General features: G+C 69.1%; 187 protein-coding genes and 4 pseudogenes. 114 read left to right on the top strand and 77 right to left on the bottom strand.

The window, feature by feature from the left end; all coding sequences use genetic code 11:
* The first annotated feature begins 413 nt into the window (after positions 1-413).
* Together hrpB and N792_RS10270 are read left to right on the top strand one after the other, a co-directional pair.
* The gene (gene hrpB / locus N792_RS10275) at positions 414-2,939 is read left to right on the top strand and encodes an ATP-dependent helicase HrpB (RefSeq protein WP_036194658.1); all 2,526 of its coding nucleotides are present in this window, start codon (positions 414-416) and stop codon (positions 2,937-2,939) included.
* 173 nt (positions 2,940-3,112) lie between these two features.
* A complete protein-coding gene (locus N792_RS10270; protein WP_036194657.1) occupies positions 3,113-3,460 on the top strand; it encodes a hypothetical protein in 348 nt (115 codons plus the stop codon).
* Positions 3,461-3,621: 161 nt separating this feature from the next.
* Here N792_RS10270 and N792_RS10265 read toward each other — a convergent pair whose 3' ends face one another.
* From N792_RS10265 to N792_RS10250, 4 genes and pseudogenes are all read right to left on the bottom strand, one after another.
* Positions 3,622-4,734 (bottom strand): hybrid sensor histidine kinase/response regulator, encoded by a 1,113-nt coding sequence (locus N792_RS10265; RefSeq protein WP_036194656.1) that lies wholly within the window; start codon positions 4,732-4,734, stop codon positions 3,622-3,624.
* Positions 4,735-4,891: 157 nt separating this feature from the next.
* Positions 4,892-5,371, bottom strand: a pseudogene (locus N792_RS10260) (pseudouridine synthase); the annotation flags it as partial.
* A 233-nt stretch (positions 5,372-5,604) separates the two neighbouring features.
* Complete coding sequence (locus N792_RS10255; protein WP_425478881.1) at positions 5,605-6,507, bottom strand: class I SAM-dependent methyltransferase; 903 nt, start codon at positions 6,505-6,507, stop codon at positions 5,605-5,607.
* Positions 6,508-6,552: 45 nt separating this feature from the next.
* Entirely contained in the window at positions 6,553-8,799 is a 2,247-nt protein-coding gene (locus tag N792_RS10250; RefSeq protein ID WP_036194654.1) for an NADP-dependent isocitrate dehydrogenase, read from the bottom strand.
* 159 nt (positions 8,800-8,958) lie between these two features.
* Between N792_RS10250 and N792_RS13830 the strand changes: the two genes are divergently transcribed.
* Together N792_RS13830 and N792_RS10240 are read left to right on the top strand one after the other, a co-directional pair.
* On the top strand, positions 8,959-9,348 hold the full coding sequence (locus N792_RS13830) for a helix-turn-helix domain-containing protein (protein ID WP_224743887.1): 390 nt from the start codon (positions 8,959-8,961) through the stop codon (positions 9,346-9,348).
* On the top strand, positions 9,296-10,675 hold the full coding sequence (locus N792_RS10240; RefSeq protein ID WP_232220007.1) for a type II toxin-antitoxin system HipA family toxin: 1,380 nt from the start codon (positions 9,296-9,298) through the stop codon (positions 10,673-10,675). Before N792_RS13830 ends, N792_RS10240 begins: the two co-directional genes overlap by 53 nt.
* Before the next feature lie 11 nt (positions 10,676-10,686).
* Here the strand turns inward: N792_RS10240 and N792_RS14280 are convergent, their stop codons facing one another.
* From N792_RS14280 to queF, 6 genes are all read right to left on the bottom strand, one after another.
* Positions 10,687-10,818 carry a hypothetical protein gene (locus N792_RS14280; RefSeq protein ID WP_255516702.1) on the bottom strand — a complete coding sequence of 44 codons (132 nt, stop codon included), beginning with the start codon at positions 10,816-10,818 and terminating at the stop codon, positions 10,687-10,689.
* A 96-nt stretch (positions 10,819-10,914) separates the two neighbouring features.
* Positions 10,915-11,304 (bottom strand): YkgJ family cysteine cluster protein, encoded by a 390-nt coding sequence (locus tag N792_RS10235; protein WP_036194650.1) that lies wholly within the window; start codon positions 11,302-11,304, stop codon positions 10,915-10,917.
* Between the two features lie 399 nt (positions 11,305-11,703).
* Positions 11,704-12,426: a UPF0149 family protein gene (locus N792_RS10230; protein ID WP_036194649.1), complete on the bottom strand. Its 723-nt coding sequence runs from the start codon at positions 12,424-12,426 to the stop codon at positions 11,704-11,706.
* A gap of 169 nt (positions 12,427-12,595) precedes the next feature.
* Positions 12,596-13,084, bottom strand: a complete 489-nt coding sequence (locus tag N792_RS10225) for a hypothetical protein (protein WP_036194647.1) — start codon at positions 13,082-13,084, stop codon at positions 12,596-12,598.
* Positions 13,085-13,164: 80 nt separating this feature from the next.
* Positions 13,165-13,488, bottom strand: a complete 324-nt coding sequence (locus N792_RS10220) for a LysM peptidoglycan-binding domain-containing protein (protein WP_036194645.1) — start codon at positions 13,486-13,488, stop codon at positions 13,165-13,167.
* 92 nt (positions 13,489-13,580) lie between these two features.
* Entirely contained in the window at positions 13,581-14,441 is an 861-nt protein-coding gene (gene queF, locus N792_RS10215; protein WP_052103939.1) for an NADPH-dependent 7-cyano-7-deazaguanine reductase QueF, read from the bottom strand.
* Positions 14,442-14,927: 486 nt separating this feature from the next.
* Here queF and N792_RS10210 point away from each other — a divergent pair, with 486 nt between their 5' ends.
* The 4 genes from N792_RS10210 to N792_RS10195 are packed head-to-tail and all read left to right on the top strand — an operon-like array spanning position 14,928 to position 19,237.
* Positions 14,928-17,072: a TonB-dependent siderophore receptor gene (locus N792_RS10210; RefSeq protein ID WP_036194643.1), complete on the top strand. Its 2,145-nt coding sequence runs from the start codon at positions 14,928-14,930 to the stop codon at positions 17,070-17,072.
* Positions 17,072-17,398: a hypothetical protein gene (locus N792_RS10205; RefSeq protein ID WP_052103938.1), complete on the top strand. Its 327-nt coding sequence runs from the start codon at positions 17,072-17,074 to the stop codon at positions 17,396-17,398. Before N792_RS10210 ends, N792_RS10205 begins: the two co-directional genes overlap by 1 nt.
* On the top strand, positions 17,398-17,661 hold the full coding sequence (locus N792_RS10200) for a hypothetical protein (protein WP_036194642.1): 264 nt from the start codon (positions 17,398-17,400) through the stop codon (positions 17,659-17,661). Before N792_RS10205 ends, N792_RS10200 begins: the two co-directional genes overlap by 1 nt.
* Positions 17,662-17,671: 10 nt before the next feature.
* A complete protein-coding gene (locus tag N792_RS10195) occupies positions 17,672-19,237 on the top strand; it encodes a PepSY-associated TM helix domain-containing protein (RefSeq protein ID WP_036194640.1) in 1,566 nt (521 codons plus the stop codon).
* Positions 19,238-19,285: 48 nt separating this feature from the next.
* On the opposite strand, the gene zapE is transcribed toward N792_RS10195, so the two are convergent.
* The 6 genes from zapE to N792_RS10165 all read right to left on the bottom strand — a co-directional run bounded on the left by zapE (position 19,286) and on the right by N792_RS10165 (position 26,774).
* Positions 19,286-20,392 (bottom strand): cell division protein ZapE, encoded by a 1,107-nt coding sequence (gene zapE, locus N792_RS10190; RefSeq protein ID WP_036194639.1) that lies wholly within the window; start codon positions 20,390-20,392, stop codon positions 19,286-19,288.
* A complete protein-coding gene (locus N792_RS10185) occupies positions 20,385-21,092 on the bottom strand; it encodes an alpha/beta hydrolase (protein ID WP_036194638.1) in 708 nt (235 codons plus the stop codon). The genes zapE and N792_RS10185 overlap by 8 nt, the downstream gene beginning before the upstream one ends.
* A gap of 149 nt (positions 21,093-21,241) precedes the next feature.
* The gene (locus N792_RS10180; RefSeq protein WP_036194637.1) at positions 21,242-21,757 is read right to left on the bottom strand and encodes a c-type cytochrome; all 516 of its coding nucleotides are present in this window, start codon (positions 21,755-21,757) and stop codon (positions 21,242-21,244) included.
* A gap of 175 nt (positions 21,758-21,932) precedes the next feature.
* Positions 21,933-22,820, bottom strand: coding sequence for a methylisocitrate lyase (prpB, locus tag N792_RS10175; protein ID WP_036194636.1), 888 nt, complete (start codon positions 22,818-22,820; stop codon positions 21,933-21,935).
* A 43-nt stretch (positions 22,821-22,863) separates the two neighbouring features.
* Positions 22,864-24,546, bottom strand: a complete 1,683-nt coding sequence (locus N792_RS10170) for an electron transfer flavoprotein-ubiquinone oxidoreductase (RefSeq protein WP_036194635.1) — start codon at positions 24,544-24,546, stop codon at positions 22,864-22,866.
* 146 nt (positions 24,547-24,692) lie between these two features.
* Positions 24,693-26,774, bottom strand: coding sequence for a S9 family peptidase (locus N792_RS10165; RefSeq protein ID WP_036194634.1), 2,082 nt, complete (start codon positions 26,772-26,774; stop codon positions 24,693-24,695).
* Positions 26,775-26,976: 202 nt separating this feature from the next.
* Here N792_RS10165 and N792_RS10160 point away from each other — a divergent pair, with 202 nt between their 5' ends.
* The 7 genes from N792_RS10160 to N792_RS10130 all read left to right on the top strand — a co-directional run bounded on the left by N792_RS10160 (position 26,977) and on the right by N792_RS10130 (position 32,808).
* Positions 26,977-27,426 carry a DUF6861 domain-containing protein gene (locus N792_RS10160; protein ID WP_052103936.1) on the top strand — a complete coding sequence of 150 codons (450 nt, stop codon included), beginning with the start codon at positions 26,977-26,979 and terminating at the stop codon, positions 27,424-27,426.
* Between the two features lie 185 nt (positions 27,427-27,611).
* Positions 27,612-28,202: a GTP cyclohydrolase I FolE gene (folE, locus tag N792_RS10155; RefSeq protein ID WP_036194633.1), complete on the top strand. Its 591-nt coding sequence runs from the start codon at positions 27,612-27,614 to the stop codon at positions 28,200-28,202.
* Positions 28,203-28,298: 96 nt separating this feature from the next.
* On the top strand, positions 28,299-29,717 hold the full coding sequence (gene egtB, locus N792_RS10150; protein ID WP_036194632.1) for an ergothioneine biosynthesis protein EgtB: 1,419 nt from the start codon (positions 28,299-28,301) through the stop codon (positions 29,715-29,717).
* Positions 29,707-30,690 carry an L-histidine N(alpha)-methyltransferase gene (gene egtD, locus N792_RS10145; RefSeq protein ID WP_052103934.1) on the top strand — a complete coding sequence of 328 codons (984 nt, stop codon included), beginning with the start codon at positions 29,707-29,709 and terminating at the stop codon, positions 30,688-30,690. Before egtB ends, egtD begins: the two co-directional genes overlap by 11 nt.
* A 159-nt stretch (positions 30,691-30,849) precedes the next feature.
* Complete coding sequence (locus tag N792_RS10140; protein ID WP_052103933.1) at positions 30,850-31,197, top strand: hypothetical protein; 348 nt, start codon at positions 30,850-30,852, stop codon at positions 31,195-31,197.
* A 165-nt stretch (positions 31,198-31,362) separates the two neighbouring features.
* Complete coding sequence (locus N792_RS10135; protein WP_052103932.1) at positions 31,363-32,490, top strand: DNA topoisomerase IB; 1,128 nt, start codon at positions 31,363-31,365, stop codon at positions 32,488-32,490.
* An 84-nt stretch (positions 32,491-32,574) separates the two neighbouring features.
* Positions 32,575-32,808, top strand: coding sequence for a hypothetical protein (locus N792_RS10130; RefSeq protein WP_036194630.1), 234 nt, complete (start codon positions 32,575-32,577; stop codon positions 32,806-32,808).
* Positions 32,809-32,905: 97 nt separating this feature from the next.
* Here the strand turns inward: N792_RS10130 and N792_RS10125 are convergent, their stop codons facing one another.
* The 10 genes from N792_RS10125 to N792_RS10080 form a co-directional block, all read right to left on the bottom strand.
* Positions 32,906-33,400, bottom strand: coding sequence for a barstar family protein (locus N792_RS10125; RefSeq protein WP_224743886.1), 495 nt, complete (start codon positions 33,398-33,400; stop codon positions 32,906-32,908).
* Complete coding sequence (locus N792_RS10120; RefSeq protein ID WP_036194629.1) at positions 33,400-33,867, bottom strand: guanyl-specific ribonuclease; 468 nt, start codon at positions 33,865-33,867, stop codon at positions 33,400-33,402. The genes N792_RS10125 and N792_RS10120 overlap by 1 nt, the downstream gene beginning before the upstream one ends.
* Before the next feature lie 162 nt (positions 33,868-34,029).
* Positions 34,030-34,326, bottom strand: coding sequence for an I78 family peptidase inhibitor (locus tag N792_RS10115; RefSeq protein ID WP_036194628.1), 297 nt, complete (start codon positions 34,324-34,326; stop codon positions 34,030-34,032).
* A 46-nt stretch (positions 34,327-34,372) separates the two neighbouring features.
* Positions 34,373-35,374: a ribonuclease H-like domain-containing protein gene (locus N792_RS10110; protein WP_084105688.1), complete on the bottom strand. Its 1,002-nt coding sequence runs from the start codon at positions 35,372-35,374 to the stop codon at positions 34,373-34,375.
* 283 nt (positions 35,375-35,657) lie between these two features.
* On the bottom strand, positions 35,658-38,198 hold the full coding sequence (locus N792_RS10105; protein WP_036194766.1) for a DEAD/DEAH box helicase: 2,541 nt from the start codon (positions 38,196-38,198) through the stop codon (positions 35,658-35,660).
* A 327-nt stretch (positions 38,199-38,525) separates the two neighbouring features.
* Positions 38,526-40,097, bottom strand: coding sequence for a BCCT family transporter (locus tag N792_RS10100; RefSeq protein ID WP_036194627.1), 1,572 nt, complete (start codon positions 40,095-40,097; stop codon positions 38,526-38,528).
* A 238-nt stretch (positions 40,098-40,335) separates the two neighbouring features.
* Positions 40,336-42,315: an N-acetylmuramoyl-L-alanine amidase gene (locus N792_RS14110; RefSeq protein ID WP_052103929.1), complete on the bottom strand. Its 1,980-nt coding sequence runs from the start codon at positions 42,313-42,315 to the stop codon at positions 40,336-40,338.
* A gap of 243 nt (positions 42,316-42,558) precedes the next feature.
* Entirely contained in the window at positions 42,559-43,065 is a 507-nt protein-coding gene (locus N792_RS10090) for a hypothetical protein (RefSeq protein WP_036194626.1), read from the bottom strand.
* 27 nt (positions 43,066-43,092) lie between these two features.
* Entirely contained in the window at positions 43,093-43,713 is a 621-nt protein-coding gene (locus tag N792_RS10085; RefSeq protein ID WP_232220006.1) for an ATPase, read from the bottom strand.
* Between the two features lie 11 nt (positions 43,714-43,724).
* Complete coding sequence (locus tag N792_RS10080) at positions 43,725-44,081, bottom strand: type II toxin-antitoxin system prevent-host-death family antitoxin (protein WP_052103927.1); 357 nt, start codon at positions 44,079-44,081, stop codon at positions 43,725-43,727.
* 209 nt (positions 44,082-44,290) lie between these two features.
* Here N792_RS10080 and N792_RS10075 point away from each other — a divergent pair, with 209 nt between their 5' ends.
* Positions 44,291-45,496, top strand: coding sequence for an MFS transporter (locus tag N792_RS10075; protein WP_425478879.1), 1,206 nt, complete (start codon positions 44,291-44,293; stop codon positions 45,494-45,496).
* 342 nt (positions 45,497-45,838) lie between these two features.
* Here N792_RS10075 and N792_RS10070 read toward each other — a convergent pair whose 3' ends face one another.
* The 9 genes from N792_RS10070 to N792_RS10030 form a co-directional block, all read right to left on the bottom strand.
* Complete coding sequence (locus N792_RS10070) at positions 45,839-47,722, bottom strand: hypothetical protein (RefSeq protein ID WP_036194624.1); 1,884 nt, start codon at positions 47,720-47,722, stop codon at positions 45,839-45,841.
* On the bottom strand, positions 47,719-49,839 hold the full coding sequence (locus N792_RS10065; RefSeq protein WP_036194758.1) for a hypothetical protein: 2,121 nt from the start codon (positions 49,837-49,839) through the stop codon (positions 47,719-47,721). The genes N792_RS10070 and N792_RS10065 overlap by 4 nt, the downstream gene beginning before the upstream one ends.
* Complete coding sequence (locus tag N792_RS10060) at positions 49,836-51,083, bottom strand: BatA domain-containing protein (RefSeq protein ID WP_052103926.1); 1,248 nt, start codon at positions 51,081-51,083, stop codon at positions 49,836-49,838. The genes N792_RS10065 and N792_RS10060 overlap by 4 nt, the downstream gene beginning before the upstream one ends.
* Positions 51,080-51,976, bottom strand: a complete 897-nt coding sequence (locus tag N792_RS10055; protein WP_036194623.1) for a DUF58 domain-containing protein — start codon at positions 51,974-51,976, stop codon at positions 51,080-51,082. The genes N792_RS10060 and N792_RS10055 overlap by 4 nt, the downstream gene beginning before the upstream one ends.
* An 18-nt stretch (positions 51,977-51,994) precedes the next feature.
* Positions 51,995-52,978, bottom strand: a complete 984-nt coding sequence (locus N792_RS10050; protein WP_036194622.1) for an AAA family ATPase — start codon at positions 52,976-52,978, stop codon at positions 51,995-51,997.
* Between the two features lie 27 nt (positions 52,979-53,005).
* Entirely contained in the window at positions 53,006-53,710 is a 705-nt protein-coding gene (locus N792_RS10045) for a DUF4159 domain-containing protein (protein ID WP_036194754.1), read from the bottom strand.
* A gap of 67 nt (positions 53,711-53,777) precedes the next feature.
* On the bottom strand, positions 53,778-55,112 hold the full coding sequence (locus N792_RS10040) for a TldD/PmbA family protein (protein WP_036194621.1): 1,335 nt from the start codon (positions 55,110-55,112) through the stop codon (positions 53,778-53,780).
* Between the two features lie 22 nt (positions 55,113-55,134).
* Complete coding sequence (locus N792_RS10035; RefSeq protein WP_036194620.1) at positions 55,135-56,769, bottom strand: TldD/PmbA family protein; 1,635 nt, start codon at positions 56,767-56,769, stop codon at positions 55,135-55,137.
* A 47-nt stretch (positions 56,770-56,816) separates the two neighbouring features.
* Entirely contained in the window at positions 56,817-58,445 is a 1,629-nt protein-coding gene (locus N792_RS10030; RefSeq protein WP_036194752.1) for a TldD/PmbA family protein, read from the bottom strand.
* A 307-nt stretch (positions 58,446-58,752) separates the two neighbouring features.
* Here N792_RS10030 and N792_RS10025 point away from each other — a divergent pair, with 307 nt between their 5' ends.
* Positions 58,753-59,454 carry a DUF938 domain-containing protein gene (locus tag N792_RS10025; protein WP_036194619.1) on the top strand — a complete coding sequence of 234 codons (702 nt, stop codon included), beginning with the start codon at positions 58,753-58,755 and terminating at the stop codon, positions 59,452-59,454.
* 156 nt (positions 59,455-59,610) lie between these two features.
* On the top strand, positions 59,611-60,144 hold the full coding sequence (locus N792_RS10020; RefSeq protein ID WP_036194618.1) for a hypothetical protein: 534 nt from the start codon (positions 59,611-59,613) through the stop codon (positions 60,142-60,144).
* A gap of 14 nt (positions 60,145-60,158) precedes the next feature.
* Here the strand turns inward: N792_RS10020 and N792_RS10015 are convergent, their stop codons facing one another.
* Both N792_RS10015 and N792_RS10010 read right to left on the bottom strand, forming a co-directional pair.
* On the bottom strand, positions 60,159-63,065 hold the full coding sequence (locus N792_RS10015) for a bifunctional diguanylate cyclase/phosphodiesterase (RefSeq protein ID WP_036194616.1): 2,907 nt from the start codon (positions 63,063-63,065) through the stop codon (positions 60,159-60,161).
* 332 nt (positions 63,066-63,397) lie between these two features.
* Positions 63,398-67,078 carry an indolepyruvate ferredoxin oxidoreductase family protein gene (locus N792_RS10010; protein ID WP_036194614.1) on the bottom strand — a complete coding sequence of 1,227 codons (3,681 nt, stop codon included), beginning with the start codon at positions 67,076-67,078 and terminating at the stop codon, positions 63,398-63,400.
* 218 nt (positions 67,079-67,296) lie between these two features.
* Here N792_RS10010 and N792_RS10005 point away from each other — a divergent pair, with 218 nt between their 5' ends.
* The 14 genes from N792_RS10005 (at position 67,297) to N792_RS09940 (ending at position 82,197) form a co-directional block, all read left to right on the top strand.
* On the top strand, positions 67,297-67,962 hold the full coding sequence (locus tag N792_RS10005; protein ID WP_052103924.1) for a tetratricopeptide repeat protein: 666 nt from the start codon (positions 67,297-67,299) through the stop codon (positions 67,960-67,962).
* A 167-nt stretch (positions 67,963-68,129) separates the two neighbouring features.
* Entirely contained in the window at positions 68,130-69,326 is a 1,197-nt protein-coding gene (locus N792_RS10000; protein WP_036194612.1) for an EAL domain-containing response regulator, read from the top strand.
* Positions 69,327-69,330: 4 nt separating this feature from the next.
* On the top strand, positions 69,331-71,916 hold the full coding sequence (locus N792_RS13510; protein WP_052103922.1) for an ATP-binding protein: 2,586 nt from the start codon (positions 69,331-69,333) through the stop codon (positions 71,914-71,916).
* 200 nt (positions 71,917-72,116) lie between these two features.
* Positions 72,117-72,746, top strand: a complete 630-nt coding sequence (locus N792_RS09990) for a ParA family protein (protein WP_036194610.1) — start codon at positions 72,117-72,119, stop codon at positions 72,744-72,746.
* A 36-nt stretch (positions 72,747-72,782) separates the two neighbouring features.
* The gene (locus tag N792_RS09985) at positions 72,783-73,259 is read left to right on the top strand and encodes a SixA phosphatase family protein (RefSeq protein ID WP_036194608.1); all 477 of its coding nucleotides are present in this window, start codon (positions 72,783-72,785) and stop codon (positions 73,257-73,259) included.
* Positions 73,256-73,903, top strand: coding sequence for a YceI family protein (locus tag N792_RS09980; RefSeq protein ID WP_191150483.1), 648 nt, complete (start codon positions 73,256-73,258; stop codon positions 73,901-73,903). Before N792_RS09985 ends, N792_RS09980 begins: the two co-directional genes overlap by 4 nt.
* A 30-nt stretch (positions 73,904-73,933) precedes the next feature.
* Complete coding sequence (locus N792_RS09975) at positions 73,934-75,859, top strand: phospholipase D-like domain-containing protein (RefSeq protein ID WP_191150545.1); 1,926 nt, start codon at positions 73,934-73,936, stop codon at positions 75,857-75,859.
* A gap of 266 nt (positions 75,860-76,125) precedes the next feature.
* Complete coding sequence (locus N792_RS09970; protein WP_036194602.1) at positions 76,126-76,368, top strand: hypothetical protein; 243 nt, start codon at positions 76,126-76,128, stop codon at positions 76,366-76,368.
* A gap of 78 nt (positions 76,369-76,446) precedes the next feature.
* Positions 76,447-76,683: a hypothetical protein gene (locus tag N792_RS09965; protein ID WP_036194600.1), complete on the top strand. Its 237-nt coding sequence runs from the start codon at positions 76,447-76,449 to the stop codon at positions 76,681-76,683.
* A 145-nt stretch (positions 76,684-76,828) separates the two neighbouring features.
* On the top strand, positions 76,829-77,326 hold the full coding sequence (locus N792_RS09960; protein ID WP_084105680.1) for a hotdog fold thioesterase: 498 nt from the start codon (positions 76,829-76,831) through the stop codon (positions 77,324-77,326).
* Positions 77,327-77,443: 117 nt separating this feature from the next.
* Complete coding sequence (locus N792_RS09955) at positions 77,444-78,247, top strand: lysophospholipid acyltransferase family protein (protein WP_036194598.1); 804 nt, start codon at positions 77,444-77,446, stop codon at positions 78,245-78,247.
* Between the two features lie 16 nt (positions 78,248-78,263).
* Complete coding sequence (locus N792_RS09950; RefSeq protein WP_191150544.1) at positions 78,264-79,247, top strand: YheT family hydrolase; 984 nt, start codon at positions 78,264-78,266, stop codon at positions 79,245-79,247.
* An 83-nt stretch (positions 79,248-79,330) separates the two neighbouring features.
* Positions 79,331-81,400: a tetratricopeptide repeat protein gene (locus tag N792_RS09945; protein WP_036194594.1), complete on the top strand. Its 2,070-nt coding sequence runs from the start codon at positions 79,331-79,333 to the stop codon at positions 81,398-81,400.
* Positions 81,401-81,576: 176 nt separating this feature from the next.
* A complete protein-coding gene (locus N792_RS09940; protein ID WP_036194593.1) occupies positions 81,577-82,197 on the top strand; it encodes a YbhB/YbcL family Raf kinase inhibitor-like protein in 621 nt (206 codons plus the stop codon).
* A 30-nt stretch (positions 82,198-82,227) separates the two neighbouring features.
* Here N792_RS09940 and N792_RS09935 read toward each other — a convergent pair whose 3' ends face one another.
* Complete coding sequence (locus N792_RS09935; protein ID WP_036194591.1) at positions 82,228-83,031, bottom strand: undecaprenyl-diphosphate phosphatase; 804 nt, start codon at positions 83,029-83,031, stop codon at positions 82,228-82,230.
* A 531-nt stretch (positions 83,032-83,562) separates the two neighbouring features.
* Between N792_RS09935 and glnA the strand changes: the two genes are divergently transcribed.
* The 5 genes from glnA (at position 83,563) to N792_RS09910 (ending at position 89,321) form a co-directional block, all read left to right on the top strand.
* Positions 83,563-84,972 carry a type I glutamate--ammonia ligase gene (gene glnA / locus N792_RS09930; protein ID WP_036194589.1) on the top strand — a complete coding sequence of 470 codons (1,410 nt, stop codon included), beginning with the start codon at positions 83,563-83,565 and terminating at the stop codon, positions 84,970-84,972.
* 637 nt (positions 84,973-85,609) lie between these two features.
* On the top strand, positions 85,610-86,650 hold the full coding sequence (locus N792_RS09925; RefSeq protein WP_036194587.1) for a two-component system sensor histidine kinase NtrB: 1,041 nt from the start codon (positions 85,610-85,612) through the stop codon (positions 86,648-86,650).
* Positions 86,643-88,091, top strand: coding sequence for a nitrogen regulation protein NR(I) (gene ntrC, locus N792_RS09920; protein WP_052103920.1), 1,449 nt, complete (start codon positions 86,643-86,645; stop codon positions 88,089-88,091). The genes N792_RS09925 and ntrC overlap by 8 nt, the downstream gene beginning before the upstream one ends.
* Before the next feature lie 95 nt (positions 88,092-88,186).
* Positions 88,187-88,801: a superoxide dismutase family protein gene (locus N792_RS09915; RefSeq protein WP_052103918.1), complete on the top strand. Its 615-nt coding sequence runs from the start codon at positions 88,187-88,189 to the stop codon at positions 88,799-88,801.
* Positions 88,802-88,835: 34 nt separating this feature from the next.
* Entirely contained in the window at positions 88,836-89,321 is a 486-nt protein-coding gene (locus N792_RS09910) for a GNAT family N-acetyltransferase (RefSeq protein ID WP_036194585.1), read from the top strand.
* A 354-nt stretch (positions 89,322-89,675) separates the two neighbouring features.
* Here the strand turns inward: N792_RS09910 and N792_RS09905 are convergent, their stop codons facing one another.
* The gene (locus N792_RS09905) at positions 89,676-90,602 is read right to left on the bottom strand and encodes a hypothetical protein (protein WP_052103916.1); all 927 of its coding nucleotides are present in this window, start codon (positions 90,600-90,602) and stop codon (positions 89,676-89,678) included.
* Between the two features lie 222 nt (positions 90,603-90,824).
* Between N792_RS09905 and N792_RS09900 the strand changes: the two genes are divergently transcribed.
* The gene (locus N792_RS09900) at positions 90,825-92,102 is read left to right on the top strand and encodes an acetyl-CoA C-acetyltransferase (RefSeq protein WP_036194584.1); all 1,278 of its coding nucleotides are present in this window, start codon (positions 90,825-90,827) and stop codon (positions 92,100-92,102) included.
* Between the two features lie 439 nt (positions 92,103-92,541).
* Here N792_RS09900 and N792_RS09895 read toward each other — a convergent pair whose 3' ends face one another.
* The 3 genes from N792_RS09895 to N792_RS09885 are packed head-to-tail and all read right to left on the bottom strand — an operon-like array spanning position 92,542 to position 95,627.
* Positions 92,542-93,807, bottom strand: coding sequence for a heme biosynthesis protein HemY (locus tag N792_RS09895; RefSeq protein WP_036194582.1), 1,266 nt, complete (start codon positions 93,805-93,807; stop codon positions 92,542-92,544).
* Positions 93,804-94,832: a uroporphyrinogen-III C-methyltransferase gene (locus N792_RS09890; RefSeq protein ID WP_052103915.1), complete on the bottom strand. Its 1,029-nt coding sequence runs from the start codon at positions 94,830-94,832 to the stop codon at positions 93,804-93,806. Before N792_RS09890 ends, N792_RS09895 begins: the two co-directional genes overlap by 4 nt.
* Positions 94,833-94,859: 27 nt before the next feature.
* A complete protein-coding gene (locus tag N792_RS09885) occupies positions 94,860-95,627 on the bottom strand; it encodes a uroporphyrinogen-III synthase (protein ID WP_036194580.1) in 768 nt (255 codons plus the stop codon).
* Positions 95,628-95,715: 88 nt separating this feature from the next.
* On the opposite strand from N792_RS09885, the gene N792_RS09880 reads away from it, so the two are divergent.
* From N792_RS09880 to N792_RS09860, 5 genes are all read left to right on the top strand, one after another.
* A complete protein-coding gene (locus N792_RS09880; protein ID WP_036194578.1) occupies positions 95,716-96,186 on the top strand; it encodes a YiiD C-terminal domain-containing protein in 471 nt (156 codons plus the stop codon).
* Positions 96,187-96,307: 121 nt separating this feature from the next.
* Positions 96,308-96,730: a hypothetical protein gene (locus N792_RS09875; RefSeq protein WP_036194576.1), complete on the top strand. Its 423-nt coding sequence runs from the start codon at positions 96,308-96,310 to the stop codon at positions 96,728-96,730.
* A gap of 67 nt (positions 96,731-96,797) precedes the next feature.
* Positions 96,798-97,238, top strand: a complete 441-nt coding sequence (locus N792_RS09870; RefSeq protein WP_036194574.1) for a rhodanese-like domain-containing protein — start codon at positions 96,798-96,800, stop codon at positions 97,236-97,238.
* A 138-nt stretch (positions 97,239-97,376) separates the two neighbouring features.
* Positions 97,377-97,904: a protein-export chaperone SecB gene (gene secB, locus N792_RS09865; RefSeq protein ID WP_036194573.1), complete on the top strand. Its 528-nt coding sequence runs from the start codon at positions 97,377-97,379 to the stop codon at positions 97,902-97,904.
* A gap of 11 nt (positions 97,905-97,915) precedes the next feature.
* On the top strand, positions 97,916-98,968 hold the full coding sequence (locus N792_RS09860) for an NAD(P)H-dependent glycerol-3-phosphate dehydrogenase (protein ID WP_052103913.1): 1,053 nt from the start codon (positions 97,916-97,918) through the stop codon (positions 98,966-98,968).
* Positions 98,969-99,232: 264 nt separating this feature from the next.
* Here N792_RS09860 and N792_RS09855 read toward each other — a convergent pair whose 3' ends face one another.
* Positions 99,233-99,811, bottom strand: coding sequence for an autotransporter outer membrane beta-barrel domain-containing protein (locus N792_RS09855; RefSeq protein ID WP_036194571.1), 579 nt, complete (start codon positions 99,809-99,811; stop codon positions 99,233-99,235).
* Between the two features lie 358 nt (positions 99,812-100,169).
* Here N792_RS09855 and glk point away from each other — a divergent pair, with 358 nt between their 5' ends.
* The 3 genes from glk to N792_RS09840 all read left to right on the top strand — a co-directional run bounded on the left by glk (position 100,170) and on the right by N792_RS09840 (position 102,694).
* The gene (gene glk / locus N792_RS09850; RefSeq protein ID WP_036194569.1) at positions 100,170-101,180 is read left to right on the top strand and encodes a glucokinase; all 1,011 of its coding nucleotides are present in this window, start codon (positions 100,170-100,172) and stop codon (positions 101,178-101,180) included.
* A gap of 167 nt (positions 101,181-101,347) precedes the next feature.
* Positions 101,348-102,310, top strand: a complete 963-nt coding sequence (locus N792_RS09845) for a PLP-dependent cysteine synthase family protein (protein ID WP_036194567.1) — start codon at positions 101,348-101,350, stop codon at positions 102,308-102,310.
* 102 nt (positions 102,311-102,412) lie between these two features.
* Positions 102,413-102,694 (top strand): DUF2249 domain-containing protein, encoded by a 282-nt coding sequence (locus N792_RS09840; protein ID WP_036194565.1) that lies wholly within the window; start codon positions 102,413-102,415, stop codon positions 102,692-102,694.
* 34 nt (positions 102,695-102,728) lie between these two features.
* Here the strand turns inward: N792_RS09840 and N792_RS09835 are convergent, their stop codons facing one another.
* Positions 102,729-103,208 carry a tRNA (cytidine(34)-2'-O)-methyltransferase gene (locus N792_RS09835; protein ID WP_036194563.1) on the bottom strand — a complete coding sequence of 160 codons (480 nt, stop codon included), beginning with the start codon at positions 103,206-103,208 and terminating at the stop codon, positions 102,729-102,731.
* 53 nt (positions 103,209-103,261) lie between these two features.
* On the bottom strand, positions 103,262-104,005 hold the full coding sequence (locus tag N792_RS09830) for an SDR family oxidoreductase (RefSeq protein WP_052103911.1): 744 nt from the start codon (positions 104,003-104,005) through the stop codon (positions 103,262-103,264).
* A 267-nt stretch (positions 104,006-104,272) separates the two neighbouring features.
* On the opposite strand from N792_RS09830, the gene N792_RS09825 reads away from it, so the two are divergent.
* From N792_RS09825 to N792_RS09815, 3 genes and pseudogenes are all read left to right on the top strand, one after another.
* Entirely contained in the window at positions 104,273-107,248 is a 2,976-nt protein-coding gene (locus N792_RS09825; RefSeq protein WP_084105678.1) for a M16 family metallopeptidase, read from the top strand.
* A 241-nt stretch (positions 107,249-107,489) separates the two neighbouring features.
* Positions 107,490-107,798, top strand: a pseudogene (locus tag N792_RS09820) (DUF4156 domain-containing protein); the annotation flags it as partial.
* 164 nt (positions 107,799-107,962) lie between these two features.
* On the top strand, positions 107,963-108,979 hold the full coding sequence (locus N792_RS09815) for a 3-oxoacyl-ACP synthase III (protein WP_036194561.1): 1,017 nt from the start codon (positions 107,963-107,965) through the stop codon (positions 108,977-108,979).
* 52 nt (positions 108,980-109,031) lie between these two features.
* Here N792_RS09815 and N792_RS09810 read toward each other — a convergent pair whose 3' ends face one another.
* A complete protein-coding gene (locus N792_RS09810; RefSeq protein ID WP_036194559.1) occupies positions 109,032-109,805 on the bottom strand; it encodes a hypothetical protein in 774 nt (257 codons plus the stop codon).
* A gap of 266 nt (positions 109,806-110,071) precedes the next feature.
* Here N792_RS09810 and N792_RS09805 point away from each other — a divergent pair, with 266 nt between their 5' ends.
* From N792_RS09805 to N792_RS09780, 6 genes are all read left to right on the top strand, one after another.
* Complete coding sequence (locus N792_RS09805; protein ID WP_224743885.1) at positions 110,072-110,965, top strand: M15 family metallopeptidase; 894 nt, start codon at positions 110,072-110,074, stop codon at positions 110,963-110,965.
* A 406-nt stretch (positions 110,966-111,371) separates the two neighbouring features.
* A complete protein-coding gene (locus N792_RS09800) occupies positions 111,372-112,913 on the top strand; it encodes a hypothetical protein (protein ID WP_036194555.1) in 1,542 nt (513 codons plus the stop codon).
* A 16-nt stretch (positions 112,914-112,929) separates the two neighbouring features.
* Positions 112,930-116,715: a type VI secretion system membrane subunit TssM gene (gene tssM / locus N792_RS09795; RefSeq protein ID WP_036194553.1), complete on the top strand. Its 3,786-nt coding sequence runs from the start codon at positions 112,930-112,932 to the stop codon at positions 116,713-116,715.
* Positions 116,715-117,716, top strand: a complete 1,002-nt coding sequence (gene tagF, locus N792_RS09790) for a type VI secretion system-associated protein TagF (protein WP_036194550.1) — start codon at positions 116,715-116,717, stop codon at positions 117,714-117,716. The genes tssM and tagF overlap by 1 nt, the downstream gene beginning before the upstream one ends.
* 1 nt (position 117,717) lies before the next feature.
* The gene (locus N792_RS09785) at positions 117,718-118,554 is read left to right on the top strand and encodes an OmpA family protein (RefSeq protein ID WP_084105676.1); all 837 of its coding nucleotides are present in this window, start codon (positions 117,718-117,720) and stop codon (positions 118,552-118,554) included.
* A 45-nt stretch (positions 118,555-118,599) separates the two neighbouring features.
* Positions 118,600-119,145: a gamma carbonic anhydrase family protein gene (locus N792_RS09780; RefSeq protein WP_036194546.1), complete on the top strand. Its 546-nt coding sequence runs from the start codon at positions 118,600-118,602 to the stop codon at positions 119,143-119,145.
* A gap of 4 nt (positions 119,146-119,149) precedes the next feature.
* Here the strand turns inward: N792_RS09780 and N792_RS09775 are convergent, their stop codons facing one another.
* The 3 genes from N792_RS09775 to aroE are packed head-to-tail and all read right to left on the bottom strand — an operon-like array spanning position 119,150 to position 120,678.
* Positions 119,150-119,407 (bottom strand): YkgJ family cysteine cluster protein, encoded by a 258-nt coding sequence (locus N792_RS09775; RefSeq protein WP_052103909.1) that lies wholly within the window; start codon positions 119,405-119,407, stop codon positions 119,150-119,152.
* A 49-nt stretch (positions 119,408-119,456) separates the two neighbouring features.
* Entirely contained in the window at positions 119,457-119,801 is a 345-nt protein-coding gene (locus N792_RS09770) for a hypothetical protein (RefSeq protein WP_156969372.1), read from the bottom strand.
* A gap of 25 nt (positions 119,802-119,826) precedes the next feature.
* Entirely contained in the window at positions 119,827-120,678 is an 852-nt protein-coding gene (aroE, locus tag N792_RS09765) for a shikimate dehydrogenase (RefSeq protein WP_036194542.1), read from the bottom strand.
* Positions 120,679-120,721: 43 nt separating this feature from the next.
* Between aroE and N792_RS09760 the strand changes: the two genes are divergently transcribed.
* Entirely contained in the window at positions 120,722-121,651 is a 930-nt protein-coding gene (locus N792_RS09760; protein ID WP_036194540.1) for a TolB family protein, read from the top strand.
* 209 nt (positions 121,652-121,860) lie between these two features.
* Here the strand turns inward: N792_RS09760 and hemB are convergent, their stop codons facing one another.
* The 3 genes from hemB to N792_RS09745 form a co-directional block, all read right to left on the bottom strand.
* Positions 121,861-122,853, bottom strand: coding sequence for a porphobilinogen synthase (gene hemB / locus N792_RS09755; RefSeq protein WP_084105674.1), 993 nt, complete (start codon positions 122,851-122,853; stop codon positions 121,861-121,863).
* A 107-nt stretch (positions 122,854-122,960) separates the two neighbouring features.
* Positions 122,961-123,209: a hypothetical protein gene (locus N792_RS09750; RefSeq protein ID WP_036194536.1), complete on the bottom strand. Its 249-nt coding sequence runs from the start codon at positions 123,207-123,209 to the stop codon at positions 122,961-122,963.
* Positions 123,210-123,284: 75 nt separating this feature from the next.
* Entirely contained in the window at positions 123,285-124,316 is a 1,032-nt protein-coding gene (locus tag N792_RS09745) for a chorismate transformation FkbO/Hyg5 family protein (RefSeq protein ID WP_052103906.1), read from the bottom strand.
* Between the two features lie 258 nt (positions 124,317-124,574).
* On the opposite strand from N792_RS09745, the gene N792_RS09740 reads away from it, so the two are divergent.
* The 9 genes from N792_RS09740 (at position 124,575) to N792_RS09700 (ending at position 132,517) form a co-directional block, all read left to right on the top strand.
* The gene (locus tag N792_RS09740) at positions 124,575-124,844 is read left to right on the top strand and encodes a phosphopantetheine-binding protein (protein WP_036194534.1); all 270 of its coding nucleotides are present in this window, start codon (positions 124,575-124,577) and stop codon (positions 124,842-124,844) included.
* Positions 124,845-124,882: 38 nt separating this feature from the next.
* Positions 124,883-125,575, top strand: coding sequence for a COG4648 family protein (locus tag N792_RS09735; RefSeq protein WP_036194532.1), 693 nt, complete (start codon positions 124,883-124,885; stop codon positions 125,573-125,575).
* Between the two features lie 108 nt (positions 125,576-125,683).
* Positions 125,684-126,016: an ApeI family dehydratase gene (locus N792_RS09730; RefSeq protein ID WP_224743884.1), complete on the top strand. Its 333-nt coding sequence runs from the start codon at positions 125,684-125,686 to the stop codon at positions 126,014-126,016.
* Positions 126,013-126,990 carry a lysophospholipid acyltransferase family protein gene (locus N792_RS09725; protein ID WP_052103904.1) on the top strand — a complete coding sequence of 326 codons (978 nt, stop codon included), beginning with the start codon at positions 126,013-126,015 and terminating at the stop codon, positions 126,988-126,990. The genes N792_RS09730 and N792_RS09725 overlap by 4 nt, the downstream gene beginning before the upstream one ends.
* Positions 126,911-127,663, top strand: a complete 753-nt coding sequence (locus N792_RS09720; protein WP_232220005.1) for a LolA-related protein — start codon at positions 126,911-126,913, stop codon at positions 127,661-127,663. The genes N792_RS09725 and N792_RS09720 overlap by 80 nt, the downstream gene beginning before the upstream one ends.
* Positions 127,660-130,053, top strand: a complete 2,394-nt coding sequence (locus N792_RS09715) for an MMPL family transporter (protein ID WP_036194529.1) — start codon at positions 127,660-127,662, stop codon at positions 130,051-130,053. Before N792_RS09720 ends, N792_RS09715 begins: the two co-directional genes overlap by 4 nt.
* Positions 130,054-130,121: 68 nt before the next feature.
* Positions 130,122-130,580: a hotdog family protein gene (locus N792_RS09710; protein WP_156969375.1), complete on the top strand. Its 459-nt coding sequence runs from the start codon at positions 130,122-130,124 to the stop codon at positions 130,578-130,580.
* Between the two features lie 659 nt (positions 130,581-131,239).
* The gene (gene fabG, locus N792_RS09705) at positions 131,240-131,959 is read left to right on the top strand and encodes a 3-oxoacyl-ACP reductase FabG (protein WP_425478876.1); all 720 of its coding nucleotides are present in this window, start codon (positions 131,240-131,242) and stop codon (positions 131,957-131,959) included.
* An 87-nt stretch (positions 131,960-132,046) separates the two neighbouring features.
* Positions 132,047-132,517 (top strand): hypothetical protein, encoded by a 471-nt coding sequence (locus N792_RS09700; RefSeq protein ID WP_036194525.1) that lies wholly within the window; start codon positions 132,047-132,049, stop codon positions 132,515-132,517.
* Positions 132,518-132,544: 27 nt separating this feature from the next.
* Here N792_RS09700 and N792_RS09695 read toward each other — a convergent pair whose 3' ends face one another.
* From N792_RS09695 to N792_RS09685, 3 genes are all read right to left on the bottom strand, one after another.
* Positions 132,545-133,390, bottom strand: a complete 846-nt coding sequence (locus tag N792_RS09695; protein ID WP_036194523.1) for a glycosyltransferase family 2 protein — start codon at positions 133,388-133,390, stop codon at positions 132,545-132,547.
* Complete coding sequence (locus N792_RS09690; RefSeq protein WP_036194521.1) at positions 133,383-134,198, bottom strand: beta-ketoacyl synthase chain length factor; 816 nt, start codon at positions 134,196-134,198, stop codon at positions 133,383-133,385. Before N792_RS09690 ends, N792_RS09695 begins: the two co-directional genes overlap by 8 nt.
* Before the next feature lie 133 nt (positions 134,199-134,331).
* Positions 134,332-135,540 carry a beta-ketoacyl-[acyl-carrier-protein] synthase family protein gene (locus tag N792_RS09685; RefSeq protein ID WP_036194519.1) on the bottom strand — a complete coding sequence of 403 codons (1,209 nt, stop codon included), beginning with the start codon at positions 135,538-135,540 and terminating at the stop codon, positions 134,332-134,334.
* Positions 135,541-136,172: 632 nt separating this feature from the next.
* Between N792_RS09685 and N792_RS09680 the strand changes: the two genes are divergently transcribed.
* The 3 genes from N792_RS09680 (at position 136,173) to N792_RS09670 (ending at position 140,482) form a co-directional block, all read left to right on the top strand.
* Positions 136,173-136,943 carry a YdcF family protein gene (locus N792_RS09680; protein WP_036194517.1) on the top strand — a complete coding sequence of 257 codons (771 nt, stop codon included), beginning with the start codon at positions 136,173-136,175 and terminating at the stop codon, positions 136,941-136,943.
* A 155-nt stretch (positions 136,944-137,098) separates the two neighbouring features.
* Positions 137,099-139,450 carry a S9 family peptidase gene (locus N792_RS09675; protein WP_036194515.1) on the top strand — a complete coding sequence of 784 codons (2,352 nt, stop codon included), beginning with the start codon at positions 137,099-137,101 and terminating at the stop codon, positions 139,448-139,450.
* Between the two features lie 159 nt (positions 139,451-139,609).
* Positions 139,610-140,482 carry a universal stress protein gene (locus tag N792_RS09670; RefSeq protein ID WP_036194513.1) on the top strand — a complete coding sequence of 291 codons (873 nt, stop codon included), beginning with the start codon at positions 139,610-139,612 and terminating at the stop codon, positions 140,480-140,482.
* A gap of 129 nt (positions 140,483-140,611) precedes the next feature.
* Here the strand turns inward: N792_RS09670 and N792_RS09665 are convergent, their stop codons facing one another.
* Positions 140,612-141,475 (bottom strand): alpha/beta hydrolase, encoded by an 864-nt coding sequence (locus N792_RS09665; protein ID WP_198025591.1) that lies wholly within the window; start codon positions 141,473-141,475, stop codon positions 140,612-140,614.
* A gap of 75 nt (positions 141,476-141,550) precedes the next feature.
* Here N792_RS09665 and N792_RS09660 point away from each other — a divergent pair, with 75 nt between their 5' ends.
* Both N792_RS09660 and uvrD read left to right on the top strand, forming a co-directional pair.
* Positions 141,551-141,982: a PepSY domain-containing protein gene (locus tag N792_RS09660; RefSeq protein ID WP_036194511.1), complete on the top strand. Its 432-nt coding sequence runs from the start codon at positions 141,551-141,553 to the stop codon at positions 141,980-141,982.
* Positions 141,983-142,051: 69 nt separating this feature from the next.
* Entirely contained in the window at positions 142,052-144,244 is a 2,193-nt protein-coding gene (gene uvrD, locus N792_RS09655; protein ID WP_036194509.1) for a DNA helicase II, read from the top strand.
* A 249-nt stretch (positions 144,245-144,493) separates the two neighbouring features.
* Here uvrD and N792_RS09650 read toward each other — a convergent pair whose 3' ends face one another.
* Complete coding sequence (locus N792_RS09650; protein ID WP_036194507.1) at positions 144,494-144,880, bottom strand: DUF805 domain-containing protein; 387 nt, start codon at positions 144,878-144,880, stop codon at positions 144,494-144,496.
* A 116-nt stretch (positions 144,881-144,996) separates the two neighbouring features.
* Positions 144,997-145,224 carry a putative cation transport regulator ChaB gene (chaB, locus tag N792_RS09645; RefSeq protein ID WP_036194505.1) on the bottom strand — a complete coding sequence of 76 codons (228 nt, stop codon included), beginning with the start codon at positions 145,222-145,224 and terminating at the stop codon, positions 144,997-144,999.
* A 309-nt stretch (positions 145,225-145,533) separates the two neighbouring features.
* Here chaB and alkB point away from each other — a divergent pair, with 309 nt between their 5' ends.
* Positions 145,534-146,181 carry a DNA oxidative demethylase AlkB gene (gene alkB / locus N792_RS09640; RefSeq protein ID WP_036194503.1) on the top strand — a complete coding sequence of 216 codons (648 nt, stop codon included), beginning with the start codon at positions 145,534-145,536 and terminating at the stop codon, positions 146,179-146,181.
* Between the two features lie 239 nt (positions 146,182-146,420).
* On the opposite strand, the gene N792_RS09635 is transcribed toward alkB, so the two are convergent.
* Positions 146,421-146,726: a BolA family protein gene (locus N792_RS09635; RefSeq protein ID WP_036194501.1), complete on the bottom strand. Its 306-nt coding sequence runs from the start codon at positions 146,724-146,726 to the stop codon at positions 146,421-146,423.
* 46 nt (positions 146,727-146,772) lie between these two features.
* Entirely contained in the window at positions 146,773-147,078 is a 306-nt protein-coding gene (locus N792_RS09630) for a DUF2782 domain-containing protein (RefSeq protein ID WP_036194499.1), read from the bottom strand.
* Between the two features lie 190 nt (positions 147,079-147,268).
* Here N792_RS09630 and polA point away from each other — a divergent pair, with 190 nt between their 5' ends.
* The gene (polA, locus tag N792_RS09625; RefSeq protein WP_036194498.1) at positions 147,269-150,067 is read left to right on the top strand and encodes a DNA polymerase I; all 2,799 of its coding nucleotides are present in this window, start codon (positions 147,269-147,271) and stop codon (positions 150,065-150,067) included.
* Between the two features lie 447 nt (positions 150,068-150,514).
* Positions 150,515-151,000: a DUF421 domain-containing protein gene (locus N792_RS09620; protein WP_036194496.1), complete on the top strand. Its 486-nt coding sequence runs from the start codon at positions 150,515-150,517 to the stop codon at positions 150,998-151,000.
* Between the two features lie 51 nt (positions 151,001-151,051).
* Here the strand turns inward: N792_RS09620 and hemF are convergent, their stop codons facing one another.
* The 4 genes from hemF to tssJ all read right to left on the bottom strand — a co-directional run bounded on the left by hemF (position 151,052) and on the right by tssJ (position 154,977).
* Positions 151,052-151,993: an oxygen-dependent coproporphyrinogen oxidase gene (hemF, locus tag N792_RS09615; protein WP_052103900.1), complete on the bottom strand. Its 942-nt coding sequence runs from the start codon at positions 151,991-151,993 to the stop codon at positions 151,052-151,054.
* 49 nt (positions 151,994-152,042) lie between these two features.
* Complete coding sequence (gene icmH / locus N792_RS09610) at positions 152,043-152,837, bottom strand: type IVB secretion system protein IcmH/DotU (protein ID WP_036194494.1); 795 nt, start codon at positions 152,835-152,837, stop codon at positions 152,043-152,045.
* A 33-nt stretch (positions 152,838-152,870) separates the two neighbouring features.
* Positions 152,871-154,208 carry a type VI secretion system baseplate subunit TssK gene (tssK, locus tag N792_RS09605; RefSeq protein WP_036194697.1) on the bottom strand — a complete coding sequence of 446 codons (1,338 nt, stop codon included), beginning with the start codon at positions 154,206-154,208 and terminating at the stop codon, positions 152,871-152,873.
* A gap of 115 nt (positions 154,209-154,323) precedes the next feature.
* Positions 154,324-154,977, bottom strand: coding sequence for a type VI secretion system lipoprotein TssJ (tssJ, locus tag N792_RS09600; protein ID WP_084105669.1), 654 nt, complete (start codon positions 154,975-154,977; stop codon positions 154,324-154,326).
* Positions 154,978-155,213: 236 nt separating this feature from the next.
* On the opposite strand from tssJ, the gene N792_RS09595 reads away from it, so the two are divergent.
* The 22 genes from N792_RS09595 to N792_RS09490 all read left to right on the top strand — a co-directional run bounded on the left by N792_RS09595 (position 155,214) and on the right by N792_RS09490 (position 185,725).
* A complete protein-coding gene (locus N792_RS09595; protein WP_156969371.1) occupies positions 155,214-155,846 on the top strand; it encodes a tetratricopeptide repeat protein in 633 nt (210 codons plus the stop codon).
* Positions 155,847-155,886: 40 nt separating this feature from the next.
* Positions 155,887-156,396 carry a type VI secretion system contractile sheath small subunit gene (gene tssB, locus N792_RS09590; RefSeq protein WP_036194489.1) on the top strand — a complete coding sequence of 170 codons (510 nt, stop codon included), beginning with the start codon at positions 155,887-155,889 and terminating at the stop codon, positions 156,394-156,396.
* Positions 156,397-156,400: 4 nt separating this feature from the next.
* The gene (gene tssC / locus N792_RS09585; protein WP_036194487.1) at positions 156,401-157,885 is read left to right on the top strand and encodes a type VI secretion system contractile sheath large subunit; all 1,485 of its coding nucleotides are present in this window, start codon (positions 156,401-156,403) and stop codon (positions 157,883-157,885) included.
* Between the two features lie 230 nt (positions 157,886-158,115).
* Positions 158,116-158,616, top strand: a complete 501-nt coding sequence (locus N792_RS09580) for an Hcp family type VI secretion system effector (RefSeq protein ID WP_036194480.1) — start codon at positions 158,116-158,118, stop codon at positions 158,614-158,616.
* 93 nt (positions 158,617-158,709) lie between these two features.
* Positions 158,710-159,195 carry a type VI secretion system baseplate subunit TssE gene (tssE, locus tag N792_RS09575; protein ID WP_036194478.1) on the top strand — a complete coding sequence of 162 codons (486 nt, stop codon included), beginning with the start codon at positions 158,710-158,712 and terminating at the stop codon, positions 159,193-159,195.
* A gap of 18 nt (positions 159,196-159,213) precedes the next feature.
* Positions 159,214-161,049, top strand: coding sequence for a type VI secretion system baseplate subunit TssF (gene tssF, locus N792_RS09570; protein WP_036194476.1), 1,836 nt, complete (start codon positions 159,214-159,216; stop codon positions 161,047-161,049).
* On the top strand, positions 161,013-162,104 hold the full coding sequence (gene tssG, locus N792_RS09565) for a type VI secretion system baseplate subunit TssG (RefSeq protein WP_036194474.1): 1,092 nt from the start codon (positions 161,013-161,015) through the stop codon (positions 162,102-162,104). Before tssF ends, tssG begins: the two co-directional genes overlap by 37 nt.
* A 69-nt stretch (positions 162,105-162,173) precedes the next feature.
* A complete protein-coding gene (tssH, locus tag N792_RS09560; RefSeq protein WP_036194472.1) occupies positions 162,174-164,945 on the top strand; it encodes a type VI secretion system ATPase TssH in 2,772 nt (923 codons plus the stop codon).
* Between the two features lie 97 nt (positions 164,946-165,042).
* Positions 165,043-168,078, top strand: a complete 3,036-nt coding sequence (locus tag N792_RS09555) for a type VI secretion system Vgr family protein (RefSeq protein ID WP_084105694.1) — start codon at positions 165,043-165,045, stop codon at positions 168,076-168,078.
* Positions 168,075-169,694 carry a hypothetical protein gene (locus N792_RS09550; RefSeq protein WP_198025590.1) on the top strand — a complete coding sequence of 540 codons (1,620 nt, stop codon included), beginning with the start codon at positions 168,075-168,077 and terminating at the stop codon, positions 169,692-169,694. Before N792_RS09555 ends, N792_RS09550 begins: the two co-directional genes overlap by 4 nt.
* Positions 169,695-169,698: 4 nt before the next feature.
* The gene (locus N792_RS09545) at positions 169,699-170,802 is read left to right on the top strand and encodes a hypothetical protein (protein ID WP_036194470.1); all 1,104 of its coding nucleotides are present in this window, start codon (positions 169,699-169,701) and stop codon (positions 170,800-170,802) included.
* A 212-nt stretch (positions 170,803-171,014) separates the two neighbouring features.
* Positions 171,015-171,950, top strand: a complete 936-nt coding sequence (locus N792_RS09540) for an alpha/beta fold hydrolase (RefSeq protein ID WP_036194469.1) — start codon at positions 171,015-171,017, stop codon at positions 171,948-171,950.
* A 148-nt stretch (positions 171,951-172,098) separates the two neighbouring features.
* On the top strand, positions 172,099-173,424 hold the full coding sequence (locus tag N792_RS09535) for a hypothetical protein (RefSeq protein WP_156969370.1): 1,326 nt from the start codon (positions 172,099-172,101) through the stop codon (positions 173,422-173,424).
* Between the two features lie 235 nt (positions 173,425-173,659).
* On the top strand, positions 173,660-175,366 hold the full coding sequence (gene oleC / locus N792_RS09530; RefSeq protein ID WP_036194465.1) for an olefin beta-lactone synthetase: 1,707 nt from the start codon (positions 173,660-173,662) through the stop codon (positions 175,364-175,366).
* Positions 175,367-175,622: 256 nt separating this feature from the next.
* Positions 175,623-176,648: a 2-alkyl-3-oxoalkanoate reductase gene (gene oleD / locus N792_RS09525; protein WP_036194463.1), complete on the top strand. Its 1,026-nt coding sequence runs from the start codon at positions 175,623-175,625 to the stop codon at positions 176,646-176,648.
* Positions 176,649-177,010: 362 nt separating this feature from the next.
* The gene (locus tag N792_RS09520; RefSeq protein WP_052103898.1) at positions 177,011-177,673 is read left to right on the top strand and encodes a ubiquinone biosynthesis accessory factor UbiJ; all 663 of its coding nucleotides are present in this window, start codon (positions 177,011-177,013) and stop codon (positions 177,671-177,673) included.
* Positions 177,670-179,358, top strand: a complete 1,689-nt coding sequence (gene ubiB, locus N792_RS09515) for a ubiquinone biosynthesis regulatory protein kinase UbiB (RefSeq protein WP_036194461.1) — start codon at positions 177,670-177,672, stop codon at positions 179,356-179,358. Before N792_RS09520 ends, ubiB begins: the two co-directional genes overlap by 4 nt.
* Positions 179,359-179,487: 129 nt before the next feature.
* Entirely contained in the window at positions 179,488-180,222 is a 735-nt protein-coding gene (locus N792_RS09510) for a pseudouridine synthase (protein ID WP_036194459.1), read from the top strand.
* 154 nt (positions 180,223-180,376) lie between these two features.
* Positions 180,377-182,551, top strand: coding sequence for a peptidyl-dipeptidase Dcp (gene dcp / locus N792_RS09505; RefSeq protein WP_036194457.1), 2,175 nt, complete (start codon positions 180,377-180,379; stop codon positions 182,549-182,551).
* Positions 182,552-182,735: 184 nt separating this feature from the next.
* Positions 182,736-183,152: an alternative ribosome rescue aminoacyl-tRNA hydrolase ArfB gene (gene arfB / locus N792_RS09500; RefSeq protein ID WP_036194454.1), complete on the top strand. Its 417-nt coding sequence runs from the start codon at positions 182,736-182,738 to the stop codon at positions 183,150-183,152.
* Between the two features lie 80 nt (positions 183,153-183,232).
* Complete coding sequence (locus N792_RS09495) at positions 183,233-183,841, top strand: 1-acyl-sn-glycerol-3-phosphate acyltransferase (protein ID WP_036194452.1); 609 nt, start codon at positions 183,233-183,235, stop codon at positions 183,839-183,841.
* Between the two features lie 408 nt (positions 183,842-184,249).
* Positions 184,250-185,725 (top strand): glycosyltransferase family A protein, encoded by a 1,476-nt coding sequence (locus N792_RS09490; protein WP_052103896.1) that lies wholly within the window; start codon positions 184,250-184,252, stop codon positions 185,723-185,725.
* A gap of 24 nt (positions 185,726-185,749) precedes the next feature.
* Here the strand turns inward: N792_RS09490 and N792_RS09485 are convergent, their stop codons facing one another.
* On the bottom strand, positions 185,750-186,718 hold the full coding sequence (locus tag N792_RS09485; RefSeq protein ID WP_036194450.1) for a LysR family transcriptional regulator: 969 nt from the start codon (positions 186,716-186,718) through the stop codon (positions 185,750-185,752).
* Between the two features lie 174 nt (positions 186,719-186,892).
* Here N792_RS09485 and aceB point away from each other — a divergent pair, with 174 nt between their 5' ends.
* The 5 genes from aceB to N792_RS09460 all read left to right on the top strand — a co-directional run bounded on the left by aceB (position 186,893) and on the right by N792_RS09460 (position 194,339).
* Positions 186,893-188,608: a malate synthase A gene (gene aceB, locus N792_RS09480; protein WP_036194447.1), complete on the top strand. Its 1,716-nt coding sequence runs from the start codon at positions 186,893-186,895 to the stop codon at positions 188,606-188,608.
* 218 nt (positions 188,609-188,826) lie between these two features.
* A complete protein-coding gene (gene aceA, locus N792_RS09475; protein ID WP_036194445.1) occupies positions 188,827-190,122 on the top strand; it encodes an isocitrate lyase in 1,296 nt (431 codons plus the stop codon).
* Positions 190,123-190,269: 147 nt separating this feature from the next.
* Positions 190,270-190,482, top strand: a complete 213-nt coding sequence (locus N792_RS09470) for a hypervirulence associated TUDOR domain-containing protein (RefSeq protein WP_036194442.1) — start codon at positions 190,270-190,272, stop codon at positions 190,480-190,482.
* Positions 190,483-190,584: 102 nt separating this feature from the next.
* Complete coding sequence (locus N792_RS09465) at positions 190,585-191,676, top strand: GGDEF domain-containing protein (RefSeq protein WP_224743882.1); 1,092 nt, start codon at positions 190,585-190,587, stop codon at positions 191,674-191,676.
* The gene (locus N792_RS09460; protein ID WP_036194440.1) at positions 191,673-194,339 is read left to right on the top strand and encodes a putative peptide modification system cyclase; all 2,667 of its coding nucleotides are present in this window, start codon (positions 191,673-191,675) and stop codon (positions 194,337-194,339) included. Before N792_RS09465 ends, N792_RS09460 begins: the two co-directional genes overlap by 4 nt.
* Here the strand turns inward: N792_RS09460 and N792_RS09455 are convergent.
* On the bottom strand, positions 194,279-194,629 hold the full coding sequence (locus N792_RS09455) for an NHLP-related RiPP peptide (protein ID WP_084105667.1): 351 nt from the start codon (positions 194,627-194,629) through the stop codon (positions 194,279-194,281). The genes N792_RS09460 and N792_RS09455 overlap by 61 nt on opposite strands.
* A 165-nt stretch (positions 194,630-194,794) precedes the next feature.
* On the opposite strand from N792_RS09455, the gene N792_RS09450 reads away from it, so the two are divergent.
* Positions 194,795-195,970 (top strand): putative peptide maturation dehydrogenase, encoded by a 1,176-nt coding sequence (locus N792_RS09450; RefSeq protein ID WP_036194437.1) that lies wholly within the window; start codon positions 194,795-194,797, stop codon positions 195,968-195,970.
* Between the two features lie 562 nt (positions 195,971-196,532).
* On the opposite strand, the gene N792_RS09445 is transcribed toward N792_RS09450, so the two are convergent.
* Both N792_RS09445 and ubiK read right to left on the bottom strand, forming a co-directional pair.
* Positions 196,533-198,047, bottom strand: coding sequence for a YifB family Mg chelatase-like AAA ATPase (locus tag N792_RS09445; RefSeq protein WP_036194435.1), 1,515 nt, complete (start codon positions 198,045-198,047; stop codon positions 196,533-196,535).
* Positions 198,048-198,056: 9 nt separating this feature from the next.
* Positions 198,057-198,368 (bottom strand): ubiquinone biosynthesis accessory factor UbiK, encoded by a 312-nt coding sequence (gene ubiK / locus N792_RS09440; RefSeq protein WP_036194433.1) that lies wholly within the window; start codon positions 198,366-198,368, stop codon positions 198,057-198,059.
* Between the two features lie 218 nt (positions 198,369-198,586).
* Between ubiK and N792_RS09435 the strand changes: the two genes are divergently transcribed.
* A complete protein-coding gene (locus N792_RS09435; protein WP_036194432.1) occupies positions 198,587-198,925 on the top strand; it encodes a P-II family nitrogen regulator in 339 nt (112 codons plus the stop codon).
* A gap of 40 nt (positions 198,926-198,965) precedes the next feature.
* On the top strand, positions 198,966-200,810 hold the full coding sequence (locus tag N792_RS09430; protein ID WP_224743881.1) for a DUF4153 domain-containing protein: 1,845 nt from the start codon (positions 198,966-198,968) through the stop codon (positions 200,808-200,810).
* Between the two features lie 51 nt (positions 200,811-200,861).
* Here the strand turns inward: N792_RS09430 and N792_RS09425 are convergent, their stop codons facing one another.
* Together N792_RS09425 and speE are read right to left on the bottom strand one after the other, a co-directional pair.
* Positions 200,862-202,781: a diguanylate cyclase gene (locus N792_RS09425; RefSeq protein WP_191150481.1), complete on the bottom strand. Its 1,920-nt coding sequence runs from the start codon at positions 202,779-202,781 to the stop codon at positions 200,862-200,864.
* Positions 202,782-202,875: 94 nt separating this feature from the next.
* On the bottom strand, positions 202,876-203,727 hold the full coding sequence (gene speE, locus N792_RS09420; RefSeq protein ID WP_036194431.1) for a polyamine aminopropyltransferase: 852 nt from the start codon (positions 203,725-203,727) through the stop codon (positions 202,876-202,878).
* 211 nt (positions 203,728-203,938) lie between these two features.
* On the opposite strand from speE, the gene speA reads away from it, so the two are divergent.
* Positions 203,939-205,828: an arginine decarboxylase gene (gene speA / locus N792_RS09415; RefSeq protein WP_036194430.1), complete on the top strand. Its 1,890-nt coding sequence runs from the start codon at positions 203,939-203,941 to the stop codon at positions 205,826-205,828.
* Positions 205,829-206,096: 268 nt separating this feature from the next.
* Entirely contained in the window at positions 206,097-206,951 is an 855-nt protein-coding gene (locus N792_RS09410) for an NAD(P)-dependent oxidoreductase (RefSeq protein ID WP_036194665.1), read from the top strand.
* A gap of 33 nt (positions 206,952-206,984) precedes the next feature.
* Here N792_RS09410 and N792_RS09405 read toward each other — a convergent pair whose 3' ends face one another.
* Both N792_RS09405 and argS read right to left on the bottom strand, forming a co-directional pair.
* The gene (locus N792_RS09405) at positions 206,985-207,815 is read right to left on the bottom strand and encodes an SPOR domain-containing protein (RefSeq protein ID WP_036194429.1); all 831 of its coding nucleotides are present in this window, start codon (positions 207,813-207,815) and stop codon (positions 206,985-206,987) included.
* A complete protein-coding gene (argS, locus tag N792_RS09400; RefSeq protein ID WP_036194427.1) occupies positions 207,816-209,516 on the bottom strand; it encodes an arginine--tRNA ligase in 1,701 nt (566 codons plus the stop codon). It lies immediately after the preceding gene.
* 238 nt (positions 209,517-209,754) lie between these two features.
* On the opposite strand from argS, the gene N792_RS14015 reads away from it, so the two are divergent.
* Together N792_RS14015 and N792_RS09395 are read left to right on the top strand one after the other, a co-directional pair.
* On the top strand, positions 209,755-209,925 hold the full coding sequence (locus N792_RS14015; protein ID WP_156969368.1) for a hypothetical protein: 171 nt from the start codon (positions 209,755-209,757) through the stop codon (positions 209,923-209,925).
* A 117-nt stretch (positions 209,926-210,042) separates the two neighbouring features.
* Entirely contained in the window at positions 210,043-211,455 is a 1,413-nt protein-coding gene (locus N792_RS09395) for a phospholipase D-like domain-containing protein (RefSeq protein WP_198025588.1), read from the top strand.
* Between the two features lie 132 nt (positions 211,456-211,587).
* On the opposite strand, the gene radC is transcribed toward N792_RS09395, so the two are convergent.
* Positions 211,588-212,262, bottom strand: a complete 675-nt coding sequence (gene radC / locus N792_RS09390) for a RadC family protein (protein ID WP_036194425.1) — start codon at positions 212,260-212,262, stop codon at positions 211,588-211,590.
* 297 nt (positions 212,263-212,559) lie between these two features.
* On the opposite strand from radC, the pseudogene coaBC reads away from it, so the two are divergent.
* The 3 genes and pseudogenes from coaBC (at position 212,560) to N792_RS09375 (ending at position 216,799) form a co-directional block, all read left to right on the top strand.
* Positions 212,560-213,812: pseudogene (gene coaBC / locus N792_RS09385) on the top strand (bifunctional phosphopantothenoylcysteine decarboxylase/phosphopantothenate--cysteine ligase CoaBC).
* Between the two features lie 157 nt (positions 213,813-213,969).
* Positions 213,970-214,428 carry a dUTP diphosphatase gene (gene dut, locus N792_RS09380; RefSeq protein WP_036194424.1) on the top strand — a complete coding sequence of 153 codons (459 nt, stop codon included), beginning with the start codon at positions 213,970-213,972 and terminating at the stop codon, positions 214,426-214,428.
* A 37-nt stretch (positions 214,429-214,465) separates the two neighbouring features.
* The gene (locus N792_RS09375) at positions 214,466-216,799 is read left to right on the top strand and encodes a phosphomannomutase/phosphoglucomutase (RefSeq protein ID WP_036194423.1); all 2,334 of its coding nucleotides are present in this window, start codon (positions 214,466-214,468) and stop codon (positions 216,797-216,799) included.
* Between the two features lie 230 nt (positions 216,800-217,029).
* Here the strand turns inward: N792_RS09375 and N792_RS09370 are convergent, their stop codons facing one another.
* Entirely contained in the window at positions 217,030-217,722 is a 693-nt protein-coding gene (locus tag N792_RS09370) for a hypothetical protein (RefSeq protein ID WP_036194421.1), read from the bottom strand.
* A 72-nt stretch (positions 217,723-217,794) separates the two neighbouring features.
* Positions 217,795-218,472: an orotate phosphoribosyltransferase gene (gene pyrE / locus N792_RS09365; protein WP_036194419.1), complete on the bottom strand. Its 678-nt coding sequence runs from the start codon at positions 218,470-218,472 to the stop codon at positions 217,795-217,797.
* Positions 218,473-218,612: 140 nt separating this feature from the next.
* Between pyrE and N792_RS09360 the strand changes: the two genes are divergently transcribed.
* The 3 genes and pseudogenes from N792_RS09360 to N792_RS09350 form a co-directional block, all read left to right on the top strand.
* Positions 218,613-219,425 (top strand): exodeoxyribonuclease III, encoded by an 813-nt coding sequence (locus N792_RS09360; protein WP_036194418.1) that lies wholly within the window; start codon positions 218,613-218,615, stop codon positions 219,423-219,425.
* Entirely contained in the window at positions 219,422-220,732 is a 1,311-nt protein-coding gene (locus N792_RS09355) for an AmpG family muropeptide MFS transporter (protein WP_425478874.1), read from the top strand. Before N792_RS09360 ends, N792_RS09355 begins: the two co-directional genes overlap by 4 nt.
* A pseudogene (locus tag N792_RS09350) lies at positions 220,729-220,935 on the top strand (hypothetical protein); the annotation flags it as partial. The gene N792_RS09355 and the pseudogene N792_RS09350, both read left to right, overlap by 4 nt.
* A gap of 172 nt (positions 220,936-221,107) precedes the next feature.
* Here N792_RS09350 and N792_RS09345 read toward each other — a convergent pair.
* On the bottom strand, positions 221,108-222,238 hold the full coding sequence (locus N792_RS09345; protein ID WP_036194416.1) for an anhydro-N-acetylmuramic acid kinase: 1,131 nt from the start codon (positions 222,236-222,238) through the stop codon (positions 221,108-221,110).
* Between the two features lie 107 nt (positions 222,239-222,345).
* Complete coding sequence (locus tag N792_RS09340) at positions 222,346-223,785, bottom strand: M23 family metallopeptidase (RefSeq protein WP_036194414.1); 1,440 nt, start codon at positions 223,783-223,785, stop codon at positions 222,346-222,348.
* Positions 223,786-223,950: 165 nt separating this feature from the next.
* On the opposite strand from N792_RS09340, the gene tyrS reads away from it, so the two are divergent.
* A complete protein-coding gene (tyrS, locus tag N792_RS09335; protein WP_052103888.1) occupies positions 223,951-225,192 on the top strand; it encodes a tyrosine--tRNA ligase in 1,242 nt (413 codons plus the stop codon).
* The last annotated feature ends 155 nt before the right edge of the window (positions 225,193-225,347 follow it).

Here is a 225,347-nt window from a genome sequence, read left to right as displayed (position 1 = left end):
TCCATGGCGCACTCTCCGCAATACCCGACAGGTCGCCGCATCGGCGTTTGATTGGGTGGGCTTCGATCTCCTATGGACGCCGGCAAAGGGGATAGCCTGTCATCCGCAATACATCGCCAGGACAACGTACCGGCGATGCATTGACGTGAGTGCTGCGTTCCAGGCCAGGCATCCGCTTTTTCCATCGGCGGCCGGGACAGTTCGGTGGCGCCTACCGGGTGTCCCGATCACCAAGCGAATATCGTGGAGCGACTGATCGGGATACCCGGCAGGCGCTGCCCAAGTCGTTGCAAACGCCGGCGTTTCCAGTAACCGGCGATCCGCAGGCGCTGCCCTCGTAGTTGCGCGCACTGCTTTTCAGCTTCCGTATCGTCCGCGCAATCCCAGCGCCTGCCCCATATCCTTGTGCCCAGATGAGTCGCGCCGAATTTCCCATCGATGTCCTGTTGCCGCGGATCCGCGACAGCCTCGCCGATCATCCGCGACTGGTGCTGGAAGCGCCGCCCGGTGCCGGCAAGACCACCCAGGTGCCGCCGGCTTTGCTGGATGCGCCGTGGCTGCAGGGCCGGAAGATCATCGTGCTGGAGCCGCGCCGGGTGGCGGCACGCGCGGCGGCGCGGTTCATGGCGGAGCAACGCGGCGAGGCGGTGGGTGAGGGGGTCGGCTACCGGATCCGGTTCGACAACCAGGTATCGGCGCGCACCCGGATCGAGGTCGTCACCGAGGGCATCCTGACCCGCATGATCCAGGACGATCCGGCGCTGGAAGGCGTCGGCGCGATCCTGTTCGACGAGTTCCACGAGCGTCATCTCGCCGCCGACCTGGGCCTGGCGCTCGCGCTGGATGTGCAGTCGGCGTTGCGCGACGACCTGCGCATCGTGCTGATGTCGGCGACCCTGGACGGCGCGCGTCTGGCCGCGTTTCTGGATGCGCCGCGGCTGTCCAGCGAAGGGCGCAGTTACCCGGTGCAGCTGGCGCATTTCCCGGCCCGGCGCGAGGAGCGACTCGAACACCAGGTGCGGCGTGCGGTGGAGCATGCGCTGGCCACCCATCAGGGCGACGTGCTGGTGTTCCTGCCGGGCCAGCGCGAGATCGGCCAGGTCGAACGGCTGCTCGCCGGCCGCGACCCCGGCGCGGGAGATCCCGATGCCCCGTTCGCGGCGGAGGTGCTGACGCTGCACGGCGAGTTGCCGGTCGAGCAGCAATCGCGCGTGCTCCAGCCCGACCCCGATGGCCGCCGTCGGGTGGTGCTGGCGACCAACGTGGCCGAGTCCAGCGTGACCCTGCCCGGCGTGCGGGTGGTGATCGATGCTGGCCTTGCCCGCGAGCCGCGGTTCGATCCCAACAGCGGTTTTTCCCGCCTCGATGTCGTGCATGTCGCGCAGGCGTCGGCGGACCAGCGCGCCGGCCGCGCGGGGCGGGTGGCCGAGGGCTGGGCGTACCGCCTGTGGCCGCAATCGCAACGGCTGGAACCGCAGCGGCGGCCGGAGATCGCCCAGGTCGAGCTGGCCGGGCTGGCGCTGGAACTGGCCGCCTGGGGCGATCCGGACCTGCGTTTCGTCGACCCGCCGCCGCCGGGGGCGCTGGCCTCGGCGCGCGAACTGCTGCAGCGGCTGGGCGCGCTGCAGGGCGAGGCGATCACGTCGCTGGGCCGGCGCATGCTCGCCCTCGGCACCCACCCGCGGCTGGCGGCGATGCTGCTCGCGCCGAGCGACGCGGACGAACGCGCGCTCGCCTGCGATCTTGCGGCGCTGCTCGAGGCGCGCGATCCCTTGCGCAGTCGCAGCGATGCGCTGCACGAGCGCTGGCAGGCGCTGGCCGGATTCCGCGCCGGCCGCGTGCCCGGCGATGCCTCGCGCAGTGCGCTGGCCGCGATCGACCAGGCCGCCCGGCAGTGGCGACGGCGTCTGCGGGTCGCCGCGCCGCCGCCGTCCGGGCTGCCCGCGCACCAATTGGGCGATCTGCTGGCGCACGCGTTCCCCGACCGCATCGCCCACCAGCACCGCAGCGATCCGTACCGTTATCAACTGGCCAACGGCCGCAGCGCGCGACTGTTCGACGACAGCGCGGTGTTCGGCGAGCCGTGGCTGCTGGTCAGCGAGTTGCGCGACGATCCGCGCGATGCGCGGATCCTGCGGGCGGTGCCGATCGATCCGCTGCGGCTGGAGCTCGATTGGCCGCAGCGTTTCGTCGACACCGACCGGGTGTTCTGGGATGCCGACGCGCGTCGCATCGCGGCGGTGCGCGAGCGGCGTTTCGACCGCATCGTGCTGGACAGCAGGCCGCTCGCCGCGCCCGATCGCTCGCGTTATGCCGAGGCGCTGGTGGATGCGGTGCGCCAGCTCGGACTGGCCGCGTTGCCGTGGACCGAGGGCCTGCAGCAATGGCGCGCACGGGTGCGTTGCCTGCGCGTGTGGTGCCCGGACCTGGCGCTGCCGGACCTGTCCGATGCGGTCCTGCTGGCAGGCCTGGACGATTGGCTGAAACCCGCGCTGGCGGGCAAGAGCCGGCTCGATGCGCTGACCGAAAGCGAGTTCGCCGAAGCACTGAAGTCCGGCGTGGACTGGTCGCTGCGGCAGCGCATCGACACGCTCGCGCCGGCCCGGATCGAGGTGCCGTCAGGGCTGCAGCGGCGGATCGACTACGGCTTCGACGACGCGGCCGACGTGCCCCTCGCGCCGGTGCTGGCGGTCAAGCTGCAGGAGCTGTTCGGCCTCGCCGACAGCCCGCGCGTCGCCGACGGGCGGCTGCCGCTGACCCTGCACCTGCTGTCGCCGGGCGGCCGGCCGCTGCAGGTGACCGGCGACCTGCGCGGGTTCTGGGAACGCACCTATCCGGAGGTCCGCCGGGAGATGAAAGGCCGGTATCCGAAGCATCCGTGGCCGGACGATCCCTGGACAGCCACGGCGACGCATCGGGCAAAGCCCCGCGGGACGTGAAAGTCATCAGCCTGTGGCGACGGTGGTGGATGGCTGGACTGCGGAATTGCCGGCGGCGCGGCAAAGCCCTGCGGGACCTGAACTGCAACCGCGCCCTGAGGGCCCGTGTCACGCGATGCCGACGCGGATTCCCGGACACTGCAGGCCTTGATTCCCCATTTCAGGACATCGCAATGAGCAGATTCGACCATCTCCCCGATCGCGCGCGGGAACTGGCCAGCACCGTCGGTGAGCGGGTGCGCCACGTCGTGCCGAAGCAGGCCGGCGGCCTGCTGGAAGCCGGGGTCGCGCTCGGCGCGCTCCGGACCGGTGGCCGGGTCGCGGTGGGTTTCGTGCGCCGCAACCCGGTGGTTGCGGTCGCGCTGGCGGCCGGCGCGGGTGCGCTGTGGTATGCCGCCCGCCGCAAGGCCCGCCAGGCGGAAAATGCGCCGATAGAAGGCAGTGCGAAACGGGTCGAGGCGCGACGCCCGGCGAGGACAACCCGCCGCCGGGCGACGACCAAGACCGCGCCGACGGAGTAAGCCACCTTGTCCGACCGGACTTCATTCGGTTGCAGGAGCGGCTTCAGCCGCGAACGGGTGGAAACCTCACTTGCCCGGGTGCTGCTGCCGGGGCGAGCGGAAAGCGGTATCGATGCCGTCACATCTCCGTGGATGTACGGGTCACGGCTGAAGCCGCCGCCTCAGCAGCAATCGGCAGTGGTGGCCGCTTCGGGCAGTTCGATCACGAACACCGCACCGCCGCCCGGGCGGTCCTCGTACCAGAGCTGGCCGCCGGCATTGACCACGATCTGCTTGGCCAGCGACAGGCCCAGTCCGCTGGACACGCCGTCGTCGTCATCGACCAGTCGGGTGAACGGCTTGAACAGTTCGCGCTGCTGGTAGTCGGGAATCCCCGGGCCGCGGTCGGCAGCCACCAGCTGCCAGAACCCCGGAGCGCCGTTGCGGCCGGCCAGCAACAGCTCGCCGCCGGGGGCGTATTTCATTGCGTTGCTGACGAGGTTTTCGCTGAGCTGGCGCAGCACCCGGGGGTCGATGGCGACCTTGGCCCCGGCCGGTGGTGACGACAGCTTCAAGGTGATGCCGTGCGCATCGAGCTGGAACTCATAGCGCTGCGCCAGCCAGTCCAGGGTGCTGCCGAGGTCGGCGCAGACATCATCACGGGATTGGCCGCCGCGCAGCGCGCCCGCCTGGCTTTCCAGGTAGTGGTGGATGTAGCCCAGGGCGTCGTCGGCGCTGTCGTGGATCATTTCCAGGTAGCGCGGAATGCGCTCGGGTTTGCAGCCCTGGCTGCGCAGGATGTCGCTGGCGAACAGCACGCTGGACAGAGGGTTCTTCAGGTCGTGGGCGACCAGGTTGACCAGCTCCTGGCGCTCGTGGGCGACCCGCTCCAGGCGGTCGCGGGTGAGCTTCAGGCCGATGTGCGCGTTGACCCGCGCCAGCAGTTCCTCGGGCAGGAACGGTTTGGTGACATAGTCCACCACGCCCGCCTCGAACGCCCGCAGCAGCAGGTCGCGGTCGTGGGCGGCGGTCACGAACACCACCGGTATCCGCAACGGCGGCACCTGCTCGCGCAAGGCCGCCAGCACGTCGAAGCCGTCCATGCCCGGCATCATCATGTCCAGCAGGATCAGGTCCGGCACCGATTCGGCGTAGCGCGCCAGGGCCTCCTCGCCGGTGGCCGCGGTGACCACGCGATAGCCCTGGCGGCTCAGCAGCGTGCTGACGACCCGCAGGTTCGCCGCCTGGTCGTCGACGACCAGGATGTTGCCAAGCGTGGTGGCGGTTGGAGTCATGTCGATCCTTGGGCGAACTGGCCCGTCCCCGAGGCCAGTATGGGCTGAAACGCAAAATACGGGAGAAAGCGGGCGCGGCACCGGCGTGTCGGCCACGCACCAGCGCGCACCCAGACGAACCGTCCGTTTCCGGCGTCCGTCATGTCCTGTGCGGGGATCACTGCAGCAGGCGCCACTGGCCGGGCAGCAGCGTGTCCAGCCGGTATCCGCCGACCGCCACCCGCACCAGGCGCAGGGTCGGCAGGCCGACGGCGGCGGTCATGCGCCGCACCTGACGGTTGCGTCCTTCGCTGATGACCAGCTCCAGCCAGGCGTCGGGAACGCTTTTGCGGAACCGCACCGGCGGGTCGCGTGGCCACAGGGCCGGCACGTCGATGCGGCGGACGCGCGCCGGCAAGGTGGGCCCGTCCTTCAGGACGACGCCGTTCCGCAGTGCGGCCAGCTGTGCATCCTGCGGGTCCCCTTCCACCTGCACCCAGTAGGTCTTGGGTTGCTTGTGGCGCGGATCCGTCAGCCGGTGCGCCAGGCCGCCGTCATCGGTCAGCAGCAGCAGGCCTTCGCTGTCGTAGTCCAGCCGGCCGGCGGCGTAGACCCCCGGTGGCAGACCGAAGCCGGCGAGGGTCTGCCGGGGCGGTTCGGGCGCGGTCCCCGCCCCCGTGGCACTGGCGCTTCCCGGTGCATCGGCCGCATCCGCACGTCCCTGTACATTGGCCGCTCCGGTGCGTCGCGCCCCCGCGGCACCCGCACGTCCCTGTGCTTCGGCCGCTCCGGTGCGTCCTGCACCCGCGGCACTCGCACGTCCCTGTGCTTCGTCCGAGAACTGGCACAGCACGCGGAACGGTTTGTTGAACGCGATCAGCAAGGGCGGACTCAGCCGGTTTTCTTGAACCGCAGCGTCATCCGGTCGCTCTCGCCGATCGTCTGGTACTTCGCGTTGTCGACCGGCTCGTGGTTGTTGCCCGGCGGCAGGGTCCACACGCCGTTGGGGTGGTCCTTGGTATCGAGCGGATTGGCGTTGATCTCGCTGCTGGCGTCGAGCGTGAAGCCGGCGGCCTCGGCCAGCGCGATCACCTGGTCCTGGCCCACGTAGCCGCTGTCGTCATCGTCGGCAACGTCGCCGACCGCGCGGTGCTCGACCACGCCCAGGGTGCCGCCCGGCTTGAGCACGGCGAAGAACGCGTCGAACATGCCCTGCGCCTGGCCGGCCTTGCGCCAGTTGTGCACGTTGCGGAACGTCAGCACCACGTCGGCGGTGCCGGGGCTGCCGAACACCGGCGCGGCCGGGTCGTAGGCGACCATGTTGGCGCGGTCGAACTGCAGCGGCGCGGCGGCGAACTTCGCTTCCAGCGTGTCCTTGCTGCGTTGCTGGTAGTCGCGGCCGCGGCCTTCGGCCAGCGTCTGCGGGTCGACCACGGCGGCGATGTAGTTGCCGTCCTCGTACAGGAAGGGGGCGAGGATTTCCGCGTACCAGCCGGAGCCCGGGGTGATCTCGACCACGGTCTGTCCCGGCTGCAGGCCGAAGAACTCCAGCGTTTCCAGCGGGTGGCGGTAGGGGTCGCGGGCGATGTCCTCGGGCGTCCGCCAGGCGCCATCCACCGCCGCCTGCAGGCGGGCGGTGGTGTCGGCGTCCTGGTGCGGGTTCGGGATGGCCGTGTCCGCCGCCGCTTCGGGACTTCCGTCGGCGCTCACCGCGTCGGTCTGGTTGCCGCAGGCGACCAGCAGGAAGGGAGCAAGCAGGCACGGGGCAAGCATGGCGAGCAGCGGGCGGTTCATGCGGTGGCTCCTGGGGCGGTGAAGGGTCAGCCTAGTCGATGTCGATCAGCCGCTCGTCAAGGCGGCCAGCGCGGCATTGAACGTTGCGCTGGGGCGCATCGCCTTGTCCAGCAGGGCCAGGTCGGGCTGGTAGTAGCCCCGCATGTCCACCGCCGGGCCCTGCGCGGCGTTGAGCTCGCCGACGATGGTCGCCTCGTTGTCGGTCAGCGCCTTCGCCAGCGGCGCGAACGCGGCCTTCAGCGCGGCGTCCTCGTCCTGCGCGGCCAGCGCCTGCGCCCAGTACATCGCCAGGTAGAAGTGGCTGCCGCGGTTGTCGAGCTCGCCGACCTTGCGCGAGGGCGACTTGTCGTGGTCGAGGAACGTGCCGGTGGCCTCGTCCAGCGTCCTGGCGAGCACGCGCGCGGCGGCATTGTCATAGCGCTCACCCAGATGCTCCAGCGAGGCGGCCAGGGCCAGGAACTCGCCGAGCGAATCCCAGCGCAGGTGGTTTTCCTCGACGAACTGCTGCACGTGCTTGGGCGCGGAACCGCCGGCGCCGGTCTCGAACAGGCCGCCGCCGGCCATCAGCGGCACGATCGACAGCATCTTCGCGCTGGTGCCCAGCTCCAGGATCGGGAACAGGTCGGTCAGGTAGTCGCGCAGCACGTTGCCGGTGACCGAGATGGTGTCCTTGCCGGCGCGGATGCGCTCCAGCGACAGCTTCGCGGCCGCGACCGGGTCCAGGATGCGGAGGTCCAGGCCGCTGGTGTCGTGGTCCTTCAGGTACCGCTCGACCTTGGCGATGACCTGGCGGTCGTGCGCGCGCTGCGGGTCGAGCCAGAACACCGCCGGGGTATTGCTCAGGCGGGCGCGGGAGACGGCCAGCTTGACCCAGTCGCGGATCGGCGCGTCCTTGGTCTGGCACATGCGCCAGATGTCGCCGGCCTCGACCGCGTGCTGCATCAGCACCGTGCCGGCCGCGTCGACCACGCGCACCGTGCCGGCGGCGGGGATCTGGAAGGTCTTGTCGTGGCTGCCGTATTCCTCGGCCTTCTGCGCCATCAGGCCGACGTTGGGCACCGTGCCCATCGTGGCCGGGTCGAGCGCGCCGTTCGCCTTGCAGTCGTCGATCACCGCCTGGTACACGCCGGCGTAGCAGCGGTCCGGGATCACCGCCTTGGTGTCCTGGCGCTGGCCGGCGGCGTTCCACATCTTGCCGGAGTCGCGGATCATCGCCGGCATCGACGCGTCGACGATCACATCGGACGGCACGTGCAGGTTGGTGATGCCCTTGTCGGAGTCGACCATCGCCAGCCCCGGACGGCTGGCATAGACGGCCTGCAGGTCGGCGCTGATGGCGGCCTGCTTGTCGGCCGGCAGGGTCTTGATCTTCGCGACCAGGTCGCCGATGCCGTTGTCGGCATCGAAGCCGATCGCGGCCAGCTCGGTCGCGTATTTGGTCAGCACGTCGGCATAGAAACGCTTGACCGCGACGCCGAAGATGATCGGGTCGGAGACCTTCATCATCGTCGCCTTCAGGTGCAGCGAGAACAGCACGTCGCGCGCCTTGGCGTCGGCGATCTGGGCGTCGATGAAGCCGGCCAGCGCCGTCGCGCTCATCACCGAGGCGTCGATCAGCTCGCCCGCCTGCACCGCGGTCTTTTCCTTCAGCACGGTCGTGCTGCCGTCGTTGCCGGCCAGCTCGATGCGCACGCTGCCGGCGTGGTCGATCAGCACCGACTGCTCGCTGCCGTAGAAATCGCCACCCTCCATGTGGGCGACGTGGGTCCGGCTGTCCGCGCTCCACGCGCCCATGCGGTGCGGGTGCTTGCGCACGTAGTTCTTCACCGACAGCGGCGCGCGGCGGTCGGAGTTGCCCTCGCGCAGCACCGGATTGACCGCGCTGCCCTTGACCCGGTCGTAGCGCGCCTTGGCGTCACGCTCGGCATCGGTCGTGGGCTGGTCGACATACGCGGGCAGCGGGTAACCGTGCTGCTGCAACTCGGCGATCGCGGCCTTGAGCTGCGGCTCGGAGGCGCTGATGTTCGGCAGCTTGATGATGTTCGCCTCCGGCGTGGTCGCCAGCGCGCCCAGTTCGGCCAGGTCATCGCTGACCTTCCTGTCGCCCAGCAGGTCCGGGAACTGCGCCAGGATCCGCGCCGCCAGCGAGATGTCGCGGCTCTCCACCGCGATGCCCGCCGTGGCGGTGAACGCCTGCACGATCGGCAGCAGCGACTGCGTGGCCAGGAACGGGGCTTCGTCGGTCAGCGTGTAGAGGATCGTCGGGTTCTGCGGCAGGGACGTGTTGGGCATGTCGGGTCTCGTTGGATGGGGAGGCGGGTCGGCGTCGGCCGCAGCGCGCACTGTCTGCGTCTGCGGCGGAACCGGCCGACGGGATCGCCTGGAACCGGGCGATCGGGCCGCTCATTGTCGCCTCCGGGGTGGGCGGGGGCAAAGTTGGAGGCCATTGGCGTGGAAGACGCCCGCATCAGCGGGTCAGCGCGGGAGCGGCAGTCGCTGGTCGCGCAAGCGATTACTTGCTTTTTGCATGGGCAAGGGATAGCTTGCGCTCTCAAATGGCAAGCTGAAGGTTGCATCTTGACCGGATCTGACCCTCGCCACATCGTGCGGGCTCCGCAGCAGCTGGGTCCCCTGCTCCGCGCCCTGCGCAGGCAGGCAGGACTGACCCAGGCTGACGTCGCCGGCCAGCTCGGCGTTTCCCGCCAAGCGGTCAGCGAGCTGGAAAACCGGCCCGAGTCGGCCACCTTTGAGCGCCTCATGAAGCTCTGTGCGGTACTGGGCGTGGAGATTGCACTGCAGCCGCGGGTCGTGTCCGGTCCGGACATGGCACCGGAGTGGTAAGTCCATGAGCGCCCTGCACGTGTGGATGAATGGCGAGGAGGTGGCGCTCTGGGAGCGTGGCGATCGTGGCGGGCGCCTCACCTATGCACCGCACTGGTTGCACTCGCCCGCCAGTCGACCTCTTTCGCTGTCCCTTCCGCTTCTGCCGTCCGGCGAAAGCCACCGCGGTGAGGCGGTCGGCAACTACTTCGAGAACCTGCTGCCCGACAGCAGCGACATCCGTAATCGCATCCGCGACCGGTTCGGCCTGCGGTCAACGGCAACCTTTGAGCTTCTGCAGGCCATCGGTCGAGACTGCGTGGGTGCGGTGCAGCTGCTACCCGAGGGAAGCCGCCCCGATGACGTGCATGAGATCCGCTTCCGACCCTTGGACGAAGCGGAGGTGGCGGCGCTGCTGCGCAGTGTCGCGGCTCGGCCCGGGCCCGGACATCTGGGGGGCGATGACGATGCCTTCCGGATTTCTATTGCGGGAGCCCAGGAAAAGACCGGACTGCTGTGGCACGAAAATCAATGGTGTGTACCGCTCGGCAGCACGCCCAGTACGCATATCCTCAAGTTGCCGCTCGGGGTGGTGGGCAACATGCATGCGGACATGTGCCATTCGATCGAGAACGAATGGCTGTGCTTGCGCCTGCTGGCTGCATTCGGGATGCCCGTGGCGGGTGCCGCGATGGCGCAATTCGACGGTCAACGCGTGCTGGCCGTGACCCGCTTCGATCGCCGCCCCTCCACGGATGGCCGATGGTGGCTGCGTTTGCCCCAGGAGGACCTGTGCCAGGCGTTCGGCCAGCCGCCTTCGCGCAGGTATGAAAGCGATGGTGGCCCCGGCATTGCCCGCATCATGGATCTGCTGCGCCTATCGGACGAACCCGCCGACCGGGCCACCTTCTTCAAGGCGCAGCTCCTGTTCTGGCTGCTGGCCGCGACAGATGGCCACGCGAAGAACTTCAGCCTGCATGTCGAGCAGGGCGGGCGCTTCCGGCTGACGCCCCTGTATGACGTGTTGTCCGTGTACCCGATCATGGGACGGGGCGCACGCCAGCTCGATCCCCACAAGGCCGAACTGGCGATGGCGGTCGCCGGCAGGAACCGCCACCGGCGGTTGCGGGACATCCGCCGCCGGCACTGGAACGAGACTGCGCGTGCATGTGGGATCGCGGAAGGTGCCGAGCCGTGGATCGTGGAGTTGCTGGAGCGCGTGGAGCCGGCTATCGCCAGTGTGCAGACACAGCTGCCCGGTGATTTCCCGGGCCGGGTCGCCACGGACATTTTCGATGGCGTGCGGGACGCGGCGCGGCGGCTTGCGGCCATGCCGCCGGAGGCGTGAGGGCCGCAGGATTAGGGGTTGGGTCGGTTGTCCAGGTTCCTGTTGAGCGTTTCCTTGATGCTCTGGCTCCAGGCGGTCTTGAACGCAGCGTCGGACGCAAACAGCTTGTAAAGCTCCAACTCTTCCTTTCGGCGCTTAAGCATCACGTCCTGCAAAATCTTCTCGAACGTCAGACCCTTTAAGCCCCACTCTTCATTGCTCGGAATTCTCGGGTACCGCCGCGCAATTGAAGGCTTCGTTCACGCACTCCGCGTCAACGGCGTCCATCCCGGGCTGCTCGGGTCGTTCCAGCTTTCCGGTGTCAGCGGGGGCAGGCCGTGGGCGAGGCGGGCGCGGTCGCATTGCGGGCTGGGTTCGCCGGTTTCCCAGGCCGGTTGCAGGGCATGGCAGGGGGAGGGGCGCTGGGCGTAGATACCGCAGTGGGCGGCGACGCCGACTTCGCCCTGCAGGGCCACGCAGCGGGTGGCGCCGTTGCGGGTGCCGCGCATGACGACGCGGTGGGGGTCGAGTTTTTCGGTCAGTTCGGCCGGGGTGGCGCCGCCCAGGAAGGGGTCGGTTTCGGCCCAGTGGAAGGCGACGCGGAAGTGGGCGCAGCAGGCGCCGCAGCTGAGGCAGGGGTGGTTCGGCATCGGAGGTGGCCGGCGGGGTGGCGACGGCTGCGGCCGCGGGGGCCGCCCAGTTTCGCCAGGTGGAAGGGGCTGTCATTTTCCGCGATTGGCGGCGTCAGTGACCTGTGTAGGAGCTGCGTAAGCTGCGACCTGATCATCAGTGCCGAGCCGGTAGAGATCCAGGACTGTCGCAACGGCGGGATGTGGGTTCCGAAAATGATGGAAGCGGCGATGCAGGTGTTGGCTCTGTGCGTTCGCGGCTGACGCCGCTCCTACGACCAGAGGGAGTCCAGGCGGACGGTTGAAGGGCGCGCAATTGGATGGCCGTCGTGGCCGGTGGGCAAACACCGGCGGCAATGACAGGCCGCCGCCGGGTCGTTCGGTCTCAACCTGGCTTTATCGGCCTCAACTTGCCTGGCTTCACGCGCCGCAGCACTTCTTGAACTTCTTGCCGCTGCCGCAGGGGCAGGGGGCGTTGCGGTCCGGGGTCGGGTCGCGGCGGATGGGTTCGCGCGGGGTGAGGGCGTCGACGCGGTAGTGGTTGAGGTCGGCCAGCATGTCGGGCAGGCCGGCGATGATGCCCAGGCGCTCGCGGTAGTCGATCGGGGTGGCGGGTTCGGCCGGGTCCTCGCCGACCATCTCGCCGCTGGCGAGCCGGTCGAACAGGTCGAAGATGTCCTCCATCCACTCGTTCTCGTCGAGCCACTGGTCCCACTGCGCCTCACGCAGTTCGACCGCGGTGAAGAAGCCCAGCGCCCAGTCGCGGCCGACGTCCAGATCGTCTTCCTGCTCGGCCTCGGCGTCCTGCAGTTCGGGGTCCTCGGGCAGCCACAGCAGCGGGGCGAGGTGGTCGGGCAGGTCGTCGTTGCCGTGGCGCACGCGCGCGTTGGCCATGTTGCGGTGGCCGATCAGCAGCGCTTCGACCTCGGCGCGCTCGACCGGGTCGTCCCAGCGCGGCGGCTTGCCCCATACCGGCGCTTCCCACTCGGCCATGGGGACTTCGCCGGGCGAGACCGCCAGCGCCGAAAGGTAACCGTCGAGCGCTTCCAGGTTGAAGCCGCGGAACGGCACCGCGCGCTGCTCAAGCAGGTTGGCGAGGCGCTCGATCTGGTCGTCGTCGAGATAGGCAGGAGGGGTATTCATGGCGGCGGGCACGAGGCGGGGGACTTGCGCATGGTAGCCGCTGGCGGTGGCGAGGGGCGCTCGCAACGGCAACCGGCGCGACGGCGCCGCGTGCCCGCCGTTGCGACAAAAAAGGGGCGCGACTTTCGCCGCGCCCCCAATCACCGACCTCTGGAGAGAGAGGAGTGGTTCAGTTGACCGTGAACGGGGTGCTCTGCGCCTGCGTGCCATTGACCGACACTTCGGCGGTGTAGCTGCCGGCGGGCCAGCCGTTGGCGTTGGTGAAGGTGATGTTGGTGGTTTCCATGCCGGTGGTGTTGATCGTCTGCGACTGCTCGCCGGCGGTCTGGCCATCCTGGTAGACCAGCTTGGCGCCGATGTCGACGTTGCTGGCTGCGCCGTTGGTGGCGATCGAGACCACGATCGGGTCCTTGGCGGCGAAGCTCGTCATCGGCGTGGCGATGGTCTTGTCGGCCCCGGCGTTGGTTCCCAGGGTCACCGAGGTGACGCTTACGGCGGTCTCGGCCGGCATCGGCTCGGCGGGCGGTGCCGGTTCGGTCATGGCCGGCGGCGGGGCGGTCTCGTTTTCCATCGTCGAGGGATTCTTCTTGCAACCGGCCAGCGCCAGTGTGGCAAGCAGTGCGGCGGCGACGGCGTAATGCAGTTTGTTGGGGGTCATGAGGCTCTCCTTGGGAATGCGGGAATACAGGCAGTCACGAACAGGCGGTCACAAATACAGGCAGTCGCAGTCGCGCGGACTCAGCCGGTTGGCTGGTCGTCGCGGGCGGGGATGGTGAGCACCTGCCCGGGCTTGATCCGGTCGGGATCGTCGAGCTGGTCGCGATTGGCCGCGTAGATCGTGTTCCATTCGCTGGCCTTGCCGTAGAACTGCTTGGCGATGTGCGACAGGGTGTCGCCGCTGCGCACGGTGTAGGTCTGTGCGGCAGAGCCGCCGACTTTTTCCGCGGTGGTGTCGACGTTGGCGCGGACGCCGGAGAAATCGGCCTTTTCGACCTTCTCGGCCGTGGTGTCGACCTGCGCACTGACACCGGAGAAGTCGGCTTTCTGATCGGGGGCGGTCATGGGTTCGGGGCTCCTGCCGTATGGGCGGAGCCACCATTGCACGGCACTTGTTAAGAACCGATCGTGCCGACGTGAACCCGGCGGCTACGCCTTCACTGGCGCAGGTCGCGCCCGGCGGCCGGTGCCGCGAACCCCGGCGTGGCGCGCCACGGATTGATGTCGAGGCCGCCGCGGCGGGTGTAGCGGGCCTGCACCGACAGGTGTTGCGGGCGCGCGCGCTGCATCAGGTCGTGGAAGATCTGCTCCACGCACTGCTCGTGGAAACCGGCGTGGTCGCGGAACGACACCAGGTAGCGCAGCAGGCCGGCGCGATCCAGGCGCGGGCCGCGGTAGTCGATCCGCACCCGCGCCCAGTCGGGCTGGCCGGTCACCGGGCAGTTGGATTTGAGCAGCGCGCTGGTCAGGCTTTCCTCGACCACCTCGTCGGCATCGCTCTGCAGGAAGTCCGGCTGCGGGGGGCCGTAGTGGTCGAACGCGATCGGCAGCTCGTCCAGCGACTCGGCCATCTCCGTCTGCTCGTCGATGGGCGGCAATCCGAACACCACCTCGACCGCGCTGCCGGCCACCTGCGCCAGGTCGGCGGCGATGCGTGCGCGCACGGCTTCATCATCGTCGAAGCGGGTCGCGTTGAAGGAGTTCAGGTAGAGCTTGAGCGACTTGGATTCGATCAGGTGCGGCGACGCGGCCGGGATGCTCAGCGTCGCGGTCGCCACGCGCGGCTTGCCGCGGCCGTCCAGCCAACCCAGCTCGTAGGCGTGCCAGCGGTCGCTGCCGATGAAGGGCAGGCCTGCATCATGCGGGCCGGCGCCGGCCAGGCCGATCTCGTTGCGGCCGAGCGCGCGGGCGATCGGAAACAGCAGCGATGCGTCGTACTCGCGCGGGTAGTCGACGTGACGGCCGAGCGGCAGGTCGGCGCTGGCGGAGGGAGCGGAAGTGGAGGGGGTCGTGGTCATGCCGCCATTATCCCCCGTGGTGGGGCCGGAGTCGGAACGCCGGATGCAAGAGCCGGGGATCGCAAAATCCGGGATGAAACCGGCGTCCATGGGTCTTGCGCCCCGGCCCTCTCGCATGGCGCTCGGGCGTTCGACCAGGCGCGAGAACGGCGCAGCGCGACGACGTCATCGCGCAGGCGCTCGGCGGCGGCGGTGGGTGACCTCCGGCCGCTGCGAAGACATTGACGCTTCGCCTGCCGGCGCCGCGGTCGGCGCGGCGGGTGTCCGGGCAGTGGCGGTGGGTACCAGCAGGCTGGAGGACCGGCAGCGGAAACCGGATGTCGCGAGACACCTTTTGCTGACCACGGCTTCTCGGGCAGACGCATTGCCGTGGCTCGGGGCAAACCACTAGAATGAGAATGATTTCCATTCAGAGCCCGCCGAGCCCATGCCGGCGCCGCTTGCGCACCGGACGCGCGAACCAAAATAACCATCACAAGGGTTCCAATGTCCCGTTTCGCTGTCGCCCGACCCTCCTTCCCCCGGGCGAGCCTGCTCGGCCTGGCGTTGTTGGCCGCACTGCCGGCCGCTGCGCAGATCACTGTGCCTCCGTCCGCAGGTGCCGTCGCCGCACCCGACGCCACCACCCTCGACACCGTCCAGGTGCAGGCGCAGATCATCAAGCGCAGCCAGACCGTGACCAAGACCGACACCCCGATCATCGAGGCGCCGCAATCGGTGTCGGTGGTCGGCGCGCAGCAGTTCGCCGATCGCGGCCTGCACGGCCTCGAGGAGGCGATGTGGTATCTGGCGGGTACCCAGGGCGGCGGCTACGGCCAGGACACCCGCAGCGACTGGCTGCTGGTGCGCGGTTTCACCCCGGCGCGTTACCTCGACGGGCTGGCGCTGACAGACGGTGTCTGGACCGGCGCGACCCGCGTCGAGCCGTACGGGCTGGAGCGGATGGACGTGCTGAAGGGGCCGTCGTCGGTGTCCTACGGGGCGATGCCGCCGGGCGGGCTGGTCAACCTGGTCAGCAAGCGCCCGGTCGACCGGCCGCTGCGAGAGGTCGAGGTGCAGCTCGGCAACTTCGACCTGCGCCAGGCCGCGTTCGATTTCGGCGGGCCGCTGGACGATGAGGGCGTGTGGTCGTATCGGCTCACCGGCCTGGCCCGCAACAGCGACAACCTGGTCGATTTCGTCAAGGACGACCGCTACTTCTTCGCCCCGGCACTGGCGTGGAAGCCCAGCGATGCCACTTCGCTGACCCTGCTCGCACGCTGGCAGAAGGCCGACACCGCCAACGGCAGCGGCTTCCTGCCGGCTGCCGGCACCCTGCTGCCGAACCCGAACGGCAGGATCCGGCCGAGCGTGTTCACCGGCGAGCCGGGCTGGAACGACTACCTGCGCACCAGCAAGTCGGCCGGCTACGAGTTCGAGCACGCCTTCGGCAACGGCCTGACGTTCCGCCAGAACCTGCGCTACGGCGAGGCCGATGTCGACCACGACGCCGGCATCGGCACGCTGGGGCTGGAGGCGGACGGCCGCACGCTGAACCGCTACCTGTTCCCGCTGGAGGAGCACTCCAGGGCGTTCGGCGTCGACAACAACGTGAGCTTCGACTTCACCACCGGCGCGTGGCGCCACACCGTGCTGGCCGGTGTCGACTACCGCCGGCTGCAGAACGATTACGCCTCGGCTTTCGCGTTCGGGATCGCGCCGATCGACGTGTTCGACCCGGTTTACGGGGCCGAGGTGGTGGTGCCGGACTACACCTTCCACGAAGACAAGGTGCAGCAGCAGACCGGGGTCTACCTGCAGGACCAGCTGCGGCTGGACCGCTGGGTGGTCACCGTCGCCGGCCGCCAGGACCGGGTGCGCACGCGGGCTGACAACCTCATCGCCGACCCGGTCACGCACAGCCGGCAGGAGGACGATGCGTTCTCGGGGCGGGTGGGAGTCAACTACGTGTTCGACTCCGGATTTGCGCCGTACGTGGCGTGGTCGGAATCGTTCCAGCCGACCGTCGGCGTCGACTTCGACGGCAACGCGTTCGTGCCGACCACCGGCGAGCAGGTCGAGGCCGGCATCAAGTACCTGCCGCCCAGCGGCCGCGGACTGGCGACGCTGGCGGTGTACGACATCCGCCAGCAGAACACGCTGAGTGTCGATCCCGACCACGTGCTGTTCTCGGTCCAGCAGGGCGAGACCCGCGTGCGCGGCGTCGAGCTGGAGGGCCGCTGGAACGTGACCCCGGCGCTGGGCGTGTACGGCGCGGCGACCTGGATGGATACCGAAGTCACCCGCACCACCGACGCCGCCGCGCTCGGCAAGCGCGTCGCGCTGGTGCCGCAGCGGCAGGCCGCGCTCGGCCTCGATTACACGATCGCCTACGGCGCGCTGTCGGGGCTCGGCTTCGGCGGCGGCGTGCGGCATACCGGTTCGGTCTACGGCGACATCTACAACGCGTGGAAGACGCCGTCATACACGCTGTTCGACGCCGCGGTGCACTACGACTTCGACCGCTGGCGGCTGCAGCTCAACGCCGCCAACCTGATGGACAAGGAGTACGTGGCGGTCTGCAACAGCGCGATGTGGTGCTACTACGGCTACCCGCGCACGGTCACCGCGACCCTGCGTTACCGCTGGTGATGGCGGGCGCACCGGGCCTGCTGGCGACCCTGGCCGCGCTGGCGTCGGCGCTGGCGCTGTACCTGGCGTCGCCCAATCGCGGCTGGCAGCCGGGTGCGGGCCGTGCCGGCCTGCGCGCAGTCGGCGGCGCACTGGCGCTGGTGTCGCTGGGCGGGTGGATCGTGGAGCTCGGCGTCGGCGCCGGGCTGTGCGCGATGCTGGCAACGTGGATGCTGGCGCTGGTCGCGTTGCCGTACCTGGCGTGGTGGACGAATGCGTCGCCGCCGGCGGATGCGCACCGATCGCGGACGGTGCCGCTGGCGCGCACGTCGCTGGAGAGCGACTGATGTGGGGCCGCGCGACCGCCGCCGCACTGCCGGGTTTCATCCTCGCCGCGGCGTTGGCGAGCCTGCTCGGGCGGCTGTGGCCGGGTCCGTGGCAGGCGACCCTGGTGCCGGGGCTGGTGCTGCTGTTTCCGCTGTGGATCAGCATCGCCGCGGCCAGCTTCCGCTTCGCCGGCGGGTGGCGCGCGTGGGGCTGGATCGGCAGCTTGGCGCTGGCCGCGCTCGGCGCGCTGTGGCTGCTGCAGGCGACCGGATGGGCCGCATGAGGACGGATCGATGAAATTGCGCGCCACCACCCTGCGGGTGTACACCGCCGTCCACAGCTGGGTCGGGCTGGTCGCCGGCTTCGCCCTGTTCGTCGCGTTCTACGCCGGTGCGATCACGATGTTCCACCACGAGCTGCCGCTGTGGCAGTCGAGTGCGGTCGACGCGCAGCCCGACTCGATCATCGACGCGCAGCGCCTGCTCGACGAAACGCTGGCCCGTCATGAGGGCGCGCGCGTGCACCTCGGCCTCGGTTTCCCCGGCGCCGAGTCGGCCCAGGCTTCGGCCTGGTGGCTGGATGGCGCGGGGAAGTGGCAGTTCGCGACCCTCGACACCCTGCAGGGCAGCCCGACCCCGCCGACTTCGAGCCTGGCCGAGCTGGTCAACCTGCTGCACTACTCGCTCGGCATCCCGATGGTCGGGATGTGGTTGATGGGCGTGGTCAGCCTGCTGTACGGGCTGGCGCTGGTCAGCGGTGTGGTGATCCACCTGCCGCGGCTGGCGAAGGACCTGTTCGCGCTGCGGCCGGGACGCAACCTCAAGCGGTTCTGGCAGGACGCGCACAACGTGATCGGGGTGTTGAGCCTGCCGGCGCACGTGATGTTCGCGGTGACCGGCGCGTTGCTGTGCCTGCTGTTCGCATTGATGCCGCTGCTCGACCCGCTGGTCTATGACGGCAGCTTGCTGGAATCGGTACCGGCGGCGATGGACACCGCGCCGGTGGTCGCCGCATCCGGCGAGCCGGCCGCGATGCAGTCGCTGGCGCAGTGGCATGAGCGCTCGGTGGCGGTCGCGCGCGGGCACGGCATCGACGATTTCGAGCCGGCCTATCTGAAGCTGCAGCACGGTGGCGACGCCAACGCGGTGGTCGAGATCACCGGCGAGACCTCACGCGCGCTGGGCGCGATGGGTTCGGTCGCGCTGGATGCCGGCAGCGGCGAGGTGCTCGCGGTGCAGTTGCAGGGCGCGCGCGACGCCAACCACGCGACCCTGCAGGCAACCTATGCGCTGCACTTCGGCGAGTTCGGCAACCGCGTGGTGCAGTGGCTGTACTTCCTGCTCGGACTGGCCGGCGCGTTCCTGTTCTATTCCGGCAACCTGTTGTGGATCGAGTCGCGGCGCAAACGGCGCGCGGTCGAGCAAGGCCGGGCGCAGGTCAACATGGCGCGCGCCACGGTCGGTGTCTGCATCGGCGTGTGCGTCGCGATCTCGGCCAGCTTCGTGGCCACGCAGCTGGCACCGATGTGGGGGCTGCATTCCGCCTCCGCCGAGCGCTGGGTCTGCTTCGGCACGTGGGCGTTGTGCGCGTCGTGGGCGGCGCTGAGGCCGCCGTCGCGCGGCGTGCGCGAACTGCTGTGGCTGGCGGCGCTGGTCACCGTCGCGATCCCGGTCGCGCACGGCATCGCCAGCGGCTGGTGGCTGTGGAAGGCGGCCGTCGCCGGGCACTGGGTGCTGGTCACGGTCGATGCGATGGCGATTGCGCTGGCAGCCGGGTTCGCCGCATTGGCCCGCGCCAGCGCGCGACGGGCCCGCGACGGCGATCCGCACAGCGTCTGGGCCGACCCGCGCGCGGCCTGACCGCGCCGCCCGGGTCGCGTGCCGGGGGTGCGTGCCCGGGTCGTATCCTCAGCCGCGGTGCTCCCGGGCCAGGTATTCCGCCGAGCGCATCTCGATCAGCCGCGAGGTGGTGCGCTCGAACGCCGCCGCCAGCCGGTGGCCGGTATACAGCCCGACCGGTGCCGTCGCGGCGGTGCAGACCAGGTTGACGTTGCGGTCGTACAGCTCGTCGATCAGGTTCACGAAGCGGCGCGCGGGGTCGTCGTTGCCACCGTCGAACACCGGAATGGCACCGACCAGCACGGTGTGGAACTCGGTCGCGATCTCGATGTAGTCGCCGGCCGCGCGCGGGCCTTCGCACAGGGCGGCGAAGTCGAACCAGGCGTGCCCCTCGGCGAGCCCGCGCACCGGGATGTCGCGGCCATCGATATGCAGCGGACCGGTGCCGCGCGGGCGGCCGTCGACGATTTCCTCCCAGCGCGTGGCGAGCCAGGCGTCGGCCCCGGCATCCAGCGGTGCGCGGTACACCGGCGAGCGGGTCAGCGCGCGCAGGCGGTAGTCGTGGTCGCTTTGCAGGTGCAGGACGTGGCAGTGCTGCTGGATCTGGGCGATCGCGGGCAGGAAGCGCTCGCGCTGCAGGCCGTCCTGGAACAGGTGCTGCGGGGCGATGTTGGAGGTGGTCACCAGCGCCACGCCTTCGGCGAACAGGCGCTCGGCGAAGCGCCCGAGCAGCATCGCATCGCCGATATCGGTGACGAAGAACTCGTCCAGCACCAGCACCTGCCATTGCCGTCCGGCCTGGCGGGCGATCGCCGTCAGCGGGTCGCGCTCGCCGGCGTGTTCGTGCAGCCGGGTGTGCACGTCGCGCATGAAGCGGTGGAAGTGGGTGCGGTGTTTCCGCGCGATCGGCAGGCCTTCGTAGAACAGGTCGATCAGGAAGGTCTTGCCACGGCCGACGCCACCCCACAGGTACAGCCCCGGCGGCGCGGCGACCGGTCTGCCACGCCAGCGGTCCAGCACGCCGCGGGATGGCGGGTCGACCAGCGCCGCGTGCAGGCGGTCGAGCTCGGCCAGCGCCGGGTGTTGCGCGGCGTCGTCGCTCCAGTCGCCCCGGCTCACGCCTGCCCGGTAACGCGCGCTGGGCAGCGTGTCTGGGGCGATCGTCGGCTCACTCATCGGCGGCGGTGGTCGCTGCCGGCAGGTAGGCGCGCACGCCGTGTTTCACCGCGCCGCGCAGGTCCATCAGCTTGCGGTGGAAGAAGTGGCTGGTGCCGGGCATCCGCACCAGTTCGGGCGGCTGTTTGAGGCTGTCGACCCAGGCGTACACGTGGGCCGGATCGACGACCTCGTCGGCCTCGCCCTGCACCACCAGCCACGGGCCGTCGAACGGCGTGATGGCGGCGAAGTCGTAGCCGCGGCCGCCGGCGGGCGGGGCGATCATGATCAGCATGCCGGGCCTGAGCTCGGCGGCCGTCTGGTAGGCGACGTACGAGCCGAAGCTGAAACCGGCCAGCCACAACTGCGCATCCGGACGCTGCTGCCGGACCCAGGCGACCACCGCGCGCAGGTCGTCGGCCTCGCCGCGGCCTTCGTCGAACTCGCCTTCGGACGCGCCGACGCCGCGGAAATTGAACCGCACCGTGCTCGCGCCCGACTCGCGCAGCGCGCGTGCGGTGATGGTGACCACCTTGTTGTGCATCGTGCCGCCTTCGGTCGGCAGCGGGTGGCAGATCACCGCCACCAGCGGTCGTGCGGGCGCCTCGGGATCGGCGGCTTCCACAATCGCCTCGATCGCGCCGGCGGGACCGGCCAGGGTGAGCGTCGCGGCCTTGCCGCCGAGGAAGGCGGGATCGTCGGGGAAAGCGGGAGTGTCCATGCGCCCATGATAAGCGGTGCGACGTTCACAGGCGTTTTGCCGGGGATCGCCGGCCCCCCTCACCGCATGCACCCGTCATCGCACGGACGCGGGCGCCGGAAACGACAACGCCGCCCGGAGGCGGCGTTGCGGATGGCAGGCGTCGATGCCTACTTCAGGTTGTCGATCATCCAGTCGACCGTGGCGATGACCTGCTCGTCGGTCAGGGCGGGGTTGCCGCCCTTGGCCGGCATCATCCCGGTGCTGCCGGTGAAGCCTTCGATCGCATGCTTGTGCAGCGTGTCCAGACCCTGCGGAATGCGCGCGGCCCAGTGCGCCTTGTCCATCGTCGGCGCGCCGCCCGCGCCGGAGCTGTGGCAGCCGGCGCACAGGTTGTCGAAGATCACCGAGCCGTCCAGCGTGCCGCCGTAGGCGACGGCCGAAGAGGCGGCGGCGGCGGCTGCGGCACTGGCGGCGGCCTGTGCCGCAGCACCGGTGCTGCCGGCGTAGACCGCACCGACCGGCGCGATCCGGGCCTTGGTGCGCTGGGCCACGACCTCGGGCACTTCATAGGGCAGCGAGTTGCTGATGAGGCGCGCGCCGACGATCAGGCCCAGGCTGAGCACGATCAGGAAACCCATCACCAGGGAGAATCTTTTCAGGAATTCGAGGTCGTAATTGCGCACGGTTCACCCTATTGAGCGCTGCCCGCGATGGGTGCGCGTCGCCGTTCAACGGAAGGCCGCAATCATGCGGCCGCGCAGCAGTATAAAGCCTTGACGCGCAGACAAGTAGCCGGGCCGCACGCGCAACAACCATGCGGCCATTGGCGGTACCGGGTCCGGCGACAGCGGCCGCCGCTCACTTCGCGCTGCTGAACACCTTGTCCAGGCTGCGCTCGAATTCGTGGTAGCCGATGCGCTCGTACAGCTCCTCGCGGGTCTGCATGGTGTCGACCACATTCTTCTGGTGGCCGTCGCGGCGGATCGCGGTATACACCGCTTCGGCGGCCTTGTTCATGGCGCGGAACGCGGACAGCGGGAACAGCTGCATCGCCACGCCGACCGAGGCCAGCTCGTCGCGGGTGAACAACGGGGTCTGGCCGAATTCGGTGATGTTGGCCAGCACCGGCACCTTCACCGCATCGACGAAGCGCCGGTAGGTCGGCAGGTCGTAGGCGGCCTCGGCGAAGATGCCGTCGGCGCCGGCCTCGACGCAGGCGATGGCGCGCTCGATCGCCGCGTCCACGCCGTCGACCTGGATCGCGTCGGTGCGCGCGATCAGGAAGAAGTCCGGGTCGGTCCTGGCGTCGACCGCGGCCTTGACCCGGTCGACCATCTCGCCCTGCGACACGATCTCCTTGCCGGGGCGATGGCCGCAGCGCTTGGCGCCGACCTGGTCCTCGATGTGGCAGGCTGCGCCGCCGGCCTTGATCAGCGACTTGATGGTGCGGGCGATGTTGAACGCGCTCGGGCCGAAGCCGGTGTCGATGTCGACCAGCAGCGGCAGCTCGCAGACGTCGGTGATGCGGCGCACGTCGACCAGCACGTCTTCCAGCGTGTTGATGCCCAGGTCCGGCAGGCCCAGCGAGCCGGCCGCGACGCCGCCGCCGGACAGGTAGATCGCGCGGTAACCGGCGCGTCTGGCGAGCAGGGCGTGGTTGGCGTTGATGGCGCCGACGATCTGCAGCGGCTTCTCATCGGTCAGAGCGCGGCGGAAACGGGCGCCGGGGCTGGTCATTGCGGTCATGGGGCTCTCGGGATGTGGAGGGTGGTGCGGGTGCGGCCGGCGCTCACATCGCGGCGTAGTTCGGGCCGTCGCCGCCCTGCGGGGCGACCCAGACGATGTTCTGGGTCGGGTCCTTGATGTCGCAGGTCTTGCAGTGCACGCAGTTGGCCGCGTTGATCTGCAGCCGCTCGTGGCCGGGCTCGCCGACGAACTCGTACACGCCGGCCGGGCAGTAGCGCGCCTCGGGGCCGGCGTACTCGGCCAGGTTCACCGTCACCGGGATGCTGGCGTCCTTCAGGGTCAGGTGGACCGGCTGGTTCTCGTCGTGGTGGGTGCTGCTGAGGAACACCGAGCTGAGGCGGTCGAAGGTCAGTACGCCGTCGGGCTTGGGGTACACGATCTTTTCGCGCTGGTCGGCCGGGTCCAGGCACTCGTGGTCGGCCTTGGCGTGGTGCAGCGTCCACGGCGGATTGCGGATGCCCAGCTTCGGCAGCAGCCATTGCTCGATGCCGGTCATCAGCGTCGCCAGCAGCCGGCCCTTCTTGAACCACTGCTTGAAGTTCTTCGACAGCTTGAGCTCCTCGTGCAGCCAACTGGTCTCGAACGCGGCGGGGTAGGCGAGCAGTTCGTCACCCGAGCGCCCCTGCGACAGCGCCTCGAACGCGGCTTCCGCGGCCAGCATGCCGGTCTTGATCGCCGCATGGCTGCCCTTGATCCGGCTGGCGTTGAGGTAGCCGGCCTCGCAACCGACCAGCGCGCCACCGGGGAACACGGTCTTCGGCAGCGACATCAGACCACCGGCGGTGATACTGCGCGCGCCATAGGAAATGCGCTTGCCGCCTTCCAGGTATTTGCGGATGGCCGGGTGGGTCTTGAAGCGCTGGAACTCCTCGTACGGGCTCAGCCACGGATTGCTGTAGTCCAGCCCGACCACGAAGCCGATCGCGACCTTGTTGTCCTCGGCGTGGTAGACGAACGAGCCGCCGTAGGTGTCCGAGTCCAGCGGCCAGCCGGAGGTGTGCACGACCAGGCCGGGCTCGTGCCGGGCCGGATCCACTTGCCACAGTTCCTTGACCCCCAGGCCGTAGCTCTGCGGGTCGCAGTCCTTGTCGAGCGCGAACCTGGCGATCAGCTGGCGGCCGAGTTGGCCGCGCGAGCCCTCGGCGAACACCGTGTACCTGGCGTGCAGCTCCATGCCGCGCTGGAACTGCCCGGTCGGCTCGCCGTCCTTGCCCACGCCCATGTCGCCGGTGGCCACGCCCATCACCGCGCCGGTCTCGTCGTAGAGCACTTCGGCGGCGGCGAAGCCGGGGAAGATCTCCACCCCGAGCGCCTCGGCCTGGGTCGCCAGCCAGCGGGTCAGCTCGCCCAGGCTGGCGATGTAATGGCCGTGGTTGTCGAAGCAGCCCGGCAGCAGGAAACCGGGCGTCGCGCGCGATCCGGTCTCGCTCAGGAACAGGAATTCGTCGCGCGTCACCGGCTGGCGCAACGGCGCGCCGCGTTCCTTCCAGTCCGGCAACAGCTCATCCAGCGCGCGGGTGTCGATGATCGCGCCCGACAGGATGTGCGCGCCGGGTTCGGAGCCTTTCTCCAGCACGCACACCGACAGCTCGCTGCCCTTGTCGGCGGCCAGCTGGCGCAGGCGGATCGCGGTGGCCAGTCCGGCCGGGCCGGCGCCGACCACGACGACGTCGAACTCCATCGATTCGCGGGGGCCGTAGGTGGCGAGCAGTTGTTCCGGGGTCATGGCGGTTCCGTGTTGCAGGGAGACATTGGGCCCATTATCCCGCCCGCCCGCGAAACATGCAGGCGGGCCGGTCGCCGGCCCGGATGGCCCGTCCGCACCGGTGCTGACGGGCCACTCCCCGGATCACTCCCCGGGCTACTCCCGGCTCACTTCCTGATGGTCTGCTCGTGGCCCTTCAATGCTTCCACCAGGCCCGGCACGCCATCGGCACCAATCGGCACGCTGATGCTGGAGCCGGCGAAGTCGGTTCCGATCGGCTCGGCGCGGCCACCCAGGCACTGGCTCAGGAAGCCTTCGGTCACCGCATTGAACGCCTTGCTGTTCTCCGGTCGCGCGAAACCGTGGCCCTCGTCGGGGAACAGCACGTAAGTCACCGGGATGCCGTTGGCGGTCATCGCCTTGACGATCTGGTCGGACTCGTCCTGCTTCACGCGCGGGTCGTTCGCGCCCTGGCCGATCAGCAACGGCTTGGTGATCTGGTCGGCGCGGGTCAACGGCGAGCGTTCGACCAGCCATTGCCTGCCTTCCTCGGTGCGCGGGTCGCCCATGCGCTTGGCCAGCTGCTCGTAGAAACTGGCCCAGTACGGCGGCACGGTGCTGAGCAGGGTATTGAGGTTGGACGGTCCGACGATGTCGACGCCGCAGGCGAACGCGTCCGGGGTGAAGGTCAGCCCGGCCAGTGTTGCGTAGCCGCCGTAGCTGCCGCCCATGATCGCCACCTGGTCGGCGGTGGTGACGCCCTGGTCGACCGCCCACTGCACCGCATCGAGCAGGTCGTCGTGCATCTTTCCGGCCCACTCGCCGTTGCCGGCGTTGGTGAACGCCTTGCCGAAGCCGGTGGAGCCGCGGAAATTCACCGCCAGCGTCGCGTAGCCGCGGTTCGCCAGCCACTGCGCGTAGGAGCTGTAGCCGTAGCTGTCGCGTGCCCATGGGCCGCCGTGCACGTCCAGCACCATCGGCACCGCAACATTGGGCTTGCCATCGCCATCGGGGTCGGCGCTGCGCGGCAGGGTGAGGTAGCTGACCAGCGTCTTGCCGTCGCGCGAGGTGATCTCCTGCGGCCACTGCGGCACCAGCGGCTTGCCGTCGAGCTTGGGTCGGGCCGAGAACAGCCGGGTCAGCTTGCCGCCCGCGCCACGGTCGTAGCGGTAATAGACCACCGGGGTTTCGGCCGCCGAGTAGGTGACGATCCAGATGCTGTCGTCATGCGTGCGGGCGTTGACGCCGATCTCGCCCGGGCCGATCGCCTGCAGCTTTTCCAGATCGGCGGCGATGGCCGGATCGACCGGCTCCCATTCCTCGCGCAGGTAATTGACCGCGACCGCCTGGACGACGCCGGTCTGCGGGTGCGCCAGCGATTGGCCGACATCGGCGCGCGCATCCTCCAGCACCAGCCTGCGCTCGCCGCTGGCCACGTCGATCGCGTACAGCGCCGCCGTGTTGCGGTTGCGCGAGTCGAGCATGTACAGGGTGTCGCCGTCGGTGGTCAGCCCGGCGGGCGCCGTGGTCAGCGAGTCCTCGAACGGAATATCGGACCAGACCTCCCAGCCGCCGTCGCCGGCCGGCTTGAGGATGTCGCTGCCGCCGTCGGGCCGCGCCCGCATCGCGTAGCGGACAGTGAAGCCGTCGTCGGCCAGGTAGGCGCCGATCTCGTCGTCGTTCTTCTGCACCAGCGTGCGCTCGCCGCTGGCCAGGTCGACCCGGTACAGGTCGTGCCACTTCGGATCGCGGTCGTTCATGCCGACCAGGATCGCGCCCGGCTGCGAATGGCTGGCGCCCACCACCTGCGCGGTGGTCTTCGGATACGGCGTGAGATCGATCTCTTTGCCGGTCGCCACGTTGACGCTGAACAGGTGGAAATCCTCGTCACCGCCGCTGTCGCGCAGGTACAGCAGCGTGTCCGGCAGGTACGACCAGAAGTGGTTGCGGATGCCGCGCGCGATGTCGTGGGTGACCGCGCGCGCCTCGCCGGGGTTGTCGGCCGGCGCCACCCATACGTTCAACACGCCATCGACCGGTGCGACCCAGCTCAGCGTCCTGCCATCGGGGCTGATCATGACCATCGCGCGCTCGGGATTGCCGAACAACGCATCGCGCGAGATCAATTCGGTGCCGGCAATGCGTTCGGCGGCGGTGGGCGGGGTTTGCGCAAAGGCGGCGGAAGGCAGCGCGGTGGACATCGACATCGCGAGGACCAGCGCGGCAACGCGGGGCAGCTGGGAGTGCATGGGAATCTCCAGGGTGCGTGCTGCCGGGCTGGGAATGCGACCGGCGTCGCAGTAAAGCACCGATTCAGGGTGTGCAACAGTCCGCGTGCCGGCGTGGGCGGGGCGGGCCCGCGCGCGCCTTCACCGTGACCGAATCCGGTCATGGCTACGGTGGGTCTGTGCCGGCGCACCGTCGGCGTCACCCAATCAGCGGAGTGCAGCCATGAACAACGACAGGAAAGACAGCGGACTGGGTATCGGTGCGGGCGCAGTGGCCGGTGCCATTGCCGGTGCGGCCGTCGGTGCCGTTGGAGGCCCGGTCGGCATCGCGGTGGGGGCGGTGGCCGGTGGCCTGGTCGGCGGAAAGGCCGGTGACTCGGTCGCCGATTCCATCAACCTGGACAGCTACCGCGCGCACTTCCAGCACGAGTACAGCAGGGCGCCCTACTACGTGTCCGGCCGCAGCTGGGAGGATTACGAGCCGGCCTACCGGTACGCCTTCGATGCCCGTGAACGGTATCCGGAGCAGCAGTTCGAGCAGGTCGAGGCGCTGCTGCAACAGGACTGGGACGCCAGCGGCATGAGCTGGGAGGAGGCGCGGCCCGCCGTGCGCGATGGCTGGCAGTTCATCGAATCGGCCCTGCCGGGAGACGGGGATCGCGACGGTCTGTAATCACGAACCGGGGCCGGTCGACGCGCGATGCCGCAGGGATCTCCACTGCCATCGCGCGATCGCCTGCAACAGGCGGGATCGCAACAGAAGAACTCCCGGCGCGGCGTTCGGAAGGCACCCTGGAAAACCTCCGGCCGGCCGGCTGGAGTAGCATGGCGACCCCCGCAACACAGGTGCCGCCGACCATGGCCGATCCCGACAAACCGACCCGCGAGCAGGCCGAGGCTGCCGTGCGCACCCTGCTCAGCTGGGCCGGTGACGACCCCACCCGCGAGGGCCTGCTGGACACGCCCAAGCGCGTCGCCAAGGCCTATGCCGACTGGTTCAGCGGCTACGCGATGGACCCCGACGAGTACCTCGCGCGTACCTTCGAGGAGGTCGCCGGCTACGACGAGCTGATCGTCCTGCGCGACATCCGTTTCGAGAGCCACTGCGAACACCACATGGCGCCGATCATCGGCCGCGCCCACGTCGGCTACCTGCCCGACGGCAAGGTGGTCGGCATCAGCAAGCTGGCGCGGGTGGTGGATGCGTATGCACGCCGCCTGCAGGTGCAGGAGAAGATGACCGCGCAGATCGCCGACTGCATCCAGCGCGTGCTCAACCCGCGCGGCGTCGGCGTGGTGATCGAGGCCACCCACGGCTGCATGACCACCCGCGGCGTGCACAAGCGCGGCGTCAGCATGATCACCTCCAAGATGCTGGGCGGGTTCCGCGACGACGCCCGCACGCGCTCGGAGTTCCTGCAGTTCATCGGCAGCGAACCGCGCCGCTGAGTTGACGGCCGGGGGCGTCCTCCCAGGGCGCTCCCCCGCGGGTCGCAGGCGTGCTTCGTAACCTGCCGGACACAGCCTGGTTTGTATCTTCAGGCGATGCCCAGTCCCGCCGCTTCGCCCGATTCCCTGCCATCTGCCGGCACGCTGGCGGCCCGCTACCGGGCGGTTCGCCAACGCAGCCTGGCGCTGGCCGCGCCGCTGTCGGCCGAGGACGCGATGCTGCAGTCGATGGACGACGCCAGTCCGGCGAAGTGGCACCTGGCGCACACGACCTGGTTCTTCGAGCGTTTCGTGCTCGGCGCGCAGGCGGCCTATCGGCCGGTGAATGAGGCCTGGGATTACCTGTTCAACAGCTACTACCAGAGCGTCGGCCCGATGCACGCGCGCAGCCGGCGCGGACTGCTGTCGCAGCCCGGCCTGGCGCAGGTGATCGACTACCGCGCGCAGGTGGACGCGCGCATGCAGCGTGGCTTCGAACATGGTGGCTTCGATGCGGATCCGGCGTTGAAGCCGCGCATCGAACTCGGCCTCCACCACGAGCAGCAGCACCAGGAACTGCTGCTGACCGACATCAAGCACGCGTTCTGGTGCAATCCGCTCAAGCCCGCCTACCGCGACGACCTGCGCCCCTCGCCCGGTCAAGCCACAGCGCTGGAATGGATCGGCTGCGACGAGGCCATCGTCGAGATCGGCGCGCCGGCGTGGCCGGGTGCCGGCGACGCGTTCGCGTTCGACAACGAATCCCCGCGACATCGCGTGCTGTTGCCGGCGCACGCACTGGCGAGCCGGCCGGTCAGCAACGCGGAGTACCGCGCCTTCATCGACGACGGCGGCTACCGCGCGCCGGGGCTGTGGCTCAGCGACGGCTGGGCGCGGATCCAGCAGGACGGCTGGACGCGGCCGATGTACTGGGACGACGACCTGACGCGCGAGTTCACCCTGGGCGGCATGCGCGCGATCGACCCGCAGGCGCCGGTCTGCCACCTGAGCTATTTCGAGGCCGAGGCGTTCGCGCGCTGGGCCGGTGCGCGCCTGCCGACGGAAGCGGAGTGGGAGCACGCGGCGGCGCAGGTGCCGGTGACCGGAAATTTCGTAGAGGACGATATGTTGCACCCGACCTCGCCATGTACAACCGCCCCCTGCAGGAGCGATGTCGCCCAAGGGGACTTCTGTGGGGGCGCAAGTCGCGATCGCACGACGGAATCGGACATCGGTGAACCCGCGACTCACGTCGCTCCTACACCGGAGCCCGCCGCAACCCCGCCGGCCCATCCTCACCAGATGTTTGGCGATGTCTGGGAGTGGACGTCCAGCGCCTACAGCGCGTACCCCGGCTTTCGCGAAATGCCCGGCGCGCTGGGCGAGTACAACGGCAAGTTCATGTGCGGCCAACAGGTGTTGCGCGGCGGCAGTTGCGTCAGCCCGCGCGACCATCTGCGTGCGAGCTACCGCAACTTCTTCCATGCACCCGACTGCTGGCAGTTCACCGGCCTGCGTTTGGCGCGTGACGCCTGATGCGTGCGGCGGGCACACAACCGTGATCCTCACCGACCTGCAGCCGACCGCCGACGACATCGCCGGAGACGTCCTGGCCGGCTTGTCGATGACGCCCAAACGCCTGCCGTCAAAATACTTCTACGATGCGCGCGGCTCGCAGTTGTTCGAGCAGATCACCCGCCAGCCGGAGTACTACCTGACCCGGGTCGAGCTGGCCCTGCTGGACGCGTCGATGCCGGCGATCGCGACGGCCGTCGCCGCGCACGCGCACGTGGTCGAGTACGGCAGCGGCAGCGGGCGCAAGACCCATCGGCTGCTGGAAGGCCTGGACGACCCGGTCGCCTACACCCCGATCGAGATCTCGAAGACGGCGTTGCTCGCCAGCGTCGGGCGCCTTGCCGATGCGTTCCCCGGCGTGGAGATGTTGCCGGTCTGCGCCGATTTCACCCACCCGGTGCCGCTGCCGCAGCCCTCGCGCGGGACCGGCCACACCCTGGTGTTTTTCCCCGGCTCGACGCTGGGGAATTTCCTTGCCGAGGACGCCAAGCGCCTGTTGCGTTCCATGCGCGTCACCATGGGCCCGCGCGGACGCGCGCTGGTCGGGATCGACCTGGACAAGGACCCGGTGCTGATCGAGGCCGCCTACAACGACGCTGCCGGCGTCACCGCCGAGTTCACCCTCAACCTGCTGGTGCGCCTGAACCGGGATATCGGCAGCGACTTCGACGTGTCCGCCTTCGTCCACCGGGCAACCTACTCGCGCGAGCGGATGCGCATCGAGACCCACCTGGTCAGCCAGCGCGCCCAGGACGTGCATCTGGCCGGGCGCAGCTTCCACTTCGACGCCGGCGAGGCGATGCAGGTCGAATACAGCCACAAATACACCGACCACAGCTTCGCCACGTTGATCGCCGACGCCGGCCTGCGGGTGGTCGAGCGCTGGAACGACCCGCAGGACTGGTTCGGCCTGCGCCTGCTCGCGCCGGCCTGAGCGCCGGTTGCCGGCCGCGCGGCCTTCGCGTGCGGGCATCGGGGAATGTTGTTCAGACACCGTGGACGCCCGACCGGGTTTTCTTGATCCGGTCTTACAGCGGCAGGTCCAGTGTGGACCCACGCGAAGCTCCCCTCCGCTTCGTGCAGGGAGAGCAACATGACCGCCAACACCCCGAAACAGAGCCCGCCCCCGATGCCGCCCCCGACCCCGATCGACGAGATCCGCGAACAGGACTACTGGAAGAACCAGTACGACAAGGAAGGCTATTACGAAGCCGGGAAGACCTACGACGAGTACGACCCGGCCTACCGCACCGGTTACCAGGGCCGCCAGCGCTACCCCGGCAAGACCTACGACGAGGCCGAGGGCGAGCTGAAGAAGGATTACGAGCGCGCCAGCGGTGAAACCAGGTTGGGCTGGGAGAAGGCCAAGCAGGCGATCAAGGCCGCCTGGCACCGCATCGAGGACGTCTTGCCGGGTGACGCGGACCGCGATGGTCATTGATCCGGGCGCACGACGGCATGGCAGCAGCAGAAGCGGACTTCGGTCCGCTTCTCTTTGGCCGCGGACATCGGGGACTCCGGCCTCGGGATTGTGCGCAGCGCGAGACGGGCACCATTTCGAGCGCCATTCGCGCCGTCTCGACGGCCGCGTCCGGGTGCCCAGCCGATGACCTCCCAGCCCGCCAAGCCATCGGCCGACGCCATCCAGGTGGTACGGCAGGCCGGCCTGCGCTACGTCTGCGACGACCAGGCCGGCATGGCCCGGCGGCGGGTTGGCCAGCACTTCCAGTATTTCGAGCCGGATGGCCGGCGTGTCCGCGACCCGGCCACCCTCAAGCGCATCCAGGCGCTGGCGATCCCGCCCGCGTGGACGCAGGTGTGGATCTGCCGCCAGCGCAACGGCCACCTGCAAGCCACCGGCCGCGACGCGCGCGGACGCAAGCAATACCGCTACCACCCTGACTGGCAGCGGCTGCGCGGCGACGGCAAGTTCGACCGCATCGTCGCGTTCGGCACCGCGCTGCCGGGCCTGCGCCGGCGCTTGCGGAGCGACCTCGGCCAGCCCGGCTTTCCGCGCGACAAGGTGCTCGCGATCGTGGTCGCGCTGCTGGCCGACACGCTGGTGCGTATCGGCAACGACCGCTACGCACGCGACAACCGCTCCTTCGGGCTGACGACCCTGCGCAACCGCCACATCGCCTTCCTGCGGGGTGGCCGGGTGCGGCTGCGCTTCCGCGGCAAGGGCGGCCAGGAGCACGACATCGCGCTCGACGATGTCCGCCTGGCCAGACTGGTGCAGCGCTGCCAGCAACTACCCGGGCAGGCGTTGTTCCAGTACCGCGACGATGACGGCATGGTGCGGCCGGTGGATTCGGGCGAGGTCAACGACTACCTGCACCGGACCATGGGCGAGGCGTTCAGCGCCAAGGATTTCCGGACCTGGGGCGGCACGCTGGCCGCGTTTCGCGAACTGGCGGGCACCCCGTTGCCGGAACCCGACAGCGCTGGCGGCGACGGCGACGATGGCAGCGGCAGCGAACCCAGCGAGCGCGCGCTGACCCAGACGCGCAACGCCGTGATCAGGCAGGTCGCCGCCGAGCTGGGCAATACCCCGGCCGTGTGCCGCAAGGCCTACATCGATCCGGTGGTGTTTGAAGGCTGGCGGGACGGCCGGCTGCAGCGGCTGGCCGCCAATGCCCGTGGCGCACGCCAGTGGGAACAGGCGGCGCTGAAGTTCCTCAAGGCCGCCCACCGCGGCACCGGAAAACGTGGTGGGCCTTCGGGGCAACGCTAGCGGCGCTGCGTCTGAACCGGGGGCCTTCACCGGACCTGCCACGGCGCGGCGTGACACTCGATCACCCGTTCCGAGGAAAGACCCATGGCCACCTGCGACGTCTGCGGCAACGACTACGACAAGAGCTTCACCGTGAAGACCCCACGCGGCAGCGGCACGTTCGACTCGTTCGAGTGCGCCATCCACGCGCTCGCGCCCACCTGCGCGCATTGCCAATGCAGGATCATCGGCCACGGCGCCGAGCACAACGGGACCTTCTACTGCTGCGCCCACTGCGCCAAGAAATCCGGCGTGCTCGGCCTCGACGACCGCGTGTGATGCGCAGTCGCGGCTGATGCGAGGCTGCGCCCGATGCGGGGCGAGCCTGATACGGGGCCGGGCCTGATGCGGGGCGAGCTGTGCCGCGACGCCGCCGTTACACCGCGTTGCTGTCGCCGAAGTCCGGGTCCTGGAGCGGTTCCCGCTGCTCCAGCTGCGCCAACGCGTCCGCGGGCAGCGGCAGCAATGCCCAGAACGCCACGTTGCGCTCGCGCCATTCCAGCGCGGCTTCGTTGAGGATCGCCAGCAGGGTGTCGAAATCCTCGTTCTGCGCCGCCTGCCATTCGCTGCTGTTCTCGATCAGCAGCAGGTAGCCCGGCGCTAGCAGCCATGACAGGTCGCCGAGGCAATCGGCCAGCGCGTCCCAGTTGGCACCGAACCAGCCGGGGAACTGCAATGCCGTGCCGATCCGCGCCAGCGCATCGGCCTTGTCGCGGCAGCCGGCAAGGTCGACCCGGGCGACCGCGAAATCCAGCGCCGCCGCGGCCGTGGCCATCGCCCGGGTATCGCGCGCGTCGATGAAGAACGCGCGGGCCTGCAGCGGCTCGACCAGCAGCTCGCGGAGGTCGGTCGGGATCATTGTGGTCGACATCATCGGGCCACCTCGAAACGGCGGAAGCTGCGGTAGTGGTCGTCGGTGTAGAAGTACTCCACCGGAGGATCGCCACCGGTGACGATGCGCCGTGCGCCGCGGTCGCGCGCGCCGGGCGTGTCGACGGTGAACTCGCGGTAATAGCCACGCGGCTGCAGCGGCAATTCGCGTTCGCGGTTCTGGAACACGCCGCCGTCCTGCCGGTACTCGTAAGGCCCGCCGCGGGCGATGGCGTCGAGCACCGCATGCGCCTCGCGAGGCAGGAACGCGGGATAGCCCGGACGGTCGTTGCCGGCGCGCTCGCGTGGGGCGGCATCGCGCATCGCGGGTGGAGGAACCTCCGCCGTCTGAGTGGCGGGAGCGGCGGTCGGCGCGTGGCTGACACCGTTATCGGTGTTCTGGCTCCAGGCCCACAGTCCGACCAGCAGGATCGCGGCGAGCAGCCAGAGCGGACGGTTGCGGCGCATGCGGACTCCGGCAATTCGATGGGGGCGTTGGTCGACGCAGTCTAGCCGGTCATCCGGACGGCTTCGTGCGCCGCCGATGTCCGACAGGGCGCCGGACGGGGTGCCCCGCGCGTTTGGCAGCCCCATGCGACCGGTCAGAAAAGCTCGACCGCCAGGCGCGGCTCAACCGCAGGCGACGCGGGTGATCGCGCCGCGCTCGTTGACGTACAGGTTGAGTCGTTCGGCGCGGAAATCCATCGTCACCGCCTGGCCGGGTTCGATCACGCGGACATCGCGGCTGTGGCTCTCCCATTGCGCGCGCTCGACGACTTCCGGCGAGGCGGCATTGCCGATCGCCCAGGCCACCGGATCGGCGTCGCACACGCCGACCGGTTGCTGCGCCGGACCCGGCGGCGGCATCGTGGTGCAGCCGGCGGCAGCGAGCGTCAAGACGGCGGCGGACAGGGCAATGCGGACCATGGTGGAGTTCCTCGTGGATGATCCGGCGAGCGTGCCGCTGCCGTCGTTAGGGCCATGTAAATGCGTCGCCGGCAGTGTCCTCGGCGTGCGCCGCGACCAGCCGCAGCATCAACCGCGCCAGCGTCACCACGTCCTGGTGGTTGTGCGCGCACACGCGCCGCAGCAGCGACGAGGAACCGCCGCGCAGGAACGACAGCCACGCCGCCGGCGCTTCCGATCCGGGCAGGTCGTCCTCGCGGACGATCTTCAGCAGCTCGCGCTCGATCGTTGCCAACCGGCAGTTCTCCCACACGCCGCGGTAGCGGCGGCGGGTCGGGAACAACAGGTCGACGTGGTCCAGCGGCGTGATCGGGTCGCCCAGCCGTGCCAGCCGGTAGCGCGTCTTCAACAACGGCGAGTCGTAGCAGCGGCCGTTGTAGCTCGACAGCACCGTGGTCGGCGCCAGCCAGCCGGCGAACGTGCGCAGCATCAGCGGCTCGGCGGCCAGGGTGGTGATCAGCAACTGGCGCACGCGCAGGCCATCGCCATGCACCGAATGCCGATGCCAGTCCGCCGCGCCGATCTGGAATGCGCGCGTGCCGGTGCCGCCGGCCAGCCCGGTGGTCTCGGTGTCGAAGAACAGCAGGTCGCGCGGATCGACCGCATCGTCGCGCCTGGCGAAGGCCAGCGGCAGCATTTCGCCGGGTGCCGCGAACGGCAGCCAGGTCTCGATCAGGCGCAGACCGGGCGCGATCTCCTCGCCCGGCAGCGAGCGATCGGCCGGCCCGCGCGGTCGCGGCGGCTGCCATGCCTCGGGCGTGCGCGCACGCACGCCAAGCAGCCGGCGCAGCGATTCGATCGAAGGCTTGGCCGGATCCGGACCGGGCCGGGCCGGACCCGGCAGGGCCGAACCAGGCAGGGCCGAACCAGGCAGGGAGCCCGGCATGAGAGTTGAACCCGGACCCGGCCGCGCCCGCTCGATCGTTCCCTCTTCCGCCCGCGGGAGAGGGGCAACAGGTTTTCCCGCCTCGCGCTTGAGCAGCCGCAGCCGGTCGAGCGTCACGCTCATGCCAATCCCCCGCGCGTGGCGTTTTCTGTAGGAGCGACGTGAGTCGCGAACGCACGACGCAATGGGACATCAGTGAATTCGCGACTCACGTCGCTCCTACAGCAGCGCACCAGACATGCGTGCCGCCGAAGCATGTCGAAGGTGACCTTCATGCCAGGCCTCGAAGGGCCGCCCTTTGTAGGCGCGACGTGAGTCGCGACCTGCACATGGTTTCCGCCGTTCGGCCGATCGCGACTTGCGACGCGCCGACAGAAGCCCGGATTTTCGGCAATCGCGGCAATCATCACTCCGCCAGCTCCGCGAGCAACCCCAGCACCCGCCGCGCCAGTGACTTCGGGGTGGCGCCGGCGCCGTCCTCGTCGGCGGCCAGCACCGGGCCGACGCAGGCCGGGCAGCCGGCCTTGCAGTCGCAGCGTTCGACCAGTTCGATCGCGCGCTGCACCAGTTCGCCCTGCCGCTGCCACAACGGTTCGCTGAGGCCGACACCGCCGGGGAAGTTGTCGTACAGGTACACCGTCGGCACGAACTGCTGCACCTCGATGACGTCGGTCGTCGCCGGCAGCGCGGCGTCGTCGAACACCTCGAAGCCATCGTCGTGGCCTGCCGGAAACCGCGCACGACCGCCCATGCCGGCGGCTTCCGACAGCCCCTCCACTGGCGGCCCCTCGACCCCGCGCAACTGCCCGCGACCCTTCGCATCGGCGGTCGCGAACCACGCGCCATCGCCGTTGCCGACCGCCTTCTGCAGGTCGCGCGCATCGGCCATCACCGCCACCGTGGCGACCACGTGCAGCGCGTAGCCGGCACCGAGAAACCCGTCCAGCGCGTCCTGCCGGCTCGCGAACCACGCCAGCAGCACCGCCTGCGGCAGCTGCCACCAGACCGCGGTGGTGTGCAGCTCCTGGTCGGGCAGGTTGACCGGGCCGTAGCCGATGTTCTCGTGGGTGTAGTAGCGGATCTTCTTGTAGCCCGACACCCGCCGCACCACGTGCACCTCGCCGTGGCCGCAGTCGCCGTGGCCGGCATCGATGCCGTCGAAACGCTCCAGCACCTTGAGCTTGGAGTAGTCGATCGAGTCGGTGTAGTAGTCCACATGGGTGCGGGTGACGTAGGCCTTGCGCCCGTCCCAGTCCAGCCGCTCGACCTGGTACGGCGTGCTCTGCACCATGTGGATCGCGCCCTCGTACAGCGTCAGCGCGGCGGCCGAATAGTCGACCTCGGCGATGATCTGCTGCTTGCCGCCACTCTTGTCGACCACCACGAAATTGCCGTCCGCGACCGAGCGCAGCGACACCGAGCCGGCCGGATAGCTGTCGGCGATCCACTCCCAGCGCCCGCCCTCCCTGTGCACCACCTCGGTCTCGGCCAGCGCCTGCAGATACACCTCCGGCTCGATCGGGCCAAACGCCTCATCGACCACGAACGGCAGCTCGAAGGCCGCGCAGCGGATGTGGTCGAACAGGATCAGCGGCTGGTCCGGCGCGGTGCGCGCGTGCTCGGGGCTGGCATCGGCGAAGAAGTCCGGGTGCCGCACCACGTACTGGTCGAGCGGCTGCGAGTTCGCCACCAGCACGCCCAGGCTCGGCTGCTGGCGCCGGCCGGCGCGGCCGAAGCGCTGCCAGGTCGCGGCGACCGAGCCCGGGTAGCCGTTGAGCACGACCACGTCGAGCGAACCGATGTCCACGCCCAGCTCCAGCGCCGAGGTGCTGATGATCCCGTCGATGCTGCCGGCACGCATGTCGCGTTCGGCCGCGCGCCGCTCGGTCGGCAGGTAGCCGCCGCGGTAGGCGCGGATGCGCGGGGCCTTGCGCGGGTCGGAATCGAACACGTCCTTGAGGTACTTGGTCAGCACCTCGACCATCAGCCGCGACTGCGCGAACACCAGCGTCTTCAGCCCGGCCTTGATCGCGATGCGCGCGATGCGGTTGCTCTGCGACCGCGCCGACGCGCGCAGGCCGAGGTCCGGGTTGATCACCGGCGGGTTCCAGAGCAATACATGTTTGTCGCCGGTCGGCGCGCCCGACTCGGTGATCGCGTGCACCGGCGCCTCGATCAGCGCGCGGGCGTGCGCGGCCGGGTTGCCGATCGTCGCCGAGCACAGGATGAACTGCGGGCTGACCCCGTAGAACGCGCAGATGCGCTTGAGCCGGCGCAGCACGTTGGTGACGTGGCTGCCGAAGACACCTCGATACGTGTGGATCTCGTCGATCACCACGTAGCGCAGGTTCTCGAAGAACTGCGCCCACTTGGTGTGATGCGGCAGGATCGCCTGGTGCAGCATGTCCGGGTTGCTGACCACGATGTCGCCGTGCAGGCGGATCGCCTGGCGCGCGTCCCCGGGCGTGTCGCCGTCGAAGGTGAACGCCTTGACCCCGAGGTCGCCGGCCCGGTTGAGTTCCAGCAGCTCGGCCACCTGGTCCTGCGCCAGCGCCTTGGTCGGGAATAAATAGAGCGCTTTCGCCGAGCCGCCCATCGCCGCCGCCACCACCGGCAGCGTGTAGCACAGCGACTTGCCCGAGGCCGTCGGCGTGACGATGGCGACGTGCTCGCCGCGCTGCGTCGCCTGCCAGGCCTCGACCTGGTGGCTGTAGAGCCGGTCGATCCCGCGCGCGCGCAACGCTGCCGCCAATGCGGCCGGCACGTCGTCCGGGATCGGCCCGTACGCGCCCTCGCGCCCGGGAATGGTGAAGCTGCCGGTGATGCGGTCCGCGTAGCGCCGCGACAGCCGCTGCGTCAGCAGCGCACTGTCACGCGACGGCCGGCCATCGGTGGTGGCGAGCACGCGTTCGGCGCTCTCGGTGCGGGGAGCGAGGGCGAAGGCCATGGCGTGAGGTCCGGGGAAAGGGCGCCATGGGAGCACGGGGGTGTCTCAGGGTGTGAGACGGGAGGCAATGGTTACCAAGGTAGCCAAGGAAGCTCTGATCAATTCGCTTTTGATCGTCACTCCCGCGCAGGCGGGAGTCCAAGGACGTTGCCAATCAACGGTTTGAAGTCTATGGGCCGCCGTCTTCAGCGAGGAATCAATCAACACTTTTGCGAATCAGAGTTGAGCTCGCCGCCCAAAGCGGGTGGCTGACACAAGGACGGATGCGGGCTTCCTATATGCCACTGCAGACCGCGGCGTCTGTACCTGACGGGCCCATACGGTAAGTCAGCGCGACCCGCGCCCGTCTTCCGCCTCCTCCACCGCCTGCTGCTCCTGCTCACGCACGATCCAGGCCTCCACCATGCGTTGGGTGCGGCGCTCCAGGGCTATCTCGCGCAGCGCTTCGATGCTCAGCACGCGGTACAGGCCGATCATCACCGCGATCATCAGCAGCGCGAACGGCAGGGCGGCGACGGTGATCAGGGTCTGCAGCGCTTGCAGGCCACCGGCCACCAGCATCGCGGCGGCGATCAGGGCGATGGCGATGCCCCAGGCGAACTTGCGCGGCAGCGACGGGTCGCCGGCGGTCTCGCTCGACATCGAGCCCAGTACCAGCACCGCGGAATCGGCCGAGGTCACGAAGAAGATCACCAGCAGCACGATGGTCAGGCCCGACAGCAGGCCGGGCAGCGGCAGGCTGTCGTACATGCGGAACAGCACCGTCTCGTAGCCGGCCGCGAGCGCGCCGGCCATGTCCACGCCAAAGAACAGGTGCTCCCACAGCGCGGTGCCGCCGAAGGTGGAAAACCAGGCGAAGCCGATCAGGCTGGGCATCACGACCACGCCGAGCACGAACTCGCGCACGCTGCGTCCGTACGACACCCGCGCGATGAACGCGCCCACGAACGGCGACCAGGAAATCCACCACGCCCAGTAGAAGATTGTCCAGTCGGCGACCCAGGTGTTCGCGGAGAACGGCGACATGCGCAGGCTCATCTCCACCAGGTGGTCGAGGTAGCTGCCCAGCGAGGTGGTGAAGGTGTCGAAGATGAAGGCGGTCGGCCCGAGCAGCGCCACCGCCAGCAGCAGCACGCCGGCCAGGGCGAGGTTGAAGCTCGACAGCCACTTGATGCCGCGGTCCACGCCGCTGGCGCTGGAGGCCATGTACAGCACGAAGCACACGCCGATCACCGCCAGCTGCATGCCCAGCCCGGTGGGCAGGCCGAACACGCGCGCCATGCCGGCGCTGATCTGCATGGTGCCGAAGCCGAGCGTGGTGGCGACGCCGATCGCGGTGGCCACCACGGCGACGATGTTGACCAGCTTGCCGATCCAGCCCAGATGGCGGTCGCCGATCAGCGGTTGCAGCAGGTCGCTGATCAGGCCGCGGCCGTTGCGGTTGTACTGGAACCAGGCGATCGCCAGCCCCATCAGCGCGTAGATCGCCCACGGGTGCAGGCCCCAGTGGAAGAAGGTGTAGCGCATCGCCGCGCGCGCGGCCTGCGGCGTCCCCGGCGCCAGGCCCTCCGGCGGCGTGAGCAGGTGCGAGACCGGCTCGGCCGCCCCCCAGAACACCAGGCCGATGCCCATGCCGGCGGCGAACAGCATCGACAGCCAGGCGGGCTTGGAGAACTCGGGTTCGGCGTCGCGTCCGCCGATCCGCAGCCGCGCCAGCGGGCCGAAGGCGAGGTAGGCGAGGAACACCAGGGCGAGGAACACGATCAGCAGGTACAGCCAGCCGGCATGCTGGATCACCTCCGCCAGCGCGGCATTGCTCATCGCCTCGAACGGCTTCGGCGCGAACCCGGCAATCACCGCCAGGGCGATGACCAGCAGCAACGAGATCCGGAAAACCATGCGTGTATTCCCACGAAGCGTGTGTGCGTGCAGCTTAGGCACCGCCGGCCGCGGCGTGGGTGAAATGGATCGCTCACGTCCCCGTTCGACGACACATCGCTGCCGCGGCGGGAGCTTGTTTTTCCCGTGCAATCGGAACGGGGTCCGTCCCACCACGCGCTCGCGCTTCCAATAAAAACGCCCGCCGGGGAGAGAGGCCGGCGGGCGTCCATACGGCGCGTTTATCCGCGTTTGGCGATCAGTTCCTGACCTGCACGTCGTCGATGTAGACGTTGACGTCGTAGGCGGTGTTGGCGTGGTACAGCCAGATCGCGTCGAGCTTGACCGAGCTGGCGGTGATCGCGCCGTTGCCGCCGACCCAGGCGTTCCACTGGGCGGCGTCGGTCAGCGACCAGGACACGTAGGTCCAGGTGTTGGCCGCGATCGCCTTGCTGGTGGAGCGTTCGGTGCCGTCGCTGTCGTCGATGCCCAGGCCGACGCTGGTGCCGCTGCCGCCGGACCACACCCAGAACCCGACCGAGCCGTTGGCGCGGGTCAGGGCGGTGTTGCTGGCCGGGTTGCCGCTGCCGGACAGCAGGCGGACCGCCCAGGCGGCGGAGGTCGCGGTGTTGTCCTTGAGCAGCACGCGCAGCGAGCACGAACCGTTCTTGCGCGTGCTGCAGTCGCGGGTCGCGGTCGAGGCGGTGGAAATGCCGGTCGTGCTGCCGGAGTACGCCGGGCTGGTGTTGAAGTGGCCGACGCTGCTTTCGAAGCCGTCCAGGATCTTGGTGGTCGGTGTGCCACCGCCGCCGCCCGGGTTCAGCAGGTTGTAGTAGCTGCCCCAGTTCCAGTTGATGCCCGGGTCGGTGTGGGTCTGGCCGGAGTAGTGCTGGTGGCCCTTGATCTTGACGCTGGTCGACAGGACGTTGATGCCGCTGGTGGCCGGGCCCTTGAACGCGCTGCTGCAGGGGATGGTGCTGTACTTGGAGCAGAAGTTGCGCACCAGCGCGGCCGATGCGTTGTACATCGCCGTGGTGTACCAGGAGCTGTTGTTGACGTAGCCCTCGTGCTCGATGCCCAGGGTGAAGCTGTTCTGGTTGCGCACGTGCCAGGCGGTGTGGGCGTTGCGCACCATCTGGGTGACCTGGCCGTCGGAGCTGCGGATCACGTAGTGCGCGCTGACCTGGGCGCTGGCGTTCTTGAACCACGAGATGGTGCCGGCGTAGCTGCCCTGCGCGGTGTGCAGGGTGACCGCGCTGACCGCCGCCGCGCGCGAGGCGGTGTAGTTGGACGCGGACGCGGGGTTCCAGATCGCCGGGGTGTAGTCGGTGCTCTGGATGCCGACATCGGTCGCCGGTGCCACCTCGCCGGCGGCCGACAGCGGCATGCGCTGTGGCGATTTCGCCCGCAGGGTTTCGCTGATCGGGTCCAGCTCGTAGTCGGCGGTCTCGATGCGGTCGTTCTCGATGTCCAGCCGCACCATCGGCGCGCGCAGCTGGATCAGCTGGTCGATGTCGAACGCGCGCTCCCATTCGATCGCCCGTTCCGGCACCACGATGCCGCGGTCGTTGACGCCGCGGTCCTGGGCCAGCAGCACGTCGTAGGCAAAGCTGGTGCGGGCGTAGTCGCCGACCGCACTCGCGCGCGCGGCCTCGGCCGGCGACGGTGAGAAGCCGGCGTAGCGCATCAGGGCCGGACGGATGTCCTCCGGCGACCGGGTCACTACGCCGCGCTTGTCCAGCCGCGCGCGGGCGTCGGCAGGCGGCAGGTCCTTGCGGATCTCCGCATCCAGTAGCGCCGCGGCGGCCAGCACGTTGGTGCGCGGGTCGCTGCGGACCAGGTTCGGTGACACGCCCAGCAGATGCGCGCCCTCGGTGACCTGGTCGGCAAAGCCCTGGCCGCCGTACAGGCCCATCACGCCGTACGCGCTGGGCATGTGGTGGTGGGCCTCGCCCCGGGTTTCGCCGGGTTCGGGCTGGAGGTGCAGCCAGCGGCTCTGCACGTAGGCGATGGATTCCAGCGTGCCGGCCGGAATCGCCGGGTAGCGGGCGTAGGCCTGCCGGAAGTACTGCTGGAATGCCTGACGTTGCGGCCGCAGCGCGACCTCTTCGGCATTCAACTGCGCCGCCAGTGCGGCGTCCGGGTCCTGCATCGGAATGGCGGGTTCTTCCGCCATGGCGGTGGTGGCCAGCAGTGCGCCGATTACCGCGGACAACAACACGCGCGAATATCGCTTCATGTTCGTCAAACTCCCTTTGTGGATGTGCCCCCCTGCTGCGTCCGCTTCTACACCCCTCGGCCAGCCGGGGTTCAGGACGTTGCGGATGCGTGACCGCCTTCGCCTTTCCGCGGTGACCGGCCTCGAGTCAATCGGAAAAATCCGCCACGGGGCCCCCGGATTTGCCGCGGCGCATCGACACGCCGCGCTGCGCAACCGTATGGAAACGGGGGCGGACGGCGCTCGGGTGTGGGCGTTGCGCTCCTATCCGGCGGCGGGCGCTGGCGTGGCCTCGAGCTCCGCCGCTGACACCGGTCGCTGCGTGAGGGCGCGCAGCCGGCGGGGGCTGGCGACGCCGATGCCGTTGTCCCGGCCGGCGGTGTACAGGGTGACGTGCGCGGGCGGGACCGGCAGCTGGCGGCCGAGGTGGCGGCCGAGCGCGGTATGGAAAGCTGCCATCGCCGGCAGCGTGATGAGTTCGATGATCGAGTGGGCGATGCCGGCGGGGTCTGTCTTGCGCAGCAGCAGGTACCGGCCGCTGCGGGCGAACGACCAGTCACCCGCCGCGAACGCTTTGCTGACCATCCCGGCGGCGACAGCCAAGCCGAAGGTGGCCTGCAGCTCCGCGCCGAGGGCACGGCCGATCAGGGTGATGTGGAGTTCGGGTTTCGGCATCAACGCGATGCCGGCGACGGTGATTGGCGCGGTCGGCGGCGCCCAACAATCGGGCGGGATCGGCAGGATGAGGGTCTGGTCGAAGACGGGGCGCATGCGGGCATCGTGCACGACATCGGCCGCTCAGGAGCCCGGACTGAGCGCAGCCTCCACCAGCGGTTTGGCCCAGTCCGGCGTCTGGCCGAGCGAGGCGAGGTCGACCGGCCAGGCGCAGCGGCCTTCGCGCATCTCCAGCACCAGCGGCGGGTCGGGAATCGGCTCGCCCGGCGCGACTTCGGCGCTGTTGTCATGCACCTGCAGGCGGGCGAGGTGCGGCATCAGCCCGATCAGGTTCTCGCGCGCGGCGGTCCAGCGTTCGCGGACTTTGGCTTCGGGAATGTCGTGGCCGCCGCAGGCGACGCGGGCGCGGATGCGGGCCAGGTGCTGCTGCGGCGAGGACAGGCCGCAGAACCAGACCAGCACGTCGTGGCTGCGGGTCGCGTCGAGGATCCGGCGCGGCACGGTATTGCCGCCGAGGGTGGTTTCAAAGGCGTAGTGCGTGCCTTCGGCCAACGCGACGTCCAGCCGGTGCATGCCTTCCTGCCAGGCCGCCGCGTTGGCCTCGGTCTGGTTGCAGCCGGTCGCGGCGAGCAGTTCGCGGGCGAAGGTGTCGGGGTTGAACCAGGCCAGGCCGGCGCGTTGCAGCAGGTGGCCGCCGACCGAGCTTTTGCCCGCGCCGTTGACGCCGGCGAGGACGTGGAGCACCGGCCGCACGGTCAGTGACCGGTTCCTGCCCGGGGCACGCCGCCAAGTTTTGCCGGCCCGTCCATCAATGCGCGCAGGCGGTCGCCGGCGTCATCGGCGCGCAGCGATTCCAGCCGCTGGTCGAAGCGCCGGCGCAAGGTGTCCAGCGCGTCGTGGTCCTTGGACGCGGCCGTCTGCAGGGCGCGCAGGATGAGGTCGTACTCGGCCACCGACAGGATCACCGCCTCGGGCTGGTTGTGGTTGGTGACCACCACCTTGCCGACGCGGCCGACCGATTTCATGACCCCGCGCCAGCCGAGCTTCTTGACGTCCGAGGCCGGCGTGCGTGGGAGGTCGTCGAGTTCGTCGAGTTGCAGGGGCAGGGCCATGGCGGAATTCCGGAAGGGAAACGCGGTCATTGTACCCAATGTGGCCTTTATGGGCTGACGTTCATCCGCAGGTCCGGCCGGCGCCGAAGGGGTTGAAGGCCGCGACAGCTTTGCATCCCTTCAATGCGCATCACCGTGTTTCGCCGCCGTGCTCCCCTGCCGGAGTGTTGCGGCGCACAATAAGCGGCTTTTCCTGCAAGGATCCAGCTTTGACGGACGCCATCCCTTCCACGGCTGCCGCGGCGCTCGACCGCCGCCGCGTCGCCCTGATCCTGTTCGCGCTGGCGACCGGCGGCTTTGCGATCGGCACCAGCGAGTTCGCGATGATGGGCCTGATGCCCAGCCTCGTGCTGGGCCTGGACATCACCGAGCCGCAGGTCGGCCACCTGATCAGCGCGTACGCGCTCGGCGTCGTGGTCGGCGCGCCGGTGCTGGCGATCCTCGGTGCGCGGTTGCCGCGACGTTCGCTGCTGCTGGCGTTGATGGGCTTCTACGCGCTCGGCAATCTGGCGACCGCGTTCGCCCCGAACTACCACGCGATGCTGGCGTTCCGCTTCATCGCCGGCCTGCCGCACGGTGCGTATTTCGGCGTCGCGATGCTGGTCGCCGCGTCCATCAGCGGCCCCGACCAGCGCGGCGCGGCGATCAGCAAGGTCATGCTGGGCCTGTCGATCGCGATCCTGGTCGGCAACCCGCTCGCCACCTGGCTGGGTCAGGCCCTGAGCTGGCGCTACACGTTCGCCCTGGTCGCGGTGATCGCGGTGCTGACGGCCGCGATGATCGCGCGCTTCCTCGCGGCGGACCCGTCCGAGCCGCGCCAGAGCCCGTTGCGCGAGATGCGCGCGTTCCACCAGTCGCAGGTGTGGCTGACGCTGCTGATCGGTGCGGTCGGCTTCGCCGGCATGTTCTGCGCCTTCAGCTACCTCGCCCCCACGCTGACCGAAGTGACCGGGGTCAGCGACGGCTGGATCCCGATCGCGATGGCGGTGTTCGGCGCCGGCTCGATCATCGGCAACCTCGCCGGCGGCTGGCTGGTCGACCGCCTGCAGTTCCGCGCCGCCGCGGTGATCCTGGGCTGGTCGGCGCTGGTGCTGCTGGTCTATCCGCTCGCCGCGCAATCGCTGTGGAGCGTGCTGCCGGTGGTGGTCGCGCTGGGCACGATGGGCGCGCTGGCGCCGGTGCTGCAGACGCGGTTGATGGACGTGGCCGGGGAAGCGCAGACCCTCGCCGCCGCCTCCAACCACGCCGCCTTCAACGCCGCCAACGCCCTCGGCCCGTGGCTGGGCGGCATGGCGATCAGCGCCGGGTTCGGCTGGACCTCGACCGGCTACGTCGGTGCCGCCACCGCGGTGGGCGGGCTGTTGATCTATGCGTGGGCGAAGTGGGACGAGCGGCGGTTGATGACGATGGCCTGAGTCCAGCGGAGTTTCCGGGTGGGGTCGAAATTCAGCTGGTTCGAAAGAGTGGATGACAAGGCGGCGCAAGGACATGGCTTGACGCCTCCCTGGTCCCTCTCGTGAGAAATGTCCGAAAAATGGTCGTCGTACCCGCGAAGGCGGGGATGAGATCGGGCGTTTGCGAGCCACTGGCTCGCGTCCGATCGAACGCCCAAGCGCTATGCGCGCGGGCTGGGGATCACAGGATCCATGGACGTCGTTGGCTGGCAACGTCCATGGACTCCGCCTACGCGGGAATGACGATCAAAAACTGGCTTCCCCAAGTCCTGGCGCTGATCCGGTCGGGTCACTTCGCCGCCGTCAGTGGGTCTCGACTGTCCGGGGTCGCCAACGCTCCACCCACCACAGCAATCCGGCGGCCAGCACGAACATCAGCAGCCACGGCCAGCGTGGGCCGGGCACCGGGGTGGAAGGCGCGGTTGCTGCGGCGGCGATGACGCCGCGATTGCCGATGCGCAGCCAGGTCGCCTCAAGGGTCTGCTGCCGGTGCAACGCCGGTGCGTCGGCGGGATCGGATACGTGGAAGGCCTGCTCGGTGTCGCCGTGCCGGAGCTCGTGCCAGCCCGCTCGCTGCGGCCAGTAGCCGGCGCAGCGGTCCGCTCCGGTGGCCGGATCGATCTGCAGCGTCACCGGGGTGTCGTCACTGTCGCTCGCGCGCACCTCCGCGGCGTCCGGCAGGCCGCACAGCACCACGCGCTCGCCCACCCACGGCATCGCTGTAGTGACGCGGACGGCCGCCGGCTGCGGCAACGCGCGGGCCAGCGTGGCCAGCACGCCGCTCCACAGTTCGGCATGCAGATCGTCGCGCCCGACCAGGACCAGCTGGTAACTGTCGGTGACCGGCAACAGCGCCAGACGTCCGCGGCCGATGTCGCGCCAGCCACCGACTGGCCGGTCGCGTTCGTCGTACAGCAGGGCGTGGGCCTGATCGGGCCGCAGGGCGAACTGCTCCAGCGTCGGTGGCGTGGCGGTGTGCGAGGCGGTAGCGGCCTCGCGGATGGACGACGTGCCGTGTACCGCCGGTCGCGGCGGGCCCCGCCGTGCCTGCAGCAGCGCGGCGTCGGCCTCGGCGGGCAGGCGCAGCGGCGTGCGCCGGTTGTCGCCGCTCACCGGCAGGCCCCAGTCGCGCAGGGTGCGGCGCGCGCTGTTACCCATAGGACCGGTGCTGCGCACCAACACGCCGAGGCCGTCGCGCAGGGCCTGCCGGATCGCGGCGCGTTGGCCGGCGCCGAGGGTCGCGAGGCTGCGCTCGTCGAGGATCAGCACGTCGGTTTCGGCCAGGCGCGCGGCGGTCAGCGCGACGGGTTTGTCGCCCAGCGAGACGCCGCCACCGGCACTGGCCTGGGCCTGCACCGGCAGGCCGGTATCGACCGCCCAGCGGCGCAGGTATTTCAGTTCCGGCCCCGGTGCGCCGGCGACGATCAGCACGCGCGGCGCGGGCTGGTCGAGGGTCTGCAGCGGAACGACCACGGTGTCGATGACCTCCTGCGCGGCATCGAGCAGGCGCAGGCGGAATCCGCTGCGGCCGGCCGCGCGGGCGGTGCCGTGCAGGGTCACGCGGCCGTCGTCGGCGAGGCCGGCGCGATCGACGACGGCACCGGCGGGGTCGATCAGTTCGGCGTGGGCGGCTTCGGGGGATTCGACTCCCTGCGCGCGGCCGTGCACCGCGAAGGTCGCGCCCGGCACGCTGGTGGCGGGCGGAACCAGGGCCGCCCAGCCGGTGGGCGCGGCGGCCGGCACGAAGGTCACCTGCGCGGGCAGGACCGCGTCGCGGTCGCGCGAAGCCAGCCCGTCACCGACCAGTCGCAGGGCGCTTGCGCTGGGGTGCTGGCGCAGGGCCGTGGCGAGGTCGGGGGCGTACTCGGCACCGGCGGTCGCGGGCGCCTCGGGCAGCGCGATGACGGTGTCGCCCGGTTGCGGCTGCCAGAGCTGCGGATCGGCGCCGGCGGTCAGTACGGTCAGCGCGCCTGTGGCCGTATCGCGCGACGGCGGCAGCAGGGTCAGGTACAGCAACACGCCGGCCGCGAGTTGCAGCGTCAGCAGCGCGGCCAGGCGCAGACCGGCGCGGCGGGTGTCGGGGTCGCGGGTGTCGGAGCGTCCGCGCCAGTGCTGCCATGCCAGCCGCATGCTGCCGATCAGCACAGTGGCGGCCAGCGCGAAGGCGATCCAGTGCGGCCCGCTCATGGCATGTCCTCCAGTGCGTCCAGGTAGACCTGCCCGGCGTCGTCGGGGGCCGCGCGTCGCGACACCTGCGGCGGCGGGCGCAGCAGCACGCGCCACAGCTGCGCGCGCAGACGCTGCCGGCACGGCTCGCACTGCGGCGCAACGCGCCACTCCTCGATCGCGGCCGCGAGGCTGAGCGGGTCGGACAGACGCGACTGGTTGTGCTGCAGCCACTGCGTCAGCGCATCCAGATCCGGCGCATTGCCGGGGTCGGCCAACTGCTGCCACACCGCGACGATGGACGGGTCCGGCACTTCTGCCGCCGCTACCGGCAGGGTGCGACTGGCGAGGCCGTCGCGGTCGCCACTCAGCCGGCGGGTTTCATCGATCGGTGGCAGGTCGGGGCCGACCCGCGCGAGGTAGATGCGCTCGGCCTGCTGCACTTCCTTGATGAAGGCCAGCGCCTTGTGGGCGTAGGGCAGCGCCTGCTCGGGCCGGCCCTGGCGCAGTTCGCCTTCGGAGGACCACATCTGGTCGAGCGCCGCCTTCAGGGTCGCGCGGGTCTGTGGGTCGAGCAGGGTCGCGGCCTCGGCGTGGTCGTGGGTGTGGCCGTACTCGGCCAGCAGGTCGGTCTCGCTGCCGAACACCGGGCTCGCGGCCGGCTCCGGGCCGTGGTCGTGAGCGTCGTCGGCCGGTGTCGGATCGGCCGAGTGGTCACCCGTCGGCGCGTCGCTGGTCGGCAGCGGTTTCGGCGCGCCTTCGCTTTCCTCGCCGAGGAACTGGCCGTAACGCAGGCGCAGGATGCGCTGGTCGACGCCGATGCTGTCGGCGCGTTTGACGAATTCGTCGGCCGACCACTGCGGGCGCTGCCGGATCAGCGCCTCGGCGTCGATGATGATCTGGCGCTGGCTGCGGAAGTAGGCCGGCAGCGTTGTCTTGACCATGCCTTCCAGCTCGGCGCGCTGGGCCTCCGCCTCGCTCGGCATCCGCAGGATCAGGCTGGCGCTGTGCGCGGTCTGGGCGGTCGGGCGGCGGTTGTCGCGCACCTGCAGTTGCGCGATCACGTCGCTGCCGGGGGCCGCGCCCAACGCGACCGGATCCAGCGTGCGGGCGAAGCGGCGCCGGTGCGCCGGGCCGGTGCCGGCGAGCGCGAAGCGGTGTTCGCGGAAGCGGATGTTCTCGCCGCTGCCTTCGGTGACCGTGACGCGCAGTTCCGCGTTGGCGGCCACCGCGTAGTCGTCGGCGGCCTCGAACCGCAGCGGCCATTCGCGCTGTCCCGGGGCACCTGCCACGAGCGTTTGATCGGGATGGATCACGCGCACGGTCGGCGGCTGGTCGGGCAGGGCGTCGATCCGGTACAGGCGCGGGTCGTCCATCGCCGGCTCGGTGTGCACGCGGTACAGCGCCGAGCGGTCGGCGGTCCATGCGGCCGTCCACTGCCCGCCTTCCCGCGTCAGGGCGACGCGCTGGCCGTCATGGAACTGCAACTCGACGGTTGTCGGTGGCGCGGAGAAGCGCAGCGACCACTGCAGGCGGCTGCCGACGGGAACCTGCGCATCGAGCGCGCTCTGCACGCGTCCGGTCTGGGCGGTGTAGGCCGGCGCGGTGATCTGCAGTTGGGTGGACTGCAGCTGCGGTGGCACGACGGGGGTGGCGGATGTCGTCGCGGCCGTGGTCGGCGATGGCGGCGGCGTTCCGGTCGGGGACGGCCAGACCAGCGCCAGCGCAATCACGGCTGCGGCGCTGCCCCAGGCCAGCAGCAGCCGGCGTCGCGGCCAGTCCGGCCGCAGGTCGGGGGTGTGCGCCCGCAGCGCGGCGTCGACGCGCGCGCGTTGGCGCTGCTGCAGCGGATTGAGGCTGTCGGGTGCGGCGAACAGCAGGTCGGCGCTGTCCTGCGCGGCCGGGTGCAGGTCGAGCCGGCGCACCAGCCACTGCCGGTCCAGCCGGCGGGCGCGCCAGATTGCGATGCCGGCCGAGGCCAGCAGCGTGGACAACAGCACGGGCACTGCCGCTTCGACGCCCTGCAGCCGCCATCCGGGCGCGGCCAGCGCCAGCGCGATCGGCAGGCCGGTTGCCACGTCGATGGCGATCCGGCGCCGGCGCGCGCGTTGCCAGGCTTGGTGCACGGCGGTCGTCATGCGCGCGCCCCGCGTCGCGGCGATGTCGCCAGCCAACGCTCGATGGCGAACAGCAACACCGCCAGCGCCAGCAGCCAGGGCGCGGGATCGAGCGGCTGCGGCAGCGGGCTGTGCGCGCCGGTCAACGGTGCCTGCGTGGCGGCGGTGGCGAGCGCGGGCGGCGGACCGGGTCGCACCGCAGCCAGCAACTGACGCGGGAAACCGGGATCGCGCAGCGCCGGCCACTGCGCCGGCGACAGCGGCGCGTGGAAGCGCAGCAGGCGACCGGCCCCGACCGCGCGCTGTTGCAGCACGTCCTCGCCATTGGCATCGCGCAAGGCGGTGCTCCAGGGCGGATGCGGTTCCGGCTCCGGCGCCGAACGGGGTGCCGGTGCTGCTACGGGCGAGGCCGTGGGGGTTGAACCCGGACCGGCCGCCGCAGTGATTTCCAGGCCCGGACCCGGCGTCGGCGCGACCAGCAGTACGGTGCCGCCGCGTTCCAGCCAGTCCTGCCAGGACGATGACAACGCGGTGTCGGCGAGCCAGACGCCGATCTGGCCTGCGTCCGGTGTCGTGCCGGCCGGCAGCGCGGGCGGCAGCGGCTCGCCGGTCCATGCCTGCTGGACCGCGCCCAGTACACGCAGGGTCGATGCAGGGGTGTCGGCGTCATCTTCTTCGCCGCCGCGCAGCAGTTGCGGGGCGCCCGCTGCGTCGTCCGGCAGCTGTCCGGCGGCGCGTGCGACCGGTCGCCAGTCCACCGCCCGCGACAGCCGCAGGGGCTGGCCGTCGAGGCCGGGCATCGGGTCGGGGACATGGACCGTCAACGGCGTCGCGGCCGGCAGCGACTGGTCCAGCTCGCGCAACAGGCTGGCCAGCGGCTGCGTGCTGACGGGCGCCGGCTCGTCCAGCGGCGGAAACCCGGGGGCCAGCCAGCGCCAGTCCGCCGTGCGGTCCAGCCCGCGCAACGCCGCCCCGTCGAGGCCGGGCGCGACCACGACCACCGGCCGGGCATCGGGTGCTGCGCCGTGCAGCACCGGCCGCGCCAGCAGCAGCGCCAGCACCGCCAGCAGCAGCAAGCGCAGCAGCAGCAACGGCCATTCGTCGATGCGCACGCGCTGGCGGGGCCGCACCCGGGCCTGCAGCCAGCGCAGCGCGGCGAAATCCAGCGGTGCGTACCGGTGGCGCCGGGCGAGATGGACCAGCAGCGGGACCAGCCACGCCGCCAGTGCCAGCAGCCCGAGCGGAGCCAGCAGCGCCAGACTCATGCCGTCGCTCCGGCAGCAAACAGCGTGCGCAGCGGCGCATCCAGCGGCTGGTCCAGATACCCGGCCGCGTACGCAATGCCGCTGCTGCGCAGGCGCGCCCGCAAGGCGTCCTGCGCGGCCGCGAAGCGGGCCAGATAGCCGTCGCGGATCGCACGGCCGTCGCCGAGCAGCTCCGCGCCGGTCTCCGGATCACGGAAGCGGTGGCCGTCGCGGAACGGGAAGTCGCGCTCCTCGGCGGTCAGCAACTGCAGCAGCGCGACCTCGCGCCGCGCCGCGGAAAGACGCTCCAGCAGCACGATGCCGTCCTCGTCGAAGCCGTCGCCGAGCGCGATCAGCAGGTCGCCGGCCTGCACGCGCTCCCACACCGGGTGCAGGCGGGACACGGGCGGCCAGGCGCCGGTCGCCCGCAGCTGGCGCAGCAGCAGGTGCACGCGGTCGCGCTGGCGCAGACCGCTGCCGGCCGGCACCAGCTGCACGCCGTCGCCATTGATCGCGATCGCGCCGAAGCGGTCGCCCTGCTGCAGCGCCAGCTCGACCAGACAGGCCGCGGTGGCGCAGGCGTGGTCGAGCCGCGACCAGTCCGGTCGGGCGCGGTCGGACTGGCCGGCCGAGGCGGTGGCGTCGATCAGGATCCACGCGGTGACCGGGCTTTCGCGCTCGGAGTCGCGCACGAAAAAGCGGTCCGAACGCGCATAGAGCTTCCAGTCGATCTGACGCAACTCGTCGCCCGGCTCGTAGGCCCGGTACTGGGCGAACTCCAGCCCGGCGCCGCGGCTGCGGCTGGCGTGCTGGCCGATCCCGTGCCCGCCCAGCGCGCGGCGCGGCTGCCAGTGCAGCGCTTTCAGGCGTCCGCGCACGTCGGCGGGGATCGCGATCGGGGCGTGACGGCTCACGTCGGACTCACGGCGCGATCAGGCGGGGAACGGCACGGCGTGCAGCAGCGCGGCGATCACGTCGTCGGCGCTCTTGTGTTCGGCCTCGGCGGCGAACGACAGCAGCAGGCGGTGGCGCATCACCGGTCCGATCAGCGCCTGCACGTCCTCGCGGGTGGCGGCGAAGCGGCCCTGCAGCAGCGCGCGCGCCTTCGACGCCAGCACCAGCGATTGGCCGGCGCGCGGACCGGCGCCCCAGCGGACCCATTCGCGCACCGCTTCGGGTGCGTCGGGGCCGGGCCGGCTGGCGCGCACCAGGCGGTTGATCCAGGCCAGCAGGTCCGGACTGACGTGCACCTGCCGCACCGCCGCCTGCAGCGCCAGCACCGCCTCGGCATCCATCACCTGCGGCACCTCGGCGGCCGCGCTGCCGGTGGTCTGCAGCAGGATGTCGTGCTCTTCCTGCTCGCTCGGATAGTCGACCCGCACATGCAGCAGGAAGCGATCCAGCTGCGCCTCGGGCAAGGGATACGTGCCGGCCTGTTCGATCGGATTCTGCGTGGCCAGCACGAAGAACGGCGCCGGCAGTCCATAGGTGGTGCCGGCGTAGCTCACGGTGCGTTCCTGCATCGCTTCCAGCAGTGCGGCCTGGGTCTTGGGCGGGGTGCGGTTGAGCTCGTCGGCCAACAGCAGGTTGGTGAACACCGGCCCCTTCTGGAAGCGGAAACTGCGGTGACCGGTGCCGTGCTCCTCCTCCAGCAGCTCGGTGCCCAGGATGTCGCTGGGCATCAGGTCGGGGGTGAACTGCACGCGCCGGAACTGCAGCTCCAATGCCTGCCCGAGCGAGCGCACCAGCAGGGTCTTGCCGAGCCCGGGCGCGCCTTCCAGCAGGCAGTGGCCGCCGGCCAGCAGGCCGATCAGCAGTTGCTCGACCACCGCGTGCTGGCCGACCACGGCCTGGCCCAGCGCGGTACGCAGTTGCGCCAGTTTCGGCAGCAGGGAATCGATCTCGGCAGTCGTCATGGAAAGAACCTGTAGGGGAAGAAGCCGTCAGCCGCCGCCAAGGGCATGCATGACGATGTTGACCGCGAAGCGGGTGTTGTCTTCGGCCAGGAAGCGCTTGTTGCGCCAGTCGTAATCCCACTCGCAGCCGTAGTCCTTGTTGCTGTAGAGCACGCCGAGCCGGCCGTCGACCTCGATGCCCTTGAGGTAGTCGTGGACCAGGTCGTCGCCCCAGCCGTTGAGCTCGAAGCCGGTCGCCGGCGGGCCGTCGGGAAACGAGAAGAAACTGCGGTACAGCGCGTGGTTGTTGGGCAGCTTGCGCAGCGCCTTCGGGCCGAACAGCGCCGCCATCTGTTTCTCGAACGACTTGGCGAACAGGCCGTCGATGTCGTGGTTGCAGTCATCGACGAACACGAAGCCGCCGTTGCGCACGTAGCGCACGAAGTTCTGCCGTTCGGCGGCGTTGAACTCGACCAGCGTGTGCCCGGCCAGGTAGCAGAACGGCGCCTGCAGCATGCGCGGGTCCGACAACGCGACCACGTGCTCCTGCGGATCGACCCGCAGCGAGGTGTAGTCGATCAGCGAGGTGATCACGTTGGACGGCATGCGCGCGTCCACGTCCCAGTCGCCGGAGTCGTACTTCAGGCGGGTGAACCAGAAGTCGTAGCGGCCGGCCTGCGCACGCAGCGGCCCCGGCAGCGCCGCCACGGCGGCACCGCCGAGCAACAGCCGCAGGAATTGCGCACGCGTCAGACGGGACTGGAGCAAGGACCGGGATTCTCGAAAAGTCCCTCTCCCACCAGGAGAGGGGAAAAAGCACTTACACCGCGTCCGACAGCGAGGTGAAGGTGAAGTCGCGCAGGCGCATCGGCGGAATCCTCATCACGAAGCGCGACTCGTCGCCGCCCACACGCACCGGCTTGCCCAGCTCGTCGATGTTGTTGAGCATGATCACCGGCGATTCGTTGAAGCGGAAATTCTTCACCGGGTGCTTGATCTGGCCGTTCTCGATGTAGAACGTGCCGTCACGGGTCAGGCCGGTGAGCAGCACGGTCTGCGGATCGACCATCCGGATGTACCAGGTGCGGGTGACCAGGATGCCTTTTTGCGTCTCGCGCACCAGCTCGGCGGTGGACTTCTCGCCGCCGCTCATCAGCAGGTTGCCCGGCCGCGCGGTGGCGGTCTTGCCCTGCTTCTGCGCCCAGTAGCGCGAGTAGCCCAGGTTCGCGATCCTGCCGTTCTCGATGATGGCGACGCGATCACGCGGCATGCCCTCGCCATCCCACGGCAGCACCGCCGCTTCCGGGTCGCGCGGGTCGGCGATGATGCTGACCCGCGGGTCGAACACCTGCTCGCCGAGCTTGTTGCCGCCGCCCTTCTTCGACAGGAAGCTGCGGCCTTCGTCGGCAGTGCGCGCATCGAAGAAATTCATCATGAAGCTGATCAGCCCGGCGGCCGCGGCGGGTTCCAGGATCACGGTGTACTTGCCCGGCTCCAGCGCCTTCGCCGCCGCGGACTCGGTCGCCTTGCGCATCGCGATCTGGATGTCCTGCCCGGCGCGGAAATCGGCGGCGTCCTTGAGGCTGCGACCGACCCAGCCCGAGCCGCGACCGTCTTCGGTGCGCACGGTGCAGGTGTAGTTGAAGCTGGTCGCCTGCTGGTAGCCGAAGTTGCCGTTGCTGTTGGCGGTGGCGAAGAAGCTCTTGCCGTCATTGAGGAAGCCGGCGGCGATCAGCCCGTTGTCGCGGCACGGCAGGATCGAGTCGGCGGCGACCCGGGCGCGGAACTCCGGGTCGATCGCGGCGGTGGATTCGCTGAAGGTCGGGCTGGCGGTGTAGGCCTGCTTGCCGATGGCCGGCATGAACTCCGGGTTCTCCGGCGCGAGCCGGGCGAGGTCCTCGGCCCGGCGCACCACGCGTTCCAGCGCGGCGTCGTCGAACTCGTTGATCGTCGCGCTGCCCACGCGCTTGCCGAAGGCGACCTGCACCGCGAGTTCGGCATTGCCGACCATGCCGCTGGTGGAGACGTTGTTGAGGGCGAAGCGGATGTTGCCGTCCAGCGATCCGCTCAGCGTGGCGGTGCATTCGTCGGCCCTGGACAGGGCGATGACCTTGTCGAGGATCGCCTTGGCTTCCTGTTCGGTGAAGATGCTCATTGCTCGGAAACTCCTTCGACGGTCAGCCCAGGCTGCGCGCGGTGTTGATGACATTGATGCCGTTGAAACGGGCGGTGGAAGAGCCGTGCGACACGGCCGAGACCTGGCTGGGCTGGCCCTTGCCGTCGAAGAACGAACCGCCCAGGCGGTAGTCGCGCTCGTCGGCGATGGCGCTGCAGGCATTCCAGAACTCCGGCGTGCGGATCTGGTACGCCACGTCCTCCAGCATGCCGGTGACCTCGCCGTTCTTGATCTCGTAGAACAGCTGGCCGCCGAACTGGGCGTTGTAGCGCTGCTGGTCGATCGAGAACGAGCCGCTGCCGACGATGTAGACGCCGTTCTCGACGTCCTTGACCAGCTCGGCGACGCTCAGCGGCGTCTTGCCCGGCGCCAGCGACACGTTGGCCATGCGCTGGAACTGCACGCTCGACCACGAGTCGGCATAGCAGCAGCCGTCCGACTCGGTCTTGCCGAGGATGTGGGCCTGGTCGCGGATGGTCTGGTAGTCGACCAGCTTGCCGTCGCGGATCAGGTCCCAGCGCTTGCACTTCACGCCTTCGTCGTCGTAGGCGACCGCGCCGAGGCTGCCCGGCTGGGTCTTGTCGGCGAACACGTTGACCTGGTCGCTGCCGTACTGGAAGCGCTGCTCAAGCTTGTCCAGGGTGGCGAAGCTGGTGCCGGCGTAGTTGGCCTCGTAGCCGAGCACGCGGTCCAGCTCCAGCGGGTGGCCGATGGCCTCGTGGATGGTCAGCCAGGTGTGCGAGGGGTCGAGCACCAGGTCGTACTTGCCGGGCTTGACCGAGGGCGCCTTGAGCTTCTCGCGGGCCTGCTTCGCCGCCGCGATGGCGTCCTCGCGCATGTCGTAGGACTGGCCGTAGACGGTGACGCCACAGGGCAGCACGGTCTTGTCGGCGGCGTTGCCGTCCAGGTACTCGAAGCCCAGCCCCATCGGCGCGGACAGGCCGGCGCGGGTGCGGAACTTGCCGCTGGCGGCGTCGATCGCGGTGACGCTCATCGGCGCCCAGATGCGGTGCACGTCCTGGTCGATGTAGGAGCCGTCGGTGGATGCGAAATACTTCTGCTCGTTGATCGCGAACAGGGTCGAATTGACGAAGCTGGCACCGGCCGCCATCGCGGCGGCGTTCACGCCCAGCAGCAGTTCGGCCTTCTGCTGGATCGGCACTTCCATCGCGTTCTTCCGGATCGGCGTGCGCCAGCGGATCTCGCCGTAGCCCGGCGCCTTGGCGAACTGCACCGGCTCCGTCTGCACCTTCGCGTTGGCGCGCGCGATCGCCGCCGCCTGCCGCGCCGCCTGCACCACGCCGTCGGAGGTCAGCTGGTTGGTGGCGGCAAAGCCCCAGGCGCCATCGACGATCACGCGGATGCCGACGCCGGTGGATTCGCCGTTCATCACGTTCTGCACCTTGTCCTCGCGGGTCATCACCGCCTGGCGCAGGTAGCGGCCGATGCGCACGTCGCAGTAGGTGGCGCCGGCCTCGCGCGCGGCGCTCAGGGCGTCATCAGCCAGCCGCTTCTTCAGCGCCGGGTCCATGGTTTCCAGCAGTTGCTCGGCGGCCACGGCATTGCCGAAGAACGACGGCAGCAACAGTCCGCCTGCGGTGAGCCCGGTCAGGGCGAGGAATTCACGTCGTTGCAAGGTCGTTCTCCCTTGTGTCGATGAGGTGCTGAGGTGTCATGCCGCGCTCAGCCCAGGCTGCGCGCGGTGTTGATGATGTTGATGCCGTCGAAGCGGGCGGTGCTGGAACCGTGCGAGACCGCCGACACCTGCCCCGGCTGGCCCTTGCCGTCGAAGAACGAGCCGCCGAGGCGGAAGTCGCGCGCGTCGCAGATCGCGCTGCAGGCGTTCCAGAACTCCGGTGTGCGGATCTGGTAGGCGGCGTCCTCGACCATGCCGGTGACCTCGCCGTTCTGGATCCGGTAATACAGCTGGCCACCGAACTGGGCGTTGTAACGCTGCTGGTCGATCGAATACGAGCCGCGGCCGTGGATGTAGAGGCCGTTCTGGACGCCCTTGACCATCTCGGCCACGCTCAGCGGCGCCTTGCCCGGCGCCAGCGACACGTTGGCCATGCGCTGGAACTGGATGCTCGACCAGGAGTCGGCGTAGCTGCAGCCGTGCGACGCGGTCTCGCCGAGGATGTGCACCTCGTCGCGGGTCGCCATGTAGTTGACCAGGGTGCCGTCCCGGACCAGATCCCAGCGCCCGCACTTGACGCCCTCGTCGTCGTAACCGACCGCGCCCAGGCTGTAGGGCTCGGTCTTGTCGGCGGTGAAATTGACGATGTCGCTGCCCCAGCGGAAGCCGGCGTCGCGCTTGTCCAGGGTGGCGAAGCTGGTGCCGGCGTAGTTGGCCTCGTAGCCGAGCACGCGGTCCAGCTCGAGCGGGTGGCCGACGTTCTCGTGGATGGTCAGGAACAGGTTGGACGGGTCCAGCACCAGGTCGTACTTGCCGGGTTTGACCGACGGCGCGCTGAGCTTCTCGCGCGCCTGCTTCGCCGCTGCGATCGCGTCCTCGACCGGATCGTAGGAACGGCCGTAACCGACCACGCCACCGGGCAGCTCGTAGCGGCCTTCCGGGCGGCCGTCGAGGAATTCCCAGCCCATGCCCATCGGCGCCGACAGGCCGTTGCGGGTGCGGAACCTGCCGCTGGCCTTGTCGATCGCGGTGGCGGTGAACGGCAACCAGATCCGGTGCACGTCCTGGTCGATGAACGAGCCGTCGCTGGAGGCGAAAAACTTCTGCTCGTTGACCAGGAACAGCTGCGAGCTGATGAAGTCGGCGCCGGCATTCGTCGCAGCCGCATTCAGGCCCAACAGCAGGTCGACCTTGTCCTGCACCGGCACGGCCATCGCGTTCTTGCCGATCGGCGTCTGCCAGCGCACATCACCAACGCCCTGCACCGGTGCCAGTTGCACCGGCCGGGTCTGGATGCGCGCATTGGCGCGCGCGATCGCGGCCGCCTGCCCGACCGCTGCCAGCACCGCCGCCTGGGTGGACTGGTGGGTCGCGGCGAAACCCCAGGCGCCGTTGACGATGACCCGGATGCCGACCCCGGAGGATTCGGTGTTGCTGATGTTCTCCACCCGGGCTTCGCGGGTGACCAGCGACTGGTTGAGGTAGCGCCCGATACGCACATCGCAATAGCTGGCCCCGGCGCGTCGGGCCGCCTCCAGTGCCGCCTCGGCCAGCGCCTTGTTGCGGCGCGCGTCGGCGGGCTCCAGCAACTGCCCGGCGGCGATCAGGCGTGAGTGCGGCAGCAGCAGACCGGCCAGGCTCATTCCGGACAGCGCAAGAAACTCGCGTCGTTGCACAGCGTGCATTCCCCCAGGGACGGCAACCGGCATGCCACCGGCTGCAATGGACAGGCCTTCGACTCTCGACGGCCGTTGGCGAGGGCACAAGTGACTGGGGTCATGGTCGATCGTGCCGATTGCGGCGGTATCGCGTGCAGCGGCGATGGTCCGCGCGCGCCGGATACGTGAGGCGTCGCGCCGGTACAGTGATGGCGATGCCGGTTTCGTGGCCGCGCATCCCCGCCGGTCTGTCCGTGCACGAAACAGGGAGAACGAAGGTGACGTCCGACGCCGTTCCACACCGCATGCCGACCGGGGCAGGCCCATGATCGACAAGCCGTTCTCGCCGTCCTGCGAGCGCAACCGTGAGCCGATCCTGGCGGTGTTGCGGACCCGCTTCGCCGACCGCCGCCACGTGCTCGAGATCGGCAGCGGCACCGGCCAGCACGCGGTGCATTTCGCCGCCGCGATGCCATGGCTGGTCTGGCAGTGCAGCGACCGCGCGGAGCATCTGCCGGGCATCCGGCAATGGCTGGCCGAGGCCGCGTTGCCGAACACGCCCGAGCCGTTGGTGCTCGACGTCGCGACCGACCCGTGGCCCCTGCCTTTGCTCCCTCTCCCGCCTGCGGGAGAGGGTTGGGGTGAGGGCGCGCGAAGCGCCGCAAGAGGTACCGCAATGAGGGAAGGGGTAGCAGCGTTCGATGCGGTCTTCAGCGCCAACACGCTGCACATCATGGGCTGGCCGGAGGTGGAGGCGTTCTTCGCCGGCATCGACCGCGCGCTGCCGCCGGGCGAACCAGCGGCGCCGCCGACGGCGACGCTGGTGGTGTACGGACCGTTCAATTACGCCGGGCGATACACCAGCGACAGCAATCGCGCGTTCGACGGCTGGCTGCAGGCGCGCGACCCGCGCTCGGCGATCCGCGATTTCGAAGCGGTCGACGCACTGGCGCGCGCGATCGGCCTGCGGCTGGTCGAGGACGTGGCGATGCCGGCGAACAACCGCAGCCTGGTGTGGGTGCGGTAGCCGGCGACCCGTCCCGTCCCTCGCCGGACGACGCCAGTCCGCAAGGACGAAATCCCGCGCAGCCGGGGCTTGGAGGCCGCGCCATTGCCCGGTTCACCGGGCTTCGACTCCTGCGGGGGCATCGTGGCAGTCACTACGGCGGTTGGGAGTGAGGCGATGAAAACCGATGGCCCGGTGTTTGGCGAGCGCTCCTTCAGCAAGGTGGCGGCGGTGTTCGACAGTCGCGCGGTCGCCGATGAGGCGGCCGCGCGCGTGCGCGGCGAGCTCGGCCTGACCGACGCGCAGGTGCAGGTGGTGGCGCCCGGCGATCCGCGGCCGGGCCGCAAGATCGAACCTGACAGCCGCGGCATCTGGCGCACCGCGGTCAAGGCCCACATCACGTTCGGCCTGCTGGGTGCAGTGGCCGGTGTGGTGGTGTTCCTGCTGCTGTGGGGGATGGATATCCGGGCGGTGCGCGAATCGCCGTGGGCGGCCGGCGGCGCGCTGGTGTTCTTCTGCACCGTGTTCGGCCTGTTCACCGGCGGGTTCGTGACCTTGCGGCCGGACCAGGACGTGCTGATCAACACGGTGTTCGACGCCATCGAACGCGGACGCTTCGCGGTGGTCGCCCAGCCCGACAACCATCAGCAGCGCGACCGGATCAGCGCGCTGTTGGAAGCCGCGTCGGGCAAGGTGGTGCGGACGCTGTGAGTCCGGGTGGCGGCTCAGGTGGTGGGGATGGGTGACCGCGGCGCCGGGTAACCGAACAGGTAGCCCTGGCCGAATTCGCAGCCCAGCTCGATCAGCGCGCGCCGTTGGGTCTCGGTCTCGATGCCTTCGGCCACCACGTCCATGCCGAGTGCGCGGGCCAGCGCGAGCACCGCGGCGATCACGGCGCCGCTGTTGTCCTGCTGGTCGAGAGCGGCCAGGAACGTGCGGTCGATCTTGAGCACCCGCAACGGAAAGGTGTGCAGGTAGCTCAGCGATGAGTAGCCGGTGCCGAAGTCATCCAGGGCGACGCCGATGCCGTGCGCCTGCAACTGCTCCAGCACCGCCCGGACACGGTCGGGCTCGTCCAGCAGGGAGCCTTCGGTGACCTCGATCAGCAGGTGCTCCGGCGCCAGTCCGGTGCGTTCCAGCAGGCCCAGCAGGCGGGTGGCGAAGTTGTCGCGCAGCAGGTGGCGCGGGGCGACATTGATCGACAGGTAGCCGTCGTCGCTGCACTGGGCTTTCAGCGCACAGCTGCGCTTGAAGATGCGCCAGTCGATCGCCTCGATCAGCCCGCTGTCCTCGGCGACGTGGAGGAACTCGCCGGGTCGCAGCACGCCGCGCTGCGGGTGGTTCCAGCGCAGCAGGGCCTCATGGCCGACCACCGCGCCATCGGCCAGGCGTACGATCGGCTGGAACCAGGGCTCCAACTGGTCGTATTGCAGCGCCTGGCGCAGCTCGATCTCCAAAGTCAGCACGTCGACGGCGGAGCGTTGCAACGAGTCGTCGAACAGTTCCCACCGCTTGCGTCCCAGCGACTTGGCCCGGTACAGCGCGGTGTCCGCATCGCGGATGAGATCGTCGGCGCGCAGGTAGCTGCCATCCCCGACCGCGACCCCGATGCTGGCCGACGGATCGAGCAGCCGGCTCGCCACCCGCAGGGGTGCGGAGAGCCGCTGCAGCACGCGCTCGGCCACCGCGCTGGCGACCGTGGGCAGGCCTCGCTCGTCCACGCTGTCGTTCTCGATCAGGATCGCGAACTCGTCGCCGGACACCCGCGCCACCAGATCCGGATCGCGGACGCAGGACTGCAGGCGTCGACCGATCTGGCGCAGGAAATCATCACCGGCCAGGTGGCCGAGACTGTCGTTGATGACCTTGAACCGGTCGACGTCCAGGTACAGCAGCGCGCAGCGCGATTCCGGCTGCGCGTGCAGGCGGGCGAGCAGCTGTTCGAGGCGGTCGTGGAGCTGGCCGCGGTTCGGCAGGCCGGTCAGCGCATCGTGCATGACCTCGTGCCGGAGCTGGTGCTGGACCTGCTCGCGCTCGTGGATCTGCTCGCGCAGTTCGGCGGTGCGTTCTGCCACCCGCTCTTCCAGCTGGTTGTAGGCCTGCAGCAGGAACTGCGCGCTGCGGCGGCGGTGCAGGCTGGTGGCGATCTGCAGGGCGACAAACGCGAGCAGCTCCTGGTCGGCCTGGCCATAGCCGCTGTGCGGGTCGTAGCTCTGCAGGGCGACGATGCCGAGCACCTCGTCGCCCGACAGCAGCGGCACGCCCAGCCAGCATTCGGCTGGCGGCGAGCGGCGGTGGTCGCGCGCCACCTCGCCACTTTGTTCGAGCGCCTCGATCTCCCGGTTGTGGACCAGCAATGGCGTGCGGTGGCGCAACACGTACTCGCTGAGTCCGGAAGCGAGCCGGCGACCCTCGTGGTGTTTGCGCCCCTGCTTGTCGATGTAATAGGGAAAGCTGAGCGCGGTGCGGTCATCGGAAAGCAGCGCGATGTAGAAGTTTTCGGCGTTGAGCAGCTGGTCGACGATGCCGTGGATGCTGGCGTAAAAACGGTCCTCGTCGATGTCGGCGGTCGCCAGCTGGGCGATCTGGAACAACGCGGCCTGCAGGCGTTCGGCACGCTGGCGTTCGGCGACCTCCTGCTGCAGCCCGAGGTTGGCCTCGGCCAGTTGCCGGGTGCGCAGTTTGACGTTGTGTTCCAGCAGGTCGGTGCTGCGCTTGCGTTCCAGCGCGGTGAGGATGTGGCTGGCGACGAACTCCAGCAGTGTCTGGTCGGCCGCGGTGAAGTCGATGCCGGGCTGGTAGCTCTGCACCACGATCGCACCCAGCGCCTCGCCGTCGCGCAGCATCGGCACGCCCAGCCAGTCATGGCTCTCGGTGCCGACGGTGAGCAGCGGGCCGGAGACCTGCTTGTGCAGCTGGCCCGTGTTGCCCCGCAGCGGCGACGCATCGTTGATCACGTACCAGGTGCACGAGTGCTTGATGCTTTCCAGCGAAGCCTCCTCGAACGGGCAGGGGTCGAGGACATCGGCGAAGTAGGGGATGTGGACCGTGTCGCGGGCCAGGTTGCGCAGCACGATGAAGAAGTTCTCGGCATACATTAGTCTGCCGACGATGCCGTGGATGCTGCGCAGCATCTCGGTCATGTCGTGGTCGGACCCGGACAGATCGGAGATCGCGAACAAGGCGCCCTGCAGCTGTTCGGAACGTCGCAGGCGACGCACCGCACCTTCCAGCTCCTCCAGTCGCACGCGGTCGTGGAGCTTCCGGTCCGCCACGCGCAGTGGCAGGCGCAAGGTGTCGGTGATGCCGGCCGCGTCGGCGTCGCTTCCGAGGTCCATCACCACCACGGCCGTGCTGGTCTGCAGCGGCAACGCCAGCAGGTCACCCCTTGCGCTGGTGCGTGGCGCGCCTGCGGCCATGGCGTCGTCGGCCAGCCGCAACGTGTCGGCATCGATGGCGGCCGGCAGGTCGCCGGGGTCCAGTTCCCACAGCACCCGGACCTGACGTACGCCCGGGAGTTGCTGCGCGAGATCCACCACCACCGCGATCACGTCGCGCGTGGTGGTGGCGTCCAGCAGCCGCTCGCGCCAATCGGTGGCGGCGACGCTAGCAGGGAGTGCGACGTCGCTCATCCGGCGAGAAGGCCGGATGGACGCGGCACGGTGTAGTCACCGGCGAGGGCGGCCGACTCCATGAAAGCCTGCATCCCGAAGGCGGGCGGCACGTAAAAAGGATGATGGGACATTGATTGCGCCCAAAGCCGGCAGGGAGGCCGGCACGCCAGTCCTATCGGCCGCTTGTGGCGGAACTTTAGTGAATCCCGTTTTATTTTTTGTTGTGGACAAAGGACCTGCAGCGCGGCCCTGATGACGGTTTCCTGCGGAGTGCAATGCCGGAGATTTTCCGAAGGCACTCCGCCGGCCCGCAGCGTATCGCTGCCGGGCCGGTTTCTGTGTCGGTGCGCTCAGGCCACCTGCACGATCCGTAGCGGGTTGTTCCACTCCACCAGCAACTCGGCTTCGCGGGCCTTGGCCTTGTGCAGGTGCTCTTCCTTGATGTGGCCGTAGCCGCGGATCTGCTCGGGGATCGCGGCGATCTCGGCCGCCAGCGCGACATTGCCACGGTCCAGCGCGGGCAGCAGCGCGTCGATGGTCTTGAAGTAGTCGACGATCAGCTGGCGCTCGGTCCGGCGCTCCTCGGTGTAGCCGAAGAGATCCAGCGGGCCACCACGCAGCTTGCGCAGCTTCGCCAGCCACTTGAACGCGGTGAATACCCACGGGCCGAACTCGCGCTTGATCAGCTGGCCGTTTTCGTCTCGCCTGGCCAGCAGGGGTGGAGCGAGGTGGAACTTGAGCCTGTAGTCGCCGTCGAACTGCCGCTCGACCTGACGCAGAAACTCGCCGCTGGTGTACAGCCGGGCGACTTCGTACTCGTCCTTGTAGGCCATCAGCTTGAACGCGTAGCGCGCGACCGCCTCGGTCAGGTCGGTGCTGCCGGACGCCTTGCCGGCTTCGGCATCGCGCACGCGGTTGACCAGACTGGCGTAGTGGCGGGCGTAGGTCGCGTCCTGGTATTCGGTCAGGAACTCGACCCGGCGGCTGATCAGCTCGTCCAGCGAGCGCGACAGGCGCGCGTCGTCCAGCGGCAGGAACGCGACCTTGTCGCCGGGATGGCTTTGCGGCACGTGGCGCAGTTCGTCCTCGTCGCGGCCGGGACGTGGAGCCGACGGGCTGCCGGATTCATGGCCTTCCCACTGCCCGGCGCCGAGCATCGGCAGGACGTTCGGAGTGGCTTCGGCGGCGGTCGGCTGGTTGCGCACCAGTCCGGCGGCATCGGCCACCGCGTGCGGGTCGATCACCGCCAACCGGCCCCAGGCGAACGCGGTCTTGTTCATCTCGATCGCCGCGCCGTTGAGCTCGACCGCGCGCATGATCGCGTCCAGCGAGATCGGCACCAGTCCGCGCTGCCAGGCGTAGCCGAGCAGGAACAGGTTGCTGCCGATCGCATTGCCCAGCAGCGCGGTGGCGATCTGGGTCGCATCGACCACGAACGGGGTCTCGCCGCCGAGCGCGGTCTGCACCGCGCTGATGATGTCGGTGGCCGGGAACTGCAGGTCCGGCCGGGTGGTGAAGCTGCCGGGCATCGCCTCGTAGCTGTTGAGGACCACCTGGGTGCGACCGCCGCGGATCTTCGACAGCGCCCAGTAGTCGTTGACCACCACCATGTCGCAGCCCAGCACCAGGTCGGCCTCGCCGGCGGCGATGCGCACCGCGTGGATCTCGCCCGGGGTATTGGCGATGCGGATGTGGGTCGTGACCGCGCCGCCCTTCTGCGCCAGCCCGGTCTGGTCGAGCACGCTGGAGCCCTTGCCTTCCAGATGGCCGGCCATGCCGAGCAGCGCGCCGATGGTGACCACGCCGGTGCCGCCGACGCCGGTGATCAGGATGTTCCAGGGCCGCTCCAGTGTCGGCAGCACCGGCATCGGCAGGTTGGCCAGCCGGTCCTTGGCGTTGCTCGCCGACTTCTTCTTCAACCCGCCGCCTTCCACGGTGACGAAGCTGGGGCAGAAGCCGCTGACGCAGGAGTAGTCCTTGTTGCAGTTGGACTGATCGATCTCGCGCTTGCGGCCGAACTCGGTTTCCTTCGGCAGCACCGACACGCAGAACGACTTCTTGCCGCAGTCGCCGCAGCCTTCGCAGACCAGCGAGTTGACCATCACGCGTTTGGCCGGGTCGACGATCTTGCCGCGCTTGCGCCGGCGCCGTTTCTCGGTCGCGCAGGTCTGGTCGTAGATCAGCACCGAAGTGCCCTTCACGTCGCGCAGACGCTTCTGCACCGCGTCCAGTTCGGCGCGGTCGAAGAACTCCACCTCGGACGGGAACAGGTCGCGACGACGCCATTTTTCGATCTCGTCGGACACCACCACGATCGCGTGCACGCCTTCGCTGCGGACCTGATGGGCGATCTGCGGCACGCTCAGCTGGCCGTCCACCGGCTGGCCGCCGGTCATCGCCACCGCGTCGTTGTAGAGGATCTTGTAGGTGATGTTGACCCCGGCCGCGACCGCCTGGCGGATCGCCAGCGTGCCGGAGTGGAAGTAGGTGCCGTCGCCGAGGTTCTGGAACACGTGTTCGGTGTCGGTGAACGCGGCCTGCCCGGCCCAGGTGACGCCTTCGCCGCCCATGTGGGTGTAGGTGTCGGTGCTGCGGTCCATCCACGTGACCATGTAGTGGCAACCGATGCCGCCCAGCGCGCGCGAGCCTTCCGGCACCACGGTGGAGGTGTTGTGCGGGCAGCCGGAGCAGTAGTGCGGCACGCGCGGGAACTGCGCCCGCGGCAGGGCCAGCTCGGCTTCCTTCCCGGCCATCCAGCGCAGCACGTCGCGCATCGGCTCGGAATCATGGAACCGTTGGATGCGGCGGCCGATCACGCCGGCGATCGTCGCCGGAGTCAGCTCGCCGGTGCTGGGCAGGATCCAGTTCCCTTCCTCGTCGTACTTGCCGACGATCGACGGCCGCGCGCCACCGCCCCAGTTGTACATCGCCTCCTTCATCTGGCTCTCGATGAAGGCGTGCTTCTCCTCCACCACCACGATGTCGGCCAGCCCTTCGGTGAAGCGGCGCAGGCCGACCGGCTCCAGCGGCCAGGTCATGCCGACCTTGTACACACGGATGCCCAGGTCCTGGCAGGCGCGCTCGTCCAGACCGAGGTATTCCAGCGCGGTCAGCACGTCCAGATACGACTTGCCGGTGGTGATGATGCCCAGCCGCGGGTTGGGCGAGTCGATCACGATGCGGTCGACGCCGTTGGCCCGCGCAAACGCCTGCGCGGCCTTGACCGCGTAGCGGTGCAGGCGCATTTCCTGGTCCAGTGGTGGATCCGGCCAGCGGATGTTGAGGCCGCCGACCGGCATCTCGAAGTCGTCCGGGGTGACGATCCGCAGCGCCAGCGGATTGACGTCGACCGAGGCGGAGGATTCCACCGTCTCGGCGATTGTCTTGAAGCCGACCCAGCGACCGGTGTAGCGCGACATCGCCCAGCCGATTGCGCCCATGTCGAGGATGTCCTGCACCCCGGCCGGGTTGAGGATCGGCATCATCGCGCTGGTGAACTCGCCTTCCGAGCCGTGCGGCAGGGTCGAACTGCGGCAGGCGTGGTCGTCGGCGGCCAGCGCCAGCACCCCGCCCAGCGGGCTGGTGCCGGCCGCGTTGGCGTGCTTGAGCACATCGCCGCTGCGGTCCACGCCCGGGCCCTTGGCGTACCACATGCCGAACACGCCATCGAACTTCGCGCCTTCGAACAGGTTGGTCTGCTGGGTGCCCCAGACCATCGTCGCGCCGAGGTCCTCGTTGAGGCCGGGAATGAACTTCACCCCTGCCTCGGCCAGATGCTTCTTCGCGCGCCACAGCTCCAGGTCGAAGCCGCCCAGCGGCGAGCCGCGGTAGCCGGAGATGAAGCCGGCGGTATCCAGCCCGGCGGCCTGGTCGCGCAGGCGCTGCATCAGCGGCAGCCGGACCAGCGCCTGCACCCCGGACAGGTAGATGCGGCCTTCCTGGCGGCTGTATTTGTGGTCCAGCCCGTAATCGGGATCGGCCAGCGCAGTGCGGTTGGCGGCGGGGAAGGCGGGCGCGGCGGTATGGGTCATGCGTGGCTCCGACGCGGCGAGGGCCGCGCAGTGGCTGCGGGAGAGTTTGCGTGGCGAGTGGGCAGGCCGTGCCGGATCGGGCGCACGCGGGCGCAGGCAGCGCACGAGCGGTGGCAACGGGCAGGATTGGCCGGAAAAGCCGCCGGATTCTACCAGCGAACGCCTTGCCCCCTTGCGGCACCGCGTTACCATGGGTCGGCAATTCAGGGGGAATCCACATGCATGTTGTCAATCGGTCCGTGAAGGGCCTGGCGGTCGCGGTTGGCCTGGCGGCCTGTCTGGCCGGCATCGGGGCGGTATCCGCCCAGGCCGTTCCGGCGCGGCTGGTGCCGGTATCGGAGTTCTATTTCACCGAAGAGGCGCGCACCACGCGTCCCGTGGTCGCCCTGCAGGGCGAGGGCGATGCCCTGGCCGACGCGCTGTTGAAGGCGATCGCGCGCAACCCGCGGGCGAAGGCCGAAACCGCCCAGTTGGCCCACATCGCGATGGCCGGCGGCCGACCCGAGCTGGGCAACGAGTTGTACGGGCGCGTGCTGCGCCAGGTCAGTCCGACCGAAGCGCTGTATCGCCCGCTGTTGTGGAACTACGGCTGGGATCTGCTGCGCAACGGCAATGCCGCCGATGCACTGGGCCAATGGGAGACATTGCTGAAGGCCCGCAACGTCACCGCCGACTGGATGCCGCCGACGTTCGCCCTGGTGCTGTGGACGCTCGATCGCCGCGACGAGGCGGTGCAATGGTATGCGGCCGCCGTGCGCACCCACCCGGACAGGTGGAGCGGCAACGATCAATACGGGATGTTGCTGCCCGACTGGCAGGATGGGGAGCGTGCGGTGCTGGCCGAGATCCAGCAGGCCTGGCAGGCCGATCCGCCGCAGTGGTGATGAGGCGTCGCTGACGGTCCCGTCCCGTCCCGTCCTGAGCGGACCCTCCCGCGGACAATCGCGCAGCAGACAGACCCGGCCCCGGCCGGGTTTGTTGTTTGTGGCCTTCACGGCAGGCTAGAGTGATCCGCGGCCGCAGCACGGGTCACGGGCCACGAGGGGATCGGATGTCCGTATCGGCTTTGAGCGTGATGGTGGTGGAGGACCACGGTTTCCAGCGCCGGATGGCGCTGCGGCTGCTGGCCGGACTCGGCGTGGCCGACGTCACCGAGGCGGCCGAAGGTCGCGCGGCGTTGACGCTGCTGGCCGAACGCGGCCGCCCGCCGGACGTGGTGATGGTCGACCTCGACATGCCCGGAATGGACGGCATCGAGTTCATCGGCCATGTCGCCCAGCGCGGTCTGGCCCGTTCGGTGCTGGTGGTCAGCGCGCTGGACATGGCCTTGCTCAATACCGTGCAGAGCATGGCCCGGGCTTACGGCCTGCGCGTGCTGGGCAGTGTCGAGAAGCCGTTGACCGCCGAGAAACTCGCCAACGCGCTGTCCGCTTACGACACCCAGGAGTACGACGAGGACATCGACGAGCCGATCGAGATCAGTGCCACCGAAATCCGCGAAGCGCTCGCCCACGGCCAGATCGGGCCGTGGTTCCAGCCCCAGGTCGAACTGGTCAACGGCAAGCCGGTCGGGGTGGAGGCGCTGGCGCGCTGGCGGCGACCGGACGGCCGGGTGGTGCGGCCGCAGAACTTCATCGGCCTGCTCGAACGCGAGGGCCTGGCCGACCCCTTCACCGACCTGATGCTGGAACAGGCGTGCCGATGGAAACGCCGTTGGGACCAGACCGGCCTGCACCTGACGTTGTCGGTCAACGTCTCGCCGACCACCCTGGCCGATGCCACCGCCGCGGACCGCTACCAGCGCATCGTGATCGCCCAGGGCGTCGACCCCGCCGAGGTGGTCCTGGAGCTGACGGAAAGCTCGGTGCTGGCCGACGCCGCCCGCGCGCTCGGGGTGCTGGCGCGCTTGCGGCTGAAGGGCTTCGGCCTGTCGATCGATGACTTCGGCACCGGCTACTCCTCGCTCGCGCAGCTGTCGCAGATCCCGTTCACCGAACTCAAGATCGACCAGGGCTTCGTTGCCGGGGCGCACGAGCAGCCGCGCAAGCGGGCGGTGGTCGAGGCCAGCCTGGACCTGGCCCGCAAGCTGGGCCTGAAGGTGGTGGCCGAGGGCGTGGCCACGGTGGAGGACTGGCAGATGCTGGCCCAACTGGGCTGCGCGACGGCCCAGGGCTACCTGATCGCCCCGCCGGTACCGCCGGAAGACCTGCCCGGCATCCTCGCCCGCTGGCGGCGGCCGGAGTTCTAGGTCGATGGCCGCCAGCAGCGACACCTCCACGTCGTGGCGCTTGCGGGTTCGCCGCCGTCTCGCGGCGCTGGGCATCCGGCACCAGCTGATCCTGCTGTTCGGCCTGTGCCTGCTGGCCGGCACCAGCGTGCTGGTGATCGACGAGGTTTCCCAGTACCGCGCGCGCCAATCGCTGCTGACCTTGAAGGACGAGTCGCTGCAGCGCATGGACCGGCTGAAGGCGGTGTCCGACGCGTACGGGCTGGGGGTGGTCGACACCACGTTCCGGGTGCGCAACTTCCTGCTGCCGTGGGAGGACGGCGTGGTCACGGTCGATACCATGCGTGGCCGCATCAACCGCAACTGGGACGCGTTGGCGCGGATGCCGCGCAATCCGGAACAGCAGAAGCTGTTCGACGAAGTGGCGCGGGAGCGCGTCGCGGCCGACCGGGCCATCGCCCAGCTGCGCGCAATCCTGCTCGCCCGCGACATGGACCGGCTGGGCCGCTTCGCGGATATCGCGCTGTATCCGGCGATCGATCCGGTCACCACGCGCATCCAGGCGCTGTCCGCCCAGGCCATGGTGCAGGCCGATGCCCTGGTGCGCGCGGACCTGCAGCGCAGCCGGCGGGTCAGCGCCTTGCGCATCGGCGTGTCGCTGCTGACCTTGCTGGTGGTCGTGCTGGTGGGGCAGGCGGTATTGCGCAACGCCTACCGGGGCGTGGAGAGCCTGGTGTTCCTGGTCCGGCGGATGCGCGCGCACGACTACACCGCGCAGCCGCGGTTTCAGCCGCGTGGCGAACTGGCATTGGTGATGGAGGCGTTTGCGGAGATGCGGCGGGACGTGCTCACTTTCGAGACCGAGCTGATCGACCAGCTCGCCCGCAATGAGGCCGCACTGTCGGCGAACGAGCGCCTGCAATCGGAACTGCGCGACAGCGAGGCGCGCGCGCAGGCGGCCAACCAGGCGAAGTCGTCGTTCCTGGCCGCGATGAGCCATGAAATCCGCACCCCGATGATCGGCGTCACCGGGATGGTCGAAGTGCTGTCCCACTCGCGGCTGGAGCCCGATCAGCGCCATGCGTTGAACATCATCCAGCAGTCGTCGCAGTCGCTGCTGCAGATCATTGGCGACATCCTGGACTTCTCCAAGATCGAGGCCGACCGGCTGGAGCTGGCGCCCGAACCGGTGAGTTTGCCGAAGCTGTTGCGCGACACCGTCAGCCACTACACCGGCGCGGCTTCCAGCAGGGGCCTGGCGCTGGCATGCAAAGTCGATGAGCGGGTGGCACCCGCGCACCGGGTCGATCCGATGCGCCTGCGCCAGGTGCTGTCCAACTTCCTGACCAACGCGTTGAAGTTCACCGAGCAGGGCGGTATCGAGGTGGCGCTGGAATGGGCGGGCGAGGCTGATGCGGGGCCGGAGGACACGCAGGGTCGCGAGCGGCTGGTGCTGCGGGTGACCGACACAGGCATCGGCGTCAGTGCCGAGGCGCAGGCGCGGCTGTTCCAGCCATTCAGCCAGGCCGAGGACGATACCACCCGCCGCTTCGGCGGCACCGGACTGGGGTTGGTGATCTGCCGCCGGCTGGCCGAGCTGATGGGCGGCAGCATCCGCATGGACAGCGTGCCCGGCGAAGGCACCACGATGCGTCTGGAACTGGTGTTGCCACGGGCGCGGGCCGATGAGGTTCTCCCTGCCGTTCCGGTGGCGGCCCAGACCGCCCTGGTCAGCGCCCGCCGCGTTCCCGCCGTGGCGGAAGCCGAAGCCGAGCGCAGCCTGATCCTGCTGGTCGACGACCACCCGACCAACCGGCTGGTGATCGCGCGCCAGCTCGCTCTGGCCGGCTATGCCAGCGAGGCCGCCGAAGACGGCCTGCAGGGCCTGCAGTATTGGCGCAGCGGGCGGTATGCGCTGGTGCTCTCGGACATTCACATGCCCGGATTGGATGGCTACCAGTTGGCGGGCGCGATCCGTGAGGAGGAGGCGCGCGACGGCAAGCCACGCACGCCGATCATCGCCCTGACCGCCTCCGCGCTGAAGGGCGAAGCCGAGCGTTGTCTCGGCGCCGGCATGGACGATTACCTCGCCAAACCGGTCTCGGTGCCGGTATTGCAGGCCTGCCTGCAGCGCTGGTTGCCGCATGCGGCGACACAGGTGTGGGATGAGGTGCCGGCTTTGTTTGCTGCCGAAGCACAATCCGGCACCCCACCTGGCACCGCATTCATTACAACGCCGCCCGATGCGGGCGTGCCGCCGGAACTGCCCGAGCTGGACGGCACCACCCTGGAGACCCTGACCGGTGGCGACCCGGCCGACGCGCGCGCGTTGATGGTCGACTTCCTCGCCAGCACCGCGGAGGATCTGGCCGCACTAGACGCGGCGCGCGCTGCTGCTGACGACATCGCGTGGATCCGCCAGGCGCACAAGATCAAGGGCGCCGCGCGCCTGGTCGGTGCGCCCGGACTCGCCGCCGCCGCCGCCGCGCTGGAAGCGGCCGGGCATCGTCACTCCGCCGGCAATCCCTCGGGTGTGCCCGGCACGCTGTTCGTGGCGGTCCATGCCGCTGCCCGCCAGCTGGAGCGTTTCGTCGCCGGGCATTACGGTTGAGCCTGCGGACTCAACATTCCGGATGGACATGCTTGTTGAACGAGGCACCGTCCGCCGTCGCGCCCCGTTGCATGCTGTGCGGCATTGCGGCGTGTCCTGACGAGGCGGGATGGAGGTCGCGACGGAGCCACCACCTCCTGTCGACCCGGTGTACGCTGCCGTCTGCACGGCGGCGCGGGCCGCCAACCCCGGGAGGCGCGATGAAGACGGTGCTGGTGGCCAGTTCCAAGGGCGGCGTGGGCAAGACCACGATCGCCACCCATCTGGCCGCGCATGCGGCGCTGGCGGGCATGAACACCGTGCTGGTCGATGCCGATCCGCAAGCCTCCGCGACCCGTTGGGCGCAGCGGCGTTCGGTGCTGGAAAGCGCCGTGCTGCCGGTGGACGGCAGCCATCGCGGCAAATGGCGGAAGCAGGTTCCCGAGGACACCGGGCAGACGGTGATCGATGCCCCCGCCGGTGCGATGGCGCGCGAGCTGGCGGCTTTCCTGGACATCGCCGACGCGGTGGTGGTGCCGGTGCAGCCGTCCACGTTCGATATCGAAGCCAGCGTGCCGTTCCTGGATTCGCTGGCCCTGCACCCGCGCGTGCGCCGCGGCGAGTTGCGGGTCGGCCTGGTCGCCAACCGGTTGCGGCCCTGGACCAGCATTTCCCGGCAGACGGTCGAGCTGCTGCAGCGCTGGCCGTATCCGCTGGTCGGCCAACTGCGCGACAGCCAGGCGTATGTGCTGCTGAGCGGGCTCGGAAAAAGCCTGTTCGACTACCATTCGGCGCACGTGCGCGAGCACCAGGCCGACTGGCAGCCGCTGCTGAAATGGTTGAGAAAATAGCGTCGCCATCGTCCCGCTTCCCTCCGAGGTCCTGCCATGCGTGAACTGATCCTGCTGCGCCATGCCCATGCCGAACCCGGCACCCTCGGCCAGGCCGACATGGACCGTCCGTTGTCGTCGGAGGGTCTGGCCGAGGCGGAGGCCGCCGGACACTGGCTGGCGTCGCAAAACCTGGTGCCCGACTGCGTGCTGTGTTCGCCGGCCCGGCGCACCCGGGAGACGCTGGAAGGCGTGCTGGGCGTGATCGGCTATGTCGAGCAGCGCGTCGAGGACGGGATCTATGAAGCCGATCCCGGCGCGCTGATCGCGCTGGTGGATGCACATCCGGATGCCGGCCGGCTGATGGTGGTGGGCCACAACCCCGGCCTGGAGCAGCTCGTCGCGTTGTTGAACAGCGGCCAGTCGGGCGACTACCGCGGCATGCCTTCGGGGGCGATCGCGGTATTGCGCCTCCCCCAAGGTGCAGCCATCGAGCCGGGTGCTGCCCAGCTCGACGCGTTCTGGTGGCCGTGACTTCCAGACGGAACCTGTTTGGCTGGATTGCGTTGGGACTGCTGGCATGGCCGGCGGCGCCGTCGCAGGCCGGGACCGCGGTGGCGGAATACGCCGTTGTCGCCCCGGCCGAGGTCGACGACCGCACCGGCGTGTCCGTGTTCGACCCGGCGCACACCGCATTCGGCTTCGAGCTGCGTACCCGTTGGGGCCAGCGCGTGCGCGGCCGGTTCCCGGTCTACGAGGGCGTGGTGCTGGCGCTGCCCGATGGCCGCAGCCAGATCCGGATCCGCCTGGCGACCGCCGCGGTGGAGGTCGAAGGCTCCGCGCGCTATGCCGAACTGGCGCGCGGCGAGGGGTTCTTCGATGCGGCCCGTTATCCGGACATCGAGTTCGTGTCCGAACCTCACGACGCCGCGCTGGGTCATGACGGCGGCCTGCTGCGTGGCCGGTTGACCATGCACGGCATCAGCCGCCGGGAGACCTTCGTCGTCGCCCCGACCACCTGTTCGCGACCCGGTCGCGACTGCGACGCCATTGCCAGCGGCAGTGTCGACCGCAGCAACTACGGCATCGACGGCCTGCGCCTGGTGCTGGCCGATCGGGTCCGCTTCACCCTGCGCGTGCGGCTGCAGGACGAGCGGTTGCCGGACGCGCTGCCGTGAGCGTGGTGCCGTGAGCGTGGTGCCGTGAGCGTGGTCGCGCCGATCCGGCGACTGGCCGCCGTGCTGCCGGCATTGCTGCTGGCCGCCTGCGCGACGCTGACGCCGCAACAGGCCGACCGTGCCGCCGCGATCGCGCTGGAGGCACGTTCCGGCGAGTCGACCTGCGCCGCGCGCGACGCCTGCGCGCAGCCCTCGCCGTTGCGCCGGCTGGCCGGCCAGGCCTTCAGCGTGACGACCCCGGAGCAGCCGCGCCATTACGCGCTGATCCTCGACCGCGGCACCGACGCGATGCTGGCACGGGTCAACCTGATCCGCAGCGCGACCACCACCATCGACCTGCAGACCTACATCTACGACGAGGACGATGCCGGCCGGCTGGTGCTCGACGAGCTGCTGGTCGCCGCGCGCCGCGGGGTGCGGGTGCGGCTGCTGATGGACCAGCTGGCGGCGATGCAGAGCGTGGAAACCCTGGCCGCGCTGAGCGGCGTGCACCGGAACTTCCAGGTCCGGCTGTACAACCCGGTGCTGGGCCGCGCGCGGGTCACCTACCCGCAGTACCTGATCGCCGCGGCGTGCTGCTGGCGCCAGCTCAACCAGCGCATGCACACCAAGCTGCTACTGGTCGATGGCGCGGTCGGCATCACCGGCGGACGCAACTACCAGGACGATTACTACGACTGGGACGACCAGTACGACTTCCGCGATCGCGACCTGCTGGTCGCCGGCCCGGTCGCGCGTGAGATGGCGGTGGACTTCGAGGCGTTCTGGAGCAATCGCCGCAGCGTGCCGCCACAGCGGCTGGTCGATGTCGGCAGGAGCCTGCTGGCCAACGGCGTGCCAGCCCTGCATGCGCATGATTTCAAGCGGCCCGAACGGGCCGAGGCGATGCGCGAGGACGCCAGCGACGCGATCCTGGTGCAGACCCGGCTGGTCGATCACGCACTGGCCGTGGGCGCGGTGGAGTACGTGTCCGACGGCCCCGACAAGCATCATGCCGACTCCCCGCTGGAGCACGCGACGGCCTCGCGTTCGCTGGTGCAGCTGATCGAGTCGGCCCGGCACGAAGTGTTGCTGCAGACGCCGTACCTGGTGCTGTCGAAGCCGGCGCAACAATTGTTCGAGCGGCTGCACGAGCGCCCCGATCCGCCCCGGATCGTGGTCTCGACCAACTCGCTGGCGGCCACCGATGCATTCATCGCCTACGCGCTGTCGTACAAGTACAAGCGACGTTACCTGCGTGATTTCGGTTTCCATATCTACGAGTACAAGCCGTTCCCCGAAGACGCGCCGATCGACCTGGACGCGACCGGCGCGTTCCTGCCCGAGTACGTGGAGACACCGGTTGCGCCGCCCGCCACCGCGGCGCCGGATCGCGCCAGCGTGCTGAGTTCGGCGCGCTACCGCCGGCCGTTGAACACCGAGTACGGCGCCACCCGCTACCTGCGCCGGTACTCCAACGAGCCGGTGCCGCTGAAGCGCGCCGGCGTGCGCATCGGCATGCACGCCAAGTCGCTGGTCATCGACGACCGGGTCGGGGTGGTCGGCACCCACAACTTCGATCCGCGCGGCGACACCTACAACACCGAGAGCGCGGTGGTGATCCGCGATGCGGCGTTTGCGGGCGAGCTGGCCGCCAGCATCCGGCGCGACATCAGCCCGGCCAACTCGTGGGTGATCGCGCCGCGTGACAAGCCGCCGGTGCTGTGGGGACTGGAGTACTCGATCGGCAAGCTCTCCGAGTACCTGCCGGTGTTCGACCTGTGGCCGATGCGCTACGCGACCAGCTACGAGTTCGTGCCCGGCGCGGATTGCCCGGAGCCGTTGCCGCCCGACCATCCCCGCTTCCGCCAGTGCTATCGCCCGGTCGGCGACTTCCCCGAGGTCAACATGGCCCTGAAAGGCCTGCCGACCCGCCTGTTCACCGCGTTCGGTGCCGGCCTCGCCCCGATCCTGTAGCGGTTGTCCGGCGGCATGGCCCGTCGTACTCGCTGATGCCGTGCGGTGATCCGGGAGGCACCAGGTCGCCTGTGTGTGTGGCCACTGCGGCACCTGGCCAGCGGGCAAACGGGCGGGGCACTTCGCTTGCGCCGACCCTGGCGGCATTTCGCAATACCCAATGGCACCTGAAGCGCCCGGTACGGGGTGACTTCCGGCCTATGGCGCACCTGGCTAGGTGTTGTAGATTACCAGCACACCAAACCACTACAGCAGGAACCGCCGCCATGAATGCCCACACCACCACCCGCCACTTCGCTTCCCGCGCCCTCTCGGCTGCCGACCTCGCGATTGCGATCGATACCGCCCGCTCCATCCGCGCCGTGGCCCCGGTGCGCCGTGCCATCCAGCGGGAGCGCGACTTCGGCGTTGGCTACGGCAACAGCAGCGGCTACGCCGGCAACGACCGCTACCAGCGGACTCCGAGCTATGTGAACAACACCGCGACAAGCCTGTTCAGGTTTGCTTGATGCCCCTATTCATAAATGTCCGGGTCTGCTATAATCAGCGCGCTAAATCACTGTAAACATTACATTTAAGGAGAAAAAATGAAACGTTCAATTGTTTCCATCGCCACGCGTCAGAACCCGGCCGCCATCGCCCCGGTTTCCGCCGCCACCTCTGCCGGCCAGGCTGCCCTGGCGAACACCCCCCAGGCACAGTACGAGCCGCGTCGTCGCAGCAGCCAGCAGGCAGCGGGTTACTACACCGGTGGCGGCACCTACCTCAATCGCTCGCGGCGCAGTGGATTCGGTTCCAGGTCGTCCATGTTCCGCATCAGCTGACCCCCGTCGTCCGCACAAGCCGCAGCCTGCGGTTGCAAGTCGCAACACCGAAGTACACAGGATCGGCGCAGTTGCCAGGACGCCCACGCGGCGACCGGCCTGCGCCGACATGGAAGCAGCGCGGAGCGTCGGCTATCGTCGTCCGATGAACGCATCCGCCAAGACCCCCCTCCAGATTCCGACAGCGGCCAGCCCGTCAGCCGACCCCGGCCCGGCCAGCCTGTTCCGTCGCCCCACCAGTCCCGAACACCTCAACGGGCTTTCCCGCGACACCGCGATCGCGGCGCTGGGCATCGTTTTCACCGAGGTCGGGCCCGATTACCTGCGCGGCACCATGCCGGTCGATGAGCGCACCCGGCAGCCTTACGGCCTGCTTCACGGCGGCGCCTCGGTGCTGTTCGCCGAAACCCTGGGCAGCAGCGCCGGCAACCAGTGCGTGCCCGAAGGCAGCGTCTGCGTCGGCATCGAGATCAACGCCAACCACGTGCGCGGTGTGCGCAGCGGGCTGGTCACCGGCACCGCCCGCGCGGTCCATGTGGGCGGCCGCACGCAGGTGTGGGAGATCCGGATCGAGGACGAGCACGGCCGGCTGGCATGCATTTCCCGGCTGACGCTGGCGGTCGTGGCGGCGGGTGGCGCGTAGCGCTGCGGGATCGGTTGCTTCACCCGGTCCAGGACGGGACTCCATGGCGGACCTGCCGTCGGATTCCACCGTGACCGCGGCACCGTTTCACCACGCTGCCCTGTATCGTTCACCCCCATGAATACGCCGCAGACTCCCGTCGGCGTCGCGGCGCGCCCAGCGCCGTTGGCGCGCGCTTTCCGCTACCTCTACCGGGTGCCGATGCTGTTGTGGCACCTGCTGGTCGACCTGCCGATCGTGCTGGTGCTGATCAGCCCGCTCACGCGCGGAATGCGGCTCGGCGACGAGCGCCTCGACTACCGGGTGATCCGGGCCTGGTCGGCCGGCCTGATGCGGGTGTTCGGTTTCCGCCTGCGCCGGATCGGCACGCCGCTGCCGGGCGGGACGATGTTCGTCGCCAACCACGTCAGCTGGATCGACATCGTCGCCCTGCACAGCCAGCAGATGATGGGCCTGGTGGCCAAGCGCGAGATCCAGGGCTGGCCGCTGGTCGGCTGGCTGGCCGGGCGCGCGGAAACGATCTTCCACGCCCGCGGCAGTACCGAGTCCCTCGGCGGCGTGCTGCAGGAGATGCTGGCGCGCCTGCGCGAGGGCCGCTCGGTCGGCGTGTTTCCCGAGGGCGGTACCCGCAACGGCGGCGAGGTCGGTCCGTTCCACGCCCGCATCTTCCTGGCGGCGGTCGAGGCCGGCGCGCTGGTGCAGCCGGTGGCGCTGCGGTACGGCGAAAAAGGCGCGGCGCAGCATGTGGTCGCGTTCGCGCGGCGCGAGGGGTTCCTCGGCAACTTCATCCGCCTGCTCGGTGAGCCCGCGCGCGTGGCCGAGATCCACTTCCTCGCCCCGATCGCGCCGACCGAGACCGAAGGCCGCCGTCGCATCGCCGAACTGGCCCGCGCGCGTATCCTCGAGGCAATGAACGGCTGAGCCGGATCCACCGATGTTGACCGCCGCCGATTACCGTCCGCCGCGCTGGCTGCGCAATACCCACCTGCAGACGATGCTGGGCTCCAGCGGCATGCGGCAGTGGATGGGCGAGCACCAGCTGGCGGCCAGCGGCGCGGTCACCACCGCCCACCTGATCGACGGCGGCAACGGCGTGCGCCTGCAGGGTCTGCACAGCGCCGTGCCCGGCGTGGACGCGCGCGGGCTGGCGCTGTTGCTGCACGGCTGGGAAGGCAGCGTCGACTCGAGCTACATGCGGCTGACCACGGCGCGCCTGCTGGCGCTGGGGTTCGAGGTGTTCCGGCTCAACTTCCGCGACCACGGCGACACCCACCACCTCAACGAAGGCCTGTTCCACTCCAACCGCATCGACGAGGTGGTGCACGCCACCCAGGACATCGCCCGCCGTTTTCCGCTGCGGCCGCTGACCGTCGGCGGCTATTCGCTGGGCGGCAACTTCGCCCTGCGGCTGGCCCTGCGCGCGCCGCTGGCCGGGCTGTCGATCGCGCACGTCGCGGTGATCTGCCCGCTGCTGGATCCCTCGCGCACGATGGACGCGATGGAGCAGGGGTTTTCCCCGTACATGCGCCATTTCGAGAACAAATGGCGGCGCTCGCTGGAGCGCAAGCGCGCGTTGTTTCCGCAGCAGTACGACTTCGACGACCACGTGCTGGGCCTGCGGATGCGCCCGCTGACGCAGTGGCTGGTCGAGCGCAATACCGATTACGGCTCGCTGGAAAGCTACTTCGACGGCTACTCGATCGCCGGCGACCGCTTGGCAGGGCTGCAGGTGCCGGCCAGCATCCTGATGGCCGCCGACGATCCGGTGATCCCGATCGACGATTTCAATGCCACCCGCCTGCCGGCCGACGCGCGGCTGGAGATCTCGCCCTGGGGCGGCCATTGCGGGTTCCTGGAAAACGGCCATCTGGAGGGGTTCGGCGAGCGCTGGATCGCCCAGCGGCTGGCCGACGCCAGCTGAGGCGGGATTGCCGGGCGCAGCCGGGCGGGGCTGGCGTGGCATCGCTACAATGGCCGATTCGCCCGAATCACGAGCAGCAGTCCATGTACGAATCGATCATCGACGCCCTGCGTCGCGGCGCCGCCGACGAAGCCCTGGGCGCCGCCCGCACCGCCGTCGCCGAGCAGCCGCAGGACGCCGCCGCGCACCGCCTGCTCGCCAATGCATTGCGCCTGGCCGGTGATCGCGACGCCGCGATCGCCGCGATTGACCACGCGATCCAGCTCGCGCCCGAAGACGCCGACCTGCATCTGGAGCGCGCCGGCCTGCTGCTGCACGAGCGCAAGCTCGACGAGGCGCAGGCGGCGCTGGCGGAAAGCATCGGCCTGGACCCGAACCAGTTCCCGGCCTACATCGTGCAGGCGCAGCTGGCGCTCGGCCGAGGCGATCTGGACGAGGCCGACCGGCTGACCCGCACCGCTGCGCGCATCGCGCCCGAGCATCCGCAGATCGCGGCACTGGAAGGCACCCTGGCATTGCGTCGGGGCGATGCGGACCGCGCGCTGGCGATCCTCGGCAGCGCGTCCAAGCGCTGGCCGGAGGAGCCGACCCTGCGCCATTCGCTGGGCTTCGCCTACCTGGCCAAGGGCCACTTCGCGTTCGCCGAGCAGGCGTTCCGCGGCGTGCTTGAAGCCAATCCCGGCTCGATGCCGCTGCGCGCGCTGATCGCCGACCTGCTGCGCCGGCAAGGCCGGCCGGGCGAGGCGGCCGACGAGATCGCCCCGTTGCTGGCCAACCCGGAGGCGACCCCCGCGTTGCGTCGCCTGATCGGCGAGCTCGAGCTGGAAGCGGGCCGCAACGACGCCGCGCGCGATCACCTGAAGCAGGCATTGCAGGCCCAGCCCGGCGACCGCCGCACGATCCTGGCGCTCTCCGAAGCCTGGCGCCGGCTGGGCGCCGATGACGATGCCCGCAGCACGCTGGATGCGCTGCTGGCCGAGCATCCGCAGCACGTGGACCTGTGGCGCGCCCGGTTGCTGTTCGAGGAGTTCGCCGGCGATGCCGCGCGCGCGGTGATCGCCCGCTGGCTGCAGGCGATGCCCGACAGCGCGCAGGCACTGGAAGCGCAGATCACCGTGCACGACGTCGCCGGGGAAACCGAGCAGGCCGACGCATTGGCCACCCGCATCACCCAGCTGGAGCCCGGCCACGCGCGCGCCGAGATGCGCATCCTCGACCGCCTGCTGGAACGCGATCCGGACGCCGCGGTGTCCCATGTCGAAGCGCTGCTCGCCCGCGCGCCCGACGAGTCGGTCCGGCGCAACCTGCGCCAACTGCTGGGGCGCACCTTCGACGCCGCCGGCCAGCCCGCCGCGGCCGTCGCGACCTGGGCGGAGCTGCATGCCGAGGTCGTGTCCCAGCGGCTGCCACTGGCCGAGCCCAGCATCGCGCGCGAGTGGCCCGAGATCACCATTGGCGAGCGGCCGGCACAACCCGCGGTGCTGTTGTGGGGCGCGCCGGGGTCGCTGATCGAGCGCATCACCGGCACCCTGCACCTCGCCGGCGCCCCGCTGTATGGCGACCGCTTCGGGCCGACCCCGCCCAATGACCTGTTCCAGCGCTACCTCACCATCAATGCGCTGTCCGGCGGCACTGCCGATCCGGCCGGCCTGATCGGCGAATGGAAGGCCGCGCTGCCGGCCCGCGGGATCCAGCCCGGCCAGGTGTTCGACTGGCTGCTGTGGTGGGACAACGCCCTGTTGCTCGCACTGCGGGAGCATCTGCCCGAGGCGTTGCTGGTGGTCGCCCTGCGCGACCCGCGCGACATGCTGCTGGACTGGATCGCGTTCGGCTCGCCCGCGCCGTTCGCGCTGGAGTCTCCCGAAGTGGCCGCCCGCTGGCTGGCCCGGGTGCTGGAGCAGGTGGCCGAGCTGCACGAAAAAGACCTGATGCCGCACCACCTGGTGCGCCTGGACGGCATCGAGAATGACCCCGCCGCGATCGCCCAGCTGATCGCCAACGCGCTGCAGACCAGCGTTGCCAACGCGCCCCCGGGCCGGCTCGGTCCGGACCGCATGGCGGCGGGCCGCTGGCGCGATTTCGCCGAGCCGCTGGGCGATGCGTTCGCGCTGCTCACGCCGGTGGCGGTGCGGCTGGGTTACCCGCAGGACTAGAAACCGGCGGCGCCGGGAGGCGTGGCGCAAAGGAAGGTCCGGGCAACCGGGTTGTTGCCCGTCGTTCCCCGATCCCGGCCAGCTCTTGCGCCAGCGCGCCCGGCGGAAGGGTGGGGTGCCAACCGGCCATCCCACGCCTTCTGGCAGACTGGTGCGCTCGCATCCCGGAGCCCGCCATGCACATCCGCAGCAACAGCTTCCAGCGTCACCAGCCCCTGCCGGTGGAGCTCGCCGCCGGCCAGCCGACCGCCGACGGCTTCGGTTTCGCTCCCAACCGCAACCCGCACCTGGCCTGGGACGACGTGCCCGCGGGCACGAAATCCTTTGCGCTGCTGTGCGTCGATCCGGACGTGCCGACCGTGCCGGAGATGGTCGGCAAGGCCGGCGTGTCGATCCCGGTCGACCAGCCGCGCTGCGATTTCATCCACTGGGTGATGGTCGATATTCCGGCCGAGGTGCGCGAGATCGCCGCCGGGGCCTGCAGCGACGGCATCGTGCCGCACGGCAAGTCCGCTCCGGCCGGCCCGGCGGGGTCGCGGCAGGGCCTGAACGACTACACCGGCTGGTTCGCCGATGACCCGACGATGGCCGGTGACTGGTACGGCTACGACGGCGCATTCCCGCCGCCCAACGACCTGCGCCTGCACCGGTATTTCTTCCGCGTGTTCGCGCTGGATATCGAACGCCTGCCGGTGCCCGACCGCTTCACCGGCGCCGAGGCGATGGCCGCGATGCACGGCCACATCCTGGCCGAGGCGGCGACCTACGCGACCTACACCCTCAATCCGGACGTCTGAGGCCGGACGGCAGCACCGGCAACCGGGCGCTCACGCGCCGGCCGGCAGCCACAGCAGCAGGGCCACGCCCAGCGCGATCCGGTAGACCGCAAACGGCGTGTAGCTGTGCTGCTTGATGTAGCCCATCAGCCAGCGCACCGCGATGAAACCGGTCGCGCTGGCGGCCACGAACGCCAGCGCCAGCTCGCCCCAGGCCTCGCCGCCGCCCGCCGCGCCACTGCCCTTGAGGAAGTACTCCAGCAGCGCGTAGCCACTGGCGGCGAACATGGTCGGGATGCCAACCAGGAACACGAATTCGGTCGCCGCCGAGCGCTGCCCGGTGCCGGCCAGCATCGCCATGAAGATCGCCGCGCCCGAGCGCGAGGTGCCGGGGAAGATCCCGGCCAGCACCTGCGCCAGGCCGACCAGGATCGCCACCGTCCAGGTGATCTTCGCCGACGGCGGCCGCCCTGCCGCGACCCGCTCGGCGAACACGATCCAGATGCCGCCCAGGATCAGCGCGACCGCGATCGGCGAGACGGTTTCCGGCAACTCCCAGCCCAGCAGGCGCACCGGCAGGCCGACCAGCGCGGTGACCAGGAACGCGGCCGCGATCTTGCCCAGATAGACCCGGTTCTCCCGCTCGCGCAGGCCGGTCGCCAGCGCCCACAGGCGTTCGCGGAACACCAGCGTGATGGCGAGGATCGCGCCGGCCTGGATCACGATGTTGAACAGATCCGAGCGCGCGCCGAGCCAGTGCTGGGCGATCAGCAGGTGCCCGGTGCTGGAAATCGGCAGGAATTCGGTGAGGCCTTCGAGGATGCCGAGCAGCAGCGCGGCGAGGGTGTCGGACATGGAATGGGCAGCCGGAAATCAGGAAAGCGCGTGAAATGCCGCAGCGCGATGACGGAAAAGCATAACGGCAACCGCCACCCGCGGTTGCGCGGACCGTCAGCCCGAGCGGCAGAGAGGATCGGTGCATTGAGCAGCGTGGCTTGATAGCTCGACCACAGGCAGTGCCCAACGTCGACGCACGCGGTCGACGCACGCGCGATGTCCATCGTTCCCGCGAGGCCGGAACTCATTCCACAGGCATTCCACAGGTGCCGGGCGACATTGCACGCTTACCCGTCGTTCCCGCCCTGACGGGGCCCCATCGACGTTGCCCTGGTTCTCGCCTTCGCGGAGGCAGCCGGTTCACGCCTCCGGCAACGGCCTGTCGCGCACCGTCTTGACGCATTGCTCCTCCATTGCGCACCGCAACGGTGCGGATCGTTCCGTGGGCCGGTTTATACGCTTTGAAAATCAACAACTTGCCATTGCCTGGAACTTGGCACGCCGCTTGCGTTACAACACGCGTCATCCTCCCGCCGCCCGAGAATCCCCATGTCCTTCGAGAACGTCCAGAAACTGGTCCAGAACCACAAGGTCGAGTTCGTCGACCTGCGCTTCGCCGACATGCGCGGCGTGCAGCACCACGTCACCTTCCCCAGGTCGATCGTCGATGAGGCGCTGTTCGAGGACGGCAAGATGTTCGACGGCTCCTCGATCGGCGGCTGGAAGGGCATCCACGACTCCGACATGGTCCTGCTGCCGGATCCGTCGACCGCGTTCCTGGACCCGTTCACCGCCGACCCGACCCTGGTGCTGACCTGCGACATCCTCGACCCGGCGACGATGCAGGCCTACAACCGCGACCCGCGCGGCATCGCCAAGCGCGCCGAGGCCTACCTGAAGGCCAGCGGGATCGCCGACCAGGCGTTCTTCGGCCCGGAACCGGAGTTCTTCATCTTCGACAGCGTCCGCTACGCCAACGACATGGGCCACACGTTCTTCCACGTCGATTCGGAAGAGGCGGCGTGGAACTCGGGCAAGGACTACGCCGGCGGCAACACCGGCTACCGGCCCGGGGTGAAGGGCGGCTACTTCCCGGTCGCGCCGCTGGACTCGCTGCACGACATCCGCGCGCAGATGTGCAAGACGCTGGAAGCGGTCGGCATCGAGGTCGAGGTGCACCACCACGAGGTCGCCAACGCCGGCCAGTGCGAGATCGGCACCCGGTTCAACTCGCTGACCAGGAAGGCCGACGAGCTGCTGACGATGAAGTACATCATCAAGAACGTCGCCCACCGCAACGGCAAGACCGCGACCTTCATGCCCAAGCCGCTGGTGGGCGACAACGGCAGCGGCATGCACGTGCACCAGAGCCTGGCCAAGGCCGGGGTCAACCTGTTTTCCGGCGACGGCTACGGCGGCCTGAGCCAGATGGCGCTGTGGTACATCGGCGGCATCTTCAAGCACGCCCGCGCGATCAATGCCTTCGCCAATTCCACCACCAACTCCTACAAGCGCCTGGTGCCGGGCTTCGAGGCGCCGGTGATGCTGGCCTACTCGGCCTCCAACCGCTCCGCCAGCTGCCGCATCCCCTACGTCGCCAACCCCAAGGCCCGACGCATCGAGATGCGTTTCCCCGACCCGATGAACTCCGGTTACCTGATTTTCGCCGCGCTGATGATGGCCGGCCTGGACGGCATCAAGCACCAGATCGACCCGGGCCCGCCGAGCGACAAGGACCTCTACGACCTGCCGCCGGAAGAGGAGAAGAACATCCCGACCGTCTGCCACAGCCTCGACCAGGCGCTGGAGGAGCTCGACAGGGACCGTGACTTCCTCAAGGCCGGCGGCGTGTTCAGCGACGACTTCATCGACGCCTACATCCGCCTGAAGATGAAGGAAGTCACCGCCTTCCGCGCCGCCACCCACCCGCTGGAATACCAGATGTACTACGCGATCTGATCGCGCCGGCTCACTTTGCGAACGCACGACGGCCCGGGATTTCCGGGCCGTTGCCGTTTCCGGAGTGCCAGTGGCGGAATGGACCTGCGTCCGACCGGCAACGGAGGGGCGCGCGGCCAGGTCGCCCCGTGCACGCGAGAAAGCCCACGCACGGTCCGGGTTGTGGCGGGCGTGGGCGTTGAATCCGCGCGGCATGACGTGCCGGTTCGCCAGCCGCAACGCGGACAGGTGACGGGCTGGTCGTCGGGCTTTTGCCGTCACCACCACGGCCCTGCGGATCGCGGGCGCGGCTCCCGTCCGCAGCCGGAACGACTCCCGCCACGCCCCGCGGGCCGGAACACCGGATGCCGGCCGATCTTGCCGACCGCCGGCACTTTCTGCCTCGACGACGGGCCGGGCGGCGGCAGCGGCGCCCCTTTTCGGGGCATCGGCGCCGTTGTGCCCCCGATCGATGGCGAAAATTTGTCCATCCATGCGGCGGTCGGCTCCATCGCCGAAGCCGTTTGCCTTGCGCGCGGGGCTTTTTTCCCCGGCCATACCGCGGTTTGCTTCGCCGGTGCGGTCATCGACGCCACGCGCCGCGCGTGGGGCCCCGTCGCCGGCGTGGAAAGCCCGCCGGCTGCACTAAGATGGTGCGATGCCGTCCACTGCGCCCGCCGCCGACACCCTCACCACGCCGCTGGCGTGGCTCGACCGCGACGGCTCCATCGCCGGCTGCAACCAGGCCTTCGCCCGCTGGCTCGGCGTCGGCCGCCGTCGCCTGCTCGGCTGGCCGTTGCCCGCACTCGACGCCGAGAGTCCGCCGCGTCTGCCCGACGCGTTGGCGCGGCTCGATCCCGACGGCGCTGCCCTGCGCCTGCGCCGCCTGCACCTGCGCCACCCCGACGGCGACGAACGCTTCGCCGACCTGTGGCTCAGCGTCGACCGGGACGCCCGTGTGCTGGTCGAGGCCCACCCGGTCGATGAATTTCCCGGCGACGATCCGGCGCTGCTGCTGCCGTCGGCACTGGCGGCGTCGTTGAAAGGGCTCGCGCACGAACTGCGCAACCCGCTGGCGGGGCTCAAGGGCGCGGCGCAGTTGCTGGGGCGACGGGTGGACGACGAGGCTTCGCGCGAGCTGGTCGGGCTGATCGACCACGAGGTCGGCCGGCTGACGGCGATGCTCGACCACTTGCTGAGCCCGGCGCCGCCGCGTCCGCACGCGCCGCTCAACATCCATGCGGTGCTGGAGCGGGTGCTGCGGCTGGCCGAAAGCGATGCCGGCTGGGCGGTGCGGCTGGTGCGCGACTACGACCCGAGCCTGCCCGAGTTCGACGGCGATGCCGACCGGCTGACCCAGGCGGTGTGGAACCTGGTGCGCAACGCGATCGAGGCCGGGGCCGGCACGGTCAGCCTGCGCACCCGGGTCGAGCACGCGCTGCGGATCGGCGAGGCACTGCATCCGGTCGCGCTGCGGCTGGAGATCGCCGACGACGGCCGCGGGGTGCCCGGGGACCTGGCCGAAAGCGTGTTCCTGCCGCTGGTGTCCGGCCGTGCGCAGGGCAGCGGGCTGGGCCTGGCGCTGGCGCAGCAGGTCGCGCGCGAGCATCGGGGCTCGCTGGCGTACCGCTCGCGGCCCGGACGCACGGTATTCACCTTGCTGCTGCCGATGCGCAGCACGGAGCCGTCCGATGGTTGAGCCGACCCGCCTCCACGCGCACACCCCGCGCGGACCCATCTGGGTGGTCGACGACGACCGCAGCGTGCGCTTCGTGCTCGCCACCGCGTTGCGCGACGCCGGCTACGCGGTGGCCGAGTTCGAACAGGCCGATGCCGCGCTGGACGCCCTGGCCGGACAGGGCGCGCCGGCGCTGCTGTTCACCGACGTGCGCATGCCCGGCGACGATGGACTGGTCCTGCTCGACAAGCTCAAGGCGCGCGCGCCCGGGCTGCCGGTGGTGGTGATGAGCGCCTACACCGACGTCGCCAGCACCGCCGGCGCATTCCGCGGTGGCGCGCAGGAGTTCCTGTCCAAGCCGTTCGACCTCGACGAGGCGGTCGCGCTGGCCGCGCGCGTGCTCGGCGAGGACGAAGGCGCCGCCGGGCGAAGCAACGAAGTGTCGTCGCCCGGGACCGTTCCCGACGCGCCGCTGCTGGTCGGCAGCACGCCCGCGATGCGCGAGCTGTTCCGCGCGATCGGCCGTCTCGCGCAGGCGCCGCTGTCGGTGCTGGTCACCGGCGAGACCGGCACCGGCAAGGAGCTGGTCGCGCGCGCACTGCACCGCGAGTCGCCGCGCGCGGCGCAGCCTTTCGTCGCCCTCAACACCGCCGCGATCCCGGCCGAGTTGCTGGAGTCGGAGCTGTTCGGCCACGAGGCCGGCGCGTTCACCGGCGCGAGCAAGCGCCATCCCGGCCGGTTCGAACAGGCCGACGGCGGCACCCTGTTCCTGGACGAGATCGGCGACATGCCGTTGCCGTTGCAGACCCGGCTGCTGCGGGTGCTGGCCGAAGGCGAGTTCTTCCGCGTCGGCGGTCGCGAGCTGATCCGGGTCGATGTGCGGGTGATCGCCGCGACCCACCAGGACCTGGAGGCGCGCGTCGCCGATGGCCGCTTCCGCGCCGACCTGCTGCACCGGCTCGACGTCGTGCGCCTGCGCGTGCCGTCGCTGCGCGAGCGCAGCGCCGACGTGGTGCCGCTGGCCGAGCGCTTCCTCGCCATCGCCGCGCGCCGGTTCGCCGCGCCGGTCAAGCGCCTGACCCCGCCGGCGATCGAGCGCCTGCTCGCGCACGACTGGCCCGGCAACGTGCGCGAGCTGGAGAACCTGTGCTGGCGGCTGGCCGCGCTGGCCCCGGCCGAGGCGATCGGCCGTGCCGAGGTCGAGCGCGCGCTCGGCAGCCGGGCGCAGCCGGCCCGGGCGGCCACGGACTGGAGCGCACCGTTGGCGGACTGGGCGCGTGCGCAGCTGGAGGCCGGCGCGGGCGACATCCACGCGCGCGCGTTGGCGCGCTTCGACCGCACCCTGCTGCAGGTCGCGCTCGACCACACCGGCGGGCGTCGGGCGCAGGCCGCCGCGCTGCTCGGGGTCGGCCGCAACACCCTGAGCCGCAAACTCAAACCGGTCGGCAAAGCGCCCCGCTGACGGTCCACGCTTACTGCTCATCCCACTGATCACCCGTACTGAACCCGCGCCGCGCTACCGTGCGCCGGCCACTGTCATCCGAAGGAGAGACCACGATGAAGAGCACCACCCGCTTGTCCACCAGCCCGCTGTCCACCCGCGCGTTGTCGGCCGCGCTGCTCGCCAGCCTCGGCGCGCTCGCCCTCGGCGCCTGCAGTACCACGCCCGGCAGCGCACCGTCCGCCGAAGACGTCCTCGGCCTGTCCACCACCTCGACCACCCAGCGCGCGCACGTCAACCTCGCCTCCGCGTCCGGCAGCCTGGTCAGCGGCCGGCTCGTCGTCACGCCGATGGCCGGCGGCGTGCACCTGCGCGGCGAAATCGGCGGCCTGACGCCGGGCAGCGCGCATGCGATCCACATCCACGAGAAGGGCGACTGCAGCGCGGTCGATGCCAGCAGCGCCGGCGGGCACTTCAATCCCACCAGCCAACCGCACGGCAAGGTCGGCACCGCGCACCACCATGCCGGCGACATGGACAACATCGTGGCCGATGCGAAGGGCGTGGCCACGGTCGACGCGCACGCCAGCGGCCCGGTGCTGGGCGGCGGCGCGGCCAACGACGCGATCGGCAAGGCGGTGATCGTGCATGCCGCGCAGGACGACTACACCAGCCAGCCGGCCGGCAACGCCGGTGCGCGCGTGGCGTGCGGCATCATCACCGCCGGTTGATGGCGGCCCTGGCCGAAGCCGGAGGCGAGCGCCGATGAGCCTGCGGATCCGCGACGCCGACCCCGCCGATGCCGCGTTGCTGGCGCAATGGGCGGCGGCGATGGCGCAGGAAACCGAAGGCAGGGCGCTGGTGCCCGCGACCGTGCTGGCGGGTGTCCAGGCCGGCATCGCCGACCCCGCGCGGGCGAGGTATTTCGTCGCGATGGAGGAGGCCGTTGCCGGCGGCCGCGAAACCATCACCGCGCCGGTCGGCACCCTGATGTTGACCCGCGAATGGAGCGACTGGCGCAACGGCGACTGGTGGTGGATCCAGAGCGTGTACGTGGAGCCGGGCTACCGCCGCCAGGGCGTGTTGCGCGCGCTGTACCGGCATGTCGAGCAGCTCGCGCGCGACACCCGCGGCGTGGTCGGCCTGCGGCTGTATGTCGAGCACGGGAACGCCATCGCCCAGCGCACCTATGCCGCGCTGGGCATGCGCGATGCGGGCTACCGGATATTCGAGAGCGGGTTCGACGGCTGAGTCGGATTGCCGGTGTGGGGCCCTGATTCTTCCTTCTCGCGCAGGCGGCCCGAAGGGTGTGCGGCGCCGGGACGCGGCCCGAAGCGCCGGCCCCGGACGGGAGCAGGGGGCGGACGACGGCGCGCACGTCCGCGCACGCGATGCACGCATTGTTTTGCGGGTCGGCTCCTTCCCGGCCCGCGGACGCGGCATGGGCTGTCCCCGTCGCACGTCGCCACTACGGCGGACCTCCGCTCTGTTCCGCTCCGCTCAACTCAACTCAACTCAACTCAGCTCAGCTCAGCTCAGCTCAGCTCAGCTCAGCTCAGCTCAGCCCAGCCCAGCCCAGCCCAGCCCAGCTCAGCTCAGCTCAGCTCAGCTCAAGGCGGCGCGGCAATCCGTGTCGTGGTCGCAATGGACGAACTGCACCGGGATGCCGTGCGCGCCCAGCACGGCGGCCATCTGCCGCTGGCGGGCCTGGAAGTGCTGGAAGCGCCGCTGTTGCCGCGCCCGCTCCTCGTCGCTGCCGGCGGTGGTGTCGGCGTCATAGCGCTGGTGCCAGGCCGCCGGCGAGAACAGCGCGATGCGCGCCTCGCCGTCGGTGTAGTGCAGCAGCGGTTCGGGCGGCTGGTCGAGCCAGGCCGGCTGGCCGGGGCGCAGCAGGGCAGTTTCCAGCAGCGGCCACAACGGCGCCAGGCCGGCGTGCTCGTACTGGATCGAGGTCATCGCGGCCAGGTCGTGCACGGTCAGGTAGCGCGCGTGCTCGACTTGCAGGCCGAACGCATCCTGCGCCGCCAGCGCGGTGTCGGCGGCGGCCATGCCGCGTTCGATCAGCTCGTGCTCGAACGCGTCGCCGACCCGGGCGACGACGTCGGCCGGGCCGGTCAGCACGAACGGCATCAGCCGCAACGGCCCGCCGAGGAAATCCGCCGAGGGTGCGAGCGTGCCGGGCAGGCGCGAGTCGTTCGCACCGAACGCGATGATGCGGCCGGCATCGACATCGTGGCTGCCACGCGGCGCGCGCGCGGCCAGCTCGTCCAGCTCGCGGTGCAGCGGCCAGCCGGGGCGCAGCAGTTCGACCGGGTCGTAATGCGCACCGACGGTGACCAGCTCCAGACGCGCCGCCTCGGGCACGAAATCCGCCAGATCGCGGGCGACCAGGGTGGCCAGCGCGCCGACCTCGGGCTGCGCCAGCCGGTCACGTCCGACCGGCGCGGCCCCCACCACCTCGATGGCGAATGCCCCCAGCACGTGCAGATCGGGGGCGACGGATGCGGAAGCGGAGTTGCTGGCTGGATTCATCGGATTCCTGCTGGCTGGTGGACGATGCGGGGGCGGAAACGCGCTGCGTGACCCGGCAGAAGGTGACTGGACGCGCATGTGGATGGTGCGGATATACGCCGGCGTTTGGTCGCGCTGGAGCGCGGCGCTACACTGCGGCCATTATGCCCGCAAGCGGTTGCGGGACTCCCGCAAGCCCCCCGCGTTGGCTGGATCGCGACGCGTACTCGACGAGGTGTTCCGATGCGCCAGACCCGACCCGTTGCCATTCTCGGCGGCGTCAGAATCCCGTTTTGCCGGCAGAACACCGCCTATGCGGATGTCGGCAACCTGGGGATGTCGGTGCGCACGCTGGGTGCGCTGGTCGAGAAGTTCGGCCTGCACGGCCAGCAGCTGGGCGAAGTGGCGATGGGCGCGGTGATCAAGCACGCCAGCGACTGGAACCTCGGCCGCGAGGCGGCGCTGTCGTCCGGGCTGTCGCCGCTGACCCCGGGCATCACCCTGCAGCGCGCCTGCGGGACGTCGCTGGACACGATCATCACCGTGGCCAACAAGATCGCCGTCGGCCAGATCGAGGCCGGCATCGGCGGCGGCTCCGATACGACTTCGGATGTGCCGATCGTGTACGGCAGCGAGTTGCGCCGGCGCCTGCTGGCGGCGGCCGCGGCCAAGGACACACGCGGCAAGCTGGCGGCGTTCAAGGGGTTTTCCCTGCGCGAGCTGAAGCCCGACTTCCCCGGCGTGGCCGAGCCGCGCAGCGGCAAGTCGATGGGCGAGCACTGCGAGGACATGGCCAAGCAGTGGAACATCTCGCGCGACTCGCAGGACGAGTGGGCGCTGTCGTCCCATCGCAAACTCGCCGCGGCCTACGAGCGCGGTTTCTTCGACGACCTGGTGGTCAGCTTCCGCGGCGTCTCGCGCGACAACAACCTGCGCCCCGACAGCACGCTGGAAAAACTGGCGACGCTGAAGCCGGCGTTCGACAGGACCTCCGGCCGCGGCACCCTCACCGCCGCCAACTCGACCCCGCTGACCGACGGCGCCTCCGCCTGCCTGCTGGCCTCGGACGAGTGGGCGGCGGCGCACGGCCACGAGCCGCTGTGCTACCTGCGCGATGCCCAGGTGGCGGCGGTCGACTTCGCCCACGGCGAGGGCCTGCTGATGGCACCCACCGTGGCGGTGCCGGAGATGCTCGCGCGCAACGGGCTGAGCCTGCAGGACTTCGACTTCTACGAGATCCACGAGGCCTTTGCCGCGCAGGTGCTGTGCACCCTGCGGGCGTGGGAGAGCGAGGAGTACTGCAGGAACCGGCTCGGGCTGGATGCACCGCTGGGCCGCATCGATCCCGACAGGATCAACATCAACGGCTCCTCGCTGGCGACCGGACACCCGTTCGCCGCGACCGGCGCGCGCATCGTCGCGACGGCGGCGAAGGAACTCCAGCAACGCGGCGGCGGCCGCTGCCTGGTGTCGATCTGCACCGCCGGCGGCATGGGCGTGGTCGCGATCCTGGAGCGCTGACCGCGGCAAGCCCGTGATCCGGGACAGTGCGGCCGTGACGCCCGGCCGTCCGACTGGACTTCTTTCGGTCGCCCCACGGGGACTTCCTCCCGTCGTAGGAGCGACGTAGGTCGCGACCGATACATCGCCGCCCGATGCCAGACACCGCGCCTGCCGAGTCACCGTCACGACGGGAGCTTCGGATACGTCCATCGCAACCCGGCGCCGATGCGTCTGCCGATCTGGTGGGGTCGCGACTCACGTCGCTCCTACCAAAGCCGGCGGTCGGCAAGAGAGACGGTGAGCGATCCCGACAGTCGGTCGGCGTCCAACCGGACTTTCCCTGCTCGTCCAACTGGACTTACTTCGGCCGTGGGAGCGATGTGCGTCGCGACCTGCACATGAATTCCCGCACCCTCTCCAGCGTCGGTAACAACGCTGGAGGTGCCGCCGTCCAGCCCTACTCGCGCAGGCGCGGCATGCCGTGTTCGTCGCGCTCTTCGATCACGGCGTGATCGTGGATCTGCTGGCGCAGGTCGCGCCCCGGCAGGTCGACGATCGCCTCGCCGCGGCTGGCACGCAGCGCGTTGGCGTAGCTCAGCAGGCTGCGCGCGTCGTCACCGGCCTGGGCGAAGCCGTGACCCAGCTCCTCCCAGGCACCGCCGCCGGCGCCCTGGGCCAGCGCGCGGTGCAGGTAGGCCTCCGCCTGCGGCCACTGGCCCTGCGCGAGGCCCAGCCGGGCCAGGGTCAGCAGCAGGCCGGGGCTGGCCGGATGCGCCTGCAGCCATTGCTCGGCACGCTGCCGGCGGCGGTCGAGCTGGCCGATCGGCAGGCGGCCGTAGAGCTCGGCCAGCGATTCGTTCCAGCGTTCGTCCAGCGCCTGCTCCACGCTTTTCGCGGACGCGTCCTCCCAGCGCAGTCCGGCGGCGCGCTCGGCGTACGCGGTCACGGCAGTGGGATCGCTCCGGAACGCCTTGGGCAAGCTGTCCCAGCGGTCGGCCAGGACATTCGCGTCCTCGGCCTGGCGCAAGGCCGCGCTCGCCCATTGCGATTCCAGCCGGTCCAGTCGTTCGGCCGGCATGGCTTTCTGCTGGCGCATCGCACCCAGCAGGCCGTAGGCCTCGCCGACCTCGCCGGTGGCGGCCAGGGCGCGGGCGCGCAACGCCAGCCCGCGCGGCGGCAGCGGCTGCACGTTGGGGGCTTCCAGCAGCAACAGCGCATCGGCCGGGCGGTCGTCGTCGAGCGCCAATTCCGCCGCGATGACCGCGCGGGTCACCGGCTGGCTGGCGGCGAGCGCATCCAGCTGCTGGTTCGCCAGCGCCGCATCGCCGCGTGCGGCCGCCGCGCGGGCGGCACCCACGTGGGCGATGTGGGCCACGCCGTCGTCGTGGGCGGCCGGGTGGCGGGCCGCCTCGTCCAGCAGTTTCTCCGCGCGGCCCCAATGGCCCAGCTCCAGTGCGCCCAGGCCCTCGATGAGCTTGGCCCGCCCAGCCCGCTTGCGGCGGCGCCGCAAGGTGCTGAACGGCAGGCTCAGCATCTTCCAGACCAGCCACAGCGCCAGCAACGCGCCCAGTCCGATCAATATCGCGGCGGCCAGCGTGGTGGTGTAGCGCGTGCCGCGGTAATCCAGCATCAGGGTGCCGGGGTCCTGCACCAGCAACTGTGCAGCCAGTGCGCCGACCAGGATCAGCACGATCCAGAACAGCAGGTTTCGGAACAGGTTCATTCGGCGGATTCCCTGCGCGTAGCGCGCAATTGACGCAGTTGGGCCAGTGTCGTACCCAGGGTCGGAAGCGAGAGTGAAAGCGGCATGGCGGCGATCTCGTGCAACCGGGTACGGTCGGCCTGCAACGTGGCGGGTTGGGTCACCAGTTGCGCCAGCCAGACGTCGACGCGACGCAGCGCGATGCGGAAGCCCGCGTCGTCGCGGCGCTCGGCGGCGGCGCGCGCGAGGCTGATTTCCAGTTGCAGCCCGGTCTGCGCATCGGCGCGGCTGACCGGATCGAGGGCAACGGCATTGTCGTGATGGCGCACTTCCACGATGCCGGCGAACGCGCGCTGCCACCACGGCCGGCTGCGGGTGTCGACGGTGGCGGGCTCCGGCACCGAACCAACGGACTGCGCCCAGGCATCCAGCCGGGCCAGCGCGAGCGCGCGGGGCTCACCACCGAGGGCGTCCAGGGCCGCGCGTTCCTGGCCCAGGGTCTGGCGCAGGCTGAGGTAGGCCGGATCGTCGACGCCTGCCAGCACGCCGGCCGCCAGCGCGTACCCGCGGCGGGCTCCGTCCAGGTCGCCGGCGATCAGCAGGCGTTGCTGGCCCAGGCTCAGCAGCAGCTCCGCCTCGTCCAGACGCAGGGCCTGCGCGCCATGACGCGAAGGGTCGGTGTACTTGGCGAAGCTGTCTTCGATCAGCGCCGAGCGCTCGCCCAGGCCGAGCAGTTCGTCCCGCAGGACCCGGTTGGTGGCGATCGCCTGCTGCAGCCGCTGCGCCTGCGCGCGCTGGTCGCCACGCAGGGCGCCGACGCGTTCGTTCAAGCCGTCCAGGCGCAGTCCGATATCGCTGCTGGTCGCGCGGTCGGCGGCTTCATGGCCTTGCCACCACAGCCAGCCCCGCCATCCCGCGGCCGTGAGCAGCAACAGTGGAATCAGCCACAGCAGGCGTCGCCACAGCCGGGCCCGGCGGCGGCGAGGAGGAGGCGAATCGGGAAGGCTTGTGGACACGGCGGGCGCAGGCACGGGGGAGGTGTCCATGCTACCGGATGGGTGGCCGGTCCGAGTTCAGGCCAGTGCCGTCACGGCGGCCTCGATGAGGTCGGCGGGGCGTGCGCTGGGCGCGCGGTGGCAGTGCGGAAACCCCAGCGCACGGGCGAGCTCGACCAGGCGCTCGCTGGCGGCCGCCACCGGCAGCGCGCGCAGCCGGGCCAAGACGTCCGCCGGCAGCGAGTCCACGCTCAACTGCAACGCCTCCCCGCTGGACACCGCCAGCACCGCGGGCGCCGCCAGCCCGCGAACCGCCGCCAGTGCGCGCGGCGAGGGCGTCACCGGCACGCGCCGGTACACATCGGCCCGGATCACCCGCGCGCCACGCGCCTGCAAAGCGGGCGTGAGGGTGCCGCGGCCGCCGGGTGCGGTGACCAGGCCCAACGTGGTGTCGTGGAGCCGCTGCAGTTCCGGCAGCGCGAGCAGGCCTTCGCTGTCCATGCGCTCGGGCGATATCACCCCGTCCACGCCGGCCCGCCGCAACGCCAGTGCGGTGCCGGCACCCACCGCGAACCATGCCTGGCCCGGCAGCGGCCGCATCGGCTGCAGTGCCGCGGCGGCATGTGCGGCGGCCGGGCTGGTGAACATCACCCGGCTCGCCGCCAGTGCCGCCCGCAACCCTGCGCGGCTGTCGGCGTCATCGAGGGTCTGCAGCTTCCACGGCGACAACGCGAGCAGGCCGCCGCCGTGGCGCGCGGCGGCGCGGCGCAGACCTTCGTTGCCGCCGCGCGGGCGCAGCGAGATCACGTACCATGCGGCGGGCGACGAGCGCGATGACGATGACATCGCAACAGCTTGGCATGCACCGCAACGCACTGCATGCGTCCCGTCGCCCATTCCGACTTGCCGGCAAGCCCGGCCGAACAGAGCTCCCATGCCCTATAGCGATGCCCTGCAACGCCTCGAACACCATTTCCAATCGATGCCGCCGGTGGTGGCGATGGAACCGCAGATCCGCGGCTACGACGGCCAGCGCCTGCAGTTGAGCGCACCGCTGGAACGTAATGTGAACGACAAGGGGAGCGCGTTCGGCGGCAGCCTGGCCTCGCTGATGACACTGGCGTCCTGGGGGCTGGTCTCGCTGAAGGTCGAGGCAGCCGGCGTCGATGCCGAGATCTATGTCGCCGACAGCCGGATCCGCTACCTGCTGCCGGTGTTTGACGACTTGCACGTGACCGCCGAGCTGGACTCGCCGGACGCCGCCCCGGAGGCGGTCTGGGACGGCTTCATCGCGACCCTGCGTCAGCGCGGCCGTGCGCGGACCACGCTGGTGGCGCGGGTGCCGCTGGCCGATGGCCGTATCGCGACCGACTTCACCGCCCGCTATGTCGCCATCGTGCGCTGAGCGGCCGTACGCGGCGACCGTTACGATGCCCGCTTCGCCAACGCTCCGGAGTGCTTGCCCCGTGCAGTCATCAGCCACGTTCTCCTCCCGCCCCTGCCAGCCCGATGCATTCCCGGCCCGGATGCGTGCATTCCGATGGCTGGCGTGCGCGTTGCTGGGCGTGCTCGTGCTTGCCGGCTGTGCCAGCGCCGGCCCGGCGGCGAGCGCCTTGGATACCGCCCAGTACGCCTGGTCGGGGGCGATCCGGTGGGGGGATTTCGGCGGCGCGCGCAACCTCGTCGACCCCGAAGTCCGCGCGAAAAACCCGCTGACCGACCTGCAGATGAAGCGCTACGAGCAGGTCCAGATATCGTCCTACCGCGAGGTCGGCGCGACCAGCAACCTCAAGGGCGGCACCGCGATGCGCAACATCGAGATCGGCGTGATCAACCGGCACACGATGGCCGAGCGCATCGTGCCCTACCGCGAGCGGTGGCGCTGGAGCGATGAGGCGAAGGGCTGGTGGCTGGTCAGCGACCTGCCGGACCTGTGGGGCGGCGAATGACCGCGTTTTTGCACCCGTCCCGGCACTGGGCGACAATCCCCGCCCCCGTTGCCCTGCCCGTGATCCCGTGACCTTCGAACTCCTGCTGGCCTTCGCCGAGCGCAATCCCCTCCTGTCGATTGCGCTGGTCGGCCTCACCCTTGCGCTGGTCTACACCGAGGTGGCGCGGCTGTTCCGCGGCTACACCGCGCTGCGGCCGGCCGAGCTGACCGCGCTGATCAACCGCGACAACGCGCTGGTGATCGACCTGTCGGCCAGCAACGACTTCGAAAAGGGCCACATCGCCGGCAGCAAGTCGGTGCAGCCGAGCCAGTTCGACCCGGAAAGCAAGCTGCTGGCGGCCGTCAAGGCGCTGCCGGTGGTGGTCACCTGCCGCACCGGACAGGCCTCGGCGGGCGCGGCCAAACGCCTGAAGAAGGCCGGCTTCGAGAAGGTCTACTGGCTCGATGGTGGCGTCCAGGCCTGGCAGCACGCCGACCTGCCGCTGATCAAGGGCCGTCGCGGCTGATCTTGCGGAGAACTTTCCCGCGCAGACCGTGTCGTCGCGCCCTTGGGGTGCGGCCACATGCCCCAATGCTTTAGTCCGGGCGCGCCAATGCTGCGTGCCATAATCGATTTTTTCCGCCTTTAATGCTGGAGTCATCCGATGTCCGAAGAAACCCTCAACGGTGCCGCCGCGCCGGCCGAAGCCGCCACTGGCGCATCGTTCACGGTCGAGAAGATCTACGCCAAGGACGTCTCGTTCGAGGTCCCTGGCGCTCCGGCCGTGTTCAACGAGCAGGCCCAGCCGCAGCTGCAGATGAACCTCAACCAGAGCGTCCAGCGCATCAACGACGACACCTATGAAGTCGTGCTGGGCATCACCCTGACCTGCACCGCCGAGGAGAAGTCGCTGTACCTGGTGGAAGTGAAGCAGGCCGGCGTGTTCGGCATGAGCGGTTTCGAGCCGGCGCAACTGGACGGCATGCTCGGTACCCATTGCCCGAACGTGCTGTACCCCTACGCGCGCGCGCTGATCAGCAGCCTGGTCCAGGCCGGCGGCTTCCCGCCGTTCTTCCTGCAGCCGATCAACTTCGAGGCCTTGTACGCGGAAGGCCTGCGCCAGCGCGCGGCGCAGCAGGGCGAAGGTCTGGTCGACGGCCTCGACGGTGTCGAGACCGCCGGCAACGCCTGATCCGCTCCGGCATGCCAACCGAACTGGACACGTCGGCTTCGAACCAGGCCGCGTTGCGGGTGGCGGTGCTCGGGGCGGGTTCCTGGGGCACCGCGCTGGCGGCGTTGATCGCCCGTCATGGCCACCACACCGTGCTGTGGGGCCGCGATGCGGCCGCCGTGGCAATGATCGACCAGGGCCGGCAGAACACCCGTTACCTGCCCGGCATCGTCCTGCCCGATACCCTGCGCGCGACCACCGACCTGGCGGCCGCGCTGCACGATGCCGACCTGGTGCTGGTGGTGGTGCCCTCGCACGCTTTTGCCGACACCCTGCGCGCACTGGCGCCCCACCGTCCCGCGAAGGCCGGCGTGGCGTGGGCCAGCAAGGGCTTTGAGCCCGGCAGCGGGCGTTTCCTGCATGAAGTCGCCGCCGAGGTGCTGGGCGCGGACGTGCCGTTGGCGGTGGTCACCGGACCGTCGTTCGCCAAGGAGGTCGCGATCGGCCTGCCGACCGCGCTGACCGTGCATTCCGATACCCCGGCGTTCGCGCAATGCGTGGCCGAAGTCCTGCACGGGCCGGCGTTCCGGGCTTACACCGGCGACGACATGCTCGGTGCCGAATTGGGCGGGGCGATGAAGAACGTGCTGGCGGTGGCGACCGGCGTCGCCGATGGCATGCAATTGGGGCTCAATGCCCGCGCCGGCCTGATCACCCGTGGCCTGAACGAGATGCTGCGCTTGAACCGCGCGCTCGGCGGCCGGCCGGAAACCCTGATGGGGCTGGCCGGCCTGGGCGACCTGGTGTTGACCAGCACCGGCGACCTGTCGCGCAACCGCCGCCTCGGCCTGGCGCTGGGTCGCGGCCAGTCGATCGAGGACGCGGTGCGCGAGATCGGCCAGGTGGTCGAATCGGTCCAGACCGCCGACGAGGTCATGCGGCTGGCGCGCCGGCATGGAGTCGAACTGCCGATCGCCGAAGCCGTGTACGCGGTGCTGCATGGCGAGATGACGCCCGGCGAAGGCCTGCGCCAGTTGATGGCGCGCGAGCGCAAGGCCGAGTATCCCGGCGCATTGTTCGGCTGATTGATTCCCGCGGCGGATACGGTCAAGAAAAAAGGTTCTTCTCCCGAATCCGGGGAAGTCGGGAAGACGGGCCGGAGCGCGACCTGCAGGCCTTCGCACACAAGGGCATTCGCTCCCGGCACCCGGCCACCCCGCCGATGTCGCGCCTTCCCCTTGGATGGGAGAAGAACCAGAAAAAAGCCCGGCAAGCCGGGCTTTTTTGATCGCGACGATCACTGGAGAGAGATCGGGGGAGGGAGATCGCGATTTGCTGCAGGGTGACGCTCAGAACGTGATGCGCGGGCCGATGAACCACTGGGTGTCGCCGTCGACGAACTTCACGTCGCCGCTCAGGCCCCACGTCGGGTTGAACTTGACCTGCGCGCCGAGGCGGCCGTAGAACTCGCCCTTGTAGTCGCTGCCGTCTTCGTAACCGGCCATCGCGTAGCCTTCGAAGTTGCTGGTCATCGCGCCACGCACGCCGACTTCGACGCTGTAGCCGTTGAGGCTGTTGTCGAACTCGTCCTCGAAGCGCTCGTAGGCGACGCGGGTCAGCAGGTCGGCATTCGGCGAGATTTCGTGGTTGTAGCCGACACCCAGACGCATCTGGTCGATGTCGACGCCGGGGAACCGGGTCGCGCCGACGCGGATGCTGTCGGTCGTCTGGCCGGTGTAGGCGCCGAACACGTGGAAATTCGGCGCGATCGCGCCGGAGCCGGCGATGCCCCAGCCGTCGGCGTCGAGGCGGTCGGTGTTGGTGGCAACGTAGCCGCCTTCGACATAGTTGTAGGAGATGCCATCGGCCGCGGAGGCGGCAAACGGGAGGGCAGCAATCAGGGTCAGGGCAAGCAGTGACTTCTTCATGGGATCTTGGCCTCTTGAAAAGGGGTGGTGCCGTCCGCCGCGGCCGCCTCAAACCAAGGCAGCATCGCGAGCGAGCCCCGGCAGTATCCCGGGCCCGACAAAATCCCCGCTGAATTGTGAACGGGGCGGTACAGGAATGACAGGCGCCATTCAGGATCGAGGACACCTTCCGGCGCGAGCCCGTCCACCGTGTCCGGTGAGCATCGGACGGCCGGCGCGGCGGCCCGGCCGCGTTCGCGACAATGCTTGCTGATCCGCTGATGGGTCGCGGGCCGGACGCGGAGCCATCGAGGGGGGCCACCGACATCGGCGGGCCGTTCAACAACCGGACCCGGAACCCGCAGGAGACGACAGGTCAATGGGTACAGCGACGACACAACTGGCCCTGGTCGCCGATATCGGCGGCACCCGTTCGCGCTTCGCCCTGACCGATCCGGCCGACCCGGAGCCCCGGCTGTTGCATCAACGCAGCTTGCCCAACGCCGGGTTTGCGAGCCTGCAGGACAGCGCCCGGGCGTATCTGGCAGACGTCGGCCTGCGGCCGCTGCGCGCGATGTTCGCGGTGGCCGCTCCGATGACGGGCGATCCGATCCGGCTGACCAACCACGCCTGGTCGTTCAGTCGTGCGGAACTGCAGCGGGTGCTCGACCTGGAGGAATTGCGCCTGCTCAACGATTTCGCCGCGGTGGCGTGGGCGGTGCCGGCGCTGCGGGCGACGGACCGGGTCAGCCTGCACGGCCGCGACGATGCCGAGTTGCCGGGGCCGGTCAGTGTGCTCGGCCCCGGCACCGGACTGGGCGTCGCGCAGCTGGTGGGCAGCCGGGTTCGCGGCTGGCAGGTGGTCGACACCGAGGGCGGCCACGCGGCGTTCGCGCCGGTCGGTGTGCAGGAACGTGACCTCGCGGCATGGCTGGAGGCGCAGTTCGGGCGGGTGTCCAATGAGCGCGTGCTGTCGGGCGCCGGCCTGGCGCGGATCGATGCGGTGGTGCGTGGCGCGGTCGGCACTCCGGCAGGCATGTCGGTGGTCCTGCGCGAGCCGGCGGCGATCGTCGAGGCCGCGCTGGGGCGGCAGGAGCCGGACGCGCGTTGCGCCCTGCAGCGGTTCTGCGCGGTGCTGGGCAGCGTGGCGGGTGATATCGCGCTGATCCATGGCGCACGCAGCGTGGTGATTGCGGGCGGGATCGTGCCGCGTTTCATTCCATTCCTGCGCGACAGCGCATTCCGTGAGCGGTTTCTGGCCAAGGGCCGTCTGGCCGACCGTCTGGCGACGCTGCCAATCCAGGTCGTGACCCATCCCGCGCCGGGCCTGCTGGGTGCGGCGGTCGCCTTGCGTGCGGCCGACGGCGGATCGGAGTCGGTCGGCATCTGATCAAAGCCGGTCCTGATCCAGGTCAGGCGGCTGCGCGGCACGCGGTGCCACACTCGTCCGGGCCCGCCCCGGAAGCCTCCCGGGTGGTCCGGAGCGATCCACGATTCGCAACCCACGATCTGCAACCCACGATTCGTGACCCACGATTCTTTGTCAGGAGTACCGTCATGGCGACCCGCTACACCTCGGTTTCGACCAGCATCCTGGATGCCATCGGCGACACGCCATTGCTGGAAGTGGAGGGCATCTACGCCAAGCTGGAGTTCCTCAATCCCTCCGGCTCGATCAAGGCGCGCATCGCCAAGTACATGATCGAACGGGCCGAGCAGGCCGGCCTGCTCAAGCCCGGCGACACGATCGTGGAGGCCACCAGCGGCAACACCGGCAACGCGCTGTCGATGGTCGCCGCTGTGAAGGGCTACAAGATGCTGGTGGTGATGCCCGAAGGTCTGTCCAGCGAGCGGGTGGCGATCTCGCGGGCCTACGGCGCGGAGGTGGTCTTCTGCGGCGACTTCCATGTCAACGCCGCGTTGGAGAAAGCCCGGGAGCTGGGCGGGAAGCCCGGCCACTTCTGCCCCAGCCAGTTCGAATCGGAATGGAACGTCGAGGAAAACCGGGTGGTGCTGGGCCCGGAGATCCTCGCCCAGTTGCCGCCGGGCGTGTTGCCCGACGCGCTGGTCGCCGGGGTCGGTACCGGCGGCACCCTGATCGGTGTCGGCCAGGCGTTCCGCGCGGTCAATCCGGATGTGCGCCTGTTCGCGATGGAGCCGTCGGAGTCGTGCACGCTGCTGTGCGGCGAAGTCGCCCTGCACCAGATCGAGGGCATCTCCGACGGTTTCGTGCCGGGCATCTTCCAGCGCCACGGCGCGCTGGTGGACGAGGTGACCAGCGTTGCCAGCGCCGATGCGGTGGCGTCGATGCGCCAGCTGGCGCGACGCCACGGGCTGTTCTGCGGCCCCAGTTCCGGCGCCCACCTGCTGGCGGCCAAGCGCGTGCGTGAGCTGCATCCGGAGCTGAAAACCGTGGTGACCCTGTTCTGCGACAAGGGCGAGAAATACCTGCAGGACTACTTCATGGGCAGCGCCGTCCAGGACGACAGTGAACTGGCGGAACCCAGTCCGTTTGTCTGACCGTCCGCCGCCGCGGGACCGGATCGCGGCGCAGCTGACCCAGGTCAATTGCCCCGGGCGGGCGCGCGCGGATGATGCAGGCCCGACCCCGGAGCCTCTGCCATGACGACGCCTTCCCCTTCCCCGTCCCCTTCCCCTTCCGCGCCCGACATCGTCAATGCCTACCCGTTCGACGCCCGCGGCATCGCCCGGCGGTTCCGCCACTCGGCGATCTTCGGCGCGCTCGACGCGTTGCAGCCGGGCGAGGCGATGCGTTTCGTCAACGACCACGATCCCCTGCCGTTGCTGGACCAGCTGCGTCAGCGTTTCGAGGACCGGCTGGTGATCGAGTACCGCCAGCGCGAGGTCGGCGCGATCGTGATCGACTTCATCGTGGTCGCCTGATCCATCCGGAAGCGCGCCGCTTCGATCGATGGCCTCAAACGCCGCCGGCAAATCCCAGCTGGCGCCAGGCTTCGAACACCACCACCGCGACCGTGTTGGACAGGTTCACGCTGCGGTTGCCGGCCTGCATCGGCAGTCGCAGGCGTTGTTGCGGCGGGATCGCCTCCAGCACGTCCGGCGGCAGCCCGCAGGTCTCGCGACCAAACAGGAAGGTGTCACCGGGCCGGTAGCCCGGTGTGTCGTGGCGGACGGTGCCGCGGGTGCTGAGCGCGAACACACGCGGCGTGGCCTCGGTGGCCCCGGCGATGGCCGCCAGTGCCGCATCCAGGTCATCGTGCACCTGCACGCGCGCGTACTCGTGGTAGTCCAGTCCGGCACGCCGCAGTTGCTTGTCCTCCAGCGCGAACCCCAGCGGACGCACCAGGTGCAACTGCGCGCCGGTGTTCGCGCACAGGCGGATCGCGTTGCCGGTATTGGGCGGGATTTCCGGCTGGAACAAGATGACGTTGAACATCCGCCCATTGTAGGAGTTGGCCCGCGGCGGAAGCGGCGGTCACGACGCCGCGATTACCAGGCGATCGGCTGGCCGGCGGTGTCGAAGAAGCGGCCGCTTTGCCCGGGTCCCGCGCGGTCGATCACCCCGAGCATCGCCGCCACCGCATCGGCCGGGTCGGCATCGGCCTTCGGCCCGCCCATGTCGGTCCGCACCCAGCCCGGATGCAATGCGACCACCACGATGCCGCGCTCGGCCAAGGCGTGGGCGAGCAGCACCGTCGCCATGTTCAGGGCGGCCTTGGCCATCGAGTAGCTGGGCGTGCGGAATTCGCTCTTGCCCGCGATCGAGCCCAGCAGCGAGGACAGGTTGGCAACGCGCGCGCCGTCGGCCAGCAAGGGTGCCAGCGCCTGGGTCAGCAGGAATGGCCCGGCCGCGTTGGTGTGCCAGCTGTCATCCAGGTGGGCGGCGGTGACGCTGCCGAAACGCTCGCCCGCGTGCAGCACGCCGGCGTTGTTGACCAGCAGGTCGATCCGGTCGGGAGCGCCGTCGTGCGTGGCGGCCAGGATCAGCGGCAATTCCGCCAGCAGCGCCGTCTGCGACCTGGGCATTGCGATATCCAGCTGCAGCACATGCAGGTGGCCGGGGTGGTCGCCGGCCAGGGTGTTGAGCGCGAGCGCCTTGCCCGGTTGCCGGCAGGTCGCGATCACGCGGTCGCCGCGCGCCAGCAACTGGCGCACGAACTCCAGCCCCATGCCGCGGTTGGCGCCGGTCACCAGGCAATGGCGGGGCGATGCGGGACTCGGCGCGTGACTCATGGCGACCTCGGGGAGGGGGGTGGCAGACCGCCACGATAGGGCCGGGCGTGTTCCGGCGTGGTCAAGGCTGGTCCAAGACGGTACTCCAAGACGGTACTCCAAGACGGTGCCCCACGACCGCGCTCCATGACCGCGCTCCAGGTCGGCGCTCCATGACCATGGTCTCGCAGGACTTGTGACCTGGTGCCGATCGCCGGGCGGCCCGTTAAGATCACGGGCTGTCGCCCGCGCCGGGCGTTCCATGCCAACAAAAACAAGGAGTCGTTCATGTCCGCATTGTCCCGAGTCGAGGTTTCCGCGCGCCCGTCCCACGCCAGGGCATCACATGCCGGTGCGTTCAAGCACGGCGCGCTGGCCTTCGGCCTTGCCGTGGCGCTCGGCGGCCTGGTGTTCGCGCCGGCCACCGCGTACGCCGATACCGCCCCCGCCGTGGCCGCCAACCCGGCCGCGGCCGGCGTGGACATCGCCTACGAGCAGTTCACCCTGCCCAACGGCTTGCGGGTGATCGTGCACGAGGACCGCAAGGCCCCGATCATCGCGGTCAACATCTGGTACCACGTCGGCAGCAAGGACGAACCGCGCGGGCGCACCGGTTTCGCGCACCTGTTCGAGCACCTGATGTTCCAGGGCAGCGAGAACCACGCCGGCGAGTACTTCGGCCCGTTCGAGGTGGTCGGTGCGACCGACATGAACGGCACCACCAACACCGACCGCACCAACTACTTCCAGAACGTCCCGACCACCGCGCTGGACACCGCGCTGTGGATGGAATCCGACCGCATGGGCCACCTGCTCGGCGCGATCGACCAGGCGGGCCTGGACGAGCAGCGCGGCGTGGTGCAGAACGAGAAGCGCCAAGGCGAGAACCAGCCCTATGGCCAGGTCTGGACCAAGCTCAACCAGGCCCTGTACCCGGCCACCCATCCGTACCACCACAGCGTGATCGGCTCGATGGCCGACCTCGACGCGGCTTCGCTGGACGACGTCAAGAACTGGTTCCGCGCCTGGTACGGCCCGAACAACGCGGTGCTGGTGCTGGCCGGTGACATCGATGTGGCGACGGCGAAGGAAAAGGTTGCCCAATACTTCGGCGCCATCCCGGCTGGTCCCGACATGGCGCAACCGGCGGTGGATGTCGCCCAGCGCCCCGCCGACACGCGCGAGGTCATGCAGGACCGCGTGCCGCAGGCGCGCATCTACCGCGCCTGGAACGTCGCCCCGACCGGCACCACCGATGCCGACCAGCTGCATGTGCTGGCGCAGATCCTGGGCGGCAGCAGCACCTCGCGGCTGGAGAAGCGGCTGGTCCACGGCGACAAGCTCGTCGACAACGTCAGCGCCGGGGTCAACGAATCGCAGCTGGGCTCCAACTTCCTGGTGTTCGCGACCGTCAAGGACGGCGTCGACCCGAAGAAAGTCGAGGCGATCATCGACGAAGAGCTCGCCCGCCTGCTGGCCAAGGGACCGAGCGCCGAGGAGCTGGCCCAGGCCAAGACCGTGATCCGCGCCGGCTTCATCCGTGGCGTCGAGCGCATCGGCGGCTTCGGCGGCAAGGCCGATGCGCTGGCCAGCTGCGAGATCTTCACCGGCGATGCGGGCTGCTACCGCCAGAGCATGGCGACGGTGGCCGCAGCGACCCCGGCGGTGTTGCAGGCGCAGGGCAAAAAATGGCTGGGCACGGGCTCCCACACCCTCGTGGTCGTGCCCGGCGAGCGCGTCGCGCTGGCCGAGGAGCCCGCGGTCGATCCGGCCGCGCTGGTGATCCCGCCGGTCGACCCGAAATACAGCGTGCTGCCGTCGACCATCGATCGCAGCAAGGGCGTGCCGATGCCGGCCAGCTTCCCCGAACTGAAGTTCCCGGCCCTGCAGCGCGCGACGCTCAGCAACGGCACCAAGGTGATCCTGGCCGAGCGCCATGCGGTGCCGGTGGTGCAGTTCAACCTGATGTTCGACGGCGGCTTCAAGGCCGATAACGGCGACCAGCTGGGCACCTCCAGCTTCGCGATGGGCATGCTCGACGATGGCGCCGGCAAGTACGACGCGCTGGGCTTTGCTGCCCGCGCCGAATCGCTGGGCGCCAACCTGGCCGCCGGGGCCTCGCTGGATGGCGGCAATGCCAGCCTGTCGGCGCTGAAGGAAAACCTCGACCCGTCGCTGGCGCTGTTCACCGACATGCTGCGCACGCCGCGTTTCGAGCAGGCCGAGATCGACCGGGTCAAGGCCAGCTGGATCGCCGGCATCAAGCAGGAAAAGGCGCGGCCGAACTCCTCCGCGCTGCGGGTGCTGCCGCCGTTGCTGTACGGCGCAGGCCATCCGTATGCGATCCCCTTCAGCGGCACCGGCACCGAGGCCTCGATCGCCGCCCTGGGCCGTGACGACCTGCTCGCCTACCACCGCACCTGGGTGCGGCCGGAAAACGCCACCATGGTCGTCGTGGGCGACACCACGCTGGCGGAAGTGGTGCCGCTGCTGGAGAAGCACCTGGGCGACTGGAAGGGCGTGGGCACGCCAGCAACCACCGGAGCGGTGCCCGAGGTCGCGCTGCCGCAGGCGCCGCGGGTGTTCCTGATCGACCAGCCCGGCGCGGTGCAGGCGAACATCTTCGTCGGCGAGCTGATCCCGTCGACCAAGTCCGCCGACGCCACCGAGTTCGAGTTCGCCAACACCGTGCTGGGCGGCCAGTTCAGCTCGCGCCTCAACATGAACCTGCGCGAGGACAAGCACTGGGCCTACGGCTCCTACAGCTTCGCCAGCGACGCGTTCGGCCAGCGTCCGTGGCTCGCCTTCGCCCCGGTGCAGATCGACAAGACCGCCGAGTCGCTGGCCGAGCTCAAGCGCGAGATCGGCGAGTACGTCAGCGGCAAGGCGCCGCCGACCCCGGCCGAGGTGGACAAGGTCAAGGCGACCGAGATCCGCAGCCTGCCGGGCGCCTACGAGACCGCGCGCGCGGTGATGGGCACGATCGCCGGCATCGTCCGCTACGACCGTCCGGACGACTACGTGTTCGAGCGCAAGGCCGAGATCGATGCGTTGACGCCGGCCGTGGTGGCCAGTGCCGCATCCACGATCAAGCCCGATGCATTGACCTGGGTGGTGGTGGGTGACCTGGGCCAGATCGAGGCCCCGGTGCGCGCGCTCGACTTCGGTACCGTGCAGGTGCTCGATGCCGATGGCCGTCCGGTGCAGGCGGTGGCGGCCGACGAGGTCACGGTCGCCGAGGTCAAGACGGCCGAGGTTGAGTAAGCGGCAGCAGGGCTGGCGCCGGCCTGGTTGCAGGCCGGCGTCACCGGATCGAATGGTCAACGGCGGGCGCTACGGTGCCCGCCGTCTGCTTTTCGGGCCTGGCGAGTCATTCCGGATTCATCCGCCGCCGCCCGGACCCGGTCCGGGCGCGTCACAATCGCGTGCCACCCTACGGTCGTTCGCATTGGCTCGCCAGCCCGCATTCCGAAACCAGTTCCCGCACAACCCAGGAGATTCCATGATCCGTTTGCCCATGCTCGGCCTTGCCAGCCTCGTCCTCGCCGCTGGCTGCACCTGGGTACACATGGCGCCCGGCGCCAGCGCGGTGCAGGTCATCGGCGCCGGCGGCCCGCCCGCGGGCTGCGTGAAGCGCGGCGATATCGCGGTCTCGGTCAAGGACAGCGTCGCCTTCTACGAGCGCAACAACCTGCGCGTGCGTGAAGAGCTGGAGACCCTCGCGCGCAACGAAGCCCCCGGCCTGGACGCCGACACCATCCAGCCGCTGAGCGCTCCGTTGGCCGGCGAGCAACGCTTCGCCGCCTACCGCTGCGGCAGCGTCCGTCCCGCCGCCGGAGCGGGCGTGCCGGACGTGCCGAAGGGCGCCGTGCAGACGTATCCGGTGGGTGGCTGAACCCCGTTCAGTGACGCGGGTGGATGCGGGCGGGTCGGCAACGCGCTAACCTGTCGGGATATCTGTCTTCTGGTTTACCGCCCATGCAGTTCCAACATGTCGCCATCGCCGGCCTGGCCCACATCGACGCGCCACGCCGGTTGAGCTCGGAAGAGATCAATCTCCGGCTCAAGCCGACATTGGACCGCCTGGGCATCCGCACCGACGTGCTGGGCGACATCGCCGGCATCCACGCACGCCGGTTGTGGGATGGCGACATGCTCGCCTCCGATGCCGCCACCCTGGCGGCGGTGAAGGCACTGGCCGATGCCGGCATCGATCCCAACCGGATCGGCCTGCTGGTCAATACCTCGGTCAGCCGCGACTACCTCGAGCCTTCGACCGCATCGATCGTCAGCGGCAACCTGGGCCTGCCCGATACCTGCCAGAACTTCGATGTCGCCAATGCCTGCCTGGCCTTCATCAACGGCATGGACATCGCCAGCCGCATGATCGAGTGCGGCGAGATCGACTACGCGCTGGTGGTGGACGGCGAAACCGCCGACCTGGCCTACGAGAAGACCCTCGAGCGCATGACCCGCGCCGACTCGACCGAAGAGGACTTCCGCAACGAGCTGGCGACCCTGACCCTGGGCTCCGGCGCGGCGGCGATGGTGATGGCGCGTGCCGAGCTGGCCCCCGGCGCACCGCGCTACAAGGGCGGCGTGACCCGGGCGGCGACCGAGTGGAACAAGCTGTGCCGCGGCAACCTCGACGGCATGGTCACCGATACCCGCATGTTGCTGATTGAAGGCGTCAAGCTGGCGCAGAAGACATTCCTGGTCGCCAAGCAGAAGCTGGGCTGGGTGGCCGACGAGCTCGACGAGTTCGTGATCCACCAGGTCAGCAAGGTGCACACCGCCGCGTTCACCAAGGCGATGGGCATCGACCCGAAGAAGGTCCTGACGATCTTCGGCGAGCACGGCAATATCGGCCCCGCCTCGGTGCCGATCGTGCTCAGCAAGCTGCGCGAGATGGGTCGCCTGAAAAAAGGCCACCGGGTCGCCCTGCTGGGGATCGGTTCCGGCCTGAACTGCTCGATGGCCGAGGTGGTCTGGTAACCGCCGCAAACCGGCAACTGCCGCAGCCATGTGTAGACCCGGCCGGGCCTGATCAGGGCGCCGGGCAGGCGGGGTCGCGGCCCGCATAGACAGCGCAGATCGCCTGCCGGCACGTGAGGCCTCTGGCGGTATTGGGCGGCGGGCATTCGCGCAGATTGGCCTGGATCTGCTGCGACCGCGGCAATGCGCCGGTCCGAGGGCCGTGCTCCCGGGTGTCCGTCGCGGCCGCTTCCGTCGCCGTCGAGGTCTGCATTTTCTGGATCAAGGTGTCCAGCCCGCTGGGGGTTTCGCCGGTCTGCGCCTGGATGTTGTGCAGCAAGGTGGCGATGAGGTCGGGCTCGCTTCCATCGCGCGGCCTGGCGGCTTGTGCGGCGGGCAATCGTGGCGCTCGCGTTGCCGGATTGCTGCGGACGGTGATGGGCGATGTCGGCGCGACAAACGGGTTTTCCGTATCGGCCGGCAGCGCCCGGGTCGCCGCCGTGGCCGCGGCGATCCCGGCAAAGGGCGAGGTCACAGTCGCGTCCGCCGCAGCGGCGGTTGGCGGGTTCGCGCCCGCACCGGAGCCGGCGGGACCGTCCCAGACCCGCCGCGATGACTCGTCGATGATCGTGGCTGCGCGGAGTCCGGCGGCGGGACCGGTATCGCTGGTCACCGGTGCCGCCCGGTCGCCCGCCTTTTCAGCCGCAAGCGCGTCGATCCCGTCCTGCTGCGACAGCGACCACCAGCTCGCGCCGAGCAGGCCTAAGGCCATCAGCGCGAGCGCAGCCGGTACCCAGCGCCATCGACGTGGGTGTGCGGGTGTCTTGACGGATTTGCCGCCATCCATGTCTGCTAGGATCCGCGCCGACGGTGGGCCCGGTGCGACATGACGGGGTGCGCCGGCCAGCAGGCTGGGGCGACGCGGTTTGGCATCTTGCCGATCCACCTGGACTCCTTTCCGGGCCGGTCCAATCCGGCTGGTGTGCTTCGATCCGGCGTGATCGGGTTTGATCCGGGCCGGAAAGCCTGCGCCGGCATTCTGCGACGGGCCCACAGTGGCGTCAATTCGGTCGTCAGGCGGGAAGCCGGGCGACCGACACGGATGAGGTGGCAATGATCGCGCTATGGATGGCGGTGTTTTTCACGGTGGCGGCGTTGGGCGCGTGGCTGGTCATGTTCCCGGCCGCGCGCGATGGCGTGTGGGCCGACGCCGACCGGCTGCGCGCGCGGATGAGGGCGGTGGTGGCGCGCTGGCAGTCACGGGCCGGAGCCCGCGCGGCGGATGGATCGTGCGCACTGGGTGCAGTGACCGCCCGCGTGGGCCGCTCCCTGCGACGCCATCGCTGGCTGCTGGCCGGCATCGTGCCGGTGCTGATCGTGCCGCCGTTGCTGATCCTGCAGGCGCGGCAACAGGTCGTGCTGGACGGTTTCGATGACCATGCGGTGGTGGCTGCGGACGATCACGTGATCGCGCTGCTTCGCGGCGAACGTCTGGCGCCGCCGCCGGATTTGCCGCCGGCGGTCTTCGTGGCCGCCGAAGCGGAATGGCGGCGCACCACAGCGGCAATCTCCACGGTGGTTGCGCCGGCGGCGATCGCCAGCGCCGACCGCCGCTGGGAGCGGATCGATCCCGATTTCCGGCAGCGGGTGCTGGCAATCTTCCGCGTCATGCGCGAGCAGCATGGCTATGAAATGGTGCTGGTCGAAGGCTATCGCAGCCCCGGACGGCAAGCCGCGCTGGCCCGCCAAGGCGGCAGTGTGACCCGCGCCGGTGCCGGACAGAGCTGCCATCAATACGGTGTCGCGGTAGATGCCGCGTTATATCGGGACGGCCGGCTGCACTGGGACATGGGCGATGCGTGGACCCGGCGCGGCTATGCCCTGTACGGCGAGCTGGCGGTCCAGGCGGGACTGGAATGGGGTGGCAGCTGGCGCAACCTCAAGGATTACGTCCATCTGGAAATGAAGGCGCGTTGCCGCCACGCGCGTCGCGCAGCCGGGCACTGAGCGCGGCCGCCCTGGTCCGGCACGGAAACGGGGTGAAACCGCCGGCCCGCTCCTGCTATCGTGGCGCGCGGCACATGGACAGCCGCGGAGCCCGGACGGGCGCAGCCAGGGAGCAAGGCGATGTCGAACCCCTTCATTGTTGTCGGCGGCAGGATCGATCCCGGCGGAGTCGTGGCTGTCGGAGTGCGGTCGACGGGGTTCTCCTCGCTGGTCACCGACATCGACGCCCAACCCGTCGCACGCGGCGGCGACAGGACCGCTGGCGCGGCGGCGTGGCGGTCGTGCCGGCAGTCGCAGGGGTTCGGAGATCCGCGATAGTCATGTGCCCGGCGACGACAGGCCGTCGTCGGTGCGGGGCGGCAGCCGCCAGGGAAGGAGGATTCAACGTGGCACCAGGGACGGGGCAATGAAGACGGGGACAATCATTCGCGGTCTGCTGGGCGGGCTGCTCGCTTTCGGCGCGGTGTGGTTGGCGGTGGTGCTGTACTGGCGCGCCAGCGGTGCCACTCCGACCGTGGGCGACCTCGCCGTGTGCCTGCTCGGCCTGCCGCTGCTGCTGATCGGCGGATTCGTGCTGGCGCGACGGCGGCGACAGCGTGCGAAGACGTGCCGCCTGCCGCCGCCTGCCGAGGAAGCGGGCGATGCCATGGCTGCCGCTGCCGATGACGCCCTGCGGGAAGACGATCGCGTGCTTTACCTGCTCGCCAGCGCCGTGTGGATGCGTGCCGGCGACAGTGGCCAGGTGCTGGCGCAAGCCCTGGCGCAGCCGGACCGGCCCGGCCTGCATCCGACCCTGCGCGACCGTGACGGCCTGCCGGTGTTCGCGGCCGGCGTCGACGGTGTCGATCCGGCGGCCACGCAGGCGGCGCTGCGGAGGGTGCTGCCCGACCCGCGCGTGTTCGATCACCTCTTCTCCCCGGAGCAGCAGCGCGCGATCGCACTGCTCGATCCGGTCGCCGAGGACCTGCTGTATGCGGCGCTGCCCCCGGATCACGAAGAACCGCCGTCGGCACCCGGCGATCGCGGCCTGCATCCGCATGCGATGCACCACTCCCGTTCCGCCCGCGCCGTCGCCCCCGTGCCGGTTGCGTCCCCGCTGCGGGTGTGGCTCCTGCTGCCGGCGGACTGGCCTGGGTCCGTGCGTACGGCGTGTGTGGCATGGCTGCGCGACAAGGCAGGCGTGACCGGTTTCGACGGTGCCCAGGTGGATATCAAGGCGATCCCGGTAAGCGCCGGCGCCGAAGTCTGGCAGCTGCTGGACCGGCTTGCGCCGACGCGCGACGGGGACCGTGGTCACGACGTCCACCTGCTGCTGTCCTCCCATTCGCTGGTGACTGCGGAGGGCATCGAGCGATTCGACGCCCGCCACGAACTGCTGGTCAGCGGCCACCCCGAGGGCCTGATTCCGGGCGAAGGCGCGGCGGGGCTGCTGCTGTCCGGTCAGCGCCCGGCGATCGATACCGCAGGCGTCCCGCCACTGCGCCTGCATCGGCTGCTGCAGGCGCCGGCCGGCCGCGGACGTGCCGCCAGCCGGCAGTTGGCGGCGTTGCTGCAACGCGCGATGGCGGTCGTCGGATCGGCGGTCGCACCGATGGCGCTGGTGTTCATCGACGCCGACCACCGGCCCAGCCGCTCGATCGAGATCGCCGGGGCGATCGCGGCGACGTTGCCGGAATTGGAGCCCATCGGTGACGCGCGGCATCTTGGCCTGGCATGCGGGGAGACCGGCGCGGTCGCACCGCTGGCGTTGCTTGCGGCCGCCGCCGCGCAGGTCGCCGCCGATGGCGCCCCCGCGCTCGCGGTGAGCGTGGCCGACCGCGATGCGCGTTTCGCGCTGGCGATATCGCCACCGCCACCGCCGGTGACCGCTGAAAACCGGCGCGGTTGTCCCGCGGCCGACAGCGCCCCGGCCGATGTTTCTGCTGCCGCCACGGCGGCGATCGCTTGATGACAGGGATGTACCGATGAGCAGTTTCTGGATGAACCTTCGTTACTGGCTGATGGACTACCGCGTGTTGGCCGCGCTCGCGGTCGTCGTCGCGGCGGTGGTCGCGTATGTCGGCGTGGACACCCTGCTGGCGACGGGCGGTGGCTTGCTGGTCGCGGCGGCGGTCGCGTTGCTGGTGTGGCTGCTCGTGCTGGTTGCGCGCGAGCTCAAGGGGGCTCGCGCCGGCAAGCGGCTGGACGGCATGGTCGCCGAGCACGCGGACCTCGCGGTCGCCAGCGCCAAGCCGGCCGCGCGCGCCGATGCGGAGGTGCTGCGCGAGCGCATGGGCGAGGCGGTCAAGGCGATCCAGTCGTCCCGGCTGGGCCAGTTGAAGGGCAGCGCCGCGCTGTACGAACTGCCGTGGTACGTGATCATCGGCAACCCCGCGGCCGGCAAGAGCACCGCGATCCTCAATTCCGGCTTGCGCTTCCCGTTCCAGGACAGCCGCAGCAATGTTATCCACGGCCTCGGCGGGACCCGCAACTGCGACTGGTACTTCACCACCGAAGGCATCGTGCTGGACACCGCCGGCCGCTACTCGGTCAGTGCCGAGGACCGGCTGGAATGGCTGACCTTCCTCGACCTGCTGAAAAAACACCGGCCGCGCGCGCCGATCAACGGCATCCTGATTGCCGCCTCGATCGCCGAGCTGTCGGGCAGCAAGCCGGAGTTCGCGATCGACCTGGCCAAGAACCTGCGCCAGCGCGTGCAGGAGTTGACCGAGCGGCTGGAAGTGCATGCACCGGTGTACGTGGTGTTCACCAAGGCCGACCTGATCAACGGTTTCAGCGAGTTCTTCCGCGGCCTCGACCCGTCCGAACGCGAGAACGCCTGGGGCGCGACGTTGCCCTACGCCGCGGGAAAACCGGCTGACGCCGCCGACCGTGGTGATGCGCTGGAAGCGTTCGACCGCCATTTCGACGAGCTGTGCGACGGCCTGCGCGAGATGGCCCTGTCGCAGATGGCGATGACACGCGGTCGCCAGATCGGGCCGGGTCTGCTGACGATGCCGATGGAGTTCGCCGGCATCAAACCGGCGCTGCGGACGTTCATCGCGACCCTGTTCGAGGAGAACCCCTACCAGTTCAAGCCGGTGTTCCGTGGCTTCTATTTCACCAGTGCCTTGCAGGAAGGCGTGACCGTGCAGCCCACGTCGGAGCGGGTCGCGCGCCAGTTCGGCCTGGCCGGCGATGCCCGTGCCGACGAGGCGTTGCCGGCCGCCGACAGCAGCCATTTCCTGCTCGGCCTGTTCCGCAAGGTGATCTTTGCCGACCGGCAACTGGTCCGGCAGTACACCAGCCCGGGACGTACCCGGCTGCGGTATGCGGCCTTCTTCGGTGCGGTCGCCGCACTGGGCGTCGCCCTGGCCAGCTGGACCTGGTCGTACACCGGCAACCAGCAACTGGTCGCCGACGCCACCGCCGACCTCGACAAGGCGATCGCACTGCAGGCCGACCGGGTCGACCTGCAATCGCGCATCCAGGCGCTGCTGGTGGTGCAGGAGCGACTGGAGCAGCTGCAGCGGCATCGCAACGGGCATCCGCTCAGCCTGGGGTTGGGCCTGTACCAGGGCGAAGCGGTGGAGGCCAAGCTGCGCCAGGAGTATTTCCACGGCATGCGCCAACTGATGCTGGCACCGGTGGCAGGCAAGCTGGAAAGCTACCTGGCCCAGGTCGTGGCCCACCGCGGCGAATTGCGTCCGCCCGCCATGACCGGTACCGCGGCCGCGAGCAAGACACCCGAACCCGCCGCCCGCGACAACCCGCGCCTGTACGAGGACGCCTCGCCGACCGACTCGCAGGACGCCTACAACGCGCTCAAGACCTACCTGATGCTGGGCGACCGCACGCGGGTGGAAAGCACCCACCTCAGCGACCAGCTGACCCGGTTCTGGCGCGGCTGGCTGGAGGCCAACCGCGGCGCGATGACCCGCGAGGAGATGCTGCGCGCCGCCGGACGATTGATGACCTTCCACGTGCAGCAATCGGCCGATCCGGACTGGCCGCAACTGGAGCTCACCTACAGCCTGGTCGACGACAGCCGGCTGGCGCTCCGGCAGGTCATGAAGGGCACCCCGGCGCGCGACCGCGTGTACGCCCAGATCACCTCGCGCGCGGCGACCCGGTTCAGTCCGGTCACGGTGGCCGGGCTGCTGGGCGACAAGGTGTCCGCCGGCGCGGTGACCGGCAGCCACCAGATTCCCGGCACCTTCACCCGCGAGGCGTGGGAGGACTACGTCGCCGGGGCGATCCGCGAGGCGGCGAACACCGAGCTGAGCAGCACCGACTGGGTGCTGGAGGCGACGGTGCAGAACGACCTGACCCTGGCCGGCAGCCCGCAGCACATCGCGCGGGAACTCACTGCGCTGTACAAGGCCGATTACGCGCGCGAGTGGGGCCGCTTCCTGCAGGGCGTCAGCGTGGCGCGCTTCGACAACTTCGATGACGCGGTGGCGCAGATGGACCGGCTTGGCGACCCGATCCACTCGCCGCTGCGGGTGCTGCTGGAGGCGGTCAACCACGAGACGGTGTGGGACAACCCGGTTGCGAACACCACCGCCGACGAGGCCCGCCGCGGCATCGCGGGCTGGTTCAACCGGGTGATCCTGCGCCGCCATCCGACCGCGACCGCCCTGGCCGCCGATTCGCCGGCCGGGCGGCAGGCCGGCCGGCAGGTGGCGGTCGAGGCCGGCCCGATCGGCCAGCGGTTCGCCGGCCTGGCCCAGCTGCTGCGCGCACGTGACGGTGGCCCAGCCCTGCTGACGCAGTACTTCGATGCGCTGGGCAAGGTGCGCAGCCGGTTCAACGCGATCAAGAGCCAGGGCGATCCGGGTCCAGGCGCGCGCCAGTTGATGCAGCAGACCCTCGACGGCGAGGGTTCCGAGCTCGCCGCTGCCCTCAAGCTGGTGGACGAGCAGATGCTCAACGGCCTGGCCGAGGACCAGCGCGTCACCCTGCGCCCGTTGCTGCTGCGCCCGCTGATCCAGAGCTTCGCCGCGCTGGTGCGTCCGACCGAGGACGAGATCAACCGGACCTGGACGGCGCAGGTCCGGCAACCGTTTGAGAGCGGCATCGGACAGAAGTACCCGTACGCGCCGGATGCCACGGTCGAGGCCGCCCGTGGTGACATCGAACAGATCTTCGGGCCGCAAGGCGCGATCGCGAAGTTTGGCCAGTCCGCACTCGGCTCTCTGGTGATCCGGCGCGGCACCGCGTTGACGCCGCGCCAGTGGGCCGACATCGGCATCAATCTGCAGCCCGCACTGGTGGCCGGCTATGGCCGCTGGGTCGGTGCCGGCGCGGCCGGGGAAGGTCCGACGATGGTGTTCCAGGTGCTGCCGCTGGCCGCGCAGGGGCGCGAGTACACCTTCGCGATTGACGGCCAGCAATTGCGCTACCGCAACACCCCGCCGCAGTGGCACACCTTCCAGCTGCCCGGGCAGGGCGTGCCGGGCGTGCGGATCAGCGCGGTCACCGGCGACGGCCGCGATGTGGAGGTGTTCAATGCCGTGGGCGACGCGGCGACTTCGGCGATGTTCGATGCAGCCAGCAAGACCGTGCTGGGCAAACAGCACTACCGGTTGGACTGGAACCGCGACGGGGCCGAGGTGGCGGTCGAGCTGCGCATCGTCAGCGTGGTCCAGCCCAATGCCGGCGCGAACGATTCGCTGGGCCTGAAGCTGCCGCTGACCGTCGCCGGCACTGCCCCGCCGACGGACAGCGGAGCCTCCGGTGCGACCGCCACCTCGTCGGAGGCACCGTGATGGTTGCGGCGGAGACGGCGTGCCCGGTCGGCTATTTCGGCAAGTTGCCCAGCCGCGCGGATTTCGTGCGTGCCCCGGAGAGCCAGCAGTTGATGGCGCTGCTGGACCGCTGGGCCGGCCAGGGGCTGGAACTGCTGGCCCGCGATCCGGGCTGGAAGCGTCTGTATGACGACGCGCCGCCGCTGCATTTCGCGTTTCTCGGATCGCGCAGCCGGTCGGTGATCGCCGGCCATTTCCTGCCCGGGCGGGACAGTTCGCAGCGCCGGTTTCCGTTCCTCGCCGCGACCCGTTTCGAGGTCGCCCGGCCGCTGGCCTTCATCGGCCGCAGCCCGCTGGCCCTGTCGAGGCTGTGGGCCGGACTGGCGCGCAACGCCGGGCTGGCGGTCACCGCCGAGGACGCCACCGAGCCGCTGCGCACGCTGGCCGATGGCCGGTTCACGGTGGTGGCCGATGCACAGTTCCATGATGCGCCGTTCGACGATTTCATCGAGCTGCAGGACCTCGGCGCATTGCAGACGCTGCTGCGCCAGTCCGGCCATCCGGCGTTGCGCCTGCGCCGGTTGTTGCCCGCGCTGGGCCTGCTGTTGCAGCCGGTGCTGGCGGGCGGGCCGGCGCAGGTCGACAAGGGCCTGGCGCTGCCGCTGCCGCGCGACCCGCTGTACCGGCCGCTGGTGGCCGCGTTCTGGCTCGACCTGGTCAGCGGCTTCATCGGTCGTGCCGACTTCGAGCTGGCGTTGCTGCTCCGCGACGGCAATGCGGCCGGCGATGTCGGTCCACAGCTGCTGCTCGGCTTCAACGGTGCCGATGGGCGCACCCTGCAGGCGGCGCTCGATCCCCAGGCCGCCTGCGAGCAGCTGATCCGGGTCGACGATGCGGAATGGGTCGACGACCACATCGGCGGCGATTACGCCCTCAACCGGCTGGTCAGCTACATCGACCGCGATGCGCTGTCGCTGCGCGCCGCGCGCAAGGCCTTCAACGAGACTTTCCTTGGAACCTGACATGCGTCCAGACCCTCACTCCCGCGCATTCCCTTTGCTGCTGTGGGGCCTCGTGCTCGCAGGCGTGGCTGCGCTCCCGCCCGCCTCGGCCCAGGGGGCGTCTGCCACGGCCACTGCTGGCCAGCCGCCTGCGGCGACGGCCGCGGCCAGGCCCGTGATTGCCGCCGGCACCGTGCCCGATGAGGCCACCCGCGCCGCCGTCCTCTCGCGCCTGCGTACGTTGTATGGCGCGGAACGGGTGGTGGACCGGATCGAGGTCGATGCGGTGATCGCACCGCCGAACTGGGGCGAGCGCGTGGTTGGCATGCTCGGCCCGGATCTGCAGCAGGTATCGGTCGGCGAGCTCAGCATCGACGGCAACAGCGTGCGTATCCGCGGCCAGGTCGCCAATGAAGCGGCGCGCCAGCAGGTTGCCAGCGCGATCGCCACCGCTGCCGGGCCCAGCTACGTGCTCAAGAACGCCCTCGCCGGCGGTGGCGCCAGCACGCAGGACGTGCTCGATCGGACGCTGGCCGACCGCATTGTGGAGTTCCAGAGCGGCAGCGCCACGTTGACCGACGGCGGCCGGGCGATCCTGGACGAGATGGTCGTCGCGCTGGCGCAAGTGGGTCACCAGCAGGTGCAGGTGATCGGCCATACCGACAGCGTCGGCTCGCGCGCGGCCAACATCGGCCTGAGCCTGCAGCGCGCGATCGCGGTCAAGGCCTATCTGGAGCAGCGTGGCGTCAGCGCGGACCACCTGGGCGTGCAGGGCTTCGGACCGGACCGTCCGGTGGCCGACAACGCGACCGACGAAGGACGGGCACGCAACCGGCGCATCGAGTTCCGCGTGCTGTAACGCGTCCCGGATGCCTCGGACGGTGGTGGGCACTAGACTGTCGCAATGACCATCCGACCCTTTCTCCAGCACACCCCCCAACTCGGCGCGCGCGTGTACGTCGATGCCGCCGCGACCGTGATCGGCGCGGTCACCCTCGCCGACGACGTGTCCATCTGGCCGGGCTGCGTGGTCCGCGGTGACGTCAACTCGATCCGGATCGGCGCGCGCACCAACGTCCAGGACGGCGCGATCATCCACGTCACCCACGAAGGGCCGTTCACCCGGCCCGGCGGATTCCCGACCGTGATCGGGGAGGACATCACCATCGGCCATGGCGCGGTCATCCACGCCTGCAGGCTGGAGGATTTCTGCCTGGTCGGCATGGGTGCGATCGTGCTGGACGGGGCAACGGTGTCGCGCTACGGCTTTGTCGGCGCCGGCGCGGTGGTGTCGCCGGGCAAGACTGTCGGCGAAGGCGAGTTGTGGCTGGGCAACCCGGCCCGGTTCGTGCGCAAGCTCGGCGAGCGCGAGATCGAGCAGCTGCAGTACAGCGCGCAGCACTACATGCGCCTGAAGGACGAGTACCTGCGTATGGCGGCGGACGCCTGACGGCTCAGCCGGGCCGCGTCGCCTGCTCCAGTTCGGCCAGCCACGCCATCGCGTCTTCCCGGCCACCGCCGCACATCTCCAGCCCGGGCCGCAGCGACGCGCAGAACGCCGGTCGCTCCGGCTTGCCGAACAGCTTGCAGCGCAAGCGCTCATCCAGCTGGACGCAGGCGATGCCCGCGGGCTTGCCGTCCGGCATCCCGGGAATCGGCGAGTTGATCGACGGCGCGATACAGCACGCGCCGCAGTTTGTCCGGCAATCCATGGGGTTCTTCTGTCCAATCGTGATGCTGGGTCGTCAGTAGCGCAGGCCGTCAACTCTGGTCCCAGGCCTCGACGATCAGCTGGTCATTGCCATCGCAGGCCAGAACCTCCTGCTGGTTCCATTCGATATCGCCGCTCCAGCCCGCCGGAAGCACGTAATCGTCGCCAATCACCAGGGGACTGGCATTGGCGGGCAGTCCGGCCTTGATGATGGGCAGCAGAACGCCAGCGGCGATCACGTATTTGTTTGGATAGCCGTTACCGCCGAGATCGACTGCCTTGCTGTCCTCGACCAACTGGTCAAGCCACTTCAAACCGAAGACGCCGGTCGTCCAGCGGGCAATGGAAACATCCGGAGCAGTCGGGCGGTATACGCGGACATCCCAGCCGAGCATCGTGGCAGCTCCCTGCAGGACTTGATCAGGCCATCGCCGCCGGCGAGCCGCTTTCGGCGCGCAGCTCGGCGTAGATCGCATCCGCATCGGGGCGCACGCCGTGCCAGCACTTGAAGCTCTCGGCGGCCTGTTCGACCAGCATGCCCAGGCCGTCGATCAACTGGTCGGCACCGCAGGCGCGGGCCCAGGCGAGGAAGCCGATCGCGGCCTCGCCATAACCCAGGTCGACGACGTCGCCGCGCGGGGCGATCAGGCTGTTGGGCAGTGGCAGTTCGCCGCCGTCGCTGGCATGGCCGATCGAGGTGGCGTTGATGATCAGGTCGAACACGCCCAGCGTGTGCAGGTCGGTGAAGTTGCGCGGGTGGACGCGGGCGGGTTCGCCGAGCAGGTCGGCCAGCGCGTCGGTGCGGCTGTCGGTGCGGTTGACGATGACGAGTCCGGAAATGCCGGCGTCCAGCAGGGCCGGCGCGACCCCGTGGGCGACGCCGCCGGCACCGATCAGCAACACCCGGCGGCCGCGCAGGTCCTGGCCGTGGCGGTCGGTGAGGTCGCGCACCAGGCCGAGCCCGTCGGTGTTGTCGCCGTCCCAGCCGGTGGCGGTGCGGATCAGCGTGTTGACCACGCCGCAGCGGCGTGCGCGGTCGCTGAGGTGGTTGCAGACCGTCGCCGCGCGCGCCTTGTGCGGCAGGGTGACGTTGGCCCCGGCACCGCCGGCGGCGGCGAACTCGGCCAGCGCGGCATCGAAACGCTCCGCGGTGGCATCGATCAGGCCGTACTCCATCGCGATCCCGGTCTGGCGGGCGAATTCGGCGTGGATGCGGGGGGACAGCGAGTGCGCGACCGGATGACCGATCAGGGCAAATCGGGGAGTGGACATGGCGGGCCTCACTTAGACTGCGGGGTGTCAATGGAGATGCGAGATGCGGTATCGCACGGCCTTGCTGGCCACCAGTCTACTCGTCGGCGCTTTGGCTGCGGGCACCGCCGGGGCGTTGTCGGAATTCGGCATCGAGGGCATGCACGTGGTGTCCACCCGGGCCGATGAGGTTCGCGCCAGCGTCGCTCCGGACGGGCAACGGATCGTCTGGGCCCGTAGCCGCCGCGAGGACGGGGCGCACATGCCGGGTCGGGAACTGTGGCAGGCGCGCCTGATCGAAAACCGCTGGCAGGACGCCATTCCGCTGTCCTTGAACGGGACCGGCGAGGATTTTGATCCGGCCTTCAGCGGCGATGGTCGTTGGCTGTATTTCGCGTCCAACCGCGAGGGTGACGCGGGCGGTACCGACCTGTACCGCGCGCCGGTACTGGCCGCCGGTGGATTCGGCGAGCCGCAGAGCCTCGGGCCGGGCGTGAACGGCATCGGCGACGAGCGTGCGCCCAGCGTGAGCGGGGACGGTCTTCGCCTGCTGTTTGCCGGCAACGGCCACGGCGGTGCCGGCGGTTTCGATCTGTTTGTGGCGCATTGGGACGGGGCCGCGTTTGTCGATCCCCGACCGCTGCCGGGAATCAACACCGTTGCCGACGAAATTGACGCGGCCTGGCTGGGCGATGGCGAGGCGATCGTGTTCGCCCGCGCCGACGCGACGACCAATGCGACGACCGGTCCGGGGGCAACCGCTCCGACCCGGCTGTACCTCGCCCAATGCGACGGATCACGCTATGCCGTCGCCGCACCGCTGGCGCTGTCATTCAACACCGCCGAAGGCAGGACCCTCGGCCCCGCGCTCGACTGGAGCCGGCCCGGCGAATTGCTGGTCAGTGGCATCGCGCCGTCGCCGCGTGCCGGGCAGACCGATATCTACCGGATGAAGGCGCCGACGGTGACCGGAAGCCCGGGTTGCGTCGAATAACGCCGCGCCGCCCGTAGGAGGGAGGTCAGTCGCGAATTCACTGATCCGTCGGATGTCGTGCTGCGCGCAACATTGCGGTTGCGCGGTCCCGGATTTCACTCAGGCCGTGACAATGCCGGCCGGTGGTTGTTGCGGCGTTTGTGCCCGACGTCGCTGCTGCAACCGGAGGACCTCCCGTCGGACAGCGGAACCATGGCGAGCGCCGCGACTCAGTCCTCGCGCAACCAGCGTGCCGCGTCCAGCGCGAAATAGGTCAGCACGCCGTCGGCGCCGGCGCGCTTGATGCTGGTCAGCGCCTCCAGCGCGCAGGCGCGTTCGTCGATCCAGCCGTTGTCCGCGGCGGCCTTCAGCATCGCGTACTCGCCGCTGACCTGGTAGACGAAGGTCGGCACGCCGAACTCGTCCTTCACCCGCCGCACGATGTCCAGGTACGGCAGGCCGGGTTTGACCATCACCATGTCGGCGCCTTCGGCCAGGTCGAGGGCGACTTCGTGCAGCGCCTCGTCGGCGTTGGCCGGGTCCATCTGGTAGGTCTTCTTGTCCGCCTTGCCGAGTGCGCCGGCGCTGCCGACGGCGTCGCGGAACGGGCCGTAGAAGGCGCTGGCGTACTTCGCGCTGTAGGCCAGGATGCGGGTGTGGATGTGGCCGGCGGCTTCCAGCGCCTCGCGGATCGCGCCGATGCGGCCGTCCATCATGTCGCTGGGGGCGACGATGTCGACGCCGGCGGCGGCGTGCGACAGCGCCTGCCTGACCAGCGCCTCGACGGTCGCGTCGTTGACCACGTAGCCGCTGTCGTCGAGCAGACCGTCCTGGCCGTGGCTGGTGTAGGGGTCGAGCGCGACATCGGTGATCACGCCCAGCTCGGGGAAGCGCTGCTTGAGCGCGCGCACCGCCCGCTGGCACAGGCCGTTCTCGTCCCACGCGGCGGCGGCGTCCAGCGACTTGGCCTCCGGCGCGGTGACCGGAAACAGCGCCAGCGCGGGAATCCGCAGCTCGCAGGCCTGCTCGGCGACCTTCAGCAGTTCGTCGATCGACAGCCGTTCGATGCCGGGCATCGACGGGATCGCCTCGCGGCCCGGCAGTTCGTGCACGAACACCGGGTAGATCAGGTCGTTGGTGGTGAGGACGGTCTCGCGCATCAGGCGGCGCGAGAACTCATCGCGGCGCATCCGCCGCGGACGGGTATGGGGATAGCTGCTCATGGCGGAGCATTCTACGCGGCCGGGTGGACCGGATCAGGTCGGACCGGGTCAGGGTGGACCGGGTCAGGCCCGGCGGCGATCCGGGCCGGGGTGCCCGGCGACAGGCGTCAGAGAATCCCGCCGCCGATGCTGAGCCGGACGATGCCGACGATGATCACGATGCCGTTGAGCATCAGTCCGGCCTTGGCCCGGCCGCGCTTCTCGGTGCGGGTGAACAGGATGCCGATGCCGGCGATGAGTGCGCCGACGGCGGCGAACGGGATCAGGAACCAGTTGCCCCAACCCAGCAGTGGAATCAGTGCCACCACCATCCAGAGCATCGCCACGATGCCCCACAACAGGCTGATCAGTCCCATGTCGATATCTCCGTCAGGCAGGTGGATAGGGGGATTGGACGCCATCTTGGCGCCGCGCGCGACGGCGGTCGCGGCTCAAAGGTCATGCACGCCGTCGATTTCCACCCGCAGCTCGCGGCGGCAGACCTGTGCGTGCAGCAGGATGCGCGGCACCCCGGGGGCGAGGCGTTGTTCGAGCAGCGCGGCGACGTGGTCCAGCTCGGCCAGGTCGCGCACGTAGACCTTCAGCCGCGAGCGCGGGCCGAAGTGCGTCGGCAGCGTGGGGCGGTGCTGGCGCGCGGTGGCGATGAGGCTGTCGAAATTGGCCAGGGTCTCGTCGATCTGGGTCTCGATCGAATCGGCGTGGAGGGATTCATGGCCGACGATCGCGGCGGTGCCCGACAACAGCAGCGGCATCGCGGCGGTGGATGGCGGCAGCATCGCGCGGGCGAAGCTCGGCGATTGCGGGCCGTAGCGGCGCGGGTACCGCCAGGCGCTGAGCTGGCGCGGATTCTCCAGCGGAACCCCCGGGACTTTGGCGGCCAGCCAGTAGACCTGCAGGCGGCGCTGGCCATCGACACGACCGATCGCGGTTGCCGCCGGCAGGCAGGCCGCGTCGAAGTCGCCCAGGCCCCTGGCGCGGCCGACACAGAAGCGCCGGTAGCGCTCGTCGTCGCCGTCGCCGTCGGTGATCGCGTCGAGGTAGTTCCAGACCCGCAGCAGGTGCGGATAGCCGCGCTGCAAGGTGACCGCGAGCAGGCGACGGTAGGCGGTTTCGGCGGCGGTCCCGATGTCCTCGCCATCGGGTTCGTCGATCTCGATCGCGCCGAACTGCAATGCGCCATCCTCGGCCCAGGCCACGTCGCCGTCGCGCCCGCGCTGCACGCCGGGCTGGCCGCGCCAGACTTCCAGCGGGGTGCGGGTCGGCGGTGCGTGGGCCTGCGCCTGCGCTTCCTGCGGCTGCAAACCGATCTGCAGGTAGCGCGGGTCAGCACTGGCCGGTGCGGCCGTGCCGAAGCCGAATACCGCCAGCGTGTCATCGGCCGCGAGCAGGGTGTCGAGGTCGTCGTGGCTGTAATCGACGCTCAGCCGTGCGGCGGTCGATGCGAACGGGGCGGCGGCGTTCATGGTGCTGCCTGGAGCGTCCGGGCTGGTGCGTGGCCGGGGCGGCGGGCGTCATGCACGCGACCGGCGTGATCCGCGCTGCGGGGCGTGTTGGCACGCCGCGCGCCGGTGTCGGCGGGGATCCGTTCGGGAGTGGAGTCGATCATGCCGTCTTGAGTCATGCCGGCCATGATAGCCGCTGCCCCGTAACGGCCCCGCGGTTGCGCGGCGCGGCGGCATGCCGGATCGTTGCGCTTTTGATCCCTCCGGAAGCCTGACCCGATGTCCGCACAAAGCCCCGCCGAATCCGCCCTCGCGCAATTGCTGGTCGACAGCCTGAACCTGGAAGGGGTCTCCCCGGCTCAGATCGATCCGGAGGCGGCTTTGTTCGGCGAAGGGCTCGGGCTGGATTCGATCGACGCGCTCGAGCTGGCGCTGGCGATCAGCAAGACGTACGGCTTCCAGCTGCGTTCCGACAACGAGGAGAACCGCCGTGTGTTCGCGTCCCTGCGCGCGCTCGCGGCGCACATCGAGCAGCACAAGGCGGCCTGAACGGTCTCCCGATTCCTGATCGTCGGCGCGCGTCGCGCATGAATCCCGTCGTGGTGCTGCGGCTGTTGCTGGCCGTCGCCTATCCGCTGCTCGCCCATCGCGCCAGTGTGGACGGCGACAACGCGTTGGCGGCGGTGGCGCTGCTTGATCTGGTGCTGATCGTGCTGCTGCAACCACTGGCGCGCTGGCGCGGGTGGGCCTGGGTGCTGCTGGCAATCAGCGTCGCCGGCCTGTGGGCGCTGCGCGACGGGAACGTGCCGGTGTTGCTGCTGCTCGCGCCGCCGATGCTGTTCGCGGCGTGGGTGTCGTGGTTTTTCGGCCGCAGCCTGCGGCCCGGCCGGGTGCCGCTGATCAGCCGCATCGTGGCCGCGCTGGAGGCATGCGAGCCGTCCGCGCTGAAACCCGAGCTGCAGCGCTATACCCGCCGGCTGACCTTCGCCTGGGCCCTGTTGCTGGGTCTGCTGGCGCTGGCCGACGGCGTGCTGGCGTTGATCGCGGTGCCCGACGGCGTGCTGGTCCGGCTCGGCCACCCGCCGGTGCTGAGCGTGTCCCAGCAGGCCTGGTCGTGGTTCGCCAACCTGCTCGACTACGGCATCCTCGGTGGCTTCTTCATCGGCGAGTACCTGCTGCGGCAGCGCCTGTTCCCCGATCCGCCGTACCGCAACTTCCTCGATTTCCTGCGCCGGATGGGCCAGCTCGGGCCGGCGTTCTGGCGCGGGCTGTTTCGATGAGAGTTTCGATGAGAGTTTCGATGAGAGTTTCGATGAGAGTTTCGATGAGGGCTTCAACGGAGCGCAGGTGACCGCGCGGCCGCTGGCTTATCCTTGCCGGTTCCGCCGTTGCCGCGACTTGCCGTGCCGTCGACCTCGTTCGTGATCCCCGCCGACCACCCCTGCCTGGCCGGGCATTTTCCCGGCCGGCCGCTGGTGCCTGGCGTGGTGATGCTGGATCGCGTGCTCGAGGCGATCCAGGCGGCCTGCCCGCAACCGCTGCCGGCCACGTGGCGGTTGCCGCAGGTCAAGTTCCTGCAACCGCTGCTGCCTGGCGAGCCGGCCACGATCGAGCTGGTGCCGATGGCGTCCCTGAAGGACGCGCTGCGCTGGCGGTTCAAGGTCCTGCGCGGGGCGGAGGTGCTGGCCAGTGGCGAGCTCGTGGCCGGGCCGGCGCCATGAGTGCCGGCTGGACCCGGCGCCCCGAAGGCGGCGGGCGGCGGGCGCTGTGGTTGATCCGCACCGTGGCCCGCATCGGCGGGCGTGGGCTGGCGCGCGCACTGCTGCTGCCGATCACCGCGTACTTCCTGGTCGTGCGCGGCCCGGAGCGACGTGCATCGCGCGACTATCTGGCCCGGGTCCACGGCCGCCCGGCGCGACTGTTCGAGGTCGCCCGCCACATCCACGCGTTCGCCGCCACGATCCTCGACCGGGTGTTCCTGCTGGGCGGCGAACTGGAGCGTTTCGACATCGGCGTGGAGGGTGACGCGGCCTTGCTGCGGCAGCTTGAGCGCGGCCGCGGGGTGCTGATGTTCGGCTCCCATCTGGGCAGCTTCGAGGTGTTGCGCGTGCTGGCGGTGCAGCGTCCGGAAATCCCGTTGCGGGTGGTGCTGGATGTCGGCCACAACCCGGCGCTGACCGGGCTGCTGGATGCGCTGAATCCCGGCGTCGCCCGCACCGTGATCGACGCCGGCCAGAGCGGGCCGTCGCTGCTGCTGGCGATCAAGGAGGCGACCGATGCGGGCGCGCTGGTGGCGCTGCTGGTCGATCGCGTCCAGCCGGGCCAGCCGTCGCGGTCCGCGCCATTCCTGGGGGATGAGGCGCGGTTTCCGGTCGCGCCGTGGCTGGTCGCCAGCGTGCTGCAGGTGCCGGTGGTGCTGGGGTTCGGCCTGTACCGCGGCGGCAACCGCTACCGGCTGGTCTTCGAGTTGTTCAGCGAGGGCATCGCGATGACCCGCAGCGAGCGCCCGGCGGTACTGGGCGAGCTCGTTCAGCGCTACGCCAGCCGCCTGCAGCACCATGCCCGCAGTGCGCCGTACAACTGGTTCAACTTCTATGACTTCTGGCGGGCCGACGATGAAACGACCGATGTTCACCCTGACGATGCTGGCGGGCGTGCTGCTGGCAGGCACGTGCTCGCCGGTGGCGGCGACTGAGCAGGTTGCGCGCCGCGCACCCGCCCAGGCCGCGTCCGGCACCGTCAGCGCCGACTGGATCCTCGGCAAGCTCGCCCAGCCGGTGCCGGTGCGCACCGCGTTCGTCGAACTGCGCGAGTCGCGGATGCTGAAGAATCCGCTGCGCCTCAGCGGCGAATACCGCCGGCCGGCGGAGGACGTGCTGGTGCGCGAGGTGCGCGTGCCCTACGCGGAGACCACCACGATCGTCTCCAACAAGGCAGGCGGCGAGGCGACCATCGAGCGCGCCGGCAAGCCGCCGCGCACGTTCCCGCTGTCGCGCGCGCCGGAACTGGCGGGCCTGCAGGCCAGCTTCGGCGCGCTGTTGTCCGGCGACCGCGCGGCCCTGGGCGAGTACTACGCCGTCCGCAGCGGCGGCACGCGCGAGCGCTGGACGCTGACCCTGACGCCGCGAGCGGCATCGATCTCAGCCACATCGGCCTCCTCGACGCCACGGAGCACCGAACCGGCCAGCCGTCTGCGCGACATCACCCTGTACGGGCAGGGCGCGGAGCTGCGCTGCATCGAGACCCGCATGACCAATGAACCCGCGCCGCAACGCACCTTGCTGGCCAGCGCCGCCCACGCCGCGGCCGGGGTCGATGACACTGCCGGCCTCGCCGCCCTGTGCCACGACGGCGTGCCGGCGCGATGAGTCCGTCGCGGCGGCTGTCGCTGGCGCTGGCCTGGCTGGGGCTGCTGCTGGTCGCGGGCTGGTGGGTCGGCCAGCACCTGCAGGTGAGCGGCGACCTGCGCAAGTTCATGCCGGCTGCGCGCACGCCGGCGCAGAAGCTGCTGATCGACGAACTGGGCGAAGGCCCCGGCTCGCGCCTGCTGCTGCTGGCGTTGTCTGGCGATGCCCCGGACACGCTGGCCGGCCAGTCGACGGCGCTGGCGGAGGCGCTGGCCGGGGACGCGCACTTCACGCTGGTCGCCAACGGCGCGGCGGCCGGCGGCGAGGCGATGCTGGAAGCGATTCCCGCGCGCCTGCGTCCGTACCGCTACCTGCTGTCGCCCACGCTGGATACCCACGCGTTCGATGCCGCCTGGCTGGCCGACCAGCTGGACGCGCGGCTGCAGGATCTGGGCTCGCCGGCAGCGGCGCTGATCGAGCCGCTGCTGCCGGCCGATCCGACCCTGGAAGTGCTCACGCTGGCGGAGGCCTGGCAGCCGGAAAACGCACCGCGACAGCTGCACGGCGTCTGGTTCGACCGCGCCGGAAACCAGGCCCTGCTGGCGGTGCAGACCACCGCGGCGGGGTTCGATCCGGGCGGCCAGCAGGCGGCGGTCGAGGTCATCGAGCGCGCCTTCGCGCAGGTGCTTGGCGACAGCCCGGCGCAGTTGACGATGACCGGGCCGGGCGCGTTTTCGGTCGAGGTCGGCGGGCGCACCCAACGCGAGGCCAGCTTCATCGGCAGCCTCGACGGGCTGGTGTTCGCGCTGCTGCTGCTGATCGCCTACCGCAGCTGGAAGGCGCCGCTGCTGGGCGCGCTGCCGCTGGCCAGCGGCGGACTGGCCGGACTGGGCGCGGTCGCGCTCGGCTTCGACGGCGTGCACGGCATCACCATCGCGTTCGGTTTCACCCTGATCGGGGTCGCGCAGGACTACCCGATCCACCTGATCAGCCACCAGCGTCCGGGCCTGTCGCCGTGGGACAACGCGCGCGCGCTGTGGCCGACCCTGGGCACCGGCGTGGTCGCGACCTGCATCGCCTACCTGACCTTCCTGGTGTCGGGCGTGGAAGGCTTGAAGCAGCTCGCGGTGTTCACCATCGCCGGCCTCGGCGTCGCCGCGTTGGCGACCCGCTTCCTGTTGCCCGGCCTGATCGACACCGCCGAGAACGGCGGCAAGGCGTTTGATGCGGCGACCTCGCCGGCGATGGCCTGGCTGTGGGCACGGTTCTCGCGCTGGCCGCGGCTGGGCGTGGTGGCCGGCCTGCTGCTGGCCGTGGCCAGCGCGGCGGTGACCGGCTTCGCGCCCGGCTCGTTCTGGCAGAACGACCTGTCGCGGCTGACCCCGGTGCCGGCGCACCTGCTGGCGCTGGACGGCGAGTTGCGTGGCGAGCTCGGCGCGCCCGACGTGCGCTACCTGGTCGTGCTGCAGACCGATGACGCCGAGGCGGCGCTGCAGGCCTCCGAGCGCCTGCTGCCGGTGCTGCAGCGCCTGCGCGCCGACGGACGGGTGCAGGGGTTCGACCTCGCCTCGCGCTACCTGCCCAGCGCCGCCACCCAGCGTGCGCGGCAGACGCGTCTGCCGGATGCGGCAAGCCTGCGCGCGACCCTGGAGGAGGCGCTGGCGGACAGTCCGTTCCGCAGCGACGTGTTCGAACCGTTCCTGGCCGATGTCGCCACCGCGCGTCAGGCACCGCCGCTGACCGCCACCGACCTTGCCGGCACGCCGCTGGCGGCGCGGGTCGACGGCCTACTGCTGCGCGGCGACCACCACGCCACCGCGCTGGTCGCCCTCAGCGGCCTGGACGATCCGGCCGCAGTCGCACGCGCGATCGAGCCCTACGGCGCGCAACTGCTCGACCTCAAGCAGGCGTCCGAATCGCTGGTCGCCGAGTACCGCGTCCGCCTGCTGTGGGCGCTGGCGCTGGCTGCGCTGCTGCTGCTCGCGACCGTCTGGATCGCGCTGCGTGACAGCCGCCGCGTGCTGCGCGTGCTCGCACCGATGGCGCTGACCACGCTGCTGATGCTGGCCGTGCTGCGGGGCCTGGGGATCGAGCTGAACCTGTTCCACCTGGTCGCGCTGATCCTCGCCGCCGGACTGGGGCTGGACTACGGATTGTTCTTCGACCACGCCGGCGATGACCGCGACAGCCAGTTGCGCGCGCTGCACGCGATCGTGGTCTGCAGCCTGGCGACCCTGCTGGTGTTCGCGCTGCTGGCGACCTCGAGCATCCCGGTGCTGCAGGCGATCGGCAGCACCGTGGCGATGGGGGTGGCGTTCAACTTTGTGCTGGCGCTGCTGATCGTGCGCCAGACCGCCGTGGACGGTCCGCCCGCGCCCTCGTCGCGCGATCTCGCGCGGAGCCGGCTGTGAGCGTGCGTGGCGTGGATGCAGGTGACGGGTCCGAGCAGGCGACTCCCGCTGTCGCCCCCGTGCAGAACATCGCTGACCGTGCCGCGATCGCGCGCCTGATTCCGCATCAGGGCGGGATGTGCCTGTGGGACGAGGTGCTCGGCTGGGACGCGGCCAGCATCCGTCTGCGTACTTGGCGACACCGGGATCCGGCGCATCCCCTGCGCAGCCACGGCCGCCTGCACGCGATACACCTGTGCGAATACGGCGCGCAGGCGATGGCCGTCCACGGCGGTCTGCGCGCCCGCGCGGCCGGCGGCATCGCCCGCCCCGGACTGCTGGTCGCGTTGCGCGGGGTGGAGCTGCACGTCGCCCGCATCGATGACCTCGACGGTGCGCTGGAATGCGAAGCGCGGCTGCTGATCGACGGCGACAGCGGCTGGCAATACGACTTCCGCATCCACCACGAAGGGCGTCTGCTGGCGGAAGGGCGCGCCGCAGTGATGCCGCAGCCGGCCGATTCCAAGGGAATCGAGGGACACGGTTAGAGGAACGCGCCAACGCTTACGAAGTACGTGGAAGCGCCTGCCGGGTATCCCGCTCAGTCGCTCCACGATATTCGCCTGGTGATCGGGACACCCGGCAGGCGCCGCCGAATCGTTTCGGTGGTCGATGGGAAAAGCAGGCTTGCGCAGCTTGACGACAAGACTTACCGCAAGACGTCAAGGAAAACCTGAACAACTGCCGTCGTCCCCGCGTTCGCGGGAATGACGGGAAAGCACGGCTGTTCATACCTTCCTTGATGAATGGCCGACGCGGCGTCCGAAGCCGGAAGTCGCTGTCCACCAGAACCCACGTCAACCAATCGTCGATGCGGCGTCCTGGCGGGGTGTTGCGGACAGCGGACCATGGATGGTCCGCGGCGGTGAGTGCGGGCAGGAAGCCCGCCCGAACCGGGCAGCAAGCACCCCGCCAGGGCGACGCTGTTTCCGAAGCGATCAATACTGCCTTTGCCTTTGCTTTCCAGCTCCAGTTAATCGCAACGTCCCTGTGGCGCCCTTGCTTCTCGCACGACACCAGCGACGAAGTGGCAGGTAAGGGCAACACATCAGATAGCTGCATGCTCACGCGTTTTCGCGACAATGCGGCAGCGAAAAGAAATTCCTGGAGATTCAGAATGTCACCACCCACCGCTCAACCCACCCCAATGCGACGCGCCCTGGTTACCGGGGGCAGCGGCGATATCGGCGGTGCGATCTGCCGGCAGTTGGCCGATGACGGCCTGCACGTGATCGTGCACGCCAACGGCAACCCGCAACGTGCGCAGGAGGTCGTCGCGGTCATCCACCACGAGGGCGGCAGCGCCGAGGCGGTTGCCTTCGATGTGGCCGACGGTGCATCGACCGGCGCGGCGATTGCGCGGTTGCTGGAGGACGGGCCGATCCAGGTCGTGGTCAACAACGCCGGCATCCACGACGACGCGCCGATGGCCGGCATGGACGAGGCGCAGTGGCGGCGCGTGATCGATGTGTCCGTGCATGGCTTCTTCAACGTCACCCAGCCGCTGCTGCTGCCGATGGCGCGCACGCGCTGGGGGCGCATCGTCAGCGTGTCGTCGGTCGCGGCGGTGCTGGGCAACCGCGGCCAGACCAACTACGCCGCGGCCAAGGCCGCGCTGCACGGGGCCAGCAAGTCGCTCGCGCGCGAGATGGCCAGCCGCGGCATCAGCGTCAACGTGGTCGCGCCGGGCGTCATCGAAGGCCGCATGGCCGGCGAGGCGTTCCCCGCCGAGACCATCAGGCAGCTCGTGCCTGCCGCGCGCGCGGGCCGGCCGCAGGAAGTCGCGGCGCTGGTCGGCTTCCTGTGCTCGGACGCGGCCGGCTACATCAACGGCCAGGTGATCGGCATCAACGGCGGGATGGGCTGACCGCCGTTCACTACTTTGCAACCCTGCGCGGGGCGATACTGCCGTGTGGCAATGTGCCCGCCGGATACCGGTCGAGGAGGTTTCACCATGCGACTCAAGATGGCGCTGATTGTTGGCCTGGTGCTGGTTGCCAGCGGCTGCGCGACGACCTCCAAGGTGATGCTCGGCCCCGCGCGGCCGGCGGTGTCGCCGGAGCAGGTGCGGGTGTACTTCACCCCGCCGCCGGGCCGCTATGAGGAAATCGCCGTGCTGGAAACCTCCAGCGGCGGATTCACTTACGGCGAACAGAACAAGATGAACGCCGTGATCGGCAAGCTGCGCGTGGCGGCGGCCGAACTGGGCGCCAACGGCGTGCTGTTCCAGGGCGCGGCGGAAGGCTACGGCGGCAGCAACGTCGGCATCGGGGTCGGCAGTGGCCGCTTCGGCGGTCGCAGCCACGTCAGCGGCGGTGTCGGGGTGAACATCAGTCCGACCCAGAAACATGCGGCCGGCATCGCGATCTATGTGTTCGATCCGCCGCCGGTGCAAGCGCGACCGGCGGTGGTGCCGGCCCGCTGAGACCGGCCGTCGCGGGCGCGCTGACGCTCAGCCGGTTCGCGTCGCGCGCTGTGCGGCGGGCGGCGTGAACTCGCCCTCGGGGTCGTGGATCAGCGGCGGGTTCGCGCAGATGCGGCGGTAGATGCCCGGCAGTTCGAGCGGACGCAGCGACTGTCGCACGACATGGCTGGTGATCCGGCTGAAGTCGCGCAGCGGCCGGAAGTGGCTGCGGCGGAACTGTTCGGGCGGGCCTTCGGGCGCGCTCGCAGGGTCGGCATGGACCGTGTGGTAACGCGATTCGATCGGCACCGACACACAGCGGGTGCCGAGTTCGCGCGCGGCCGAAATCAGGATCTGCGCCTCGAACACGAAATCCTCGCCCGGCACGTCCCCCAGCGCGGCGACCGCGGCCGGGTACAGGCGCTGGCCGCTCTGGGTGTCGGCGATCTGGTAGCCGGTGCTCCAGGCGATGCCCCAGTCGGCGAACGCATTCGCCAGCCGCCGGTAGTGCGGCTGCTGCGCGCGCTTGCGCAGGCGTGCGCCGATCACGATGTGGGCGGGGTAGTGGTTGGCGGCCGCCAGCAGGCGCGGAATGTCGCTGGCCGCGTGCTGGCCGTCGCCGTCCATCGTCAGCACCCCCTTGGCGCCGCGTGACAGGGCCTCGCGGAACCCGTGCCGCAGACTGGCGCCCTTGCCCTGCCGGCGCTCATGCCGCAGCACGGTCACCGGCAGGTGGGCGATGCGCGCGACGGTATCGTCGTCGGAGCCGTCATCGATCACGATCACCTGGCGGCATTCGGCCAGCGCGCCCTCGACCACATCGCGGATGCGCAGGGCCTCGTTGAGCGCGGGGATCAGCACGGCGATGTTGTCGCGGTGCAGGGACTCAGGCATGCGCGGACTCCGGTTCGGGTGTCGGTTCGATGGTGACCTGCAGTATCCGCTCCGGCCCGGCTTTCAGCGTGACTCGCGGTGCACCGGTGGCGAGCGCGTCGAACAGCGACAGCATCGGCGCCATCGCGTTGCCGTGATGGCGTTCGGCGAGCGGCCCGCGCGTGGGCCCGGATGCGATCCCGCCGTCGGCCAATGCGACCCGGATCATCGGCGCATCCGGGCGCGGCGTGCGTGACAGCACCAGTGCGCCACCCAGCAGCCCCTCGCTGCGCGATACCCGCGCCAGTGGCCCGGCGCTGGCACCGTCGCAGGCCACCAGCAGCACCGCCTCGCTGCCGGTGGCGATCTGCACCAGCGCCTCCAGCAACCCCTGCGCGAACGTCGCATCGAACGCGCTGATCGCGGTCGCCGCCTGCATCGCGCCGGTGCCGATGGTCCAGTAGCCGGCGGCGGCGTTGTGCACCGAGTTGTGGAAGCGGGTCGGGGAGATCGCCTGCGGCTGGTCGGCCAGGGTCGCGCACATGTAGTCGGTGATCGCCAGCTCGCCGTGGGAGGAGGCGAACACCGACGGCAGCGACGCGGGCTCGCGTCCGGCGGCGTCGCAGGCGGCCAGGGCGACCTCCAGCGCAACCGCGACTGTCGCCGGCGCGCGCCGGCGTTCATTGGGCGCGAGCAGTTGCGGTGAGGGCCGGCCGGGAGCGGTCTCGGGCAAACGGCCGGTCGTGGCGAACGTGCATGCGTCGCGCCAGCCCGGCAGGCCATCGCTCCAGAAACCGACGCCTTCGATGGTGGCGGTGAGCGGGGTCATGCAGACATTCCAGCGTCGGTGTTGCGTGTATCTGGTTGACCCCGACGCAGGAGCGACGTCAGTCGCGAACGCGCAGAGCGTCGTGAGGTCGGTGGGTCGCGACTCATGTCGCTCCTGCAGGAGGCATTGGTTTTCATGAGCAGCCAAACACCAGCGAACAGTTGTTGCCGCCAAAGCCGAACGAATTGTTCATGGCCAGGTCGATGTCCGCCGTCGCGTTGGCGAAGCGGATCTGCGCGCCGCAGGCGGGGTCGGGCGTGTCGCTGTTGAGCGTGCCGGGCAGGGTGCCGTGGCGCAGCGCCAGCAGCGCGATCACCGACTCCACGATCCCGGCCGCGCCGAGGGTGTGGCCGGTCCAGCCCTTGGTCGAACCGGCGTGCAGGGTGTCGGGGAACATCGCGGCCACCGCGGCGGCCTCGATGCTGTCGTTGGCCGGCGTCGCGGTGCCGTGCAGGTTGAGGTAACCGATGTCGGCGGCCGTCACCCCGGCGCGCGCCAGCGCATCGCGCATCGCGTACTGCGCGCCCAGCCCCTGCGGGTGCGGCGAGGACATGTGGTGGGCATCGCTGGATTCGCCGTAGCCGCGCAGTTGCAGGCCCGTCTCGCCGGGCGTCGCGCGTTCCAGCAGCGCGAAGCCGCCCGCCTCGCCCAGCGACAGCCCGGTCCGGCCCGCATCGAACGGCCGGCACGGATCGGGCGACACCAGTTGCAGCGAATTGAAGCCGAACAGCACGCTGCCGCAGAGGGTATCCACGCCGCCGACCAGCGCCGCATCGACCACGCCGGCCTGGATCAGCCGCGCGGCCTGGGCGAACACCTTCGCGCTCGACGAGCACGCAGTGGCGACGGTGATGCATGGCCCGCGCAGGCCGGTCGCATGCTGCATGAAGTCGCCCAGCGAGTGCACGGTGTGGACGATCGAGCGGTCCAGTCCGGCCGGGAAGCGTTGCGTGCCGTCGACCTGCGTCTCCAGCCGGCCATACGCCTCCTCGGTGGCGCCGATGCTGGAGGTCGAGGTACCCAGCACCAGTGCGACCCGCCCGGCCCCGTGCGCGGCGACCGCGCCTGCCAGCGCCTCCGGCAGGCCGTCCTGCTGGAAGGCCAGCCACGCCAGCCGGTTGTTGCGGCATTCCCAGCGCGCGAAAGCGGCGGGCAGCGGCGCGTCCTCCAGCCCCTCGACCCGACCGATCCAGCACGGCAGGGGCTGGCCGTCGCTGCCGACCGGCCCGAAATCATTGCGGCGCAGCCCGCTGCGGCGCTCCAGCAGCGCCGATTGCTGCGCCTGCACCCCGCGCCCGAGTGCCGTGGTTGCACTCCAGGCTCGGATCGCCAGAGCCGGCATAACGGACAGGGATTGCGGCGGAGTGGACGCTGGCGGCACGCGAGGTTCCTGCAGGTGGTGGCGGAGATGGCATGCGGAGCCGTAGCGCGAAAGTATAGCCAGCGGCTGACCCGCGCCCGGTTCAATGAAGTTCCGGACAATTCAACTCTTGCTCGTCATTCCCGCGAGGGCTGGGATAAGACCGTGCGCTTTCGAACTATTGGCTCGTGTCAGGCGCCGGAGTCGCAAAATCCTGGGACGTTCGCGTTGCAACACAGATTTAACGTCCATGGGTTCCCGCCTGCGCGGGAACGACGAAGCGCTTGGCGGCGTCATGACGTTTTGCACCCGGGTTCCCGGCCGCAGGGAATGACGAGAAAAATCCGATTCGTTCACCCCCCGCTTCCGATGTTGCTGTTGCTCCCATCACCACCCACAAAACCCCAGGCGCCTGCCGGGTGTCCCGGACACCAAGCGAATATCGTGGAGCGACTGTCCGGGATACCCGGCAGGCGCGCGCCCGATAATCCGCTTTCCGCTTTGGCTTCATGGCTTTTCCTTCATCGAACCAAAGCCACCACCCGCACCCACTGCCCGCGCTGCGTAGACTGCCCGATCCTTCAGCCGCCTCCTGCCGTCGTGCCAACCCTTCCATGTCCCGCGCCGCCCACAAGCTGACCATGCTGGTCGACCGCGACGTCTGGCATTCGCTCGCCGTCGCCGTCGCCGCGTGCGTGCTCAGCGCCGGGCTCGTCTACGTCGGCTACTTCATCCACGTGTTCCGCATCGCCCGCAAGGCACCGTGCCTGCCAGAGCGCAGCGAATGCGTGCTGCTGTTCGGCAAGCACGCGCCGGCCGGCCGGATCGATCGCGATTTCGAGGCGCGGCTGGATCGCGCCGTTTCGCTGTGGCGCGAACGCATTCCGTCCCGCGTGGTGTTGCTCGGCGGCGGCGCACCCGGCGAGCCGACCGAGGCCGCACTCGCCCGCGACGGCCTGCTCGCCCGCGGCTGGACGGACGAGGTGCCGCTGCAACTGGAAGCCCACTCGCGCGACACCATGCAGAACCTCCGCAACGCCCGCGGCCTGCTCGGCCGGATCGCCGTGGACGGAAAGTCATCCGCCGCAGATACCCCCATGACGATGGTGCCGCCGCCTGCGATGACGACCGGCCGATACCAGGTCCGCCCGGCGCACCTGCAGGTCACGCTGCTGAGCAGCCGGTACCACCTGGCCCGTTGTGCCCTGTTCGCCCGCCAACTCGGTTTCGATGCCGAACTGTGCGCCGCCGAACCGCGGCTGCAGCTCGGCCCGCGCACCCTGCTGCGACTCGCCGGCGAAGCCGCCTACGTCTGCTGGTCGGATGTGGGCACCCGCTGGGCCCGCCTGATCGGCCATCGCCGCATGCTGGACCGGGTGACCTGAGCCAAGAGCGGCTTCGGCTCCAGACGCGCAGGGCCACACGTCCCGCCAAGCGGCGCCTCCCGGTTCCGGTTTAAGGTTTACCCCTCGCGTCGCCCGGCCATCGTCGGTCGCGCGTTTCCAGTCGACCGGCTGCAACCGAACAACAGGGGTGAACCATGGGTGTGATCAACGGCAAGGCGCGTCTGTGCGGCGCACTGGTGGGCGGGCTGTTGGCGACGGCGGCGCTGCCGCTCGCGGCGCAGGACGCGGCCCGGGTGCTGACCGCCGATGACTACGCGCGCGCCGAAGCGTTCATGGGCTACAACACCACGCCGCTGCTCGACCACGCGGTCAACACGGTCACGTGGCAGGACGACGGCCATTTCTGGTTCCGCGACCACGACGCCGATGGCGACCATTTCCGCCGGGTCGAGGCCGCCACCGGCGCGATCAGCGACGCGTTCGACCGCGTCCGGCTCGCGGCCGCGCTGGCCAAGGCCACCGGCAAGACGCTCGACGCGACCAAACTGGCCGTGACCGGTATCCAGCCCGCCGTGGACGGCCGTCTCGAGATCACCTTCGACAAGCAGCATTACCTGTGCGACCTGCAGGGCAAGGTGGGTTGCGTCGTTGCCAGCACCAACGCGTCGGGCAACCAGCCGGTCGTCGTGTCGCCCGATGGAAAGCTGGCCGCCTTCATCCGCGACTGGAACCTGTGGGTACGCGACGTCGCCTCCGGGGCCGAAACCCGGCTGACCAACGACGGCGCGACCGACTACGGCTACGCCACCGACAACGCCGGCTGGACCCACAGCGATCGCGCGATCCTGGTGTGGTCGCCCGATTCGTCGAAGATCGCGACCTTCCAGCAGGACCAGCGCCGGACCAGCGAGATGGTGCTGGTCGGCACCAATGTCGGCGCGCCGAAGGTCGAGCGCTGGAAGTACCCGTTCGCCGGCGACGAGCACGTCACGATGATCGAACGCGTAGTCATTGACGTCGCGGCAGGGGCCACGACCCGACTGCAGATGCCGCCCGACCAGCACCGTTCGACCCTGTGCGACGACGTCAGTTGCGACGGCGGCTGGGAGGACGTGCAGTGGGCGCCGGACGGCCGCACGCTCGCGTTCGCCTCCACCTCGCGCGACCACAAGGACACCTGGCTGCGGGTCGCCGATGCCGCCACCGGCGCCGTGCGCGAGGTCTACCACGAGCACGTGCCGACCTATTTCGAGAGTGGCAACGGCAAGGTCAACTGGCACTACCTGCCGGCCAGCAACGAGTTCATCTGGTTCTCCGAGCGCGCCAACTGGGGCGACCTGTATCTCTACGATCTCGCCACCGGCAAGCTCAAGCACGCGATCACCACCGGCGAGGGCAACGTCACCCAAGTGCTGAAGGTCGATCCCGCCAGCCGCACCATCTGGTTCCGCGGCGTCGGCATGGAGCCCGGCCGCGATCCGTACTACCAGCACTTCTACAAGATCGGTTTCGACGGCGGCAGGCCGCAATTGCTGACCCCGGAAGACGCCGACCACAGCATCAGCCTGTCGCCCGACGGCACGTACTTTGTCGATGCGTATTCGACCCCGACCACGCCTCCGGTGACCGTGCTGCGCCGCAGTGACGACGGCAGCACCGTCGCCGGCATCGCCCGCGCCGACGACCGTCGCCTGCGCGCCACCGGCTGGGTGCCGCCGACCCCGATCACGGTGACCGCCCGTGACGGCAAGACCACGCTGTACGGGCTGATGTTCACCCCGACCGACCTCGACGAGGCGCGCAGGTATCCGGTGGTGAACTACATCTACCCCGGCCCGCAGACCGGCTCGGTGCGTGGCCGCAGCTTCTCGGCCGCGCGCAACGACCACCAGGCGCTGGCGGAACTGGGTTTTGTCGTGATAGCCATCGACGGCATGGGCACGCCGTGGCGCTCCAAGTCATTCCACGATGCGTTCGGCGGCGACATCGGCGACAACACCCTGCCCGACCAGGTCGCCGGCCTGCGCGAACTGGCCGCGCGCCACCCGTGGATCGACCTCGACCGCGTCGGCGTCTGGGGCCACTCCGGCGGCGGCTACGCCACCGTGGACGCGATGTTCACCTACCCGGACTTCTACAAGGTCGGCATCGCCCAGGCCGGCAACCACGACAACCGCAACTACGAGGACGACTGGGCCGAGAAATGGCAGGGGCTGGAAATTGTCGATAAGAGCGGCACCAACTCCGACGGCAGCAGCAACTACGACGCCCAGGCCAACCAGAACCGCGCCGCCAACCTGCAGGGCAAGCTGCTGCTCGCGCACGGGATGATGGATGACAACGTGCCGCCGCAGAACACGCTGCTGGTGGTGGACGCGCTGATCAAGGCGAACAAGGACTTCGACCTGCTGATGTTCCCCAATGCCCGCCACAGCTTCGGTGCGGACACCAACTACATGACCCGCCGCCGCTGGGACTACTTTGTCCGCCACCTGATGGGCGCGACGCCGCCGGCGCAGTACCGGATGCAGGCTCCCGACCAGTGACCTGACGCCAACCTCGCGGCGGCTGACGGACACGCGCACCGCTCCAGGCGGTGATGCGTTTGCGCCGCGGCGGGGCTACGGTGGCGGTCACCGGGCTAACCGGGCCTGCGCCCGGTCGGCACCATCGGATCGAGGAGCGCACCACATGAGGGCACCGCGATGAGCCAGACCCCCACGTTTGCCGAGCGCCGGGTGCTCGCCGCGATCGACGTGTCCGGTTATGCCACCAGCGTCGCCGCTTATGCCGGCTGGGCGGCGTCCCGGCTCGGCGCGCCGCTGGAACTGATGCACGCGATCGACCGCGAGGCCGCGCTGGTGACCGTCGACCTCACCGGCAACCTGTACCTCGGCGCCCAGGAAGGCCTGCTGGAAGAGATGGCGTTGCTGGACGAACAGCGCGGCAACCTCGTTCGGCAGCGCTCGACGACCCTGCTGGAGCAGGCCCACGGGATTGCCAAAGGCCACGGCGTCGCGGCGACCGTCCGCCAACGTCATGGCGTGCTGGTCGATACCCTGCTTGCGCTGGAGGACGAGGTCCGGCTGTTCGTGCTGGGCAAGCGCGGCGAGAACGCCGACTTCGCCCGCGGTCACCTTGGCAGCAACCTGGAGCGCGTCATCCGTGCCGTGGACCGTCCGGTGCTGGTGGCCCCGCGGGCCTGGCGGCCGATCCAGCGCTTCATGATCGCCTTCGACGGCAGCGCCACCACCCGCCGCTGCGTCGAACTGGTGGCCGCCAGCCCCCTGCTGCGCGGATTGCCGTGCGACGTGCTGATGGTCGGTGACGCCGCCGAAGCGCAGGCCGAGCCGATGCAGTGGGCGCAGGCGCAACTGCAGGCCGCCGGCTTCTCACCCGGCATGCACGCCGTGCCCGGCGCGCCGGAGAGCGTGATTGCCGAACAGGTCGCCGCGCGCTCCATCGACCTGCTGGTGATGGGCGCCTACGGCCACTCCCGCATCCGCAACCTCATCGTCGGCAGCACCACCACCCAGGTCGTGCGCAACTGCCAGATCGCGGTGCTGCTGTTGCGTTGAGCCGGCGAAGGTGTTCGCTCGCGATGGCGGTGGTGTATTACGCCTTCGGCTAATACACCCTACGTTCCGTTACCCGGACGTAGGCGCAATAAGCAAAGCGCATTGCGCCGCCCGAACCCCGGGATCGACCTACCGATCGTTCCCCGCTTCGTCACGACCGGCGAGCGCCGCAACGTACGCCGGTGAATTCGACAGGCTGTTGTGATCCGCTTCGGGAATCTCGACCACTGTCACCACACCCGGTGGAAATGCCCCGGCCAGTCGCCGGGAGCTCTCATTGGGGATGATCCGGTCATGGCCCGCCATGACGATGGTGGTGGGAACATGCAACCGGCCGACATAACGCCAGGATTCATACTTGTCCCGCAGCAGAAACCGGGTCGGAAACAGCCGGAAGTGTTCCGCCGCCAGTTCCAGCAGGCTGTTGTATGGGGTGACCAGCACCAGCCGGTCGACGGGTTTCGATGCGGCCACCTGGACCGCGATTCCGCTCCCCAGGCTGCGGCCGACAACGGCTATCCGGGGGTGCTGTTCAACCACGTGCTCAAACAACGCCATTGCATCCGCGACCAGCGCGCGTTCCGACGGGGTGCCGGTGCTTCCGCCATAGCTGCGGTAATGCATCGCGTAGATGGCGGCATCCGGAAACGCCCGATCCAATACTCCGATCGCCCGGGATACGTCTTCCGCATTGCCACCGAAATACAGCACGGCGCGGTCGTGGTCGTAGTCGCGGTCGCGGTCGATGCTGTTGGTGGACACCAGGACCCGTGCGTCGCCCCGGTCCAATGTGATCGTGGCGGTGTCGGCGCTGCGGTGGCTCGGGTAGTAGATATAAGAACGCTGAGACAGGTAAAGCAGCGCGCAGATGGCCAGATAGATCAAGGCGATCGCTGTCGCGCCAACGGCCAATGCTTTTGAAAGTCTACTCATGGGAACCAATGCCTGAATCGGGTCGGCAGCGGTGCGCTGCGTCTGGAATTTGCCAAGCATCGAGGCGGTTGCTGGTTCACTGCGCCGTCGCAACCCCATACCTATCCTGCTTGTCCAACCACGGAGGTAGCAGCCATGCGCAGACTCATTGTTCTTTCTGTTCTTTCAACCGGCTTGATCGCTGCCGGCATGGTAGGCGCGCAGTCTACGGGTCTGACCCACGCGCAGGCCCAGGCCAGGCTCACGGCCGCAGGATATGAAAATGTCCGCGACCTGGAGTTCGACGATGGATTCTGGGAAGCGCATGTGCGCAGCGCCGACGGGTCCTGGATTGATGCGCGCGTACATCCCGTGAGTGGCAAGGTGTATGCCGAAGGCACGACTCCAAAGCTTGACGCCAAAGCCATAAGCAGCACGCTCGCCGCAGCCGGGTACAGCGATATCCGCGATATCGATTTCGATGATGGCGTGTGGACAGTTGACGCGCGTGACAAGGCCGGCGCCAAGGTCGACCTGGCGGTTGACCCCGACGACGGCACGGTGCTTTTCGAACACCCGGACGATTGAACTCCTCCCCGGGTGCGCGAGGCCTCCCGTGCCGGCGCGGGGTAGAACCCCACCCGGTAGAATGCCCCGATGGATGTCTCCCACCTGCTTGATGCGCTCAACCCGGCGCAGCGCGAGGCTGTCAGCGCGCCGCCCGGTCACTACCTGGTATTGGCCGGTGCCGGCTCCGGCAAGACCCGCGTACTGACCCACCGCATCGCCTGGCTCAACGAGGTGTTCGGGGTGCCGACCCACGGCATTCTGGCGGTGACGTTCACCAACAAGGCCGCGGCCGAGATGCGCCAGCGCGTCGATGCGCAGTTGCGCAACGGCACGCGCGGGATGTGGATCGGCACGTTCCACGGTCTGGCGCACCGGCTCCTGCGCCTGCACTGGCAGGAGGCGAAGCTGCCGGAAGCGTTCCAGGTGCTCGATTCCGACGACCAGTTGCGGCTGGTCAAGCGCGTGGTGCAGGGACTGGAGCTGGACGACACCCGTTTCCCGCCGCGCCAGATCGCGTGGTGGATCAATGCGCAGAAGGACGAAGGCCGGCGGCCGCAGCACCTGCAGTCCGATCCGAACGACCAGTGGACCGACGTCATGCGCCGTTGCTACGAGGCGTACCAGGAGCGTTGCGAGCGCGCCGGGCTGGTCGATTTTGCCGAGCTGTTGCTGCGTGCGCACGAGCTGCTGCGCGACAACCCGGCGTTGCTGGCGCACTACCGCCACCGCTTCCGCGAGATCCTGGTCGACGAGTTCCAGGACACCAACGCGATCCAGTACGGCTTCATCCGCCTGCTCGCCGGCGACAGCGGCAAGGTGTTCGCGGTCGGCGACGACGACCAGTCGATCTACGGCTGGCGCGGGGCCAAAGTCGAGAACATGCAGAAGTTCCTCAAGGACTTCGGCGTCGGCGGCGAGGGCGCGCAGACGATCCGGCTGGAGCAGAACTACCGCTCCAGCGCGAACATCCTGGACGCCGCCAACGCGGTGATCGCGCACAACCCGGACCGTCTCGGCAAGCAGCTGTGGACCGACAGCGGCAGCGGCGAGCCGATCGACCTGTACCAGGCCTACAACGAGATCGACGAGGCGCGCTTCGTGGTCGAGCGGCTGCAGCAGTGGATGCGCGACGGCGGCAGCCACGGCGATGTCGCGATCCTGTACCGCAGCAACGCGCAGTCGCGCGCGTTCGAGGAAATCCTGCTCGGCGAACAGGTGCCGTACCGCGTCTACGGCGGCCAGCGTTTCTTCGAGCGCGCCGAGATCAAGGACACGCTCGCGTACCTGCGGCTGGTCGCCAACCGCAACGACGATGCCGCGTTCGAGCGCGCGGTCAACACGCCCACGCGCGGCATCGGCGAGCGCACGCTGGATGAAGTGCGCCGCCGGGCGCGGGCCGACGGTGCGCCGCTGTGGGTCGCCGCGCGCTGGCTGACCACCGAAAGCCTGCTGGCCGCGCGGGCGCGCAATGCGCTGGCCGGCTTCATCGCGTTGGTCGACGGTCTGGAGGCCGACGTCGCCGGGATGCCGTTGCAGGAGAAGATCGACCACGTGCTGGAACGCTCCGGCCTGCGCGAGCACTACGCGCGCGAGTCGAAGGGTCAGCTGGATTCGCGCACCGACAACCTCGACGAGCTGGTCTCGGTCGCCGCGCGCTTCATCCGCAGCGACGAGGACGACGCGGCGGCGATGCCGGAACTGGTCGCGTTCCTCAGCTACGCCTCGCTGGAGGCCGGTGAAGGCCAGGCCCAGGCCGGCGAGGAGGGCGTGCAGTTGATGACCCTGCACAGCGCGAAGGGGCTGGAGTTCCCGCTGGTGTTCCTGGCCGGGTTGGAGGAGGGCCTGTTCCCGAACAACCGGTCGGTCGAGGAAGCCGGGCGGCTGGAAGAGGAGCGCCGGCTCGCGTACGTCGGCATCACCCGCGCCCGCGAGAAGCTGGTGCTGAGCTACGCCGAGGCGCGCCGCATCCACGGCCAGGAGATGTACGGGATCCCGTCGCGCTTCCTGCGTGAGATCCCGCCGGCGCTGCTGCACGAGGTGCGTCCGAAGCTGCAGGTCTCGCGACCGATGTTCAACAGCGCACCGCGCCGGGACTATGGCCACGCCGCGGTGGAAACGCCCGCGCTGCCGTTGGGTGCGAACGTGCGCCATGCCAAGTTCGGCACCGGCGTGGTCACCGACTTCGAAGGCGGCGGCGCCCACGCCCGTGTGCAGGTCAACTTCGACGAGGTCGGCAGCAAGTGGCTGGTGCTGGCGTACGCGAATCTGGAGCCGGCGTAGGCAACGCCGCCTTTGCCAGGAGCGACGTGAGCCGCGACCTGGCCATCACATCCAACATTCGCAGGTGGACGACTTGCGTCGTTCCTACGCCCGGCGGAGTCCGGTCGGACGGCCGAACGAGCTCGCCAGACGACGGTAATGCCATCGGGTCGGCAGCACATCCATAACGGCTGCAACGGGGAGCATTGTTACAACGGCACCAACAAGAACGGCACCCGGAGGTGCCGTTCTTGTGTCATCGGGACAGTCTTACGCCGTCGCCGGCACGCCGCCCTCATCCGCCTTCGGGTCGGGACCAAAGCGGTTGTCGCCGCGGGTGCCTTCCAAGCAGGCGAACACCAGCAGCACGATCACGCCAATCAGCGGCACCAAGGCGATCAGCAGCCACCATGCGCTCTTGTCGATGTCGTGGAGGCGCCGGAAGCTCACTGCCAGACCCGGGATCAGCACCGCCAGGGAATAGAGCAGGGTCAGCATGCCCATCCCCGAATCGCCCACCATTCCTGTCATGGCTTCGACAATCGCCAAGGCGATATAGACCAGCAAGTTGATCAGGGAATACATCCAGTATTCCTTCCTGCGTGCCCGCCCCTCGAAGCCCACGTAGTTCTTCAGAACCTTCAGATACCAATCCATTGCGTCGCCCCTTCTGATGATGTTGGTGGCGCGGCCCTCCCCGGCCCGCGCCTGGCGATGCTAGCAGGCCGAGGCTTCGCAGGACGATCCGCAGCGCAGCGGGGCAGCTTCCGAACCTATTTCGGGTGCCAGTTGTCGTCGTCGCCCTTGCGGTATTTCTGTTTGACGGCCGACCACGCCACCTTGTGCGCGGTCTCCTCGCGCGTAGCGTCGCCGCGGCGGTCGGCGGGATCCTTGTAGTCGCCCCAGGCGCTGTTGAATGCTTCTTTGTAGATCTCCTGCGCGTGTTTGGGGAGGTGGTCGCGCACGGCGTCGGGCAGTTCGCTGATGCGGTCGTAGGGCACGGGATACTCCAGACGGGAGTTTCAACTATCCGGCGCGCGGGTTAACCGGATGCGAAACCCGGGCATGTCTGCTCGCCGGCCTTGGCCGGTCAGGTGCGCGAAGCCGAAATCGATGACCGCAGCAACGGCCGCCCGGCCAACAGGCTGGATATTGACAGCGCGTAGCCCCGATGGTCACACCAGCCGCAGTGTCACCGGTTCCGCGCCCAGGCCGGTCGCGATCACCGCCGGCAACGTGACGCACGAGGCGCGTCCGTGCGGCCGGCAGTCACGCACACTGGCGTCTGTCGCGGTAATTTTTCGCCTGTCATGACCACCGACCTTTTCGCCGAATTGCAGACCGGCACCCGCCTGCCGATGGGTGAGCAGGCGTGGTTGCTGCACGGCTTCGCTCTGCCGCGGATGGGCGACCTGCTGCCGGCGCTCGACGCGCTCCTCCGTGCCGCGCCGCTGCGCCACATGACCACGCCGGGCGGTCTTGCCATGTCGGTCGCGACCACCAGTTGCGGGGTGCTGGGCTGGGTCAGCGACCGTCGCGGTTATCGCTATGCGGCGCGAGATCCCGTCAGCGGCAACGACTGGCCGGCCATGCCGCCGGTATTCGCCGGTCTGGCCCGGGACGCTGCTGCAGCGGCCGGTTTCGATGCGTTCGCTCCCGATTCCTGCCTGATCAACCGGTATGTGCCCGGTACCCGTCTGACGTTGCATCAGGATCGCGATGAGCGCGATTTCGCCGCGCCGATCGTCTCGGTGTCATTGGGCCTGCCGGCGGTGTTCCTGTTCGGCGGCCACGCACGCAGCGACAAGGCGGTGCACGTGCCGTTGGCGCATGGCGATGTCGCGGTCTGGGGCGGCGTGGACCGGCTGCGATTCCACGGCGTGCTGCCGGTGAAGCCGGGTTGCCACCCGGTGATGGGAGCGCAGCGGATCAACCTGACCTTCCGTCGCGCGGGGTAAGCCGGGCCGCCACCGTGTGCGCTCCTCCGGCGCCAGCAACGGCAGGCGCGGCGCCCCCAGGCTCCATTCCCGCTTCACCGGAAGCGGTCCGCGGATCCGTCCGGGGACGGCAGTCTGCCCGCTACCTTCCGGGCACGATCAAGCCAGCGCCCAACGCCAGGCAACCGGCTGCGGCGGCAGCCGTGGCAGCAGTGGCAACAGTGGCAATCGAGGTGACATCGTTCATCTCCTCAGCGAGGTCAGGCGTCGTGCCGGCTGCCACCCAGACAGCGCGGCGAGTCCGGGGCATCGGCCTGCGCGGCCCACTCTTCAGGCGTATAGGTATGCAGTGCCAGCGCGTGGATCTCGCCCATCAGTCCGCCGACGGCGGCATACACGGCCTGGTGCCGGCGCACGCCGGTCCTGCCGGCAAACGCCTCGCTGACCACGACCGCCTTGTAGTGCGTTTCCCGCCCGCGGCTGTGCATGTGGCTTTCGTCCAGCACTTCCAGGTGCGTGGGCGACAGCGCCTGGAGGGCGGCGTGGATACGGTCGGCCTTGCTCATCGCCTCAACTCCCTGCCGGATGCGGTGTTTCGACCAGGCATCGGGCTCAATTCCACTCGAACAGCTTCCAGTACACCGGTGACACGGGGGCACCGTCGTCCGGGCGGCCGTCGCCGTCGTTGTCTATCAGGTAGTAGACCGGGCCACGCGCCGGCGTGACCTTGACCACCCTGAGCTGGCCGGCGACGCGGTATTCCTCGATCACGTCGCCGTTGTCCTGCACGCGCTGGATGACTTCGGCGTTGCGCAGGTTCGCGGTCGGGTCATTGGGGTCGGGCTGGCCGCCGGTACTGGCGCAGGCGGCCAGGCCGAGGGAAAGCGCAAGCGGCAACAGGGTCGGGACGATACGCATGACGGCTCTCCGTTCGGACGGGTGGCGGGAGGGAATGCGCCGCAGGGCGCGGCACGGCTCAGGATACCCGCGGCGGGGTGTCGCCGTACGCTGCCCGATGGCGGCGAGGGGGGGCAAAAGCATGGAAGGCACGGACGCGGAAGGCAGCCAGTCAGAGCAGCCAGTCAGGGCAGCCACGTAGAATCGCGGCATGAAACGACTCGTCCTGATCGATGGTTCCAGCTACCTCTACCGCGCCTTCCATGCGCTGCCGCCGCTCACCAGCGCCGACGGCGAGCCGACCGGCGCGCTGTTCGGGGTGGTCAACATGCTGCGCGCGACGCTGAAGGAGAAGCCCGATTACATCGCCTTCGTGGTCGATGCGCCCGGCAAGACCTTCCGCGACGACCTCGACGAGCAGTACAAGGCGCACCGCCCGCCGATGCCCGACGACCTGCGGTCGCAGGTGCAGCCGATGTGCGACATCGTGCACGCGCTGGGCATCGACATCATCCGCATCGACGGGGTCGAGGCCGACGACGTGATCGGCACGCTGGCGGTGCAGGCCGCCGACGCCGGCATCGACGTCACCATCTCCACCAGCGACAAGGACTTCGCCCAGCTGGTGCGTGCCGGCAGCGACGATAACGGTGCGCGCGCCGGCATCGCGCTGGTCAACACGATGAGCGGCAGCCGGCTGGACGACGATGCCGGCGTGGTCGACAAATACGGCGTGCGCGCCGACCAGATCGTCGATTACCTCGCGCTGATGGGCGACAAGGTCGACAACATCCCCGGCGTCGACAAGTGCGGCCCGAAGACCGCGGCCAAGTGGCTGGCCGAGTACGACAGCCTCGACGGCGTGATCGCCAACGCCGACCGCATCACGGGCAAGATCGGCGAGAACCTGCGCGCGGTGCTGGACCGGCTGCCGCTCAACCGCACCCTGACCACGATCAAGCTGGATGTCGACGTCGGCCGTGTACCGACCGAGCTGGTCCTGCGCGATCAGCACGTGGACGAGCTGCGCGCGCTGTACACCCGCTACGGCTTCAAGCAGGCGTTGCGCGATCTGGACAGCGGCCAGGGTAGTGCCGTGACCGAGGCCGCGAGCGACACCGGCAGCGTGCGCAACACCGCTGCCGGTTACGCCCGCAGCCCCGTGGCGGTGGCCAACGAGCCGGATCCGGCGCTGGCTGCACCCGGCGAGTACGAAGGCGTGATGACGCGTGAACAACTCGCTGCCTGGGTGGCGAAGCTGCAGGCCGCCGACGAGTTCGCCCTCGACACCGAGACCGACTCGCTCGACGCGATGCGCGCCAACCTGGTCGGACTGAGCTTCGCGATCGAACCCGGCTTTGCCTGCTATATCCCGGTCGGCCACGACTACCCCGGCGCGCCCGCGCAGCTGCCGCGCGAGGCGGTGCTCGACGCGCTGCGTCCGCTGCTGGAAGACCCTGACAAGCGCAAGATCGGCCAGCACGGCAAGTACGAGATGCACGTGCTGCGCCGTCACGGCGTGCGGATGCGCGGCTACAGCGACGACACCATGCTGGAGAGCTTCGTCCACAACGCCACCGCCAGCCGTCACGACATGGACTCGCTGGCCTTGCGCTACCTGGGCTACCAGACCACCAAGTACGTCGATGTCGCCGGCAAGGGCGCCAAGCAGATCACCTTCAACCAGGTCGCCGTCGACGATGCCGTGAAGTACGGCGCCGAGGACGCCGACATCACTTTGCGCCTGCACCGCGTGCTGTCGGCGAAGCTGGCGGCCGAGCCGGCGCTGGAACAGGTCTACCGCGACATCGAGATTCCGCTGGTGCCGGTGCTCGAACGCATCGAGGCCAACGGCGTGCTGGTCGATGCCGACGAGCTGCGCCGGCAATCGGCCGACCTGGGCAAGCGCATGCTCGCCGCCCAGCAGAAGGCGACCGGGCTGGCCGGGCGCACGTTCAACCTGGACTCGCCCAAACAGGTCTGCGCGTTGCTGTTCGAGGAGCTCAAGCTGCCGGCACTGGTGAAGACCCCCAAGGGCCAGCCGTCGGCCAACGAGGAGGCGCTGGAGGCGATCGCCGACCTGCACGAACTGCCGCGGGTGATCCTCGACTACCGTGGTCTGGCCAAGCTGCGCAGCACCTACACCGACAAGCTGCCGCAGATGATCAACCCCGACACCGGCCGCGTGCACACCAGCTACCACCAGGCCGGCGCGGCGACCGGCCGGCTGGCGTCCTCCGACCCGAACCTGCAGAACATCCCGATCCGCACCGTCGACGGCCGCCGCATCCGCACCGCCTTCATCGCCCCGGAAGGCCGCCGCATCGTCGCCTGCGACTACTCGCAGATCGAGCTGCGGATCATGGCCCACCTGTCCGGCGACGAGGGCCTGCTGCGCGCGTTCGCCGCCGGCGACGACATCCACCGCGCCACCGCCGCGGAAGTGTTCGGCAAACCGATCGGCGAGGTCAGCGGCAACGAGCGCCGCGCCGCCAAGGCGATCAACTTCGGCCTGATGTACGGCATGAGCGCGTTCGGCCTGGCCAAGCAGCTGGATGTCTCGCGCGGCGAGGCACAGGACTACATCGGCCTGTATTTCAGCCGCTACCCCGGCGTGCGCGAGTTCATGGACAACACCCGCCAGCAGGCGCGCGATCGCGGCTACGTGGAGACCGTGTTCGGCCGCCGCCTGTACCTGGACAACATCGACGCGCGCAACCAGGGCCTGCGCGCCGGCGCCGAGCGCGCGGCGATCAACGCGCCGATGCAGGGCACCGCGGCCGACATCATCAAGCGCGCGATGATCGACATCCACGGCTGGCTCGAGGCGCATGCCGACCGCGCGCTGATGATCCTGCAGGTGCACGATGAACTGGTGTTCGAGGTCGATACCGGTTTCGTCGACACCCTGCTGGCGGAAGTCGGCGCGCGGATGGTTGCCGCCGCGCAATTGCGCGTGCCGCTGGTGGTGGACAGCGGAGTCGGCGCCAATTGGGACGAAGCCCACTGACGCGTCGTCCCGGAGGATCGCCAGGCCGGAAGTGGCGCCTGGTGACCGGCGAGGGTGACCCGTGCGGTCCGGAATCGTCCCCGGTTGGCGATTGGCCGGTTTGCCGTGAGACTGTCGGGCAGGTTCGGCAAAGGTTTACCGGGAAAGCGTTATTAACGGAGTTTTAACGACATATTGGCCGAAGTTGCCGCTATGAATCGTCCCTGAATCTTTTCGGTCCGCTGACACCATCTTCACGAACCATCCATGTGGATAGTGGTCATATGCTCGCGACAGGTGCAACGCCTGTCGCAGATCTCTCCCTCCCCTGGAGTGATCCGGAGCGAAAGCCCCTCCCCAGGCTTAGCTCCACCAGCCCCGCCGGCCCCCCCTGCCAGCGGGGCTTTTTATTGCCTTGGTGTAACGTCCGCAGCGGTGGCAACAATGCCGTGACCGTGGATTCCGGCCATGTCCAGTCTGTTCGAATTGTCGTTTCCCTGGTGGGAGTTCGTGCTGCGTTCCGTGGCGGTGTATGTCGCGGTGATGGTGCTGGTGAGGTTGTCGGGCAAGCGCGCGGTGGGCCAGTTCACGCCGTTCGACCTGGTCCTGCTGATCCTGGTCGGCAACGCGGTGCAGAACGGCATGAACGGCGGTGACAACTCGCTGACCGGCGCCCTGTTGCTGGTCGTCAGCCTGATGGTGCTGAACTACGCCGTGGCCTGGCTGTCGGCGCGCTACCCGGCCGTACGCAAGCTGGTGGAAGGCAGTCCGGTCGAACTGGCGCGCGACGGCCACATCTTCCGCGACGTACTCAGGCGCGAACTGGTCAGCCGTGCCGATTTCGACAAGGCGATGCGCGAATCCAGTTGCATGGACCTGGACCAGATCAAGCTGGCCTTGCTGGAGACCAACGGCCGCATCTCCATCGTGACCTACCGCGACGCGGAGAAATGATCCTCCGGCTCCGCAGTCCGATTTCCGGCTTCCGGTGCCGGTACTCCGGCCTCAGCCCAGTTCGGACAGCCAGTCGCGCGGCCGCAGGTAGTCCGCCAGCCGCGCCTCGGCGCTGCCGGGTGCGGGAGTGAAGCCGTACTCCCAGCGCACCAGCGGCGGCAGGCTCATCAGGATCGATTCGCTGCGTCCCCCGGACTGCAGGCCGAACAGCGTGCCGCGGTCCAACACCAGGTTGAACTCGACATAGCGGCCGCGGCGATACAGCTGGAACTCGCGTTCGCGCTCGCCGTACGTCGTGTCCTTGCGGCGCTCCACGATCGGCAGATAGGCGTCCAGGAACCCGTCGCCGACTGCGCGCAGGTAGCCGAAATCGTCCTCGAAATCCGCGCTCAGGTCGTCGAAGAACAGACCGCCGATGCCGCGGGTCTCGTTGCGGTGCTTGACGAAAAAGTACTCGTCGCACCAGCGCTTGTGGTCGTCGTAGCGGGCCTGGCCGCCGAAGGGTTCGCACAGCGCGCGGGCGGTGCGGTGCCAGTGCAGCACGTCCTCGTCGAAAGGATAGAACGGGGTCAGGTCGAAGCCGCCGCCGAACCACGAGGCGACCGTCTTGCCGTCGCGCATGGCGCGGAAGTGGCGCACGTTGGCATGCGTGGTCGGCAGGTACGGATTGCGCGGGTGGAACACCAGCGACACCCCGATCGCGCGCCACGAGGCACCGGCCAGTTCGGGCCGGCTCGCACTCGCCGAAGGCGGCAGCTTGTTGCCGGACACATCGGAGAAACCGATGCCGGCCTGCTCGAACACATCGCCATCGCGCAGGATGCGGGTGCGGCCGCCACCGCCTTCGGCGCGGCTCCAGAGGTCCTCGGCAAAACGGGCGCGGCCGTCGGCCTGCTCGACCGCGGCGCAGATGCGGTCCTGCAGACCGGTGAGGTAGGCGCGGACGCGGTCGAAATCCTGGTCGGATTCAGGGATGTGGGTGTGCGAAGTCATCCGGCCATTCTAGTGGAGCGGCGCTTGGCAACCACCCGGGCCTGGGTGTTCAGGGCAGGGTGATGGTCAGGTGCGCGGTTTTCGCCGGCAGTTGCACCACCTCGTGGTAGGTCGCCAGCTGCTGCCGGGTGTCGCGTTCCAGCAAGGCGTGGAGGCTGAAGTACGCGCCGGCGCCGACCATTGCCAGCACGGCGGCCGGTGCCCACAGCGGCATCACCCGCCGCAGCGCGTGGGTGATCCGGTCCGGCGGTGCCCAATGCGGGGCGAAGCCGGTGCGCCGGCCCTTCAGGTACACGATCTCGTCGCCGAGGCGGGCGATCAGGTAGCCGAGTTTCTCCGGCCCTTCCAGCCGGTACCTGCCCTCGAAGCCGAGCAGCAGGCAGTAGTGGTAGACCTCCAGTGACGGCAGGCGCGGTGCGCCCTGCGCGCGCAGCTGTTCGAGGCGGTCGAAGAAATGCTCCCCGGCCAGGTGCTCGCCGAAAAGGCGCAACTGCAGCGGGTTGCACTCCCACGCCTCGCGCAGGCCCGACGGCTGGCCGAGCATGGCCTCGTCCACCGCCGCACAGAACGCGTACCTGGCGGCGTAGACGTCCTCCGACGGGATCGCCAGCTTGATCGCGCCGCGCTCGACCCCGTCCAGGAAATGCTGCACCGACGTCACGAACGCGGCTTCGCTGCCCGGCAGTTGCCCGCGTTTGAGCAGCATCAGCAGGTAGAACCCGTCGGCCATCAGTTCCAGCAGGTTGCGTGGCTGGGCGGTGGCGCCGTCGATGGCGGCGTCAGGGAACGGGCCCGGCGACAGCGAGGGCAGGCGTTGCGGAACCGGCGGATTGGGATAGTTCATGGCGTCCTGCCTGATGCGGAAAAGCGGAGTGGGTCATGGCGTCAAGGCGATCAGTTCGAGCTTGAGCTCGCGCACGCCCGACGGCACGTAGATCACCAGCGACTGCGCCTTGAGCATGCGTTCGTACAGCGGCCCGCGTGGTTCGATCGCGAAGTACTGGCTGCCCGGACGCACCGGGATGGCGGCCGGGACCTGTGCGGCGTGGGTGAGCTTGACCCCCGGCAACGCGGACAGCACGCACTTGTCGACATCGTCCGGTGCGCCGACCTTGAACCGCACCGGCACCGCCTGCACCAGCTCCGGCCCCGGCAGGTCGGCGCTGACGCCCAGGTAGAACGCGGACTGCTCGTCGATGCGTTGCGAATCCAGCCGCCCGAGGTGGAAGGACGGTTTGACCTCGTTGAGCGGGATGGAGAAATACCGCGCCGAGATCACCGTGTCGAGCAGCTCGCGGATGATCGCGAACAGCCGCTCGAAGCCCGCTTCCGGCTGCGCGTGCTGATAGCCGGGCAGGTCGGCCAGGGTGTGGCGCCTGGAGAACGTCAGCAGGCCGCCGGCCAGGCGCAGCAATTCCTGGTGCAGGCGCTCGGGATGCAGGCCGGGATGCCGGAACAGGTGCGACAGCGCGGCGAATGCGGCGTTGGCGGTGTGCAGCAGCCAGAACGAGGCGATGTCGCCGGAGCGGAACTCCACCACCGACTGCGACGGTTCGCGGTGCAACCCATACAGCGCGTCGGTCTTGGCCTGCAGGCTGTCGAGCAACCGCCGCAGCTGGGTTTGCAGCTGCGGCGCCGCATTCAGGCTGAGGCTGGGGGCGATGAAGGCATCGTCGAGCTCGAAGCCGCCGGTTGCGGTGCGCCGGACCCGCGCCACCGGCACGGTGACGTAAGGGTCGCGGGGCTCGTCGTCGGTCAACAACCGCACGGTCTTGCACAGGTATGCCAGCTCCGCTTCGCCTGCGTCGGTGTACAGATCGGGCGTTGACTGATTGGTCTGCTGGTAGCGGGTCGCCACCCGGCCATCGGCCGGCGTGCCGCAATTGCCGCCGTGCTCTTTCAGCAACGGCAGGGCGAGATGGATCGTGGTGGCTTGCACGCCATCGGGCAGGTTCGACAGCGCCAACGCGTCGGGCAGCTCGTCCGCGCCGGGGGCGTTGTAGAACTCGCCGTCGGAGAACACCACCGACAACTGCTGCGCCCGCAGGGTGCCACTGGCCAGCGCTTGCGCGTCGAAGCGAACCTGACGGACGCCCCAGGCGCACGGATGCAGGGCGGCGGCCAACTCCTGCAGTCGCGCCTCGTGGTAGGCATCCTGGCGCTGGAAATGCTGCGGGCGCAGGAACAGCCCTTCGCCCCAGAAAACCTTCGACATCCGTGTCATATGCGGTGTGACTCCCTGGTCATTGCGATGAAACCCGTCGCCGGTGGTGACAGTCGATCGGCTGGCGCGGGTGAGGGGCGGATTGCAGCGGCCTGCGTGATCGCGGTCAGCGCCGAAGTGGTGGACAACGGCTCGACGACAGGCTGTGCGGCGGTGTTGCCAGGACGGTCTCCAGCGCCGGACCCGGAGTGGTCATCGCGCAGGCGTGCAGGCCGATGGTTACGCCTTCGCCGGCGGCCTTGCCGGCGTCGAACACGAGCCGCCACCGTGTCGGCGCGGGCGCACGGAACAGCGACACCACGCCGACGTGTCGACCGTCGGCCGGCAACGGCTCCAGCACCTCGTGGCGCTGTCCGGGCGCGAGCAGGAACTCGGTCACGCCGAGCAGGTCGTCGCCGAGCACGTCACGCTCGCGCTGCTCGTCGAGGTACACCTCGAACGCGGCGTCCTCGAAGCGTTTGCGCTCGCGCAACTGATAGACCCGCACCACCAGCGACACCCCGCGCTCGCCGTCGCCGGCGTTGAGGTTGTCGCCGGCTTGAAACCGCAGCGGCACCGAATGCGGTGGTGGCGCCGCTGCCTTCAAGCCGACCGCCTGCAGGGTCTTGTCGAATGTTTGCCTGATGCCGCCATGGCCGGCACAGCCGGAGACGAGGAGCAGGCCGCCAGCCAGCGCCACACCGGCGAGCCACGCACCGCCGCGACGCGGTCGTGCGCCGGCATGAAATGCCCGGTCGGGCGAGGATGAAAAACCGTCCATAGCGTGCCGCTCCATTGAAAACATTTCCTTGCTGCCGGACCGGCTTGCGGTCACGGGCCAACCCCGGGGTGTTGCGGGGCGACCTTCCCTGGTGAACAATGCGCGCTGCCAAAGTCAGCTTGACGGCGGCGGCACAAGGCTACTATATCTAGCCGGGGTGCCATCAAGTGCTGGTTACTTGATACATGGAGATTCAGGCCGCAACGCACCCTGCGCGCCCACAAGGAGAGTGTCGAATGCAATCGTTCCCGATGGTTTTCGCGTGCCGTCTGTTCGCCGCGACCGTGCTGGTCGCCGGCTTGGCCGCGTGCGACAGCATGCCCACGAAAGGCACCGGCTATGCCGCCGTTCTTGGCGCGGCTGAAGCCGAAGTGAGCGCCGGCCGGGTGGAGTCCGCCCTGGTCGGTTTCAACGAGGCGGCGAAGGCCGACCCGACCAGCAAGGAGCCGTGGGTGCGCACCGCGCAGCTGCAGTTCGATGCCGGCAATTACGGCCGCGCCATCGTTGCCGCCGAGGAAGTCCTGCAGCGCGATCCGACCGACATGGTCGCCGACAGCGTGCTGACCGTGTCCGGCCTGCGCATCGCCTCACAGGCGCTGCAGCGCCTGCAGGGCAACGGCGCGCTGGCCTCCCATACCGCCCGCACCGAAGCCGAGCGCCTCGCCGCGACCATGCGGGCGACGATGGGCGAGGACATCCTGGATTCCGGAGATGCCGGTGACCGCAAGACGCGGGCGACGGCTTCGCGTCGTCGCGCCGTGCCGCGTCCGGCAACGGCTCCGACCGCTGCGACCAAGGCGCCGACGGCGGAGACACCCGCACCGCAGCGCCGCGCCATCGCCAACCCGTTCGGTGGCATGGGCAACTGACCCGCCCCGATCCGCCGCCAATCGTCAGGGAGACGACGAGATGTCCAAGAAGGAAAGCATCCAGAAACGTCTGGAGAAGGTTCGGCCGCCGCGCGTGCAACTCACCTACGACGTCGAGAAGGGCGACGCGATCGAGCAGAAGGAGATTCCGTTCGTGGTCGGCGTACTGGGCGATTTCAGCGGCCAGCCCGACCAGCCGCTGCCACGACTCAAGGAGCGCAGGTTCGTCAACGTCGATCTCGACACCTTCGATGAGGTGCTGGAAGGCATGGCGCCGCGTGCCGCCTTCCGGGTGCCGAACAAGCTCGGCGATGACGGCGGCGAGTTCGCGGTCGAGCTGACGTTCAAGTCGATCGACGACTTCCGGCCCGAGTCGGTGGTGCAGCAGGTCGAGCCGCTGCGCAGGCTGCTGGAGGCGCGTTCCAAACTGGCTGACCTGCGCAACAAGGTGGCGGGCAACGAGAAGCTGGAGGACCTGCTCAACGATGTCCTCGCCAACACCGAGCAGCTCCGGCAGCTTGGCCAGACCGTTCCGGCGGACAAGGAGTAAAGCCATGGACGCACAGGCAAGTGCAGCGCCATCCGCGGTCGCTATGGCGGAACCGGACCTGCTCGACCAGATCGTCGAACAGAGCAAGGTCGCCAGGTCCGATGTCGAGCACCGCCGCGCCCGGGACATCATTTCCGAGCTCGCGCGCGAGGTGCTGCAAGGCACCGTGGTGGTGTCGGAAAACCTCAACCTCACCCTGGACGCGCGCCTGGCCGAGCTGGACCGGATGATCTCCGAGCAGCTCACCGCGGTGATGCACGCACCGCAGTTCCAGCAGCTGGAAAGCACCTGGCGTGGCCTGCATTACCTGTGCAGCCAGACCTCGACCGGCGCGCAGCTCAAGATCAAGGTGCTCAACGCGCCCAAGAAGGACGTGGTCAAGGACTTCAAGTCGGCGATCGATTTCGACCAGAGTGCACTGTTCAAGAAGGTCTACGAGGAAGAGTTCGGCACCTTCGGCGGCTCGCCATTCGGTGCGTTGCTGGGCGACTACAACATCGGCCGACAGCCCGAGGACATGTACTTCATCGAGCAGATGTCGCACGTCGCCGCGGCGGCCCATGCACCGTTCATCGCCGCCGCCAGCGAGGACATGTTCGGCCTGGAAAGCTTCACCGAGATGGGCAAGCCGCGCGACCTGGCCAAGGTGTTCGACACGGTCGAATACGCCAAGTGGAAGTCGTTCCGTGATTCCGAGGACAGCCGCTATGTCGGCCTGACCCTGCCACGGTTCCTGGGCCGGCTGCCATACAACCCCAAGGACGGCACGACGGTGGAAGGCTTCAACTACGTCGAGGACGTCGACGGCAACAACCACTCCCGCTACCTGTGGTGCAACACCGCCTACGCCTTCGGCGCCCGCCTGACCAGGGCGTTCGAGGACTTCGGCTGGTGCGCGGCGATCCGTGGAGTGGAAGGCGGGGGACTGGTCGAGGAACTGCCGGCCCACACCTTCCGCACCGACGACGGCGAGGTGGCGCTGAAATGCCCGACCGAGGTCGCGATCACCGACCGCCGCGAGAAAGAACTCTCCGACCTGGGCTTCATACCGCTGGTGCACTGCAAGAACACGGATTACGCCGCGTTCTTCGGCGCGCAGTCGGCGCAGAAACCGAAGCGCTACAACACCGATGTGGCCAACGCGAATGCCTCGTTGTCCTCGCAGCTGCAATACATGTTCGCGGTCTCGCGCGTCGCCCATTACCTGAAGGCGATGATGCGCGAGAAGATCGGCAGCTTCGCTTCGGCGGGCAATGTCGAGGACTTCCTCAACCGCTGGGTCGCGCAATACGTGTTGCTGGACGACAACGCGACGCAGGAGGCGAAAGCCCAGTACCCGCTGCGCGAAGCGTCGGTGCAGGTGTCGGAAGTTCCCGGCAAGCCGGGCGTGTACCGGGCGGTGTCGTTCCTGCGCCCGCATTTCCAGCTCGATGAGCTGTCGGTTTCGTTGCGACTGGTGGCCGAGCTTCCGACCAACGCCAGGGCGTGACGGTGTGTGGCGTCGCGTTGCAGGCACGATGTCGCAGGGGTGTCGCAGGAACGTCGGCAACAGGGCGCAGACCCTGACCGACGTGACGGTGTGCGATAGCGTCCCTGCAACGGATGACGGCGCCAGATGTTGGCAGTACGCAAGTCAGCGGTAAACCGGTGCCGGGTCGGCACCTGCGGTGCATGCCCGGCTCTATCTCACGGAAGAATGGAACAAAAGGAAACCAGACCATGCAACACGCATTTCTCAACATCGACACCATCAAGGGCGAATCCAAGGACGCCGAGCACAAGGACTGGATCGAGATCGAGTCCTTCAACCAGGATGTCCTGCAGCCACGTTCGGCGACGGCTTCCAGTGCGGGCGGCACCACCGCAGCGCGCGTGGAAATGACCCCGATCGAGATCAACAAGCGCATCGATCTCGCCTCCACGGCGTTGTTCCAGGCGTGTGCCAACGGCACCACCTTCCCCAAGGCCCGCATCGAGTTCCTGCGTGCCGACAAGGACGGCAAGGCGATCAACTACTACACGATCGAGCTGCTGAACGTGCTGGTCCACCGCGTCTCCACCGCACTCGGCCACGACGGCATGCCGTCCGAGCAGGTGCAGTTGAGCTTCGGTGCGATCAAGTGGTCATACACCCAGCAGAAGCAGGGGGGCGGCGTCGGCGGCAAGACCGTCGCGCAGTGGAGCAACACCACCAACAAGCCGACCTACACGGTTTCCTGACGGGCCGATGCGGTGGCGGCTGCGGTCGCCACCGTGTCATGGCGGTGATGCGGTGCTGCAACGGAATGTGCCGGAAAACGAAGGACAGGACGCATGAAAGGATTCGAGCCCAGCCTGCTGGAGAAACTGTTCGACGACGAGCCGCGGGTCCATGCTGCCAGCGGCATCTCCAGATCGATCTCGATGGACCAGTACAAGGAGTCGGTCGCGCGCGACCTGGAAGGGCTGCTCAACAGCCGCGCGGCATTCAGCGAGGAGGCGCTCAAGGCGTATCCCCAGTGCCGGAAGTCGCTGATAACCTACGGGCTGCGCGACTTCTCGACCCTGAGCCTGGCCAACGGTCACGACCGTGCCGCGATCTGCCGCTCGCTGGAGCAGTCGATCGGTCGGCACGAGCCGCGCCTGCACGATGTGCGTGTGACCCTGGAAGGCGATGCGCGCGGAGTCGGCGGCCTGCATTTCTCGATTCACGGACTGCTGGATGTGCAGCCCGCGCGCGAGCCCATCAGCTTCGATGCGATGTTGCAGCCCGGCACCCTGCAGTACTCGGTCAGCCGGCTGCGCCGTGCGGCGGCCTGACGTGGCATTGACCGACTGATGGAAGACCTGCTGCCCCATTACGAGCGCGAGCTCGGTTACCTGCGTCGTCATGGCCGCGAGTTTGCCGAGCGCTACCCGAAGATCGCCGGGCGCCTGATGCTGTCGGCCGATGGCAGTCAGGACCCGCATGTCGAACGCCTGATCGAATCGTTCGCGCTGCTCAGCGCGCGCACCAGCAAGAAGATCGAGGACGACTATCCGGAGTTCACCGAAGCGCTGCTGGAGGTGATGTACCCGCACTACCTGCGGCCGTTTCCGTCGTGCTCGATCGCCCGCTTCGACATGGGGCCGGCGCTGGCCCAGCTCAGCGCGCCGGTCACCATCGCCCGCGATACGTTGCTGCATTCGCGCAGCGTGCGCGGGGTCAGCTGCCGGTTCCGCAGCACCTACGACGTGACGCTGGCGCCGATCGCGGTGCGCGAGGTGCGCTACCGGGCGATCGCGGATGCGCCGATGGCGACCAGCCTGCCGGCGGGCAGCGGCGGCCAGATCGCGCTGAAGTTCGAGCTGGTCGGCGAAACGCAGGATCTCGCCACGCTCGGTCTGGACACGCTGCGGTTGTTCACAGATGGCGAGGCCACGCTCTGCGCCGCATTGCGAGATGCACTCGCGTTCGGCGTGCGCGCGGCGTATCTGGAATCCGCGGACAGCGGACGCTGGCTGGCGTTGCCAGCCTCGCCGCTGCGCCAGGCGGGGTTCGCCGATGACGAGGCCCTGATCGACTTTCCCGAACGCTCCCATCCGGCGTACCGGCTGCTGACCGAACTGTTCGCGTTCCCGGAGAAGTTCGGCTTTTTCGACCTCGACCTGAAAGCACTGGGTGGCCAGACGGGCAGCCTTTTCACCGTGCATCTTGTCCTGCACGCCCGGCCGGCTAGCTCGGCGGGTGCTCGGGCATTGGAAGCCTTGTCGCGCGCCAACGTGCTGCTGGGCTGCACCCCGGTGGTCAACCTGTTCGCCCAGCGCGGCGAGCCCATCCGCATCACCCATCGCAGCACCCGATATCCGGTGGTCGCCGATGCGCGGCGTGCGTTCGCCTATGACGTGGTGTCGATCGATGCGGTCAAGCGGATACGACAGACGCCGCAGGGCGAGAAGATCACCGAGTTCCGGCCGTTCTACTCCCTGCACCATGGCGAGACGCCCGACAACACGGGTCACTACTGGCTGGCCCATCGCGACGACCAGGTTGCCCGCAGCAGCCCGGGCTTCGAGACCGAGCTGTCGTTTGTGGACCTGGACTTCAACCCCGTACAACCGCAGACCGACACCATCAGCCTGGAGCTGACCTGCAGCAACCGCGACCTGCCCAGTTACCTCGCCCACGGCGTGCAGGGCGGCGATCTCAACATGGAAGGCGGCGGCCCGGCGCGTTCGATTGCGTTGCTGCGCAAACCCACCCGGCCGGTGCGGTTCGAGCGCGGACGCGGCGCGCAGTGGCGGCTGATCTCGCATCTGGCCTTGAACCACCTGTCGCTGAGCCAGAGCGGCCTGCCCGCGCTCAAGGAAATGCTGCGTCTGTACGACATCGCCCGCAGCCGCGTGTCGGCGGCCCAGATCGAAGGCATTACCGCGCTGGAGCACCGCCCGGCGAGCGCCTGGTTGCCTGGCCGCCACTTCACCAGCGTGGTGCGCGGGGTCGAGATCCGCCTGGGTGTCGAGGAGGCGGCGTTCGTCGGCCACGGCATCGCCACCTTCGCGCGGGTGCTCGACCACTTCTTCGGTCTGTACGTGCACGCCAACAGCTTTACCCAATTGACCCTGCTGGCGTCCGACAGCGGCGAGGAGCTGATCCGATGCGAACCGCGCAGCGGCGACTCGACCCTGGTGTAGCGCAGCAGCTGCTCGCCGCGCCACACCGCTTCGAGTTCTACCAGGCGGTGCGGATACTGGAGCGCCTGTTCGTCCGCCAGGGCGTCAAGCCCGATGACGTGGTCGCCCGGCATCTGCGCTTCGGCAGCTCGATGTCGCTGGGGTTCGCACCCAGCCAGGTCGAGTCGATGCAGGCGTTTTCCAGCGATGGCACGGCGCTGGAGCATGACGCCGCGGTCGCCCACGCGGTGACGATGGAGGCCCTCGGCAAGGTCCACCTCACGCCCGGGTTCATGGGCCTGCTGGGTCGGCAAGGCGTGCTGCCGCTGCACTACACCGAGACCCTCGGCCGCCGTGAGACCTACCAGCGCGACCGCGCGGCGCGCGCATTCCTGGACATCTTCGGTAACCGTGCCGTCGCCCTGCATTACGCGGCATGGAAAAAGTACCGGTTGGGTCTGCAGGATGAGTTGGCCGGCAATGAGCGGTTCCTGCCGCTGGTGCTGGCACTGGCCGGCGTCGGCCCGCGTCTGCGCGGTCGCATGCTCGGAGGCGGCGGGGCCGTGTTCGACCAGGCGATCGCCCATTACGCCGGTGCGATCCGCCAGCGGCCGGTATCGGCGGCGGTGCTGCAGCGGATCCTGGCCGATTACTTCGCGGTGCCGTTGCGGGTCGAGTCGTTCGTTGGGGCGTGGTACCGGGTGCCGCCGTCGCAGCGCTCCCGGCTCGGACTGGGCAATGCCGTACTGGGCAGCACGGCGCTGGTTGGCACCCGGGTGTGGCAGCGCGACCTGCGTATGCGGTTGTGGATCGGCCCGCTGGATCGCGACCGGTTCGACGACCTGTTGCCGGGTGGCGGTGCGGCCAGGGCGTTGGCCAGGTGGCTGACCCTGCTGACCGGCAGCACACTGGAGTACGAGGTCTGCCTGAGCCTGAAATCCGACTGCCTGCAGGGCATCGTGCTGGGCGGCGGCGGGAGCGGCGGCTGCCGGCTGGGCTTCGACAGTTACGTCTGCTCGCGACCGCCGGATGCGCCGCGTTCCGACACCTGCTACGGCATCCACACCCTGCAGTAGTCCGACCCGCGTTGTCGTCAATGACAACAGAAAGTCCCACATGGATCAGCAACGCATGGAACGCATCGCATGAGCAGCAATCTGAAGACCCTGATCGGCAAGCTCAATGGCACCTGCCGCCAAGCGGCCGAGCGCGCCGCCAACCTGTGCCTGGCCCAAGGCCACTACGAGGTCGATCTGGAGCACCTGTTGCTGGCGCTGCTGGAACCGCCGCGCGCCGACGTGGCGCTGATCATCCAGCGCAGCGGCCTCGGGGCGGACAGCCTGCGCCAGGATCTGGAAAACGAGATCGCCCGCTTCAAGACCGGCAACACGCGCACGCCGGTGTTCTCGCCGCACCTGCCGGCCCTGTTCGAACACGCCTGGCTGTTGGCCTCGCTGGACGAGCAGACCACCCGCATCCGCAGTGGTCACCTGCTGCTGGCGCTGTTGAGCGCGCCGGGGCTGTCGCAGTTGGCGTACCGCGGCTCGGCCCGGCTGGCCGGGATCCAGCGCGAGGAGCTCAAGCACCATTTCGCCCGGTTGACCGAAGGTTCCTGCGAGGCGGGCGACGTGCGGTTCGCCGATGCGCCGGCCGGCAATGGTCCCGACGACACCGCGCGGATTCCCGAGGCCGGCTTGTCGAAGACGCCGGCGCTGGACCAGTACACCACCCACCTGACCCGGCGCGCGCGCGACGGCCACATCGATCCGGTGATCGGCCGCGAGGCCGAGATCCGCCAGCTGGTCGACATCCTGATGCGGCGCCGGCAGAACAACCCGATCCTCACCGGCGAGGCAGGGGTCGGCAAGACCGCGGTGGTCGAAGGGCTCGCGTTGCGGATCGTCGATGGTGACGTGCCGGAGTTGCTGCGCGGAGTCGAGCTGCACACCCTCGACATGGGGCTGCTGCAGGCCGGCGCGAGCGTCAAGGGCGAGTTCGAGAACCGCCTCCGGAACGTGATCGACGAGGTCGGCAGAAGCCCGCATCCGATCATCCTGTTCATCGACGAGGCCCACACAATGATCGGTGCCGGTGGCCAGGCCGGGCAGAGCGATGCGGCCAACCTGCTCAAGCCGGCACTGGCGCGTGGCGAACTGCGCACGATCGCCGCCACGACCTGGAGCGAATACAAGAAGTACTTCGAGAAGGACGCCGCGCTGGCCCGCCGCTTCCAGGTGGTGAAGGTCGAGGAGCCCGGCGAAGCGCTGGCGGCGGCGATGCTGCGCGGCATGGTGCCGCTGATGGAGAAGCACTTCGGCATCCGCGTGCTGGACGAGGCGGTCACCGAGGCGGTGCGTTTGTCGCACCGCTACATCAGCGGTCGCCAATTGCCGGACAAGGCGGTCAGCGTGCTGGATACCGCCTGCGCCAAGGTGGCGCTGGGGCAGAGCGCGACCCCGGCGGTCATCGAGGACACCCGCAAGCAGCTCGAACGCCTGAAGGCCGAACTCGCTGCGCTCAGGCGTGAGTGCACGGCCGGCGCAAACCACGACGACCGGCTTGCCGGGTTGAACGCGCAGCACGCACAGGCGCACGCGGTGCTGGTCGACAGCGAGAAACGGCTCAGGACTGAGACCGGGATCGCGCAGAAGATCCAGGCCCTGCGCGCCGAGCTCGAAGCCGACGCATCCACATCCCCGTCCACCCCCGCGGGAGAGGGTCGGGGTGAGGGCAGGCCCGACGCCGAAGAAGGTGACGTCGCGGTCGCCAGCAAGCCGAAGGCGAGCAAGTCGAAATCGAACAGGACCGCCGCCAAAACGCTGAGTCCCAAGCTCGCCGAGCTCGACCTGCTGCTGGCCGAGCTGCGTGCGTTGCAGGGCGAGGCACCGATGGTTCCGCTGCAGGTCGATGCGAGCGTGGTGGCCGGGATCGTCAGCGCCTGGACCGGCGTGCCGCTGGGTCGCATGGTCAAGGACGAGATCCGCACCGTGCGCAACCTGTCGCCGCTGCTGGCCGAACGCGTGATCGGCCAGGACCACGCGCTGGATGCCGTTGCGCAACGTGTGCGGACCGCATCGGCCAACCTTGAGGATCCGGACAAGCCGCGCGGCGTGTTCCTGTTCGTCGGCCCCTCGGGCGTCGGCAAGACCGAGACCGCGTTGGCGCTGGCCGACATCCTTTACGGCGGCGAGCGCAAGCTGATCACCATCAACATGAGCGAGTACCAGGAGGCGCACAGCGTGTCCGGCCTGAAGGGCTCGCCCCCCGGCTACGTCGGCTACGGCGAGGGCGGCGTGCTGACAGAAGCGGTACGTCGCAACCCGTATTCGGTGGTGCTGCTGGACGAGGTCGAAAAGGCCCATCCCGACGTGCTGGAGATGTTCTTCCAGGTCTTCGACAAGGGCCAGATGGAAGACGCCGAAGGCCGCGGGATCGACTTCCGCAACACCCTCATCATCCTGACCAGCAACATCGGCTCGCCGCAGATCATGCAGGCCTGCCTGAACCGGCCGGCCGCCGACCTGCCCCGTGCCGATGATCTGGCCGACGCCTTGCGACCGGTCTTGATGAAGGCGTTCAAACCCGCGTTCCTGGGCCGGATGAAGGTGGTGCCGTACTACCCGGTCAGCGACGACGTGCTGGTGCGCATCATCGAGCTCAAGCTGGGTCGCATCCGCGAGCGCATCGAGGCCAACCACAAGGCGGTATTCGACTGGGACGCCACTCTGGTCGAAGCGGTGCTTGCGCGCTGCACCGAGGTCGATTCGGGAGCGCGCAATGTCGATCACATCCTCAACGGCACCGTGCTGCCGGAGATTGCCGGATCCGTGCTGGCGCGCATGGCCGAGGGGAATCCCGTCGCGAAAATCAGGATTTCCGCGGGTAAAAAGGGCGGCTTCCGCTACAGGATCCAGTGACGATGGCCGTCATTGCGCGTGGCCATCGCGGCGCGCGCAGGGTCGATCGGCACCAGCCGCGGGCCGGACGCGTGATTCGCAGGGAGGCGAATGGATGATGGATATTCTTGCGGCAGTTCCGGGCCTCGTGGGCCAGGGGCCCCGGCAGCACGATCGCCTGCTGCGGCTGCACACTCCGCTGGGCCGTGATGCGCTGGTTGTCGAGACCCTGGACGCGATCGAGGTGATCGCGCCAGGTATCGATGGCCCGGCCGGCTTCCGGCTGGAGTTGATTGCGCTGGCGGTGGACGCCCACCTGGATCTGCCCGGCCTGCTCGGCCAGCCGGTCCTGCTGGAGTTGCAGACTGCGGCATCGCCCGAACGATGCCGGCCTTTCCATGGCCATGTGACCGCGTTCGCGCGGCTCGGCAGCAACGGCGGGCTGGCGCGCTACCGGCTGACCGTCGAGCCATGGCTGGCGCTGCTGCGTGAGCGCGTCGACAGCTACGTGTTCCAGGACATGACGGTGGTGGAGATCGTCGAGTCGGTGTTCGACGACTACGCCCCGAAGGCAGCCGCCGCGGGAGACCGCACCGCCGGCAAACCGGTTCCGGCATGGCGCTGGAACCTCGCCGACCGGGATGTCTATCGGAAACGCAGCCTGACCACCCAGTACGAAGAATCGGACCTCGCCTTTGTCGAGCGCCTGCTGGCCGAGGAGGGCTTGTTCTACTGGTTCGAGCACACCGCCGCGCCCGGCGACGACAGCCTCGGCACGCACACGCTGGTGCTGGCCGATCACAACGACGCGTTCGCGGACCTGGGCGCCGTACGCTTCCATCGCAGCGATGTCACCGAGCGGGAGGACGCTGTCCAGCACTGGTCCGTGGCCAGGCGCTGGCGGACCGGCCGCGTGCATCGGGCGAGCTGGGATTACCGGCGTCTGGACACGTGTCCCGTCGAGGTGGCAGTGGCATCTCCGGGCCCGGTCCTCACCGGGGACGTCGATACCGTCGGCCCCTATGCCGGGCCCGATCGTGCCACCGGCGAGCGCCTGGCCCGCCAGCAGCATGAAGCCCTGCAACTCGCACGCGCTACCGTCAGTGGCGTCGGGACGTGGCGCCGACTGCAACCGGGCAGCGGCTTCGAACTGACCGGGCATCCCGCACCGAATCGCGACGCCGACCGCGCAACCCCGCGCTTCCACTGTGTGCGGGTGCATCATCGCGCCCGCAACAACGTGGGCGCGGAGATTGTCGCCCGCGTCGAGCAGCAACTGGGGCAGGTGCTGGCGCCGGCCCCGGCCTTGCCGGAGGCACTCGTGCCGCTCACGCACGAGGACGGGCGGTGGCAGGGCGCGACGGACAACAACCACGACGGCGTCGACTTCTACCGCAACACCTTCCTCGTCGTGCCCGCGATCACGCCGTACCGGGCCCGGATCCGCGACGACCACGGCCTGCACCTGCACCCCAAACCGCGCATTGCCGGCACCCAGACGGCCATCGTCGTCACCGACGGCGCGCCGATCCAGACCGATCGCGACCACCGCATCAAGCTGCAGTTCCCATGGCAACGCGGGGCCGACGCCAGCAGTGGCCTGTCCCATCCCGCCGGCGACGACAACGCGTCGGGCCACGCTGATGCCTGGACGTGGGTGCGAGTGGCTACGCCATGGGCCGGCGACAACTGGGGCAGCGTGTTCCTGCCGCGTAAGGGGCAGGAAGTGCTGGTGGCGTTCCTGGAAGGCGATATCGACCGTCCCGTCGTGATCGGCAGCGTCTATAACGGCCAGGGCCAGGACGATGCGCCCCACAACCACATCTCCGGCGGTCAGGCCGGCGCGACCGGCAATGCGCCGGCCTGGTTTGACGGCAACGGCCACCCGGCGGTCTTCACCGGTTTCAAGACCCAGATGCTGGCCGACAGCCAGAACGGCAGCGGCGGCTACCAGCAGTTGCGGCTGGATGACACGCCCGGTCAGGGCCGTGCGCAAGCCAGTACCACCCAGCACGAGACCACGCTCACGCTGGGCCACCTCAAGGGCGGCACCGACAACCTGCGCGGTGCCGAGCGCGGCTTCGGTGTCGAGCTGTCCACCCAGGCCGGTGGCGCCTTGCGCGCCGGCGCTGGCCTGCTGCTCAGCGCGGAGGCCGGTCGCCAGCAGTTGGATGCGCAGGCGGCCCTTGTCCAACTCGGGCGGGGGCGGCAACTGGTCGGCAGCCTGGACGAAGTGGCTCGCGCACAGCAGGCCGGCCTGCCGGATGAGGCCGACGATTTGCCGGCCGCGAATGCCATCGACACCCTGCGGGACAGCCTGTCCGGCACCCATACCGGACACGCGGCCGGCGCGGGCATCGCCGGTGGCGACGGCGAAGTGCCGGCCTGGTCGCGTCCTGCGATTCTGGCGACCAGTCCCGACGGCATCGCCAGCGTGACGCCGGCCGACCAGGTCTGGGTCTCCGGCACCCAGACCCTGCTGAGTGCCGACAAGGATCTGCAATGGCTCAGCCAGGGCGAGAGCGTGCTCACCGTGGCCGGCGGCATCGCACTATACGGCCACGGCACTCCGGCCCCGGCCGGAAAGCCAAACCAGGAGACCGGTATCGCCCTGCATGCCGCGCAGGGCCAGGTCAGCGCACGTGCGCACCGCAATGTGGCGAAGGTGGCCGCCCAGGGCAGCGTGAAATTGGCCAGCACCGCCGCCCACGTCGAACTGGCCGCCCCGACCAAACACCTGCTGGCCACCGCAACCGGCGCCTACATCAAGCTGGCAGGCGGCAACATCGAGCTGGGCGCGCCCGGAACCATCGAGTTCAAGGCAGCGAAGAAGGAGTGGATCGGGCCGAAGGCCGCCTGGCCGCCCCGGCTTGCACTGCCGGGTTCAAAAGACATCCCGTACTGGATCGCGCTGCACTATCTCGATCCGGACACGGGCGAAGATGTCGAGGGGGCCGAATACGGCATCCACTTCCGCGACGGTGAGGTGCTTGCCGGGACGCTTCGCCAGGACGGCAAGGCCCGACATGACGGGATCGACAACAAGCCGGTCGCCCAGGTGGTCTACAAGCCGCGACCACCCGACCCGGAACGCCCCGCGGAGGTGCTGGAGCAGATCCTGCTGACAGACGACTCGACAGGGAGTTCGACGTGAACGCGGTGGTCGAGAGCGCGGTGGTCGAAAATCGGCCCAACCAGGCCGCGCCGGTGACGTTGCAGCAACTGCGTGAGGCCCTGGCGTTTGTCACCGAGCAGTACGACAAGGTGGTCGATGCCGGCAGCAATGTTTTCGAGTGGTTGTGGGAGGCGATCCAGGGCGACTTCAACCAGGAGCGCAGCACCGGCCAGGTCGTGTTCGACACCGCGATCTCGATGGTTCCGGGCGTCGACCAGGTCTGCGACGTGCGCGACATCATCGCCAACTGCCGCCAGATCAACGACGACAAGTCCAACAGCTGGGCGTGGGTGGCGCTGGGGCTGACGCTGATTGGCTTGTTCCCGACGCTGGGATCCCTGCTGAAAGGCGTGCTCAAGATCTTCTTCCTGTTCGTGCGGCGGATGGGTGGCAGACAGACAGCCAAAGCGGTCGACGAGGCGATGACCTGGGTCATCACCCTGCTGCGCAAGCGCGAGGTGCAGAAATACTGGAAGGCCCTGAAGTGGGACCGCGTATTCCACGAGTTGGCAAAGCAGGCGCGGGTTCTGCGTGCCCAGATCACCGTGGGCAGGCTGCTGCAGGCGTTCGATCGCGGCGTCACGCTGATGAATGGCTTGCTTGGCAAGGTCCGGCACCTGCCATTTGTCGGCAGCAAGGCGAACGCGACCGTCGAGATCGTGGTCAGCATCCGCCGAATGGCCAACACCCGTCTTGGCCAGGCGCTGAAGCCGATCCAGGATGTGCTGGACCAGGTCATCCGGCGGCTGGAGCTGGAGGATCTCGTCCAGCGGCGAGGCGTCGTCAATGTGGGCAACATCCACTTCCGGGGCAACCTGCCGGAAGCGCGCGCGGTGACCTTGATGCGCAATGCGGAGCCGCCGCCGAGGTGGTTGAGCAAAGGGAAACCGACGATAAACAGATCTTTGGATGTCGAAGATTGGCGGGCAACGGTGGATAAAAAAGTCGCCGAAGGCTATCCACGCTTGACAAACAAAAACATCGAAAGTTTCACCAAGGGCATGATGGCTCACGAATTGAAGGGCCCGACCCGATTATATCGTGTCGTTTCGCCATCCAACGGCGCGATGGGCGATTGCTGGGTCAGCGAGGAGGTCTGGAAGAAGCTCATGTCGTCGCCCGACCCCAAGGCGGTGTGGCGAAAACATCTTGCGGTGTGGCCAAACTGGAACGGAAACGGCCAGTTCGTGATCAAGGACATTCCTGCCGGTGAGACGCTGAAGGTGTGGCGTGGGCCGACTTCGGCGCAAACGCTGGAAGGTGCGTTGCCTGAGCGCTATCTGGAGGGTGGTTGGGAGCAGATTATCCTGAGCCCGAAGCTAGGCGAATGGGATACCACCCGCTATTACAAGACCCGTGGCGGCACGGACGGCAGGCCGCTGCTACTGCAGAAGTCGATCTCACGTGCAGAGTGGGAAATATTATCAAAACCCGCGCAAGCTGAATACGCCGGTATCCGCGAGAAACTCAACGACCCCACCATCGTCGGCCCGTTCGATACCGGCTGGGGCAGCACCGACTTCGACGCCCAACTCGGGGATGCCAAGCTCGGCTTGCCCGCATTGCCGGGCCAGATCACCAACCGGAAGAATTGAATCAATGCCCATTTCCGAACCATTCAAGCTTTCCTTGTGGCAGAAGCGCCAGGCCACATTGCTGTATCACTTTGCATCGCTGGAGTATCTCAAGGGTCTGAAACCCCTTATCGATGCCCTGATCGACGGCACCGATCTGCTGCTGGATGTGGCCCGGCAGCAGGGCCGGGATGCCTTGCTGGTAAGCACGCGCTGGGGCGCACGCGATACGTCCGCCAACTGGGGGACATACGGGTTCCCGGCGTTGATTGATTTCCGGGAAAGTGTCATCCGGCAGATTGCCAAACGAGCGATGGAAGAATACAGCGGGACCGGCGTGAATAGTTGTGCCCACATGCTGAGCGAACTCTCGATGGGCTGGGCGACCCAGGAGGAAGAAGATGGGTTCAAGGAGCGGTTTGAACAGGTATACGAGTATGCGAGTGCGATTGATCGTGTTTTGAAACGCCCACCAACTGCAAAGGACTATACATATTGGGCAATATGGAAGAGGGAGAAAAGCCAATTTCCACGCTTACCCAGGTTTTGCGTCCGCGCCGACGTGGAAGGCGAAACCGACAAAATTCCGCCCCGCACCGGTGTGTACGTGCCGCAGGACGATCCGTACGGTGCGTTGCAGTTCCGCTGGACGGGCGGAGGGTATGGCGAGCTGTGCGAAACCTACACCTTCAATGAAATCGGCCTGGATGCCGTTGGCACGCTGGGCCGCGATGGCTTGTGGGACGACAATCAGGCATTGCTGCGATTCCTGCAGCAGCCAAAGTATCGGGGCGTATTTACCGACCTCGGCGGCGACGAGGTGACCGATGCCGATATTGCAGGTTCGGTCGTGGCTCGCGAGTCATTCGTTGCCCGACCCTGCAAGTGGTATTTCGTCGAGATGATCAACGGCGAGTACGAAACCGAAGAGGAATCACAGGGATTTCCAGCAACCGGGTTCCCGCAACGCGTGCCCGCCGGACAGCCGTGCCCGAAATCCGGGTGGTGGTCCACCCCGGCAAAGGCAGATTCGCGCCGGTACTTTGCGGCCGGCGACATGCTTCCGGAAATCGACGGCAGCGATTACGGCGCGACGTTCTGGTTGTTGGCGGGAGATCAGCCGGTCTGATCGCGTTGCATTGGGGTAGATGGCGGCGGGCTGGCCGAAGCTGCGGGCTTGGTTCCATGTCCCGGGTCCGCTTCTCTTCCGTGGGCGATGGACGACAGGCGCAGGGGTCGGCTCGGACCTTGGCTGTCCCCGCCGCGCCGCAGCGGCGACAATGCGCGTTTCCCGCTGGACGGTGAATCCCCTCCGGATCCGCCGTCCCTGACGAGCCCCGCATGACCGACCCCGCGTTTCCCGACTATCCATTCACCCCGAAGCGTTTCGACGTCCGTCCCGGCATCACGATGAGCTACCTCGACGAGGGCCCGGGTGCGATGGATGGATCCGATCCCGAGGTGGTGGTGATGCTGCACGGCAACCCGTCGTGGAGCTTCTACTGGCGGCACCTGGTGCTCGGCCTGCGGGATCGCTACCGCTGCATCGTGCCCGACCATGTCGGCATGGGCTTGTCGGACAAGCCGGACGATGCGCCGGATGCGTCGCCACGTTACGACTACACACTGCAGTCGCGGGTTGACGATCTGGATGCGTTGCTGCGGCATCTGGGTATCACCGGGCCGGTGACGCTAGCGGTGCACGACTGGGGCGGGATGATCGGCTTCGGCTGGGCCTTGCGGCACATGCCGCAGGTCAAGCGGCTGGTGGTGCTCAACACCGCGGCGTTCCCGTTGCCGTCGGCCAAGCGGATGCCGAAGCGGCTGAGCTTCGGGCGCGATTCGCGGGTTGGCGGCTTCCTGATCCGCGCGTTCAACCTGTTCGCACGCGGCGCGGCGTGGATGGGTACGCGGCGCTCACTGCCTGCGGATGTACGCCGCGGCTATATCGCGCCCTACAACGGCTGGCGTAACGCGATCAGCACGCTGCGCTTCATGCAGGACATTCCGCTGGCCGAAGGCGACCGGGCCTGGGCATTGGTGGAGGAGTCCGGTCGTCGGTTGCCCGACTACGCGGATCGGCCCGCGTTCATCGGCTGGGGCCTGCGCGATTTCGTGTTCGACAAGCACTTCCTGAAGGGCTTCACCGATGCTTTGCCGGGCGCGCAGGTGCAGGCGTTCGAGGACGCGGGGCATTACGTGCTGGAAGACCGGCACGAAGTGCTGGTGCCGGCGATCCGGCGGTTCCTGGACGAGCACCCACTGCGTCACGGTTGAGCGGCCGGTGACGGTGTGCACGGCCTCGCTGCAATGTTCCCTAACGGCGTTGCCTACGCCACCGGAGCGAGCTGAACACCAATGTCCGCTTGGCCCGTCATGCGCCGTATTGATTGGTTCTCATCAATGCGCAACAGGGAAGATCGACATGGAAAGAAAGCCGAAGATGGCCGGCAGGCTCCGGGCCCGTGGCGTGGCCGCGTTGCTGGCACTGGTGTTTGCCGCGCCCATTGCGTTTGCAAGTAGCAGTGACCGGAATCCGCCACCGCCCCCCGTCGTGACATCGCCGACTCCGAACTCGCGTCTGCCGGACCCGAAAATCGTCACCATCAAGGGCTTGGGGACATCACTGGGCAACGTTAGGCTCAGGGTCGACGTCTCCCATGTCAGTAATGGCAAGCGCGTAGATGCGCGCCGCGGCAATAACCGGGGCAATTTGGGTGTGCCCGTCCCCAGCGACGGGAAAGAATGGAAAGTGGATATGGAGCTGCCCAAGATGGACCGGGGCTGGGTCGATGTCCGTTACACGATTACGGCGCAGCAGTACTGGAACAAGGAGCGCTCCCAGCATCACATCAGTGATGCGGGCTCCACTGAGGTCACATTCGACGTGTTCCCGCAGGCACAGCCCGAGCCGCTGCCGGTCGCGCCACCGCCGCCGGTGATCCAGACGCCCACTTCAGGCACGCTTCTGAAGCGGGAGCCAAACATCCATATCACCGGTACCGGTACGCCTGGCAATCGAGTGCATGTTGCGACCCGGCTGTTCTACGCGCTGGAAAGCAACCCGGGCTACGAGCACAAGAACAACGGCTCATCAACCACGGTAGACGTCGACAAGAGCGGAAAGTGGCAGGTCCATCTTGGGTACGGCGGCTTTACGGAGCCCGGCTACGTGAACGCGCGGGCACGTATCGTGGCGAAGGAAATCCACCGGGAAAAGGACTCGCTGGTTTCGCACGAAACCATCCGTGAAGTGCCGGTCGAAGTGCCTGCCAAACGCGCGCCGACACAGGCCGAGATCAGGCAGGCAGCCATCGCCTCGGCGATGCCAGCCGACAAGATGGCCGAGATCCAGCGTCGCGAGGTAATGACCTCCGGCGTGCGCGAGGCATTGCTGCGGCCCATGGCGAGGATCACCGCTCCTGCCGACAACAGCAGTGTGGGGGAGACGCTCAATGTCAGTGGCACGGCGGCCCCCGGCAGCAACCTGCAGGTCAGTGTCAAAAGGAAGCTCAGGCCCGCGAGCCGCGCAGGAGGCAAGCCAATGCCGTCCCGTGGCGGCTCCGCGGAAGATCTCGGCACCTTCACGGCCAGGGCCGACAGCAAGGGTGTGTGGAAGATCAGGCCGGTCACCTTGCCGACCGTGAGGGATTCGGCGAATGCTCCGGCCATCGAGATCACGGTCGTGGAGCTTTTTGCCGGGGGCAAGCAGTCGACGCCGCACACCGTTACCGTCAAGCAGGGTCGCTGAAGCCGGGACGAGAAATCCCTGCCCGACTCCTGGTTGGGCAGGGATTCGCCTGTGTGGCAACCAGCGGCATGAGGTCGTGCTGATCATGTGGTCGGTTGATCGAGCTTCTCCAGCGCCGCGCGGGCGGAGTGTCGATGACGTTGCAACTCCGGCGTGAGCATCGCCGACGGCGCGGCCCTCGCGGCCTTAGCCGGCAAAGCGCTGTGCCATCCGGGCGCCGCTTACAATTCGCCGCATGACGGACTCATGCAACATCGCCGCGGCCTTGCCGCGGTTGGCCGCGACGCAGCCAGATCGCATCGCGATGCGCTGCCCCGGCTCGCGCGGCGCCGATGGGTTGGCGCGTTACGACATCACTCTGAGTTATGCCGAACTGGATGCACGCAGCGACGCGATCGCAGCGGGGCTGGCGAAGCGTGGAGTGGTGCGCGGCACGCGCACGGTGGTGATGGTGCGGCCGTCGCCGGAGTTCTTTCTGCTGATGTTCGCGCTGTTCAAGGCCGGTGCGGTGCCGGTGCTGGTGGATCCGGGCATCGACCGGCGCGCGCTGCGGCAATGCCTGGACGAGGCGCGGCCGCAGGCGTTCATCGGCATCCCGCTGGCGCACGCCGCCCGCAAGCTGCTGGGCTGGGCGAAGTCGGCGCGGATCACCGTCACCACCGGGGCGCGGGCGTGGTTGGGCGAAACGACACTGACGCAGGTGGAGCGCGAGGGAGCGGGTGCCGCGGCGCAACTGGCGCCGACCGCGCCGGACGACGTCGCCGCGATCCTGTTCACCAGTGGCTCCACCGGCGTGCCGAAGGGCGTGGTCTACCGGCACCGCCATTTCATCGCCCAGGCCGCGATGCTGCGCGATGCGTTCGGGATCGTGCCCGGCGGGGTCAACCTGCCGACGTTCCCGCCGTTCGCGTTGTTCGACCCGGCGCTCGGGGTGACGTCGATCCTTCCCGACATGGACCCGACGCGGCCGGCCAAGGCCGATCCGCGCAGGCTGCATGACGCGATCGCGCGTTTCGGCATCGACCAGCTGTTCGGTTCGCCGGCCCTGATGACGGTGCTGGCGCGGTACGGCCAGCCGCTGCCGACGCTGCAGCGGGTGATGTCGGCCGGCGCGCCCGTGCCGGCGGACGTGGTCGCGACGTTGCGCGGACTGCTGCCTGCGGACGCGCGGTTCTGGACGCCGTACGGCGCGACCGAGTGCCTGCCGGTGGCAATGGTCGAAGGTCGCGAGCTGGAGGCGACGCGTGCGGCGACCGGGGCCGGTGCCGGTACCTGCGTCGGCCGGCCGGTGGCGCCGAACGAGGTGCGGATCATCGGCATCAGCGACGCGGCGATTCCGGAATGGTCGGACGGCCTGTGCCTGCCGGTGGGCGAGGTCGGCGAGATCACCGTCGCCGGCCCGACCGTCACCGACACCTATTTCAACCGCGACGCGCAGACCCGGCTGGCGAAGATCCGCGAGCTGCTGCCGACGTCTCCCGCCTCAGCCCCAGCGGATCCCGCCGAGCGCATCGTCCATCGCATGGGCGATGTCGGCTGGCTCGATGCGGAGGGCCGGCTGTGGTTCTGCGGGCGCAAATCGCACCGGGTCGAGACCGCCGCCGGGCCGCTGTACACCGAGCAGGTCGAGCCGGTGTTCAACACCCACCCCGACGTGCGGCGCACCGCGCTGGTAGGCGTCGGCGAACCCGGCGCGCAGGTGCCGGTGCTGTGCGTCGAGCTGGCCGACGGCGTGCACCGCCGCGCGTGGCCGCGGATCGAACGCGAGCTGGGCGAGATCGCCGCTGCCCATCCGCACACTGCAGGCATCGCCCGCTTCCTGTGGCACACAGGCTTCCCGGTCGATATCCGCCACAACGCCAAGATCGGCCGCGAAAAGCTCGCGCTGTGGGCTGCAAAACAACCCATGATTTCGTCCGGTCGGGACTTCCCTCAATCGTAGGAGCGACGTGAGTCGCGACAGCACGGCGAAACTGGACGGCAGTGCATTCGCGACTCACCGGCGAAGGCATGCCGCCGCCACTCCTGCATCAAAGAGGATTGCCGGTCCAGCGCGCTTGCGGCTGAAGCCGCTACGACCGGAGGACGTCCCCGTGGGACAGAAAAACGGCCGGTTCGGAGATGGAGCGCCGCGGTCGGGGCAAAGCGTGGCGGGAGATCCATCCCGACGTGGAGTCCACCCGGCCTAGAATGCCCGCATGAAAATCCTGGTGACCGGTGGTGGTGGTTTTCTCGGCCAGGCCCTGTGCCGCGGGCTGCGCGGACGCGGGCATGAGGTGGTCAGTTTCAACCGCGGGCATTACCCCGCGCTCGATGCGCTGGGCGTGGCGCAGGTGCAGGGGGATCTGGCCGAGCGCGATGCCGTCGTTGCGGCCGCGCAGGGCTGCGAGGCGATCTTCCACAACGCGGCCAAGGCCGGCGCGTGGGGACCGTATGTGGACTACCACCGCGCGAACGTGCTCGGCACCCGGCATGTGCTGGACGCCTGCCGGACGCACGGCATCGGCCGTCTGGTGTACACCTCCTCGCCGAGCGTGACCCACCGCGCGACGCATCCGGTGGAAGGCGGCACGGCGGACACGGTGCCTTATGGCGAAGGCTTCAAGGCGCCGTATGCGACCACCAAGATGATCGCCGAGCAGGAAGTACTGGCCGCCAACGACGCCTCGCTGGCGACGGTCGCGCTGCGGCCGCGGCTGATCTGGGGCGTGGGCGACAACCAGCTGCTGCCACGGCTGGTCGAGCGCGCCAAAGCCGGCCGGCTGCGGCTGGTCGGCGACGGCAACCATCTGGTCGACACCACCTACATCGACAATGCCGCGCAGGCGCATTTCGATGCATTCGAGCATCTGGCCCCCGGCGCGGTGTGTGCCGGACGGGCGTACTTCATCAGCAACGGCGAGCCCAGGACGATGCGGGAGACGATCAACGGCCTGCTCGCCGCCGTCGATGCGCCGCCGGTCGACAAGACCCTGCCGTTCGGCCTCGCCTACGCGGTCGGGGTCGTGTGCGAAGGCTTGTGGCGCGCGCTGCCGTTGGCGGGCGAACCGCCGATGACGCGGTTCCTGGCCGAGCAGCTGGCCACCACGCACTGGTACGACATGGCGCCGGCAACGCGCGATTTCGGCTACCGTCCGGCGATCGGCTTCGACGAGGGCCTGGCACGGGTGCGCGCGCAGCATCGGGCGGCGATGGGGGACAGCGGCATCTCCAGCGGGGCCTGAGTTCTCCCATCCACTGGCCGGTGGATTCCGGATCGACAGGTGGCACCGGCAATCGCCGGGCTCGGCGTCCGGTCCGGCCTTGTCGTCACGCCTCGCAAGGCGCATTTTCAATGCGCCCTACCGCCGCCGGGCCAACACCCACGTAGGGCGCATTGATAAATGCGCCGCCGAGCCGCCACCGCGCGAACACCTGCGTAGGCCGCATTGATAAAAGCACCGCCGCACCGCCGCGGGACCAACACATGCGTCGGGCGCATTGACAAATGCGCCGCCGAGCCGCCGAGCCGCCGAGCCGCCGAGCCGCCGCGCCGCCTCGGGTCCGGCCACGCCGGACACCCGCACCGGCCCAGTAGAATGCGCGCATGACCGAGCCCTCTTCCTCCTCCGCCCCGTCCCCGTTGAACGCGCTCAAGCCCATGGCCGGGCGTGCGCTGGAGGCGGCGCTCAACCGCGCGCTCGCGCTGGATCCGGAAACCCGCGAGGGGTTGCGCGGGCTCGACGGGCGGCGGGTCGCATTGAAACTGGCCACACCGCCGCTGGCGCTGCAGGTGCGCGTGAACGGCGAGCGGTTGGAAGTCGGGCCGGTGGACGACGGGATCGAGCACGACCTGTCGGTACGCAGCACGCTGGCGGGATTGATCGGCCAGTTGCCGTTCCTGCGCAACGATGACGCCCCGCCGGTCGGCAAGCTGCGAATCGAGGGCGATGCCGACCTGGCGCGCCGGTTGCAGCGGCTGGCCGAGCGGTTCGATCCGGACTGGCAGCAGCCGTTCGCCCGCGTGTTCGGCGACGTGCTCGGGGTGCAGGTCGCCAATGCGCTGGCCGCCGGGTTGCGCCAGGCGCGGGTGGTCGCGCGCGGGTTCGCCGGCAGCGCGGCCGAGTACGTCACCGAGGAATCCCGCGACGTGGTGCCGCGCGCCGAGCTCAATGCGTTCCACGACGACGTGGACGGCCTGCGCGACGACGTGGAGCGGATCGCCGCGCGTGTGGCCCGGCTGCAGACGCGTCCGGGAGCCGGCGCATGAAACCGGTGTTCCGCGCCTGGGGGATCGGCCGGGTGCTGTTGCGGTATCGCCTCGACGAACTGCTGGCCGGCACCCCGGTCGAGCGCTGGCTGTGGCTGGCGCGGCCGTTCGTGCCGCGCGCCTCCGCCGAGATCGCCACCCAGTCGCGGGGCGCGCGCCTGCGCCTGGCGCTGCAGGAGCTGGGGCCGATCTTCGTCAAGTTCGGCCAGGTGCTGTCCACCCGTCGCGACCTGGTGCCGCCGGACATCGCGGGGGAACTGGCCCTGCTGCAGGACCGGGTCGCACCGTTCGACGGCGAGGCCGCGCGCGCGATTGTGGAAGCTTCGCTGGGCCGCCCCGTGGCCGAGGCGTTTGCGGGTTTTGATCTGGTTCCGCTGGCCTCGGCATCCATCGCCCAGGTGCACGCGGCGACCCTGCCGCCGGTCGATGGCGCGCCCGCGCGCGAGGTCGTGGTCAAGGTGTTGCGGCCGGACATCGAGCGGCAGATCGCGGCCGACATCACGTTGTTGAAGGCGATCGCCGGCGTGGTCGAGCGCACCCATCCGCGCGCCGACAAGATCCGTCCGCGCGAGATCGTCGCCGAGATCGAGAACACCCTGGCGGCCGAGCTCGACCTGGAGCGCGAAGGAGCGAACGCCAGCGTGCTTCGGCGGTTCTGGACCAAGCCGGACGGCACGCCCAGCGACGACCTGTACGTGCCCGAGGTGATCTGGAGCCACAGCGCTGGCCGCGCGTTGACGCTGGAGCGCGTGCACGGCATTCCCTCCGACGACATCGCCGCGCTGGACGCGGCCGGCATCAACCGCCCCGCGCTGGCGGCCAAGGGCGTGCGGGTGTTCTACACCCAGGTGTTCCGCGACAACTTCTTCCACGCCGATGCGCACGCCGGCAACATCTGGGTCGACACTGACCCGGCGCGCAAGGCGAACCCGCGCTTCATCGCGCTGGATTTCGGGATCATGGGCCAGCTCTCGGACGAGGATCAGTACTACCTCGCCGAGAATTTCATGGCGATCTTCAACCGCGATTACCGCCGCATCGCCGAGCTGCACCTGCGCGCCGGCTGGATGCCCGCTGACAGCCGCGTGGACGAGCTGGAGGCCGCCGTGCGCGCGGTGTGCGAGCCGTACTTCACCCGCCCGCTCAGCGAGATCTCGCTGGCCGAGGTGCTGGTCAAGCTGTTCCGCACGGCGCAGCGCCACCAGCTGACCCTGCAGCCGCAACTGATCCTGCTGCAGAAAACCCTGCTCAACATCGAGGGCGTCGGCCGGCAGCTGGACCCGAAGATCGACATCTGGGGCGTGGCCAAGCCGGTGCTGCAAAAGATCCTGGTCGCCCGCTACAGCCCGAAGCGCCTGCTTGGCGAGTTCCGCAAGCGCCTGCCGGAGCTGGTCACTCACGCGCCGGAAATGCCGCGCCTGCTGCACAGCTGGCTGACCCAGCAGATCGACGGCAAGCACGAGTTGCAGATGCGCTCGGAGGATCTGGCCGAGCTGAGCCGTAGCGTCCGCGACGCGCAGAAACACACCGTCGCGGCGATCCTCGGCAGCGGCCTGTTGATCGTCGCCGCGGTGCTGTACGGACTGGAAACGGGCGGGCCGACGCTGTGGTCGGTGCCGTTGTCGTCGTGGGTCGCCGGTGTCGGCGGCTTGTGGGCGTTGCTGGCCGCCTGGCCGCGGCGGTAGCGAGATGTCCCTCTTTTGTAGGAGCGACGTGAGTCGCGAACGCACGGCGATTCCGGACATCAGTGCGTTCGCGACTTACGTCGCTCCTACAACGAAGGAGATTCGCATCGTGGGGCGAGGCAGCACGCGATGATCGCCCCCGCCCTCACCCTCGACATCCTGTATGTCGACGACGCCCTCGCCATCGTCAACAAGCCCGCCGGCCTCATGGTGCACGACAGCGCGCTGGCGCGCGGCGAGACCGATTTCGCCGCCGACCGGCTGCGCGAACAGTTCGGACGCAAGGTGTTCCTCGTCCATCGCCTCGACCGCGCGACCAGCGGTTGCCTGTTGCTCGCGTTCGATCGCGACAGCGCCTCGGCGCTGGGCAAGGCGCTGATGGCGGGCGAGGTCGAGAAGGATTACTGGGCGATCTGCCGTGGCTGGCCGGAAGGCGATTTCGAGGTCGATCATCCGCTTGACGGCGGCCCGGGCAAGCCGGTCAAGAAGGCCGCGGTCACGCGCTTCCGGGTGCTGGCGACCGCCCAGTGCGACTGGCCCTCCGGCGGCTTCGACTCCTCGCGCTACGCGCTGCTGCTGGCGCAGCCGCAGACCGGCCGCTTCCGCCAGATCCGCCGCCACCTCAAGCACCTGTCGCACCACCTCATCGGCGACACCAGCCACGGCGACGGCCGCCACAACCGCGCGTTCCGCATGATCGGCGTGCATCGGATGCTGCTGCATGCGCGACGACTGGCGTTTGCGCATCCGCACTCGGGTGAAAAGATCGAGGCGGTCGCGCCGGTCGATGCCGGGTTCGATCGCGCGCTGGCGTTGTTCGATGAAGCGGGGTTGCGGCAGGCCGGCGTTCCCGTTCCGCCGTAGCCTGCACCGGGCGGGCTACGGCAGTCCGCCTGCGCCACTGGGCTTCTTTCATGACTGCCCGATGCCGCGCCCATGGATTGCCGGCAGCTTGTGCCGACCGCGCCCGGGCGTACTCTTGCGTTTGTCCGCTTCGCAAACTCCAGGAGCAGCCTCCATGACGCGATCCCCCGTGCTTGCCGTCGCCGCCAGCCTCGGCCTCGCCCTGGCCGCGTGCAGTGGCCAGACCCCCGAATCCCAGCCCGCCCCAGCCCCGGATGCTTCCGCCGTGACGCCTGCCACCGAAAATCCCCTGCTGGTCGCCAGCACCCTGCCGTTCCAGGCGCCGCCGTTCGACAGGATCAAGGACGCCGACTTCCTGCCCGCATTCGCCGAGGGCATGAAGCAGCACCTGGCGGAGATCCGCCGGATCGCCGACAACCCGGAGCCGGCCACGTTCGACAACACCTTCGTGGCGCTGGAGCGCTCCGGCGAGACGCTGGGCCGCGTCGCCCGTGTGTTCTTCGGCCTGGCCCAGGCCGACACCAACGACGCGCGCCAGAAGATCCAGGAAGAGATCGCACCGAAGCTGGCCGCGCACCAGGACGAGATCCGCCTCGACCCCAACCTGTTCGCCCGCGTGAAGTCGATCTACGACCAGCGCGACACGCTTGGACTCGACCCGGTGCAGCAGCGCCTGGTCGAGCGTACCCACGACGAGTTCGTGCGCGCCGGTGCCAACCTGTCGGAGGCCGACAAGGCCACCGTGCGCAAGCTCAACATCGAGGAGAGCTCGCTGTCGACCCGGTTCCACGTGATGCTGGTTGCCGCCGCCGCCAAGGGTGCGGTGGTGGTGGACGACAAGGCCGAGCTGGCGGGTTTGTCCGAGGGCGACCTCGCCGCCGCGGCGCAGGACGCCGCCGCGCGCAAGCTCGACGACAAGTGGTTGTTCGCGCTGCAGAACACCACCCAGCAGCCGGTGCTGGCCTCGCTGGAAAACCGCGACCTGCGGGCCCGGATCCTCGAAGCCTCGGAAATGCGCGCCGAGCACAACGACGAGAACGACACCCGCAAGACCATCCAGCGCCTGGCCCAGCTGCGCGCGCAGAAAGCCAAACTGCTCGGCTACGACACCTTCGCCGCCTACCAGCTGGCCGACCAGATGGCGAAGACACCGGCGAACGCGCTCAAGCTGCTGACCGACACGGTGCCGGCCGCCACCGCCAAGGCGGGGCGCGAGATCGTCGAGATGCAGAAGGTGATCGACGCCCAGCAAGCCGATTCAAAGCCGGGCGGCTTCAAGCTGGCCGCGTCCGACTGGGACTTCTACGCCGAGCAGGTGCGCAAGGCGCAGTACGACCTCGACGAGGCGCAGATCAAGCCGTACTTCGAGATGGACAACGTGCTCAGGAACGGCGTGTTCTACGCGGCCACGCAGCTGTATGGCATCACCTTCAAGGAACGCACCGACATCCCCACCTATCACGCCGACATGAAGGTGTACGAGGTGTTCGACAAGGACGGCAGCCCGCTGGCGCTGTTCTATACCGACTACTTCAAGCGCGACAGCAAGTCCGGCGGCGCGTGGATGGACGTGTTCGTCGACCAGAACGGCCTGACCGGCACCAGGCCGGTGGTCTACAACGTCTGCAATTTCACCAGGCCGGCACCGGGCCAGCCGGCTCTGTTGAGCTTTGATGACGTCACCACGATGTTCCACGAGTTCGGCCACGCGCTGCACGGCATGTTCTCGGACGTGAAGTACCCGAGCATCTCCGGCACCAGCACCTCGCGCGACTTCGTCGAGTTCCCGTCGCAGTTCAACGAGCACTGGGCGATGGACCCGAAGGTGTTCGCCAACTACGCCAAGCACTACGAGACCGGCGAGGCGATGCCGCAGGCGCTGGTCGACAAGATCAAGAAGTCGCGCACTTTCAATCAGGGCTACGCAACCACCGAGTACCTGGCGGCCGCGCTGCTCGACATGGCCTGGCACACGCTGCCGGGTGATGCGCCGTTGCAGGATGTCGACACGTTCGAGACGGCGGCGCTGAAGCAGTACAAGGTCGACCTGCCGGAAGTGCCGCCGCGCTACCGCACCAGCTATTTCGACCACATCTGGGGCGGCGGTTATTCGGCCGGCTACTACGCCTATTTCTGGGCCGAGGTGCTCGACCACGACGCCTTCGAGTGGTTCAAGGAGCACGGCGGCCTGACCGCCGCGAACGGCCAGGTCTTCCGCGACAGGATCCTCTCGCGTGGCAACACCGTCGACCTCGCCACGCTGTACCGCGAGTTCCGCGGCAAGGATCCCAGTGTCGAGCCATTGCTGGAAAATCGCGGGCTGAAGTAGCGACGGGCCGCGCTGCTGTCATCCCCCGATCGGGGCGGCGCTGGCCGCCCCGGTTCTGTTTTGGCGCCGCCGCGTTTTGCTGGCGAACGCAGCGAGGTGGCTGGCGGGCCTGGTCGGTGGCTCGCGTTGCCCGGCCCGTCCGTCGACAGGATCCACCGACAGGAACCACCGATAGAATTGGCCCATGGTCGCCATCGGCAACATCGTGATTCCCGAGTCCGAGCTGGTCGAGCGCTTCGTGCGTTCGGCCGGGCCCGGCGGGCAGAACGTCAACAAGGTCGCCACCGCGGTCGAGCTGCGGTTCGACATCGCCCGCTCGCCGTCGCTGCCCGAGCCGGTGCGCGAACGCCTGTTGGCGCGGCGCGACCGCCGGATCACCGCCGACGGCGTGCTGGTCATCAGCGCGCAGCGTTTCCGCACCCAGGACCGCAACCGCGAGGACGCCCGCGAGCGCCTGGCGGGTTTTGTCGAGCACGGCCTGCACGTTCCGCGGGCGCGGGTCGCGACCAAGCCGACCCGGGGCTCGAAGGAGCGCCGGCTGGCGGGCAAGCGCGAACGCAGTACGATCAAGCAGGGCCGTTCCCGCCAGGACTGGGATTGAGCCGGCAACCCACGCAACGCACGCGCGCGCCCGGATCGCGTCAACCGATGAGTGGCCAATATCAGGGGGATACCAGTTCGATGCATGCACCGACCGACGACATCGTGCCGACGTTGCCGCCCAATGCGCCCCGCGTGCGGCCCAACCGCCTGGCGCGCTGGCTGGGTCGCAGCCTGCTGCGGCTGGGCGGCTGGCGGTTGATCGGCGAGTTCCCGGACCTGCCGAAGCTGGTGCTGATCGGTGCGCCCCATTCGTCCAACTGGGACGGAATATGGGCATTCTCGGCCAAATTGGCGCTCGGGCTGGACATCCGGATCCTGGGCAAGGACTCGCTGTTCCGGGTGCCGGTGATGGGTCGGGTATTGCACGGCCTCGGGGTGATTCCAGTCGACCGCAGCGCCCCGAACGGGGTGGTTGGCCAGGCGGCCACCATGTTGCAGGCGGCCGATCGCTGCTGGTTCGGACTGGCGCCGGAGGGGACGCGCAAGCCGGTCGCGCACTGGCGCACCGGTTTCTGGAAAATTGCCCACAGCGCCGGCGTGCCGGTGTTGCCGCTGTATTTCCATTACCCCGACAAGGTGATGGTGGTCGCCCCGCCGGTCGAGTTGAGCGACGACATGGTCGCTGACATCGACCGCCTCCGCGGCTGGTACCGCGCGGTAGCGAAGGGAAAGCGGCACGACGCCTGAGGTCGACTTGCGCCGCGCCTGTGGCACCCGGTTGCCGCGCCCACGGGAACTTCCTTCGGTCGTCCGACGGGCTTCCTTGGGTAGGAGCGACGTCAGTCGCGAATGCGCTGGCGCCCGATTTCGCCGTGCTGTCGCGACTGACGTCGCTCCTACATCGCGGCTGCCGCTTTTCCGCAAGTTCGTCGACCCATCTAAACCAACTTCTCCTCGCAAACACCCCTGGCCGACACGGGCGAACGAGGTGATCATCCGGGCGCTGCCAGCTTGGCACGGTATTTGCGTTGGCTTTGTGGCTCGGGTCGCGTCGTGCGATCCGATACCGCGGGCCGAGTGGCCGCAGGGGGCTTGCCGTGCATCACGCCGCCACCATCGCCGTACCGGGCCCGCCGGCCCGCCGGAGCTAGCGACATGCCGGTCGCGCCCTGGTTCGTGACCGGTCCCGGTTCGCTGCTGGCCGCCGTCGGCCAGTGGCGTGCGCCGGATCCGACCGTACCCAACCCGGTCGAGGATTGGCGTCGCGCCGTCGTGGACGTGGTGATTCCGGTGCACGGCGACCAGCACACGGTCATCCATTGCCTGACTTCGCTGCTCGTCCAGACCCGGCTGCCGCGGCGGGTGATGCTGGTCGACGATGGCGGGATCGCGCGCGACCACAGCCTGCAGTTTGCCCGCGAGTTCGCCCGCGCCAACGGTGTCCAGCTGGAAATGGTGAGCCGCGGCTGGTCGATCGGCCGCGCGGTGACGTTGAAGCGCCAGGCCCGTGAATTCGATGGCGACGTGCTGTTCGTGCTGGATGCCGACACCGTGCTGGAGTCCGCCGACTACATCGAGCAATGCGTGCGCGAGCTGTACCAGGGCGTCGGCATCGCCAGCGCCTGCGGGATGGTGCTGCCGTTGCGCGCGTCCGACCGCCGCCGGCTGGTGGCGGCGCCGGCGTTCCGGCGCTGGCTGGGCGGGGACGAGTACCGCGACCGCGTGGCGGGTGGACATTGGTGGCAACGCCTGGCGAGTGGGTTCAGTGACGCCTACCGGACGCACCTGGCGCTGGTCCAGCAGGGCTTCGTCGATGGCGGGCTGATGCGGCGCTATGGCGGGGTCGCGGCCACCTGCGGCGGCGCGATCGCCTACCGGCGCCGTTATCTGAAAGACCTGTTCAACCGTTACGAGCCGATCCGTGGCGATGACCTGACGCCGGTGGAGGACCACTTCATCGCCTTGGCGCTGGCCAGCGAGGGCTACCGCAACATCCGCATCGACGTGGTCGCGCGCACCCGGTATCCGGGCCTGCGGCAATTGCCGCGGGACGTGTGGCGCTGGACGACCGCGCTGTTGCTGGGCGGCCACTATTTCGACACCCTGCTGCGCAGTCCGCTGCGGGCGGCCGGCAACCGGTTGCGGCGGTTCGCGCGCCGGTTTGCCGCGCCGGATGCGCGGTTGGAACTGGCCCGCGAACGGCGCCCCACGCACGACCTGCGGCGTGTGCGCGAGGCCTACCGGCAGCCGTTCGGCGAGCGCATGACCCGCGAGTACGGGCGGCCGATCGGCACCGCCCTGCTGCTGATCGCATTGGAACAGGCCGTCTACCCGATCGTGCTGTTGATGCTGTTGTTGACCGGCCAGTGGGCCGCGCTGGCGGTGCTGGTCGGGCTGGAAGTGGCGATGACCCTGCTGATCGTGGACATGTGTTCACCGGCGCAGCAGCGGGCGTCGTCCCTGGGCCACGGAGTGCTGGCAATGCCGCTGCGTTACGCGCTGATCCTGCTGCAGCCGTTGGCGATGGCGGGGTTTGCGATCCGGCTGTGGCTGCGCCGGGAGTTCCGCTGGTACGCCCGCCGCGAGCTGGACGCCATGCCCGGCCGGCGCGGTCGCCCCTCCCGTTTGTGATGCCCGACGCGCGGGCAGGGCGGCTCAGCGTTCCGACTGTCCGGTGGCGTCGTAATCGCGGCGCACGAACAGGTCCGGCTTGATCAGCTCGGTGAACGCGCGCGCCTGCGGGCTCAGGTATTTGCCCTTGCGCACCACCACCCCGTAGCTGCGGTCGGGAAACCACGCCGCCAGCGAGCGCGCCGCCAGCCGCGACCGGTCGGCTTCGGTCAGGCAGATCGCAGTGACGATGCTGATGCCCAGCCCCATCGCGACGTACTGCTTGATCACCTCCCAGCCGCCGACTTCCAGCGCCACCGTGTACGGCACCCGGTGGCGCTGGAACACCAGATCGACCATCCGGTAGGTGGTGAGCCGTTGCGGCGGCAGGATCAGTCCATAGGGCGAGAGATCGCGCAGGTCGAGTTTTTTCGCTTGCGCCAGGGGGTGGTCCAGCCGGGTGATCAGCATCGGCTCGAAGCGCGCCACCGGGGCGTAGTCGAGGTCGCCGGGCACATCCAGCATCGAGCCGACCGCGAGGTCGACCGCATCGGAGCGCAGCAGGTCCATGCCGCCGGCGCCGGTGACGTTGTGCAGGTTCAGGCGCACGTCGGGGTGCGCGGCACGGAACGCCGCGACGATGTCCGGCAACAGGTAGAGGATGGTGGAGCTGCCCGCGGCGACATGGAGCTCGCCGGCATCCAGTCCGCGCAGCCGTTCGTGGAACGCGCCGGACAGCGCATCGATGCCTTCCACCAGCGGCCGGGCCAGCTCGTACAGCGCCTCGCCTTCGCGGGTCATCACCAGCCGCCGCCCGCTGCGCTCCAGCAGCCGCACGCCCATGTCGCGCTCCAGCGCCTGCAACTGCAGGCTGACCGCCGGCTGGCTCAGGTACAGCGCCTCCGCCGCGCGCGACACCGAGCCCAGGCGCACGGTCTGGCAGAACGCGCGCAACGGCTTGAGGCGATCGCCCTTGTAGGAAAAGCGCGGGATTGCCGGTGGCTCGTCGGTCATTTTCACCCTTCCATGCGGCAGGTCTGCGCCCCGGTCTGCATCGCTGAAACGCCGTGTGGATGCGTGTTTGAGAATGGTTATATGAAAAACTTATATAACGCATTGAAATAACTGTGTTGTCAAATACAGATACGCCGGCGCAGGGTCGAACTCCCCTTGCAACGGAGCGACGTCATGTCGGCAGTGATCTCCCCCCTCTCGTGGATTCCCGCCCCGCAGGAGTCGACCGGGCCGGTGCGCCTCGCCGAATCGGCGTCGGCGGCGGGGCAGGACCAACTGCTGACGCCGGCGGCACGGGCGTTTCTGGCGGAATTGCAGCGCCGGTTCGAATCCGCCCGCCAGGCCTGCCTGGCACGCCGCATCGCCCGCCAGGCCGATTTCGATGCCGGCCGGCTGCTGGACTTCCGCGACGACACCCGCGCCATCCGCGAAGGCGACTGGCAGGTCGCGCCCTTGCCGGCCGCGCTGCTTGACCGCCGGGTCGAGATCACCGGCCCGGTCGATCCGAAGATGGTCATCAATGCGCTTAATTCGGGCGCCAACTGCTTCATGGCCGACTTCGAGGACAGCACCTCGCCGACCTGGACCAACCTGGTCGCCGGCCAGCGGGCGTTGCGCGAAGCGGTCGCCGGCACGCTGGAATTCACCGCGCCGCCCGCCCGTGACGGCACTGCCGGCAAGAACTACACGCTGAAGCCGTTCGCCGGCCAGGCCGTGCTGCTGGTGCGTCCGCGCGGCTGGCATCTGGATGAGAAGCATCTGCTCATCGATGACAAGCCGATTTCGGCCAGCCTGTTCGATCTGGGCCTGTTCGCGTTCCACAACGCCCACGCGCTCGCGGCGAAGGATCGCGGCCCGTACTTCTACCTGCCCAAGCTGGAATCGATGGAGGAGGCGCAGCTGTGGGACGACGTGCTTGCCCATATCGAGCAGGTGCTCGGGCTGGCGGCCGGCCAGATCAAGGTCACCGTGCTGATCGAGACGCTGCCGGCGGTGTTCGAGATGGACGAGATCCTGCATGCATTGCGTCGCCGCATTGCCGGCCTGAACTGCGGCCGCTGGGACTACATCTTCAGCTACCTCAAGATCGTCCGCGCCCACCCGGACAAGGTGCTGCCCGAGCGCGGCCAGGTGACGATGACGCAGCCGTTCCTGCGCATGTATTCGGAGCTGCTGATCCACACCTGCCACCGCCGCGGCGCGCACGCGATGGGCGGGATGGCGGCGCAGATCCCGATCTCCGGCGATACCGTCGCGAGCGTCGATGCGAACCATGCCGCGATGGCCAAGGTGCGCGCCGACAAGCTGCGCGAAGTCGTCGCCGGCCACGACGGCACCTGGGTCGCGCACCCGGCGTTGATCCCGATCGCACGCACGGTGTTCGACGAGCGCATGCCGACCCCACACCAGCACCACGTGCTGCGGGGCGATGTGCAGGCGTTCAGCGAACGGCAACTGCGCGACCGCCTGCTTGCGCCGCCGCTGGGCACAGTCACCCGCGCCGGTTTCGACAACAACGTCGAGGTCTGCGTGCGCTACCTCGCCGCCTGGCTGGACGGCAGCGGCTGCGTGCCGATCCACGGATTGATGGAGGACGCCGCCACCGCCGAGATCGCCCGCGCCCAGCTGTGGCAGTGGCTGCATTGCCGTGACCACGCGCTGGCACAGGGCGTCACCGATGCCGAGCCGCTGCGCCTCGACGACGGCACCCCGATCGACTTCACCCTGCTGGAGCGCGCATTCATCGCCCTGCCGGCGCGGCTGGGCGACCGCACGCAACTGCCCGGCGGCAGCCGGCTCAACGAGGCCATCGGCATGCTCGACCGGCTCTGCCAGGCCGACACCCTGGAGGATTTCCTGACCGTGCCGGCGTACCTGCGCCTCGACTGACGCGCCATCCGCACCCCCACCCGTAGGAGCGACGTGAGTCGCGACCCTCTGAACCCACACCGATCGATCTGCGCGCACAAATCGATTGTCCGGCCACTGCAGCAACGCGATTCCAGTTGCATTCGCGACTGATGTCGCTCCTACGACCGAAGGAAGTCCAGTCGGACAGAAATCCGCAAACCCGACGCTTTTCGACCACGCCACCAAGGAGTCACGCCATGACCATCCAACGCACCGCCGACCAGCTCCGCCACGACTGGAACACCCACCCGCGCTGGGCCGGCATCGAGCGCCCCTATTCGGCCGAGGAGGTCGTGCGCCTGCGCGGCACCGTCGCCGTCGAGCACAGCCTGGCCACGCTGGGTGCGAACAAGCTGTGGCAGTCGCTCGACACACAGACCTTCGTCAATGCGCTCGGCGCGCTGACCGGCAACCAGGCCATGCAGCAGGTCAAGGCCGGACTGAAGGCGATCTACCTGTCCGGCTGGCAGGTCGCCGCCGACGCCAACCTGGGCGGCCAGATGTACCCGGACCAGTCGCTGTACCCGGCCGACTCGGTGCCGGCGGTGGTCAAGCGCATCAACAACACGCTGCTGCGTGCCGACCAGATCCAGCATGCCGAGGGCAAGGACGACATCGATTTCCTGCAGCCGATCGTGGCCGACGCCGAGGCCGGCTTCGGCGGCGTACTGAATGCCTTCGAGTTGATGAAGGGCATGATCGAGGCGGGCGCCGCCGGCGTGCATTTCGAGGACCAGCTGGCCAGCGCGAAGAAGTGCGGCCACATGGGCGGCAAGGTGCTGGTGCCGACCCGCGAGGCGGTCGAGAAACTGGTCGCCGCGCGCCTGGCGGCCGACGTGATGGACGTGCCGACCCTGATCGTCGCGCGCACCGACGCCGAGGCGGCCGACCTGCTGACGTCCGACATCGACCCCAACGACGCGCCGTTCGTCACCGGCGAGCGCACCGTCGAGGGCTTCCACAAGACCCGCGAGGGCATCGACCAGGCGATCAGCCGCGGCCTCGCCTACGCGCCGTATGCCGACCTGGTCTGGTGCGAGACCGGCAAGCCCGACCTCGACTTCGCGCGCCGCTTCGCCGCCGCGATCCACGCGAAGTACCCCGGCAAATGGCTGGCCTACAACTGCTCGCCGAGCTTCAACTGGAAGCAGAACCTGGACGACGCCACGATCGCGACCTTCCAGAGCGAGCTGGCGGCGATGGGCTACAAGTTCCAGTTCATCACCCTGGCCGGCTTCCACGCGCTCAACTACGGCATGTTCCACCTCGCGCGCGGCTATGCGCAGCGGCAGATGAGCGCGTTCGTCGAGCTGCAGCAGGCCGAGTTCGCCGCGGCCGGTGACGGCTTCACCGCGGTCAAGCACCAGCGCGAGGTCGGCACCGGCTATTTCGATGCGGTGGCCCAGGTGATCCAGGGCGGGCAGTCCTCGACCATCGCGCTGAAGGGCTCCACCGAGGAAGCGCAGTTCCATGGCGAGCGCGCCGTTGCCTGACGGCCGGGCGTCGCGATCGGGCGCGCGATCGCGGCAGATATGCACATGACGCAGCGCCCACGGACGGGCGCATAAGGTGAGTCCACCGGGAGCGCCGAGCGTCGAGCGCCCCGCTCCGATACCCATCGTGCGAGAAGGAGCGCTGTCATGGCCGGATTCAAGATCGGTGACCACGTCGGCTGGAACTCGGAGGCCGGCCACGTCAGCGGCACCATCATCAAGATCCACACCCGCGATTTCGACTACAAGGGCCACACCCACCGGGCCAGTGCGGACGATCCCCAGTACGAGATCAAGAGTGACAAGACCGACCACATCGCCGCCCACAAGACCGGCGCGCTGCACCTGCTGAAAGACTGACGCGGGAGCGCGGCACACCGCCTGGAAACGTCTGCCGCCGGCCGTCATTGCCCGCCCAGGCTGAATGCTATGCTCCCGGATCGCCACCGATCCGGGAGCGGGATGAAAGCCGATGCCATGGAGCCGGTCTCGGCTCGTGAACCAGACAATCCGGTTTCCCCGCTGGCAGACAGCGGCAGCACGGCCCTGCGCGCCCCGGAATTGGACGACCGGCTTCCCGTCGACGAATACGCCCTGTTTGCCTCGGTCGCCCGGGTGCGGAGCATGGACGCAGGTACCTCGCTGTTCCGGCGCGGCGATCTCGGCACCAGCATGTACGTCATTGTCAGCGGCCGGGTGGCGCTGGAGTTCGGTGACGACCTGGTCGCCAAGAGCCTGGCGCAGGCAGAGTTCTTCGGCGAACTCGGCCTGCTGATAGGCGACCACGCGCGCAGCGCCGATGCCAACGTGACCGTCAGTGGCGAATTGCTGGAGATACGCCACGAGGAGTTCCAGCGTCTGGTCGATACCGACCCCGCGCTGGTATCGCGCTTCCTGCGCCGGGCGATCGCGCGCGTGGTGCTCAACGAGCAGGACCTGATCCGCCGGCTGCGACGGCGCAACCAGGACCTGCAGGCCACGTTGGACCGGCTGCACCTGACCACCCACCGGCTCAACCAGACCGAAGCCCTGACCCGCCTCGACGAGTTGACCGGCCTGTACAACCGCCGCGGACTGTTGCAACACCTCGAGGAGCGCCGCCGCAACGGCGCCACCAGCGGGTTGGGGCTGGTGCTGGTGGATTGCGACCGCTTCAAGCGGATCAACGACGAGCACGGCCACCTCGTCGGCGACCGCGTGCTGCAGGCCGTGGCCAATCTGCTGCGGTCGGTGGCCGGCACCGGCGACATCGCCTGCCGGCTCGGTGGCGACGAGTTCTGCCTGCTGCTCAAGGCCGACAGCCGGGAGGAGCTGCTGTGTTACGCCGACTTCGTGGTCGGCACCGTGCAGGGACTGCTGAAGATGCCGCAGACCCCGCCGCGGATCTGCTCCCTGAGCGTCGGCGCCTGCCTGGTGGAGCCCGATACCGAATGGAACCACTGGTACGCGCGCGCCGATGCGGGCCTGTACCGGGCCAAGCAGCTGGGCGGCAACCGGGTGGAATGGCAGGGCCAAGACATCCCGACGCCACCGCCTGAGTGCCCGGATCCATGACCGCATCGGCCAATGCCAGCGACCGCACCGGGACTTCCGCCACCTCCGGCGGAGTGCCGCAGTTGCGCACGATCCTGCTGACCGACCTGGCCGACTCCACCGCGCTGGTCGAGCGGCTCGGCGACGGCACCGCCGCGGAACTGTTCCGCGCCCACGATGGCCTGGTGCTGCAGTTGCAACAGACCTGGCGGGGACGGTTGATCGACCGCTCCGACGGCATGCTGCTGTTGTTCGAGCGCCCGATCGACGGCCTGGGTTTTGCCCTCGACTACCACCGCGGGCTGGAGGAAATCGGCGCCTCGTATGGCGTGCATCCCAAGGCCCGCGCCGGCCTGCATGTCGGTGAAGTGCTGATCTGGCGCAACAGCGACGAGGCGGTGCGGGTGGGGGCCAAACCGGTCGAGGTCGAAGGCCTCGCCAAGCCGATGGCCGCGCGGCTGATGACGATGGCGCGCCCCGGCCAGACCCTGTTGTCGGCCGTCGCCGAGCCGCTGGCCCACCGCGCCGCGCGCGAACTGGGCGAGCGCGGGCGCCACCTGCTGTGGAAGTCGCACGGCCGCTGGCGTTTCAAGGGCGTGCCGCAGACGCAGGAAATCTTCGAGGTGGGCGAGCCCGGCTTCGCCTCGCTGCGTCCGCCCCGCGGCAGCCAGAAGGCCTGGCGTGACATCCCGCTGTGGCGTCGGCCGGCCGCGCTGGTGGCCCAGTTCGCGCTGGTGCTCGCGCTGGCCGGTGCCGCGTGGTTCGTCAGCCGGCCGCTGCCGGCGCTCGCGTTCCACGAGCGCGACTGGGTCGTGCTGGCCGACCTGCGCAACCTGACCGGCCAGCCGCTGCTCGACGACTCGCTGGAGCAGGCCTTCCGGATCAGCCTGGAGCAGTCGCGCCACGTCAACGTGCTCAGCGACCTCAAGACCCGCGACACCCTTGCGCGCATGCAGCGCGAGCCCGGCACCCGGCTCGACCGCGCCATCGCCTCCGAGATCGCCATCCGCGACGGCGCCCGCGCGGTGATCCTGCCGACCGTCGCCGAAGTCGGTGGCCGCGTCCGGATCAGCGCCGAGGTGATCGACCCGCACAACCAGACCACGGTGTATGCCGAGTACGCCGACGGCAAGGGCGCGGCGTCGGCGCTGGCATCGATTGACGAGGTGGCTGCGGCGCTGCGGGAAAAGCTGGGCGAGGCGTTGGAGGTGGTGCAGCGGGATTCAACGCCGTTGCCGGAGGTGACGACCCAGAGTCTTGATGCGCTGCGCGCGTATGCGCTGGGCCAGGGAGCATTCGGACGCGGTGAGTGGCGCGAGGCGTTGGAGTTGTATGGGCGCGCGGTCAAGATCGACCCCAAGTTCGCACTGGCGCATCTGGCGATGTCGCGTGTCTACGTGGCGTTGAGTGACCGGCCGGCGGCGTTGCCATCGCTCGACAAGGCGCTCGCGCTGAAAGAGCGGCTGCCGCCGCGGGACCGCTTGTACCTGGATGCCTGGGAGGCGGAACTGCGGATTCCCGGCCAAGCGTTGCCGCGCTGGAAACTATTGGCATCGATGTATCCGGATTACTTCGCCGGTCAGGCCAATGCGTCCTGGTATCTCTATGTCCTCAACGACTTCGATGCAGCCAGAGAATATGCGAATGCAGTGAATGCACCGCAGGTTGCATCAGTCGAAAGAATCGTCGATCTGATCGGACGCATTCAACTGGTGAAAGGGCAAACTCGCGATGCGGTCGCAACCTTCAAACGCGCTGATGCGTTGCAAGCAGGTACATCTACGCGGCGACAAGCAGCGGTATTAGCGATACAGGAGCAGCACGCACATGCGATCATCCTGATTGAATCGGCACCCTACAGCGGGTTTGCCAGCGACGACCCGGTGCGATACATCGACTTGGTGACCATGGCCGCCGACCAGGCGCGCTGGAATGAAGCAGACGCCCTGCTGAAAAAGGTGCACGAGGAGGTTAGTACCAAAACCCCCATGCTTGCTCGCGAGTTTGCGCTGATCGCGGCGTCGGTGAAGCTTGTGCATCAACCCGGACATCTGAACGAAGCTGACTTTATGGCATTGGCGAAATCTGAGCTAACCGCTTTGGAGCGGCCGGGCAACGCAAAGGCCGCAGACGATGCGTTCATGGCGCTGGTCGCAGCCTACCTTGCGCAACGGTCTGGCTACAGCAGTGTGGCAAACAGGGTGCTTGAAGCGCTTGAGCAATGGGAACAACCGCTTGCCGGCACAGTGTTCGAAAAGATGGCTATCGTAGTGCGGGCGGAAAATGAGCGGTTGGCGGGCCATCCGGAAGCGGCGATAAGACGCCTTAAAGGCGAGCTTGACGGTACCGAGTTGGTGCAGGCGCGGGTGGCGATGCATGCGTCACTCACCGCAGCCGGCCATGATGAGGAAGCGCTCGTGCATGCCGAATGGCTGCTCAGCCACCGTGGCCGGGCGTACATGGAAGCCAATGCCGCGCAAGTGCTGCAGACCTTGAACGTGCTCGATACCCGTCTCGCGCATCTCCATGCTGCCGAGGCAATGGCGGCGATGGAGAAAGCGGAGCCAGCCAACCAGCGGGTCGAAGCCTTGCTGACGGTCTGGCCACGTGATCGTTTGCCGGCCTACTTGGAGCGCAAGGTTGACGTGATCTTGCCGGCCTCGAAGCAGAAGATGACTTGGTGATCGGTATACGACGTGAGATAGGACTTGAGTTCCTCGCGCGCCTGCATGATCTCCTCCTTGGGCGCGAGGTGGTCGGCCGTCATGCAGTAGAAGGCCTCGCCTTCGACAATCGATGCCTTGCCAGCGTGCTGTTCGGCACCCGGATGACCTACCTGAGCCAGCGCGGCGGCGGGATCAGCTTTGAATGCGGATCGGAACTCGTCGTCGGTGCTCAGCAGATCGAGCAGCTTGTCCGCCACATGCGGCTGCAAGGGTGCGTGCTTGGTATCTCCGGAATCATCGCGTGTCATCTTCCACTCCCCATGTTTGATGCGAATACGTAGTCTAACGGCCAGTCGAACCTCGCCCCATCCAGCGGATTCTTGATTTGCCGGGATAACGTGCCCGCTTCAATCAGTGCGCCGATGGGCGCACTTTTGAGCAGAGGTCTGGAAGGGCTATCGGAGAGACAAGGCATGCGGGTCCGTCGTTGCGCGGTGCTGTTTTTCGAGTCGAGAGAAGACGTGGGCTTCGACCTCGAATCGCTGTTGGCGGGCGGAGCTGGGCTGAGTCGGACGTCCCGCTGGCTGGCGATGGCGCCACACCTCGACAACGAAATCGAGATAGACGCGGCCCAGCGGGAGTTGCTCGGGGCGCTGAGTCCCGGTATGTGGGTCGACAGCGGGACATTGCCGCCACACCGGGCCGATACGTTCGAATCCTTGCTGCGGGAAGGTCTGGTGATTGCCGATGATGGGCGTCACGTCGATCAGCGGGAACGCGACGAAGCGATCCGCGCGGCAAACTGGTGGTCGCTGGCCGCGCTGTTCCACCGACAAGGGCGTTGGCATGGCGTCGATGGCGTGCAGGCCATGGAAGAGAGCGGGTTGCTGACGGCCACTGGCTTGCGCAAGCGCTTCGGTCCGCCGCCTGCACACATCGGTGAGCGCGCGGATGCGTCGCAACGGCTGCCGCTGCCGCGCGCGCCCAGCAGTGATTTCGATGGTTTGCTTGCGCGTCGCGCCACCTGCCGCAACTTCGATGATCGACCGCTGAGTCGGGAGCTGTTCGCGCAAATGCTGCAACGCGTGTTCTCCGCGCAGGCGCAGGTGCGGGTCAGCGACGACACGGTGTTCCTCAAGAAGACCAGCCCGTCCGGCGGTGGCCTGCACTCGACCGAGGCCTATCTGGTTGTGCAGAACGTCGAGGGCTTTGCGCCGGGGCTGTACCACTACCATCCCGTCGATCACGCATTGGAGCCATTGCCGCCGCCCGAGTTGCCGTTGGCGGAGTTCGTCAGGCTCGCGCTGGCCGGCCAGCACTGGTTCGCCAACGCGCCGGTGCTGGCGGTGCTGACGCCGCGTTTTGGCCGCAGCTTCTGGAAATACCGCCACCACGCCAAGGCCTATCGCGCGCTGGTGCTCGACAGCGGGCACCTGTCGCAGACGCTGTACCTGTCGGCGACGGAGCTGGGGCTGGGGGCGTTTGTGACCTCGGCGATCAACGAGGTCGACATCGAACGCGGCTTCGGCCTGGATCCGCTGGTGGAAGGGCCGTTGGCAATCTGCGGCTTCGGCTGGCGCGCCCCGTCGATGGAAACCACCGAATTCGATCCCGCCGGCACGGTCTGGGAGAGCCGCCCGGAGCCGTAGATCGCGCCAGGCCCGGAACAGGAAGGTGTTGCCGGGCGGGCTTTGTCGGCCAGCGACGGGAGGAAATGCGTCAGGCGGGCGATTCGTTGAACCGGCGAAAAACGGTTCTTCTCCCGACTCCGGGGAAGTCGGAAAGACGGGCCGGGGCGCGACCTGCAGGCCTTCGCGGCGAATGTCCCCCGGCCCCGCCTGCCGCGGGTGCCTCCTCTTTTACTTTGCCCCGAAGGCCTGCAGGTCACGTCGGTGCTGTCGGATCGCAGAGGTGCGCGGACAGCCCGGCAGCCGGGGCTGTACTTCTGGAACCCCCGCCAGGCTGGAACGATGGGTGCGAATGCCCTTGGGTGTGAAATAAAGGAGGAGGCACCGGCTTCATCGGTGCCGGGGGACATTCGCACACAAGGGCATTCGCTCCCGGCACCCCGGCCACCCCGCAGATACCGCGCTTTCCTCTTGGATGGGAGAAGAACCAGAAAAACTGCACAGGTTGCATGCAGTTGCCGGCCAACCGGGCTGTCCGTGCGGCTGAGGCGCGCGCGTAGGGCGACGCGCCCGAAGGATCGGATCAGGCCGTCTGCAACGCCACGCCGCGGTCCATGCGCCTGTAGCCGATGGCTTCGGTCAGGTGCGAGGTGCGGATGTGCGGGCTGTCGGCAAGGTCGGCGATGGTACGGGCGACCCGCAGGATCCGGTGCATCGAGCGGGCCGACAGCTGCAGGGTGTCGATCGCGTGCTCCAGCAGCGCCTGGTCGGAATGGGAGAGCCGGCAGGTGGCCACCGTCTCCGGCTGGTTGAGCCGGGCGTTGGGCTTGCCGGCGCGGCTGGCCTGCAGGTTCCTTGCCCGCAGGACGCGTTCGCGCACGACCTGGCTGGACTCGCTGGGCGGCGCGTCCGGGCGCAGGGCCGAGGGCGGCAGGCGCGGCACTTCGACATGCAGGTCGATCCGGTCCATCAGCGGACCGGACAGGCGGGCTCGATAGCCCAACACCATGTCGGGGCTGCAGCGGCAGCGGCCACTGGCGTCGCCGGCCCAGCCGCACGGGCAGGGATTCATCGCCGCGACCAGTTGGAACCGGGCCGGGAATTCCGAGCTGCGCGCCGCGCGTGAGATCGTGACCACGCCCGATTCCAGCGGCTCGCGCAATACTTCCAGCGCGCGCCGGCCCCATTCGGGCAGCTCGTCGAGGAACAGCACGCCGTTGTGGGCCAGGGAAATCTCGCCGGGCCGCGGATCCGCGCCGCCGCCGACCAGTGCCACTGCGCTGGCAGTGTGGTGCGGGGTGCGGAACGGACGTTCGCGCCAGCGGGCCGGATCCAGGCCGCGGCCACTGATGGAGGCGATCGCGGCGGACTCCAGGGCTTCCTCCTCGCTGGCTTCGGGCAGCAGGCCGGGCAGCCGCGATGCCAGCAGGGTCTTGCCGCAGCCGGGCGGTCCGACCAGCAACAGGTGATGGCCACCGGCCGCGGCGACTTCCAGCGCCCTGCGCGCGTGGGACTGCCCGCGCACATCGCTCATGTCGGGACCGCGTTCGCGCACGGTCGGCAGCGCGACCGCCCGCGGCAGCGACTTGTGGCCGGTCAGCATCGCGCAGACTTCCAGCAGGGTGCGCGCGGTGCGTGCCTCGGACCGGCTGGCGAGGGCGGCCTCGGCCCCGTTGCCTAGCGGCACGATCAGTTTGCGACCGGCGTCGGCGGCGGCCAGCGCGGCCGGCAGCACGCCGTCGATCCCGCGCAGCTCGCCGGTCAGGCCCAGCTCGCCGAGGAACTCATATTCCGCCAGTGCTTCCAGCGGGATCTGGCCGCTGGCGGCCAGGATGCCCAGCGCGATCGGCAGGTCGAACCGGCCGCCGCTCTTGGGCAGGTCGGCCGGGGCCAGGTTGACCGTGATCCGGCGCGAGGGAAATTCGAACTGGGCGCACTGGATCGCCGCCCGGACCCGATCCTTGGCTTCGCGCACGGCGGCTTCGGGCAATCCGACGATCGACATCGCCGGCAGCCCGCCGGCGAGGTGGACCTCGACCCGAACCGCAGGCGCACGTACGCCCGATCGTGCACGGCTGTGCACGAGTGCCAGGTTCATCGGGGCGACTCAGTGGCGCGGTGGGGCGGAGGGTGTTGGTGCGGAAGTATCAGCCGCCGGCGGGCTGGCAGGCTTGCCCTCGGCCCGGGCTTCCAGCTCGGCGACCGTGCGCTGCAGCTGCTCGAGCTTCTCGCGCGTGCGCAGCAGCACCGCGCGCTGCACCTCGAACTCCTCGCGGGTGACCAGATCCAGCCGTGACAGACCGGTCTGCAGTACCGACTTGAAGTTCTGCTGCAGCTCGTCGCGGCTTTCGCGCAGACCCTGCGGCACCAGGCCGCTGAGGCGGCGGGCAAGCTCGTCGATGTGGTTCAGGTCGATCATGGCAACTCCTCCGGCAAGGATCCCAGCCTCGCGGGCTGTCCGGTCCGGCACCATAGGTGGCGGCCGCGATCGTCTGTCAGATAAATCCGGAGTGTTGATCCGGCACGTGGAGACAAGGCGAGCGAAGCCGCTACTTTAGCCCAGATGCCGGCCGGCTTCGCGCTATTCTCGCCCCGCCCTTGCCCGATACGACACACGCAAACTCCCGGAGACGCCCGATGAAGATGGTCATGGCCGTGATCAAGCCGTTCAAGCTCGACGATGTCCGCGAAGCGCTCGCCGAAGCCGGCGTGGCCGGCATCACCGCGACCGAGGTCAAGGGTTTCGGGCGCCAGAAGGGCCACACCGAGCTGTACCGTGGGGCCGAGTACGTGGTCGACTTCCTGCCCAAGATCAAGCTGGAGGTGGCGATCACCGACGACCAGGTCGATGGCGTGGTGGAGGCGATCATGAAGGCCGCCGGCACCGGCAAGATCGGCGACGGCAAGATCTTCGTCTGGGACCTGGACCGGGTCGTGCGGATCCGCACCGGCGAGCTGGACGGCGATGCGCTCTGACGCGGCGGACCGCGATGCGTCCAGGCCCGCATCGAATCCCTTGTCGGATGTAGGGGACGCGCCGCTGCCGCGCGAGGTGCGCGGCTTCATCGTCCTGTTGGCGATGCTGCAGGGGCTGGCATTGTGGCTGCTGTCGACCGGCAGCGAGCAGGGCTGGGGCTGGCTCGCCGGGCTCGATGGCCGGGTCTGCTGGTACACGCTGGTGCTGTCGGTGCCGACCGCGATGGCGTTGTCGGTGCGGCGGCTGGACGAGGCGCGGTTCTGGCAGCACACGGCGTTGCTGACGGTGGTGTTCCTTGGTCTGGCGTGGTGGGCGGGTCACAGCGTGACGGGCGCGCCGGCGTTGCAGGCGCAGCAGGTGCTGGCGCCGTTCGGGGCGAGCCTGGCGGTGGCGCTGTTCATCGCCGTGCCCTATCTGCAATGCCGGCTGCAGCACGGCCGCTGGTGTGCGCCCTACCTCGACCTGTTCGACCATGCCTGGCAGAACGCGCTGACCTTGCTGGTCATGCTGGCGTTCACCGGCATCTGCTGGCTGGTGCTGATGCTGTGGGCGGGCCTGTTCAAGCTGATCGGGATCGACTGGTTCGCCGATCTGTTCCGGCAGGAGCCCTTCGTCTACCTCGCCACGGGCACCTTTGCCGGGCTGGGCGTGCTGCTCGGCCGCAGCGAGAAGCGGCCGATCCAGCTGATGCGGCGTCTGTTGTTCGCCACCTTCACCGGCCTGTTGCCGGTGCTGGCGCTGGTGGCCTTGCTGTTTGTCGCCAGCCTGCCGTTCACCGGGCTGCAGCCGTTGTGGGCCACGCGCTCGGCGGCGATGGTGCTGATGCTGCTGGTGGCGGCGATGGTGCTGTTCACCAACGCGGTCTATCAGGACGGCCGGCACCCGCCGCCGTATCCGGCGTGGCTGCGCTGGCTGGTGTCGGCCGGGCTGGCGAGCCTGCCGGTGTTCGCCGTGCTGGCCGGCTACGCGCTGTGGCTGCGGATCGCGCAATACGGCTGGACCGCCGAGCGGCTGTGGGCGGTGGTGGCAGCCGTGATCCTGGCCGCGCACGCCTTCGGCTATGCGTGGGCGGCACTGTGGCGTGGCGGGGCGTGGTTGCGACGGCTGGAGCCGGTGAATGTGGCGGTCTCGTTGCTGGCCATCGCGCTGGCACTGGCGGCCAACTCGCCGGTGCTGGATCCGCACCGCCTGGCCACCGCCAGCCAGGTCGAGCGGCTGCTGTCGGGGGTGACCAAACCGGCGGATTTCGATGTCGACTACCTGCGCTTCGATGCGGGCCGCGCCGGGTATCGCGCCCTCGTCGGCCTGCAGTCCGAGCAGCTGGTGACGACCGATACCGAACTGTCGAAGCGCATCGAGCGCGCCATCGCGCGCCAGCACCGGTTTGATCAGTTCGCTGGCGAAGACGAGCTGCGCCGCACCGCGGTCCGAGATGTGGCAGCCGCGCGGGCGCTGATTGCCGTGGCCGGTGCCGCACCGCCGGAAGACTGGTGGGAGGCTCTGATCGCGCAGAAAATCCCGGCCGGCGGTTGCCTGCAGCCCGGCGCGGATTGCGTGGTGGTCATGCGCGACCTCGACCGCGATGGCGTCGAGGACGCGCTGCTGTGCGACCTGGGCCAGGAGTGGGCAGTTGGCTGCCAGGTCCACGCGCGGCGCGCGGGCTCCTGGAGCGAAGCGGCGTCAGTGATGTTCCACGGACCGGAGATGGCGGTGCGCGAGGCGTTGCGCCGCGGCGAGGTGACGGTCCGGCCACGGCGCTGGCCGGATCTGGAAGTCGCCGGCCAGCGCAGTGCGGTGGACGCCGTGGGCGGAGACGTACCGGAACCGCCCCCGACGACTCCATCGACTCCGTCGACTCCGGAGGCGGAAGGCCCGGCCGGTTAGGTGTCGGGTGGTGAGTTCGCCGGTGGTTGCACTCGCCATGTTGCGATCGGCTCAGGGCTCGACCTCGGTCCGGTTTCGTCCGCCGGCCTTGGCCCGATAGAGGGCGACGTCGGCGCGTTGCGCGAGTGCCGCCAGGTCGTGGTCCTCGTCGCGCAGCGCAGTCAGGCCGAGGCTGATCGAGGCCCGCAGCTCCGTCGCGGGTTCCTGGAACCGCAAAGACTCGACACCCTGGCGCAACCGCTCGGCGACCTCCACCGCTTGTTCCAGTCGGGTATCAGGAAGCACCACAAGGAACTCCTCGCCGCCCACGCGTCCCAGCAGGTCGAATTGCCGCAGTGCGGAAGCGCATGTCTTTGCGACTCGCACCAGTACCTCATCGCCGACGGCATGGCCGAAGCCATCGTTGACCTTCTTGAAGTGATCGACATCCAGACTCAGGACGCACAACGCCCTGGATCGCTCACGGGCATGGGCAATCGCCTCGTTGCCCATGCGTTCGACCCGGCGACGGTTGGCGACGCCGGTCAAGGGGTCGGTCATGGCCAGTACCCGCAGCCGGCGCAGTCTGCCGAGCTGACGTGCGGCAAGTGCTCCCAGTACCGCCAGCAACAGTCCGGCCAGTCCGATGGCGACCCATTGCCAATGCCGCATCCGCATCAACGCCTGCAACTGTTGCTCGCGTGCTTGCTGATCGGCCAGTAGACGGCGGTTTTCCATGTCCCGGCGGCTGGCGTCGAACTGCTGGCGCAACACCGCAGTCTGCTCGCTGCGCATGTTCTCGGTCAGCGTTTCGCGCAGGGCGGTGTACTGCTTGTAGTCGGCGAGCGCCCCGGCATCGTTGCCCAGCGCTTCGTGACTGTCGGCGCGGGCTCGATAGAGGCGCGCGAGATAACGCTGGTTGCCGCTGCGCTGCAGTTCGGCGAGTGCCTGCCCGTAGTGCTCCAAGGCACGGTAATGGTTGCCCATGCCGGCTACCGCGATGCCGCGCAACAACTGGAGGTCGCCGGCGCTGCTGGTGTCGTCGATCGAGGTCAAATCGGCAACGGCCTGATCCAGCACGACCAGGCCCTCGCGGTAGCGCTGCTGGTTGATCATGGCCGTCGCCAGACCGATCCGGGCGAATCCCTGATCCTGGCGCATGCCGGTTCGCTCGCTGGCGATTTCCAGTGCCTGGGTGAAGGTCTGTTCGGCCTGTTGCGGCTGATGGGTATCGTCGTGCAGGAATCCCAACTGCATCAGCGCCGTGAACAGCTCGGTCCACTTGCCGCCGCGCAAGGCGGCCTCGCGGGTTTGGCGCAGATACTCACCGGCCTTCGCGTATTCGCCCATGCGGCGGTACACGGTGGCGATGTTGATCAGGTTTGCCTCGGCCAGGGCGTTCTTGCCCGCGATGCGGTAATGGTTCTGCGCAGCAAGGAAGTCGAGCAGCGCATGTGCCTGTTCGCCCTGCAGCGAGTGCAGTGACCCTCGTTGCGCGAGGCTGTCGCCGAGGGCGGCCTGGAGGCCGGCTGCGCGAGCCAGCGAGATGGCCTGGTCAAAGTCGGTCAAGGCATCCGCCGGTGTCTGCGAGATGCCGCGTGCCAGACCGGCACATAGCAACAGGCGAACCTGGATTTCAGCCGCATCCACGCGTCTGGCCCGGAGGAGCGCCTGCTCGACAACCTTCAACGCGGCGACAGGATCCTGCCGGAGCGTGTGCGCACACTGCACCGCGCGGAAATCCAGCTCGCGCAATGTATCGCCGGTGGGCAGCGACGCCCGCAGTTGGTCCAGCTCCTGCTGCAGGTTTGCCGCGTCGAGCGAGTCGAACTGCCCGCTCTGGAAGCGCTGCAGTTGGCGGTCGAAAACGTGCGCCAGCCCGGTCTTCGGCGCGCGCCCGTCCGGCCGTTCCTGTGCGGTCACGGGAAAACCGACCAGCCACATGGCCAGCGCCAGCGCCATGACGGTGCACCGCGACAGGCAAGTGGACATGTGCTTCCCCTGGATGGATCGATGAGCCGGAGGTGCCTGCATCCCCGGCCGCCCGCCACCCGCCGCCGGTCGGCGCGCGTCCCGCGTTACCGGTTCACTCGCCCAGCGCTTCGGCCACGAACGGGGGCAAATGCATGGCACCCAGATGGATATCGGCACTGTAGTAGCGGGACTTGAACGGGCGCGCCCGCGCATCGTCCTGGCGGAAATCGAAACCCTGTCCCTTGCGCGCCAAGGTGCAGCTCCACCAGCCGGTCGGATAGCACGGCTGCGGGAACGGCAGGGTCTGGAACGTCGTGAAACCGGCCTTGCCCATCTCCGCGCGCATCGCCTTGATCAGGTCCAACAGCACCAGCGGCGACTCGGACTGCTGCACCAGGATGCCGTCGTCCTTCAACGCCCGGAAGCAGGACTCGAAGAACGCCTTGTTGAACAGCCCTTCCGCCGGGCCGACCGGATCGGTCGAGTCGACGATCACCACGTCCAGGCTGTTGGGCGCGGCGTTGGCCATGTACGCAATGCCGTCGTCGAACAGCAGTTCCGCACGCGGATCGTTGTTGGAATCGCACAGCTCGGGGAAGTACTTCTCCGCCATCCGGGTGACCTGCTCGTCGATGTCGCACTGCACCGCACGCTCCACGCCGGGGTGCTTGAGCACCTCGCGCAGCGTGCCGCAGTCGCCGCCGCCGATGATCACCACCTGCTTCGGATCGGGGTGGGTGAACAGCGCCGGGTGCGACATCATCTCGTGATACAGGAAGTTGTCGCGCGAGGTCAGCATCACCGCGCCGTCGATCAGCATCAGGTTGCCCCAGTCGGTCGTCTCGAAGATCTCGATCTTCTGGAACGGCGACTGCACCTCGTCCAGCTTGCGGGTGATGCGGTAACCGATCGCCGAGCCGGACGGCTCGAAGTTCTCGTAGTGCCAGGTCGTATTGGAGGTCATTGCAGTTCGTCCAGCGTAGTGAGCCACAGTCGGCAGGCGGTCAGGCGGAGCGATTGCCGCGATGCTGCGGCGGGATCGCTCCGGGAGGGGTGCGGATTGTAGCGAACGCGGCGGTATCGACTGTCAATGAGCCGGGTTCCGGTGGCCTGCTCACCGGGCGGCGCACCGGGAACGATAGAATGCCCGTCCCCACACTGCCGGTAGCAAGCCGATGTCCCACTGGTCGCTGGATCAGGCCCGCAAGACCTATTCGATCCCGCATTGGAGCGAAGGGTATTTCGACGTCGACGACGCCGGCCGGGTGACCGTGCGGCCGACGGGCGCCAACGGTCCGGCGGTGGCGCTGCCGGAGGTGGTCGACCAGGCGCGCGCCAACGGCGCCAAGCTGCCGCTGCTGGTGCGTTTCCCGGACATCCTCGGCGACCGGCTGGGCAAGCTGCAGGGCGCGTTCGTGCAGGCGATGGCGGAGGCGGACTATGCCGGCGGCTACACCGCGGTGTACCCGATCAAGGTCAACCAGCACGAAGGTGTCGCGGGCACCCTGGCCTCGCACCACGGCGAGGGTTTCGGGCTGGAGGCCGGCAGCAAGCCGGAGCTGATGGCGGTGCTGGCGCTGAGCCGGCCGGGCGGGCTGATCGTCTGCAACGGCTACAAGGACCGCGAGTACATCCGCCTGGCGCTGATCGGCCGCAAGCTCGGGATGGAGACCTTCATCGTCATCGAGAAGCCGTCCGAGCTGGCGCTGGTGATGGAAGAGTCGAAGGCGCTGGGCGTGAAGCCGGGCCTGGGCGTGCGCATGCGCCTGGCCAGCCTCGGCGCGGGCAAATGGCAGAACAGCGGCGGCGACAAGGCCAAGTTCGGCCTGACCCCGCGCCAGGTGCTGGACCTGTGGAAGTGCCTGCGCGACACCGGTATGACCGACTGCCTGGGCCTGCTGCATTTCCACATGGGTTCGCAGATCTCCAACGTGCGCGACATCGCCAGCGGCATGCGCGAAGCCACGCGCTACCTGATCGAGCTGTCGAAGCTGGGCGCGAACGTGCGCTACATGGACGTCGGCGGCGGCCTCGGGATCGACTACGAGGGCACCCGCTCGCGCAGCTACTACTCGATCAACTACGGCGTGCAGCAGTACGCCTCCAACATCGTCCAGCCGCTGGCCGAGGCCTGCGCCGAGCACGGCCTCACGCCGCCGCGGATCGTCACCGAATGCGGCCGCGCGATGACCGCGCACCACGCGGTGCTGGTGGCCAACGTGTCCGAGGTGGAGCCCGCGCCCGAGGGCCGCGTGCCGGACCTGCACGACGACGAACCGGCGGTGATCCGCCACCTGCGCGGCATCCACGCCGAGCTGGACGCGCGCCCGGCGGTCGAGCTGTTCCACGAGGCCGTGCACTTCCACAACGAGGGCCTGACCGCCTACGCGCTCGGCCAGATCGACCTGGCCCACCGCGCCCGCATCGACGACCTGTTCTACCTGATCGCCCACGGCGTGCGCGAGCGCCTCAGCGCCGGCGAGAAGAGCCATCAGGCGGTGCTGGATGAGCTCAACCAGCGGCTGGTCGACAAGTACTTCGTCAACTTCAGCGTGTTCGAGTCGATGCCCGACGTGTGGGCGATCCAGCAGGTGTTCCCGATCATGCCGATCGAGCGGCTGGACGAGGCGCCGCAGCGGCGCGGCGTGATCGCCGACCTGACCTGCGACTCCGACGGCCGCATCGACACCTATGTCGGCAACGAGACGCTGGACACCTCGATGCCGATCCACTCGCTCAATCCCGGCGAGAGCTACCGGCTCGGCTTCTTCCTGGTCGGCGCCTACCAGGAAATTCTCGGCGACATCCACAACCTGTTCGGCGACACCGACGCGGTCGCGGTCCGGCTGACCGGCGATGGTTACGAGCTGGTCCAGCAGCGTCGCGGCGACACCACCGACGTGATGCTCGACTACGTCGGCTACAAGCTCGATGAGCTGCGCGCGAACTACCGCGCCAAGGTCGCCGCCGCCGGCCTGCCGGCCGATGAGGCCGATCGCCTGAACGCCGCGCTGGAAGCCGGCCTGACCGGTTACACCTACCTCAGCGATGAGCCGCTGACATGACCGGCATGGATTGATGCGGGCCGCCGCCCGGTGTTGACGGAGCCGGGTTGGGCCCTGCACGCCGTACTGGCGGCTGAAGATGTATTGAAAGCAACGCCGATCAAGTACCTCCAACCCGTCATCCCGCGAATACGGCAACCCGGAATCTTTGGTCTTCAAAGGCCGGACGTCAGTGGGTCCCCGCTTTTGCGGGGATGACGGCACTCTTTCAACGTTGCCATTGAAATCAACGCCCGTCGAGGGCACGAGGAACTGCATGGGCAATCACATGAAAGCCGGATTCATCGGCCTGGGCGCGATGGGCGCGCCGATGGCGCGTTACCTGCATGCGCGCGGTCTGCTGACCGCGGTCGGCAACCGCACCCAGGCGAAGGCCGATGCGCTGGCCGCCGAGCTGGAAGTGCGCGCCGCGCGCTCGCATGACAACTTCGCCGACTGCGACGTGGTCGCGCTGTGCGTGTCGCTCGATGCCGACGTGCTGGAAAACGTCAATGCGCTGGCGCAGGTGCTCCGGCCGGGGTCGGTGGTGGTCGACCACTCCACCGTGTCGGTGCAGACCGCCCGCCGCGCCGCGGCGACGTTGCAGGCGCAGGGGATTGGCTTCGTCGACGCGCCGGTGTCGGGCGGCGTGGAGGGCGCGCGCAACGGCAAGCTGTCGGTGATGGCCGGTGGCGAGGAGGCGTCGGTCGACAAGGTGCGCCCCGTACTGGAGGCCTACGCCAGCCGGATCAGCCACATGGGCGCGACCGGTGCCGGCCAGGCGACCAAGGCGGTCAACCAGGTGCTGGTTGCCGGTATCAACGAGGCGGTGTGCGAGGGCCTCGCGCTGGGCGAGAAGCTGGGCCTTGACCCGGAGCGGTTGTTGCCGACCCTGATGGCGGGCGCGGCCGGCAACTGGTTCCTCGACAAGCGCGGCGCCTCGATGCTGCGCGGCGAGTTCGCGCCCGGTTTCAAGAGCGCCCACATGCTGAAGGACCTGCGCATCGTGCAGGACATCGCGCGCGAGGCGGCGATCCGCCTGCAGACCCTGGAACTGGCGTTGGCCGACTACACCAACCTGGTCGACCACGGCCACGGCGATTCCGACACCTCGGTGCTGATCAAGCTCAAGCGCGGCAGCTGACGCACCGCGCGGGCCGGAACTCTACACCAACGGCTACTGGACCTTGATCGCCATCGCGGCCATGCCGCTGTTGGCGAGCTTGCGCTTGGCATCGGCGAGGTCGCTGGCGGTCCCGTACGGCCCCATGCGCACGCGGTAGACCGTGTTGCCGTTGATCTGGGCCGACTCGACCCGCGCACTGAGGCCGATCATCGCGATGCGCGCCTTCAATTCCTCGGCCGGGCCGGAGGCCTGGAACGCACCGGCCTGCAACAGGTAACGGCTGCCGTCGCCCAGGCCGGCTGCCGTGGCCGGGTTGTCCTCGGGTCGGGTCGCGGCGGTGGCGGTTGTGCTGGCCGCCGATGTGGGGGCGGCGCTGACAGGGGCCGGAGTCGCGGCCGGGGTCGGCTCGACCGCAACCGGCCGCGGCAGCGCGAGGTCGGCCGCATCCGGATGGGGCGTTGGCAGATCGGCGCGCGCCGGTTGCTCGCCGCGCAGCAGGGCGGCCGCGCGCTGGGCTTCGGCACGCTGTGCCTCGGCGCGTTCGGTGGCGGCCAGTTCGGCGTCGCTGACGGCCACTTCCTTGCCCGGCAACAAAGTGTAGAAGTCGTATTTCGGGGCTTCGCCGGCGGGCACCGCAGGCGTATTGGCCGAGCCGGGCCGGGTGATGCCGATGTCTTCCTCGCCCGCGGCCACCGGGGCCGGTTGTGCATCCGGGTTGGGCTGCGGGCGGAAGAAACCGTCGCCGTCGGACTTCAACAGCTTCGGCATCAACAGGATGACCGCGATGGTCAGCACGATGCCCAGCACCATCCATGCCCAGCCGGGCAGGCCGTTGTTGCTTTGGTTGCGTCGTGCCTGGGACTTGCCGCGCCGTGCTGCCACTTACATCACCTCGGGGGCGCTGACGCCCAGCAGTTCGAGACCGTTCGCCAACACCTGGCGGGTCGCCATCGCCAGTACCAGCCGCGCGTTGCGCTGGTCGGCATCGTCGACCAGGAACTGGTGGTCGTTGTAATACGACTGGAACGTCTGCGCCAGTTCCAGCAGGTACGCGGCCAGCTGGTGCGGTTCCAGGTCACGTCCGGCGGTCGCGACCACGTCCGGGTAGCGCAGCACGGTGACGACCAGTTCGTGGGTCGCCGCGTCGTCTTCCAGCGGCAGTTGCAGGCCGGCCTCGCGGTCGAACGACAGGCCGCGCTCGGTCAGCTGGCGCATCAGCCCGCACATCCGCGCGTGCGAGACCTGCACGTAGTAGACCGGATTGTCGAGCGACTGGCTGCGGGCCAGGTCGATGTCGAAGGTCAGCTGCGAATCGGGCTTGCGCGCGACCAGGAACCAGCGGGTCGCGTCGCGGCCGGCCTCGTCGACCAGGTCGCGCAAGGTCAGGTAGCTGCCGGCGCGCTTGGAGAGCTTCACCTCCTCGCCGCCGCGCATCACCGTGACCATCTGGTGCAGCACGTACTCCGGCCAGCCCTGCGGGATGCCGGCATCCAGCGCCTGCAGGCCGGCACGCACGCGCGCCAGCGAGCCGTGGTGGTCGGCGCCCAGTTCGGTGATCGCGCGCTCGTAGCCGCGCTGCCATTTGCTCAGGTGGTAGGCGACGTCGGGCACGAAGTAGGTGTAGGTGCCGTCGGACTTGCGCATCACGCGGTCCTTGTCGTCACCGAAATCGGTGCTGCGCAGCCACAGGGCGCCGCCTTCCTCGTAGGTGTGGCCGTTGGCGGTCAGCGTGGCGACGGTTTCCTCGACCTTGCCGTCGGAGTACAGCGAGCTTTCCAGGAAGTACACGTCGAAGCCGACGCCGTACGCCTCCAGATCGCCGTTCTGTTCACGGCGCAACCACGCTACGGCGAAGCGGCGGATCGCGTCGAGGTCGTCGGGGTCGTTCGCGCCGGCGACGGTCTGGCCATCCAGTTCCACCGATGCGCCGTCCAGGTACGCCTGGGCGACATCGGCGATGTAGTCGCCGCGGTAGCCGTTCTCGGGCCAGCCGGCGTCGTCGGGCGCGATGCCGCGTGCGCGTGCCTGTACCGACAGGGCGAGGTTCTCGATCTGCACGCCGGCGTCGTTGTAGTAGAACTCGCGCGCCACGTCCCAGCCGTTGGCGGCCAGCACGCGGGCGATGCAGTCGCCGATCACCGCCGCGCGGCCGTGGCCGACATGCAGTGGTCCGGTCGGGTTGGCCGACACGTACTCGACGCCGGCGCGGTGGCCGCGACCGCTGTCGTTGCGGCCGTACGCTTCGCCGCGGGCGAACAGCTCGCCCAGCTGGCGGCGCCAGGCGCTTTCATCGACGTGGAAGTTGATGAAACCCGGCCCGGCGATCTCGATCTTCGCGATATCGCGGTTGGCGGGCAGGGCATCGACGATGGCCTGCGCCACCGCGCGCGGATTCGTTTTGGTTCCGCTCCTGCCGGCGTGTTTAGCCAGCAGCATCGCCGCGTTGGTCGAGAAGTCGCCCTGGGCCCGGGTCTTGGGACGCTCGATCACGAAATCGGGGGTTTCGAGGTCGGCCGGCAGGGTGCCGGCGCAACGCAGGGCGTCGACGGCTTGCGTGACCAGGGCATGGAGGGTGGCTTTCACGAGGGCTCGGCAGATGCTACGGAACCGGGCATTTTACCTGCTTCCGGACCCATCGTCCGGATGGCGGCAGGAATCGAAAATGCGCTCACGCCGCCGCCGGTCGCGCCGAGCGGGAACCGCCCGCCCGGTTCCGGCGAGCCGTTTCCAATGCGAGGTCGTGCCGTCCTTCACCGGGGAAGAACCGCGTGCCGTGCTATCCCGGCAGCAGGTTTCGAGCCACCCACACAGGAGCCAGCCCATGACCCGCAAAGTTGCCCAGGACCACGCAGCCCAACGATGGTTTGCCAAGAGCTTTCTGGACCAGTTGCGCAGCGAACAGATCCAGATGCTGCTGGTCCAGCAGCAGGAGCAGATCGCGCTGCTTGCCCGGCTGTTGGCGAGGTCGCGCGATCCCGACAGTGGTCGCTGACCGTCATCGCCGTTGATTGCCGTGCCTTTGATTGTCGCGGACTTCGCGGCAAGCGCGAATGCGCACACCACAGTCCGCGTGGATCACCACCCGTTCGGGGAGTTGCCAATGCCTGGAATGTTCAGCTTTTTCGCGACTGCGCATCTGGCCGCGGCCACCATCGGATTGTTGGCCTATGTGCTGGCGACGCGAATCGGCCGGCAGAGACGGCATCCGTCCGCCGCCATCGCTTGGGTGCTGGCGATGGTGGCGTTCCCGTATGCGGGGGTGCCGCTGTTCCTGCTGTTCGGGACCCGCAAGATGGTGCGCCCGGTGCATGGCCCCGGCCTCCCGGGATTGGGCGCCGGCACGGGTGCGTCGTCCGCGCCGCCGTGGGCACGGCAACTCACCGCCGGGCTGTCGCTGCCGGCAGCGTGTGCGAATCGCCGCGTGGTGCTGCTGGCGGACGGGCCAGCCGCGCTGGATGCATTGCTGGCGCTGATCGCGGGCGCGCAGGAACGGCTGGATCTGTGCACCTTCGTTTTTGCCGACGACAGCGTGGGTCGGCGCGTTGGCGATGCGCTGCTGGCCAGTGCGACACGTGGCGTGCGCGTGCGGGTATTGCTGGATGCGATCGGCAGCCAGAGAACCCCGCGCGGCCTGCGTCGGCGGCTGGTTGCCGGCGGCATCGCGCTGCGCTGGTTCATGCCGATGCTGCACAACCCGGTGCGCGGGCGCAGCAATCTACGCAACCACCGCAAGCTGGCCATTGCCGACGGTCGGCGACTGTGGAGCGGTGGGCGCAACATCGCCGCCGAGTACTTCACCGGCGGTCCGGCGGCGCCGGCGTGGGACGACCTGAGCTTCGTCGTCGACGGCGCGCTGGCCACGGATGCATGCAGCGTGTTCGGGCAGGACTGGCGGCTGGCCGGCGGTCGCGTGGAGGCCGGGCAGCCGCTGTTGTCCGGACCGGAGGAGACGGGAAACGGTTCCACGCAACCGGTCTGCACTGACTCCATCCCCGTACAACTCATTCCGAGCGGCCCGGACCGCGCCGACGACACTGTCTACGCATTCCTGCTGACGGCCGTGTACCAGGCGCAGGTCCGAATAGCCCTGGCAACGCCGTATTTCGTCCCCGACGACGCGCTGCTGCAGGCGCTTGCGATTGCCTGCCGGCGCGGGATCCGGGTCACCTTGCTGATGCCACGCTGGTCCAACCATCGTCTGGCGGACTGGGCGCGCGAGCGGGCATTGCGCGAACTCGCCGCCGCCGGCGCGGTCATCCGCCTGTCGCCGCGCATGGCGCACGCCAAGCTGGTGATCGTGGATGAGGCCGTGGCGCTGTGCGGTTCGGTCAATCTGGACGGGCGCAGCCTGTTCCTGAATTACGAGCTGACGACGGCGTTCTACGGGAGCGCCGAGATCCGCGGGTTTGCGCAGTGGTTCGAGCGCCAATCCGGCCAGGCGCGATCCTATGTGTTGCGTCCGCCTTCCTGGCCACGCGATATCGTCGAAGGCGTGGTGCGTTCGGTGGCGTTCCAGTTGTAGTGGATCCGGTCGCGTGCGCCGATCGCGATACGACGCGCCATCGGGACCGGCCGATGAGCGTGTGATCGGCCGGCCTTTGTGCATCCGGAGCCTGGCCTGCGTCATCAGTACGGCCCCGTATGACTCCTGCCATCACACCCAGCCGCGTGCGGCCAGCGAGACCGGCGGGCCGTCGGCGATCACGAAATGATCCAGCAGGCGCAGGTCCACCAGCGCCAATGCCTGCTTGAGCCGGGCGGTCACCGCGCGGTCGGCGGCGCTGGGCTCCGGGTTTCCGCTCGGGTGGTTGTGGCCGACGATCACCGCCGCCGCGTTGTGCGCCAGCGCGCGCCGCACCACTTCGCGCGGATGCACCTCGGCGCCGTCGATCGTGCCGCGGAACAGTTCCTCGAACGCGATCGCGCGATGCCGGGTGTCCAGAAACAGCACCGCGAACACCTCGTGCGGCAGTCCGCGCAACCGCTGGGCGAAGTAGCGGCCGGCCGCCTGCGGGTCGCTGAGCGCGATACCACGCTCCAGTTCCGCCGACAGCTGCCGGTGACCGAGCTCCAGCCCCGCCGCGATCGCGCAGGCGCGCGCCGGGCCGATGCCGGGGAGTTTCGCCAGGTCCGCCGGGCTGCGCTCGAGCAGCGCCCGCAGCGGGCCATGCATCCCGAGCAGTTCGCGCGCGGTGGTGACCGCATCGCGGCCGCGCAGGCCCGAGCCCAGGAAGATCGCCAGCAGCTCCGCATCCGACAGCACTCCGACCCCGCGGGCCATCAGCTTCTCGCGTGGACGTTCCGCGGCGGGCCAGTCTCGTATGTGCATCGGTGTCCTCATGATGGTGTGGCGGTTGGTCGGCAGCCGTGGGCAAGCAGCGCTTTGTCGCCGCCGATGGCAAGTCGGCGACCGGACAGGCAACGGGCGGCAGGCCGGATGCGTCGGAACAAATCGAAGCGGGGCGGGCCGGTGCGCGATGAGGTCGGGGAAGCCGCGTCGCGCCGTTTCCGCCCCCGCTTCGGCAACGTCCCCAGCCTGCAGGCTGCACGGTGTCGGTCCTATCGGGCGCCAACGCCGCTTCGGGTAAGCTGGCCATCGCTCTGGGCGGTAGGAATTTCCTTAAACATGTCTTCGCTACAGGAACAGAAAATCCTGCTTTGCGTGTGCGGTGGCATCGCCGCGTACAAGGCCGCCGAGCTGGTGCGGCGACTCGCCGCGGCCGGTGCGCAGGTGCAGGTGGCGATGACCGACAACGCCCAGCGGTTCGTGGCTGCGACCACGTTCCAGGCGCTGTCGGGCCGGCACGTGCGCACCTCGTTATGGGACGAGGCCGCCGAGGCCGCGATGGGGCATATCGAGCTGGCGCGCTGGCCGGACCGGATCGTGATCGCCCCGGCCACGGCCAACACCATCGCCAAACTTGCCCACGGGTTCGCGGATGATCTGGTCAGCACCCTGTGCCTGGCCACCGATGCGCCGATCGCGATCGCCCCGGCCATGAACCGGCTGATGTGGGCCCACGCGGCGACGCGGGCCAACGTCGACACCCTGCGCGGTCGCGGCGTGCTGGTGCTGGGCCCCGGTGCCGGCGACCAGGCCTGCGGCGAGGTGGGCGAAGGCCGTCTGCTGGAGCCCGAAGAGATCGTCAGCGCCCTGGCCCAGGCCTGCGCATGAGTGCCGATGGGTTGACCGGACGGCATGTCGTGGTGAGCGCGGGTCCGACCTATGAGGACATCGACCCGGTGCGTTTCCTGGGCAACCGCAGCAGCGGCAAGATGGGGTTCGCGATCGCCGCCGCCGCCGTGCGCCGTGGTGCCAGGGTCACCCTGGTCGCCGGCCCGGTGGCGCTGCCGACACCCGGGGCCGGCGAGGGCGACCTGCGCCGGATCGATGTGCGCTCCGCCGCGCAGATGCATGCCGCGGTCTTTGCCGCGATGCCGGCGGATGTCTATATCGGCGCGGCCGCGGTGGCCGATTTCACCCCGCAGCAGGTGGCGACCGGAAAGATCAAGAAACAGCCCGGCGAACCCGGCTTGACCCTGCAACTGGTGCGCACCCGCGACATCCTCGCCGACCTGGCCGGGCATGGGCTGCGGCCGCGCGTGCTGGTGGGCTTCGCCGCCGAGACCCACGACATGGAGCGCTACGCGCGCGGCAAATTGTCGGACAAGCGGCTGGACCTGATCGCCGCCAACCGGGTCGGTATGGCGGGCTCGGGGTTCGAGAGCGATGACAACGCGCTGGTCGTGTACGGCGCCGGCCTTGAATGCGCGCTGGGCCCGGCACCGAAAATCGAACTCGCCGGGCGCCTGCTGGATCTGGTGGCGCAGCGGCTGGAGGACGACAGCCCGGCGTCAGGCATGGCAGAGACCCGGTGAAGCTCGTTTTTGCCCGCGGACCAACCCTGACCGACAACGCTGTCGCGGCTCCGGACTTCCCGGACGCCGCAGCGCGGCGCGTATACGATCCGCTTTTCCCGCGCGTCCCTCTCCATCGACCGCCCGTGGCTGCGGCGACACCATCACTGGATCCTTCATGCAGCACACCCTCGAACTGAAAATCCTCGACCCGCGTTTTGGCGGGCAATGGCCGTTGCCCGAGTACGCGACTGCGGCCAGCGCCGGACTCGACCTGCGTGCGGCGCTGGACGAGCCGCTCACGCTGTTGCCGGGCGATGCGGCGCTGGTGGCGTCGGGGCTGGCGATCCATATCGGCGATCCGTCGCTGTGCGCGGTGATCCTGCCGCGTTCCGGGCTGGGCCATAAACATGGCATCGTGCTGGGCAACGGCACCGGCCTGATCGACGCCGATTACCAGGGGCCGTTGATGATCAGCGTCTGGCATCGCGGCAAGGAGCCTTTTACGATGCAGCCGGGGGATCGCATCGCCCAGCTGGTCTTGCTGCCGGTCGTGCGCGCACAGCTGCAGGTGGTGGATGCATTCGAAACCAGTGCCCGCGGCGCCGGTGGCTTCGGCCATACCGGCGTGCGCTAGGCGCGGTTCGCGGAAATCCAAGGGGAAAAGCAACGTCATGGTCGATATCAAGGTCACCCGTCCGCAGCTGTCGCTGGAATCACTGAAACCCCTGCTGCCGGCGTTGGTGGTCGCGTGCGCGGTGCTGGTGTTGTGGTTCGGCTGGAGCGGCTGGCAGCAGCAGCGCGACGTTTCCCGCCGGGCGACGCTGGAGCAGTCCCGCGATGGCGCGGTGCAGGCGATCACCGCGGCATTGCTGGACGAGCAGAAGCGTTTCGTCGAGCAGCTCGCCCGCCCCGGACTGGTCGCGGCCGCCACCGCCGGCGACTTCGAGCACGCGGCCGAACTGCTCACTTCGGGCTGGCCCGGTGCCAGCGACGGGGTGGTGCTCTCGCCCGAGCTGGACGCGGGTTACGCGGCCTTGCCGAAAGGCGGCTACGGCCGACTGGCGGCGATGGAAGCGTCCCTGGCCGATGACAAGCCGGTGGTCTGGGTGCTGCGCGACGGCAAGGAACTGAAGCTGGCGCTGGCCGCGCCGGTCCACGGTGATGGCCAGATCCGCGCGGTCGCCCTGGTGCACCTGCCGTTGCAGCGCGTCGCCGATCCGGTCACGTCGGCGCAGGTGCCCGGTGACACCTATCTGGCCTTGCGGCAAGGGCGGCAAAGCGTGGTCGAGCGCGGCGATGCGCGGCTGGCCGGCGGTGCCGAGGCGCTGGCGACGAAGGTCCCGGGCAGCAGCCTGCGGGTTGCCGCGGGCGTACCGTACCTGGCTTTTTCCCCGTTCGGGATGGGCGCGATGGCCTGCTTCATCACCGCCTTTGTGTTTGCCCTGCTGGCGCTGCTGTTCTCGCGCGGGCCGGCGTTGCTGGCGCGGCGGCGCGGCGCGGGCGATGAGCACGACGATGCCGACCTGCCCGAACAGACGCTGCAGGAATCCATCGATCAGGGAATCCCGCCAGCCGCGCCGGCCCCGACCGGCGAGGTGGCCGGGGCGAGGCCGGTCGGTGCGGTGGTCGAGCTGGACCGCAGCATCTTCCGGGCCTACGACATCCGCGGCGTGATCGGCCAGACCCTGGATCCCGCGGTGGCGGAACTGATCGGCCACGCGATCGGCTCGCTGATGCACGACAAGAGCCTGAAGGACATCGTGGTCGGCCGCGACGGCCGCCTGTCCGGCCCCGACATGGTCGATGGCCTGGTCGCCGGCCTGCGCAAGGCCGGTCGCAACGTCATCGATATCGGCCTGGCGCCGACGCCGCTGGTCTATTTCGGCGCGTTCCACCTGCGCACGGGCTCATGCGTGTCGGTCACCGGCAGCCACAACCCGCCCGACTACAACGGCTTCAAGATCGTCATCGGCGGCGAGACCCTGTCGGGCGACGCGATCACCGACCTGTACGCGCGCATCGCCGACGACCGGCTGTACACCGCGCCGGTGGAGGGCGGGCTGGAGCTGCGCGACATCAACGACGACTACATCCAGCGCGTCGCCTCGGACATCCAGATCGACCGGCCGCTGAAGGTGGTCGTGGATGCCGGCAATGGCGTCGCCGGCGAGCTGGGCCCGGCCGTGCTGACCGCGATCGGCGCCGAGGTCATACCGCTGTACTGCGAGATCGACGGCACCTTCCCGAACCACCATCCCGACCCCAGCGAGCCGCACAACCTGGTCGATCTGATGCAGATGGTCGAGCGCCTGGATGCCGACCTGGGCATCGCGTTCGACGGCGACGGCGACCGCCTCGGGGTGGTTACCCGCGACGGCCACAACATCTTCCCGGACCGGCTGCTGATGCTGTTCGCCGCCGACGTGCTGGAGCGCAACCCGGGCGCGCAGATCATCTTCGATGTGAAATGCACCGGCCGCCTGCCGGGCTACATCCTGCGCCACGGCGGCAGTCCGCTGATGTGGAAGACCGGCCACTCGCTGATCAAGTCGAAGATGCGCGAAACCGAGGCCGAGCTGGCCGGCGAGATGAGCGGCCACTTCTTCTTCAAGGAGCGCTGGTACGGATTCGACGACGGCATCTACGCCGCCGCCCGCCTGCTGGAGATCCTCGCCGCGCAGCCGGACCGGCCCAGCGATGTGCTGGACGCGCTGCCCGATGGCATCTCCACTCCGGAGATCAAGGTCGATGCGCCCGAGGGCGACCCGCATGCGTTCGTGGAACGGTTTCTCGCCGAGGCCACGTTCGACGCTGCGCGGTTGTCGGTGATCGACGGCCTGCGCGCCGACTGGCCCGATGGCTGGGGCCTGGTGCGCGCGTCCAACACCACGCCGGTGCTGGTGATGCGTTTCGACGCGGACAACAACGAGGCGATGGCGCGGATCAAGGCTGCATTCCGCGGGCAGTTGCTGGCGCTGCGACCCGACCTGGAGCTGCCTTTCTAAGGAGCCCGGGACACCACGGAACTCGGGACCACTTCGCCCCGCCGGGGCACGGCGACCGTCGTTCCCCGCGAAAGCGGGGCGAGGTCGAGCGGGCCGCCGACTCGGGCCCGATCGAATGCCCACGCGGCACGTGAATGCCCGCGCGGCACGCGCGCGGGCCGGGGGATCACAACATCAAGACCCCGTGACTCCAGACCCTGGCAAGCAAGGCCCGGGGAACCCGCTGCGCTTCAGCTGCGGCCGGCGCCCGCCGGCACCTTCAGCTCGCGATAGCGCTCCAGGGCCGAGGCGAGTTCCTGGTCGATCGTGCCGCGCTCCTGTAGTTGCCGTTCCAGCAGCATCTGGTGGCGTCGCAACGCATCGTGCTGGGCGCTGATCTTGTCGGCCAGCGACTTCGCCACCGGCTTGCCCTCCAGCTCGGTTTCGCTGGCGCGCTGCAGCAGGTTCAGCAGGCTGCGCCGGGTTCCGTCGATGCCGAGCCGGGAGGTCTTGATGCTGGAGTCGATCAGCCCGATCCGGTTCTCGAAGTTCCGCTGCAGGTCGGCTTCGCTGGCGAACGAGACCACCATCGCCTGCTCGCGCCGGGCCCGTTCGGCCGCCGTCCAGGCCGCTTCCTTCGCGCGCTCGGCCTCCAGCTCGGCGATCGCGCGCTCGGCCTCGGTGGGGGCGCGCTCCAGATGCTTGATCGCCATGCCGCTGGGGCTGAATTCGGTGCGCGGGTTGTCGACCGCGCTGGCCGGCAGTGCATCGCCGCAGACCTTGCTGCCATCGACTTCCCAGCAATAGATCTTCTTCCCGGTGGCGTTGGGTTGCGCCCGTTGCGCCTTCTGCGCCATCGCGGGCATGGCCGCCAGAAGCAGGCCGACGGCCAGCGCGCCGGTGGCGAGCAGGGCAGGACGTGTGCGGGATGAGACGGTATTCATGGCGAGCCGGTTACCCATAACGGTCAACAGACCATATCAAGCAAGACCCGGGCCAAACCTGCTGCGATACGTTCAGGCGTCCGGGCTGCTGCCGTATTCGGCGCGATAGGCAAGCAGGCGCTCGTGCTGGCCCGCCAGGTCGCTGGAGTCGCCGGCCAGCACCAGCAGGTCGGCCAGGCTGGCGACCGCGACCACCGGAAGTCCGTACTCGATTGCGACAGTTTGTGCCGCCGAACGTCGGCTTCGGGAAGGGTCGACGGCTTCCTGCCGGTCCAGTGCGATCACGATGCCTGCAACGCTGCCGCCGGCCTGATCGATGATCCCCAACGCTTCGCGGATCGCGGTGCCGGCGGTGATCACGTCGTCGACGATCAGCACCCGTCGACCGTCCAGCGGGGCACCGATCAGGCTGCCGCCTTCGCCGTGCGCCTTGGCCTCCTTGCGGTTGAAGGCCACCGGCAGGTCGCGTCCGCGGCGCGCGTACTCGCAGGCCAGCGCGGTCGCCAGCGGGATGCCCTTGTAGGCCGGCCCGAACAGCAGGTCGAACTCACCGATCACCCCGGCCGTCGCCGCTGCCTCGATCGCATCGGCGTAGCAGCCCGCCAGTCCGGCCAGCGCGACACCGGAGTCGAACCGCCCGGCGTTGAAGAAGTACGGACTGGTGCGGCCGGATTTCAGGGTGAATTCGCCGAAGCGCAGCGCCTGGGCGCGCAACGCGAGCTGCAGGAAACGGGAGCGGTGGTCGTGCATGGGGCACCGGAGGCCGGAAACAGGGGCCGATGATAACGAGGCGATGCCGGGGTGTGGCACAGCGCCCGGTCGCGCGGCGATCGCTACGCTATCCTGCGGCGCTGGGCCCGCGCCCGTTTCGTCCATCTTTCCGGTACGCCATGCGCATCATCAGCTTCAACGCCAATGGCCTGCGATCGGCGGCCAAAAAAGGGTTTTTCGACTGGTTCCGCGAGCAGGACGCCGACCTGCTGTGCGTGCAGGAAACCAAGGCCCAGGAGCATCAGCTCAGCGGCCCGGACGGGCTGGATCCCGCCTTCCTTCCAGACGGCTACCGCGCGTTCTTCCGCGATGCGACCACCAAGAAGGGTTACAGCGGCGTGGCGATCTACAGCCGCCGCGAACCCGATGAGGTCCGCACCGCGCTGGGCTGGGCGCCGTTCGATGAGGAAGGCCGCTACATCGAGGCGCGCTTCGGCAATCTCAGCGTGGTCTCGTTCTACATCCCGTCCGGCTCGTCGGGCGAACTGCGCCAGGGTTTCAAGTTCGAGGTGATGGACTGGCTCAAGCCGCACCTGGACGAGTGGCTGGCCAGCGGCCGCGACTATGTGCTGTGCGGCGACTGGAACATCGTGCGCACCGCAATGGACATCCGCAACTGGAAATCCAACCAGAAGAATTCCGGTTGCCTGCCGCCCGAGCGCGACTGGCTCAACGGCCTGTGCGGCGAAGGGCGCGACGACGGTCATGGCTGGGTCGATGCCTACCGCGCGCTGCATGCCGACGGCGAGGACTACACGTGGTGGAGCAACCGCGGCGCGGCGTATGCCAACAACGTGGGGTGGCGGATCGATTACCAGCTGCTGACCCCGGCGCTGGCCAGGCGGGTGCGGAGTTGTTCGATCGCGCGTGAGCCGCGGTTTTCCGACCATGCGCCGTTTACCGTCGACTACGCGGAAAGCCCGGCCGGATGAGCACCGCGGTCGCGCCGCGCAAGCCCTCGGCCTGGAAAGCGTTCGCCGAGCCTTCGGCCTGGACGATGTTCTTCTTCGGCTTCGCCTCCGGCCTGCCGTTCCTGCTGGTCGCCGGCACCCTCGCGTACTGGCTGCGCGAGGACGGCCTGGAACTGTCCGACATCACCATGATCGCCAGTGCCGGTATGGCGTACTCGTTCAAGTTCCTGTGGGCGCCGCTGGTGGACCGCTGGCGCCTGCCGTTGTTCGGCCGGCTCGGCCAGCGTCGCGGCTGGCTGCTGCTGACCCAGCTGCTGGTGATGGGCGGCCTGATCGCGATGGCCGGCGTCAGCCCGGACCGGCTCGGGCTGTTCGTCGGCCTGACCGTGATGGTCGCGCTGGCCGGCGCCACGCTGGACATCGCGGTCGATGCCTACCGGATCGAGATCGCGCCCGCCTCCGCGCAGGGCGCGCTGGTGGCGACCTATTCGCTGGGTTACCGGATCGCGCTGATCGTGACCGGCGCGCTCGCGCTGGTGCTGGCCGACCACGCCGCATGGCCGGAGGTGTACCGGGCGATGGCAGCGGTGATGCTGATCCCGATCGTGGCCAACCTGCTGGCGCGTGAGCCGGCCGTGATCCGCCTGCGTGCGCAGAACTGGGCGATGGCGATGCGCGAAGGCGTGGTCGAGCCGTTCGCCGATTTCTTCCGCCGCTTCGGTGGCCGCGTGGGCCTGACGGTCCTGGCCTTCATCCTGCTGTTCAAGATTTCCGACCAGGCCCTGGTGGGCGGCATCATCGGGCCGTTCTACCTCGACCAGGGCTTCAGCAAGACCGAGATCGCCGCGGTGTCCAAGGTCTACGGGATCTGGGTCGGCATCGGCGGCGCGTTTGTCGGTGGCCTGGCCGTCGCGCGCTGGGGGGTCGCCTGGACGCTGCTGGTCGCGATCGTGCTGGGCGCGGTGAGCAACCTGCTGTACCTGCTGCTGATCGGCGCCAACGGCGATGTCGGCATGCTGACCCTGGTGATCTCGGGCGAGAACCTCGCGCAGGGCTTCCTGGGCACGGCGGCGGTCGCCTACCTGTCGGCACTGGTCAACCAGCGCTACACCGCGACCCAGTACGCGCTGTTTTCATCCCTCATCACCCTGCCGGGCAAGGTGCTGGGGTTCTATTCCGGCCGCATTGTCGAGGCGGTAGGCTACGCGCCGTATTTCCTGCTCACCACGGTGCTGGTCATCCCGGCGGTGGCGCTGTTCCTGTGGCTGCGTCCGCGCGTCCATCTGGGCGATGATGTGGGGGCCTCGCACACGGAGGGAGAATCATGAACGAGACCGTATTGCTGGACATGGATGCCGTGCTGCTTGAGCGCATACGCCGACTGGCGGGCGCGAAGGGCTGGAGCCAGCAGGAGGCGATAATGCACCTGCTGGAGCACGGCTTGTTCGCGTGTGAAGTGGAAGTCGCCGCGCGTTTGGACGATACCGACGCGGTCGCCTTGCAGGAGGCCATCGCGGCGCTGGAACAGATCGACAACGATCCCGGGTTTTCGTTGATCGGTCGGGTGGGTACACCGGATGCCGGCGCCACCGCGGAGGGTGCCGGGCGAACGGATGACGCGCCTTCTGCGGATCGGCATTACTGACATTCAGCGGGTCGAGGCTCCGGTTGAAGAAGCACCGTCGAAATCGCCGTAAAGCCGCTCAGCCCGCCGGATAGACCACACCCAACACCCGCGGGCCGCGGGCACCGGTGACACCGGGCAGGTTGCCGGGCAATCCGGCCAGGGTCTGCCGCGCCAGCCAGGCAAACCCGATCGCCTCGACAAAATCGGGATCCATGCCGTGGGCCGCGGTGGACTCGATCGCCATGCCGGGCAGGTGCGCGCCAATTCGTTGCAGCAACCGCGCGTTGTGCACGCCGCCGCCGCAGATCAGCACGCGCCGGGTCGCAGGCTGCAGCGCCAGCAACGCGTCGGCGACGGTGGTCGCGGTCAGCTCCATCAACGTGGCCTGCACATCCTCCGGCCGCTCCGTGCCGTCCAGCCGCTCCTGCAACCAGGGCAGGTGGAACTGCTCGCGGCCGGTGCTCTTGGGCGGCGGCAACGCGAACCACGGATCCGACCGCAGCCGCGCGAGCAGGGGCGCATCGACCCGGCCGCGGGCCGCGAACGCACCGTCGGCGTCGTAGGGCTGGCCCAGCATGCGTTCGCACCACGCATCCATCAGCGCATTCGCCGGGCCGGTGTCGAAGCCGCGCACCCGGTTGCCGGCACCGGCCGGCAGCAGGGTGAAATTGGCGATGCCGCCCAGGTTGAGGACCGCGCGGTCTTCGTATTCCGAGCGCAGCATCGCCGCATGCAGGGCCGGCAGCAGCGGCGCGCCCTGGCCGCCGGCCGCCATGTCGCGGCGGCGGAAATCGGCCACGGTTGCGATGCCGGTGCGTTCGGCGATCAGGTTGCCATCGCCCAGTTGCCAGGTGAACGGATGGCGGCCATCGAAGTCCGCGCCCTGCGGCCGATGGCGTACGGTCTGGCCGTGCGAGCCGATCGCACGCACCTGCGGCGCGCCCACGCCGGCCTCTTCGATCAGCTGCAGGGCGGCGGTGGCGAAGGCCTCGGCGATCCGCACGTCCAGCGTGCCGAGCTCCTCGATCGACTGCGCCGCCGCGCCCTGCCCCAGTTCGATCAGGCGTGCGCGCAGCGCCGGATCCCAGGGGTAGGTGCGGCCCAGCAGCAGGCGGCAGTCGTGCTCGCCATCAAAGCGCACCAGCGCCGCGTCGATGCCGTCGGCGCTGGTGCCGGAGATCAGGCCGATGAACAGTTCGCCGTCCATGACAGCGGGCCGGAGCGATAAACCAGCGGGCCCGGTCGGATGCTGCTCCGCCGGGCCCGCGTTGTTGGATGTCATGGGAGTTCCGCTCGAAGGAGTTCCACTCGACGTCAGGCTTGCTTGTCCGTGCCGGCCGATGGTTCCGGCTTCGTCGTCGGTGCAGCCTTGGCGACCTGCGCATTGTTCTTCAGCAGGTTCTCGACTTCCTGGATACGCGCCAGCGCCGGTGCGGTCTGCGCACGGAACGCGACCAGCGCCGCGCCCTTCAGCGGCTCGGGCGGCGGCATCGTCACGTTGAGCGGATTGCGGTGCACGCCGTTGATCCGGAACTCGTAGTGCAGGTGCGGTCCGGTGGCCAGGCCGGAACTGCCGACATAGCCGATCACCGTGCCCTGTTTGACGCGCTGGCCGGCGGTGTACTTGCCGAAGCGCGACATGTGCGCATACAGGGTGGTGTAGCCGCGGCCGTGGTCGAGAATCATGGTGCGCCCGTAGCCGCCCTTCCAGCCGACGAACTGCACGCGCGCGTCGCCCGCGGCCATGATCGGCGTGCCCGAGCCCGCACCGTAATCCACACCTTGATGGGCGCGGGTGCGGCCCAGGATCGGGTGCTTGCGGGCGCCACTGAATCCCGAGGTGACGCGCGCATACGGAATCGGCATGCGGATGAAGGACTTCTTCAGCGGCCGGCCTTCGGCGGTGTAATAGCCGACCTTGCCCTCGTGTTCGAAACGGAAGCCCGCATAGGTCTTGCCACCGGTCGTGAACGTGGCCGCGCGGATCTCGCCGCTGCCGACGCGCTCGCCCTCGCGCCATACCTGGTCGTAGACCACGCTGAAACGGTCGCCCTTCTGCGCACCGCTGAAGTCGATGTCGTACTTGAAGATCTCGTCGGTCATCGTCGCGATCGCGGACGGCGACAGGCCAGCCTTGCGGGCGGCGGCATACAGCGAGCTGCTGATCTCGCCGCTGCTCACGGTGCTGCGAAGCTCGGTCGGACGCTCGATCACCCGTTGCTCGATCGCGTCGCCGCGCAGGCTCAGTTCCACCTGATGACCGGCATCGCGCTCATAGCGGAAGCGGCGCAGCGTGCCGTCGACAAGATCGAACGCCAGTTCCGCACCGGTGCTCAAGCGGGTCAGCGCCGGCTTCGCACCCGGCTGCTCGAGGATGCGGTGCATCGTGCTGGACGGAATGCCGAGTTGCTGGAACACCGCGCCCAGGGTCTGCCCGCTTTGCACGCGGACCAGTTGCCAGTGGCTGTCCGGATGCGCGTGCGCCGGCTTCAGCGTGATCGGCGGCAACGGCAATGCCATCGAGTGGCGCGGCGCGTGCGTGGAGCCGGCCTGCAGATCGCCAAAACCCGGCACGATGGCGGCGACCAGCAGCGCGATCGTGGCGAACAGGCTCGCCTGCACCCATTGCCGCCGGGACCAGCGGCCATTGAATCCATCGGAGAGGTGACGTGCCAGCACCGGTCGGTGCAGAGCGGCTTCGCGCAGGTCTTTCAGGCGTTTGCGCCGGCTTGGACCGGAATCAGGTGCTGTCATCAAAGGGTCTCCCGCGCACAGGATGTGAAGGTGGCGTGGCGGCGTTACGATAAGCACGTGAGCTGTGTGCGTCAAACCCTTGACCTGAATAGGGTTTTTGCAGCGAAGCGCCTCCATTCCCAATCCATGACGGTGATCACGAAGCGGTCACCGCCCCGCCCATCAATGAGCCCACCCAACGTGCCTGCCAAGATTTCCCCGTCCATTGAAACCGCCCTCGAACTGATCGGCCGGGGCGCCGACGAGATACTCAAGCGTGACGAACTGATCGCCCGGCTCCAGCTGGGCAGGCCGTTGCGGATCAAGGCCGGCTTCGACCCCACCGCACCGGACCTGCACATCGGCCACACCGTCCTGCTGAACAAGCTGCGCCAGTTCCAGGACCTCGGTCACCAGGTGATCTTCCTGATCGGCGACTTCACCGGAATGATCGGCGACCCCAGCGGCAAGAACGTCACCCGCAAGCCGTTGAGCCGCGAAGACGTGCTCGCCAATGCCGAGACCTATGCCGACCAGGTGTTCAAGGTGCTGGACCGCGAGCGCACCGAAGTGCGTTTCAACTCCGAGTGGTTCGGCAAGATGACCGCCGCGGACATGATCCGCCTGGCCGGGCAGCACACCGTCGCCCGCATGCTGGAGCGCGACGACTTCGCCAAGCGCTACGCGGCGCAGCAGTCGATCGCGATCCACGAGTTCCTGTATCCGCTGGTGCAGGGCTACGACTCGGTCGCCCTGGAGGCCGACGTCGAGCTCGGCGGCACCGACCAGAAGTTCAACCTGCTGATGGGCCGTGGCCTGCAGGAGCATCACGGCCAGTCGCCCCAGGTCGTGTTGACGATGCCGCTGCTGGAAGGCCTGGACGGCGTGCAGAAGATGAGCAAGTCGCTCGGCAACTACATCGGCATCGACGAGCCCGCGATCGACATCGTCACCAAGACGATGAAGATCGACGACGTGCTGATGTGGCGCTGGATCGAATTGCTGAGCTTCGAGATATCGATCGCGGAGATGGACGTGCTGCGGCAGCAGATCACCGCCGGCCAGCTCAACCCGCGTGACCTCAAGTTGCGGCTGGCGCGGGAACTGGCCGCGCGCTTCCACGATGCCGCAGCGGCCGAGCAGGCGGTTGCCGGCTGGAACGCCGCCGTGCGCGGGCAGGGCGATACCGCCCAATTGCCTTTGCGCGACGTGGCGGTGCCCGATGAAGGCGTACGCATCGCGGCATTGCTGACCGCGGCAGGACTGACCGCCAGCAACTCGGAAGCCAATCGCAAGCTCAAGGAGCGGGCGGTGCGGATCGACGGCGAAGTGGTGGAGGATGCCCAGCGCGTGTTCACACCGGGTTTCGAAGGTGTGCTGGCGGTCGGCAAGCGGACCTTTGCCCGCGTGCGGTTGGTGGCCGCCTGACGCCCCGTAGGAGCGAAGGCAGGCGGTTCCCCACTTATTTTGCCGAACCCCTTCCCAGCGCCGCGGAAGGTGTGCACAATGCGCGGCCCGGTTGGACGGTCGGCAGGAAGTTCGGCGGGGTGGATGGGACGGATCGGCATCGGGTGTTGACGTTG

This window comes from Lysobacter concretionis Ko07 = DSM 16239 (assembly GCF_000768345.1).
Lineage (GTDB): Bacteria > Pseudomonadota > Gammaproteobacteria > Xanthomonadales > Xanthomonadaceae > Novilysobacter > Novilysobacter concretionis.
Note: the sequence above shows the minus strand (reverse complement) of the source record. Positions and strands in the feature narration are given on the sequence as shown.

What these genes read in the sequence shown, in the direction of transcription:
- hrpB (WP_036194658.1), top strand. Translation starts at nt 414, where the DNA reads ATGAGTCGCGCCGAATTTCCCATCGATGTCCTGTTGCCGCGGATCCGC.
- N792_RS10270 (WP_036194657.1), top strand. Translation starts at nt 3,113, where the DNA reads ATGAGCAGATTCGACCATCTCCCCGATCGCGCGCGGGAACTGGCCAGC.
- N792_RS10265 (WP_036194656.1), bottom strand. Translation starts at nt 4,734, where the DNA reads ATGACTCCAACCGCCACCACGCTTGGCAACATCCTGGTCGTCGACGAC.
- N792_RS10255 (WP_425478881.1), bottom strand. Translation starts at nt 6,507, where the DNA reads ATGAACCGCCCGCTGCTCGCCATGCTTGCCCCGTGCCTGCTTGCTCCC.
- N792_RS10250 (WP_036194654.1), bottom strand. Translation starts at nt 8,799, where the DNA reads ATGCCCAACACGTCCCTGCCGCAGAACCCGACGATCCTCTACACGCTG.
- N792_RS14280 (WP_255516702.1), bottom strand. Translation starts at nt 10,818, where the DNA reads ATGCTTAAGCGCCGAAAGGAAGAGTTGGAGCTTTACAAGCTGTTTGCG.
- N792_RS10235 (WP_036194650.1), bottom strand. Translation starts at nt 11,304, where the DNA reads ATGCCGAACCACCCCTGCCTCAGCTGCGGCGCCTGCTGCGCCCACTTC.
- N792_RS10230 (WP_036194649.1), bottom strand. Translation starts at nt 12,426, where the DNA reads ATGAATACCCCTCCTGCCTATCTCGACGACGACCAGATCGAGCGCCTC.
- N792_RS10225 (WP_036194647.1), bottom strand. Translation starts at nt 13,084, where the DNA reads ATGACCCCCAACAAACTGCATTACGCCGTCGCCGCCGCACTGCTTGCC.
- N792_RS10220 (WP_036194645.1), bottom strand. Translation starts at nt 13,488, where the DNA reads ATGACCGCCCCCGATCAGAAAGCCGACTTCTCCGGTGTCAGTGCGCAG.
- queF (WP_052103939.1), bottom strand. Translation starts at nt 14,441, where the DNA reads ATGACCACGACCCCCTCCACTTCCGCTCCCTCCGCCAGCGCCGACCTG.
- N792_RS10210 (WP_036194643.1), top strand. Translation starts at nt 14,928, where the DNA reads ATGTCCCGTTTCGCTGTCGCCCGACCCTCCTTCCCCCGGGCGAGCCTG.
- N792_RS10205 (WP_052103938.1), top strand. Translation starts at nt 17,072, where the DNA reads ATGGCGGGCGCACCGGGCCTGCTGGCGACCCTGGCCGCGCTGGCGTCG.
- N792_RS10200 (WP_036194642.1), top strand. Translation starts at nt 17,398, where the DNA reads ATGTGGGGCCGCGCGACCGCCGCCGCACTGCCGGGTTTCATCCTCGCC.
- N792_RS10195 (WP_036194640.1), top strand. Translation starts at nt 17,672, where the DNA reads ATGAAATTGCGCGCCACCACCCTGCGGGTGTACACCGCCGTCCACAGC.
- zapE (WP_036194639.1), bottom strand. Translation starts at nt 20,392, where the DNA reads ATGAGTGAGCCGACGATCGCCCCAGACACGCTGCCCAGCGCGCGTTAC.
- N792_RS10185 (WP_036194638.1), bottom strand. Translation starts at nt 21,092, where the DNA reads ATGGACACTCCCGCTTTCCCCGACGATCCCGCCTTCCTCGGCGGCAAG.
- prpB (WP_036194636.1), bottom strand. Translation starts at nt 22,820, where the DNA reads ATGACCGCAATGACCAGCCCCGGCGCCCGTTTCCGCCGCGCTCTGACC.
- N792_RS10170 (WP_036194635.1), bottom strand. Translation starts at nt 24,546, where the DNA reads ATGACCCCGGAACAACTGCTCGCCACCTACGGCCCCCGCGAATCGATG.
- N792_RS10165 (WP_036194634.1), bottom strand. Translation starts at nt 26,774, where the DNA reads ATGCACTCCCAGCTGCCCCGCGTTGCCGCGCTGGTCCTCGCGATGTCG.
- N792_RS10160 (WP_052103936.1), top strand. Translation starts at nt 26,977, where the DNA reads ATGAACAACGACAGGAAAGACAGCGGACTGGGTATCGGTGCGGGCGCA.
- folE (WP_036194633.1), top strand. Translation starts at nt 27,612, where the DNA reads ATGGCCGATCCCGACAAACCGACCCGCGAGCAGGCCGAGGCTGCCGTG.
- egtB (WP_036194632.1), top strand. Translation starts at nt 28,299, where the DNA reads ATGCCCAGTCCCGCCGCTTCGCCCGATTCCCTGCCATCTGCCGGCACG.
- N792_RS10140 (WP_052103933.1), top strand. Translation starts at nt 30,850, where the DNA reads ATGACCGCCAACACCCCGAAACAGAGCCCGCCCCCGATGCCGCCCCCG.
- N792_RS10135 (WP_052103932.1), top strand. Translation starts at nt 31,363, where the DNA reads ATGACCTCCCAGCCCGCCAAGCCATCGGCCGACGCCATCCAGGTGGTA.
- N792_RS10130 (WP_036194630.1), top strand. Translation starts at nt 32,575, where the DNA reads ATGGCCACCTGCGACGTCTGCGGCAACGACTACGACAAGAGCTTCACC.
- N792_RS10125 (WP_224743886.1), bottom strand. Translation starts at nt 33,400, where the DNA reads ATGTCGACCACAATGATCCCGACCGACCTCCGCGAGCTGCTGGTCGAG.
- N792_RS10120 (WP_036194629.1), bottom strand. Translation starts at nt 33,867, where the DNA reads ATGCGCCGCAACCGTCCGCTCTGGCTGCTCGCCGCGATCCTGCTGGTC.
- N792_RS10115 (WP_036194628.1), bottom strand. Translation starts at nt 34,326, where the DNA reads ATGGTCCGCATTGCCCTGTCCGCCGCCGTCTTGACGCTCGCTGCCGCC.
- N792_RS10110 (WP_084105688.1), bottom strand. Translation starts at nt 35,374, where the DNA reads ATGAGCGTGACGCTCGACCGGCTGCGGCTGCTCAAGCGCGAGGCGGGA.
- N792_RS10105 (WP_036194766.1), bottom strand. Translation starts at nt 38,198, where the DNA reads ATGGCCTTCGCCCTCGCTCCCCGCACCGAGAGCGCCGAACGCGTGCTC.
- N792_RS10100 (WP_036194627.1), bottom strand. Translation starts at nt 40,097, where the DNA reads ATGGTTTTCCGGATCTCGTTGCTGCTGGTCATCGCCCTGGCGGTGATT.
- N792_RS14110 (WP_052103929.1), bottom strand. Translation starts at nt 42,315, where the DNA reads ATGAAGCGATATTCGCGCGTGTTGTTGTCCGCGGTAATCGGCGCACTG.
- N792_RS10090 (WP_036194626.1), bottom strand. Translation starts at nt 43,065, where the DNA reads ATGCGCCCCGTCTTCGACCAGACCCTCATCCTGCCGATCCCGCCCGAT.
- N792_RS10080 (WP_052103927.1), bottom strand. Translation starts at nt 44,081, where the DNA reads ATGGCCCTGCCCCTGCAACTCGACGAACTCGACGACCTCCCACGCACG.
- N792_RS10070 (WP_036194624.1), bottom strand. Translation starts at nt 47,722, where the DNA reads ATGAGCGGGCCGCACTGGATCGCCTTCGCGCTGGCCGCCACTGTGCTG.
- N792_RS10065 (WP_036194758.1), bottom strand. Translation starts at nt 49,839, where the DNA reads ATGACGACCGCCGTGCACCAAGCCTGGCAACGCGCGCGCCGGCGCCGG.
- N792_RS10060 (WP_052103926.1), bottom strand. Translation starts at nt 51,083, where the DNA reads ATGAGTCTGGCGCTGCTGGCTCCGCTCGGGCTGCTGGCACTGGCGGCG.
- N792_RS10050 (WP_036194622.1), bottom strand. Translation starts at nt 52,978, where the DNA reads ATGACGACTGCCGAGATCGATTCCCTGCTGCCGAAACTGGCGCAACTG.
- N792_RS10040 (WP_036194621.1), bottom strand. Translation starts at nt 55,112, where the DNA reads ATGAGCATCTTCACCGAACAGGAAGCCAAGGCGATCCTCGACAAGGTC.
- N792_RS10025 (WP_036194619.1), top strand. Translation starts at nt 58,753, where the DNA reads ATGATCGACAAGCCGTTCTCGCCGTCCTGCGAGCGCAACCGTGAGCCG.
- N792_RS10020 (WP_036194618.1), top strand. Translation starts at nt 59,611, where the DNA reads ATGAAAACCGATGGCCCGGTGTTTGGCGAGCGCTCCTTCAGCAAGGTG.
- N792_RS10015 (WP_036194616.1), bottom strand. Translation starts at nt 63,065, where the DNA reads ATGAGCGACGTCGCACTCCCTGCTAGCGTCGCCGCCACCGATTGGCGC.
- N792_RS10010 (WP_036194614.1), bottom strand. Translation starts at nt 67,078, where the DNA reads ATGACCCATACCGCCGCGCCCGCCTTCCCCGCCGCCAACCGCACTGCG.
- N792_RS10005 (WP_052103924.1), top strand. Translation starts at nt 67,297, where the DNA reads ATGCATGTTGTCAATCGGTCCGTGAAGGGCCTGGCGGTCGCGGTTGGC.
- N792_RS10000 (WP_036194612.1), top strand. Translation starts at nt 68,130, where the DNA reads ATGTCCGTATCGGCTTTGAGCGTGATGGTGGTGGAGGACCACGGTTTC.
- N792_RS13510 (WP_052103922.1), top strand. Translation starts at nt 69,331, where the DNA reads ATGGCCGCCAGCAGCGACACCTCCACGTCGTGGCGCTTGCGGGTTCGC.
- N792_RS09990 (WP_036194610.1), top strand. Translation starts at nt 72,117, where the DNA reads ATGAAGACGGTGCTGGTGGCCAGTTCCAAGGGCGGCGTGGGCAAGACC.
- N792_RS09985 (WP_036194608.1), top strand. Translation starts at nt 72,783, where the DNA reads ATGCGTGAACTGATCCTGCTGCGCCATGCCCATGCCGAACCCGGCACC.
- N792_RS09970 (WP_036194602.1), top strand. Translation starts at nt 76,126, where the DNA reads ATGAATGCCCACACCACCACCCGCCACTTCGCTTCCCGCGCCCTCTCG.
- N792_RS09965 (WP_036194600.1), top strand. Translation starts at nt 76,447, where the DNA reads ATGAAACGTTCAATTGTTTCCATCGCCACGCGTCAGAACCCGGCCGCC.
- N792_RS09960 (WP_084105680.1), top strand. Translation starts at nt 76,829, where the DNA reads ATGAACGCATCCGCCAAGACCCCCCTCCAGATTCCGACAGCGGCCAGC.
- N792_RS09955 (WP_036194598.1), top strand. Translation starts at nt 77,444, where the DNA reads ATGAATACGCCGCAGACTCCCGTCGGCGTCGCGGCGCGCCCAGCGCCG.
- N792_RS09945 (WP_036194594.1), top strand. Translation starts at nt 79,331, where the DNA reads ATGTACGAATCGATCATCGACGCCCTGCGTCGCGGCGCCGCCGACGAA.
- N792_RS09940 (WP_036194593.1), top strand. Translation starts at nt 81,577, where the DNA reads ATGCACATCCGCAGCAACAGCTTCCAGCGTCACCAGCCCCTGCCGGTG.
- N792_RS09935 (WP_036194591.1), bottom strand. Translation starts at nt 83,031, where the DNA reads ATGTCCGACACCCTCGCCGCGCTGCTGCTCGGCATCCTCGAAGGCCTC.
- glnA (WP_036194589.1), top strand. Translation starts at nt 83,563, where the DNA reads ATGTCCTTCGAGAACGTCCAGAAACTGGTCCAGAACCACAAGGTCGAG.
- N792_RS09925 (WP_036194587.1), top strand. Translation starts at nt 85,610, where the DNA reads ATGCCGTCCACTGCGCCCGCCGCCGACACCCTCACCACGCCGCTGGCG.
- ntrC (WP_052103920.1), top strand. Translation starts at nt 86,643, where the DNA reads ATGGTTGAGCCGACCCGCCTCCACGCGCACACCCCGCGCGGACCCATC.
- N792_RS09915 (WP_052103918.1), top strand. Translation starts at nt 88,187, where the DNA reads ATGAAGAGCACCACCCGCTTGTCCACCAGCCCGCTGTCCACCCGCGCG.
- N792_RS09910 (WP_036194585.1), top strand. Translation starts at nt 88,836, where the DNA reads ATGAGCCTGCGGATCCGCGACGCCGACCCCGCCGATGCCGCGTTGCTG.
- N792_RS09905 (WP_052103916.1), bottom strand. Translation starts at nt 90,602, where the DNA reads ATGAATCCAGCCAGCAACTCCGCTTCCGCATCCGTCGCCCCCGATCTG.
- N792_RS09900 (WP_036194584.1), top strand. Translation starts at nt 90,825, where the DNA reads ATGCGCCAGACCCGACCCGTTGCCATTCTCGGCGGCGTCAGAATCCCG.
- N792_RS09895 (WP_036194582.1), bottom strand. Translation starts at nt 93,807, where the DNA reads ATGAACCTGTTCCGAAACCTGCTGTTCTGGATCGTGCTGATCCTGGTC.
- N792_RS09890 (WP_052103915.1), bottom strand. Translation starts at nt 94,832, where the DNA reads ATGGACACCTCCCCCGTGCCTGCGCCCGCCGTGTCCACAAGCCTTCCC.
- N792_RS09885 (WP_036194580.1), bottom strand. Translation starts at nt 95,627, where the DNA reads ATGTCATCGTCATCGCGCTCGTCGCCCGCCGCATGGTACGTGATCTCG.
- N792_RS09880 (WP_036194578.1), top strand. Translation starts at nt 95,716, where the DNA reads ATGCCCTATAGCGATGCCCTGCAACGCCTCGAACACCATTTCCAATCG.
- N792_RS09875 (WP_036194576.1), top strand. Translation starts at nt 96,308, where the DNA reads ATGCGTGCATTCCGATGGCTGGCGTGCGCGTTGCTGGGCGTGCTCGTG.
- secB (WP_036194573.1), top strand. Translation starts at nt 97,377, where the DNA reads ATGTCCGAAGAAACCCTCAACGGTGCCGCCGCGCCGGCCGAAGCCGCC.
- N792_RS09860 (WP_052103913.1), top strand. Translation starts at nt 97,916, where the DNA reads ATGCCAACCGAACTGGACACGTCGGCTTCGAACCAGGCCGCGTTGCGG.
- N792_RS09855 (WP_036194571.1), bottom strand. Translation starts at nt 99,811, where the DNA reads ATGAAGAAGTCACTGCTTGCCCTGACCCTGATTGCTGCCCTCCCGTTT.
- glk (WP_036194569.1), top strand. Translation starts at nt 100,170, where the DNA reads ATGGGTACAGCGACGACACAACTGGCCCTGGTCGCCGATATCGGCGGC.
- N792_RS09845 (WP_036194567.1), top strand. Translation starts at nt 101,348, where the DNA reads ATGGCGACCCGCTACACCTCGGTTTCGACCAGCATCCTGGATGCCATC.
- N792_RS09840 (WP_036194565.1), top strand. Translation starts at nt 102,413, where the DNA reads ATGACGACGCCTTCCCCTTCCCCGTCCCCTTCCCCTTCCGCGCCCGAC.
- N792_RS09835 (WP_036194563.1), bottom strand. Translation starts at nt 103,208, where the DNA reads ATGTTCAACGTCATCTTGTTCCAGCCGGAAATCCCGCCCAATACCGGC.
- N792_RS09830 (WP_052103911.1), bottom strand. Translation starts at nt 104,005, where the DNA reads ATGAGTCACGCGCCGAGTCCCGCATCGCCCCGCCATTGCCTGGTGACC.
- N792_RS09825 (WP_084105678.1), top strand. Translation starts at nt 104,273, where the DNA reads ATGTCCGCATTGTCCCGAGTCGAGGTTTCCGCGCGCCCGTCCCACGCC.
- N792_RS09815 (WP_036194561.1), top strand. Translation starts at nt 107,963, where the DNA reads ATGCAGTTCCAACATGTCGCCATCGCCGGCCTGGCCCACATCGACGCG.
- N792_RS09810 (WP_036194559.1), bottom strand. Translation starts at nt 109,805, where the DNA reads ATGGATGGCGGCAAATCCGTCAAGACACCCGCACACCCACGTCGATGG.
- N792_RS09805 (WP_224743885.1), top strand. Translation starts at nt 110,072, where the DNA reads ATGATCGCGCTATGGATGGCGGTGTTTTTCACGGTGGCGGCGTTGGGC.
- N792_RS09800 (WP_036194555.1), top strand. Translation starts at nt 111,372, where the DNA reads ATGAAGACGGGGACAATCATTCGCGGTCTGCTGGGCGGGCTGCTCGCT.
- tssM (WP_036194553.1), top strand. Translation starts at nt 112,930, where the DNA reads ATGAGCAGTTTCTGGATGAACCTTCGTTACTGGCTGATGGACTACCGC.
- tagF (WP_036194550.1), top strand. Translation starts at nt 116,715, where the DNA reads ATGGTTGCGGCGGAGACGGCGTGCCCGGTCGGCTATTTCGGCAAGTTG.
- N792_RS09785 (WP_084105676.1), top strand. Translation starts at nt 117,718, where the DNA reads ATGCGTCCAGACCCTCACTCCCGCGCATTCCCTTTGCTGCTGTGGGGC.
- N792_RS09780 (WP_036194546.1), top strand. Translation starts at nt 118,600, where the DNA reads ATGACCATCCGACCCTTTCTCCAGCACACCCCCCAACTCGGCGCGCGC.
- N792_RS09775 (WP_052103909.1), bottom strand. Translation starts at nt 119,407, where the DNA reads ATGGATTGCCGGACAAACTGCGGCGCGTGCTGTATCGCGCCGTCGATC.
- N792_RS09770 (WP_156969372.1), bottom strand. Translation starts at nt 119,801, where the DNA reads ATGCTCGGCTGGGATGTCCGCGTATACCGCCCGACTGCTCCGGATGTT.
- aroE (WP_036194542.1), bottom strand. Translation starts at nt 120,678, where the DNA reads ATGTCCACTCCCCGATTTGCCCTGATCGGTCATCCGGTCGCGCACTCG.
- N792_RS09760 (WP_036194540.1), top strand. Translation starts at nt 120,722, where the DNA reads ATGCGGTATCGCACGGCCTTGCTGGCCACCAGTCTACTCGTCGGCGCT.
- hemB (WP_084105674.1), bottom strand. Translation starts at nt 122,853, where the DNA reads ATGAGCAGCTATCCCCATACCCGTCCGCGGCGGATGCGCCGCGATGAG.
- N792_RS09750 (WP_036194536.1), bottom strand. Translation starts at nt 123,209, where the DNA reads ATGGGACTGATCAGCCTGTTGTGGGGCATCGTGGCGATGCTCTGGATG.
- N792_RS09745 (WP_052103906.1), bottom strand. Translation starts at nt 124,316, where the DNA reads ATGAACGCCGCCGCCCCGTTCGCATCGACCGCCGCACGGCTGAGCGTC.
- N792_RS09740 (WP_036194534.1), top strand. Translation starts at nt 124,575, where the DNA reads ATGTCCGCACAAAGCCCCGCCGAATCCGCCCTCGCGCAATTGCTGGTC.
- N792_RS09735 (WP_036194532.1), top strand. Translation starts at nt 124,883, where the DNA reads ATGAATCCCGTCGTGGTGCTGCGGCTGTTGCTGGCCGTCGCCTATCCG.
- N792_RS09725 (WP_052103904.1), top strand. Translation starts at nt 126,013, where the DNA reads ATGAGTGCCGGCTGGACCCGGCGCCCCGAAGGCGGCGGGCGGCGGGCG.
- N792_RS09720 (WP_232220005.1), top strand. Translation starts at nt 126,911, where the DNA reads ATGAAACGACCGATGTTCACCCTGACGATGCTGGCGGGCGTGCTGCTG.
- N792_RS09715 (WP_036194529.1), top strand. Translation starts at nt 127,660, where the DNA reads ATGAGTCCGTCGCGGCGGCTGTCGCTGGCGCTGGCCTGGCTGGGGCTG.
- fabG (WP_425478876.1), top strand. Translation starts at nt 131,240, where the DNA reads ATGCGACGCGCCCTGGTTACCGGGGGCAGCGGCGATATCGGCGGTGCG.
- N792_RS09700 (WP_036194525.1), top strand. Translation starts at nt 132,047, where the DNA reads ATGCGACTCAAGATGGCGCTGATTGTTGGCCTGGTGCTGGTTGCCAGC.
- N792_RS09695 (WP_036194523.1), bottom strand. Translation starts at nt 133,390, where the DNA reads ATGCCTGAGTCCCTGCACCGCGACAACATCGCCGTGCTGATCCCCGCG.
- N792_RS09690 (WP_036194521.1), bottom strand. Translation starts at nt 134,198, where the DNA reads ATGACCCCGCTCACCGCCACCATCGAAGGCGTCGGTTTCTGGAGCGAT.
- N792_RS09685 (WP_036194519.1), bottom strand. Translation starts at nt 135,540, where the DNA reads ATGCCGGCTCTGGCGATCCGAGCCTGGAGTGCAACCACGGCACTCGGG.
- N792_RS09680 (WP_036194517.1), top strand. Translation starts at nt 136,173, where the DNA reads ATGTCCCGCGCCGCCCACAAGCTGACCATGCTGGTCGACCGCGACGTC.
- N792_RS09675 (WP_036194515.1), top strand. Translation starts at nt 137,099, where the DNA reads ATGGGTGTGATCAACGGCAAGGCGCGTCTGTGCGGCGCACTGGTGGGC.
- N792_RS09670 (WP_036194513.1), top strand. Translation starts at nt 139,610, where the DNA reads ATGAGCCAGACCCCCACGTTTGCCGAGCGCCGGGTGCTCGCCGCGATC.
- N792_RS09665 (WP_198025591.1), bottom strand. Translation starts at nt 141,475, where the DNA reads ATGCTTGGCAAATTCCAGACGCAGCGCACCGCTGCCGACCCGATTCAG.
- N792_RS09660 (WP_036194511.1), top strand. Translation starts at nt 141,551, where the DNA reads ATGCGCAGACTCATTGTTCTTTCTGTTCTTTCAACCGGCTTGATCGCT.
- uvrD (WP_036194509.1), top strand. Translation starts at nt 142,052, where the DNA reads ATGGATGTCTCCCACCTGCTTGATGCGCTCAACCCGGCGCAGCGCGAG.
- N792_RS09650 (WP_036194507.1), bottom strand. Translation starts at nt 144,880, where the DNA reads ATGGATTGGTATCTGAAGGTTCTGAAGAACTACGTGGGCTTCGAGGGG.
- alkB (WP_036194503.1), top strand. Translation starts at nt 145,534, where the DNA reads ATGACCACCGACCTTTTCGCCGAATTGCAGACCGGCACCCGCCTGCCG.
- N792_RS09635 (WP_036194501.1), bottom strand. Translation starts at nt 146,726, where the DNA reads ATGAGCAAGGCCGACCGTATCCACGCCGCCCTCCAGGCGCTGTCGCCC.
- N792_RS09630 (WP_036194499.1), bottom strand. Translation starts at nt 147,078, where the DNA reads ATGCGTATCGTCCCGACCCTGTTGCCGCTTGCGCTTTCCCTCGGCCTG.
- polA (WP_036194498.1), top strand. Translation starts at nt 147,269, where the DNA reads ATGAAACGACTCGTCCTGATCGATGGTTCCAGCTACCTCTACCGCGCC.
- N792_RS09620 (WP_036194496.1), top strand. Translation starts at nt 150,515, where the DNA reads ATGTCCAGTCTGTTCGAATTGTCGTTTCCCTGGTGGGAGTTCGTGCTG.
- hemF (WP_052103900.1), bottom strand. Translation starts at nt 151,993, where the DNA reads ATGACTTCGCACACCCACATCCCTGAATCCGACCAGGATTTCGACCGC.
- icmH (WP_036194494.1), bottom strand. Translation starts at nt 152,837, where the DNA reads ATGAACTATCCCAATCCGCCGGTTCCGCAACGCCTGCCCTCGCTGTCG.
- tssK (WP_036194697.1), bottom strand. Translation starts at nt 154,208, where the DNA reads ATGTCGAAGGTTTTCTGGGGCGAAGGGCTGTTCCTGCGCCCGCAGCAT.
- tssJ (WP_084105669.1), bottom strand. Translation starts at nt 154,977, where the DNA reads ATGGACGGTTTTTCATCCTCGCCCGACCGGGCATTTCATGCCGGCGCA.
- N792_RS09595 (WP_156969371.1), top strand. Translation starts at nt 155,214, where the DNA reads ATGCAATCGTTCCCGATGGTTTTCGCGTGCCGTCTGTTCGCCGCGACC.
- tssB (WP_036194489.1), top strand. Translation starts at nt 155,887, where the DNA reads ATGTCCAAGAAGGAAAGCATCCAGAAACGTCTGGAGAAGGTTCGGCCG.
- tssC (WP_036194487.1), top strand. Translation starts at nt 156,401, where the DNA reads ATGGACGCACAGGCAAGTGCAGCGCCATCCGCGGTCGCTATGGCGGAA.
- N792_RS09580 (WP_036194480.1), top strand. Translation starts at nt 158,116, where the DNA reads ATGCAACACGCATTTCTCAACATCGACACCATCAAGGGCGAATCCAAG.
- tssE (WP_036194478.1), top strand. Translation starts at nt 158,710, where the DNA reads ATGAAAGGATTCGAGCCCAGCCTGCTGGAGAAACTGTTCGACGACGAG.
- tssF (WP_036194476.1), top strand. Translation starts at nt 159,214, where the DNA reads ATGGAAGACCTGCTGCCCCATTACGAGCGCGAGCTCGGTTACCTGCGT.
- tssG (WP_036194474.1), top strand. Translation starts at nt 161,013, where the DNA reads ATGCGAACCGCGCAGCGGCGACTCGACCCTGGTGTAGCGCAGCAGCTG.
- tssH (WP_036194472.1), top strand. Translation starts at nt 162,174, where the DNA reads ATGAGCAGCAATCTGAAGACCCTGATCGGCAAGCTCAATGGCACCTGC.
- N792_RS09555 (WP_084105694.1), top strand. Translation starts at nt 165,043, where the DNA reads ATGGATATTCTTGCGGCAGTTCCGGGCCTCGTGGGCCAGGGGCCCCGG.
- N792_RS09545 (WP_036194470.1), top strand. Translation starts at nt 169,699, where the DNA reads ATGCCCATTTCCGAACCATTCAAGCTTTCCTTGTGGCAGAAGCGCCAG.
- N792_RS09540 (WP_036194469.1), top strand. Translation starts at nt 171,015, where the DNA reads ATGACCGACCCCGCGTTTCCCGACTATCCATTCACCCCGAAGCGTTTC.
- N792_RS09535 (WP_156969370.1), top strand. Translation starts at nt 172,099, where the DNA reads ATGGAAAGAAAGCCGAAGATGGCCGGCAGGCTCCGGGCCCGTGGCGTG.
- oleC (WP_036194465.1), top strand. Translation starts at nt 173,660, where the DNA reads ATGACGGACTCATGCAACATCGCCGCGGCCTTGCCGCGGTTGGCCGCG.
- oleD (WP_036194463.1), top strand. Translation starts at nt 175,623, where the DNA reads ATGAAAATCCTGGTGACCGGTGGTGGTGGTTTTCTCGGCCAGGCCCTG.
- N792_RS09520 (WP_052103898.1), top strand. Translation starts at nt 177,011, where the DNA reads ATGACCGAGCCCTCTTCCTCCTCCGCCCCGTCCCCGTTGAACGCGCTC.
- ubiB (WP_036194461.1), top strand. Translation starts at nt 177,670, where the DNA reads ATGAAACCGGTGTTCCGCGCCTGGGGGATCGGCCGGGTGCTGTTGCGG.
- N792_RS09510 (WP_036194459.1), top strand. Translation starts at nt 179,488, where the DNA reads ATGATCGCCCCCGCCCTCACCCTCGACATCCTGTATGTCGACGACGCC.
- dcp (WP_036194457.1), top strand. Translation starts at nt 180,377, where the DNA reads ATGACGCGATCCCCCGTGCTTGCCGTCGCCGCCAGCCTCGGCCTCGCC.
- arfB (WP_036194454.1), top strand. Translation starts at nt 182,736, where the DNA reads ATGGTCGCCATCGGCAACATCGTGATTCCCGAGTCCGAGCTGGTCGAG.
- N792_RS09495 (WP_036194452.1), top strand. Translation starts at nt 183,233, where the DNA reads ATGCATGCACCGACCGACGACATCGTGCCGACGTTGCCGCCCAATGCG.
- N792_RS09490 (WP_052103896.1), top strand. Translation starts at nt 184,250, where the DNA reads ATGCCGGTCGCGCCCTGGTTCGTGACCGGTCCCGGTTCGCTGCTGGCC.
- N792_RS09485 (WP_036194450.1), bottom strand. Translation starts at nt 186,718, where the DNA reads ATGACCGACGAGCCACCGGCAATCCCGCGCTTTTCCTACAAGGGCGAT.
- aceB (WP_036194447.1), top strand. Translation starts at nt 186,893, where the DNA reads ATGTCGGCAGTGATCTCCCCCCTCTCGTGGATTCCCGCCCCGCAGGAG.
- aceA (WP_036194445.1), top strand. Translation starts at nt 188,827, where the DNA reads ATGACCATCCAACGCACCGCCGACCAGCTCCGCCACGACTGGAACACC.
- N792_RS09470 (WP_036194442.1), top strand. Translation starts at nt 190,270, where the DNA reads ATGGCCGGATTCAAGATCGGTGACCACGTCGGCTGGAACTCGGAGGCC.
- N792_RS09465 (WP_224743882.1), top strand. Translation starts at nt 190,585, where the DNA reads ATGAAAGCCGATGCCATGGAGCCGGTCTCGGCTCGTGAACCAGACAAT.
- N792_RS09460 (WP_036194440.1), top strand. Translation starts at nt 191,673, where the DNA reads ATGACCGCATCGGCCAATGCCAGCGACCGCACCGGGACTTCCGCCACC.
- N792_RS09455 (WP_084105667.1), bottom strand. Translation starts at nt 194,629, where the DNA reads ATGACACGCGATGATTCCGGAGATACCAAGCACGCACCCTTGCAGCCG.
- N792_RS09450 (WP_036194437.1), top strand. Translation starts at nt 194,795, where the DNA reads ATGCGGGTCCGTCGTTGCGCGGTGCTGTTTTTCGAGTCGAGAGAAGAC.
- N792_RS09445 (WP_036194435.1), bottom strand. Translation starts at nt 198,047, where the DNA reads ATGAACCTGGCACTCGTGCACAGCCGTGCACGATCGGGCGTACGTGCG.
- ubiK (WP_036194433.1), bottom strand. Translation starts at nt 198,368, where the DNA reads ATGATCGACCTGAACCACATCGACGAGCTTGCCCGCCGCCTCAGCGGC.
- N792_RS09435 (WP_036194432.1), top strand. Translation starts at nt 198,587, where the DNA reads ATGAAGATGGTCATGGCCGTGATCAAGCCGTTCAAGCTCGACGATGTC.
- N792_RS09425 (WP_191150481.1), bottom strand. Translation starts at nt 202,781, where the DNA reads ATGTCCACTTGCCTGTCGCGGTGCACCGTCATGGCGCTGGCGCTGGCC.
- speE (WP_036194431.1), bottom strand. Translation starts at nt 203,727, where the DNA reads ATGACCTCCAATACGACCTGGCACTACGAGAACTTCGAGCCGTCCGGC.
- speA (WP_036194430.1), top strand. Translation starts at nt 203,939, where the DNA reads ATGTCCCACTGGTCGCTGGATCAGGCCCGCAAGACCTATTCGATCCCG.
- N792_RS09410 (WP_036194665.1), top strand. Translation starts at nt 206,097, where the DNA reads ATGAAAGCCGGATTCATCGGCCTGGGCGCGATGGGCGCGCCGATGGCG.
- N792_RS14015 (WP_156969368.1), top strand. Translation starts at nt 209,755, where the DNA reads ATGACCCGCAAAGTTGCCCAGGACCACGCAGCCCAACGATGGTTTGCC.
- N792_RS09395 (WP_198025588.1), top strand. Translation starts at nt 210,043, where the DNA reads ATGTTCAGCTTTTTCGCGACTGCGCATCTGGCCGCGGCCACCATCGGA.
- radC (WP_036194425.1), bottom strand. Translation starts at nt 212,262, where the DNA reads ATGCACATACGAGACTGGCCCGCCGCGGAACGTCCACGCGAGAAGCTG.
- dut (WP_036194424.1), top strand. Translation starts at nt 213,970, where the DNA reads ATGCAGCACACCCTCGAACTGAAAATCCTCGACCCGCGTTTTGGCGGG.
- N792_RS09375 (WP_036194423.1), top strand. Translation starts at nt 214,466, where the DNA reads ATGGTCGATATCAAGGTCACCCGTCCGCAGCTGTCGCTGGAATCACTG.
- N792_RS09370 (WP_036194421.1), bottom strand. Translation starts at nt 217,722, where the DNA reads ATGAATACCGTCTCATCCCGCACACGTCCTGCCCTGCTCGCCACCGGC.
- pyrE (WP_036194419.1), bottom strand. Translation starts at nt 218,472, where the DNA reads ATGCACGACCACCGCTCCCGTTTCCTGCAGCTCGCGTTGCGCGCCCAG.
- N792_RS09360 (WP_036194418.1), top strand. Translation starts at nt 218,613, where the DNA reads ATGCGCATCATCAGCTTCAACGCCAATGGCCTGCGATCGGCGGCCAAA.
- N792_RS09355 (WP_425478874.1), top strand. Translation starts at nt 219,422, where the DNA reads ATGAGCACCGCGGTCGCGCCGCGCAAGCCCTCGGCCTGGAAAGCGTTC.
- N792_RS09345 (WP_036194416.1), bottom strand. Translation starts at nt 222,238, where the DNA reads ATGGACGGCGAACTGTTCATCGGCCTGATCTCCGGCACCAGCGCCGAC.
- N792_RS09340 (WP_036194414.1), bottom strand. Translation starts at nt 223,785, where the DNA reads ATGACAGCACCTGATTCCGGTCCAAGCCGGCGCAAACGCCTGAAAGAC.
- tyrS (WP_052103888.1), top strand. Translation starts at nt 223,951, where the DNA reads ATGAGCCCACCCAACGTGCCTGCCAAGATTTCCCCGTCCATTGAAACC.